General features: G+C 70.5%; 172 protein-coding genes and 5 pseudogenes (1 of these 177 running past the window's edge). 80 read left to right on the forward strand and 97 right to left on the reverse strand.

Features of this window, described 5'->3' with window-relative positions; translation table 11 throughout:
• Positions 1 to 589, reverse strand: partial view of an acyltransferase family protein gene (locus tag SM447_RS08550; RefSeq protein ID WP_474572192.1) — the beginning only. It extends 659 nt beyond the left edge of the window; only the first 589 of its 1248 coding nucleotides appear in the window; its start codon is at positions 587 to 589; its stop codon lies beyond the left edge, outside the window.
• Between the two features lie 284 nt (positions 590 to 873).
• Here SM447_RS08550 and SM447_RS08555 point away from each other — a divergent pair, with 284 nt between their 5' ends.
• From SM447_RS08555 to SM447_RS08570, 4 genes are all read left to right on the forward strand, one after another.
• Positions 874 to 1905 (forward strand): hypothetical protein, encoded by a 1032-nt coding sequence (locus tag SM447_RS08555; protein WP_474572193.1) that lies wholly within the window; start codon positions 874 to 876, stop codon positions 1903 to 1905.
• A gap of 196 nt (positions 1906 to 2101) precedes the next feature.
• Positions 2102 to 3220, forward strand: a complete 1119-nt coding sequence (locus SM447_RS08560) for a glycosyltransferase family 2 protein (protein WP_474572194.1) — start codon at positions 2102 to 2104, stop codon at positions 3218 to 3220.
• Complete coding sequence (gene pseI / locus SM447_RS08565) at positions 3211 to 4263, forward strand: pseudaminic acid synthase (protein WP_474572378.1); 1053 nt, start codon at positions 3211 to 3213, stop codon at positions 4261 to 4263. Before SM447_RS08560 ends, pseI begins: the two co-directional genes overlap by 10 nt.
• Positions 4264 to 4309: 46 nt before the next feature.
• Positions 4310 to 5419 carry a potassium channel family protein gene (locus SM447_RS08570; protein WP_474572195.1) on the forward strand — a complete coding sequence of 370 codons (1110 nt, stop codon included), beginning with the start codon at positions 4310 to 4312 and terminating at the stop codon, positions 5417 to 5419.
• A 72-nt stretch (positions 5420 to 5491) separates the two neighbouring features.
• Here the strand turns inward: SM447_RS08570 and SM447_RS08575 are convergent, their stop codons facing one another.
• Positions 5492 to 6031, reverse strand: coding sequence for a hypothetical protein (locus SM447_RS08575; RefSeq protein ID WP_474572196.1), 540 nt, complete (start codon positions 6029 to 6031; stop codon positions 5492 to 5494).
• Positions 6032 to 6366: 335 nt separating this feature from the next.
• Between SM447_RS08575 and SM447_RS08580 the strand changes: the two genes are divergently transcribed.
• Entirely contained in the window at positions 6367 to 7314 is a 948-nt protein-coding gene (locus SM447_RS08580) for a TerC family protein (RefSeq protein ID WP_474572379.1), read from the forward strand.
• A 10-nt stretch (positions 7315 to 7324) separates the two neighbouring features.
• On the opposite strand, the gene SM447_RS08585 is transcribed toward SM447_RS08580, so the two are convergent.
• Genes SM447_RS08585 through SM447_RS08600 form a run of 4 tightly spaced genes read right to left on the reverse strand, consistent with a single transcriptional unit; the run spans position 7325 to position 10061 of the window.
• Entirely contained in the window at positions 7325 to 7750 is a 426-nt protein-coding gene (locus tag SM447_RS08585; protein ID WP_474572197.1) for a hypothetical protein, read from the reverse strand.
• Positions 7751 to 7796: 46 nt separating this feature from the next.
• Positions 7797 to 8555 carry an SDR family NAD(P)-dependent oxidoreductase gene (locus SM447_RS08590; protein ID WP_474572198.1) on the reverse strand — a complete coding sequence of 253 codons (759 nt, stop codon included), beginning with the start codon at positions 8553 to 8555 and terminating at the stop codon, positions 7797 to 7799.
• Entirely contained in the window at positions 8548 to 9813 is a 1266-nt protein-coding gene (locus SM447_RS08595; protein WP_474572199.1) for an AMP-binding protein, read from the reverse strand. The genes SM447_RS08590 and SM447_RS08595 overlap by 8 nt, the downstream gene beginning before the upstream one ends.
• Positions 9810 to 10061: an acyl carrier protein gene (locus SM447_RS08600; RefSeq protein ID WP_093403117.1), complete on the reverse strand. Its 252-nt coding sequence runs from the start codon at positions 10059 to 10061 to the stop codon at positions 9810 to 9812. Before SM447_RS08600 ends, SM447_RS08595 begins: the two co-directional genes overlap by 4 nt.
• A 78-nt stretch (positions 10062 to 10139) precedes the next feature.
• Between SM447_RS08600 and SM447_RS08605 the strand changes: the two genes are divergently transcribed.
• The gene (locus tag SM447_RS08605; protein WP_474572200.1) at positions 10140 to 10649 is read left to right on the forward strand and encodes a GNAT family N-acetyltransferase; all 510 of its coding nucleotides are present in this window, start codon (positions 10140 to 10142) and stop codon (positions 10647 to 10649) included.
• 61 nt (positions 10650 to 10710) lie between these two features.
• On the opposite strand, the gene SM447_RS08610 is transcribed toward SM447_RS08605, so the two are convergent.
• Entirely contained in the window at positions 10711 to 12465 is a 1755-nt protein-coding gene (locus tag SM447_RS08610) for a hypothetical protein (protein ID WP_474572201.1), read from the reverse strand.
• 266 nt (positions 12466 to 12731) lie between these two features.
• Between SM447_RS08610 and pseB the strand changes: the two genes are divergently transcribed.
• From pseB to SM447_RS08635, 5 genes are read left to right on the forward strand one after another with little or no spacing between them, the layout of a single operon-like run.
• Positions 12732 to 13715 carry a UDP-N-acetylglucosamine 4,6-dehydratase (inverting) gene (pseB, locus tag SM447_RS08615; RefSeq protein WP_474572202.1) on the forward strand — a complete coding sequence of 328 codons (984 nt, stop codon included), beginning with the start codon at positions 12732 to 12734 and terminating at the stop codon, positions 13713 to 13715.
• Complete coding sequence (locus tag SM447_RS08620) at positions 13712 to 14872, forward strand: DegT/DnrJ/EryC1/StrS family aminotransferase (protein WP_474572203.1); 1161 nt, start codon at positions 13712 to 13714, stop codon at positions 14870 to 14872. Before pseB ends, SM447_RS08620 begins: the two co-directional genes overlap by 4 nt.
• Positions 14873 to 14882: 10 nt before the next feature.
• Positions 14883 to 15719 (forward strand): hypothetical protein, encoded by an 837-nt coding sequence (locus tag SM447_RS08625; protein WP_474572204.1) that lies wholly within the window; start codon positions 14883 to 14885, stop codon positions 15717 to 15719.
• A 41-nt stretch (positions 15720 to 15760) separates the two neighbouring features.
• Positions 15761 to 17551, forward strand: coding sequence for a class I SAM-dependent methyltransferase (locus SM447_RS08630; RefSeq protein ID WP_474572380.1), 1791 nt, complete (start codon positions 15761 to 15763; stop codon positions 17549 to 17551).
• A complete protein-coding gene (locus SM447_RS08635) occupies positions 17548 to 18282 on the forward strand; it encodes a cytidylyltransferase domain-containing protein (protein WP_474572205.1) in 735 nt (244 codons plus the stop codon). Before SM447_RS08630 ends, SM447_RS08635 begins: the two co-directional genes overlap by 4 nt.
• A gap of 5 nt (positions 18283 to 18287) precedes the next feature.
• On the opposite strand, the gene SM447_RS08640 is transcribed toward SM447_RS08635, so the two are convergent.
• Positions 18288 to 18515, reverse strand: a complete 228-nt coding sequence (locus SM447_RS08640; RefSeq protein WP_474572206.1) for a hypothetical protein — start codon at positions 18513 to 18515, stop codon at positions 18288 to 18290.
• On the opposite strand from SM447_RS08640, the gene SM447_RS08645 reads away from it, so the two are divergent.
• Entirely contained in the window at positions 18438 to 19337 is a 900-nt protein-coding gene (locus tag SM447_RS08645; RefSeq protein WP_474572381.1) for a spore coat protein, read from the forward strand. The two genes, SM447_RS08640 and SM447_RS08645, sit on opposite strands and share 78 nt — an antisense overlap.
• On the opposite strand, the gene SM447_RS08650 is transcribed toward SM447_RS08645, so the two are convergent.
• Genes SM447_RS08650 through trpB form a run of 3 tightly spaced genes read right to left on the reverse strand, consistent with a single transcriptional unit; the run spans position 19299 to position 22075 of the window.
• On the reverse strand, positions 19299 to 20069 hold the full coding sequence (locus SM447_RS08650) for a GntR family transcriptional regulator (RefSeq protein ID WP_474572207.1): 771 nt from the start codon (positions 20067 to 20069) through the stop codon (positions 19299 to 19301). The two genes, SM447_RS08645 and SM447_RS08650, sit on opposite strands and share 39 nt — an antisense overlap.
• A 15-nt stretch (positions 20070 to 20084) precedes the next feature.
• Positions 20085 to 20879 carry a tryptophan synthase subunit alpha gene (gene trpA, locus SM447_RS08655; protein ID WP_474572208.1) on the reverse strand — a complete coding sequence of 265 codons (795 nt, stop codon included), beginning with the start codon at positions 20877 to 20879 and terminating at the stop codon, positions 20085 to 20087.
• Complete coding sequence (trpB, locus tag SM447_RS08660; protein WP_474572209.1) at positions 20876 to 22075, reverse strand: tryptophan synthase subunit beta; 1200 nt, start codon at positions 22073 to 22075, stop codon at positions 20876 to 20878. The genes trpA and trpB overlap by 4 nt, the downstream gene beginning before the upstream one ends.
• 146 nt (positions 22076 to 22221) lie before the next feature.
• On the opposite strand from trpB, the gene SM447_RS08665 reads away from it, so the two are divergent.
• On the forward strand, positions 22222 to 22857 hold the full coding sequence (locus tag SM447_RS08665) for an alpha-ketoglutarate-dependent dioxygenase AlkB (RefSeq protein ID WP_474572210.1): 636 nt from the start codon (positions 22222 to 22224) through the stop codon (positions 22855 to 22857).
• 90 nt (positions 22858 to 22947) lie between these two features.
• On the opposite strand, the pseudogene SM447_RS08670 reads toward SM447_RS08665, so the two are convergent.
• From SM447_RS08670 to SM447_RS08685, 4 genes and pseudogenes are all read right to left on the reverse strand, one after another.
• Positions 22948 to 23697: pseudogene (locus SM447_RS08670) on the reverse strand (CE1 family esterase); the annotation flags it as partial.
• A pseudogene (locus SM447_RS08675) lies at positions 23698 to 24296 on the reverse strand (RICIN domain-containing protein); the annotation flags it as partial.
• A 240-nt stretch (positions 24297 to 24536) separates the two neighbouring features.
• Positions 24537 to 27020, reverse strand: coding sequence for a DNA gyrase/topoisomerase IV subunit A (locus tag SM447_RS08680; RefSeq protein ID WP_474572211.1), 2484 nt, complete (start codon positions 27018 to 27020; stop codon positions 24537 to 24539).
• 31 nt (positions 27021 to 27051) lie between these two features.
• Positions 27052 to 29109, reverse strand: coding sequence for a DNA gyrase/topoisomerase IV subunit B (locus SM447_RS08685; protein WP_474572382.1), 2058 nt, complete (start codon positions 29107 to 29109; stop codon positions 27052 to 27054).
• A 355-nt stretch (positions 29110 to 29464) separates the two neighbouring features.
• On the opposite strand from SM447_RS08685, the gene SM447_RS08690 reads away from it, so the two are divergent.
• Both SM447_RS08690 and SM447_RS08695 read left to right on the forward strand, forming a co-directional pair.
• Entirely contained in the window at positions 29465 to 30721 is a 1257-nt protein-coding gene (locus SM447_RS08690; RefSeq protein ID WP_474572383.1) for an SGNH/GDSL hydrolase family protein, read from the forward strand.
• Between the two features lie 129 nt (positions 30722 to 30850).
• Positions 30851 to 31699: an alpha/beta hydrolase family protein gene (locus SM447_RS08695; protein WP_474572384.1), complete on the forward strand. Its 849-nt coding sequence runs from the start codon at positions 30851 to 30853 to the stop codon at positions 31697 to 31699.
• Between the two features lie 26 nt (positions 31700 to 31725).
• On the opposite strand, the gene SM447_RS08700 is transcribed toward SM447_RS08695, so the two are convergent.
• Positions 31726 to 32256, reverse strand: a complete 531-nt coding sequence (locus tag SM447_RS08700) for a hypothetical protein (protein WP_474572212.1) — start codon at positions 32254 to 32256, stop codon at positions 31726 to 31728.
• Positions 32257 to 32442: 186 nt separating this feature from the next.
• Here SM447_RS08700 and SM447_RS08705 point away from each other — a divergent pair, with 186 nt between their 5' ends.
• The gene (locus SM447_RS08705; protein WP_474572213.1) at positions 32443 to 33081 is read left to right on the forward strand and encodes a hypothetical protein; all 639 of its coding nucleotides are present in this window, start codon (positions 32443 to 32445) and stop codon (positions 33079 to 33081) included.
• Between the two features lie 86 nt (positions 33082 to 33167).
• Complete coding sequence (locus tag SM447_RS08710) at positions 33168 to 33554, forward strand: hypothetical protein (protein ID WP_474572214.1); 387 nt, start codon at positions 33168 to 33170, stop codon at positions 33552 to 33554.
• A gap of 19 nt (positions 33555 to 33573) precedes the next feature.
• On the opposite strand, the gene SM447_RS08715 is transcribed toward SM447_RS08710, so the two are convergent.
• Positions 33574 to 34467 (reverse strand): DUF72 domain-containing protein, encoded by an 894-nt coding sequence (locus tag SM447_RS08715; RefSeq protein ID WP_474572215.1) that lies wholly within the window; start codon positions 34465 to 34467, stop codon positions 33574 to 33576.
• An 82-nt stretch (positions 34468 to 34549) separates the two neighbouring features.
• On the opposite strand from SM447_RS08715, the gene SM447_RS08720 reads away from it, so the two are divergent.
• The 4 genes from SM447_RS08720 (at position 34550) to SM447_RS08735 (ending at position 37974) form a co-directional block, all read left to right on the forward strand.
• Positions 34550 to 35320: a Pr6Pr family membrane protein gene (locus tag SM447_RS08720; RefSeq protein WP_474572216.1), complete on the forward strand. Its 771-nt coding sequence runs from the start codon at positions 34550 to 34552 to the stop codon at positions 35318 to 35320.
• Positions 35317 to 36294 carry a glycoside hydrolase family 88 protein gene (locus SM447_RS08725; RefSeq protein WP_474572217.1) on the forward strand — a complete coding sequence of 326 codons (978 nt, stop codon included), beginning with the start codon at positions 35317 to 35319 and terminating at the stop codon, positions 36292 to 36294. Before SM447_RS08720 ends, SM447_RS08725 begins: the two co-directional genes overlap by 4 nt.
• 82 nt (positions 36295 to 36376) lie before the next feature.
• Positions 36377 to 37423, forward strand: coding sequence for an NAD(P)-dependent alcohol dehydrogenase (locus SM447_RS08730; protein ID WP_474572218.1), 1047 nt, complete (start codon positions 36377 to 36379; stop codon positions 37421 to 37423).
• Positions 37424 to 37458: 35 nt separating this feature from the next.
• Positions 37459 to 37974, forward strand: a complete 516-nt coding sequence (locus SM447_RS08735) for a 2'-5' RNA ligase family protein (protein ID WP_474572219.1) — start codon at positions 37459 to 37461, stop codon at positions 37972 to 37974.
• A gap of 99 nt (positions 37975 to 38073) precedes the next feature.
• Here the strand turns inward: SM447_RS08735 and SM447_RS08740 are convergent, their stop codons facing one another.
• From SM447_RS08740 to SM447_RS08755, 4 genes are read right to left on the reverse strand one after another with little or no spacing between them, the layout of a single operon-like run.
• The gene (locus SM447_RS08740) at positions 38074 to 38982 is read right to left on the reverse strand and encodes a siderophore-interacting protein (RefSeq protein ID WP_474572220.1); all 909 of its coding nucleotides are present in this window, start codon (positions 38980 to 38982) and stop codon (positions 38074 to 38076) included.
• Positions 38983 to 39008: 26 nt separating this feature from the next.
• On the reverse strand, positions 39009 to 41108 hold the full coding sequence (locus SM447_RS08745) for an iron ABC transporter permease (RefSeq protein ID WP_474572385.1): 2100 nt from the start codon (positions 41106 to 41108) through the stop codon (positions 39009 to 39011).
• 5 nt (positions 41109 to 41113) lie between these two features.
• Positions 41114 to 42097, reverse strand: coding sequence for an ABC transporter substrate-binding protein (locus SM447_RS08750; protein WP_474572221.1), 984 nt, complete (start codon positions 42095 to 42097; stop codon positions 41114 to 41116).
• Positions 42098 to 42137: 40 nt separating this feature from the next.
• On the reverse strand, positions 42138 to 42971 hold the full coding sequence (locus SM447_RS08755; protein ID WP_474572222.1) for an ABC transporter ATP-binding protein: 834 nt from the start codon (positions 42969 to 42971) through the stop codon (positions 42138 to 42140).
• Between the two features lie 231 nt (positions 42972 to 43202).
• On the opposite strand from SM447_RS08755, the gene SM447_RS08760 reads away from it, so the two are divergent.
• Positions 43203 to 44885 (forward strand): coiled-coil domain-containing protein, encoded by a 1683-nt coding sequence (locus tag SM447_RS08760; protein ID WP_474572223.1) that lies wholly within the window; start codon positions 43203 to 43205, stop codon positions 44883 to 44885.
• A 135-nt stretch (positions 44886 to 45020) separates the two neighbouring features.
• Here the strand turns inward: SM447_RS08760 and SM447_RS08765 are convergent, their stop codons facing one another.
• Positions 45021 to 45575, reverse strand: coding sequence for a hypothetical protein (locus tag SM447_RS08765; protein WP_474572224.1), 555 nt, complete (start codon positions 45573 to 45575; stop codon positions 45021 to 45023).
• A 437-nt stretch (positions 45576 to 46012) separates the two neighbouring features.
• Here SM447_RS08765 and SM447_RS08770 point away from each other — a divergent pair, with 437 nt between their 5' ends.
• The 3 genes from SM447_RS08770 to SM447_RS08780 all read left to right on the forward strand — a co-directional run bounded on the left by SM447_RS08770 (position 46013) and on the right by SM447_RS08780 (position 50483).
• Complete coding sequence (locus SM447_RS08770) at positions 46013 to 46981, forward strand: AraC family transcriptional regulator (protein ID WP_474572225.1); 969 nt, start codon at positions 46013 to 46015, stop codon at positions 46979 to 46981.
• Positions 46982 to 47050: 69 nt separating this feature from the next.
• On the forward strand, positions 47051 to 49846 hold the full coding sequence (locus SM447_RS08775; protein WP_474572226.1) for an AAA family ATPase: 2796 nt from the start codon (positions 47051 to 47053) through the stop codon (positions 49844 to 49846).
• A gap of 112 nt (positions 49847 to 49958) precedes the next feature.
• Positions 49959 to 50483, forward strand: coding sequence for a DUF3558 family protein (locus SM447_RS08780; protein ID WP_474572227.1), 525 nt, complete (start codon positions 49959 to 49961; stop codon positions 50481 to 50483).
• 15 nt (positions 50484 to 50498) lie between these two features.
• Here SM447_RS08780 and SM447_RS08785 read toward each other — a convergent pair whose 3' ends face one another.
• Positions 50499 to 51707 (reverse strand): FUSC family protein, encoded by a 1209-nt coding sequence (locus SM447_RS08785; protein ID WP_474572228.1) that lies wholly within the window; start codon positions 51705 to 51707, stop codon positions 50499 to 50501.
• A 310-nt stretch (positions 51708 to 52017) separates the two neighbouring features.
• On the opposite strand from SM447_RS08785, the gene SM447_RS08790 reads away from it, so the two are divergent.
• The 5 genes from SM447_RS08790 to SM447_RS08810 all read left to right on the forward strand — a co-directional run bounded on the left by SM447_RS08790 (position 52018) and on the right by SM447_RS08810 (position 57606).
• Positions 52018 to 54135 carry a cellulase family glycosylhydrolase gene (locus tag SM447_RS08790; protein ID WP_474572229.1) on the forward strand — a complete coding sequence of 706 codons (2118 nt, stop codon included), beginning with the start codon at positions 52018 to 52020 and terminating at the stop codon, positions 54133 to 54135.
• Between the two features lie 61 nt (positions 54136 to 54196).
• Positions 54197 to 54577 carry a YccF domain-containing protein gene (locus SM447_RS08795; protein ID WP_474572230.1) on the forward strand — a complete coding sequence of 127 codons (381 nt, stop codon included), beginning with the start codon at positions 54197 to 54199 and terminating at the stop codon, positions 54575 to 54577.
• A 46-nt stretch (positions 54578 to 54623) separates the two neighbouring features.
• Positions 54624 to 55970, forward strand: coding sequence for an MFS transporter (locus SM447_RS08800; protein WP_474572231.1), 1347 nt, complete (start codon positions 54624 to 54626; stop codon positions 55968 to 55970).
• Between the two features lie 68 nt (positions 55971 to 56038).
• The gene (locus SM447_RS08805) at positions 56039 to 57229 is read left to right on the forward strand and encodes a D-arabinono-1,4-lactone oxidase (RefSeq protein ID WP_474572232.1); all 1191 of its coding nucleotides are present in this window, start codon (positions 56039 to 56041) and stop codon (positions 57227 to 57229) included.
• The gene (locus tag SM447_RS08810) at positions 57229 to 57606 is read left to right on the forward strand and encodes a sensory rhodopsin transducer (RefSeq protein ID WP_474572233.1); all 378 of its coding nucleotides are present in this window, start codon (positions 57229 to 57231) and stop codon (positions 57604 to 57606) included. The genes SM447_RS08805 and SM447_RS08810 overlap by 1 nt, the downstream gene beginning before the upstream one ends.
• Positions 57607 to 57615: 9 nt before the next feature.
• Here SM447_RS08810 and SM447_RS08815 read toward each other — a convergent pair whose 3' ends face one another.
• From SM447_RS08815 to SM447_RS08835, 5 genes are all read right to left on the reverse strand, one after another.
• Positions 57616 to 58530, reverse strand: a complete 915-nt coding sequence (locus SM447_RS08815) for a cation diffusion facilitator family transporter (RefSeq protein WP_474572234.1) — start codon at positions 58528 to 58530, stop codon at positions 57616 to 57618.
• Positions 58531 to 58700: 170 nt separating this feature from the next.
• Complete coding sequence (locus tag SM447_RS08820) at positions 58701 to 59021, reverse strand: DMT family transporter (RefSeq protein WP_474572235.1); 321 nt, start codon at positions 59019 to 59021, stop codon at positions 58701 to 58703.
• Positions 59022 to 59103: 82 nt separating this feature from the next.
• Positions 59104 to 60480, reverse strand: coding sequence for an FAD-dependent oxidoreductase (locus SM447_RS08825; protein WP_474572236.1), 1377 nt, complete (start codon positions 60478 to 60480; stop codon positions 59104 to 59106).
• A gap of 177 nt (positions 60481 to 60657) precedes the next feature.
• The gene (locus SM447_RS08830; protein ID WP_474572237.1) at positions 60658 to 61554 is read right to left on the reverse strand and encodes a bile acid:sodium symporter family protein; all 897 of its coding nucleotides are present in this window, start codon (positions 61552 to 61554) and stop codon (positions 60658 to 60660) included.
• 71 nt (positions 61555 to 61625) lie between these two features.
• Complete coding sequence (locus SM447_RS08835) at positions 61626 to 62693, reverse strand: DUF2855 family protein (RefSeq protein ID WP_474572238.1); 1068 nt, start codon at positions 62691 to 62693, stop codon at positions 61626 to 61628.
• A gap of 146 nt (positions 62694 to 62839) precedes the next feature.
• Between SM447_RS08835 and SM447_RS08840 the strand changes: the two genes are divergently transcribed.
• Together SM447_RS08840 and SM447_RS08845 are read left to right on the forward strand one after the other, a co-directional pair.
• Positions 62840 to 63433 carry a SigE family RNA polymerase sigma factor gene (locus tag SM447_RS08840; protein WP_474572239.1) on the forward strand — a complete coding sequence of 198 codons (594 nt, stop codon included), beginning with the start codon at positions 62840 to 62842 and terminating at the stop codon, positions 63431 to 63433.
• Complete coding sequence (locus tag SM447_RS08845; protein ID WP_474572240.1) at positions 63423 to 64784, forward strand: hypothetical protein; 1362 nt, start codon at positions 63423 to 63425, stop codon at positions 64782 to 64784. Before SM447_RS08840 ends, SM447_RS08845 begins: the two co-directional genes overlap by 11 nt.
• Before the next feature lie 58 nt (positions 64785 to 64842).
• Here the strand turns inward: SM447_RS08845 and SM447_RS08850 are convergent, their stop codons facing one another.
• Complete coding sequence (locus tag SM447_RS08850) at positions 64843 to 65313, reverse strand: SRPBCC family protein (protein WP_474572241.1); 471 nt, start codon at positions 65311 to 65313, stop codon at positions 64843 to 64845.
• Positions 65314 to 65371: 58 nt separating this feature from the next.
• Positions 65372 to 70876, reverse strand: a complete 5505-nt coding sequence (locus tag SM447_RS08855) for an ATP-binding protein (protein ID WP_474572242.1) — start codon at positions 70874 to 70876, stop codon at positions 65372 to 65374.
• A gap of 305 nt (positions 70877 to 71181) precedes the next feature.
• Here SM447_RS08855 and SM447_RS08860 point away from each other — a divergent pair, with 305 nt between their 5' ends.
• From SM447_RS08860 to SM447_RS08875, 4 genes are all read left to right on the forward strand, one after another.
• On the forward strand, positions 71182 to 71403 hold the full coding sequence (locus tag SM447_RS08860) for a hypothetical protein (RefSeq protein WP_099851929.1): 222 nt from the start codon (positions 71182 to 71184) through the stop codon (positions 71401 to 71403).
• A gap of 165 nt (positions 71404 to 71568) precedes the next feature.
• On the forward strand, positions 71569 to 73065 hold the full coding sequence (locus SM447_RS08865; RefSeq protein WP_474572243.1) for a DEAD/DEAH box helicase: 1497 nt from the start codon (positions 71569 to 71571) through the stop codon (positions 73063 to 73065).
• Between the two features lie 140 nt (positions 73066 to 73205).
• Positions 73206 to 73580, forward strand: a complete 375-nt coding sequence (locus SM447_RS08870) for a PadR family transcriptional regulator (RefSeq protein WP_474572244.1) — start codon at positions 73206 to 73208, stop codon at positions 73578 to 73580.
• Positions 73577 to 75031 carry a permease prefix domain 1-containing protein gene (locus SM447_RS08875; RefSeq protein WP_474572245.1) on the forward strand — a complete coding sequence of 485 codons (1455 nt, stop codon included), beginning with the start codon at positions 73577 to 73579 and terminating at the stop codon, positions 75029 to 75031. Before SM447_RS08870 ends, SM447_RS08875 begins: the two co-directional genes overlap by 4 nt.
• A 345-nt stretch (positions 75032 to 75376) precedes the next feature.
• Here the strand turns inward: SM447_RS08875 and SM447_RS08880 are convergent, their stop codons facing one another.
• From SM447_RS08880 to SM447_RS08890, 3 genes are all read right to left on the reverse strand, one after another.
• Complete coding sequence (locus SM447_RS08880) at positions 75377 to 76102, reverse strand: YqjF family protein (RefSeq protein ID WP_474572246.1); 726 nt, start codon at positions 76100 to 76102, stop codon at positions 75377 to 75379.
• Between the two features lie 67 nt (positions 76103 to 76169).
• Positions 76170 to 77762 carry a GGDEF domain-containing protein gene (locus SM447_RS08885; RefSeq protein WP_474572247.1) on the reverse strand — a complete coding sequence of 531 codons (1593 nt, stop codon included), beginning with the start codon at positions 77760 to 77762 and terminating at the stop codon, positions 76170 to 76172.
• A 49-nt stretch (positions 77763 to 77811) separates the two neighbouring features.
• Positions 77812 to 79038 carry an MFS transporter gene (locus SM447_RS08890; RefSeq protein WP_474572248.1) on the reverse strand — a complete coding sequence of 409 codons (1227 nt, stop codon included), beginning with the start codon at positions 79036 to 79038 and terminating at the stop codon, positions 77812 to 77814.
• 399 nt (positions 79039 to 79437) lie between these two features.
• Here SM447_RS08890 and SM447_RS08895 point away from each other — a divergent pair, with 399 nt between their 5' ends.
• Both SM447_RS08895 and SM447_RS08900 read left to right on the forward strand, forming a co-directional pair.
• Complete coding sequence (locus SM447_RS08895) at positions 79438 to 80418, forward strand: hypothetical protein (protein ID WP_474572249.1); 981 nt, start codon at positions 79438 to 79440, stop codon at positions 80416 to 80418.
• 35 nt (positions 80419 to 80453) lie between these two features.
• Positions 80454 to 81719, forward strand: coding sequence for a hypothetical protein (locus SM447_RS08900; protein WP_474572250.1), 1266 nt, complete (start codon positions 80454 to 80456; stop codon positions 81717 to 81719).
• A 57-nt stretch (positions 81720 to 81776) separates the two neighbouring features.
• Here SM447_RS08900 and SM447_RS08905 read toward each other — a convergent pair whose 3' ends face one another.
• The 6 genes from SM447_RS08905 to SM447_RS08930 all read right to left on the reverse strand — a co-directional run bounded on the left by SM447_RS08905 (position 81777) and on the right by SM447_RS08930 (position 89869).
• Entirely contained in the window at positions 81777 to 84170 is a 2394-nt protein-coding gene (locus tag SM447_RS08905; RefSeq protein WP_474572251.1) for an RICIN domain-containing protein, read from the reverse strand.
• 126 nt (positions 84171 to 84296) lie between these two features.
• On the reverse strand, positions 84297 to 85148 hold the full coding sequence (locus SM447_RS08910; protein WP_474572252.1) for a sugar phosphate isomerase/epimerase family protein: 852 nt from the start codon (positions 85146 to 85148) through the stop codon (positions 84297 to 84299).
• Positions 85149 to 85154: 6 nt separating this feature from the next.
• Positions 85155 to 86342, reverse strand: coding sequence for a substrate-binding domain-containing protein (locus SM447_RS08915; RefSeq protein WP_474572253.1), 1188 nt, complete (start codon positions 86340 to 86342; stop codon positions 85155 to 85157).
• Between the two features lie 10 nt (positions 86343 to 86352).
• Positions 86353 to 87351, reverse strand: a complete 999-nt coding sequence (locus SM447_RS08920) for an ABC transporter permease (RefSeq protein ID WP_474572254.1) — start codon at positions 87349 to 87351, stop codon at positions 86353 to 86355.
• A 2-nt stretch (positions 87352 to 87353) separates the two neighbouring features.
• Positions 87354 to 88358, reverse strand: coding sequence for an ABC transporter permease (locus SM447_RS08925; protein ID WP_474572255.1), 1005 nt, complete (start codon positions 88356 to 88358; stop codon positions 87354 to 87356).
• On the reverse strand, positions 88355 to 89869 hold the full coding sequence (locus SM447_RS08930; protein ID WP_474572256.1) for a sugar ABC transporter ATP-binding protein: 1515 nt from the start codon (positions 89867 to 89869) through the stop codon (positions 88355 to 88357). The genes SM447_RS08925 and SM447_RS08930 overlap by 4 nt, the downstream gene beginning before the upstream one ends.
• Positions 89870 to 90392: 523 nt before the next feature.
• Between SM447_RS08930 and SM447_RS08935 the strand changes: the two genes are divergently transcribed.
• Positions 90393 to 93941: a ThuA domain-containing protein gene (locus SM447_RS08935; protein ID WP_474572257.1), complete on the forward strand. Its 3549-nt coding sequence runs from the start codon at positions 90393 to 90395 to the stop codon at positions 93939 to 93941.
• A 150-nt stretch (positions 93942 to 94091) separates the two neighbouring features.
• Here SM447_RS08935 and SM447_RS08940 read toward each other — a convergent pair whose 3' ends face one another.
• The 8 genes from SM447_RS08940 to SM447_RS08975 form a co-directional block, all read right to left on the reverse strand.
• The gene (locus tag SM447_RS08940; protein WP_474572258.1) at positions 94092 to 95075 is read right to left on the reverse strand and encodes an aldo/keto reductase; all 984 of its coding nucleotides are present in this window, start codon (positions 95073 to 95075) and stop codon (positions 94092 to 94094) included.
• The gene (locus SM447_RS08945) at positions 95072 to 95947 is read right to left on the reverse strand and encodes an amidohydrolase family protein (protein WP_474572259.1); all 876 of its coding nucleotides are present in this window, start codon (positions 95945 to 95947) and stop codon (positions 95072 to 95074) included. The genes SM447_RS08940 and SM447_RS08945 overlap by 4 nt, the downstream gene beginning before the upstream one ends.
• On the reverse strand, positions 95944 to 96705 hold the full coding sequence (kduD, locus tag SM447_RS08950; RefSeq protein ID WP_474572260.1) for a 2-dehydro-3-deoxy-D-gluconate 5-dehydrogenase KduD: 762 nt from the start codon (positions 96703 to 96705) through the stop codon (positions 95944 to 95946). Before kduD ends, SM447_RS08945 begins: the two co-directional genes overlap by 4 nt.
• The gene (locus tag SM447_RS08955; protein WP_474572261.1) at positions 96702 to 97727 is read right to left on the reverse strand and encodes a zinc-dependent alcohol dehydrogenase; all 1026 of its coding nucleotides are present in this window, start codon (positions 97725 to 97727) and stop codon (positions 96702 to 96704) included. Before SM447_RS08955 ends, kduD begins: the two co-directional genes overlap by 4 nt.
• A 64-nt stretch (positions 97728 to 97791) precedes the next feature.
• Positions 97792 to 99027 carry a mandelate racemase/muconate lactonizing enzyme family protein gene (locus tag SM447_RS08960; RefSeq protein WP_474572262.1) on the reverse strand — a complete coding sequence of 412 codons (1236 nt, stop codon included), beginning with the start codon at positions 99025 to 99027 and terminating at the stop codon, positions 97792 to 97794.
• 1 nt (position 99028) lies between these two features.
• Positions 99029 to 99856 (reverse strand): carbohydrate ABC transporter permease, encoded by an 828-nt coding sequence (locus SM447_RS08965; RefSeq protein ID WP_474572263.1) that lies wholly within the window; start codon positions 99854 to 99856, stop codon positions 99029 to 99031.
• Positions 99856 to 100830, reverse strand: a complete 975-nt coding sequence (locus SM447_RS08970; RefSeq protein WP_474572264.1) for a carbohydrate ABC transporter permease — start codon at positions 100828 to 100830, stop codon at positions 99856 to 99858. The genes SM447_RS08965 and SM447_RS08970 overlap by 1 nt, the downstream gene beginning before the upstream one ends.
• A gap of 4 nt (positions 100831 to 100834) precedes the next feature.
• The gene (locus tag SM447_RS08975) at positions 100835 to 102100 is read right to left on the reverse strand and encodes an ABC transporter substrate-binding protein (protein ID WP_474572265.1); all 1266 of its coding nucleotides are present in this window, start codon (positions 102098 to 102100) and stop codon (positions 100835 to 100837) included.
• Positions 102101 to 102240: 140 nt separating this feature from the next.
• On the opposite strand from SM447_RS08975, the gene SM447_RS08980 reads away from it, so the two are divergent.
• Positions 102241 to 103011, forward strand: a complete 771-nt coding sequence (locus SM447_RS08980; RefSeq protein WP_474572266.1) for a FadR/GntR family transcriptional regulator — start codon at positions 102241 to 102243, stop codon at positions 103009 to 103011.
• Between the two features lie 97 nt (positions 103012 to 103108).
• Here SM447_RS08980 and SM447_RS08985 read toward each other — a convergent pair whose 3' ends face one another.
• Entirely contained in the window at positions 103109 to 104503 is a 1395-nt protein-coding gene (locus SM447_RS08985) for an RICIN domain-containing protein (RefSeq protein WP_474572267.1), read from the reverse strand.
• Positions 104504 to 104869: 366 nt separating this feature from the next.
• On the reverse strand, positions 104870 to 105973 hold the full coding sequence (locus SM447_RS08990) for a glycoside hydrolase family 53 protein (RefSeq protein ID WP_474572268.1): 1104 nt from the start codon (positions 105971 to 105973) through the stop codon (positions 104870 to 104872).
• 226 nt (positions 105974 to 106199) lie between these two features.
• Between SM447_RS08990 and SM447_RS08995 the strand changes: the two genes are divergently transcribed.
• A complete protein-coding gene (locus SM447_RS08995; RefSeq protein WP_474572269.1) occupies positions 106200 to 106583 on the forward strand; it encodes an aldo/keto reductase in 384 nt (127 codons plus the stop codon).
• Between the two features lie 10 nt (positions 106584 to 106593).
• Positions 106594 to 106884 (forward strand): DUF1905 domain-containing protein, encoded by a 291-nt coding sequence (locus SM447_RS09000; RefSeq protein ID WP_474572270.1) that lies wholly within the window; start codon positions 106594 to 106596, stop codon positions 106882 to 106884.
• Positions 106885 to 106894: 10 nt separating this feature from the next.
• Here the strand turns inward: SM447_RS09000 and SM447_RS09005 are convergent, their stop codons facing one another.
• The gene (locus SM447_RS09005) at positions 106895 to 107758 is read right to left on the reverse strand and encodes an alpha/beta fold hydrolase (protein ID WP_474572271.1); all 864 of its coding nucleotides are present in this window, start codon (positions 107756 to 107758) and stop codon (positions 106895 to 106897) included.
• A 139-nt stretch (positions 107759 to 107897) separates the two neighbouring features.
• Here SM447_RS09005 and SM447_RS09010 point away from each other — a divergent pair, with 139 nt between their 5' ends.
• Together SM447_RS09010 and SM447_RS09015 are read left to right on the forward strand one after the other, a co-directional pair.
• Entirely contained in the window at positions 107898 to 109124 is a 1227-nt protein-coding gene (locus SM447_RS09010) for a trypsin-like serine peptidase (RefSeq protein ID WP_474572272.1), read from the forward strand.
• Positions 109125 to 109224: 100 nt separating this feature from the next.
• A complete protein-coding gene (locus SM447_RS09015; protein WP_474572273.1) occupies positions 109225 to 110163 on the forward strand; it encodes an SMP-30/gluconolactonase/LRE family protein in 939 nt (312 codons plus the stop codon).
• A 57-nt stretch (positions 110164 to 110220) separates the two neighbouring features.
• On the opposite strand, the gene SM447_RS09020 is transcribed toward SM447_RS09015, so the two are convergent.
• From SM447_RS09020 to SM447_RS09045, 6 genes are read right to left on the reverse strand one after another with little or no spacing between them, the layout of a single operon-like run.
• Entirely contained in the window at positions 110221 to 111336 is a 1116-nt protein-coding gene (locus tag SM447_RS09020; protein ID WP_474572274.1) for an endonuclease/exonuclease/phosphatase family protein, read from the reverse strand.
• Complete coding sequence (locus tag SM447_RS09025) at positions 111333 to 112370, reverse strand: glycosyltransferase family 2 protein (protein ID WP_474572275.1); 1038 nt, start codon at positions 112368 to 112370, stop codon at positions 111333 to 111335. The genes SM447_RS09020 and SM447_RS09025 overlap by 4 nt, the downstream gene beginning before the upstream one ends.
• Positions 112367 to 113380, reverse strand: a complete 1014-nt coding sequence (locus SM447_RS09030) for a glycosyltransferase family 2 protein (RefSeq protein WP_474572276.1) — start codon at positions 113378 to 113380, stop codon at positions 112367 to 112369. The genes SM447_RS09025 and SM447_RS09030 overlap by 4 nt, the downstream gene beginning before the upstream one ends.
• Positions 113380 to 114348, reverse strand: coding sequence for a UbiA prenyltransferase family protein (locus SM447_RS09035; RefSeq protein WP_474572277.1), 969 nt, complete (start codon positions 114346 to 114348; stop codon positions 113380 to 113382). Before SM447_RS09035 ends, SM447_RS09030 begins: the two co-directional genes overlap by 1 nt.
• A gap of 13 nt (positions 114349 to 114361) precedes the next feature.
• Positions 114362 to 115381, reverse strand: coding sequence for an NAD-dependent epimerase/dehydratase family protein (locus SM447_RS09040; RefSeq protein WP_474572278.1), 1020 nt, complete (start codon positions 115379 to 115381; stop codon positions 114362 to 114364).
• The gene (locus SM447_RS09045) at positions 115375 to 116685 is read right to left on the reverse strand and encodes an aspartate aminotransferase family protein (RefSeq protein WP_474572386.1); all 1311 of its coding nucleotides are present in this window, start codon (positions 116683 to 116685) and stop codon (positions 115375 to 115377) included. The genes SM447_RS09040 and SM447_RS09045 overlap by 7 nt, the downstream gene beginning before the upstream one ends.
• Before the next feature lie 274 nt (positions 116686 to 116959).
• On the opposite strand from SM447_RS09045, the gene SM447_RS09050 reads away from it, so the two are divergent.
• From SM447_RS09050 to SM447_RS09060, 3 genes are all read left to right on the forward strand, one after another.
• Entirely contained in the window at positions 116960 to 117961 is a 1002-nt protein-coding gene (locus SM447_RS09050; RefSeq protein WP_474572279.1) for a glycosyltransferase family 2 protein, read from the forward strand.
• Entirely contained in the window at positions 117958 to 118674 is a 717-nt protein-coding gene (locus tag SM447_RS09055; protein WP_474572280.1) for a polysaccharide deacetylase family protein, read from the forward strand. The genes SM447_RS09050 and SM447_RS09055 overlap by 4 nt, the downstream gene beginning before the upstream one ends.
• Positions 118675 to 118865: 191 nt before the next feature.
• Positions 118866 to 119675 (forward strand): AfsR/SARP family transcriptional regulator, encoded by an 810-nt coding sequence (locus tag SM447_RS09060; RefSeq protein ID WP_474572281.1) that lies wholly within the window; start codon positions 118866 to 118868, stop codon positions 119673 to 119675.
• Between the two features lie 10 nt (positions 119676 to 119685).
• Here the strand turns inward: SM447_RS09060 and SM447_RS09065 are convergent, their stop codons facing one another.
• From SM447_RS09065 to SM447_RS09080, 4 genes are read right to left on the reverse strand one after another with little or no spacing between them, the layout of a single operon-like run.
• Positions 119686 to 120315 (reverse strand): class I SAM-dependent methyltransferase, encoded by a 630-nt coding sequence (locus SM447_RS09065; protein WP_474572282.1) that lies wholly within the window; start codon positions 120313 to 120315, stop codon positions 119686 to 119688.
• A 32-nt stretch (positions 120316 to 120347) separates the two neighbouring features.
• Complete coding sequence (locus SM447_RS09070) at positions 120348 to 121313, reverse strand: lysylphosphatidylglycerol synthase domain-containing protein (RefSeq protein WP_474572283.1); 966 nt, start codon at positions 121311 to 121313, stop codon at positions 120348 to 120350.
• Positions 121310 to 122347, reverse strand: coding sequence for a glycosyltransferase family 2 protein (locus SM447_RS09075; protein ID WP_474572284.1), 1038 nt, complete (start codon positions 122345 to 122347; stop codon positions 121310 to 121312). The genes SM447_RS09070 and SM447_RS09075 overlap by 4 nt, the downstream gene beginning before the upstream one ends.
• A complete protein-coding gene (locus tag SM447_RS09080; protein ID WP_474572285.1) occupies positions 122344 to 123585 on the reverse strand; it encodes a glycosyltransferase 87 family protein in 1242 nt (413 codons plus the stop codon). Before SM447_RS09080 ends, SM447_RS09075 begins: the two co-directional genes overlap by 4 nt.
• A gap of 251 nt (positions 123586 to 123836) precedes the next feature.
• Between SM447_RS09080 and SM447_RS09085 the strand changes: the two genes are divergently transcribed.
• Complete coding sequence (locus SM447_RS09085; RefSeq protein WP_474572286.1) at positions 123837 to 124046, forward strand: DUF3072 domain-containing protein; 210 nt, start codon at positions 123837 to 123839, stop codon at positions 124044 to 124046.
• Positions 124047 to 124181: 135 nt separating this feature from the next.
• Positions 124182 to 126248, forward strand: a complete 2067-nt coding sequence (locus tag SM447_RS09090) for a HelD family protein (protein ID WP_474572287.1) — start codon at positions 124182 to 124184, stop codon at positions 126246 to 126248.
• Here SM447_RS09090 and SM447_RS09095 read toward each other — a convergent pair.
• Complete coding sequence (locus SM447_RS09095) at positions 126241 to 127479, reverse strand: hypothetical protein (RefSeq protein ID WP_474572288.1); 1239 nt, start codon at positions 127477 to 127479, stop codon at positions 126241 to 126243. The two genes, SM447_RS09090 and SM447_RS09095, sit on opposite strands and share 8 nt — an antisense overlap.
• A 144-nt stretch (positions 127480 to 127623) precedes the next feature.
• Between SM447_RS09095 and SM447_RS09100 the strand changes: the two genes are divergently transcribed.
• On the forward strand, positions 127624 to 129180 hold the full coding sequence (locus tag SM447_RS09100; RefSeq protein ID WP_474572289.1) for an NAD(P)/FAD-dependent oxidoreductase: 1557 nt from the start codon (positions 127624 to 127626) through the stop codon (positions 129178 to 129180).
• 76 nt (positions 129181 to 129256) lie between these two features.
• On the opposite strand, the gene SM447_RS09105 is transcribed toward SM447_RS09100, so the two are convergent.
• On the reverse strand, positions 129257 to 129856 hold the full coding sequence (locus SM447_RS09105; protein WP_474572290.1) for a TetR/AcrR family transcriptional regulator: 600 nt from the start codon (positions 129854 to 129856) through the stop codon (positions 129257 to 129259).
• 73 nt (positions 129857 to 129929) lie between these two features.
• Between SM447_RS09105 and SM447_RS09110 the strand changes: the two genes are divergently transcribed.
• A complete protein-coding gene (locus SM447_RS09110; protein ID WP_474572291.1) occupies positions 129930 to 131921 on the forward strand; it encodes an acyl-CoA dehydrogenase family protein in 1992 nt (663 codons plus the stop codon).
• A 119-nt stretch (positions 131922 to 132040) separates the two neighbouring features.
• On the opposite strand, the gene SM447_RS09115 is transcribed toward SM447_RS09110, so the two are convergent.
• Positions 132041 to 132514, reverse strand: coding sequence for a MarR family winged helix-turn-helix transcriptional regulator (locus tag SM447_RS09115; protein WP_474572292.1), 474 nt, complete (start codon positions 132512 to 132514; stop codon positions 132041 to 132043).
• Positions 132515 to 132635: 121 nt separating this feature from the next.
• On the opposite strand from SM447_RS09115, the gene SM447_RS09120 reads away from it, so the two are divergent.
• The 3 genes from SM447_RS09120 to SM447_RS09130 are packed head-to-tail and all read left to right on the forward strand — an operon-like array spanning position 132636 to position 135228.
• Positions 132636 to 133283 (forward strand): FMN-dependent NADH-azoreductase, encoded by a 648-nt coding sequence (locus SM447_RS09120; RefSeq protein ID WP_474572293.1) that lies wholly within the window; start codon positions 132636 to 132638, stop codon positions 133281 to 133283.
• Positions 133284 to 133336: 53 nt separating this feature from the next.
• Positions 133337 to 133846 carry a SigE family RNA polymerase sigma factor gene (locus tag SM447_RS09125; RefSeq protein WP_474572294.1) on the forward strand — a complete coding sequence of 170 codons (510 nt, stop codon included), beginning with the start codon at positions 133337 to 133339 and terminating at the stop codon, positions 133844 to 133846.
• A complete protein-coding gene (locus tag SM447_RS09130) occupies positions 133843 to 135228 on the forward strand; it encodes a TolB family protein (RefSeq protein WP_474572295.1) in 1386 nt (461 codons plus the stop codon). The genes SM447_RS09125 and SM447_RS09130 overlap by 4 nt, the downstream gene beginning before the upstream one ends.
• Positions 135229 to 135266: 38 nt before the next feature.
• Here the strand turns inward: SM447_RS09130 and SM447_RS09135 are convergent, their stop codons facing one another.
• Positions 135267 to 136844 (reverse strand): alpha/beta hydrolase, encoded by a 1578-nt coding sequence (locus SM447_RS09135; RefSeq protein ID WP_474572296.1) that lies wholly within the window; start codon positions 136842 to 136844, stop codon positions 135267 to 135269.
• A 345-nt stretch (positions 136845 to 137189) separates the two neighbouring features.
• Positions 137190 to 138647 carry a hypothetical protein gene (locus SM447_RS09140; RefSeq protein WP_474572297.1) on the reverse strand — a complete coding sequence of 486 codons (1458 nt, stop codon included), beginning with the start codon at positions 138645 to 138647 and terminating at the stop codon, positions 137190 to 137192.
• Between the two features lie 178 nt (positions 138648 to 138825).
• On the opposite strand from SM447_RS09140, the gene SM447_RS09145 reads away from it, so the two are divergent.
• Entirely contained in the window at positions 138826 to 139380 is a 555-nt protein-coding gene (locus SM447_RS09145; protein ID WP_474572298.1) for a hypothetical protein, read from the forward strand.
• Here SM447_RS09145 and SM447_RS09150 read toward each other — a convergent pair.
• Positions 139361 to 139876, reverse strand: a complete 516-nt coding sequence (locus SM447_RS09150) for a GNAT family N-acetyltransferase (RefSeq protein ID WP_474572299.1) — start codon at positions 139874 to 139876, stop codon at positions 139361 to 139363. The genes SM447_RS09145 and SM447_RS09150 overlap by 20 nt on opposite strands.
• 179 nt (positions 139877 to 140055) lie before the next feature.
• Between SM447_RS09150 and SM447_RS09155 the strand changes: the two genes are divergently transcribed.
• The gene (locus SM447_RS09155) at positions 140056 to 141879 is read left to right on the forward strand and encodes a pyruvate kinase (RefSeq protein ID WP_474572300.1); all 1824 of its coding nucleotides are present in this window, start codon (positions 140056 to 140058) and stop codon (positions 141877 to 141879) included.
• Here the strand turns inward: SM447_RS09155 and SM447_RS09160 are convergent.
• Positions 141857 to 142462, reverse strand: coding sequence for an HD domain-containing protein (locus tag SM447_RS09160; protein WP_474572301.1), 606 nt, complete (start codon positions 142460 to 142462; stop codon positions 141857 to 141859). The genes SM447_RS09155 and SM447_RS09160 overlap by 23 nt on opposite strands.
• A gap of 188 nt (positions 142463 to 142650) precedes the next feature.
• Between SM447_RS09160 and SM447_RS09165 the strand changes: the two genes are divergently transcribed.
• From SM447_RS09165 to SM447_RS09175, 3 genes are all read left to right on the forward strand, one after another.
• The gene (locus SM447_RS09165; protein ID WP_474572302.1) at positions 142651 to 143070 is read left to right on the forward strand and encodes a hypothetical protein; all 420 of its coding nucleotides are present in this window, start codon (positions 142651 to 142653) and stop codon (positions 143068 to 143070) included.
• 107 nt (positions 143071 to 143177) lie between these two features.
• Positions 143178 to 143897, forward strand: coding sequence for a hypothetical protein (locus SM447_RS09170; protein ID WP_474572303.1), 720 nt, complete (start codon positions 143178 to 143180; stop codon positions 143895 to 143897).
• Positions 143898 to 143979: 82 nt separating this feature from the next.
• Positions 143980 to 144501, forward strand: a complete 522-nt coding sequence (locus tag SM447_RS09175) for a GNAT family N-acetyltransferase (protein WP_474572304.1) — start codon at positions 143980 to 143982, stop codon at positions 144499 to 144501.
• A gap of 54 nt (positions 144502 to 144555) precedes the next feature.
• Here SM447_RS09175 and argJ read toward each other — a convergent pair whose 3' ends face one another.
• From argJ to SM447_RS09190, 3 genes are all read right to left on the reverse strand, one after another.
• Positions 144556 to 145707 (reverse strand): bifunctional glutamate N-acetyltransferase/amino-acid acetyltransferase ArgJ, encoded by a 1152-nt coding sequence (gene argJ / locus SM447_RS09180; protein ID WP_474572305.1) that lies wholly within the window; start codon positions 145705 to 145707, stop codon positions 144556 to 144558.
• A gap of 235 nt (positions 145708 to 145942) precedes the next feature.
• Positions 145943 to 146440: an N-acetyltransferase family protein gene (locus tag SM447_RS09185; protein WP_474572306.1), complete on the reverse strand. Its 498-nt coding sequence runs from the start codon at positions 146438 to 146440 to the stop codon at positions 145943 to 145945.
• A 25-nt stretch (positions 146441 to 146465) separates the two neighbouring features.
• Positions 146466 to 147188, reverse strand: a complete 723-nt coding sequence (locus SM447_RS09190; protein WP_474572307.1) for a DUF6193 family natural product biosynthesis protein — start codon at positions 147186 to 147188, stop codon at positions 146466 to 146468.
• A 98-nt stretch (positions 147189 to 147286) separates the two neighbouring features.
• Between SM447_RS09190 and SM447_RS09195 the strand changes: the two genes are divergently transcribed.
• Positions 147287 to 148267 (forward strand): phosphotransferase, encoded by a 981-nt coding sequence (locus SM447_RS09195; protein WP_474572308.1) that lies wholly within the window; start codon positions 147287 to 147289, stop codon positions 148265 to 148267.
• 55 nt (positions 148268 to 148322) lie between these two features.
• Here SM447_RS09195 and SM447_RS09200 read toward each other — a convergent pair whose 3' ends face one another.
• On the reverse strand, positions 148323 to 149006 hold the full coding sequence (locus tag SM447_RS09200) for a hypothetical protein (protein ID WP_474572309.1): 684 nt from the start codon (positions 149004 to 149006) through the stop codon (positions 148323 to 148325).
• A gap of 71 nt (positions 149007 to 149077) precedes the next feature.
• Here SM447_RS09200 and SM447_RS09205 point away from each other — a divergent pair, with 71 nt between their 5' ends.
• Together SM447_RS09205 and SM447_RS09210 are read left to right on the forward strand one after the other, a co-directional pair.
• Positions 149078 to 149887 carry a hypothetical protein gene (locus tag SM447_RS09205; protein WP_474572310.1) on the forward strand — a complete coding sequence of 270 codons (810 nt, stop codon included), beginning with the start codon at positions 149078 to 149080 and terminating at the stop codon, positions 149885 to 149887.
• Positions 149884 to 150285: a GntR family transcriptional regulator gene (locus SM447_RS09210; protein ID WP_474572311.1), complete on the forward strand. Its 402-nt coding sequence runs from the start codon at positions 149884 to 149886 to the stop codon at positions 150283 to 150285. Before SM447_RS09205 ends, SM447_RS09210 begins: the two co-directional genes overlap by 4 nt.
• A 72-nt stretch (positions 150286 to 150357) precedes the next feature.
• On the opposite strand, the gene SM447_RS09215 is transcribed toward SM447_RS09210, so the two are convergent.
• The 3 genes from SM447_RS09215 to SM447_RS09225 all read right to left on the reverse strand — a co-directional run bounded on the left by SM447_RS09215 (position 150358) and on the right by SM447_RS09225 (position 152317).
• On the reverse strand, positions 150358 to 151218 hold the full coding sequence (locus SM447_RS09215) for a carboxymuconolactone decarboxylase family protein (RefSeq protein WP_474572312.1): 861 nt from the start codon (positions 151216 to 151218) through the stop codon (positions 150358 to 150360).
• 145 nt (positions 151219 to 151363) lie between these two features.
• Positions 151364 to 151873, reverse strand: coding sequence for a hypothetical protein (locus SM447_RS09220; RefSeq protein WP_474572313.1), 510 nt, complete (start codon positions 151871 to 151873; stop codon positions 151364 to 151366).
• A gap of 183 nt (positions 151874 to 152056) precedes the next feature.
• On the reverse strand, positions 152057 to 152317 hold the full coding sequence (locus tag SM447_RS09225; protein ID WP_474572314.1) for a YciI family protein: 261 nt from the start codon (positions 152315 to 152317) through the stop codon (positions 152057 to 152059).
• Between the two features lie 184 nt (positions 152318 to 152501).
• Here SM447_RS09225 and SM447_RS09230 point away from each other — a divergent pair, with 184 nt between their 5' ends.
• The 5 genes from SM447_RS09230 (at position 152502) to SM447_RS09250 (ending at position 157865) form a co-directional block, all read left to right on the forward strand.
• The gene (locus SM447_RS09230) at positions 152502 to 153044 is read left to right on the forward strand and encodes a Crp/Fnr family transcriptional regulator (RefSeq protein WP_474572315.1); all 543 of its coding nucleotides are present in this window, start codon (positions 152502 to 152504) and stop codon (positions 153042 to 153044) included.
• Positions 153045 to 153256: 212 nt separating this feature from the next.
• On the forward strand, positions 153257 to 154678 hold the full coding sequence (locus SM447_RS09235) for a phosphatase PAP2 family protein (RefSeq protein ID WP_474572316.1): 1422 nt from the start codon (positions 153257 to 153259) through the stop codon (positions 154676 to 154678).
• 439 nt (positions 154679 to 155117) lie between these two features.
• On the forward strand, positions 155118 to 156896 hold the full coding sequence (locus SM447_RS09240) for a glycosyltransferase (RefSeq protein WP_474572317.1): 1779 nt from the start codon (positions 155118 to 155120) through the stop codon (positions 156894 to 156896).
• Positions 156893 to 157531, forward strand: coding sequence for a DUF998 domain-containing protein (locus SM447_RS09245; RefSeq protein ID WP_474572318.1), 639 nt, complete (start codon positions 156893 to 156895; stop codon positions 157529 to 157531). The genes SM447_RS09240 and SM447_RS09245 overlap by 4 nt, the downstream gene beginning before the upstream one ends.
• 94 nt (positions 157532 to 157625) lie before the next feature.
• Positions 157626 to 157865, forward strand: a complete 240-nt coding sequence (locus tag SM447_RS09250; RefSeq protein ID WP_474572319.1) for a hypothetical protein — start codon at positions 157626 to 157628, stop codon at positions 157863 to 157865.
• Here SM447_RS09250 and SM447_RS09255 read toward each other — a convergent pair.
• The 5 genes from SM447_RS09255 to SM447_RS09275 all read right to left on the reverse strand — a co-directional run bounded on the left by SM447_RS09255 (position 157798) and on the right by SM447_RS09275 (position 164587).
• On the reverse strand, positions 157798 to 158385 hold the full coding sequence (locus SM447_RS09255; protein ID WP_474572320.1) for a transposase: 588 nt from the start codon (positions 158383 to 158385) through the stop codon (positions 157798 to 157800). The two genes, SM447_RS09250 and SM447_RS09255, sit on opposite strands and share 68 nt — an antisense overlap.
• 228 nt (positions 158386 to 158613) lie before the next feature.
• A complete protein-coding gene (locus SM447_RS09260; protein WP_474572321.1) occupies positions 158614 to 160065 on the reverse strand; it encodes a HAMP domain-containing sensor histidine kinase in 1452 nt (483 codons plus the stop codon).
• The gene (locus SM447_RS09265) at positions 160062 to 160745 is read right to left on the reverse strand and encodes a response regulator transcription factor (RefSeq protein ID WP_474572322.1); all 684 of its coding nucleotides are present in this window, start codon (positions 160743 to 160745) and stop codon (positions 160062 to 160064) included. Before SM447_RS09265 ends, SM447_RS09260 begins: the two co-directional genes overlap by 4 nt.
• Before the next feature lie 600 nt (positions 160746 to 161345).
• Positions 161346 to 163880: an FtsX-like permease family protein gene (locus SM447_RS09270; protein WP_474572323.1), complete on the reverse strand. Its 2535-nt coding sequence runs from the start codon at positions 163878 to 163880 to the stop codon at positions 161346 to 161348.
• Entirely contained in the window at positions 163877 to 164587 is a 711-nt protein-coding gene (locus SM447_RS09275) for an ABC transporter ATP-binding protein (protein ID WP_474572324.1), read from the reverse strand. Before SM447_RS09275 ends, SM447_RS09270 begins: the two co-directional genes overlap by 4 nt.
• Before the next feature lie 1000 nt (positions 164588 to 165587).
• Here SM447_RS09275 and SM447_RS09280 point away from each other — a divergent pair.
• Positions 165588 to 167390: a carbamoyltransferase family protein gene (locus tag SM447_RS09280; protein ID WP_474572325.1), complete on the forward strand. Its 1803-nt coding sequence runs from the start codon at positions 165588 to 165590 to the stop codon at positions 167388 to 167390.
• Between the two features lie 197 nt (positions 167391 to 167587).
• A pseudogene (locus SM447_RS09285) lies at positions 167588 to 167808 on the forward strand (hypothetical protein); the annotation flags it as partial.
• Between the two features lie 1294 nt (positions 167809 to 169102).
• Here the strand turns inward: SM447_RS09285 and SM447_RS09290 are convergent.
• The 5 genes from SM447_RS09290 to SM447_RS09310 all read right to left on the reverse strand — a co-directional run bounded on the left by SM447_RS09290 (position 169103) and on the right by SM447_RS09310 (position 175806).
• Entirely contained in the window at positions 169103 to 172003 is a 2901-nt protein-coding gene (locus SM447_RS09290; RefSeq protein WP_474572326.1) for a P-loop NTPase fold protein, read from the reverse strand.
• 568 nt (positions 172004 to 172571) lie between these two features.
• On the reverse strand, positions 172572 to 173102 hold the full coding sequence (locus SM447_RS09295; RefSeq protein ID WP_474572327.1) for a pyridoxamine 5'-phosphate oxidase family protein: 531 nt from the start codon (positions 173100 to 173102) through the stop codon (positions 172572 to 172574).
• Between the two features lie 792 nt (positions 173103 to 173894).
• Positions 173895 to 174371: an NHL repeat-containing protein gene (locus tag SM447_RS09300; protein ID WP_474572328.1), complete on the reverse strand. Its 477-nt coding sequence runs from the start codon at positions 174369 to 174371 to the stop codon at positions 173895 to 173897.
• Positions 174372 to 174821: 450 nt separating this feature from the next.
• Complete coding sequence (locus tag SM447_RS09305) at positions 174822 to 175082, reverse strand: hypothetical protein (protein WP_474572329.1); 261 nt, start codon at positions 175080 to 175082, stop codon at positions 174822 to 174824.
• 121 nt (positions 175083 to 175203) lie between these two features.
• Positions 175204 to 175806 (reverse strand): hypothetical protein, encoded by a 603-nt coding sequence (locus SM447_RS09310; RefSeq protein ID WP_474572330.1) that lies wholly within the window; start codon positions 175804 to 175806, stop codon positions 175204 to 175206.
• Positions 175807 to 176306: 500 nt separating this feature from the next.
• Between SM447_RS09310 and SM447_RS09315 the strand changes: the two genes are divergently transcribed.
• Positions 176307 to 177656, forward strand: a complete 1350-nt coding sequence (locus SM447_RS09315) for a hypothetical protein (protein ID WP_474572331.1) — start codon at positions 176307 to 176309, stop codon at positions 177654 to 177656.
• Positions 177657 to 177828: 172 nt separating this feature from the next.
• A complete protein-coding gene (locus SM447_RS09320; RefSeq protein ID WP_474572332.1) occupies positions 177829 to 179169 on the forward strand; it encodes a hypothetical protein in 1341 nt (446 codons plus the stop codon).
• Between the two features lie 287 nt (positions 179170 to 179456).
• On the opposite strand, the gene SM447_RS09325 is transcribed toward SM447_RS09320, so the two are convergent.
• The gene (locus SM447_RS09325; RefSeq protein ID WP_474572333.1) at positions 179457 to 181997 is read right to left on the reverse strand and encodes an ATP-binding protein; all 2541 of its coding nucleotides are present in this window, start codon (positions 181995 to 181997) and stop codon (positions 179457 to 179459) included.
• Positions 181998 to 182515: 518 nt separating this feature from the next.
• Here SM447_RS09325 and SM447_RS09330 point away from each other — a divergent pair.
• Entirely contained in the window at positions 182516 to 184441 is a 1926-nt protein-coding gene (locus SM447_RS09330) for a serine hydrolase (protein ID WP_474572334.1), read from the forward strand.
• A gap of 288 nt (positions 184442 to 184729) precedes the next feature.
• Here the strand turns inward: SM447_RS09330 and SM447_RS09335 are convergent, their stop codons facing one another.
• Positions 184730 to 185656 carry a class I SAM-dependent methyltransferase gene (locus tag SM447_RS09335; RefSeq protein ID WP_474572335.1) on the reverse strand — a complete coding sequence of 309 codons (927 nt, stop codon included), beginning with the start codon at positions 185654 to 185656 and terminating at the stop codon, positions 184730 to 184732.
• A gap of 890 nt (positions 185657 to 186546) precedes the next feature.
• On the opposite strand from SM447_RS09335, the gene SM447_RS09340 reads away from it, so the two are divergent.
• Entirely contained in the window at positions 186547 to 187140 is a 594-nt protein-coding gene (locus tag SM447_RS09340) for a DUF3885 domain-containing protein (RefSeq protein ID WP_474572336.1), read from the forward strand.
• A gap of 511 nt (positions 187141 to 187651) precedes the next feature.
• On the opposite strand, the pseudogene SM447_RS09345 reads toward SM447_RS09340, so the two are convergent.
• Positions 187652 to 187936, reverse strand: a pseudogene (locus tag SM447_RS09345) (MFS transporter); the annotation flags it as partial.
• Positions 187937 to 187957: 21 nt separating this feature from the next.
• Here SM447_RS09345 and SM447_RS09350 point away from each other — a divergent pair.
• Positions 187958 to 188136, forward strand: a pseudogene (locus tag SM447_RS09350) (LysR family transcriptional regulator); the annotation flags it as partial.
• Here the strand turns inward: SM447_RS09350 and SM447_RS09355 are convergent.
• Both SM447_RS09355 and SM447_RS09360 read right to left on the reverse strand, forming a co-directional pair.
• Positions 188133 to 193166: a trypsin-like peptidase domain-containing protein gene (locus SM447_RS09355; protein ID WP_474572337.1), complete on the reverse strand. Its 5034-nt coding sequence runs from the start codon at positions 193164 to 193166 to the stop codon at positions 188133 to 188135. The pseudogene SM447_RS09350 and the gene SM447_RS09355 sit on opposite strands and share 4 nt — an antisense overlap.
• Entirely contained in the window at positions 193163 to 193474 is a 312-nt protein-coding gene (locus SM447_RS09360) for a CU044_2847 family protein (RefSeq protein ID WP_474572338.1), read from the reverse strand. The genes SM447_RS09355 and SM447_RS09360 overlap by 4 nt, the downstream gene beginning before the upstream one ends.
• Positions 193475 to 194962: 1488 nt before the next feature.
• On the opposite strand from SM447_RS09360, the gene SM447_RS09365 reads away from it, so the two are divergent.
• The 3 genes from SM447_RS09365 to SM447_RS09375 all read left to right on the forward strand — a co-directional run bounded on the left by SM447_RS09365 (position 194963) and on the right by SM447_RS09375 (position 202170).
• The gene (locus SM447_RS09365) at positions 194963 to 199354 is read left to right on the forward strand and encodes a CHAT domain-containing protein (protein WP_474572339.1); all 4392 of its coding nucleotides are present in this window, start codon (positions 194963 to 194965) and stop codon (positions 199352 to 199354) included.
• Between the two features lie 20 nt (positions 199355 to 199374).
• Positions 199375 to 200052 carry a hypothetical protein gene (locus SM447_RS09370; protein WP_474572340.1) on the forward strand — a complete coding sequence of 226 codons (678 nt, stop codon included), beginning with the start codon at positions 199375 to 199377 and terminating at the stop codon, positions 200050 to 200052.
• Positions 200053 to 201042: 990 nt separating this feature from the next.
• A complete protein-coding gene (locus SM447_RS09375) occupies positions 201043 to 202170 on the forward strand; it encodes an EcsC family protein (RefSeq protein ID WP_474572341.1) in 1128 nt (375 codons plus the stop codon).
• A 60-nt stretch (positions 202171 to 202230) separates the two neighbouring features.
• On the opposite strand, the gene SM447_RS09380 is transcribed toward SM447_RS09375, so the two are convergent.
• From SM447_RS09380 to SM447_RS09410, 7 genes are all read right to left on the reverse strand, one after another.
• Entirely contained in the window at positions 202231 to 202698 is a 468-nt protein-coding gene (locus tag SM447_RS09380) for a nuclear transport factor 2 family protein (protein WP_474572342.1), read from the reverse strand.
• A gap of 134 nt (positions 202699 to 202832) precedes the next feature.
• Positions 202833 to 203792 carry a phospholipase D-like domain-containing protein gene (locus tag SM447_RS09385; protein ID WP_474572343.1) on the reverse strand — a complete coding sequence of 320 codons (960 nt, stop codon included), beginning with the start codon at positions 203790 to 203792 and terminating at the stop codon, positions 202833 to 202835.
• Positions 203789 to 204976, reverse strand: a complete 1188-nt coding sequence (locus tag SM447_RS09390) for an McrC family protein (RefSeq protein ID WP_474572344.1) — start codon at positions 204974 to 204976, stop codon at positions 203789 to 203791. Before SM447_RS09390 ends, SM447_RS09385 begins: the two co-directional genes overlap by 4 nt.
• Positions 204977 to 205044: 68 nt before the next feature.
• Positions 205045 to 207273, reverse strand: a complete 2229-nt coding sequence (locus SM447_RS09395) for an McrB family protein (RefSeq protein WP_474572345.1) — start codon at positions 207271 to 207273, stop codon at positions 205045 to 205047.
• Positions 207274 to 208222: 949 nt separating this feature from the next.
• Complete coding sequence (locus SM447_RS09400) at positions 208223 to 208870, reverse strand: hypothetical protein (RefSeq protein ID WP_474572346.1); 648 nt, start codon at positions 208868 to 208870, stop codon at positions 208223 to 208225.
• A 22-nt stretch (positions 208871 to 208892) separates the two neighbouring features.
• On the reverse strand, positions 208893 to 209372 hold the full coding sequence (locus SM447_RS09405) for a hypothetical protein (protein WP_474572347.1): 480 nt from the start codon (positions 209370 to 209372) through the stop codon (positions 208893 to 208895).
• A 9-nt stretch (positions 209373 to 209381) separates the two neighbouring features.
• Positions 209382 to 210104: a Crp/Fnr family transcriptional regulator gene (locus SM447_RS09410; RefSeq protein ID WP_474572348.1), complete on the reverse strand. Its 723-nt coding sequence runs from the start codon at positions 210102 to 210104 to the stop codon at positions 209382 to 209384.
• 188 nt (positions 210105 to 210292) lie between these two features.
• On the opposite strand from SM447_RS09410, the gene SM447_RS09415 reads away from it, so the two are divergent.
• Positions 210293 to 210754, forward strand: a complete 462-nt coding sequence (locus SM447_RS09415) for a winged helix-turn-helix domain-containing protein (protein WP_474572349.1) — start codon at positions 210293 to 210295, stop codon at positions 210752 to 210754.
• Between the two features lie 183 nt (positions 210755 to 210937).
• Positions 210938 to 211372, forward strand: a complete 435-nt coding sequence (locus SM447_RS09420) for a transposase (protein ID WP_474572350.1) — start codon at positions 210938 to 210940, stop codon at positions 211370 to 211372.
• 69 nt (positions 211373 to 211441) lie between these two features.
• On the opposite strand, the gene SM447_RS09425 is transcribed toward SM447_RS09420, so the two are convergent.
• Complete coding sequence (locus SM447_RS09425; protein ID WP_474572351.1) at positions 211442 to 211942, reverse strand: DUF3307 domain-containing protein; 501 nt, start codon at positions 211940 to 211942, stop codon at positions 211442 to 211444.
• 524 nt (positions 211943 to 212466) lie between these two features.
• On the opposite strand from SM447_RS09425, the gene SM447_RS09430 reads away from it, so the two are divergent.
• Complete coding sequence (locus SM447_RS09430) at positions 212467 to 213669, forward strand: protein NO VEIN domain-containing protein (protein ID WP_474572352.1); 1203 nt, start codon at positions 212467 to 212469, stop codon at positions 213667 to 213669.
• Positions 213670 to 214586 lie beyond the last annotated feature (917 nt).

The raw sequence follows: 214586 nt of genomic DNA on the forward strand, positions 1-214586 counted from the left end.
TCTGCCCGGGCCACAGGGCCAGGATCAGCAGCGGTACCGCGATGACCACGGTCCACAGCATCCACGGCCGGGCCCGTCGCACCGCCGGCAGCACCAGCGGCAGGCACAGGTAGAAGAACAGCTCACAGGAGAGCGACCAGCTCACGTTGTTGACGCTGTAGAAGTGGCCCGGCCGGGGATCCCAGGCCTGCACCAGGAGGAGGTTCTCCAGTGCCGCCACCGGGTTGATCGGGTCGGCGAACCAGAGCATCGCCAGGATCGCCAGCGCCCACATCACCAGGTGGTTGGGGTAGATCTTGGCGAACCTGCGACGCCAGAAGCGGCGCCGGGAGTCACCGGGCCGCGCGGACCAGACCAGCACGAAACCGCTGAGGATGAAGAAGAACTGCACTCCGGACAGGCCCAGGGTGAAGATCTCGCCGACCACCGCCTGGGGGCCGGGGTCGGCGATGATCCGCATCGTGCCGGCGTGGAAACCGAAGACCAGCATCGCGGCGATCCACCGCAGCCCGGTCAGCGACGGCAGCCGGTCGGCGTCCGTACGCCCGCGCCGGGCGGTCGCTGGGGCCGCGAGGGCGGTGCTCGTCATGCCCGCCTCCCGGTTCTCGGCAACGTCACACGCACGTCCATCTCCTCCCCGCCGTCGGGCGGCAGCCGGATCCGATCGCCTGGAGGTACCCGGTCGGTGCCGCCCGCCGGGCACCCTACCCGTGGCCAGCGCGCGATCAACCACGTCGGCAGGCCGCCACCCACCTCACGCGGCATTGTCCGATTCAGTCGACGGGGGCAGTCGAACCATCAAGATCAATGTAGAGTGAGCGCCCGCTGACCCTGTGCACGGATGTCGCCGTGTCGCCGCCGGAGGAGTACCCCTTGCGTCTGAAGCATCGATCACGTCCCGCTGCCGTCGCTCTCACCCTGGCGCTGCTCGCGGTCCCGGGCACCGCCGCTGCCGCGGCCGGCAAGACGGAGGACGAGTCGGCCGCCGCCGCGGCCGGGGTCCTGCGGGTCTACAACAACAACATCGAGAACCTGGTGACGAACAACGCCGACGGGACGTGCACCAGGATCTCCGGGCCGGATCACCTCACCTCGATCCTCGTCGACGACAACGGGCAGACGGGCACCTCCGGGGTGGTCGCGCCCGACATCCTCATCGTGCAGCAGCTACGCGGCACCGGTCAGGCCGAGGCGTACGCCAACCAGCTCGCGGCCAAGTTCGGCTACCCGGCCGGCACGTACGGGGCGATCGTGGTGTGGTCCGACCCGGAGCCGTGGGGCGGCACCCACAAGTGCAGTGACCAGTCCCTGGGTGACCTCAAGAAGAAGCAGACCAACGCCATCATCTGGAACACCCGGACCCTGAGTCTCGCGTCGGGCGACATCTCGAAGTACTGGAGCGCCGGCTGGCTCAAGCCGGGCACGGCCTACAACAACGGCGCGGGGTGCACCCTCTACAAGCCGCCGAGCAACGACGACGGCACCACCTACCAGTACAAGTGGAAGCGGACCAGCGCCATCGCCGCCCGGTTCACCATCAAGGCCAGCGGCACCACGGTCTTCGCGGCCACCATGCACCTGCCGCAGGAGAACCGGCAGAACGCCTGCGCCGGAGCCGGCAACACCGGCATCGCCGGCAGCGGCATCCACATCGGTGCCGACGCGACCAGCCTGATGAACGCCTCGACGATCCGCATCGTCGGCATCGACGCGAACCGCACGGGCATCGCTGCCAACACCCTGAGCGGCTTCGGCATGACCGGTTACGGCACGAAGCCGACGAAGGACTCCAGCAAGATCGACTATCTCTTCATCCGGGGTGACGTCCGGCCTTCGAGCATCGGTCACACGGTCTCCAGCACCAAGTCGAACCACCTGGCGCTCTACGGCTTCATCAACTACTGAGTCGCAATCACGGGTGACGTGGGTGCCCGGACCGCCACCGTCCGGGCACCCACGGCCGAGCGCTACACCGTCGCCATGACGTCAGGAACCGGGCCTTCCGCCGTTAACCCGGCACTCATCGGCTGTTCAAAAACTCCACCGCGTCCGGCCACATCAGGTTCCCGGTCCGTCAACCCCGGTGTTCGAAGGTTTCCGGGTGGTCACCCAGCCGATGCCGCCGCTGCTGAGCATCGTCGTGCCCGTGTACGGCGTCGAGGCGTACCTGCGGGAGTGCCTGGACTCCATCCACGCCGACATCCCGACGGACGAGGCGGCGCAGGTGGAGGTGGTCGCGGTCGACGACGCCTCGCCGGACCGCTGCGGCGAGCTGCTGCGCGGGTACGCGGCCGGGCACCCGGGGCTGCGCGTACTGCATCTGGACCGCAACGTCGGTCTCGGGCCGGCTCGCAACGCGGGCCTGGACGTGGCCACCGGCCGATACGTCTGGTTCGTCGACAGCGACGATCGCCTGCCCGCCGGGACGATCCCGGCGGTGTTGCAGCGGCTGCGCGCGGACCGGCCCGACGTGATGATGCTCGACCACCTTCGGGTGCACGAGTGCGGGCGCGAGGAGGTCGACGCCAGCAGCCGGTTGCTGCGCGGCACCCCTGGTGTGGTGCGGCTGGCCGACCGGCCACAACTGCTGCGGGTGCAGCACACCGCCTGGAACAAGGTGGTGCGCCGGGAGTTCATGGCCGAGCTGGGGCTGCGGTTCCACCCCGGCTGGTACGAGGACATCCCGTTCAGCCATCCGCTGCTGATCGGGGCGGAACGCATCAGTGTGCTGGACCGGGTCTGCTACCTGTACCGCCAGGGCCGTCAGGGAGCGATCACCTCGACGCGCAGCGGCCGGCACTTCGACGCCTTCGCGCAGTACGACCGCCTCTTCGCCTGGCTGCGCCAACGGCATCCGGACGGGCGCTGGCACACCGAGTTGTTCGACCTCATGGTGAACCACTTCCTGGTGGTGGTCGGCAACGACGACCGGTTGCATCCGCACCTGCGTCGGGACTTCTTCCGCCGGGTGGCCGCGCACTACCGCCGGTACCTGCCCGGCGGCGGCTACCCCCGGCCGGGCGGAGTGGCGGGGCTCAAACACCGTCTGGTCGGCCGGGACAGCTACCTGGCCTATGCCGCACTGCGTCGGGCCCACCGGCTCGCCGGCCGACTGCGCGGCAGCGCCGCCGGGGATCCCACGGGCGGGACCGACCCGGCACCGGAGAGCCCGACACGGGATCGCTCGTTGGTAAGCACGCACGGAAACGGATCGGAATGACGTTCAAGATCGGGTCGCACCTGGTCGGCGCCGGGGAGCGCCCCTTCGTGGTGGCCGAGATGTCCGGCAACCACAACGGAGACCTGACCCGCGCACTGGCCATCGTGGACGCGGTGGCGGCCAGCGGCGCGCACGCGTTGAAGCTCCAGACCTACCGGCCGGACACCATCACCATCGACGTGGACGCACCCGCCTTCCGCATCTCCGGCGGGCACGAGCTGTGGGGCGGGCAGAACCTCTACCGGCTCTACGAGCGGGCACACACGCCGTACGAGTGGCACCGACCCATCTTCGAACGGGCCCGCTCCCTGGGCCTGACCGTCTTCTCCTCCCCGTTCGACGCCTCGGCTGTGGAGCTGTTGGAGGGGCTGGACGCTCCCGCGTACAAGATCGCTTCGTCGGAGCTGGTCGACCTGCCGCTGATCCGACTGGTCGCGGCCACCGGCAAGCCGATGGTGATCTCGACCGGGATGGCCACGCTGGCCGAGATCGACGCCGCGGTGCGCACCGCCCGGGACGGCGGCGCGGGCGGGATCGTCCTGCTGGCCTGCACCGCCTCCTATCCGGCACCGCCCGCCGACAGCAACCTGCGCCGCATCCCGGTGCTGGCCGACGCGTTCGGTGTGCCGGTGGGTCTGTCCGACCACACGCCGGGCATCGGCGTGCCGGTCGCCTCGGTGGCGCTCGGCGCCTGTTTCATCGAGAAGCACGTCACCCTGGACCGCGCCGACGGCGGCGTGGACTCCGACTTCTCGCTCAACCCGGCCGAGTTGGCGGCCCTGGTGGTCGAGTCGGAGCGGGCGTACGCGGCGCTGGGTGGCACCGCCGTCGGGCCGACCCCGGCCGAACAGGAGGGCCTGCGCTTCCGGCGCTCCCTGTACGTGGTGGCGGACGTGCGTGCCGGCGACGAGGTGACCGTGCACAATGTCCGCTCGATCCGCCCGGCCGGCGGACTGGCCCCGGTGGAGATCGACCGGGTGCTGGGCCGCCGGTTCACCACCGACGTGCCCCGCGGCACCGCGTTGAGCTGGGACCTGATCTGACCGGACGCGTCGCGTCGGTCCCCGCCGGAGGGGTATACCTCTGCGTATGACCTTGGTGGCGGTGGTGGCGGGCCTGGCGCTGATCGCGGTGGTGGTGGTCGACGTCTGGCTCACCGTGCTGCACCCGGACGCCGAAGGACCGATCGCCCGTACGGTAAGGCGACTGGTCTGGCGCGCGTCGTCGCTGACCGCCGGCCGGCGGCGCTCGCCCCGCCGGACACCGCTGGTCTGGGCGGGACCAGTCCTGGTCACCGGCACCTTCCTCGCCTGGCTCGGGCCGCTGGTGCTCGGGGTCGCGCTCGTCGTCTGGCCACACCTGGACGGTTATCACCGGGTCGTCGGGTACGGGCCAGCCGGTTTCGTCGACGCCCTCTACTACGCCACCGGGCTGCTGACCGTGCTCGGCTTCGGTGACATCACCCCGGACACGGGGGCGCAGAAGCTGTTCGCCGTGGCCTCCGCCGCGCTCGGGTTCGGCTTCTTCGCCGCGCTGGCCACCTACCTGATCGAGCTGATCACCGGGCTGACGGTCCGCAACCGGTTCGCGTTGACCATCCACGACCAGATGCGCGGCACCGACGGGGTGGGTCTGATCGCGCGGAGCCTGACCGACGAGGGGGTCGAGGAGGCCCGGCAGCGCTGCGCCGCCTGGGCGGAGAGCCTGCGGGAGGTCGACGACACCGTTCGTCGGTATCCGCTGGTCGCCCTCACCTACCGACCCCGACGCCGGGACTACGACATCGAGCCGGCCCTGGAGCAGATGGCGGCGGCGACGGTCGCGGCGCTGCTGGCCGCCCGGTGCGCGCCCTGGCGGGCTCTCGGGCCCCGGGCGGAGGAGCTGGCGTACGCCCTGCTGCGGCTCCAGGACACCATCGCCAGTCGCTACCTGGGCCGGCACCTGTTGTCCGCGAGCAGCAAGCCGGCGGCGGGCGACTGCACGGATGAGGCGAGCACCGACGAGGTCCTGCGGCGGTTGCACGGCCGCTTGATCGACGAGCTGGGACCCCGGTTCGACCAACCGCCGGGCGGCGACGGGTTGGCCGCCGAGGTGCTGTCCCGCTCCCTGCCGTTCCTCGCGGCGCTGCGCGGTTGGTCGGTGCTCGGGGTGACCCGCGGGGGACCCCCCATCGGGGTGAACCGTCCCGACGATCAGTAGTGCGGTGTCCAGGAACGGCGGCGAGCTCCGGCGGCGATCCGGCACTGCCCGTGGACACTTCTGGCCGCCGCGCTACCGAAGGCCGATCTGTCCCGTAGCCCACAGGTACGTCACCGCTGACAGTTCGAGGCCCCCGAGGTTGACCGGCTCGCCGGTCGACGTGGACACCAGACAGTTGGCGGCGAGGCACTCCTGCACGAACTGCCCGAGCGCGGTGCGGCGGTTTGTCGCGTCCTCCTTGGCGGGGTCGGAGCTGGTGCAGGAGCTGATGAACTGTGCCTGCATCGATCCGCCACCCGACGGTTCGGACGACAGTTTCGGAACGGTCCTGCGCAGAGCGTCCAGGTAGTCCTGAGGATCACCAATCCGCCAGTACTCGCCGTTGGCGAGCCCGTCGACCAGTCTGTCGGTCGACAGGGTTTCCGTGTCAACCACGCTTCTGGTGTACACGTCGCCGATCTTCTTGGAGAGCAGATAACCGCGGACCAGTTCCGCGCTGCCCTCGTCGGAGCTCTGAGCCAAACTCCTCAACGAATCGGCGGACATGAGATCCAGGATGTAGAACTGCATTTCTGTGGCCAGTGACCAGATGTACGACTGCTCCTCCAGCATCGAGATCTCCGCTCAATTCAGTCCCCGCGACGCACGAGTTGGGAGTGAAGCTTTCTCCCGTAAGGCCATGGTGGGTGCGGGACGGACCCGATGCGTCGGTGCAGTCGGTTCGGCGACTGGTGCGAACCCGACACGGCACGCTTGACTAGCGAAGCGTGCTTCGCGAATACTGGTACGCAGTTCGAGGGGGAGTACCCGACGCAACGCGCGTCGCCGACAGTACGGGCCCGGCCATCCGGGCCCCGGTGACGCGGTCACCGCGCCCGGTGGCCGGGGAGACCTTCGTCCAGCAACGCCGGGCCCGAGGGCTCCGGCCGGACGAGAGGTCGTTCCCGGTGTCCGTCTCCTGGTGGGTCTGGGCCGTGCTGATGCTGGCGATCGGCGTCATGCTGGCCATCGACCTGTTCCTGCACCGCGACAACCACGTCATCGGCTTCCGTGAGGCCGCCACCTGGTCCGGCATCTGGATCGCCGCCGGCCTGCTGTTCGGCGTGATCCTCTGGGTCTGGCAGGGCGGCGACGTGGCCGGCACCTACTTCGCCGGTTACCTGATGGAGAAGGCGCTCTCCATCGACAACGTCTTCGTCTTCGCGCTGATCTTCTCGTACTTCGCGGTCCCGGCCGCGTACCAGCACAAGGTCCTGTTCTGGGGCGTCATCGGCGCGCTGGTGTTCCGGCTGGTGTTCATCTTCCTCGGCGTGGGACTGCTCGAGACGTTCTTCTGGACCGCGTACCTGTTCGGTGCGTTCCTCGTCTACACCGCCTACAAAATGGCCTTCCAGCACGGTGCCGAGGCCGCGCCGGACCGCAACCTCGTGGTGCGCCTGGTACGCCGTGTCCTCCCGACCGACCCCGCCTACCACGGCGACCGGTTCTTCACCCGGGTCGACGGCAGGCGGGTGGCGACCCTGCTGTTCGTCGTCCTGGTCGCGGTCGAGGCCACCGACCTGATCTTCGCGATCGACTCGGTGGCGGCGATCCTGGCCATCACCACCAGCACGTTCATCGTCTGGACCGCGAACGCCTTCGCGATCCTCGGGCTACGCAGCCTGTACTTCTGCCTCGCCGGGCTGCTCCGCCGTTTCGTGCACCTGCACTACGGCCTGGCCGTCCTGCTGGCCTTCGCCGGGGTCAAACTCATCCTGTCCGAGACCCCGGTCGGCAAGCTGCCCATTCCCGTGACCCTGGGGTTCATCGTGGCCACGATCGCGGTGTCGATCGCCTGGAGCCTGCGGAGCACCAGCGCCCGTCAGCAGACGCCGGAGCGCTCGCAGCTTCCCTGACGGTGCGGTCTCAGCCGGCGTCGGAGACCACGACACCGGTGCAGGTGCGCGGTTCCCGGTCGGCCGGGGCGAAGGCGACGGTGACGACCAGGTCGGCCAGCGGCAGGGTGCGCCACAGCCACACGGTGCCGGGCGGCACCTCCAGGCCGTGCCGGTGCCACCAGGTCGCCACCGGGACGTCGGCGAGCTTGGCCAAACACTCGACGCGGGTCCACCGGGCCCAGAAGTCCGTGGCACCGAAGCGGCGGACCAGCGCGGCGGGTAGCGCAGCGCCGGCCCGCTCGGCGTCGATCGCGACCTGCCAGCCCGGCACCGGCGGGGCGTACCAGCCGACGCAGCGTCCGTCGTCGAGATGGCTGCGGGTGACGGCGTCGCCCGACCCGGCCACCGACGCCACCCGCAGGTGCCGGGGCGCGGTGGCGAGCAGGGCGGGCACCCGCCGTCCCGCGCCCTGATCGGCGCGGGACGACCGGTGGGATGGCTCAGATCGAGGCGGCACCGTCGACCACGATGACCTGACCGTTGATGTTCGTCTGGTCGCGCAGCAGCAGCCGCACCACCGGCACCACCTCCTCCGGCTCGGTCAGCTGACCGGTCGGCGTGCGGCGCACGATCTGGTCCAGCTGGGTCTGGCCGAGCACCGCCGACATCTCCGAGGCGAAGAAGCCCGGCGCGACGGCGTTGACCAGCACCCGCCCGCCCAGCTCCCGGGCCAGCGAACGGGTGGCCGCGTCCATTCCACCCTTGGTGGCGGAGTACGCGACCAGGCCGGGGAAGCCGCGCTGCGCGCAGATCGAGGTGATGTTGACGATCCGCCCGCGCCGCCCCTGGGCCAGCATCCGTCGCACCGCCAGCCGGGTGAGCTGCAACGGTGCCGTCAGGTTGGTCTCGATGATCCGGGCGATGTCGGCGGTGGCGGTGTGCACGTGCAGGCTGTCCTGCCCGACGGCCGCGTTGTTCACCACCCCGTCGATCGGGCCGAGCCGCTCCTCGGCCTCGCGGACGAACGCCTGTGCGGCGGCGAGGTCGGTGACGTCGACCGAGCCGACGTGCGACCGGTCCGGGTGGGCGTCGGCGAGCTTGGCCAGCTCGGGGGTGACGGTACGGGCGAAGGCGGCCACCTTCAGGCCCGATTCGAGCAGGTCGGTGACGATGGCCAGACCGAGGCCCCGGGATCCGCCGGAGACGAGCACCACGGAGCAGGGCGGCACGGGGTTGGCGGGGGTGGTGGGATCAGACATCGCTCTTCAGGGTCTCCTTGACGGGTATCTCGGTCAGCACGCGGATCCGGCGCGGGACCGCGTACTCGGGCAGCCGCTCGGCGCACCAACGCACCAGCGTCGCCTCGTCCGGCGGAGGGTCGGTCGCCCCGGCGGCGGTCCGGGTCGCTACCACCTCGGCGACGACCATGTGGCCGAGCAGCGGGGCCCGCCGACCGGTGACCCGGGCCCAGGCCACCTGCGGGTGAGCGGTCAGCACGTCGCGGACCACCCCGGCGGAGACCTTGCTGCCGCCGACGTTGATCTCGTCGGCGTCGAGCCGGCCGGTGATCAGCACGCGGTCGCCGGCCAGTTGCGCCCGGTCGCCGGTGCGGACCGGACCGTCCAGCCCGGCACCGTGATACGGCGAGGTGATCACCAGTTCTCCGTCGCGCACCCCGATCGTGGGACGGCCGGGTACCGAACGGTCCAGCCACTCCACCGGGAACCCGGCCCGCCCGTCGTGCACCACGATGGCCGCGCCGACCTCCGAGGAGGCGTAGATCCAGGAGATGCGGGCGGCCGGAAACAGCTCCCGCAGCCGGTCCAGGATCGTCTGGTCGACCGGCTCGCCACCGAGGGTGAGCTGACGCAGCGGCACCCGGGCCAGCCCGTCCGGATCACGGTGCAGGGCCCGCCGCCAGAAGGTCGGTGTGCCGGAGGCGGCGTCCACACCGTGCTCGGCGGCCAGCGCGGGCCAGTCGTCGAGCTGCTCCGGCTCGACCACCACCAGATCCTGCCCCGGCTGGGTCAGCGACAGGGTCACCACCTGCCACCAGGCGTACGTGCCCGGGGCGTACGGGCAGAGCCAGGTCCGGGCAGGCTGCTGCCCCCGGACGGTGGTCAGCGATGCGAGCGTGTGCCCCACCCGCTTGGGCCGGCCCGTCGAGCCGGACGTCAGCAGCCACAACCGGCCCGACTCGGCGGCCCGCCCCGGAGCCGCGAACCCAGCGGGCGTCTCGCCGTCCAGCTCACGCACCGCGAACCCGGCGTCCCGCAGTTCCTCGCGCATCGCCGCGTCGACCCGGCCGGCCGTGCTGAGCAGCAACTCGGTGCCGTGCACGGCGTGGTGCCGGGCGGCGGCGAGGGCGTACCGGGCCGAGTGGGCCAGCGCGGCGACGGGCGCCGGTAGCGACAGCTCCGGCAGATCGCGCCAGGTCAGCGCGGCACCGTCGACGATGACGCGGTTCTCCACCCCCGGGAGGCCGGCGGGGGCCTGCGAGGCGGTCTCTACGCTCACTGCCGTTGCAGTTCGACGAGGAAGTCCAGCACGTCGCCGACGGTGGCGATCCGGCGCAGCCCGGGAGCGTCGAAGTTCAGCTCCTCCCCCGTGGCGTCCTCGACGCGCAGGGCCAGTTCGGAGAAGTCCAGCGACCGGAAGCCGACCTCCCGCAGATCGGCGGCGTCGTCGGCGGGCAACGCCTTGCCCTGGTTCTTGAGAACCTCGCCCATGAGGTCGCGAATCTGCGCCCGACTCAATTCCTTCATGCGGCGGAGTGTACAGCCAGGTGAATCGTGATTAGGGTGCCCGGTGACCATGGAAACGGAGCGGAAAGGGAGCGCTACGTGCTGCGTGACGCCACCGAGGACGACGTTAACCTGATGTTGTCCTGGCGTAATCAGGAAATCAACCGACAGGTCAGCAAGACCAGTCATGTCATCACCCCCGAGGAGCACCGGCGGTGGTGGTCCGCGGTGCGTCAGGACCCCGGCCGTCGGGTGCTGACCTACCTGCGCGACGGCGTACCCAGCGGCGCGGTCACCTTCTTCGACCTGCGGTTGTCCGACCCGCGCAGCGGGGCGTGGGGCTTCTATCTGGACGCTGACGGCCTGGCCGAACGGGGCGAGACGCTGCCCGCCTGGCTGGAGGTGATGCGGGAGGCGGTCGACCACGCCTTCGACGTGCTGAACCTGGACCGGCTCGACGGTGAGGTGCTGGCCCACAACACGGTGGTGCGCCAGATGAACCGCCGCCTCCGTTTCGTCGAAGGGCCGGGTCGTCAGGAGACGCACGACGGCCGGGAAATCACCGTCATCCCCATTTCTCTGGAGCGCGCCAACCGTCGCGTTCGCTGATTCTTCCTATTCTGTCCACGCATTGTTCACGTGAGGTTTTCGGCGCGGGGACATGCCGTTGTCACCGGCGACGCCAGGCGGCCCAGTTCCGCTCGGGGTCGCCGCCGAGGCGGACGAAGCCGTACCGGGTGCCGTCCCAGTCGCCGGGTTCGCCGGGCGCCCAGCGCGCGAAGACCACCTCCGCGGCTGCCGGCGGGCGGTCCCTGAACCACGGCACCTCGGTCCAGGTGACCTGGTGACTGAGGTTGAACCGGAGCTGGTAGGGCACTCCGGTGGAGGCGGCGACCCGCTCCGGCGGCCGGATTCCCAGGTCCGTCGCGCCGGGCACGGGTGTGCCGGCCACGGCCAGCGGACGGATCAGCCGCTGCGTGATCAGCTGCATGGTCGCCACGTTGACCACGACCAGGGCCGCGAGCACCATGGCCAGCAGGGTCGTGCGCGCGCGTCGACGCCGGGTCGCGAGCACGAGCAGCAGGCAACCGGCGATCCCGATCGCCGACCCGACCAGCGGCCGCATCTCTCGCCACCCGCCGGTCAGCGCCATCAGGTCCGGCGCGCTGAACCCGCCCCAGCGCAACCGTGCGCCCCGGTCCGCCGCGTCCGCCAGCCGAACGTGGATCAGGGCCCCGCCGGCGGCCAGCAGCAGCACCGTGGCGGCGGCCCGGCGCAGCACCGGCCGATGCGCCGCGCCGACCAGCACCCCGACGCCGACCAGCAGCCAGAACGGGGCGAACATCTGCACGTACCGGGCGTAGATGGCGTCGGGTACCCGGTCCGGGACACCGGCGAGGACGGCCTCCGCGCCAACGGCGACGCCGACGGTGGTCAGCAGCGCCACACCGAGGGTCCACCCAGCGGCCGCGTCGCCCCGGCGGCGCAGCCGGGTCACCGCCTCGGCGCCGGCCAGCCCGGCCAGCCCGAAGGTGACCACCATCAGGTACCACAGCTGCGTGCCGACCGACGCCAGCACCTGCGACAACCCCTCACCGGAGGTGACGGCCCGCCCGGCGTTGCCGCTGGCCGGTTCGCCGAGCAGGCGCACCGTCTCGCCGAGCAGCCGTACCCCGGTCTCGTTGGCCACGACCGCGGCCAGCACGGGCAGCGTCGCCGCCAGCATCGCGGCCGGTGCCAGCCGGCGGCGGACGACCAGCGCCAGCACCAGCGCGGCGTACCCGGCCACGATCACCACCCCGCGCGAGTGCACCAGGTGACACCCGCCCGCCAGGGCACCGCCCACCGCCGCGGCGGCCGGGCCGGGCCGCTCGGCCAGCCGGTGCACGGCCAGCAGCCAGGCCAGCAGCAGCGGGCCGAGCACCGCGTCGGTCATCGCCACCGTGGAGTGGAAGACCACCGCCGGCAACGTCGCCGCGGCGACCGCCGCCGCCAGGGCCACGCCGGGCCGCAGCCCCAGCAGCCGACGACCCAGCAGGTACGCCAGCGGCAGGACCGTCGCGTTCACGGCCGAGTTGATCACCCGCACCAGCAGGTAGGTGTCGACGAAGTCCCGGTCGAACAGGAAGGCCGGCGCGATCAGCAGCGGGTAGCCGATCCGGCGCAGCGTCTCGTTCTCGGTGCTGAAACCGCCCGGACCGCCCGCCAGGGCGCGGGCGGTGTTCAGGTAGCTGTCCTCGTCGGTGTGCGCGAACGGCATGGCGGCGTGCCGGGCCAACCAGATCCGCCAAGCCGTTCCCAGCAACCAGCCGCACACCAGCAGCAGGGGCAGCAGCCACCGTCGCCGCTTCGTCGACGCGGACCCGGGCGGGTCCGCCGACCCGCGCGCATCCTCGGTCCGGGCCGCCTCGGCCTCGATGGTCATCGTCCCTCCCACGACGCGGCCGGGCAGGCGGCCGCCGTACGGAGGCACCCGGGACCCGGTCAGGTCGGGACCTTAGCCGCCTGGTCGGGGCGGATCGGCGGGCACGCCGCGACGACGGCGAGTGTTCGCCAACCGGGTGCCCGCCATTCACCGCCACACGGCGCCTGGTTAACCGCAGGGCATGTGCCCGTTAACCCTCCCGGTCTAGCGTTCCCACCCGGCCGGCCCCAGGCCGACCGCACAACCGACGAACACGGGAGCACCAGTTGAGCGAGCTGAACGGATCGTCCATCCTCGTCACCGGGGGAACGGGTTCCTTCGGCAGGACCTTCCTGCGGCACCTCCTCGCCGAGACCGATCCGGCCCGGGTGGTGGTCTTCTCCCGTGACGAGCTCAAGCAGTACGAGCTGCGCCAGCAGCTCGGTGACGATCCCCGACTGCGCTGGTTCATCGGCGACATCCGGGACCGGCACCGGCTGATCCGGGCCATGCACGGCGTCGACCACGTGGTGCACGCCGCCGCCCTCAAGCAGGTCGACACCGCGGAGTACAACCCGTCGGAGTTCATCGCCACCAACATCACCGGTTCGCAGCACGTCGTCGACGCCGCGATCGAGGCCGGGGTGAAGAAGGTGGTGGCCCTCTCGACCGACAAGGCGTCCAGCCCGATCAACCTGTACGGCGCGACGAAGCTGGTCGGCGACAAGTTGTTCATCTCCGCCAACCACTACGCGGCGCAGCACCCGACCCGCTTCTCGGTGGTGCGCTACGGCAACGTGGTCGGCAGCCGCGGCTCGGTGGTGCCGCTGTTCCGTCGGCTCGCCGCCGAGGGCAAAAGCCTGCCGATCACGGACAAGCGGATGACCCGCTTCTGGATCACCCTGGACCAGGCCGTGCAGTTCGTCATCGACTCGTTCGACCAGATGCAGGGCGGTGAACTGTTCGTGCCGCGCATCCCCAGCATGCGCATCCTCGACCTGGTCGAGGCGGTCGCACCGGACGCCACCACCCACGAGATCGGCATCCGCCCCGGCGAGAAGCTGCACGAGGAGATGATCGCCCCGGACGACAGCCGCCGGACGTTGATCGCCAAGGACCGGTTCATCGTGCAGCCGACCATCGCCACCTGGGGCTACCAGCCACCGGTCGGCTGCGAGCCGGTGCCGGACGGGTTCGCGTACCAGTCCGACTCCAACGACGAGTGGCTCACCGTGCCGCAGCTGCGTGACATGCTCGGCATCACCGCATGACCGCTGACTTCCTCCCGTACGGACGCCAGTCGGTGACCGACGACGACGTGGCCGCCGTGGTCGCCGCCCTGCGCAGCGACTGGCTCACCACCGGTCCGGAGGTCGCCGCCTTCGAGGCGGACATCTCCGCCTGGGCCGGCGGGGCCGGGGTGGCGACGGTCTCCAACGGCACCGCCGCGCTGCACGTGGCGTACGCGGCGGCCGGCGTCGGTCCGGGTGACGAGGTGATCGTGCCACCGATGACGTTCGTCGCCACCGCCAGCAGCGCGGTCGCCCTCGGCGCCCGGGTCGTCTTCGCCGACGTCGAGCAGGAGACCTTCACCCTCGATCCGGCGGCGGTGGCCGCGGCGACCACCGGACGGACGAAGGTCGTCGCCGCGGTGGACTACGCCGGCCACCCGGCCGACTACGACGCGCTGCGCGCCGCGCTCGACGGCACCGACGCGCTGCTGCTCGCCGACGCGGCGCACTCGATCGGCGCCACCTACCGGGGCCGACCGGTGGGGTCGCTGGCCGACCTGACCACGTTCTCCTTCTTCCCCACCAAGAACCTGACCACCGCCGAGGGCGGCGCGGTCGCCACCACCGATGCCGAGCTGCTCAAGCGGGCTCGCCGGTTCCGCAACATCGGGCTGGTCCGGGAACACGACGAGCTGCGGTGGCCGGACGAGGGTGGCTGGCACCAGGAGGTGCACGAGTTCGGCCTGAACTACCGGCTGCCGGACGTGCTGTGCGCGCTGGGCCGTAGCCAGTTGCGCCGGCTCGGTGCCTTCCTCGCCCGCCGCGCCGAACTGGTGGCCCGCTACGACGCGGCCCTGGCCGACCTGCCCGGCGTACTCCTTCCCGGCAGGCGGGGCTGGGCCGCACCGGCCTGGCACCTGTACCCGATCCGGGTGCTCGACGGCCGCCGCCGCGAGATCTACGAGCGGATGCGTGCGGCCGGCATCGGGGTCCAGGTCAACTACATCCCCGCGCACTGGCACCCGGCCTTCGCCGACCTCGGCTACCGGCGCGGCAGCTGTCCGGTGGCGGAGGGCTTCTACGGCCAGCAGCTGTCGCTGCCGCTCTATCCTGGACTGCGCGACGCCGACCAGGACCGGGTCATCGACGCGCTGGCCGCGGCCCTGCGCGGCGCCTCGGTACGCTCCGCCGCCTGAGGGGACGCCGATGCACCACGCAAACCACTTCTACGGCCACGCCCACGTACTGGCCCGCTACGCCGGGCTCGGTGACGGACACCCACCCCGGATCAACGGGTACGTCCAGCACGGCTGGAACATCGGCGACGGCCTGGCCCCCGGCCACCCGTACGCCGAGCGCACGCCGAGTCTGCTCTGGTCCGAGCAGACCCGGCGGCGGGCCTGGTCGGTCGGGCGGCGCAACGTGACGGTGATCGGCGCACCCTTCGTCTACCTGCTGTCGATGCGGCCGGAGGAGGAACCGCAGCCGGTCCGGGAAGGCACCATCTGGTACCCGTTCCACGGCTGGGAGGGCCAGCACGTCAAGGGCGACCACAGGGAACTGATCGCCCGGATCAGGGACACCGAACCCGGTCCGGTCACCGTCTGCCTCTACTGGCACGAGCACCGGATGCGACGGGTACGCCGGCTCTACGAGAACGCCGGCTTCCGGGTCATCTGCCACGGCTACCGCGGCCACTGGTGGAAGGACACCGATCCGCAGTTCCTGGACCGCCAGCTCGCCGAGCTGCGCCGGCACGCCCGGGTCGCGTCCAACCGGCTGACCAGTGCCATCTTCTACGGCATCGCGGCCGGCTGCGAGCCGGCCGTGTACGGCGACCCGATGGTGTTGGCCGACGAGGACCCGACCTTCGGCGGTACCGCCCGCATCCGCCGGCAGTGGCCGGAGCTGCACGGCGAACAGGTGCACCTGCCGACCGCCGTCGAGATCGCCCACGCCGAGCTGGGCACCGACCACCGCCACCCGCCCGCCGCGCTACGGGAGCTGCTGGGCTGGGCGTACCCGCAGGAGGAGACGACGTGAGAACCGAGACGGCGTCGCCGGTGACGCTGCCCGGCGGCGAGATGCTCGCCTGGTCCGACCGGCCGGACGAGGTCGGCGACGCTCCCCTCGCGACGCTGGCCGCCCGCCTGGTGCCGGCCGGCGCGCGGGTGCTGCTGGCCGGCGCGCACAGCCCGGCGCTGCTCGACGCGCTGGCCCACGCCCGGCTCACCTGCCTGCTGCGCGGCTATCCGGACGCGGCGCTGGTCGCCGGCCGGGTGGACCGGGTGCTGGTCGCCGGCCCGCACGGACTGCCGGCGGGCGAGGAGTACGACCTGGTGATCGCCGGTGCCGGACTGGACGCGATCGAGTCGGTCGAGGGTCACCGGCTCGGCTGGGACGGGCTCCTGGCCCGCCTCGCGGCGGCCGTACGTCCCGGCGGCCACCTGCTGCTGCGCCTGGACAACCCGCTCGGCGTGCACCGCCTGGTCGCCGCCGAGAGCTGGTACGCCGGCCGCGACGACGCCGAGTGGAGCGTCGGCGGGGTGCTCGACGCCGCCCGGCCCGCCAGCCTGGAGCAGGCACGTCGGCGCCTGACCGCAGCCGGACTGCGGGCCGGCGCCTGCTACGCCGGGTACCCGCGTCCCGACCTGACCACCGCGCTGCTCGCCGTCGACCAGTTGGCCGGGCGCACCACCAGCGGGCTGTTCGACGCGGTGCTGCACGCCGCCTGCACCGAGGGTTACGCCGGCCGGTTCGTCCTCGCCGATCCGGCCCGGCTGGCCGTGGACGCCCTGCACGCCGGCCGGGCCGCCGACCTCGCCCCGTCCTGGCTGGTCCTCGCCCACCGCCCGGCCCGGCCCGACGCGACCGACGAGCCGACCGGCACCGTCGCGACCGACGGGCTGCCGGTGGCGCTGGTGGGCGGCGCGTCGGCCGGTTCCGTGGTCGAGGTGCTGGACGGGCCAGAGGGCTGGTGCTGGCGCCGGCCCGACGGCGGTGGTCGCGGCGGAACCGCTCCCGCGCCGTACGCCAGCCGGGAGGCGGCCTACCGCGACCCGGACGCCCTCGACGGCCCGGTGCCCGACGGGCGACTGCTGCGCAGCCTGCTGCTGGACGGCTGCCTGCGCCGCGACACCGCGCTGCTGCGCAGCCTGCTCGGCGGATACGCAGACTGGCTGGCCGGCCAGGCCGAGCAGGGGCGGCTCGCCGGGGCGGTGGCCCTGGCCGGGGCGGACAACCTGGTCGTCGACGGGGACCGCTGGGCGGTGCTCGACCCGAGCTGGCGGGCCGCCGCACCGTTGCCGGTCGACGTGGTGCTGGCCCGGACCCTGTGGCGCTTCGCCGCCGAACTGCTCACCGGCGGGTACGCCCACCCGTGGACGTCCACGCTGGACGTGGCGGGGCTGGCCGTGGTGCTCGGCGGCGTCGCCGGACGGGACTTCGACCGGGCTGTCGTCGACGCCGCCGTGGAGACGGAGGCCGCGGTCTCCGCCGCGCTACGCGGGCTGGACGCCGCCGGCCGGGTCGACCTGGACACCGAGCCCCAGGCGGTCACCCCGACCGACCCTCCGCCGGGTCCGCGCAGCTACCAGCAGCTGCGCGAGGCGTGGCTGCGGCAGCGGGAGGAGAACAGCCGGCTGGCCGCACTGCTCAGCTGGACCGAGAACCTGCTCACCTCGCGGGAACGCGCCCTGCGCCGAGCCGAAGCGAAGATCAACCTGCTGAGCGGTTCGCTGAGCTACAAGGTGGGACGGCTGGCCCTCACCCCGGCCCGGATGGCCAAGCGCGGCGCCCGAGCCGCCAAACGCCGCGCCCGCACCGCCATCGCCCCGAAGCGACCGACTGACGTCGAGCAGGGAGGACAGCCGTGACCGACCGCATCGTCGGCGTCGTGCAGGCGCGGATGGGCTCGTCCCGGCTGCCCGGCAAGGTGCTGCGTCCACTGGCCGGACGCAGCGTCCTCGGCCGGGTGGTCCGGGCCGCCCAGGACAGCGGCGTGCTCGCCGACCTGGTGGTGGCGACCAGCACCGACGCCAGCGACGACGCGGTGGTCGCCGAGTGTGACCGGCTCGGCGTCGCCTGGCACCGGGGTCCGGTCGACGACGTACTGACCCGCTTCGTCGGTGCCCTCGACGCCCATCCCGCCGACGCGGTCATGCGGTTCACCGCCGACTGTCCGCTGCTGGACCCGGAGATCGTCACGCTGGTCGCCTCGGTGTACCGCGCCGTGCCGGGGCTGGACTACGCCAGCACGTCGATCGCCCGCACCCTGCCCCGGGGTCTGGACGTGGAGATCATCCGGGCGGCGGCGCTGCGCACCGTCGACCGGCTGGCCACCGAGCACCACCGGGTGCACGTCACCTCGTACGCGTACGCGCATCCGGAGCTGTTCCGGGTGCTCGGCGTGACCCTCACGCCCGATCGCTCGCAGCTGCGACTCACCCTCGACACCGACCGCGACTGGGAGCTGGTCCGCGCGGTGGCCGACCACTTCGGCGACGTCAGCGTGCCGCTGGCCAAGCTCGCCGACTGGCTGGACGGCCAGCCGGAGCTGCGCGCGCTCAACGCCGACGTGCGGCAGAAGCGGTTGGAGGAGCGCTGAGCACGCTACGGGTCGGGCTGCGCTGTGACGCCGGGCCGCTGCGCGGCGTCGGTCACCTGGTCCGTTGTCTCGCCCTCGGCGAGGAGTTCCAGGCCCGGGGTGCCACCGTCGAGGTCTTCGGCACCGTCGACGGCGTCGGCTGGGCGGCCGACCAGCTGACCGCCCGGGGCATCCCGCTGCACCCCGGTCCGGAGACCCCGGACGAGCTGGTCGCCACGGCCCGCCGGCACCACCTCGACGTGCTGGTCCTCGACTCGTACGAGCTGGATCCGGCCGGAGCGGGCGCGCTGCGTGCCGCCGGGGTGCTGACGCTGGCCATCGTCGACGGGGACACCCGGGGGCAGGACGCCGACCTCTACCTCGACCAGAACTTCGCCACCGACCTGGCGGTGCCGGCCGGCCGGCTGCTCGCCGGGAGCGGGTACGCCCTGCTGCGCGAGGGTGTCCTGGCCGCCCGGCCGGTGGCCCCCCGCCCGGCGGCGGCGGTCGATCCCCCCTCGGTGCTGGCCTTCTTCGGCGGCACCGACGCGGCCGACGCGGCCCCGGTGCTGACCGAGGTGCTGCTCTCCACCGGCCGGCCGATGGAACTCACCGTCGTCGTCGGCCGGCCCGAGGTGGCCGCCCGGATGGCCCGGTTGACGCCGGGACCGGGGCAGACGCTGCTCCCGGTGCCACCCACCGGTACGCTGCCCGCCCTGATCGCCGCGGCGGATCTGGTGGTCAGCGCGGCCGGCACCTCCACCTGGGAACTGTGCTGCCTCGGCGCACCGTCGGCGCTGGTCTGTGTGGTGGACAACCAGCGCGAGTCGTACCACCGGGTGGTGGCGGCCGGCCTGGCCGCCGGGCTCGGTGAGCTGTCCGCGTTGGCCGGCGAGGCGGAGGCGGCCCGAGCTGCCGCGCACACCCTGGCGGGGCTGCTGGCCGACGGGGCAGGACGGGCGTCCCTGTCCGCCCGCGCCTGGGCCGCGGTGGACGGGCGCGGGCGGGAGCGGGTGGTCGACGCGGTGCTGGACGCGCTACGACACGTCGGCGCGGGACGCTCCCCAGTGCAGTGACAGGCCCCGCGCAGCACGGTCGGTGTTGATCTCCATCATGCTGCCGAGAATCGTCGCCCGGTCGGCGACGATGGCGGTGCCGTCCACCGTGTAGGTGGTCCGGTCGCTGACCAGCACGGCGGCGCCCGGCGCGTCGTCGAGGTGCAGGGCCAGTGCGGCGTCGAGAAGGCCGGGCCGGATCGTCTCGGTCGCCCGGGTCACCGAGACGCCGCCGGCCGCGAGCGCCTCGTACAGCGAGGTCACGGTGAAGTCCACCGCGCGCAGCCCGTCGGCGTGCGACGCGCGTACCCACGAGACCTGGTGCACCGCACGGCGACCGGCGAACGCGCGGACCCGCTCCAGCCGCAGCCCGGATTCCGTCGTGGGGGCGCGCAGCGTCGCGGCGACCCGCGCGGGCAGACGGCGCACCGCGCGGCCGACCACGGTGGTTCGCACCTCGTGGCCCTGGTCCCGCAGGTCGTCGGCGAAGCTACGCAGCGAGCCGAGCCGGTACGCCAGATGCGGTGGGGACACGAAGGTGCCGCGGCCGGGCTGCTGGTCGATGAGCCCCTCGTCGCTCAACTGCCGCAACGCCTGGCGGAGCGTCATCAGCGTGACACCGTAGGCGGCGCTGAGGTCGCGCTGCGACGGAAGTGCCGCACCCGGCGGGTACTCTCCGGCGCGGATCCTGGCGGCGAGGTCCGCGGCGATGGTGCGGTACCGCGCCACGGGCGCGTCCTGCCCGGTAGCCATGCGCCGCCCCGCCTCCTAACCTCCGGTCTGCGCCGGCACGCCGTCCAGCGCCGCGCGCAGCGACCCGACGAACCCACCGATCGCCGCCGGATCGGCACCGTCGAGCAGGCGCCGCATCAGCGCGGCGCCGACGATCACGCCGTCGGCGTCCCGCGCCGCCTCGGCTGCCTGCGCCGGCGTCGAGATGCCGAACCCCAAGAATACGGGCCGGTCGGTGACGCCCCGCAGGCGCCGCGCCAGGCCGGCGGCCGAGGCGGCGAGCTGCTCCCGTTCGCCCGTGGTGCCCATCAGGGAGACCGCGTAGATGAAGCCCCGGCTCCGTTCGGCGACCTCCCGGAGCCGCCGCGGTGGCGTGGCGGGTGACGCCAGCAACGCGAGATCGACGTTCGCGGCACTCGCCGCCGCACCGGTCGAGGCGACCTCCTCCAGCGGCAGGTCCGGCACGATCAGACCGCGGACGCCGGCCTCGGCGAGACTCCGACAGAACCGGCCCGCGCCGCGTCGCACCACGAGATTGGCGTACGTGCTGACGACGACCGGCACGTCGATCCGGCTCCTCGACAGGTCGGCGAGTACGCCACCGGTGGTGGCGCCACGGGCGAGCGCGGTGTCGGAGGCCTCCTGGATGGTGACGCCGTCGAGGGTGGGGTCGGAGAAGGGGATGCCGACCTCGATGGCGTCCGCCCCGGCATCGGCCAGGGCGCGCAGGTGGTCGGTCCAGTCCGGGGTCACGCCGCCGGTGAGGTACGGCATGAGCAGCTTGCGCCCACGGTCCCGTCGCAGCCGCAGCCGGGTCTCCAACGTGGTCATTCCGTCTCCTCAGCGGCCAGGTACGTCATGAGTGTCGCGATGTCCTTGTCGCCGCGCCCGGAGAGCGTGACGAGCACACTGCTGCCCGCCGGCAGTTCGGCGGTCCCGGCGGCACGGATCACCCAGGCGAGCGCGTGCGCCGACTCGATGGCCGGGACGATGCCCTCGGCCCGGGCCAGTCGTACCGCCGCCGCCAGCGCCTCCTCGTCGGTGGCCGTGACGTACTCGGCGCGGCCGAGGTCGCGCAGGTGGGCGTGCTCCGGCCCGACGCCCGGGTAGTCCAGGCCCGCGGCGACCGACCGGGCCTCGCGGATCTGGCCCTCCTCGTCCTGGAGGAACAGCGACTGGAATCCGTGCAGAACGCCGATCTCGCCCAGGGCGGCACCCGCCCCGCCCGCCGCCTCGACCCCCACGAGCCGGGCGGGCGTGTCGACGAACCCGGCGAAGGTGCCGGCGGCGTTGGAGCCACCGCCGACACAGGCGACGACGTGGTCCGGTGTGCCGGTCGACAGCTGCCCGGCGCACTGGTGTCGCGCCTCCTCCCCGATGACCGCCTGTAGCTCGCGGACCATCCACGGGTACGGGTGCGGCCCGATCACCGAGCCCACGCAGTAGTAGGCGTCGTCGGTCACGCCCACCCAGTGACGCATCGCCTCACTGGTGGCGTCCTTGAGCGTTCGGCTGCCGGACCGCACCGGGACGACCTCGGCACCGAGCAGCCGCATCCGGAAGACGTTGTGCGCCTGCCGCTCGACGTCACGCTCGCCCATGAAGACGGTCACCGGCAGGCCCAGCAGGGCGCCGGCGGTGGCGGTGGCGACGCCGTGCATCCCCGCGCCGGTCTCGGCGATCAGTCGTCGCTTGCCCATCCGGCGGGCCAGCAACGCCTGCCCCAGCACATTGTTGATCTTGTGGGAGCCGGTGTGCGCGAGATCCTCCCGCTTGAGCAGCACCGTCACGCCGAGTTCGGCCGACAACCGCACCGCCGGGCTCAGCGGTGTCGGCCGTCCCGCGTACATCGCCAGCAGCCGGGCCAGGCCGCCCCGGAAGCCCGGATCCGCCCACGCCTCGGCGAAGGCCGCCTCGACCTCCTCGCACGCGGGTATCAGCGGCTCGGGTACGAACCGGCCACCGTGGCGCCCGAACCGGCCGGCCACCGGCGCGGTTGTCGAGTCGCGCACCGCGAGAGCGTTCATGTCGACCACCTCTGTTCTATAACTGTTATCCTCTGTTATAGAACAGTGCGAGCGACGGCGCAAGGTCGGCCACACTGCGGCGCCCGCCGTCGCCAGCAGCGAGGACGGTCGCACAGATGTACTAAACATGCTGTTAGGGTGGGAGGATGTCGCAGACCGCGTACCAGCCGTCGATGCTGGAGGTCACCGACGCCGAGCCCGCCCTCGGCCCGTTGGCCGGGCAGCCGCGCCGGCACCCGCTCAGCCGAGGCGCCTGGGTCGACCACCTGCCCGGCTGGGTGCAGGGCTCGGACCAGGTGCTCGACGTGCTGCTGCGGGAGGTGCCGTGGCGGGCCGAGCGACGGACGATGTACGACGCCGAGGTCGACGTGCCCCGCCTGCTCTGCTGGTACGGCGCCGGCCGGCCACTGCCGCATCCGGTGCTGACCGCCGCGCGCACGGCGTTGACCCGCCACTACGCCGACGAGCTGGGCGAACCGTTCGTCACCGCCGGCATGTGCCTCTACCGCGACGGCCGCGACAGCGTCGCCTGGCACGGCGACACGCAGGGCCGCTCCGCCCACACCGACACCATGGTCGCCATCGTCTCCTTCGGCTCGCCCCGACACCTGCTGCTCCGCCCGCGCGGCGGTGGCACCAGCCTGCGCTTCCCGCTCGGGCACGGCGACCTGGTGGTGATGGGCGGCTCCTGCCAGCGCACCTGGGAACACGCCATACCCAAGACCGCCCGCCCGGTCGGCCCCCGGGTCAGCGTCCAGTTCCGCCCCTCCGGCGTCGCCTGAGCACGGCCCGCCCGGTGTGTGGGCAACAGGGCGGCCCGCCCCCGCCGGATCGACGGGGACGGGCCCGGCCCAGGCATGAAACGCGGACTAGAACTGCGCGAAGAAGCGCCAGACCTCGCCCTTGGTCCAGGTACGGGCGCCGCTGTCGCCGCCGCCGTCGACCGGACCGGGGGTGTGACCGCCGTCGAACGCGCCCCACTGCACCGGATAGCCGGCCCGGCATCCCGAGTAGACGGTGGTGATGTGCGTCCGGCTGCCCGCGGCCGGCTCGGGCGGGTTCTGCGGCGTGCAGCCGTTGTTGCGGACGAACCGGTCGCGCAGCGACCGCCCGCTGGTGATGTTGTCGGAGATGCCGTGAATGCCGAAGTACGCGACCGGCTGGGTTCCGCCGCTGCAGCCGCTCAGTTCCCGGGGAGCGCCGTAGACCGCGACGGCCCGGAAGACGTTCGCCCGGGCACAGGCGAGGGCATAGCTCATCGCCCCGCCGTAGCTGAACCCGAGGGCGAAGCGCTGCGCGGTGTTGACGCAGAGGTCACTCTCGATCCGGCGGATCATGTCGTCGACGAAGGTCACGTCCTCGCCGCCGGAGTTGGCCCAGCCGTTGCCGATGCCTTGGGGCGCGACCAGGATCGCGCTGTTGTTCGACTGCTCCTGCTGGCCGTAGTAGGCCCAGGCGGCCCCGTCGGCTCCGCCGTACGCGACGTCGCCCGAGGTGCCACCCAACCAGTGGAACGCGAACATCAACCGGTAGCGGGTGTTGCTGTTGTAGTTGGCGGGGATCCGCAGGATGAAGCTGCGACTCTTGCCGCCGCTCTGGATCGTGTGCGTGCCGTTGCCCAGCGTCGGAGTCCTGCCGCACCCGGCCCCCGGCTCACCGGTCGGTGGTGGCGTGGGACCGCCACCGCCGACGGGGAGCAGCTGCCACTGCTGGTTGGCGCCGTTGCCGTCGGCATACTGGATGACGTTCGCCCCGTCCGAGGTCGAGGCACCTGCACGTCCACCGCCTTGTTGCTGTTCCGGTTGATCAGCCGGACGTGGCCACCGTCGGAGTCGGCCAACCGGAACTGCTGGTTCGTGCCGTTGTGGTCGGACCACTGCACGATCGCGGCACCGTCGGCGGTCGACGCGTTCGACACGTCCAGGACCTTGCCGGAATGCCGCGACCTCAGCCGGTAGAAACCGCCGCCGGAGTCCACGAACTGCCACTGCTGGTTGGCACCGTTGTTGCGGGTCCACTGGCTGATCCGCGCGCCGTCGTTGGTGGCCAGACCGTACACGTCCAGCGCCTTGCCGCTGTTGCGGTTGACCAGCACGTACCAGGCGTTGGTGTCCACCGTCGCCGCCGCCGCAGGTGCCGCGTTGACCGCGACCAGGCTGCCGGCCGCCAGGACCGCCGCGCCGACAGCGGCCACGACCGACCGTCGTCGACGCCCGGGAGGAGAGGCGGGACGAACCTCACCAATCATTGATCCACTCCTTCGACTAGGACCACGCACGATCGGAAAGGACGCGCGTTGTCGCAGGCACCGACGTTGTGGATGGTGGTGTCGACACGTCGGGCCACCAGCGAGCAAGGCCCAACGTATCGTCGTAATACGTCATACGTCAATGACAGACGTCGATGAATGAAGGCCGTGCCGGACTGGTGTCCGGCACGGCCACAGTCGCGGAGCCGCTACCTACTTTCGGTCGATCTGGTGGCCCACCACGGCCGGACCGAGCATGACGGCGAAGCCGGAACCGTCGCGGCGCGGATCAGCCGCCGGCAGCTCCACCGCCTCACCGTTCGCCGTCGACCCCACCGGCCGGGGACCGACCCAACCGACCACCACGTCGGTCTCACCCTTGAGGAACCGATGGGCACGCACCCCGCCGGTCGCCCGCCCCTTCGCCGGGTACGCGGACAGCGGCGTCATCTTCACCGTCGCCCCGGTCGAGGTCACCACCATCGGCTCACCGTGCTCCGGATCGTCGGTACGGACCGCGCCGAAGAACACCACCCGAGCCCCGGCCGGCAGGGCGATGCCGGCCATCCCGCCGCCCTTGAGCCCCTGCGGGCGAACCGTCCCGGCGGGGAACCGCAGCAACGAGGCCGCACTGGTCAGGAAGGCGAGGGTCTCGGCGCCGTCGGTCAGCCAGGTCGCGCCGACCACCTCGTCGCCGTCGCGTAGCCCGATCACCTCGAACTCGTCCGACCGCACCGGCCAGTCCGGGGCACACACCTTCACCACCCCCGACCGGGTACCGAGCGCCAGGCCCGGCGACCCCTCGGCGGCGGCACCCAGCGGTGCCAGGCCGACAACCGTCTCCCCCGGCTCCAGCGGCACCAGCTCGGCGGCCGACATCCCACCGCGCAACGACACCGTGCCGGCCTGCTCCGGCAACACCGGCAGCGGCAGCACGTCCACCTTGAACGCCCGGCCCGCGCTGGTCACCAGCAGCACCCGACCCCGGGCCGTGGAGTGCACCACGGCGCGTACCGCGTCGTGCTTGACCCGCCCGTGCCGGCGACGCCCCTCGGCGGCCTCCTCCGACTCGGCAGCCGTGCGGGCGACCAGCCCGGTCGCCGACAGGATCACCTGGCACGGGTCGTCGGCCACCTCCAACGGACCGGCGGGCACCGACGCGGCCAGCACCTCCTTGAGGTCGCCGTCGACCAGCGTCGTCCGCCGGGGCACGGCGAACTGCTTGACCACGGCGGCCAACTCGTCGGAGACGACCTTCTTCAGCACGTTCTCGTCGTCGAGGATGGTCGACAGCTCGGCGATCTCGGCCCGCAACTTCTGCTGCTCGGCCTCCAGCTCCAACCGGTCGTACTTGGTCAGCCGGCGCAGCGGAGTGTCCAGGATGTAGTTCGCCTGGATCTCGGAGAGCTTGAACTGGCGCATCAGGCCGCTCCGGGCCGCCTGGGCGTCCTCGCTGCCCCGGATCAGCTTCACCACCTTGTCGATGTCGAGCAGGGCGATGAGCAGACCGTCGACCAGGTGCAGCCGCTCCTCCCGCTTACGCTTGCGGTACGCGCTGCGCCGGGTGACCACCTCGTAGCGGTGGGCCAGGAACACCTCCAGCAGTTCCTTGAGCCCGAGGGTGCGCGGCTGCCCGTCGACCAGCACCAGGTTGTTCACGCCGAAGGACTGCTCCAGCGGGGTCAGCCGGTAGAGGTCGGCGAGCAGGGCCTGCGGATTGACGCCGACCTTGCACTCGATGACCAGCCGGGTGCCGCTCTCCCGGTCGGTGAGGTCCTTGACGTCGGCGATCCCGGTCAGCCGCTTGGTCTTGGTCACCTCGTTGGTGATGGCCGCAATGACCTTCTCCGCGCCCACGCCGTACGGCAACTCGACCACGGTGATGGCCTGCCGGCCCCGGCTGCCCTCCAGCGGCCCGATCTCCACCTTGCCGCGCATCCGCACCACGCCACGGCCCGTCTCGTACGCCCGGCGCACCTCGTCGAGGCCGAGCAGCAGTCCGCCGGTGGGCAGGTCGGGACCGGGCACGAACTCCATCAGCTTGTCGAGGGTGGCGTTCGGGTGCCGGATCAACCACCGGGCGGCCGACACGACCTCGCCCAGGTTGTGCGGAATCATGTTGGTCGCCATCCCGACCGCGATCCCGGCGGCCCCGTTGACCAGCAGATTCGGGAAGGCGGCCGGCAGCACGGTGGGCTGGGTCAGCGAGCCGTCGTAGTTGGGCTCGACGTCGACGGTGTCCTCGCCCAGCTCACCGACGAGCAGCATCGCCTCCCGCGACATCCGAGCCTCGGTGTAACGCGCCGCTGCCGGGCCATCGTCCGGAGATCCGAAGTTTCCATGCCCATCGATGAGCGGCACGTTCAGCGAAAACGCCTGAGCCATCCGAACCATCGCGTCGTAGATCGCGGTGTCGCCGTGCGGATGGTACTTACCCATTGCGTCCCCGACGATCCGGGCGGACTTCACGTGTGCCCGGTCCGGGCGGTGGCCCTGCTCGTACATCGACCAGAGGATGCGTCGGTGCACCGGCTTGAGGCCGTCGCGCGCGTCCGGCAGCGCCCGGGAGTGGATGACCGAGAAGGCGTACTCCAGGTAGGAGTCGGACACCTCGGTGGTCAGCGGGTTGTCGATGATCCGCGCGCCGGCCCGGTCGAACGCGGAGTGGTCGACCTTCGTCTCCTTGCGGCGTGCCATGGCTCAGCTTTCCTTCCGAGAGACCCGATGGTCAGGCGTCGATGGCGTCACGGTCGACCCGGTCGGCGGAGTCGATCAGCCAGTTGCGGCGCGGCTCGACCTTCTCCCCCATCAGCAGTTCGAGGATCCGCTCGGCGGCCTCGACGTCGTCCAGGGTGATCCGGCGTACCGCACGGGTGGCCGGATTCATGGTGGTCTCCCACAACTCGTCGGCGTCCATCTCGCCGAGCCCCTTGAACCGCGGCACCGGGGTGACGATCTGCTTGCCGGCCTTCTCGAACCGGCGCACCGTCGACTCCATCTCCGCCTGCGTGTAGGTGTAGACAGTCTCCGGGTTGCGACCCTTGGTGGTGATCTTGTGCAGCGGCGGCATGGCGGCGTAGAGCCGGCCCGCCTCGATCAGCGGTCGCATGTACCGGGCGAAGAGGGTGATGAGCAACGTCCGGATGTGGGCGCCGTCGACGTCGGCGTCGGCCATGATGAGCACCCGGCCGTAACGCAGCGCCGACAGGTCGAAGGTGCGCCCGGAGCCGGCACCGAGCACCTGCACGATCGCCGCGCACTCGGCGTTGTCGAGCACCTGCTGAAGGTTGGCCTTCTGCACGTTCAGGATCTTGCCGCGAATCGGAAGAAGCGCCTGATATTCGGCAGATCGGGCAAGTCGGCCTGTCCCGAGGGCGCTGTCCCCCTCGACGATGAACAGCTCACTCCTGTCGATGCCTGACGCGCGGCAGTCGACGAGTTTGGCGGGCATGGCCGCGCCTTCGAGGGCGGTCTTGCGGCGGGCGGCGTCCTTCTGCTGCTTCTGGGTGAGCCGTACCCGCGCCGCGTCCACGATCTTCTGGAGGACGGTGCGCGCCTCGGTCTTCGTCCGGCGGTCGTCCAACCAGGACTTGACGTGCTGCTCGACCAGGCCCTGCACGACCTTGGTGATGCCGGCGGTGGAGAGTTCGTCCTTGGTCTGGGAGGTGAACTGCGGTTCGGGCACCCGGACGTGCACCACCGCGGTCATGCCCTCCAGGACGTCGTCGAGGGTGGGCGCGTCCTCCTTGGCCTTGAGCAGGCCACGGGTGTTGCGCACGGCGTCGGCGAGGGTACGCGCCAGCGCCCGCTCGAAGCCCTTGCGGTGGGTGCCGCCGTGGGCGTTGCGGATGGTGTTGGTGAAGCACTCGACGGTGCGTTCGTAGCCGGTGCCCCAGCGGAAGGCGATCTCCACCTCGGCCCGGCGCTGCACGTTGGACTGCATGACGCCGTTGGCGTCGGCGGCGTTCTCCCGGTACGTCCCCTCGCCGGTGACCAGCAGGGTGCCGGAGACGGGCCGGTCGCCGGCCGGGGCGAGGAACTCCACCATGTCGGTGAGGCCGTTGGGGTAGTGGAAACGCTCCTCGGTGGGCTGTTCCGCGGTGCGGTCGTGCAGCGTGTAGCTGACGCCGGGGACCAGGAAGGCGGTGTGCCGCAGCTTGGCCCGGACGGCGTCGTGGTCGAGCGTCGCGCCCGTCTCGAAGTAGCGGGGGTCGTACCAGTAGCGGATCGAGGTGCCGGTGCGCTGGCCGCGCTTGACCGCGCCGACGACCTGGAGGCCGGGGCCGGGGGTGAACGGCGCGTCCGGGCCGTCACCGTCGAAGATGCCCGGTACGCCGTGCCGGAACGACATGGCGTGGACCTTGCCGCTGCGGCGCACCGTCACGTCGAATCGGCGCGACAGCGCGTTGACCGCCGAGGCGCCGACGCCGTGCAGGCCGCCGGAGGTCTTGTAGCCGGAACCGCCGAACTTGCCGCCGGCGTGCAGCCGGGTGAGCACGAGTTCGACGCCGGAGATGCCGGAGCGGGCGTGCACGTCGGTGGGGATGCCCCGACCGTCGTCGTCGACCTGCACGGAACCGTCCGCGTGCAGGGTGACCTCGATCTTCTTGGCGTGCCCGGCGACTCCCTCGTCGGTGGAGTTGTCGAGGATCTCGTTGACGAGGTGACCCACGCCACGGCTGTCGGTGGAGCCGATGTACATGCCGGGTCGCTTGCGGACGGCGTCCAGCCCCTCAAGGTGCGTGAGGTCGTCGGCCCCGTACAGGGTGTCAGGCTCTGCGGTCAACTGGTCGTACTCCCCGGTCTCGGCGATGTGCTGCCCCGCGCCGTCGGCGGTCGGTCCGGCACGGGCACGCCGCAGCGAGCGTAGCCGCACGCCCCGACAACCTGTGCGGACACCCGCCCGGCACGCCGAGGGCCGCTGCTGGCGGACCTGCTGCGGTCAACGCCCCGGTCCCCCGCCTTATGCCCCGACGGGTCGACGTGCGGAGCGGGTCCGATCGCCTGCCACCGGAGCATCTGCGGCCCCCGGGGGCCCGCCTGTCACACATGTTTCCCACTGTTGACGTCCGTCACACGTGCGTGATCTCATCACCGCACTAGAGAATCTTTCATATTTCCATGAACGGATGGGGATGCCGATGTCCGCGTTGCGTCGTACCGCCGCCGCGATGGCCCTGGCCGTCGCCGCAGCCACCCTCTCCACCGCGGTCGCGGCCCCCGCCGCCTCGGCCGCACCCCCCACGGCCGCCGTCGCCCTGGGCGACAGCTTCATCAGCGGCGAGGGCGCCGGGGCCTACCAGCCGGTGGTCGACGCGACCGGTGTCGCGCGGAGCTTCCCGGGGTGGACAGCCCCCAACAACAACGCCTTCTTCTGCCACCGATCGGCCAACGCCTCGCTGCACCAGGCGACGCTGCCCGGCATCCAGGACCGGTTCAACCTGGCCTGCTCCGGCGGCCAGCCGCACGACATCGCCGCCGCCTCGTCGGCGCGGACGAACGGCCGGCAGGTCGCCGCCCAACTCGACCAGCTCCGCGCGGTCGCCCAGACCCACGACATCGACCTGGTGCTGATCGGGCTCGGCTCGAACAACAGCTCATTCACCTTCGGCGGGGTCGCCGAGAAGTGCGCCAACCGGTTCATCGCCGACGCCTGGACCGGCTGGTGGGAGTTCTGGGCGTACCTGGGCGGGCCGGTGGAGCAGAAGCCGTGCTCCGACGCCGACCTGGCCACCGCCGCCCAGCTCACCGCCGCCACGGCGGAGACCACCGCGGCGGTTCGCCAGATCCTCACCACCCTGCGCGAGGTGGACGCCGACGGTCAGCACCGGGTGGTGTTGCAGGACTACACCAACCCGCTGCCGCTGGACCTGGCCCCGACCTACCACACCGAGGACAGCCGCGACGACACCCGGGACAAGTTCCGCGCGCTGGGCGCCGAGCGGTACGCGGCCGGCTGCCCGATCCACCGGGCGAGCCTCGCTCCCGGTCACCGGTTCTCCCAGGGCCTCGGGACTATCGTGCGCTCCGCCCGGGACACCCTGGCCGCCGAGTTCCCCGGCACCGACCTGGTCTACCTCAACGTGCAACGGGCCTTCGACGGCGCCCGGCTCTGCGAGAACGCGAACAGCCCGACCGGAACGCTGGCCACTCCGATCCGGTTGATGGACAACCCGCCCAACGGCACCTTCGTGACCAGCCTCTCCGGCAAGGACAAGATCGCCATCCAGCGGATCGCCAACACCTGCGTGACCTACTTCCAGACGTGCCAGGAGTCGTGGCACCCGAACGCCGCCGGGCACCAGGTGCTGGGCCAGTGCCTCTCCGGCGCGGCCACCACCGGCGCCCGCTCGGTTGCCTGCGTACGCGCGTCGAACGGGGCGGTCACCGTCTCCTGACCGCACCGGCCCTGATGTGCCCCGGGAACCCCGTGAGGTTCCCGGGGCACACGCCGCTGCGGCCAGCCGCCGCAGGCCGCCCCCCACCCGCTACCTACCCGCCGGTAACCTGTTGTCGTGAGCGCGACGGTGGAGTACCAGCAGGAGTTCGTCCAGGTCGACGGCGCCCGTCTCGGCGTCCAGGTCTACCCGGAGCCCGACGGCGTGACCGACGCCCCGGTGGTGCTGATCGCACCGGCGATGGGGGTCCGGGCCCGTTACTACCGGCCGTTCGCCGCCGCGCTGCGCGCCGCCGGACTGGCCGTGGTCGTGGCCGACCTGCGCGGCACCGGCGAGAGCACTCCCCGGCCGAGCCGGGCCTGCCGGTACGGCTACGCGGAGCTGGCCGCCGACATCGGCGCGGTACGGGCGGCGCTCAAGCCCCGGCTGGACGGCCGACGCACCCTGCTGCTGGGGCACTCCCTCGGCGGCCAGGCCGCCGTGCTGCACCTGGCCCTGCACGGCGAACACGAGGTGGACGGGCTGGCCCTCATCGCCGTCGGCATCCCCTACTGGCGTGACTTCGCCGGCCCGCGCCGGTACGGGGTGCTGCCGTACACCCAGGGCATCGCCGCCACCGCCCGGCTGCTCGGGGTGTGGCCCGGGTGGGGCTTCGGCGGTCGCCAGGCGCGCGGAGTGATCCGCGACTGGGCGCACACCGCCCGCACCGGACGCTTCCCCGAACTGGACGGGGTGGACGCCGAGGCGGCGGTGCGCCGGATCCGCACCCCGGTGCTGGCGATCAGCGTCGACGGTGACCAGTACACCCCGCACCCCACGCTGGACCGGCTCTGCGCCAAGCTCACCGGGGCCCCCGTCGCCCGGGAGCGGTACGCAGCGCCGGGCCAGTCCGCCCTGGACCACTTCACCTGGGTACGCGCCGCCGGGCCGCTGGCCGCTCGGGTGGCCGACTTCGCCACCACCCTGCCCGTACGCTGACCGCCCGAGGTCTCCCCGACGGTCCGTCAGGTCGGTGAGCCGGCCTGACGGCGTCGGCGCATCCGGAACAGCAGCCTTGCGATGCCCATCGGCAGCAGGTGCAGCACCACCACGAGCACAGCCGTCAGGGTGACGATCCCGCCGGAGGAGAGCCCGGCGTTGGCCAGCACCAGCCCTGCGCATGAGCTGGTCAGCAGCGCATGACCCGCGATGCGCAGCGCGATCACCCGCTTCGACGGGTCCGCTTCGCGCGGCGCGGCGCGCCGCACCGCGCCGACCGCCGCCAGGATCGCGATCAGCCCGGCGAACTGCAGCGCCCAGACGGCGACCCGCCAGACACTGGCATGGTCGGTGAAAGGCGGCGCGACGATGGTGGTGACTGCGAACACGACGAAGGCCGGTGGCCAGGTGAGAACGAAAGCGGTTGTCGCCGCCATCGCCACCCTGCTCGGCAGGCTCTCCCGCGGCTGGACCTCCTGCTCGATGCGGGCGATCACCTCGTCGGGGGCCCACACCAGCCTGCGGTCCGAGCCCGTTTCCGGTGCCGGGTACGACATGCGGCGAGCGTAGTGCGGCCGGTCAATGGATCAGGGTCGGACATACCCGAGGACGGGTCTGCTCAGCGGTCGCTTCCCGGGCGGCGCGGGTAGTTGCCCCGGCCTGCGGCAAGACTGTCGATCGCGACGATTAGCCCGGCCAGACGTGGGTAAGCCGGTGCGCCCGACACGGTGGAAGGGGACCAGATGTCTGACACGCACACCGCACTACGCTCGATGCACGACCTCGGCCTGGCGGCCTGGTTCGGTGGCTCCCTGATGGGTGCCTTCGGCGTCAACGGTGCCGCGGCCCGGATCGGCGACTCGACCCAACGACTTCCGGTGGCCTCGACCGGTTGGAACCGGTGGACACCGGTCAACGCGGCGGCCATCGGCGCTCACCTCGCCGGCGCGGTCGGTGAGCTGGTGACGGAGAGCCCGCGAATGGCCGCCCAGGCCGGGGTCGGCCGGGCCAGCACGGTGAAGACCGCGCTGACGGTCAGCGCTCTCGCGGTGACCGGGTACAGCCGGCTGCTCGGCATGCGGCTGGCCAAGGCCGGCCGGCCGTCGGTCGAGGGGGTCACCGAACCGAACCAGCAGACGCCGGCCAATGTGGCGTCCTGCCAACGCCAGTTGAAGATGTTGCAGTGGGCGATTCCGGCGCTGACCGGTGCCCTGATCGTGGTCACCGCCTACATGGGCGAGCAGCAGAAGCCCGGACAGGTCCTACGCGGCATGCTCGGCCGGGCGGGCCGTCTGACGCAGGCCTCGAAGACGATGGGCAAGGGTGCCGGTGGGATGGCGGCGGCCAGGGCCATCCGGCAGATGACGATGTCCGGCCGCTGACGGCGGGAGGACCAACGACCGCCAGCGCACCCACGTGCCGGGCGCCGGAAGGGACCGGCGACCGCGCACCGATCAGCGAGGTCGCCATGACGGACAGGGACAGGCAGGAGCGGGGGCCCGAGGGTGTCGCGCCCTGGGGGACGACGGACGGTTTCGACGCGGACCCGCCGTGGGGCGCCGGCGAGCACTCGCCAATGAACGAGGGCAGCGAGGAGAGCGCGGTGCCCGAGGGACGGCGCGGCGAACGGCGCGCGGCGGGCGCCGGTGCCGGTGATGTGACGGACCGGCCGGCCGGGCGGCACGGGTTCGGCTCGGTGGAGCCGAACCCGACGCCGGCGGCCGGTCCCGGCGCTCCGCCGGACCCGGCGCCGTCGCGGCGCAGCTTCCCCGACGACGAGGCCGGCGGGGACCTGCCGGACAACGCGCTGGAGGAGGCCACCGGGATGCGTCCGGAGGGAACCTGGCACGGGTGAACGCCACCGCAGCGTCCGGTCAGGACGGTACGGCTCGACGGGCGGGGATGCCGAGCAGGCCGGCCAGCCGCTCCGCGTCCCGCTGGGCCTGACCGGCGCAGCAGTTGTTGAACAGCACGTGCAGCTCGTCGGCCTGCCCGGCGAGCTCCACCAGCAGCTCGGACCAGCGGCGCAGCTCCTCGTCGCCGTAGGCGTAACGGAAGCGGTCCTCCTTGTCGCCGCTGGTCCAGGCGCTGCTGTGGCCGTGGAACCGGATCATCGCCAGGTCGGCGGTGGCGACCGGGATCGGCGGCACCGAGTCCGGATGCCCCTGCGGCATGTCCACGCAGCAGAAGGTCAGTTCGCGCTCGCGGAGGAAGCTGAGCGTCTCCAACGCCGCGGTCCCGTCGAACCAGGAGGCGTGCCGTAGCTCGACGGCGACCCGCCACGGCCGGCAACGCGACGCCAGTTCCGCGATGCGTCGGCGGGCCGCCTCGCCCCGGGCCAGCCACGGGGGAAACTGCAGCAGCACCGCACCGAGCCGGTCGGCCGCCGCGATCGGCGCCAGCGCCGCCCGGAACCGGCTCCACAGCTCGTCGTACGCCGAAGGTGGCAGGTCGCGCCGGCGGATCCGGGCCGGGCCACCGGCCGGGCGAAGGTCCGCGGGCAGGGTGGCGACCGGTGTCGGGTGGCCGGTGAAGAGGCTGAACGCCTTGACGTTGAAGGTGAATCCGTCGGGCGTGGCGTCGACCCAGCCCTGCGCCGTCTCCGGCGCTGGTATCGCGTAGTACGACGTGTCCACCTCGACCAGCCCGAACCGGTCGGCGTAGTGGCCCAGCCGGCCGGCCGGCGTGTTGGCCTGGCGGGGGTACCAGCCGGAGCGGACCAGCGTCCGGTCGGCCCACGAGGACGTGCCCACCTTAATGACACCCATGTAGTTCAGTGGACCGCCGCACGGTCGGATCGGCAACCGCTGGGCGCTGTCGACCCCGCCTACCGGTTGGTAACGTGCCGCAATGACTCTGCGGCGTCGACTTCCGGCGGTGACGCTCCGCCTGGCGATCGTGATCAGCGTGCTGTCCGGTGTGGTGCTCACCGCGCTCGGGCCGGCCACGGTGACCGGCCTGCTGCCGTACTTCACCATCCAGAGCAACGTCGCTGTCGGGCTGGTCGCCGGAGTTTCGGCCTGGCGGGTCGGTCGCGGCCGGCGCGAGCCCCCACCCGCGCTCTGCGGCGCGGTCGCCCTCTACGTCACCATCACCGCGGTGGTCTACCACCTGGTGCTGGCGAACCCGGCCAGCCCGTTCGCCATGCCGCAGCCCGACCGGGCTCTCGGTGAGGCGCTGGGCAACCAGTTCCTGCACAGCGTCGTGCCGCTGCTCGCGGTCGCCGACTGGGCACTGCTCGGCCGGCGGGGCCGGCTGCGGCTGCGGCACGCCCTGTGGTGGCTCGCCTTCCCGCTGGGCTACCTGGCGTTCGCACTGGTACGTGGGCTGGTGGTGGACCGCTACCCGTATCCGTTCCTGGACGCCACCGAACTCGGCTACGCCGGGGTGGCGATCGTCGCCGCCGGCCTCGCCCTGGTGTTCTGGCTGCTCGGCCTGCTGTTCGTCGGTGCCGACCGGACGCTCGCCCGGCTCCGGCCGGCGCCCGCACCGGCACGGCCCGCCCCGGCGACCGTGGCCCGGCCGGGCCCGGCCGGACCTACCCGGCCCGGGCCTGCCACCGCGGCAGCGCCCGACGGGGCGGCAGCCGAGGTCGCCGAGCCGAGCGGGACCGTGGCGTGAGACGCCCGGAACACGATGCCGGCCGCACGGACCGGGTGCTCATGGCGCTGCTGGCCATGCAACGTCAGTCCTGGGAGCAGGGCGTCGCCGCCCACGCCGCCCTCGACCTGGGACGCGACGACCTGGCGGTGCTGCTGGCCGACGCGGCGGTGACCCGGCAGCACCGCGACGGCCGGTTGGGGGATGCTGGCGAGGAGAGCGGCGCGGTCAACGGCGCGGCGTGTGTCGAGGCGGTGCGGTACGCCGCGACCGTCACCGGCGACCCGCGCTACGCCGAAGCGTTGGCGGCACAGCTGCGTTGGCTGCTCGTCGAGGCACCCCGGGATCCCGACGGGACGCTTTTCCACCTGCTCGGCAGCCGGGAGATCTGGGCCGACACGGTGTACATGGTGGTGCCGGCGCTGGCCCTGGCCGGGCAGCCTCGGCTCGCCGCCGGGCAACTGCGCGGGCACCGTACCCGGCTGCACGACCGGCGTACCGGGCTCTACGCCGCCCGTTGGGACGCCGATCGAGGGCGGCTGACGCACCCGCAGCACTGGGGTACCGGCAACGGGTGGGTGGTCGCCGGGATCAGCCGGGCGCTGCGGCTCTGTGCCGACTGGCCGCCCGGGGTTCGGGACGAACTCGCCGACCACGCCCGCGAGGTGATCGACGCCTGTCTGGTGCACCGGGGCGCGGACGGGCTCTTCGCGGACGTGCTGGACGATCCGGCCACCTTCCGGGAGGCGAACGTGGCACAGATGCTGGCCTACGCGATGCTGACCGGCGTCGCCGACGGCTGGCTGCCGTCCGGGTACGCGGCACCGGCGCGGGAACTGCTGGCCGCCGCCGACCGGCGGGTCGACGCCCGTGGCCTGGTCACCGGGGTCAGTGGCGCGCCGGACTTCACCGCACCGGGCACCTCCAGCGAGGCCCAGGCCTTTCACCTGATGGCCCACGCCGCACTGCGCCGCCTGCCCGCACCGCCGGGCTGACCCGCCGCCCGGCCGGACGCGGCGGTTTGGGACGGCGTCTGCCGGGGAGCCCGTCGCAGGCCACCGACGACGGGAGACAGGGATGCGCGCACTGCGGCTGCCCGCATGGAAGACGGAACCGGAGCTGGTCGAGGTCGACGAGCCGACCCCCGGCCCGGGTCAGGTGGTGGTGCGGATCGGTGCCGCCGGCGCCTGCCACTCCGATCTGCACCTCATGCACGACTTCGAGGCCGGCGGCCTGCCCTGGAATCCACCGTTCACCCTCGGTCACGAGAACGCGGGCTGGGTGCACCGGCTCGGATCCGGCGTGACCGGGCTCGAGGTGGGCCAGCCGGTGGCGGTCTACGGCCCCTGGGGCTGCGGCCGCTGCGCCCGCTGCCGGGTCGGTGTCGACAACTACTGCGAGAACCCGGCCGCGGCTCCGGTGCCGGGCGGTGGCGGTGGCCTGGGCCTGGACGGCGGGATGGCCGAGTACGAGTTGGTGCCGGACGCCCGACACGTGCTCCCGCTGCCCGAGGGACTCGATCCGGTCGACGCCGCACCGCTGACCGACGCGGGCCTCACCCCGTACCACGCGATCCGCCGGTCCTGGCCGAAGCTGCCGCCCGGCAGCACCGCGGTGGTGATCGGTGTCGGCGGGCTCGGGCACGTCGGCGTGCAGATCCTCAGGGCCACCACCGCCGCCCGGATCATCGCCGTGGACACCCGGGACGAGGCGTTGCGGCTCGCCGAGGAATGTGGCGCCGACCTGACGATGCGCTCGGGTGAAGGCACCGCCGAGGAGATCCGCACGGCCACCGGCGGCCGGGGCGCCGATGTCGTGCTCGACTTCGTCGGCGCCGACGCCACGCTGAAGCTGGGCGTCGCCGCCGCCCGGACCGTGGGTGACCTGAGCATCGTGGGCCTCGGCGGCGGCACGCTGTCGGTCGGCTTCTTCTCCGTGCCGTACGAGGTCAGCATCCAGACCACCTACTGGGGCAGCCGTCCGGAGCTGATCGAGGTGCTCGACCTGGGTGTGCGCGGACTGGTACGGCCGAAGACGACCACGTTCAGCCTGGACGACGCGATGCGTGCGTACCGGATGATGCAGGACGGGACGCTGGAAGGCCGGGCCGTCATCGTGCCGTGAGTGGTCGCCCGTACGCCTGTCTCTACAGTGATCGCGTGGTCGCCGCGCTGGAGCTGTACCTGGACACCGCCGCCACCCGCAGGATCCGGGTGCTGTGGGACGCCCTGGAGGCCGAGGGGGTGCAGAGCCTGCGGTCCCTGCTGGAGCAACGGCACCGGCCGCACGTCTCGCTCGCGGTCGCGCCGCGCTTCGACCCGGAGCAGGTCACCGCGGCGCTGGCCGGCACCACGGTGGCGGCGCCGTTGCGGTTGTCGTTCCAGCATGCCGGCCAGTTCGTCGGTCGGGTGCTGTGGCTCGGTCCGGTCCCCAGCGCCGAACTGCTGGCCCACCACCGGCTGGTGCACGACCGGCTCACCGCGGCCGGGGTGACGCTGGTGGAGCACTACCGGCCGGGCCGGTGGGTGCCGCACTGCACGCTGTCCATGCGGGTGCCGAACGCGTTGATGGCCACCGCCGTACGCCGTTGCCTGGAGGTGCTGCCGCTGGAGGCGACGGTCGTAGCCGCCGCCCTCACCGACCACGCCCGCAACATCTCCCACCCCCTCCCCTGACCACCAACTCCCGCGATCTTGCACTTCCGGTCGCCGACATGCGCCTCTCGTGGCTTATGCGGGGGCAGAAAGTGCAAGATCGCGGGGGGTGGGGTGGGGTCAGGAGGGGTCGGGGCGGCCGTGGCGCCAGTAGCCCATGAAGGCGACCGCGCGTCGGTCCAGGCCGCGCTCGGTGACCAGGTGTCGGCGGAGGGTACGGATGACCCCGGCCTCCCCCGCCAACCAGGCGTAGAGCGGGGCCGTCGCAGGCGCGTCCGGCACCTCCCAGAGGATCTCGCGGTCCACGTCCACCTCGTCGACCGGCTGCGGAGCCGGCGCACCGGCGACGTCGGCCAGCAGTTCGCCCGAGGCGACGGCCACCGCGGCGACCAGCCGGCTGCCGTGCGCGCCGCCGCCCCGGGGCAGCCAGGTCACCTCGACACCGGGCGGCGTGATCAGCGGCAACGCGTCGTCGGCCGTCGGCACCTCCAGCAGCACCCGGCCGCGTGCGTCCAGCGGTAGCCGCTCGCAGATGGCGCTGATCGCGGGTACCGCCGTCTCGTCCCCGGCCAGCAGCAGGCACCCGGTCGACGGGGGCCGGAACTCGACCCCGCCGTGGTCACCGCCGTACGCGGAGTCCGGACCCATGATGGCGATCTCGTCGCCGGGGCGGACCCGGCGGGCCCACCGGGTGGCCGGCCCGCCGTCGCCGTGCAGCACCAGGTCGACGTCGACCTCGCTCAGGTACGGCCGGACGGCGCGCACCGTGTAGGTCCGGATCGGGTTGCGCTCCTGGTCCGGCAGGGCCCGCCAGCGCGCGTACCAGTCCGGTCCCTGCGGCAGGTGCACCCCGACCTGGTCGGGCAGCGGCAACGCCAGCTTGATTCGCTGGTCGTAGCCGTTGTCCGCGAAGCGGTCCAGGTCCGCGCCGGTGAAGGTGACCCGGACGAAGGACGGGCTGAGCCGACGTACCGCGCGGACCTCGACGGTGAAGAACCGCCAGGGCGCGACGGGCAGGGTGTTGGTCATGGTGCCTCTCCGGGTCGGGGGTGCGCTTACCGGGTGGGGGCGGCCGCGGCGCGGGAACGCCACAGCAACCAGACGAAGTAGGGCGTGCCGATCATGGCGGTGACCAGCCCGGCGGGGATCTGAGCCGGGGCGATCACGGTGCGGCCGAGGGTGTCGGCGAGACTGACCAGCGCCGCGCCGAGCAGCGCGGCGACCGGAAGCACCCGGGTGTGCCGGCCGCCCACGAGGGCCCGGGCCGCGTGCGGGGCGACCAGGCCGACGAAGCCGATCACGCCGACGGCGGAGACCGCCGTCGAGGTGAGCAGTGCCGCCGCGCCGAGGGCGACCAGTCGGGTGCGTTCCAGCCGGACGCCGAGCACCCGTGGGGTGTCGTCGTCGAGCGCCATCAGGTCCAGCTCACGCCGGGCCGCCACCACGGCCGGGGTGAGCACCAGCAGGGCGATCGCCACCGGCAGCACCTGCGTCGCGGTCCGCCCGTAGGTGGAGCCGGAGAGCCAGGTGAGGGCCTTGCCGGTGTTCCAGGGGTCGAAGGCGACGATCATGAACGTGATCATCGCCATGCCGCCCTGCCAGGCACCGAAGCCGATCAGGACCAGCCGGTCGGAACTGAGCCCGCCGCGCCAGGCCGCGCCGTACACCAGGGCGAACGCGAGCATCGCGCCGAGCCCGGCCACACCGGAGACGGCCCAGACACCCGCCAGCGGCACGAAGGTGAGCAGCGAGACCGCGCCGAGCCCGGCGCCGGCGGTGATGCCGAGGATCCCGGGTTCGGCCAGCGGGTTGCGGCAGACCGCCTGCACGGTGGTACCGGCGACCGCCAGGGCCGCGCCGGCCAGCATCGCCGCGGCGACGCGCGGCCACCGCTGGTCCAGCACGAAGGTGTACGCCGGCCCGGTGCTGCCGTTGATCCAGTTGACCACGTCGCCGAGCAGCAGCCAGGTGTCCCCGGCGAGCATGCCGAGCAGCACGGCTCCGGCGGTGACCGTGGCGGCGACGGCCACCACGGTGCGGTGGAAACTCGTGGAGCGCACGGCGGCGTGACCACCGGGCGGGCGGCGGGTCGGGCCGGCGTCGCGGTGCCGACGGGCCAGCCAGATCAGGATCCCGGCTCCGAACAGGGTGGTCACCACGCCGGTGGGGATGTCCACGCCGGCCTGGCCGCCCATCAGGGCCCGCAGCAGCACGTCGGAGCCGAGGACGATGACGACGCCGGCGATGCCGGACAGCGGCAGCAGGATCCGGTGCCGGTGCACTCCGGGTACCAGCGGGCCGAGCAGCCGGACGATCACCGGTGCGCAGAGCCCGACGAAGCCGACCGGGCCGGTGAGGGTGACCGCCGCGGCGGAGAGCAGCACCGCGAGCACGGTGACGAGCAGCCGGGTCCGGCGTACGTCGATGCCGAGCACGGTGGCGGTGTCGTCGCCGAGGGCGAGGATGTCGAGGCGGTGGCCGAGCAACATCAGTACCGCGGCGGCCGCCACGATCACGGGGGCGAGCTGGGTGAGCGCCCCGAGGTCGCTCTGCACCAGCGAACCGTTGCCCCAGGCGAACAGGCCGATGGTGGCCTGCTCGAAGAGCAGGAGCAGCAGCATGGTCACCGAGCTGAGCGCGAGCGCGGTGGCCGACCCGGCGAGGATGAGGCGGGTGGTGCCGGCCTGCCCGCCGGCCGACATCGCCATCACCAGGCCCGCGGCGGCGAGGCCGCCGCAGAAGGCCAGGCCGCCGGCGGGCAGCGCGGGCAACGCGATGCCGAACGCGGCGACCGAGACGATGGCCAGATGTGCGCCGGCGTTGACGGCGAGGGTGTCCGGGGAGGCGAGCGGGTTGCGGGCGATCGACTGCAGGGCCGCGCCGGCGAAGCCCAGGGCGACACCGATGGTCAGCCCGGCGAGCAGCCGGGGCACCCGGGAGGCGACGAGCACCCGGGCGGTCTCGTCGTCCCCACCGGTCAGCAGGCGGAGCAGGTCGAACGCACCGACGGCGGAGGTGCCCTGGGTGAGGTGCACCGCCACGACCACCAGCAGCAGCGCGGTGGCGACGACGAATACCCCGACGACGCGGGAGGCCGAGGGGCGCCCGGCCGGAGCCGGCTGGACAGCCGACTCCGGACGCGAGGGCGCGGACAGCATGGTCACACCGCGTAGGTGTTGACGAGCTGGTCGATGTACTGCTTGCCGGAGAGCGGCCCACCGAAGGTCCAGACTCCGTCGGGCATCCGGTGCAGGTTGCCCTGCTTGACGAAGGGCAACGACTTCCAGATCGCGTTGCTGTTCAAGCCGTCGGCGAAGACGTCGGCACCGTCCGAGGCGTTGTAGAAGAAGTGCAGGTCCGGGCTGGAGAGCACGGTCAGGCCCTCGACGTCGGTCTGGCCCAGGCCCCACGCCTCGTCGGTCTTGCCGGTCCAGGCGTTGGTGAGGCCGAGTGCGATGCCGATCTGGGAGACCAGTGCGCCCTCGCCGAACATCCGGATGCTGACCGTGCTGCCTTCCTTCCAACCGTCGGCGATGGCGAACGGCTTGCCGGCGGCACCGGCGTCGGCGATCTTCTTCTTGCCGTCGGCGATGGCGGCGTCGAAGTCGGCGAGCAGCTTCTCCGCCTCGGCGGTCCGGCCGACCGCGGTGGCGATCATGTTCAGGTCGGAGCGCATCCGGCCGAGGTTGTCCGAGGCGTCGCTGCCCTTGGTGACGATGACCGGGACGTACTTCTCCAACTGGGTGATCACGTTGGCGCCGCGGTCGTCCTCCATCACCACCAGGTCGGGCTGCAGGGCCACGATGGAGTCGATGCTCGGTTCACCCCGCGTCCCGACGTCCTTGACGTCCGCGTCGAGCTTGGCGGCGCTCACCCAGGTCGCGTACCCCTTGGGGTCGGCGACGCCGACCGGCATGACGCCGAGACTGACCAGCATCTCGACCTCGCCCCATTCGAGGCCGACCACCTTGGTCGCGGGGGCGTCGAGCTTGACCTCCTTGCCCCGGCTGTCGGTGACGGTGACCGGGCCACCGGCCGCGGAAGCGGTGGCGGCGGGCTCGGTGGTGTTCTCGGTGGTGCCGCAGGCGGCCAGCAGCACCGCGGTGGCGGCGGCCACCAGGGCGGTTACACGGGTACGGGACATGATGTTCTTTCTCGGGTGGGTGTCGTGACCCGGTCTGTGCTCAGACCGGGACTCGGGCCAGGTGTCGGCCGACGGGGCGGGTCGTCACCAGCCCGCTGAGCGGATCGGTGCTGACCTCGATCCGGATGCCGTAGGTCTCGGTCAGGTCGTGTTCGGTGAAGACCTCGGCCGGGGTGCCGGCGGCCCGGACCCGGCCGCCGTGCAGCAGCACCACCTCGTCGGCCACCGCGGCGGCCTGGTTGAGGTCGTGCAGCACGACGCCGACGGCGACGCCGTGGTCGTCGGCGAGGTCTCGCATCAGATCGAGGATCTCGACCTGGTATCGCAGGTCGAGAAAGGTGGTGGGCTCGTCGAGCAGCAGCACCGGGGTGTGCTGGGCCAGGCAGGTGGCCAGCCAGACCCGCTGCAGCTCACCACCGGAGAGTTCGTCCACCGGCCGGCCGGCCATCGCGCTGACGCCGGTGACCTCCATCGCGCGGGCGATGGCGGCCGGACCCTCCGGGTCTTCCGCGCGCCACCGGCCCCGGTAGGGGTGGCGCCCGTAGCCGACGACGTCGCGGACGGTGACGCCGTTGGGGATCGGTCGGCTCTGGGCGAGCAGGGTGACCCGGCGGGCGTACTCCTTGGCGGGCAGACCGGCCGCCGCGATGCCGTCGGCGAAGAGCACGCTGCCGCTGCCCAGCGGATGCAGCCGGGCCAGGGCTCGTAGCAGAGTGGACTTGCCGCTTCCGTTGGGGCCGACGAGGGCCGTCACCGCACCCGGACGCAGGGTGATCGCGGCGTCGTGCACCACGGAGGTGCCGTGATAGCCCAGGCAGAGATCAACACCGCGTAGGCTCTGCTCGGCGTCGCGCGACGCCAGTCCGGTCGACATGTGGTTAGGTTAACCTAACCTAAGTGACTGTCAAGACGAGGGGCTGTTCGTCTTCGCGCAGCTCGACGACGTCGCCGTCACCGGTGGACAGGAGTCGATCTACTTCATCCGAGGCGGCCGGAAAACCGTACCGGGGTGGGAGGACAGAGCAGTCGGAGCAGCGGTAACGTTGCGCGTCATCCGCCGCCGGCCCACCGGCGTGGCGCTCTTCGATCCTACGGAGGATGGGGCATGTCCATCGGCGAGGAGCCGTTCGCAGTCCGCGACGACCTGGCCTCGCGGCCGAACTTCGAGGTCGCCCTGCGCGGATTCGACAAACGGCAGGTCGAACGCTACGTCGAGCAGGTGGACGGCCGGCTCGCCGCGGTTTCGGCGGAGCGGGACCGGGCCACGGCGCACGTGCGGGAGCTGACCGGCAAGCTCCAGGCGCTCCAGGTCGAGATGGCCGAGCTACGGCAGCGACCGGCGCAAGTGGACAAGGCCACCTTCCAGGACGTGGGACCGATGGTCGGCCAGATCCTGGACCTGGCCGAGAAGCAGGCCGCGGCGATCATCGAGACGCACACCCAGCGCGCCACCAAACTCCAGGCGGAGGCGGAGAAGACGCTCGCCAACGCGCGGGAGCGCACCGTCAAGGCGCTGGCCGACCTCGAGGAGGAGCTGGCCGGCCGGCGGGCGGAGCACGAGAAGACGTACGAGGAGCTGCGGGCGGCGGCCGACGCGGAACTGGCCGAGACCCGCGAGCGGGCCGACAAGTTGCGCGCCGAGGGGGAGGCCGCGCAGGAACGCGCCCAGCAGGAGGCCCAGCGGATCGGCGAGCAGTGCCGCCAGCAGGTCGAACAGGCCCGGTCGGCCGCGGAGGCGCTGACCACCTCGGCGCGCACCCAGATCCACCAGGAGATCCAGGCGGCACGGTCGAAGAGCCAGCAGGAACTGGCCCAGTGGCGGGCCACCGTCGAGGAGGAACTGGCGGAGCGACGCGCCGCGGCCGAGGAGGACCTGGCCGAGCAGCGGGCTGCCACCGAGCGTGAGCTGGCCGCCCAGCGGGCCGCCGCGGAGCAGCGGGTCAGCTCGATGATCGCGGACGCCCAGCAGTACTCCGCTGAGATCCGCAAGCGCGCCGACGAGCAGGCGGCCGAGGTGCGCAAGCTCAGCGACGAGCAGGCCGCGGCGGCGGAGGAGCAGCTGCACGCCGTCCAGCTGGAGGTCGGAGAGCAGCGCCAGGCGCTGGCCCAGCTGCACGAGGAGTTGGACGACGCCGAGCAGCAGCTTGACGAGGCCCGCCGCACCAAGGACGCCACCGAGACCGAGCTGAACCGCCTGCGGCAGATGCTGGAGGAGACCAGCCGCGAACTCGTGGCGGAGGGCCAGCGGCTGGACGAGGCGCGCCGGGCGGCCGAGGCCGCCGAGCGGCACGCCAAGGAGACGCGGGCGCGGGTGCAGCGGGAGGCCAAGCGGGTCGCCGACCTGGCGGCCGCGGCGGTGATGGCCGCCGCGGCGGGAGGCGGCGAGACCGCCGAGTACCCGGTGGTGGGCTCCCGCGCCGGAGTCGCCCGGACCGGCGGGGACACCGCCGCGGGAACCGGCGGCGAGGCCGAGGGTGCCGCCGAAGCAGAGGTGGACACCGACCGGCCCGGACCGGAGGCGGAGCGGGCGCTCGCCGACGGTGCCGATCAGACCGCCCGGGACCGCAACGGCGTCGACGCCGGCCGGCCGGGTCACCCGCAACCGGAGCAGGGCGCACGGCCGCTGGTGGACCCGGTGGCCCGCGCGGCGGCGGCGGTGGCGGCCGGCGGGCCGGGCGGCATCGACTGGTTCGCCGGTCAGGCGGCCAACCAGCAGTCCGACCAGACCGAACCGGGGGCAGCCACCTCGACCGGAGCCGATCGGGCACCCGAGCCCGCCGCGAACTAGGGCCTGTGTCGAAGTCCCTGTGCCCTAACTCAGCCCGCCCACCGGTCGAGTCGGTGGGCGGGCTCCGTCGTCGTGGCCGGGTCGTGCCGTGCGTCCCGGGTATCCGTCGCGGAATCGTCCGCGCGCCCGGCGCTCTCAGAACGGCCGACGTGGCAGCCAGCCGAGGAAGCGGTTACGTGCCCGCGCCAGCGGCAGGCCGGGCAGGTCCCGGGCGGCGGCGAGCAGGCAGGAGCCCAGGTAGACCGCGAGCGCGGCGCGCGCTCCGCCGAACTCCGCGAGCAGTTGGCTCTGTTTGACCGCGCACGGCCACTCCTGCCCGCAGCCGGTGCAGGTCCAGCTCGGCGGCGAGGGCAGATGCTCCGGCGGCTTGGTCGAGCGGTAACGGATGGCGGCGTTGTTGCGACGGCCCACCCGGGCCGGGGCCCGCAGCGGCTCATCCGTGGCCGGACGCGGATCGGTGAAGAGTTCCCGACGCGCCAGTCCGAGCGCACCGCCCACTCGGACCAGCGCATCCGTCCCCGGGCGATAGTCGACCAGCGCACCCAGCACGTGGTGACCGAGCAGGTCGAAGGCGTCGGGCCCGAGGGATGAGGCACGGCAGAGCGCGATCAGTCGAGTCGGTGCCGCCACCCGCTGCGCCACCAGAGCGCCGTGCAGCACGTCCCGTAGACCGCCGCCGAAGGCGGACATCCGGGATCCCATGAGGCCGGTCAGGAGCGCCTCCCCGGCGATCCGCCGGAGTGCCTCAGCCGTCGCCAGTCGGACGATGTCAGTCGGATTCTTGATCTCCAACACCCCACCCCTTCATCCGTTTGTCGATCAGCTACCTCTCGTTTCGACACCCTTCGCATGATCACGGACACGGACGGTCGCCGGCTAGCCCGATGCGCGCACGGCGGACCGGACCAATTAGCCCGAAAACGAAACTCCCATGACATCGGCAACGAGTGACCTCCCCTGAGCGCGACGGATACGCCGTGAAAACTTCATGGGAGTCCTTCCTTTGTGGATACCATCGGTGGGAATTCTGGCTCTGCATGTCTTATCGCTCACCGGATCCACCCTGTCCGGCGTCGGGTCCCTCCCGGCGTACCGACGCGCCCTCCGTCCAGGTTGATGGAGACGTTTTGAAGACGAAGGTTCCGACCGCCCAGAGCTTCGACAGTCGCGACCCGGAGACGATCCGCGACTTCCTGGCAACCGCCTACCGCACCAGGGTCGTCGTCCGCGCGGCCGACCACGTCCGCTACCGGCTCCGACATCACCGGATGGACGCGGGCTCGTTCTGGTTGGAGACGCTGGACCAGTCAACCCGGCTTGATATCGATGTCAAAGCATCGCGCTTCCTCGTCGTCTGCGAAGTCGTCAGTGGGTACGTGGACCGTAGCTGCGCCGGTGTGAACGAACGGTTCGGGCCGGGCGATGTCTTCCTGGCAGCGCTTCCCGGACTGCCCTGCTCGATGCACTGGCTGCCGGGCACGCTCACCATGTGCCTGCTCAATCCCGCCCTGCTGAACCGGGTCACCGGCGGCACCCCCTCCGAGCGGGCGGGGACGGTCGAGTTCACCGGGCTGACTCCCACCTCGCCGGCCCTGGCCCGGCTGTGGCGGCACACGACGAGCTACCTGAACCATGTCGTGCTGGGCAACCCGTACGCGTACCGCCAGCCCCTGGTCATCGCCAACGCGGCCCGGATGTTGGCGGCCTCGGCCCTGGCGGTCTTCCCCAACACCGCCGCGAACTGGTCGACCGCCACCGAGCGGCGCGCCGCGACCACCACGACGCTGCGCCGGGCGACGGCCTTCATCGAGGAGTACGCCGACCGCGACATCGGGGCCGCCGACATCGCCGCCGCCGCCCAGGTTTCGCTGCGTACCCTGCAACTGGCGTTCCGCCGGCACCTCGACACCACCCCGATGGCGCACCTACGCCGGGTGCGGCTCGACCGCGCTCATCGCGACCTGATGCAGGCCGACCCGCGGCAGGAGACCGTTTCGGCGATCGCGTCGCGATGGGGGTTCCTCAGCCACAGCCGGTTCACCGCGCGCTACCACGCCACCTACGGGATCCCGCCCAGTCGCACCCTGCACGCCTGACCGGCCGTCGCCGGCGGGTCACCGTCCGCACGATGGCCACCACAACGCAGTCGATGCCAGAATCGCACCATGCGGCGTACGCTCGTCGGCCGGGACGGGGTGTTCGATCAGGCCTGGCGCGCACTGCGCGAGCCGGGGTCGGTGCTGCTGGAGGGCCCGGCCGGCATCGGCAAGACCGCACTGCTGCGGGAACTCGTCACCGAGGCGACACAGGCCGGCTGGTCGGTGCTCAGCTGCGCGCCGACCGAGTGCGAGACCGACCTGCCCTTCGCCGCTCTCGCCGACCTGCTCCGCCCGCTGGCGGATCTGGTGGTGGAGCTGCCCCGCCCGCAGCGCGTCGCGGCCGAGGTGGTGCTGCTCATTCGCGACAGCGACGAGACCGTCGACGAGCGGGTCGTCGGTGCGGCCACCCGCTCGTTGCTGGAGGCGGCGCTCGCCGCCGACCGGCCGGTGCTGGTCGCCGTGGACGACGCGCCGTGGCTGGACCGGCCGAGCGAACGGGCGCTGCGGTTCGCCCTGCGCCGGCTCGGTCCCGGGATGTCCACCCTGGTCAGCTGCCGCATCGGTAGCGCGCCGACGATCCGGGTCGCGCCGCTCGGGCTCGACTCCGGCCCCGGACGGCTGACCCGGCTGCCGTTGGCTCCGCTGGGGGTGGGTGCCCTGCACCACCTCCTGCGGGAGCGGGTCGGTACGACGCTGAGTCGCCCGCTGCTCGCCAGGATCGCCCGGGAGGCCGACGGCAACCCGCTCGTCGCCATCGAGGTGGCCCGCGCGGTGCAGCGGCTGCCGCAGCCGCCGGAGCCGGCTCAGGACCTGCCGGTGGCCTCGTCCATGCACCAGCTCCTCGGCGAGGTGCTCGACCGGTTGCCGAGCCGGTGTCGGGACGCCGTACGGCTCTCGGCCCTGCTCGGTGTGCCGCTGCTGCGGGACCTGGCCGCGGCGGGAATCGCCGCCACCGCGTTCGACGCCGCCGAGGAGGCCGGCCTGCTCGTGGTCCGTGCGCTGCGCGTGGAGTTCTGCCATCCGGTCTACGCCGCGGCGGTCCGCGCCGGCATCCCGCCCGGCGTCCGGCGCGGCCTGCATCGCCGGCTGGCCGAGGCGGTGGCGGACCCGGACGAACGCGTCCGACACCTGGCGCTGTGCACCACCACGCCGGATTCCGTGGTCGCGGACGCCCTCGCCGCAGCCGCCGCACGGCAGCACGCGCGGGGTGCCCCGGAGGCCGCCGCGAACCTGTACGAGTCGGCCGCGCGGCTCACTCCGGCCGACGACGAGACCAGCCGCGGCCGGCGGATGCTCGCGGCGGCCCGCTGCCGGTTCGACGGCGGGGACCATCCCGGGGCACGCGCCGCCGCCGAGGCGGTGGCCTCCGGGTTCGACGGCGACGTCCGCGCGGAGGCCCTGCTGCTGCGCGCCGTGGTCGCGTGGAGCGCCGACGAGTCGGGCGGCACCGCGGTCGAGGCGGCCGGCCGGGCGCTGGCGGCCACCCCACCGGGTTCCCCACTGGCCGGGCGGATCCACGCCCACCTGGCGCTCTTCGTCGACCTCCCCGACCCGGCGCGAACGCACGCCGAGGCGGCCATCGCCCTGCTCGCCGGCCCCGGTGGGGACCGCACGCTCCTGGCCGCGGCGCTGCTGCATCTGTTCTTCAACGAGGTACGCGCCGGCGAACCGCCCCGTACCGAGTTGCTCGACCGCGCGCTTGAGATGGAGGGGCCGGAGCCGTCGTGGGTGGCCGGCACGATCCCGGCGATCTGGTGGAAGTCGATCGACGATCCGGCCCGGGCGCGGGCCCGACTGGGCACAATGCTGGAGGTGGCGGCGGCGCGAGGGGATGAGCCCTCGCAGTATGAGCTGCTCAAACACCTCGGCGAAACCGAACTGCTCGCGGGACGGTGGCCGGCCGCCGAGCGGCACATCGCAGCGGCCCGCGAACTCGGTGAGTTGCTGGGTACCGAGGCGACCGCGGAGATCTGGCTGGCCGGTCTGCTCGATGCGTTGCGTGGCCGACTCGACGTGGCACAGCGGGTGGCGGAGGAAGGGCTCCGACTGGGTGAGCGGCTCGACGACGACTGGTGTCGGCGCATCCACCTGCAACTGGGCGCGTTCGTGGCGCTCTGCGCCGGGCGGATGGGCGACGCCACCGACGGGTACGGCCGACTCGCCGCGACGGTCGACCGGATGGGGCTGGCCGAGCCGCTGGCCCAGCGCTTCGAGACCGACTGGGTCGAGGCCTGCGTGGGGGCGGGCGATCTGGCCACGGCCCGCAACGCGATGGACCGGCTGGCGGAGCGTCACCGGCGGCTACCCCGTCCCTGGACACTGCTGGGCCTGGCGCGCAGCCGGGCCCTGCTGGAGAGCGCCGGTGGCGTCGACCCGTCGGCCGCCCTGGCGGATCTGGCCGCCGCCCGCGCCGCGGTGCCACCCGAGGTCCTGCCGCTGGACCGGGCCCGGTGCCTGCTGGTGGAGGGCGTGGTGCACCGTCGGTCACGCCGCAAGCGTCCGGCCCGGGAGGCACTGGCCGCCGCGGCGGTCGAGTTCGACACGATCGGCGCCACGGTCTTCGCCGCGCGGGCCCGGGCCGAAGCCGCCCGACTCGGCGGACGCCCGCCCGCGCCGTCGCACCTCACGGCGACCGAGGAGCGGGTCGCCCGGCTCGCCGCGCAGGGCCGGACCAGCCGGGCGATCGCCGACGAGCTGTTCGTCAGCCCGAAGACGGTCGAGACGAACCTGTCCCGGGTCTACCGCAAGCTGGGCATCTCCCGCCGGGCGGAACTGGGCGCCGCGCTGGCGCGGGTCGGCGGGGCGGACCGCTGGCCGGCGGTGGAGACCGCAGGCACGGTGGCCGTTCCGGCCAAAGCCTAGGGAAACGCCGGATTCCTGCGCGCCGGTGCGGTCGTAGCGTCGACTTCCCAGCCGCCGGCCCGACCGGTGCCCCGGGGCGGTCTGACCGCCGATCCGGCCACGAGGAGACGACGTGAGGTACCTGAAACTCGCCGCGACGGCCGTCGTCGTCGCCGCTCTCGCCGCCTGTGGCGGCGGCACCGAACCGGCCGCCGCACCACCACCGAGCCAGGCGGCGGAGCCGGTGTCGTCCGGCGAGGTGACCGGGGCAACCGAGCCGTCGACCGAGGCGCCGCAGGTCGATCCCTGTGCCCTGGTCACCAAGGCCGACGCCGAGGAGCTGGCGGGCACCCCCATGGAGGACGCGGTACCGGTCCGCGAGACCTGCTCGTACACCGGGCCGGTGTCGGGCCCGCTGGCGCAGGTGGAGGTCTACGTGGGCGACGGGGCCAAGAAGATTCTCGACGTCGACCGCCAACTGGACCACGAGTTCGAGACGCTCTCCGGAATCGGCGACGAGGCGTACCTGGAGGAGGGCGCGGTCTTCATCCACGCCGCCGGGGTCTGGGTGGCCATCCGGCTGGTCCGGCTGGACGACCCGGCCGCGTACCGGAAGCGGCTGACCGAGCTGGCCCGGACGGTCGCCGGGCGGCTCTGAGCCGGCCTGTGACGGTCAATCCCTCCCCCGCTCGGCGGCTGGCCGGTCAGCCATTTCGCGTTGCTGCTCGAATCGTCGCCGGACCACCAGGCTGGCTTCGTCGTCATGGCAGCCGAGGCTGCGCAGCAGGTCGGTGGCGACCGTACGGATCTGGGCGACCACCACGCTGCCGGAGAAACCGACCCCCTCCTCGTACGCCTCGGCGGCCCGTTCGACCGCCTTGAGGATCAACTGCTCGGACCTCCTCGTGTGATGCCCGCTCTCGGCCTCGACCTGCAACAACGCCAGGCCGTCGCCGAAGTAGTGCACTGCGGCCGCCAGCCCGGCCGGGATCGGTTCGCCGTCGCGGACCGCGGTGGCCGCCCGGCGCAGCATCTCCTGGCCGGCGCGGACGGCCATGTCGAGATAGCGCGTACCGCGTTGGTAGTGCTCGAACTCGGCCCGCCGGTGCCAGCGGGCCGGTGAGACCGCCACCGCCTCGTGTGCGCCGGAGACGGCGTCGTTGAGCAGGGCGAGCTGGGCGTCCAGGCCACCCAGTCCGTCCCGGGCCCGGGCCACCAGCTCGGCGTCACCGCGGGACATCCCGTCTGCGGCGTTGTGCAGGTGCTCGATCAGGGCGGCGAAGAGCGGGCGGGCGGCCCGCTGGATGATGCGTACCGGGTTGGCCGGCAGCACGGCCACCACCACGATGGCGGTCACCCCGCCGATGACCGCGTCGATGATCCGAGGCACCTCCAGTCCGCGCTGGACCGGCGCGAGAGTGGCGATCAGCACCGCGGTACCGCCGGCCTGGGTGACCACCTGACCGCCCCGACTCAGGGTGAGCGCGAGCAGGATGGCCAACGTGACCACGGTGCCGGTCTGCCACGGGCCGGTGCCGATGAACGCGATCAGGGCGTCGCCGACCACGATCCCGGCCAGCACGCCGAGCAGCAGCTCGACGGTACGGCGGGTCCGGCGGCCGATGGCGGCGGCGATGGTGCCGACGGCGGCGGTGGGCGCGAAGACCGGTGACGGATGGTGCAGCAGGTTGTGCGCCACCGTCCAGGCGAGCGCGGCGGCCACTCCGGCCTGCACGCCGAGGATGGCGTACAGCTCCACGCTGCGGCGTCGCTCCCGCCAGCCGACCCGCCGGCTGATGCCGCGGACCGTGCCGGCGACCCTGGCCTCGACCCGGCGGGCGGCACGACGCGCCCAGCCCACGTCTTCCTCGCCCGCCGCCACGTCGCCGATTACCCCGCCGGGCCGCGCTCATTCGCCGGGCACCGCTGCCTCTCGTCCTCGGACGGCGGGTCGTCGGCCGCCGGTCCGCGCGACGCCGTCGGCCCTACTCCGACTCCCCTGGTACGTCGAGCCGACCGGTCTCGCTTCAGGCACCCCGCCCCGACCTGGGCGGGAAGGCTTCATATCGCGCCACGTCGATTGACAAAGTTGATGATCCCAACTTATGGTGCGAGCCGGCCGGATGTTTCCGGTGGCCCGGCGACGCCCGGCCAGCCACCTTCGTCGACACCATCACCACACGAGGAGCGTCATGGCTGGGCTGAAGGGCACACTACGCAGGACACGTTGGCGATTCGGCCTGGTGGCCAGCGGCGTCGCCGCGCTGCTGGCCGGCGTCGGCCTGATCAACGCCGGCACCGCCCACGCGGCGGCCGGATGCCGGGTGGTCTACTCCGCCCCCAGCCAGTGGTCCGGCGGGTTCACCGCCAACGTCGACGTGACCAACCTCGGCGACCCGCTCAACGGCTGGCGGCTGACCTGGACGTTCCCCTCCGGGCAGCGGGTCACCCAGGCCTGGAACGCCACAATCACCTCGTCCGGCAACGACGTCACCGCCACCAACGTGAGCTACAACGCGGCGTTGGGCACCAACCAGACCGTGTCGTTCGGCTTCAACGGCTCGTGGTCCGGCAGCAACACGGCCCCGACCACGTTCGCCCTCAACGGTGTCACCTGCACCGGCAGCGTCGGTGGCACCACCCCACCGCCGACCACCACCCCACCGCCGAGCACACCGCCGCCGAGCAGCCCGCCACCGACGAGCCCGCCGCCGGCCGGTGACCCGATGGCGTACGTGGCCGCCATGCAGCCCGGGTGGAACCTCGGCAACACCTTCGACGCCGTCGGTGCCGACGAGACCGCCTGGGGCAACCCACGCGTCACCCAGGCGCAGCTGGACGCCATCCGGGCACAGGGCTTCAACAGCATCCGGATTCCGATCACCTGGAGCAACCGGCACGGACCCGCGCCGTCCTACACCATCGACGCGGCCTGGCTGAACCGCATCAAGGAGGTCGTCGGCTGGGCCCTGGACGACGGCTTCTACGTGATGATCAACCTCCACCACGACTCGTGGCAGTGGATCCACGAGATGCCGACGAACCGCACCACGGTCCTCAACCGCTACAACGCGCTCTGGACCCAGATCGCCGCCGCGTTCCGGGACCACTCGCCGAGACTGCACTTCGAGAGCGTCAACGAGCCGCAGTTCGCCAACAGCTCCGGTGACGCCCAGAACGCGCAGCTGCTGCACGAACTGAACGTCAACTTCCACCGGATCGTGCGTGCCTCCGGCGGTAACAACGCCACCCGGATGCTGGTCCTGCCGACCCTGCACACCTCCTCCGAGCAGGCCCGCGTCAACGAGCTGGTGCAGACGTTCACCCAGCTGAACGACCGCAACCTCATCGCCACCGTGCACTTCTACGGCTACTGGCCGTTCAGCGTGAACGTCGCCGGTGGCACCCGTTTCGACGCCACCACCCAGCAGGATCTGACCGACTCCTTCGACCGGGTCCACAACGCCTTCGTCGCCCGCGGCATCCCGGTCGTCATCGGCGAGTACGGGCTGCTCGGCTTCGACCGGCACACCGGCACCATCCAGCAGGGCGAGAAGCTGAAGTTCTTCGAGTTCCTCGGCCACTACGCCCGGACCAAGCGGATCACCACCCAGCTCTGGGACAACGGCCAGCACTTCGACCGGGTCGCCTTCCGGTGGCAGGACCCGGAGCTGTTCGCCCAGATCAGGTCGAGCTGGACGACCCGCTCCGGCACCGCCTCCTCCGACCAGGTGTACGTGCCGCGTACCGGCTCGATCACCGCGAAGTCGCTGACCCTCAACCTCAACGGCACCACCTTCTCCGGGCTGCGCCAGGGCAGCACCAACCTGGTGCAGGGCACCGACTACACGGTCTCCGGCAACCAGCTCACCATCACCGCGAGCGCGCTGACCCGGCTGGTCGGCAACCGGGCGTACGGAGTGAACGCCAGCCTCCAGGCCCGCTTCTCGGCCGGCGTGCCCTGGCGGATCGACGTGATCACCTACGACCCGCCGGTGCTGTCCAACGCCACCGGGTCGACCGCCTCCTTCGCCATCCCGACCCAGTTCCGCGGCGACCAGCTCGCCACCATGGAGGCGAGGTACGCCGACGGCAGCAACGCCGGACCACACGACTGGACGTCGTTCAAGGAATTCGACGTGGCCTTCGCCCCCGACTACGCCGGTAACCGGATCAACCTGACCTCGACCTTCTTCGGCGAGGTACGCGACGGTGCTCCGGTCACCCTCACCTTCCACTTCTGGAGCGGTGCGCGGGTCACCTACCGCGTCACCAGGTCCGGCAGCAACGTCACCGGAGTGACCGGCTGACCCAGCCGCGCCACCGGCCGCCCACCGGCGGCCGGTGGCGCGCGGCGGTCATCATGGGTTCATGATCCGATTCGTGCTGAACGTGCTCTGGCTCATCTTCGGCGGCGGGCTGGTGCTGGCGATCGGGTACGGCATCGCCGCGCTGATCTGCTTCGTGCTCGTCGTCACCATCCCGTTCGGCGTCGCGTCGCTGCGCCTGGCGTCGTACTCACTGTGGCCCTTCGGCCGGACGCTGGTGCCGAAGCCGGGGGTGGGCGTCGCCTCGGGGATCGCCAACGTCCTCTGGGTGCTGCTGGCCGGTTGGTGGCTGGCCCTGTCCCACATCGTCGCCGGCGTCAGCCTCTGCCTGACCATCATCGGGATCCCGTTCGGGGTGGCCAACTTCAAGCTCGTCCCGGCCGCGATCTGGCCGCTCGGTCAGGAGGTCGTACCCGCGCCCTGACGCGCCGCGCGGCGTTTGAGCGTCGTGGACCGGGTACCGGAACGACGTGCGCAGGGAGGGGCAGCAGGGTCGACGTCCGGCTGGGACCGCACCGTCACGCCGAGAGCGGGCGGTGCTGGTCCCGCCGGGCGGCGGTGTGCCGACGCCGCCCCGCCGGGTCCGCTGGACCGGGGCGGTGGCGGCGCTCGGCTGCCCGCCGTTCCGGGCGTTCCTGGCCGGCGCCATCTGCGCCAGCACCGCCACCTGGATGCTCAACCTGACCGTGCCGTTGCTGCTCTACCAGGCGACCGGTCAGGCCGTCTGGGCAGGTCTCGGCGCTTTCGCGCAGTTCGTGCCGGCGATGCTCGGCTCGCCGGTCGGTGGGCTACTGGCCGACCGCTACCCGCGACGGGCCGTGCTGGCCGCGACCCAACTGGTCGCACTGCTCGTCGCCCTGCTGCTGGCGCTGCTCAGCCGGAACGGTGCGACGGCACCGCTGGCGTTGCTGGCCCTGGTCGCCGTCGCCGGGGCGGCCAACGGGGTGCAGACCCCGGCCTGGCAGAGCCTCATTCCCCAGCTCGTGCCACCCCGGCAGTTGCTCAACGCGGTTGCGCTCAACGCGATGCAGGCCAACGTCGCCCGGGCGCTGGGCCCGGTGCTGGCCACGGCGGTGCTGGTCCGGTCCGGAAGCACCGCGGCGTTCCTGGTGGCGGCCGGGACCAACGTGGTGATGCTGGTCGCGCTCGCCACGATCCGACCGCGTACGCCCGCCGAACCCGCGCCGGCGGAACCGATGCTCGCCCGGCTGCGTGGCGGTGTGCGGTACACCCGCCGCGTCCCCGGGCTGCTGGTGGCGGTCCTGCTGGCCGGTTGCGTCTCCTTCGTCGGCACCCCGATCGTGCAGCTCGCCGCCGTCTTCGCCACCGACGTCTACGACGCGGGAACCGGCGGCGCCGGTCTGCTCGCCTCCGGCCTGGGCATCGGGGCCGTCCTCGGCGCGGTGCTGCTCAGCGTGTACGGCGGCGGCCGACGACGGTCCCGAGTGGCCGGTGTGGCGCTGGCCGTGCACGGTCTCGCGACGTTCGCGCTGGCCGCGGCCCCGACGCTCGGGCTCGGTCTGGCCGCGGTGATCGTGCTGGGCACCAGCTATCTGGCGGTGCTCTCCACGGCCAACGTGACCGTGCAGGTGTTGTCACCCGACGCCCTGCGGGGCCGGGTGGCCTCGCTGTACTGGATGGCGTTCGCCGGCGCCTATCCGCTCGGTGCGCTGGTGCAGAGCTGGCTGGCCGACCTGATCGGCGTGCGCTGGGCGGTGGCGCTCACCGGCCTGGCGTTGAGTGTCGTGGTGGTCTGGTTGCGCCGGCGCCGGCTGCTCGACGCCCTGGACGGCCCCACCACCCCGACCGACAGGTGAACGATCTTGTTTATCCGGCCAGCGGTCCGGGTAGCACCGGGGGTCACCGAGCTGGGAGGGGTGACCGGGTGACCCGGGAGTGGCGCAACTGGTCCGGCAGCATCCGGTTCACCCCGAGGGGAATCCTGGAACCGGCCGACGAGTCCGAGGTGGTGGAACTCGTACGCCGGGCCCGCGAAGCGGGCACCACGCTGCGGCCGGTCGGTTCCGGTCACTCGTCGAGCCCGCTGGTGCGTACCGACGGGTTCCTGGTCAGCGTCGACCGGCTGGCCGGGGTGCTGTCACACGACGCCGACCGGGGGCGTGCCACGGTCGGTGCCGGCACCAGGCTGGAGGATCTCGGCGAGGGTCTGTTCGACGCCGGGTTGGCGATGGAGAACCTGGGCGACGTCGACTACCAGACGATCGCCGGCGCCACCGCCACCGGCACCCACGGCACCGGTCCCCGGTTCGGCAACCTGTCCACGCAGGTGGCGGGGGTACGCCTGGTCACCGGCACCGGTGAGGTGCTGGATATCTCGGCGGACCACAACGCCGACCTGCTGCCGGCGGCCCGGCTCTCGCTCGGGGCGCTGGGCGTCGTCACCCGCCTCACGCTGGACGTGCAACCGCACTTCGAGGTGGTCCGGCGTACCTGGTGCGCGCCGCTGGACTGGACGTTGGAGCACCGCGAGGAGTTGCAGCAGCGGCACCGCAACCTCGACTTCTACTGGTACCCGCGCAGCGACCTCACCCAGGTACGGGCGCTCGACGAGCGCGACGACCCGCCCGAGCCGAGCTGGACCGGCCCGATCCGGGAGCTCGAGACCGGGCCGCTGCACCACAAGCTGCCGCAGGACCGCGACCTGCGGTTCGAGGAGATCGAGTACATGCTGCCCAGCGAGGCGTTCGACGAGTGCTTCGCCGAGGTACGCCGACGCATCCTGGACCGGCACCGGGTGGCAGTCGCCTGGCGGCTGCTGGTACGCACCATCGCCGCCGACGACATCCACCTCAGCAACGCCAACGGCCGGGCCACGACCACCATCGCCTGCCTGCACAACGTCGGGCTGCCGCACGAGGAGTACTTCGCCGACATGGAGGCGATCTTCCGGGACTTCGGTGGTCGCCCGCACTGGGGCAAGAAGCACTCGCTGACCGCGAAGGAGCTGCGCGAGCTGTACCCGGACTGGAACACCTTCGCCGCGGTCCGCCGCCGGCTCGACCCGGACGGCGTCCTGCTCACCCCGGATCTCACCCAGCTGCTGGAGGAGGCGTGATGGACCCGATCGGCGCGACGACCTGGGTGGTTCCCGGCGGGCGCATCCCCTTTCCCAGCCACGGCGAGGAACCGGAGTTCACCAGCTTCGACCAGGTCTGCGTCCTGAACACCGGCGACCGCGCGGCAGAGGTGGAGCTGACCGTCTACTACACCGACCAGGAACCGGTCGGCCCGTACCCCTTCCGGGTGCCGGAGCGGCGGATCCGCCACGTACGCCTCAACGATCTCGTCGATCCGGCGGCGATCCGCCTGGCCCGACCGTACGGTGTCGTGCTGACCTCGTCGGTGCCGGTGGTGGTGCAGTTCCAGCGGCAGGACACCCGGCTGCCCGGCGCGCTCGCCCTGACCGACGTGATCGCCCATCCCGTCGGGTAGCGGCCGGACTCACCACTGGGCGCCGCCGCAGACGCCTTCGGCGTCCCGGGGCTCGACCTGCAGGGTGGCGTGCTCCACACCGAAGCGGTCGTGCAGCAGCTCGCGGGCGGCGGCCAGCACCCGGGCCAGGTCGGCACCGGTGTCCAGGGTGAGGTGGGCCGAGGCCACCTCCATGCCCGAGGTCAGCGTCCACACGTGCAGGTCGTGCACGTCGGCGACCCCGCTCAACCCGAGCAGCCCGTCGCGCACCTCGGCCACGTCCACGTGCGGCGGCGCGACCTGCACCAGGACCCGCAGGGCGGCGCGGGCGAGGCGGTAGGTGCGGGGCAGGATGAACAGGCCCACCGCGACCGCGACGATCGGATCCGCGTACCACCAGTCGGTCAGCGCGATCACCCCCGCCGCGACGAGCACCCCGACGGAGGCGAACAGGTCGCCGAGGACCTCCAGGTACGCGCCGCGCACGTTGAGGCTCTCGGCCGCCCCGGAACGCAGCAGCAGAAAGGCCACCACGTTGGCGACCAGCCCGGCCACGGCCACCGCCAGCATCGGGCCGACCAGCACCTCCGGCGGTTCGTGGAGCCGCCGCAGCGCCTCCACCAGCACGTAGAGGGCCACTCCGGAGAGCAGCACCGCGTTGGCCAGTGCCGCCAGCACCTCCATCCGGTACAGCCCGAAGGTGCGCTGCCCGTCCCGGGAGGCCCGGCTCGCGGCGGTGATCGCGGCGAGCGCCATGCCGATGCCCAGCACGTCGGTGAACATGTGCCCGGCGTCCGACAGCAGGGCCAGGGAGCCGGTCACCCAGGCGCCGACGGCCTCCACCAGCATGAAGACCGCCAGCAGGACGAACGCTGCCCACAGCCGCCCGCGATGCCTCTCCCCCGCGCGCGCGGCCTGCCGCCCATGATCGTGCCCCCCACCCACCCCACACTCCCCTCTCCCCACCTCCCTCACAACATATGCGCACATTGCCATAAGTGCAACATTTCCGCCGGCCCCACCCCCGCGATCTTGCACTTTCGGTCGCCGAGATGCGCCTTTCACCCCTTCTGCGGGGACAAGAAGTGCAAGATCGCGGGGGTCTCGGGGTTGGGTCAGTGTGAGGTGTTGAGGTTGAGCAGGACGACGCCGGCGATGACCAGGCCGACACCGCAGACCTTGGTGAGGGTCAGCGGCTCACCCAGGTAGGCCGCGCCGACGGCGACGATGGCGGCGGTGCCGAGGCCCGACCACATGGCGTACGCGACACCGACCGGTATCCCCTTGACCGCCTGGGCGAGCAGGGCGAACGCGCTCAGGTAGGCCACCGCCAGCCCCAGCGTCGGCCAGAGCCGGGTGAAGCCCTGCGTCGCCTTGAGCAGGCTGGTGCCGGTGACCTCCGCGGCGATGGCGAGCAGGAGGAAGACGTAGGCCACCCGGATCCTCTTTCCCTCTCGCCCCCGCGCGGACATCGGCAGCGTACGCGGGGCGACGTGCCCGTCGGCGCCGCAGGGCGGGTCAGCGGGCCCGGCGGTTGGCGCGCAGGGCGCCGAGGATCACCTTTGGTGTGGACAGCGAACCCGGGTGCTTCCGCATCGAGACGACCTCGTTGAACCGACGTGCCGTGGTCACGTCGGTGATGGTCGCCGCGATGATCTGCCGGCCCACCCAGCTGGAGAGGCGGTGGCCGCGCGGGTAGGGGCCGTCGACGTGTGGCAACGCGAGGTCGGCCGAGGTCGAGATCGACCAGGCCGCGTCCACCACGACCTTCTGCAGGGCGAAGAAGCGGCGGGCCGGTAGGCGCAGGTCCGGGCCGGGTCGCAGATAGCTCGACAGGCAGGCCGCGTGCAGCGCGGCCGCCGTGATCCCCTGCCCGTACACCGGGTTGAACGAGGCCACCGCGTCACCGACGCTGACCAGCCCGCCCGGCAGCCGGGTCAGCGCGTGGAAGTCCCGCCGCCGGCTGTCGGCGTGCCGGTAGGTCTGCACGTCACCGAGGATCTCGCTGTCGGCGACCACGGCGAACTCGGGCGGGAACTGCTCCCGCAGCCGTCGGACGAAGTCCTCGGCGGTACGGCCCGGGCGGTTCTCCCCGTAACCGGCCATCATGGCCATCCACCGGCCGTCCTCGATCGCGAAGTACGCGGCACCGGCGACGTCCGCGGACAGTGCCGGGCTGTGCAGCGCCAGCACCACCGTGTGCTCCGGGTTCGCCTCGTGCCGCCGGAACAGGGCGGTCGCGTAGTTGAGGTTCACCGTCATCCGCCGCAGGGCCGGGCGTTCCCAACCGGACGCCGCCAGCCAGTCGGACAGCCGGCTGGACCGGCCCATGGCGTCCACCACCAGGTCGGCGTTCTCGACACCGGGGGAACCGCCGACGTCACACCGGACGCCGCTGGTCACCGGACCGTCGAACACCAGCCCGGTGGCCCGGGCGGTGATGGTCTTGACGTTGGGCAGCCGGAGCACCTGCTGACGGATCAACGACTCCAGCAGGGGCCGACTACCGGCCAGGCTGTCGGCGTCGTCCGGTACGACGACCTTCAGCCGGCCGTCCAGGTAGTTCCGCCGCGCCGCGGGCGGGGCCTCGACCGCGCCCTGCGCCAGGGCCTGCTCCCGGAACCCGGGGAACATCTGTTCAAGCTGGAGGAAGCCGCCGGGCAGCAGCGCGTGCAGTTGGGTGCCCTGAGGCACGCCCGGTCGCCCACCGGTCGCGTGCAGGTCGTCGCGGTCGATGACCACGACGCACTCCGCGTGGTCGGACAACACCCGGGCGGCCAGCATTCCGGCGATGCTGCCGCCGATGACCACCGCCTTGTCCATCACGGGAGACGGCTGGTCGGGCGGTCGCACCGCGTTCAGCGCGGCGAGAACCCGAGCCGGAGAGAGGGACATCGTGCTCTCCAAGGGGTACGAGGTGTGGCGCCGTTCCGTCCGCCCGCAGTGACCGGTGCACGGGCAGGCCGGCGGAGCCGGTCGGCATGACGCTCAACGATCGTTGCACAGCAAGGGAACGAAGGTTCCTACCGATCAACCGGCTCCCGCCGCGGCGGGCCGTACGCCGCCTCGCTGTCAGGTCGTGGCAGCCTCGTCCCGGGCGACGGCCGACCGGGCACCGACCCGATTGACCAGATAGCCGAAGGCCGCGGCGGTGAAGAACATGACGATGCCGTAGACGGCACCGGGAATCGCCATCTGGGCGCTGTTGAGCAGCGCCGGGCTTAGCGCAATGGTGATGGCCAGGGTGCTGTTGTGGATGCCGATCTCGAACCCGGCCGCCTTGGCGGCGCTGCGTTCGACACCGGCCAACCGGGGCACCCCGTACCCGATGGCAAGACTCAGCAGGTTGAACGCCAGCACGGCCAGCCCCACCGAGACGAAGTAGTCGGCGAGGTTCTCCCGCTCACCGAGCACGGCACCGGCGATCACCGCCACCAGCACCACCACGGACAGGATCCGGACCGGACGATTCAGCCGCTCGGCGAACCGGGGCGCCCGGGCCCGGATCAGCATGCCGACGGCGACCGGCACCAGCACGATGGCGAACACCTGGAGCACCTTGTCGAACTGGAGCCCGATGCTCCTCGCGTCGCCGAGGAAGTACGCCGCCGACAGGTTGACCACGATCGGCAGGGTGAACACGGCCAGCACGGAGTTGATGGCGGTCAGGGTGATGTTCAGGGCCACGTGGCCGCCGAAGAGGTGGCTGTAGAGGTTGGCTGTGGTTCCGCCCGGCGACGCGGCCAGCAGCATCATCCCGACACCCAGTTCCGGCGGCAGGTCGAAGGCGAGGACGAGGCCGAAGCAGAGCGCCGGCAGCAGCAGCACCTGGCACACCAGCGCGATGACGGCGGCCTTCGGGTGGTTGGCCACCCGGCGGAAGTCATCGATGGTCAGGCCGAGACCCAGACCGAGCATGATGATGCCGAGGGCGACGGGTAGTCCGATCAGGGTCAGGGCGGAGTCCATGACACGACATCGTTACCACCCGGTAACGCACTCACAATCGTCCGTGTGGCCGGGGTACCCGCTCCCCGCGCTCAGAACTGGACGACCCGCCCCACCCGCGGTGGTGTACGGCCCGCGAGGACGTCGAGCCAGGCCTGCTCCAGAGCGGCCGGGCCGGTATCGACCTGGACGTCGACCCAGTCCCGCGCCACCTCGGTGAAGCGCCGCCACGCCTCGGCGAACCGCCGGTCCAGCCCGTCGCGGCCCCAGTCGAGGCGGCGCTTGCGCATCTGCACCGGGGCGAAGAACACCTCCCCGGCGGCGTCGGCGTTCGGAATCTGGTTGGTCAGGCCGACCGCGATGTCGCGGACCAGCCGCTCGCCGAGGTGCCGGCGCAGGGCCGCCCGGGTCGCGGGCCCGCCGGAGAGGTCGAGATAGGCGGTCGGCACCAGGTCGAGGGCGGTGATCCCGTCGTACGGCAGCACGTCGTCGTAACAGCCGAGCGAACGGGTGAACCCGAGGTTGGCCGGCGAGGTGAGCCCGACCAGCCGCGGACCGTGCCCGCGCAGCTCGGCGGCGGCGGCGTACGCGGTCTTGCTGGACGCCGACGAGATCACCAGCGACTCCGCGCCGTAGCAGCCGTTGTCGAGAACCTGGTCGGCCAGCATGAAGGAGGTGAAGAACAGCGGCCGGAACAGGACCAGCAGGTCCTCGTGATCGGCCCGGTGAACCGGGTCGCCGTCGGTCGACCGGTAGGCGTTGTACGGCGAGGGGAGATCGGCGCGGTGCGGGCTCGCGTCGCGGAACCCGGCGACGTCCACCCGGGAGGGGCGCACCACCAGGTGGCCCGCCGGCGGGAGGTAGCCGTACACCCGCCGCCCCACCTCGACCTCGGCGACGGTCGAGGCGACCACCTCGGCGAAGCCCCACAGCGGCGGCAGCCCCCACCGCCCGTCCAGCCCGTGACGCTCGGGCGGGAAGAACTCCCAGTAGCGCATCGCGTCGCCGAGCACCGCGTAGGTGACGTTGTTGGCGGTCAACCCGACCCGGTCCACGCGTAGCAGCGCCTCCCCACCGGACAGCTCCGGCAACACGTTGTCCACGCGGGTGGTGCGGCTCAGGTCGTCCCGGGCCACGACGAACGTCCACGATGCAGCCATGCTGTGACGCTAGGCAGCAGGAGCCGTCGACACAAGATGCACTGCCAGTGCAAAATCCCACTCCTTCGTCGCCGCCGCACAACCTTTCCCGGCGACCCGGGGTCTTCCTGTCATGAACGATGCCCAGACAGGGCTGGAGGGTGCAGGTGACGGATGACGGCTTCCGCGAGTTCGTCGAGATCCGGTACACGGACCTGGTCCGGACCGCGTACCTGCTGACCGGTTCGCGGCACGCGGCCGAGGACCTGGTGCAGATCGCGTTGATGCGCACCATGCGCCGGTGGCGTCAGGTGGACGAACCGATGGCGTACGTCCGCCAGATCATGGTCAACGAGAGGACCAGGCTCTGGCGGCGGTTGGGTTCCCGCGAGTTCCTCGCCGGTGTCACCGGTTCCTGGCGACCACAGAGCGAGCCCGGCCGGGACATGGCCCACGATGTCGTGGTCCGCGACGAGGTGCTCGCCGCCCTGCACGCCCTGCCTCCCCGCATGCGCGCGGTGCTGGTGCTGCGCTACTGGGAGGACCTCACCGAGGCTCAGATCGCCGCCGCGCTCGGTTGCTCGGTCGGCACGGTGAAGAGCCAGGCCTCGCGGGCACTCGCCCGGCTACGTGCGGTGCTGCCGGCATCCCCGCCCCGGTCGATGACGCCGGAACGAACGGCCCCGGAACCCGACGTTAGAGGATCACTGGCTGCGGTGCCGGCCGTCACGAGAAGGAGAGACCCGAGCGATGGCCGATGAGATCAGGCAGGCACTGGCCCGGCTCGCCGAACCGGTGGTGCCACGACCCGACCCGTACCAGCGGTTGCTCCGTCGCGTGCGACGACGCCGGCAGCACCGGATGGCGGCGGCGGGCGGGGCCGCCCTGGTGCTGGCGGCGCTGACGCTACCCCCGCTCGGTGCGGTGAACCTGCTGACGACCGACGATGCGTCGCCGGCCGCTGCGACGTACCAACCGGCGAGTCCGATCGACGATCCGATGGTGCGGCGGCTGCTCGACTCGCCCACCCGCGGCAGTCTGGCCGGTGACGCGGCGCTTATCGCCACCATCGAACGGGAGTACCGGGCCGCCCGCGCCGAACTCCTGGTCGATCCGGCGTTGGAGGACGTGCGGGTGCTGCTCGCCCACGACGCGCCCGGCGCCCGCGTGGTGGTGGTGGCCTACCTGGACGACACGCACGCACTGATTCGCCACGGCAGCGGCCCGGCGGGGGCGTCCGTGCCGGAGCTGATCGACCAGACCGGGACGCCGGACGAGCCGCACGAGTTGACCCCCTACCTCTTCTTCGGACGGTACTCCCCTGTTGACGGCGAACACGTCGCCGATCTCACGGTCGGCCTGGTGCCGGCCGGTTGCCGCGCAGAGGTCTCCAACGCCGGTCAGCTCCAGCCGGACGGATCCGTCGTCAGGTCTTGGCAGCGGGTGAACACCGACGGTTTTGTGGTGCAGGTGGGTGAGGCGGCCGGACGGTGGCGGTTCACCTGCGACGGAACCGTGCGGTACGCCGGCCCGGCGGTCCAGGGCGTCGTGCGCCACACGAACGTGCCGATCTCCTCGGCTCTGCGGCCCGACCTCAGCGCCTCCGCCGTCCGCGACCTGCGCAACATGCTCGACGGCGAGGGACTCGCCGGCTCGGTGCCCCAGGTGCTCTGGACCGGTCGGTTGCCCGCCTGGGTGCCCGACGCGCCGGAAGCCGTCCTGGTCAGGTCCTGCTCGGCCGATGGTGGCTGTGCCGCACTGCTCAAGGCCGACGCCCGCGCGCTTGCCCGAACGGACTCAGCGGTTCCGCCCAACCACCGGACGGGCCTCGGCAGCGTCAACCTCGTCACCGTGCCGCTGCCGGGCGAGACCACCGGTGTGCTGGTGGCCGGGCCGAAGTCGGCGGCCCGCGCCGAACTTGTCGACGCGCGGGGATCGACGCTGACGGACGGAGCACTCACCGACGGAATCGGGATTTTCAAGGTCGACCATCGCAAGGTCGCCAAGGTGAAGGTCCTCGACAGTGCGGACCAGCCGTTGCTCTTCGCAGCCACCCCGCACCTCGCCGCCGACAGCGCCCAGCTCGCTGAGCCGACGGTCTGGGCCTGGTGACGCGCCGCCCCCGAACCCATCAGGGTTCGGGGGCGCGCCGACGGTCAGGCCGGGTGCGCTACGTCGCCATACGGCGGGTCAACTCGGCCGCACGGTACGCCGCGACCTGTCGAGCCTGACCGGCCACGAAGCGCCCGAGGGGTGCCGGTGCGTGGGCGGTGACCCGTTCGTCGACCCGGGTGCCCTTCGGTACCGGAGTCAGCTCGACCACCGCGCGCAGGGACACCCAGCCCGGGCTGCGCACCTCGCTGACAAGCGGGCCGCGCGGCGGCGTCGACACCATGCGTACCCGGATGCGGTTGTCCCACCGCAACGGGCCGACCAGCCGGAACCGCTCGACGGCGAGGTAGTCGGCGACCGCGCGGCCCTCGGCGTCGTGACCGTGGCGCACGTCGTCGACCGCCACGATCAGCGGTGACAGTCCGATGTAGCTGCGCGGATCGGCCAGGTGCGCGTACACCAACTCCGGCGGGGCCGCGACGGTGCAGGTGGTCTCGAACGCGATCGGGGGGTTGCGGTCCTCGGGCACGCCCCATGGTGGCACGCCGGCGGCGGGACGGTATCCCGCCGCCGGCGTCCCCGACCGGTCAGGACGGCGTGGTCGCCTTCTCCAGACCACGCTCGACGGCGGCGATGAGCTGCGGACGCAGCTCCTCGGGGCGGATGATGGCGTCCACCGAGCCGACCTCGACCGCCCGCTGGATGCTGTGCACCCCGTCGAACTCGGCGGCCACCTCCGCCAGCTTCTCCGCCCGCACCGACGCTCGCAGGTCCATCAGCTGGGTCACCAGTGCCGCCCGCTCCCCGCCGGTCGCCGCCGCGACGCGGGCCTCCAGCTCGACCACGCGCGGATCCTTCGCCGTACGCGAGTTGACGTCACCGGCGAACACCACGGCCGCGGCCGGCGCTCCGCCGATGACGGAGGCGAACGAGCCCTCCACGGCGAGGACGGTCATGTTCGGGTTGAGTGCCTTGGAGAAGACCACGAACGCTCCTCCGTGGTATCGCGAGATCACGCAGAAGACGATCGGTCCGTCGAAGTTGACGATCGCCCGGCCGATCTCCGCGCCGTACTCCAGCTGCAACTGCCGCATCGACTCCGGCGAGCCGTCGAAGCCGGAGAGGTTCGCCAGCACCACCAACGGCCGGTTTCCGCTGGCCGCGTTGATCGCCCGGGCGGCCTTCTTGGACGACCGTGGGAACAGGGTGCCGGCGGTGTAGGTGTCCGGCCCGTCGGTGGGCGGGAAGCCACGCCGGGGCACCGAGCGGGACTCGATGCCGAGCAGGCACACCGGAATGCCGCCGAGGTGCACGTCCTGCACGACAGCCGTCTCGGCGTCGGCCATGCCCGCCCAGCGTTCCAGGATCGCGTGGTCCTGGTCGGCCAGGGCCCGCATCAGCGTACGGATGTCGAAGGCCTTCTTGCGGTCGGGGTTGCGCTCCCGGGAGAAGATCTCGCCGACGGTGGTGAAGTCGCTGTCCGGCACCGCGTGCGGGTAGTCGGAGATGTCACGGTCGACCGGGTCGGTGGTGACCGCCCGCCGTGGCCGGCTTTCGCCCGGTGCCACGTAGGCGTGGTCGTGGTACGCCATCAGGACCTGGTGGGCACCGCGCAGGTCCGGCGCCCAGTACTGGGCCTGACCGTTGGGGCCCATCACCCGGTCGTAGCCGCCGATGCCGAAGTTGTCCTCGGCGGACACCCCGCCGGAGAAGTCCAGCGACTGCTTGCCGGTCAGCACCATCGCCGAATCCGGCGTCATCACCAGGATGCCCCTGGTGTGCATGAGCATCGTAGCCTCGGCGTTCCAGTACGGCTGCGCTCCCACGGTGATCCCCGCGACGACGATGTTGATCTCACCGCCGGCCTGGGTGAACTCGACGATCCGCTTGAGCGCGGCGGCCACCCAGTCCATGTTCTCGGTGCCGGAACTCATGGAGATCCGCGCACCCGCCGACAGCGCGAACCAGTCGACCGGTACGCGCATCCGCTCGGCCAGGTCGAGCGCGGCGATCACCCTGGCACACTCCGGCTCGGCGAGCGCGCCCAGCGCCCGGGTCGGGTCGCCGAGCAGCACCACCCGGGTGACACCCTCCGGGTAGCGCTCGGTCGGCGTGCTCGCCACCCCGACGACGATGCCCGCCCGGTTGTGCCCCTTGGGCCGCTGCACCGGAGCCAGCTCACCGGAGTCGGCCAGGTCGTACTCGACGAAACTGCCGTTGCGGCCGGCCAGCATCTCGGTCAGCTCGTACGGGTAGGTGGTGCCGCGCCGGCGGGCCGACAGCACCTTCTGCCGGTAGTCGTCGAGCGGCTGGATCAGCTCCGCCGTCGGTTCGGTGACCGAGATCCGCATGCCCTCGTCGTAGGAGACCTGCACCGCGATGTCGACCAGCTCACCGGTGGCCTCGTCACGCTGACGGCCGAGGAACAGCACCTCCTCCAGCCCGGCGTCCGCCGTGATCGGCAGCACCCGCTGGGCGACGGTGTTCAGTTCCTCGATGCTCAGGTCGTTCGGTGGCCAGACGAAGATGGTGATGCGGTTGGTGTCGAACCGCTTCTTCGCCGGGCGCTGCGCCTGGACCTTGCGGATCGCGTCGAGGCAGGCGTCGAGCGCGCCCTCCACCGCCGGCAGGGCGAGGATCCGGCCGTCGGTGTCGCGCAGCGGGGTGAGGTCGCGTACCTGCGCCATCGCGGCCAGCCGCTCGTCGGTCGGATTGTCCGGCGCGACGCAGTGGACGAGGTAGACCTCCTCGTCGGCGGAGGGCAGCCGGGTCAGGTCGAAGTTACGCAGCCGGGGCAGTTGCAGGCGCTGCGCGATCAGCGGGTGCAGACCCCGGATCACCCGGTCCTCACCGAGACCGGGCCGGAAGGTGAAGTGGTGGTGCATCTCGGCGCCGTTGCGTCCGGCCACCGAGATCGTCACCCGCTGGAGCACGTCCAACAGGCCGGCCCGGTCGAGGACCTCCCTCAGGGTCGCGGCCATCGCCTCCACATCGGGCTGCTCGGCCCAGGTCAGGTACACGTCGGCGACCGATGACTCCGGGTCGCGGCGCGGTGCCGTCGGACCGGCGCCGCCGCCGGGTGCGGCCAGCCCGGCGACCCTGGTCAGGGTCTCCGGCAGCCCGGCGAAGTCCGTGGCGGCGGCGACCAGGCGGAAGCGTTCCCCGTCGCGGTCGTATCCGGCGGTGAAGAACGACTGCCCCGCCACCTCGACCGCCCGGGCGTCGGTGGTGCCACGGTTGCCGTAGTAGCGGCGGCTGAGCACCTCGAGCATCGGACCGTGGTCGACGTCCGACCGGCCGATGCGCTGGGCGAGCAGCCGCACCAACGGCTCGGGCGAGGCGACCATCTTCGCGATCCGCTCGGCGCGGTCGGCCGCGCCCGGATCTCGGTCGAGGTAGCGCAGATTGCTGCGGACCTCCGCGTACACCTCGGCCCGCTTGCGCCGCAGCATCGGCTGCGCCGCCCAGCGGAACACCACGCTACGGGCGAGGTCGCCGACCACCGGAAAGCGGCGCTGGGTGGCGAAGATCAGGTGCTCCAACGCCTGGCCGACCAGCTCGCGCAGGCTGTCGCCGGGCGGGGGCTCGGTCAGCCACCGCTGGAGGAAGGTGACGATCACCTTCACGTCGACCGCCGCCCGCTGTTGCGCGAGGAAGATCCGGAAGACCGCCTCCTCCAGCTCCGGCGTGCGTTCGAAGTCGTCGACGCCGTAGTGGGCGAGTACCCGGGCGAGTCGCTGACGGAACGTCTCCGGCAGTGCGGCCCGGTCGACGTCGAGACACTGGAGATAGGTGTGGAAGTACTCGCGCGGGCTGTGCACCCGGGTGTCGGCCTTGGTCTCCTCGCCGGCCGGACGGTTGCGGCTGAGCTCGGACAGGTCGGCGAAGACCTGGAGCAGCTCGACCTCCTCCTCCAGCGGGCGGTGGGGCAACTCGGCCCGGGCGGCCAGGTACCCGGTGAGAGCCCGGCGCTCGTCGCGGGGGTCGAGGTCGTAGCCGAGCAGCAGGCTGCGTAGTTCGGCGATGCCGCGCGCCACCCGGTCCCCGGCGGACAGGCCGACCGGCTCGGGCGGCAGCTCCAGGTCGACGGTCGTGGCCTCGGCGGTCTCGCTCGCTGCTCCGTCACCGAGCGGTTCCAGACGCAGCAGCGCCGCACCGGTCTCCACCTGGCTACCGACGGAGACCAGGCACTCACGCACCTTCGCCGCGAACGGGGCGCGCAGCACCGTCTCCATCTTCATGCTCTCCAGGACCAGCACCGGCGCGCCGGCCTCGACCTCGTCACCCACGGCGAGCGGGGTCGCGACGACCAGCGCGGGTGACAGCGAGCGCAGCACGCCGCCCTCGTCCCGGCTGATCCGGTGCGTGATGCCGTCCACCTCGACCAGGTGGATGGGTCCGTGGGTGTCGGTGACCAGCCGGAACCGGCGGCCGTTGACCAGGATCCTCCCGCTGTGCTCGTCGAAGCGCTCCAGTTCGACGTCCACCGTGGACGTCTCACCGATGCCGACGCGGAAACGGTGCGGCCCGATCTGTGCGACGGTCACCCGGTAGGTCGCACCGCGCAGCTTCAGGTCGATCGGTCGGCCGGTGGCGTGCTGGACCTGAGGACGGCCGCCGTGCGCCGTGGACAGCAGGCGTTGCCGCTCGACGTGCGCCCCGTCCTCGTACGCCTCGATGGCGGCGGCGGCCAACGCGACACCGGAATGCCGGGTCGACACCAGGCGGCCCTCCGCGCGGACCCGGTCGATCCAACCCGTGTCGGCGCTGGCGTCGATCACCTCGGGCTGATCCAGCAGGTCCAGCAGGAAGCTCTTGTTGCTCGCACCGCCCTCGATGATCACCGTGGTCTCGGCGACCGCCCGCCGCAGCCGGCTCAGTGCCTCGTCGCGGCTGCGGCCGTACGCGATGATCTTCGCGATCATCGAGTCGAAGTCGGCGGGGATGACGTCGCCCTCGCTGACCCCGGTGTCCACCCGCACCCCGGGGCCACTGGGCAGCACCAGCCGCACGATCCGGCCGGGTGAGGGCGCGAAGTCCCGGTCGGGGTCCTCGGCGTTGAGCCGGGCCTCGACGGCGTGCCCCGCCTCGGTCGGGATCCGGTCACCGAGCCGACCGCCGGCGGCCACGTGGATCTGGGCCTTGACCAGGTCGAAATCGGTGGTGGCCTCGGTGATCGGGTGCTCCACCTGCAGCCGGGTGTTGACCTCCAGGAAGGCGAACAGCCGCTCGCCGGGGTGGTAGAGAAACTCGACGGTGCCCGCACCCCGGTAGTCCACGGCCAGCGCGAGCCGCTCGGCCGCCTCCTTCAGCTCGCGCGTCTGCTCGGCGGAGAGCACCGGCGAGGCCGACTCCTCGATCACCTTCTGGTTGCGCCGCTGCACCGAGCAGTCCCGCACGCCCAGCGCCCACGCGGTGCCCTGGCCGTCGGCGATCACCTGCACCTCGACGTGCCGCGCGCCGGTGACCAGCCGCTCCAGGAAGACCACGCCGCTGCCGAACGCACGCTGGGCCTCCAGGCTCGTGCGCTCGTACGCCTCGGCGAGTTCGGCGTCGCTGCGCACCACCCGGATGCCCCGGCCGCCGCCGCCCGCGGTCGCCTTCAGCATCAGCGGGTAGCCGATCTCGGCCGCCGCGCGCTGCGCCGCCGCCAGGCTCTCCACCGCACCGCGGCTCCACGGAGCGACCGGCACGCCGACCTCCTCGGCGATCAGCTTCGCGCCGATCTTGTCGCCGAGCTTGCGCATCGCCTCCGGACTGGGGCCGATGAAGGTGACGCCGTTCTTCTCGCAGAGTTCGGCGAAGGCGGGATCCTCGGCGACGAAGCCCCAACCCACCCAGGCCGCGTCGGCACCGGTCTCGTGCAGCGCCCGTTCGAGGACCCGGTGGTCCAGGTACGGGCGCGCCGACGCGGGCCCGAGGCAGTAGCTGTCGTCCGCCTCCCGCACGAAGGTGGCCGCCCGCTCCGCCTCGGTGTAGAGCGCGACGGTCTCGATCGGTGGGGCATCGGTCTCGGCGTTGAGCTCGCGAACAGCGTGGATCAGCCGCATGGCGGCCTCTCCCCGGTTGACGATGGCGATGCGGCTGAACACCGAGCAGGCCTCCGTAGGATTCGTCCTGGCAGAAGGGGGACGCTCCTCGGACAGGGGTCCCGCTCAACCAACCTTCGTGGCTACCAGCGGGTAAGGAAGACGTGGGAACTGCCACCTCCGGACAACAGATTTTGTCGAGACCCACCAACTCCGCCTTCGCCGACAACCACGGATGGCCCGACTCACGCCGAACGGGCACGAATCCGACCACGTCAGAGTGAGGCCCCGACCACCCTCCGTGGTGGCCCCCTCTAGCAAGATCATCTACCTTTCCCCTCCCGGACCTGGTGCTATACGGTCAACGGGTGAGAGTTGAGCGTCACTGGTGGAACGGCGACCACACCCCCCGCGGGCGTCGCGACGTCTACATCCGCACCGACGGTGAGTCGTGGGAGGTCGAGGCCCGGGCCGGCGGCGGCACCGGGCGCTCGAAGATCTACCCGTGCCCGGGCCGCAAGTCGGCGGAGATCCTGGCCGGGGCGTGGATGGGTGGCCAGAGCCGGTGGCGGGTCGTGGCGCCCTCCTGAACCTCACCACGACACCCGGCGCACCGCCATCAGGTAGGCTGGCTACGCGACCCACGTGACCGTGGGTCCGATTCGATGTCCCGGGCCACGCGCCTTCGACGCGTCAGGCCGCAGCCGGCAGCGTCAGCGCCGTGCGGGACGTCCCCTTCGACGTTCGGAGCCTTCATGGCGGCACGCCGCCCGCAGCAACAGACCAACCCGGCCACCCTTCCGACCTTCGCCGACCTCGGCGTGCCCGAGGCGCTCACCCGCGTGCTCGCCGCGACCGGGGTGGACCGGCCGTTCCCGATCCAGGCCGCCACCCTGCCCGACGCGCTGGCCGGGCGGGACGTGCTCGGTCGGGGCCGCACCGGTTCGGGCAAGACGTACGCCTTCGTCCTGGCGGTGCTCACCCGCCTGGCCGCCACCGCCGCACCGCGCCGGCCCGGACGCCCCCGGGCGCTCATCCTCGCGCCCACCCGGGAGTTGGCCACCCAGATCGACGAGGTGATGGCGCCGCTGGCACGGGCGCTGTCGTTGCGCACGATGACCGTCTTCGGCGGCGTGGCCGCCAAGCCGCAGATCGCCGGGCTGCGCGCCGGGGTGGACGTCCTGGTCGCCTGCCCGGGTAGGCTCGCCGACCACGTCCAGTCCGGACACGCCCACCTGGACGCCGTCGAGATCAGCGTGCTCGACGAGGCCGACCACATGGCCGATCTGGGGTTCCTGCCGACCGTACGCCGACTGCTGGAGCTGACCCCGCGCGGCGGGCAACGACTGCTCTTCTCCGCCACCCTGGACGCCGGCGTCGACGTGCTGGTGCGGCGCTTCCTCAGCGACCCGGTGGTGCACAGCGTCGACTCGACCCTGTCGCCGGTCTCCGCGATGACGCACCACGTACTGCACGTGCACGCCGAGGACCGGTTCGCCGTGCTGGTCGACCTGACCGCCGCGCCGGGTCGGACGGTGGTGTTCACCCGCACCAAGCGGGGCGCGAAGACGCTCACCCGCCGGCTCGTCGCGGCCGGCGTCGACGCCGTCGAGCTGCACGGCAACCTGGCCCAGGGCGCGCGCAGCAGAAATCTCAAGGCGTTCTCCGACGGTTCGGCGCGGACGCTGGTGGCCACCGACATCGCGGCCCGGGGCATCCACGTCGACGACGTGGCCCTCGTCGTCCACGCCGATCCGCCGGTGGAGCACAAGGCCTACCTGCACCGCTCGGGGCGTACCGCCCGGGCCGGGGCCTCCGGGACCGTCGTCACGCTGATGACCGACACGCAGGCGCCCGAGGTGCGGGAACTGACCCGCAAGGCGGGCATCGCGGCGACCACCACGCGGCTGCGTCCGGGCGACGCGCTGCTGCGCGAACTCGCTCCGGGGGAACGGACGTTGACGGCGCAGCCGGCCGCCCAGCCGGCGGCAACCCGCCGACGCGAGGTGTCACCCGTACCCGCCGGGAGGGGCCGACGCCGGGGCAAGCCCACCGCAACCGCCTCCGCGCGGTCCGACGCGGCCACCTCGGCACGTGGCGGCGGGAACGTCTCCGCGCGGGCCGGTGGAAACGCCTCGGCGCGTGGTGGCGCGGCCGCATCGACGCGGTCGGCTCCGGCCGCCTCGGCACGGGGCGGCGCGGCGGCGTTCTCCGCCCGGGCCCGGCCCGGCGGGCGCGGCGGCGGCCGCTGAGCGGCCCGTCCGCCCGAACGACACTCCCTGACGACAGGTCCCGCGCCCGCCGGCGATGCCGGCGGGCGTCTCCTTGCGCCGCCGCAATACCTAGAACTACTATGCCTAATAGTTCTAGGTATTGATGGTGGGAGGACCTCATGAAGGTCACCAAGGATCTCGTCGCCGCCTCGGCGACACCGATGGTGCTGGGCATCCTGGCCGACGGGGAGAGCTACGGGTACGCGATCCTCAGACGGATCAACGAGCTGTCCGACGGCGAACTGGACTGGACCGAGGGGCTGCTCTACCCCCTGCTGCACCGGCTCGAACGACTCGGGCACGTGGAGTCGAGCTGGCAGTCGGTCCCCGGGGAGCGGCGCCGCAAGTACTACCGCATCACCGCCAGCGGCCTGGCCGAACTCGCCGAGCAGCGGCGCCAGTGGGACACCGTGGTGAACGCGCTCAAGTCGATCTGGGTCGACCCCGGCGACGTCCGGCGTTCGACGGCGATCCCGCTCGGCGGTCTGGCATGACCGCGCCCGGTGGTCCGGACGGCACCACGGCGTCGCCGGGCCAGGAAGGCACCACCGCGTCCGACGGCCCGGACGTGACGACGACGTCGCCCGGCCAGGAGGAGCTGGAGGCCCAGTTCGCCCAGTGGCGTCACTACGTGCGACGCCGCCCCGAGTTGCAGCGATCCGACACCGAGGAGCTGGAGGACCACCTCCGCGGCTCGGTCGACGAACTCCTCGCCGCCGGCCTGCGACCCGACGAGGCGTTCCTGGTCGCGGTCAAGCGGCTCGGCGGCCTGGACGAGCTGTCCCGCGAGTTCGCCCGGGAGCATTCGGAGCGGCTATGGAAACAGCTGGTGCTGACCGGCGGTACCGACGACCCCGAGACCGACACCCGGTCGCGACGCGACCTGATCGCGATGATCATCTGCGCCGTCGGCGCGGCGGTGTCGATCAAGCTGCCGGAGTTGTTCGGGCTCAGCCTCGACCGGGACGGCGCGTTCTACGCAGCCAACGCCTCGCTGTTCGCGCTGCCCTGGTTGGCCGCCTATCTGGCCTGGCGTCGCCGGGCCGGGGCGGCGCTGATCGGGGTGATGGTGGCGTTGTTCGCGCTCGGCGCGGTGGCCGCAAACATCTATCCCCTCGCCGACGACTCCCAGTCGCTGGTGCTGACGACCATCCACCTGCCCATCGCCCTGTGGTTCGTGGTGGGCCTGGCGTACGTCGCCGATGATCTGCGCTCGTCGCGCCGACGCATGGACTTCATCCGCTTCACCGGCGAATGCTTCGTCTACTTCGTGCTCATCGCCCTCGGTGGCGGCGTGCTGACCGCCTTCACGGTCGGGACCTTCCAGGCCATCGGCATCGATCCGGAGGGCTTCATCTCGCAGTGGCTCCTGCCGTGCGGCGCGGTGGCCGCGGTGGTCGTGGCGGGCTGGCTCGTCGAGGCCAAGCAGAGCGTCGTGGAGAACATCGCCCCGGTGCTCACCCGCCTGTTCACGCCGCTGTTCACCGCCGCGCTGCTGGCCTTCCTGGTCGCGCTCGTCTGGACCACCGCCGGCATCAACGTCGAGCGGGAGGCTCTGATCCTGTTCGACCTGCTGCTGGTCGTGGTGCTGGGACTGCTGCTCTACTCGATCTCGGCCCGCGACCCGCTGGCCCCGCCCGGACTGTTCGACAAGTTGCAGCTCGCCCTCGTGATCAGCGCGCTGGTCATCGACGTGCTGGTGCTAAGGGAGATCACCGAACGCATCACCGAGTACGGCACCACCCCGAACAAGGCCGCGGCCCTCGGCGAGAACGTCATCCTGCTGGCCAACCTCGCCTGGTCGGCGTGGCTGCTGCTGGGATTCGTCCGTCGGCGCACCCCGTTCGCGGCCCTGGAACGCTGGCAGACCCGCTACCTGCCGGTGTACGCCGGATGGGCCTGGATCGTGGTCCTGCTCTTCCCCCCGCTGTTCAGTTACCTCTGAGCGAGCGGACCCGCCCAAATGGCCAGCGGGCGTGGACGGCTGCCAGCTGCCCACGCCCGCTGGCCGCGAACGAGCCCGAACCGTAGTTCCTGCCCCGGAACTGAGCAAGAGCTTCGCCGGCGAGAGCAGTAGTCCGTGATCGGTTCCGACCTACCTGGTCAGTCCGTTGTAGGTCACCACGTACCGACTCACCGACAAACATCGTCAACCTGCTGAGCCCGCTCGCCATCAACCCGCCCGCATCGATCACACGGTGCGCATCATCGACCAGTGGGATCTGGATTCCTACGCCTACGACCTGCTCACCAGATACCTCCGCGGCGAGGCGTCCCCGATCGGCTGAAGCTAGACCGGCGTGCCGAACACGACCGGCAGCCCCGGTGAGTAGAGCACGCTGGTCGGCGGTCCCTGCGGCGGCGGCAGCCCGGCGGCGGTCACCAGCTCGTCGTCGAGGGCCAGCAGCTCCGCCCGGTGCAGCGGCCAGCGGGGGTGCCAGTTCGGCAGGTGGCGGGTACGCCCGTATGCCCGGGTGTGCAGGCCCCAGCGCGCGGTGACGAAGTGGTCCAGCGGGGTCGGCTCGGCGATCGGCGCACCGACCCGGACCTCGATCCGGCTCGCCGCGCCGGCCGGGCCGGGCCAGCGACGCCGGCAGCGGTAGCTGAGTCGGTCGCCGTCGCGTTCCAGCCCCATCGCCGACCACATGTACGGCAACCGCAGGGTCGCCCGGGCGACCAGCACCGGCACCAGCCGGGACGCGTCGAGCGAACGGAACACCACGGCCCGTCGGCCGACATCGTCGACGGAGTACAACCGGACGTTGGTCTCCCAGAAGCTGCCGAAGTACGGCACTCCCGGCCCGATTCCGAGGCCCAGCCCGACCATGCGGAAGCCGATCAGCCCGACGTAGGTCAGCCCGTCGAGGGTGTCGGGGCGGGTGCCGGCGGGGAGCAGCGGTACCACCAGCTCCGGCTCCACCGGCCAGTGCAGGAAGACCAGATCCTCCCAGCGTTGCCGAAGCATGGCGCGGCTGAATCGGCGTGTCGGGGCGGCGTCGATCGGTTCGATGTCCACATGCCGATCCTGCCGGACCTGCCGGCCGGTACGACCCCGTCGCCGGAGCACCGCGCCGTCCGTCCGATCAGGAGGCCCGGTGGTGGTTGCTCACCCGGTTCCCGCCCGCCCGCTTCGCCGCGTACATCGCACGGTCCGCGTCCGTCAGGGTCTCCCCGAGTGCGTACGCGGAACCGCTGGCCACTCCGACGCTGGCCCGCACCTGCCACGCCGTCATCCCGGCGACCGCGTCGACCGTCCGCTTGGCGACCTGTTCCGCGGCGTCGAGATCGGCCCCCGGCAGGATCGCGACGAACTCGTCACCGCCCAGCCGGGCCACGAAGTCATCCCTGCGTACGCTGGCCGCGAGCACCTGCGCGACCGCGCGCAGCACCTGGTCGCCGGTGGCGTGCCCCAACGAGTCGTTGATGTGCTTGAACTGGTCCACGTCCACGATCAACACTGCCACCGGATCGGGCGCGGCGGCCGTACGAGTGGCCAGGTTCTCCAGGAAGTTGTCGAGACCGCGCCGGTTGGCCACCCCGGTGAGCGGGTCGATCCGCGCGGCCCGCTCGGCCCGCTCGTGCTGCCACCGCAGGACGTCGTACGACTGCATCGTCACCGCCGCGTGCAGCCAGCGGTGCCGCTGTCGCCACAACAGCTCCGCCAGCGCGTCGCCGTAGGTGAGGCCCGGCACCGCGTCGCGCGCCCCGTTCCCGGCCAGCAGCACCGCGTGCGTACGGTGCAGCGCCGCCGAGATCAGCCAGTCGGTGTCGGGCGACAGGCCGGTCACCGCCTCCTCGATGACGCGTAACGCCTCTTCGGGGCGTCCGGATCGGCTGAGTGCCACGGCGTGGAAGGGGCGGCACAGCAGTTGCTCCTGGTGCCGCTGTTCGATGCCGTGGTCCTGCAACAGGGCGAGGAACCGGGGGATGTCCGCCGCCGCACCGGCCGGGTCCTGACGGTCGGCGCGGGCACACGCCGCGAACAGCGACGCGGAGAGCCGCCACACGTCCGCCTTGGGCCCGGAGGCTTCCGTCACCGCCCGTACCGCGTGCTCCTCGGCCACCGTGGTGTGCTTCTCCGCCTCCACGACCTGACCGACCTGGTACAGCTCCAGGGCCCACATGAGGTTGAGCTCCGCCAGGTTGCACAGCCACATCGCCCGGTTGCCGTTGTCCGGGTAGCCGGGTCGGCAGGTCGTCTCGTACGCCGCCTGGAACTGCGGTGCGGCCAGTTCGTAGAGACGCAGCTTGGCGTAGCCGATCGCCAACCCGGTGCGGGCGTTGCCCTCGATCACCGGATCGGCTTCGCCGGCCAGCAGGGCCGTTTCCGCGCTGACGAGATCCCGCAGGACGGTCTCGATGTCGTACTCGGCGATGTCCTGGTCGCCGAGGCGCAGCCGCCGGTCGGCGCGCAGCGACAGCGCGCACGAGCGCCAACCGGCGCTGCCCTCCCGCTCCGCGGCGGCCAACATCAGGTCGGCGGCGGCGATCGCCGCGCGCAGGTCACCCAGCCGGGTCAACGCCACGACGCGCGCGAAATGCATCGCCGGCGGCCCGTCGCGGATCTCCCCGGTCGGTTCGCGGAGCGCCGCCTCGGCGACCGCCAGCACCTGGTCGGCGCCACCGGCCTGCGCCTCCTCCAGCAGCCGCAGAGCCCGGAGGGTCACCTCGTCCATGCGGTCTCCTCCGCACCGCCCAGGGAAGAACAGCCCGATGTTACGGTAATCACCCCCCTTCGAGCGCCTCCCGCCGGTCCGCAGTGTGCGCCAGCGGTCGCCAGGCACCGAGGGCGACGGTGGCCATCGTCGCCGCGCCGATCCAGAACGGTGTCGTGATGCCCCAGGCACTGACGAACAGGCCACCGAGGAGGGAGCCGACCGCCGCTCCGCCCAGATCGAGCACCGCGTAGGCGCTGCCGACCCGGCCGAGCAGCCGCGACGGCACGAGTCGTTGCCGTAGCGACGCGACGGTGACTCCCCAGACCATGCCGTGCGCGCTGAAGACGACCAGGACGACCACCACGACCCAGACCTCCGTCGTGACCGCCAGGACCAGGTGCGTGGCGACCTCGATGACCAGCCCGGCCCGCAGCACCACGGGGTGACCGAACATCCGGACGAGTCGGGTCGCCACCCCGGTGCCGGCCAACCCACCGACCGCGAAAGCGGTGAGCAGGAGACCGTAGCCGACCTCGGAGATGCCCAGTCGGTGCCGGCAGTAGAGCACGAACACCGCGAACGCGGCGCAGAAGGCGACGTTGCCCGCGCCCATGCTCAGGGCCAGGGTCCGCAGCAGCCGGTGCCGCCACAGCCACCGCACACCCTCGGCGATCGAGCGGGCCACCGACGTACGCTCGGCGGACTCCGGAGCCGGAGCAGGTCGGATGCCCGCCAGCAGCGCCGCGGCGACGGCGAACGTCAGCGCGTTGAGTCCGAACGGCACCGCCGCCGAGATGACGAACAACCAGGCGCCCAGCGGCTTGGCCACGAACTGGTTGCCGATGGTGAAGGTCGCGTACAACCGTGCGTTGGCGCTCGGCAGCCGGTCCAGGGCGACCACCGACGGCAGCAACGCACCCATGGCGGTGTCGGCCAACGTCTCCCCCGTACCGAGGAGAAAGAGCACGGCGTAGAAGACAGCCACCGTGACGGTTCCGGAGGCGATGGTGACGGCCAGCGTGGCAAGCGCCACGGCGCGCACCAGGTTCACCGTCACCACCAGTCGACGCCGGTCGAGGCGGTCGACGTAGGCACCACTGAGCAGGGCGAACAGCAGCCAGGGCAGCTGCTGGACGAAAACGGCACCGGCGATCAGCGCCGGATCGTCGGTGATGGACGCGACCAGCAGCGGGCCGGCCGCCATGGTGATGCCGTCACCGATGTTGGACACCGCCGAGGCGGTCCAGAGTTTGGCGAAGTCCGCGCCGAGACGCGCGGATACCAGGGCACGCAAAATCGCTCCTCGAGCTGGAATGGAAAACGGCCACAAGGGGGCCGCTCCGTAGCGAGGAGCACCGTCACCGTCGGCGGACCGACGGTGGGCCGCAGGGTCAGCGCACGGTGAACTCTCGCGCCGGAGCGGGGGCCGTGACCATGTCGAGGCGCATTCTCAACTCCTGTCCATCGACCGATGTCAGGGCGGAGGATAGCCGTCCGCACCGGACGCCGGAACCGGATTAGGTACGCGGCTCCTGGGGGTCGGCGGTCTCGCGGTGACAGGTTTCCGGCAACCGCAGCAGCCGTGTCGGGCGGCTTCAGCGGGGCTCCCGGCTGGAAGATGGCTCAGGGGAACGCTTCGCCAGGCGGCGTCGTCGCACCTGTGTGAAGGGCGGCGACGACGAAAGGGGTGGTCATGGCCAGCCGGGTCAGGGCTCTGCTCATCGCACTCGCGTTGACGACGGCCGGCTGTGCCAGCGCCGTGCCTCCCGGACACGAGTCCCCGGGACGAGAACGATCCCCCGGGCCACCAACCGTCCACCTCCGATGGGACTCGTGCGCCGCCGCCACGTCGGGGCGGAAGTTGGAGTTCACCGGCAGCCATGACGGGTTGTCGCTGCCACTGCTGCCCACCGGGTTCGAGCCGGTGGCGGCGGTCGTCTGCCTGGTCGGCCCGCAGCAGAGACCCGGCGGCGGCTCTGACCTGGTTGCCGTCGAGAAGCGCACGGACGAGGTGTCGGCACTGGTGGCGGCGCTGCGCTTGCCGGACCAGCCGTCGACCCAGGAGGCCTGCACGCTGGAGTTGCCGTTCGTACCATGGCTGGCGCTGCTCGACGCGCAGGGGCGGTGGGTCCGTCCCGGCATTCCAGTCGACGGCTGCGCGAAGCCGCGCCCGGAGTTTCGCACCGCGTACGACACGTTGCCGACCGAGACGGTCACCACGCGAGTGCTGCGGGAACTGGAGTCGGACGAAGCCGTGGCCACCGGGTGCGGCCAGCAGTGGGCGGACATGGTGTGGGTGACCGGCGAGTCCGGTGGGGGCCGGACCGGCGCACCGGACACCCTGCCCGACGACGGTGCGAAGGTGCGCATCTGCCTCTACCGCGTACCCGGACACGAACAGGGCGGCGGCAAGCCGGTCGGGGAGTTCGAGTCGGGCGGGGCGCTCGACGTCGGGCGATGGGTGGCGATCAGGCGGGAACTCGTCGCGTCCGGCCTGGCCGCCGACTGCGGCACACCGGCCACCCGATTCGCGGTGCTGCACCTGCCCAGCGGATTCGTCTACGTGGAGGCCGACGGCTGCCGGAGAGCGTTGATCGAGAGTGGCACTGGAACGGCGACCCTGCGGCAGGGCACGACGGATCTGACGGCCCTGGTCTTCCCGAACCAGCGTTGAACGGAGGCCGTGACATCGCTCGATACATTGGCCCGGTGGAGCAGATCAGCCGGCGGCGGTTCCTCGACGAGATGGTGGCCGTCACCCGGGAACGGGAGGCCACCACCCACCTCTACCTGATGCTGCGCGAGGGCGGCGGCATCGGTGTGCAGTGGGAGCAGCCCGGTCTCGACCATCTGCGCGAGTACCGCGTCGTCGACCCGGAGGGGACCGCCTGCCCGCACTGCGTGATCATCGAAACGGTCCTGGCACTGGCCCCGGTCCTGCCGCTCGACATGCTGCGGACCGCCCGGTCCCGGGTGCAGTACAAGACGGTGCTGCGCGCCGGGATGCTGCCGGCGCCGGCGTTCGCCCGGCAGTCCGGCGGTCGTGACGTCACCTGGCTGGGCGACTGTCACGGTGCGCCCGGGAACCCGCACAGCGACGCGGACTGCGCGGAGCACGCGGCGATCGGTCCCTCCGTGGTCACCGATCCGCTCGACGTCGATCCTGCGGCCGCACCGCTCCGGGCGCTGGTCGAGATGACCGGCGCTGTCGACCTCCGGGAGCGGCTGCGGCTCGCCCGTGACTGGCGCGACACCGCGGCCGAGGTGGCCCGCCGCAGCCGGTACGCCGAGACGACCTGGGGTTTCCTGCGCAGTACCGCGGTGCTGGGCGTGCCCGCGGCCGGTGTGCCGGGCGTGGTCTACTCGCTCCGACCAGGCGCGCCGGCCGACGACCGTCCCTTCGCGGAGCTGTACGCGGCGACGGTGCGGTCGCTCTCCGGCCAGACCTCCCTGACGTACGCCGAACAGGTGTGCCTGGTGCCCGATCCGGTGCCGGGCCGCGAGCGGATGCCCAGCTACGCCGGTGCCGTGGACGTCGCCACCGGACAACCGGTACGCACGCTCCGGCTGCCGTCGAGCCGCCGCCCGATGAGCCGGCTCGGCCGCGGGATCCTGCTGCTGTTCGAGGCCCGGCACACGATGCTGATCCGCCAGGTCCAGCGCCCCCAGGACTGGGAGTCGGAGGCGGCGCTGCACATCTTCGAGTTCGGCATGCTGGAGGAACTCGGCGGCACCGGGTACACCTCGGCCGTCGCCACCTACCTCGACGCCCTGCGCCGGGAGGGTGATCTGCTCAGCCGACCGCAGAAGGTCCTCGACCGCCGCGAACGCAGGGCGCTCGCCGGAATCTTCGGCGACATCGACGACGAGGAACTGCACCTGTGGGGGTCGGTCGCCTACCGCAACGCGATCATGCTGATGCTGGGCAGCCAGTCCGCCTTCGCCGAACACCTTCGACGTCAGGCGGCACCGTAGCGCGACCGCTGACGGGGGTGGGTGGGGTCGGCTCGCCGGCCCCACCCACCGAGGCTGTCAGTTGCGCAGGCTCCACTGCTGGTTGGTGCCGCCGTGGCAGGCCCAGAGGTGGATCACGGTGCCGTTGGTGGTGCCGTACCCACTGGCGTCGAGGCACAGCCCGGACTGAGCGCCCGTGATGGTGCCGTTGGGGTTCACGTTCCACTGCTGGTTGGTCTGGCCGTTGCAGTCCCAGATGATCGCCAGGGTGCCGTTACTGGTGCCCTGGCCGGAGGCGTCGAGGCACTTGTTGCCGTACACCGTCAGTTGCCTGCCGGCGGTGTAGGTCCAGCGCTGGTTCGTCCCACCGTGACAGTCCCAGAGCTTCACCTGGGCGCCGTTGGCCGTGCTCGCACCGTCGACGTCCACGCACCGGCCGGACTGCGCGCCGACGATCTGGACGTTCTGCTGGCCGCTGCCGCTCTGCGGGCCGGCGGCGGCCATCACGGCCTGTGCGCCCGAGGGCCAGTTGCCGTTGGTCACCGTCACGTTGCCGGACACGACGTTGCCCCGGTCGCCGTTGGTCACGTTGGTGCTGCCGTTGGTCGACCAGTTGTTGGTGACGGTGAAGTTGCCCATGTTCTCGGCGTACCAGTAGTTCGCGGTGGCCCACGTGCCGGTCGACGAGAACACGTTGTTGCGGGCGGTGAACCAGCGCGAGCCCTCGTCGAAGTAGAGCCCGAAGTGGCCGTTGGTCCGCAGGCAGTAGTTGTCGGCGATCAACGCGCCCGGGTTGGCCGACAGCGTGTAGATGCAGCCGCCGTCGTTCATCTGCTGCATCACGTCGTGCACGTAGTTGCCGATCAGCCGGTTGTTGGATGCGGTGGTGGCCGTGGTGTAGCGCGGCTGGTAGTTGTACAGGCCACGGCCGGCGTAGTGCTCGCTGCCACCGGCGTCGTTGGAACCCCAGCCGTATCCGATGGACATGCCGGTGTACGGCATGTTGTAGACCTCGTTGTACGAGATGGTGGCGTTGGTGACGTAGGTGGTGAGCACCGAGACGATGCCCCGGTACTCGATCCCCAGGTCGTGCAGGCGGTTGTTGCTGATGGTGATGTCCCGGTTCACCATGCGCTGGTCACTCGGGTGGTGGGCGTCGGCGCGTACGCCACCGACCACGATGCCGCCGGCCGCGTTGCGGGCGATCTGCGAGCGGGTGATGGTGATGTTGCTGGCGCCGAGACCGACGCCGCTGGCGTGGGCGTTGGCGTCGTTGCCGATCCCGATGGCCGTCTGACCCAGGTTGACGAACTGGGAATCGCTGAAGGTGATGTTGTTGGCGGCCGAGATCTGCACGGCGGCGGGCATCTGCTGCCAGTTCGGGCGCGTGGCCTCGAACTGCGGACAGCCGTTGTGGCAGGAGGAGAAGCTCGGCCAGTTCCAGTTGCCGTGGATGTACGCGCCGGTCTGCTGGTCCACGTAGCCCTGGTTGCTGCTGGCTCCCAGCCAGGTCGTCCCGGTGAAGGTGATCCCGGTGAACGCGATGTGGTGCGCCGGTGCGGCGTAGGTCCCGCCGAGGTTGACCAGCGACTGTTGCGTGGGCAGTTCCACGCTGACGCTGTTCATGTTCTGGCCGGCGAGCGGAATGTAGGACAGTGCGCCGGTGCCCGGGTCGAGGTACCACTCCCCCGGCGCGTCCAGGAACTCGTAGGCGTTGGTCAGGTAGAGCGGTCCGGGCCGGTGCGGGCTGGTGAAGGTGTCGTACCCGAAGTTGTTGTTGCTCCAGCCCGGCTGCTGCATCCGGATCAGGTTGCCGCTGATGCTCTGCACCGACACGTACCGGTCGGTGAACGAGTTGACGCTCTCCATCTGGATGCGACTCTGGTTGGCCAGGTTGTTGAGGTAGGTCAACGCGCCGCTGGTGAATCTCATGCCGGTGCTGTCCGCGGTGAAGTCCGCCCGGTTGACCTGGGTGCGGGCCCGGGTGGCGAGCGCTCCGTTGACGTATAGCTGTCGGGTGTCGGTCCCGGCGCCGACGTTGGCGCGCCAGATGTTGCGTCCGGCGTCCACAAGCGACCAACCGGTGACCGCCCGCGCGCCGCTGATCACGGGACGGGCCGACGGTGCCGCCTGCCAGATCACCCGGTAGCCGTTCGTGCCGGAGTCGGCAGCGGCGAACCGCAGGGGTGACGAGAGCCGGTACACGCCGTCGGCCAGTTGCACGACGATGTCGCCGGACATCGAGCTGTTCATCGAGCGCACAGCGGACTGCGCACCGGCCAACGAGCAGGGCTGAGCGGCGGTGCAGGCACTGCCGCCACCGGACGGGGAGGCGTGGAGCGTGGTGGTCGCGGCGAGAGCGGGGGCGGCGGTCGTCGCCACGGCGGCCACCGTGGCCGCGGCGGTCAGTGCCACCGCCGCGGCCACGGCCAGCACCCGTCTGGGTGCGGCGGGGGGTGGAGGTACGGACACGGGGGTCTCCTTACCTGGGGCTGGTGTGGTGCGATGTGGACCGAAGCTCATCATACGAATGATGTCTGCGCAAGGATCGACCGAGTTCGTCGGCCGGCCGGTGGACCGCCGTGAACCCGGCGCAGCTCAGCCGAGGATGCTCCGGAGGTAGGTCAACCCGTCCCGTGCGAGCCGGTCCGGTGACGGTGCGAGCGGACGCCAGATGGAGGCGGCGGTCGCGATCGTCTCGTTGTCCGGGGTGAACGACTCGATGCAGATCGCACCCCAGTAGCCGGTCGCCGCCAGCGCGGCGAGGAACCGGGGCCAGTCCAGGTGATCCGCCCCGGGCGCTCCCCGGTTGGTGCCGCTGACCTGCACGTGCTTGATGTGTGGACCGGCCACCGCGAGGGCGGCGTACGGGTTCGCCTCCTCGATGTTCATGTGGTACGTGTCGATCATGATGCCGACGTTCGACGGCAGGCCGTCGATCATCTCCACGGCCTGTTCGAGCGTGTTGACCACGCTCGTCTCGTAGCGGTTGAGCGCCTCCACACCGATCGACACGCCCCGCTCGCCGGCCCGGTCGGCGAGCGGCACCAGCGCCCGACGGAAGTCCGCGTAACAGGCGGCGCGCTCGGCCGGCGTCATCCGCCAGGTCCGGCCCACCGACGCGTAGACCGGACCGCCGACGCAGGGCGCGCCGATGATCGCCGCGCTCTCCACGCAGTTGTCCAGGTACGCCACCGTCTCCTCGACCACGGCGGGGGCGGCATCGACGAGTTCCCGCCCGGGCGGGGTGACCGCACAGACGCCGGCCGCGGCCAACCCGTGTACGGCCAGCAGGTCCCGGACCCGGTACGGATCCCAGTCACCCGGCTGCTCGATCGGCAGTTCGACCGCGTCGAAGCCGAGCAACGCGATCCGCGGGATCAGCGCGGTCAGGGCCGCGTCGTCGACCGGCGAGGCCCAGACCCAGGGATTGACACCGACGGCACGCACCGGACCCTACCTCCAGCGCTGCGGGTAGCCCGGCAGGTCGGTGCACCCGCACATCGCGTAGTGCAGGGGCGGCATGTCCGCGTCGAGGTAGCTGTCCAGGTTCTCCTGGGTGATCGTCGGCTGGGGCAGCTTCCACGGGTCGGACACCTGCTGGCCGTCGAGGATCCGCAAGGCCGCGATGATCGGCGTACGCCACTGGTAGGTCGGGTACGTCGGCGCGATCGCGGTCAGCCCCTCGTCCTTCCACATCTTGAGGAAGTCGAGCTGGTCCTCACCGTTGATCGGCGGCACCGGCTGGCCGGCGTCCTGGAACGCCTCGACCGCCGCGACGGCGACCGCGCCGGCGTCCATCCAGACGCCGTCGATGGTGCCGTGCCGCTGGATGTAGTCGTTGACGATCTTCTTGGTCTTGGCCGGGTCGCCATCGGTGAACTCGACCCCGACGACGTCGACCTGCGCCTTGTCGAACGCGACCTTCGCGGCCGACCACCGGGTCTCCAGCACGTCGACGCCGGGCAGGATGCGCAGGGCGAGGACCTTGCCGCCGGGCTTCATCCGCTGGCTGACGAACTCGGCGCCGACGTGACCGAACCCGTACCCGCCGATCGGGTTGATGAACGTCACCGGGCAGTCGGTGTCGACGCCGCGGTCGAAGACGATGACCGGCAGGCCGGCCTTGCAGGCCGCCTCCACGGCCGGGGTGAGCGTGGCGGTGGTGTTCGGCGAGACGATGAGTGCGTCACAGCTCTTGCCGAGCAGGTCGTTGATGTCGGCGATCTGCTTCTGGTCCTTGCCTTCGGCGTCGACGTGGACGAACTCCTTGATCCGGTTCCCCTGTGCCTCGACCTCGGCCTGCATGGTCTTGAAGCCGACCTGTCGCCACGGGTTGTTCAGCGCCGCGTTCGAGAAGCAGATCTTGTAGGGACCGTCCTTCTTGAACGTGGCGGTGTCCACCATCGTCGGGTTGAGCACCTGTTCCCACGGCTTGTCGGCCGGTCCGGTCGGTGCGGCGTCGAGCAGCGCGAGTTCCGTGTCGTAGTCGGCCTGGACGAAGAACTTCGACTGCTCGCCGGTGCCGGCTCCGGCGGGCGGCGCGGAGGAGGCGTCCGAGGGCGTGGCCGCGGGTTCGTCGGTGGCACAGCCGACGAGCGCCAGCAGGGTGAGTGCGGTCAGTGCCGCCATGCTTCGTTTCATCAGTATCCCCTTATCTCGACGTGGAACGCCGGGTCGAGACCGCCACGGCGAACAGGATGATGGCGCCCTGGACGGTCGGTCTGAGGGCGCCGGAGACGCCGTAGAAGTTCATGAGCGTGAAGAGCAGTTCGAGGGTCAGCGCGCCGAGCATCGCGCCGACGACGGAGCCACGCCCGCCGCCCAGGGCGACACCGCCGAGAACGACCGCGGTGATGGCCCCGAACTCCAGGCCGGCGCCGGCCTGGAAGGAGACGCCGCTGTAGCCGCCGATCAGGATGGCCGCGATCGCGGCGGCGAGGCCGCTGAGCATGAAGGCGATGGTCCGGGTACGGCGCACCCGGGCGCCGCTCAGCTCGGCCGTACGCGGGTTGTCCCCGACCGCGACCAGGACCCGGCCGAAGTCGGACCGCATCAACAGCACGGCGAGCGTCGCGAGGATCAGCAGGATCACCAGGGCGTACGAGAGGCGGCCGAGCACCGGCACGTCCTCGAACGCACGCCGGCCGAACCGGCGGAACTCCTCGGAGAGCCCACCCTTCGGCGCGCCGTTGGACCACAGGTAGACCGCCCCCACCAGGATCAGGAACATGCCGAGGGTGGTGATGAACGAGGGCACCCGCAGTCGTGTCGTGATCAGCCCGTTCACCAGCCCGACCAGCACACCGCCGGCGAGCAGCACCAGCACCACCGGCCAGGTCCGCGACGGATCGCTGTCGATGAGCCGCGCGGCGACCACGACCTGCGCGGTGACCAGCGAGCCGACGGACAGGTCGAACTCGCCGGAGACGATCACGAAGTACTGGCCGGCGGCGAGCAGGATGAGTGGCGCCGAGCGGCCGAGGAACGACATCAGGGACGCCGGGGCGAGGAAGTCGGGCTGTCGGACGGTGACCAGCACCAGCAGCACCGCGAGTATCGCGAGCAGGGGCAGGAGGCCACCGGGGCGTAGCCGGACAGGCCGTGGCCGGACAGGCTGTGCCGGCAGCGGACGGCGCTGGAGGAGCGGCATGGTCAGGCGACCGCCTTCCGCATGGTCCGGCGGGCGTAGACCGCCACGGCGGCGATGATGACGACCCCCCGGATCACCTGCTTGAAGAAGGCGTCCACCTCGAGCTGGTTGAAGATCGCGTCGATGCTGGCGAGCAGGAGGACACCACCGAGGGTGCCGATCACGCCGCCACGGCCGCCGGCCAGGGCGGTGCCACCGATGACCACGGCGGCGATCGACTCCAGGTCGTAGAGCCCTTCGGTGCCCACCCGGGGGGCGCCCGAGCCGAGCCGACTGGCCAGATAGATCCCGGCGAGCCCGGCGCAGAGCGAGCAGAGCACGTGGGCGACGACCAGGACCCGACCGTTGCGGACACCGGAGAGCCTGGCCACCTCAGGATCACCGCCGACGGCGACCAGGTGATGACCGAACCGGGTCCGCGTGAGCGCGAACCAGCACGCCGCGGTCACGGCCACGAACAGCAGAAAGGACAGTGGGACGGGACCGACGCGCTGGTAGCCGAGGGTCTGCACGAGCGCGGGCGAGGTGCTGCCGGCCGGACCGTCGTAGCCGTTGTCGAGGTACCCCTTGAGCAGCAGGCCGACACCGAGGGTGGCGATGAAGGCGTTGATGCCCAGCCGGGTGACGAGCAACCCGTTGAGCAGCCCGACACCGGCACTGACGATGAGCGCCAGGCCGACCGCGGGCAGCAGCGATCCGTCGCGGCCGTTCATCGTCTCGGCCGCGACGAGGGTGCTCAGGCTCACCACGTACGCCACCGAGAGGTCGAGCGAACCACCGAGGATGACCAGGGTCTGGCCGACGGCGACGAGCCCGAGCCCGGCGGCGACGTGCAGCAGGCTCACCGTCGTCGACTGGTTGAACAACTGGCCGCCGTCGATCATGACGACCAACCAACCGACCAGCAGCGTGAGGGCCAGCGCCACGAACACACCCGGCACGGGCCGTCGGGCCGGGCGCGACGACAGAACACTCATCGGGCTGAACCCACTGGTTCGCTCGCTCATGCCGCCGTCTCCCGTACCGTCCCGACCGCGAGGGCGAGGACGTCCTCCTCGGCGGCGCCGGCGGGCAGCTCCCCCGCGATGCGGCCGTCACGCATGACGAGCGTCCGGTCACTCATGCCGAGCAGTTCCGGCAGCTCGGACGAGATCATCAGCACGGCCGCACCCTGGCGGGCCAGACGGCGGACGAGATCGTGGATCGCCGACTTCGCGCCCACGTCGATGCCACGGGTGGGCTCGTCGAAGAGCAGGATCAGCGGGTCGAGCGCGAGCCATCTGGCCAGCACCACCTTCTGCTGGTTGCCACCGGACAGGAAGCGGATCTCCTGGTCGTCACCGGCGGCCCGCACCTCGACGGCGGCGAGCAGCTCACGCACGCGCACCGTACGGGCGGTGCGACCCGAGCGGGCCGGGACGACCGCCCGGCTCGCGAGCAGGGCGTTGTCGAGCACCGACTGTCGGGCGACGATGCCCTCACCCTTGCGGTCCTCGGTGACGTACGCGATGCCGGCCCGCATCGCCGCGCGTGGGGAGCGCAACCGGACGGGCGTGCCGTCGAGCGTGACCGTCCCGGTGGTGAACGGCTCCACCCCGAACAGCGCGCGGGCCAGTGCGGACCGTCCGGAGCCCTGGAGGCCGCCGACGCCGAGCACCTCCCCCGCGCGCAACTCCAGGTCGATGTCGCGCAGCTTCCGGTTCCCGCCACCCCGGACGGCGAGTCGGACCGCACCCACGTCCCCCGGGCCGGCCCGGTCCGGGTAGTAGCTGGACAGCTCGCGACCGACCATGTGTCGTACCAGTTCCTCCGCCGTGGCGTCGGCGGTGCGCATCGTCCGCACCCGACGCCCGTCCTTGAGAACCGTGATCCGGTCGGACAGATCGAAGACCTCGGTCAGCCGGTGCGAGACGTACAGCAGGCCGATGCCCTGCTGCTGAAGCCGCCGCACCAGGCCGTAGAGGAGTTCGACCTCGTGGTCGGCCAGCGCGGCGGTGGGCTCATCCATGATGAGCAGTCGCGCGTCGAGGGCGAGCGCCTTGGCGATCTCCACCACCTGCTGCTGGGCGACCCCGAGGCGGCCCACCAGGGCGTCCGCGGGCAGTGCCGTCTCCCCGATGGAGGCCAGCAACTCCCTGGTACGGCTGAGCATCTGCCCTCGGTCGACCAGGCCGCGCCGCTTCGGCTCGTGGCCCAGGTACACGTTCTCCGCGACGGTGCGCTCCGGCAAGAGGTTGAACTCCTGGTGGATGATCCCGATGCCGACGCGCTGGGCGTCACGGGGGCCGCCGAACACGCGTGGTTGCCCGGCGAACTCGACCGTGCCGCCGTCCGGGGCGTACCCGCCCGAGACGATCTTCATGAGGGTCGACTTTCCGGCACCGTTCTCACCGACGACGGCGTGCACCTCGCCCGGGGCGACGTCGAGGTCGACATCGTCGAGGACGCGCACCCCGAGAAAGGATTTGCTGATGCCCCGCAGGGCGAGCAACGGCGACACCGGCCGTCGTTCCGACATCGTCAAAGATCCTTACGAAGAGTAATCAACAACGGAACCTCGGAATCCACTTACGACCGACCCGACACCGGGCTTTCGTTACCGGAAGCGATGCTTCCTGTTCTCGTGCTCAAACTTTCGCTTGACACGACCGAAACATCACACGTATGAAGATAGATGCTCGGGGATAGGTGCGCAATCCCCGATCTTCCCGGGTTTTCGACCGGACTGACGGCCGGCAACGACGCCGGGCCGAGGTTCACCGGGATCGCATGCGCCGATGATGATCCCGTCGATGTTGTCGTTAACATTTTGATATGTCCATATCAGCACTCTCTCGGCTCCTTGCCACCACGGGATCTGAACCCACCCCTATGTGACTCTGCGTTACCTCCGAGCGGAGCCACACCGGTACGACGGTCCACGCGACGAGCGACCGCGCACGTACGTCCGTCGCGCCAGCCGGGCACCACTCGACGTGCCGCGGGGAGGTGACCGGTCCGTGGTCGCACCCCCTGTTGCTCCGCCCCGACGAGGAGACGGCATGCGTCGCAAGACACCCATCATCGGACTGATCACAGGTCTGTTACTGGCGCTCGCGCTGGTGCAGCCGGCAGCAGCGGCTCCGGCCTTCCGGGCCCTGCTGTTCACCAAGACCACCGGATATCGGCACGACTCGATCCCCGCCGGGGTCTCGATGTTCCAGCAGCAGGCCGCGGCCGACAACTTCGAACTGGTGCACAGTGAGGACTCGGCCGTCTTCACCCCCGCGAACCTCGCCACCTTCGACGTTCTGATCATGTTCCAGACGTCCGGCATGGTGTGGACCTCGGCCGCACAGCGCCAGGCGGTCGAGGGCTTCCTCGCCAGCGGCAAGGGCATCGTGGCCATCCACAACGCCACCGACATGGGGATCGAGGCCGAATACCCGTGGTGGGACCAGACCATCAACGCCGGCGCACACATGCCGGAGCACTCCCCCGGCGTCCTGCCCGGCACCGCCATCGTCGCCGACAAGAAGCATCCGTCGACGGCGAGCCTGCCGGACCGCTGGAACCGCAGCGAGGAGTGGTACAACTTCGACAAGAACCCGCGCGGTGAGGTGCACGTGCTGGTGACCGCCGACGAGCGCACGTACAACCCCGGCCCCCGGGCGATGGGCCCGGACCACCCGATCTCCTGGTGCCGGAACACCGGCGGCGGTCGGGTCTGGGCCACGGCCATGGGCCACGCGGCGGCCTCCTACAGCGAGACCCACTTCCGCAACCACGTCCTCGGCGGCGTGAAGTGGGCGGCGGGCAACCAGCCCGGCGACTGCGGCGGCACCGTCTGGGGCAACTTCGACAAGCGCGCCCTCGACACCAACACCGTCGACCCGATGGCGCTCGCCGTGGCGCCGGACGGCCGCGTGCTCTACGTCCAGCGGGGCGGTCAGGTCAAGATCTTCAAGCCGAGCACCAACAGCACGGTCACCGCCGGCACGCTCAGCGTCTACACCGGCGGCGAGGACGGCCTGACCGGACTGGCGCTGGACCCGAACTTCGCCAGCAACGGATACGTCTACCTGTACCATTCGCCGGCCAGCAGCTCCACCGACATCAACCGGGTCTCCCGCTTCACGCTGACCGGCGACACGTTGAACATGTCCAGCCAGGTCACCGTCATCGACATCCCGGCGTACCGCGACCGGACGTACCCGGAACCCGGCCACACCGGCGGCTACCTCGAATTCGGTCCGGACGGCAACCTCTACATCGGCACCGGTGACGACGTCGCACCGAATCTCGACCCCAACTGGCAGGGCTACGCCCCGTTGGACTGGCGGCCCGGCAAGCACATGCTGGACGCGGCCCGTACCGCCGGCAACACCAACGACCTGCGCGGCAAGCTGCTGCGCATCCGGCCCTCCGCCGGCGGCGGCTACACCATCCCGACGGGCAACCTCTACCCGCAGGGGACGGCGCAGACCCGGCCGGAAATCTACGCGATGGGCTTCCGCAACCCGTTCCGCTTCTCCATCGACCCGGCCAACGGCTGGGTCTACCTGGCCGACTACGGGCCCGACCGGAACCCGCCGACGACCAACCGGGGTCCCGAGGGTCTCGTCGAACTCAACGTCATCAAGGCACCGGGCAACTACGGCTGGCCGTTCTGCCACGGGGACAACCAGCCCTACGCGCCGTACAACCCGGACACCGGCGTGGTCGGCGCCAAGTTCAACTGCGCCGCACCGGTCAACAACTCGCCCAACAACACCGGGCTGACCAGCCTGCGCCCCGTGGTCGCGCCCAACCTGTGGTACGGCTACGGCAACTCGCCCAACTTCCCCGAACTGGGCTCCGGCGGCTCCGGGCCGATGGGCGGGCCGGTGTACCGCTACAACGCCGCCAACCCGTCCGCGACGAAGTTCCCGCCGTACTACGACGGGGTGCACTTCTTCTACGAGTGGTCGCGCAGCTACCTCAAGGAGGTGCACTTCGACTCGGCCACGGCGGTGACCCGTACCAACCCCTTCCTGCCCAGCACCAGGTTCAACAAGCCCATGGACCTCGAATTCGGCCCGGACGGATCGCTCTACCTGCTGGAGTGGGGCACCAACTTCGGTGGCGGCAACAGCGACTCTGGTCTCTACCGGATCGACTACGTCCAAGGGGGCAGGTCACCCATCGCCCGGGCCACCGGCACACCCACCAGCGGAAACGCGCCGCTGACCGTGCAGTTCTCCAGCGCCGGATCGATGGACCCCGACCCGGGCGACACGATCAGCTACCAGTGGACCTTCGGCGACGGCACCACCTCGACGGCCGCCAACCCGTCGAAGGTCTACACCAGCAACGGCAACTACACCGCCCAGTTGAGGGTCACCGACAGCACCGGCAAGACCGCCTTCGCCAACGTGCAGATCACCGTCGGAAACACCGCTCCGGTGGTCACCATCACCGTCCCACCCAACGGCGGCATGCTCACCTTCGGCGACCGGGTCTCCTACCAGATCAACGTCTCCGACCCCGGCGGCGCTCCGATCGACTGCACCAGGGTCTTCCTCAATCCCGCGCTCGGGCACGACGACCACGCGCACGAAACCACGGACTACGCCGGCTGTTCGGGAACCATCCCCACCGATCTGCTCGGCGGGCACCCGGACGGGGCCAACCTGTTCTACGTGCTCAACGCCCGCTACACCGACAACGGTGGAGCCGGCGGCGCGGCCCCGCTCACCGGCCGCGCGCAGGTGATCCTCCAGCCCAAGCACAAGCAGGCCGAGTACTACAGCAGCCAGTCCGGCACCCGGGTCATCGACCAGGCCGGCGCGCAGAGCGGCAAACGCGTCGGAGACATCTCCAACAACGACTGGTTGGCGTTCACCCCGATGAGCCTCTCCGGCATCAACACCGTGAGCTACCGGCTGTCGTCGCCCTCCGGCGGCGGATCCATCGAGCTGCGGGCCGGCTCACCGACCGGCACCCTGCTGGCCACCACGCCGGTGCCGAGCACCGGCGGCTGGGACAACTACCAGTCCACACCGCCGGTGAACGTCACCGCCCTCGCCGGCACCCACACCCTCTACCTGGTATTCAAGGGCACCGCCAACAACTGGTTCGACCTCGACTCGTACACCTTCGGCGGTGCCGGCGTGGGCGTCGGCGGCGACACCGGCGGCATAGCCGGCCGGACGTGGACGCTCACCGCGCAGCACAGCGGCAAGCTGATGGACGTCAACGGGGTCTCGACCGCCGACGGCGCCCAGATCCACCAGTGGGCGGCCACCGGTGGCAACAACCAGAAGTGGCAGGCGGTCGACGCCGGTGGCGGCGCCGTCTACCTCCGGGCCGTCCACAGTGGTAAGTGTGCGGAGATCACCGGCGGTTCCACCAGCGCCGGCGCCTTCCTCCAGCAGGCCACCTGCAACAACAGCAATCAGCAGAAGTTCACCGCCACGTCCACCGGGACGAGCGGGGTCTACACGGTGAAGAGCGTGCTGAGCGGTCTCTGTCTCGATGTCAACAGCGCCGCCACCAGCGACGGGGCGCGCCTGGTGCAGTGGACCTGCCACAACGGCACCAACCAGCAGTGGCGGTTCACCCTGGCCTGACGATCGCACCCGTCCGGCTCGTCGGTGACGCCTCCGGTCGGGACCGGCCTCCGTGCCAACGGAGCCGGTCCCGACCGGGACCGTACGGCGCGGAGCGGGTGGCACCCGGGCGGCGTCCCGACGAGACGGTCAGGGCCGCTGAAACGCCACCTACCCTTCCGGCGGGGCGAGCAGTCCGGCGGTGACCAGCGACTCCCAGAGTTCGTCGGGGACGACCGCGGCCGAGCGGCGTACGGTCTCCGTCATCTGGGCGCGGTTTCGGACCCCGACCACCGTCGAGACCACGGCCGGATGCCGGCGGACGAAGGCGAGTGCCGCCTGCGGCAGGGTGACGCCGTACGACGCACAGAGCTGCGCGATCCGCCGCGCCCGGTCGATCAGTTCCGGCGGCGCCTGCTGATAGTTGTAGAACGCGTCGGCCGGCGGGTGCTCCCGCGCCAGCAGTCCCGAGTTGTAGACGCCTGCGATCACCACCCCCACCCCTCGACGCTGCGCGAGCGGCAGCAGATCGCCGGCCGCCCCCTGTTCGAGCAGGGTGTACCGGCCGGCGCACATCACCACGTCCACGTCGGTCTCCTCGACGAACCGCGCCAGCATCGCCGACTGGTTCATGCCGGCTCCGATCGCGCCGACGACGCCCTGGTCGCGCAGCTCGACCAGGGCGGGCACCGCTTCTCCGGCGGCCTGCTCCCAATGGTCGTCGGGGTCGTGCAGGTAGACGACGTCGAGGTGGTCGAGGCCGGTCCGGTCGAGGCTGGCCTCGACCGAGCGGCGTACCCCATCGCGGCTGAAGTCCCACACCCGGCGATGGCTCGCGGGCACGTCGAACCCTTCGGGGTCCCGCAGGTGCGCGTCCTGTGGTGAGGGCACCAGCAGTCGCCCCACCTTCGTCGACACCACGTACTGGTCGCGTGGTCGGTGCCGCAGCGCGACGCCGAGGCGTCGCTCGGACAGCCCCAGGCCGTAGTGCGGCGCGGTGTCGTAGTACCGCACGCCCGCCGCCCAGGCGGTGTCGACCGCGCTGGCGAACTCCTCGTCGGTGGTCGACCGGTACAGGTTGCCGCCCTGGGCCGCGCCGAGTCCCAGCTCGGTGAGGCGGACCGACGAACGGCGGGGCAGCGTACGGGCCCTCACGCCGCCCCCAGCCGGTACCAGCGCCGCGCGGTACGCGCCCAGACCGCCGCGCGCTCGGTCTCGTCGAGATCCCCCAGCAACTCCGCCACCGCCTCGATCCAGCGCGGGTACGACGTGGCGAGCAGGCACACCGGCCAGTCCGAGCCGAACATCAGCCGCTCCGGCCCGAAGACGTCGAACGCATGGTCGACGGCGGGTCGGAGGTCCTGCACCGTCCAGGGCGACCGGGGCACCTCGGTGGTCAGCCCGGAGACCTTCGCCGCCACGTTGGGGGCGCCGGCCAGTGCCCGCAGGTCCCGCCTCCAGTGGTCGAACTCCGCCGTGCCCAGCGCCGGCTTGCCGAGATGGTCGAGAACGAACCGTACCTCCGGCAGGTCGCGCACCAGCCGCGCGGCCATGGGCAGCTGATGTTGGCGGACCAGCAGGTCGAAGACGAGACCGGCGGCACCGATCGCGGCGATGCCGCGGCGGACGTCCGGACGGTCCAGGTACGCCGGGTCGGTCTCGCTCTGCACGAGATGGCGGATGCCGACGAGGCGGTGTCCACCACGCGCCGCGCGCAGGCGGTCGAGACGACCGGCGACATCGTCGGCCGTCAGATCCACCCAGCCGACGACGCCGTTGGCCAGCGGATCCTCGGCCGCGATGCGCAACAGGTCCACCGTCTCCGCGGCCGAGGCGATGGACTGCACCACGACGGTGGCGGTGACGCCGGTCTCCCGGGCCAGCGGGGCGAGGTCGACGAGTTCGAAGTCCGCGTCGATGGCCGCCATGGTCACCGGGTCGATCCACGGCTGCGGGTGCCGCGCCCGCACCCAGAGATGGTGGTGGGCGTCGACGATCCCGGCCGGTCCGGGCGACGTGGCCGTCATCGGCCCAACCATCCACCGTCGACGGGCAGCACGACCCCGTTGACGTAGTCGGAGGCGGCCGACGCGAGAAACACCGTCGCGCCACCGAGGTCGTCGGCGACGCCCCACCTGCCGGCCGGGATCCGGGCGAGAATGGCCTGGTCACGATCGGGGTCATCGCGTAGCGCGCGGGTGTTGTCGGTGGCGATGTAGCCCGGGGCGATGGCGTTCACATTCACTCCGTGGGCCGCCCACTCGTTCGCCAGTGCTCGGGTCAGACCGGCCACGCCCGACTTCGAGGCGGCGTACCCGGGGACCGTGATGCCCCCCTGGAAGCTGAGCAGGGAGGCGGTGAAGATGATCTTCCCTCGGCCGCGGTCGACCATCGTCCGACCGATCTCCCGGCTGAGCACGAACTGGCTGTTCAGGTTCACCTCGATCACATGGTCCCAGATCTCGTCCGAGTGATCCACGGCCGGGGCGCGGGCGATCGTGCCGCCGTTGTTGACCAGGATGTCGATCGGCCCGAGTGCGATCAGGTCACGGGCCAGCCGGCGCACCGCCGCCCGATCGGCGAGATCGGCGCGCAGCGCGGTGAACCGCCGACCGGCGGCCCGTACCCGGCGTTCCACCTCGCTCGCCTGCGACTCCAGATGCGCGGAGACGCCCACGACGTCGGCACCGGCCACCGCCAGAGCCTCGGCCATGGCCAGGCCGATGCCGCGTCGGGCGCCGGTCACCACGGCGGTCCGCCCCGACAGGTCGAACAGACTCGTCACCGATCGCCCTCCCGCCAGTCCAGCAACACCTTCATCACACCGCCACCCTCCAGCGCGGTGAACGCCGCGGTCGCCGCCTCGGGCGGCTCGACCCGGGAGATCAACTGTCGGGTCGGGATCGCGCCGCCGGCGACCAACCGGATCGCCTCCGTCATGTCCTCGCGCTGGTAGAGGCGCGCGCCGAGCAGTTCCAGTTCGCGCCAGAAGAACCGGTGCAGGTCGACCTCCCGGGGCCGGGGATGGATCGCCACCATCACCAGCCGGCCCCGCGCGGTCAGTACCTCGACCGCGGTGGCGACGCCGGCCGCGGACCCGGAGACCTCGAAGGCGACGTCAGCGCCCGCCCCGTCGGTACGACCGTCGACCAGCCTCGGCACGTCGGTCGCCGTCGGGTCCACGGCCTCGATGCCGATCTCGCCCGCCACGGCTCGTCGAGCCGGATCCGGCTCGACGAGCAGCACCCGTGCCCCTCGGCTCCGCGCGACGACGGCGATGAGCACGCCGATCGGCCCACCGCCGACCACGACCACGTGATCGTCGGCGGTGACCTCTGCGCGCCGGACGTCGTGCACGGCGACGGCGACCGGCTCGACGAGCGCCCCCTGGTCGAGCGGCAGTTCCGCCGGCAGCGGCAGGACCAGCTCGACCGGCACGTTCCAGCAGGACTGCATGGCTCCGGGCGAGTCGATGCCGAGGAAGTCCATGGCGTGGCAGATGTGCGAGTTGCCGCGCCGGCAGGCGGCACACCGGCCGCACCACCTGGTGGGCAGCACCGTGACCGGCTGGCCGACGGACCACCCCGTCACGTCCGCGCCGAGGGCGGCGATCCGCCCCGACATCTCGTGCCCGATGATGGCGGCCGCACCGACCCGGGAGTCCATGTCACCGTGATAGATGTGCAGGTCGGTGCCGCAGATTCCGGTGTAGGCCACCGAGATCCCCACCTCGCCGCGACCGGGTGCCGCCGGCTCACGCTCCTCGACTCCGAGGTTGCGCGCCCCCCGGTAGACCACTGCCTTCATCGATCCTCCGTCTCGACGGACCGGTACGCCGGTCGGGTTCGCCGGCCACCACCGTCGGCTGTGTTCAGTGACATCCCGTCGGCGACACCTGGTTGCTGTTGTGCGTCGGCGTACCTGCCCGGGCCAGCGGGAAGCGACCGGCGGGGAGGACGCCGTCGGTGGCCGCCAGCAGACGCCGCCCGGCCTGCTCCGGCCGCACGTTCGGGCCGTCGACCGTCGGTGCCTGCGGTTGCCGGTCCACGGCCCGGATCCGCTGTTCGTCCACCCGCAGGCCGAGCCCGGGCGAGTCGCCGAGGACGAAGGCGCCATCCTCGACGTGCAGGTCGATGGAGACACCGACCGGGGGCCGAAGATCCTGCAACTCGCTGGTCAGATGGTTCGGTACCGAGGTGGCGGCGTGCAGCAGCCCGATAGGGCTGTTCCCGATCGGGCTGACCGGCAGGTCGTACGCGTGCGCCAGGGCGGCGACCCGCAGGAAGTGGGTGACTCCCCCGACCGCGGCCGTCTGGACGACGTCGACCGCCCCGGCGGCGATCAGCGGGCGGTACTGTTCGAGACCGGTGAGATTCTCCCCGGTGGCGACGGAGGCGCGTACCCCCCGACCGACGGCCGCGAGTCCTTCGGCGTCCCAGCGCCGGACCGGCTCCTCGATCCAGATGAGGTCGAGGGCGCGTTCCAGTTCGCACACGTGCCGCACGGCCTGCTTGCGGGTCCACGCCTCGTTGACGTCGAGCATCAGGCCGGGCCGCAGTCCGTGACCGGCCTCGGCCAGAACCTCCCGCACCAGGAGCAGCCGGTGCCGGTCCTGCTCGATGTCGAGGCCGCCCTTGAGCTTCGCCGCCCGCAGCCCGTGCCCGGCGTACCGGGTGTACGACGCGACGAGTTCATCGTCGGTCAGTGCGATGTCCAGGCCGGAGGCGTACGCGGGCACGCGGCGGTCACGTCCGCCCAGCAGCCGCCACAGCGGCTGGCCGGCCGCCTGCGCCTTGATGTCCCACAGCGCGGTGTCGAGTGCTCCGATGGTGCCGAACACCGGGCCCGCGTGACCGGCCTTGAAGGTGTGTCGCAGCATCCGGTCGTAGAGCGTGGTCACCGCGCGGGGATCCTCGCCGTCGATGGCTTCGAAGATCCGCTCGATCTCGACGTGCGGGCCGATGCCGGCGCCCGACAGGCCCTCGTCGGTGTCCACCACGACGATCGGCACGGGGACCTTCCCGTCGGCGAAGACGCCGTTGGCGTCGCCGACGGGGCGCCCCCATTCCTGGACCGTGGTGAGCGTCCGATATCCGGTGATCCGCATGTCAGCCCTTCGTGGAGCCGGCGGCGACGCCGTCGGCGATCTGGCGCTGGAGGAAGAGGTAGACCATCAGGACCGGTACCGCGGCGATCAGCACCCCGGAGGCGAAGGTGGGAATGTCGTCGGAGTACTGCCCGCGCAGCGAGGTCACGCCGACCATGAGCGTGCGGTGGTCGGCCGACGGCATCATCACCAGCGACATGAGCACGTCGTTCCAGCAGAACAGCGCGTTGAGGATGCCGACCGACAGCAGGGCCGGGGTGCCCAGGGGGAGCATGATCCGGCGGTACACGCCGTAGACGCTGTTGCCGTCGATCCTGGCCGCGTCGATGACCTCTGACGGGATGGTCCGGTAGTAACTCGTCATCAGGAAGACGGTGAAGGGCAGGAACTGGGCCACGTAGACGAGGACCAGTCCGGGATACGTGTCGATGAGAGCGGTGTCCGCCATGATCCTGGCCAGCGGCACCATGATCACTTGGAACGGCACGAAGAGCCCCGCGAGGCAGCCGAGGAAGAGCACCGACGAGCCGCGGAACCGCAGTTGGCTCAGGGCGAAGCCGGCCATTGACCCGAGCAGCAGTAACAGCAGCACCGACGACGTCACCACGATCAGCGAGTTGACGAAGTAGCGGTCCATGCCGACGCTGTTCCACGCCGTGCTGAGGTTGTCCCAGCGCAGGGCATCGGTCAGGGAGAACCGGTCGAGGATGTAGTCGCGCCGGGTCTTCATCGCGACGTTGGCGGTGAAGAGCAGGGGGTAGATCGTCGCCAGCGCGAGCAGCGACATCGGAATGGCGATCAACCACCGGCCCGGACGATGACGGGACATCAGTCCTCCCTTGCCGCGCGCTTGAGCAGTTTGATCTGGAGCAGTCCCACGACGAGCATGATCACGAAGAGGATCGTCGACGCGGCCGACGCCAGGGCCGGGCGGTTCATCTGGCCCTGCTGGATCCAGATGTAGTACTCCGGCAGGTACGTCGAGCCCTCCGGACCGCCGCTGGTCATCACGTAGAGGAGGCCGAACATCGAGGTCAGCATCCCGATCATCGTGGTGACGAAGACGAACTGGATGGTGCGGGACAGCCCGGGGACGATCACGTGCCGGATGACCTGGGGCAGCGACGCCCCGTCCACCCGGGCCGCGTCCAGCAGCGCCGCGTCCAGGGTGGCGAACCCGGCGAGGAACACCACCAGGGCCATTCCGAAGGTGGCCCAGATGTGCACGCCGACCACCACGAGCATGGCGATGTCCGGGTTGCCGAGCCAGTCCACCGGCCCGATGCCGGCCCAGCCGAGTACGGCGTTGAGGGGTCCGTCGAAGGCGAGCAGCAGGTTGAAGATCGCGCCGACGATGACCGGCGAGAGCACCGCGGGGAAGAAGTACACGCTGCGGTAGAGGCGGTGTCCGGGCACCCGGAGATAGATGAACGTCGCGAGCAGTCCAGGGATCGCCACCGCCACCGGGAGCAGCAGCACCAGCAGCCCGACGTTGCCCAGCGCGGTGCGGAACAACGGATCCTCGAACAGCTCAAGGTAGTTGTCGACGCCCACCGCCGTACCGTTGCGCGCTCCGTCGCCGGTGAAGGAGAAGTTGACGCCGAGGAGCAGCGGGTACAGCCGCAGCACCACGATGATCAGTACGGCGGGAGCGACGAGTGCGTAGGGGGCGAGGCGCTCGGCTCGCGAGCCGGCCCGCCGACGACGGACGCCACGCGGGCGGGCGGGTCCACCGCCGGTGGGCGCGTCGGTCCGTCCGGCCGGAGCCGGACGGACCGACGGCTGTGCGTTTCCGATCGGCACGAACTCAGCCCGCCTGGTCCGAAGCGGCCAGCTGCTTCACCGCCTCGTCGACGCTGATCGAGCCGCTGAGCAGCTGCTGGGCGATCCGTCCCATCAGATCCAGGGTCTTCGAGGAGAGCGCCACGTGCAGCGCGGGCTTACCGCTCTCGAGGTCGGCGACGATCGTGGCGGCGGCCGGACCAGCCTGCGACACGTCGATGGTGGTGTCCGCGGCGATCGCGCCGGCTTCGGCGTAGAAGGCGTTGAGCGCGACGGTCGACGTCAGCGATCGCACCAGGTCGGCCGCGACCTTGGGATCCTTGGTCCACTTCGCCACCCCGTACCCGATGCCGCCGTCGTAGGCCAGGCTCGGCGTGGTACCGGCGGTGACGACCGGAGCGCTCATCACACCGAGCTTCTCCGGCGTCAGGAACTCGTTGAAGTCCTTCCAGTGCCCCACGTCGGACATCAGGCCGATGACGTGTGCGGCCTTGGCGGACTGGAAGAGCGCGAAGGCGTCGTTGAACATCGCGGTCGAGTTGGCCCCGTCGTTGTTCAGACCGGCGTCGCCGGCCTCCTTCCAGAGCTGGAAGATCCGCTTCACGTTCGGCGAGGTCCAGTCACGCTTGCCCGCGATCCAGTCGTCGTACTCCTGGGCGGTCAGAATGCCGGAGCCCAGGGCCGACATCCAGAACTGAATTCCGGCACCCTCCTTGTTGCCGAGGGCGAAGCACTTGGCGCCGGCCTTGCCGATGGCGGCGCAGTCGGCGAGGAACTTGTCCCAGGTCGTGGCCGGACTCTCCGGATCAAGTCCGGCCTTCTCGTAGAGCGCCTTGTTGTAGTAGATGGGGTGGCCCTGCAGCGTCACCGGACCGGCGTAGGTCTTGCCGTCCTTGGTGAAGGCGTCCCAACCCGCGAGCCGCTGCTTGTCCTCGGCCACGTACTCGTCGAGAGGCACCAGTGCGTCGACCCGGTCGCGGATCTGGCCGCCGCCGTTGAACAGCATCACGTCCGGGCCCTTGCCGGACTGGATTGCCGCGCCGAGCAGCGTGTAGTACTGGTCGAACGGCTGCGCGACGAACTCGACCGTCACGTCGGGGTGTTTCGCGGCGAAGTCGGCCTTCGCCTTCTCGATGTAAGGTCCAGCGGAAGGCTCACCGGACTTCCAGTCCCACACCACCAGCTTGTCCGCCGAACCGCCGGAGGAGGAGTTCGTACCGGTGGCACTTCCACAGCCCGCCGTCGCCAGTCCCACAACGAGGACGGCTGACCACAATGCTCGTTGTTTCATCGTTGTTCACCTCTGAAGGGAGTGGCTGACGGCCCGCCGCAGCCAACGTGACCGAGAACGTAACTCGTATGACGTCTGACGTCAACAGTCACCCGTACACTGGCCTGACGTGGGGCACGGCGAGCCGATCGGAGGGGGACATGACGCCATCGCAGGAGACGGCCCTGGAGAAGGTGGCCGCCCCGGCATGGGCGCGCCGGCCCGCGAATCTCGCCAGGGCCGTCACCGCGGAACTGGTGGAGCGCATCGTCCGCGGGGTGCATCCGTCCGGGACGGCGTTGCCGCCCGAACCGGTCCTGTGTGAGACCTTCTCCGTCAGCCGGACAGTCGTCCGGGAAGCGGTGAAGATCCTCCAGGAGAAGGGGCTGGTGCAGGTCCGCCAGGGCGCCGGCACCATGGTCACCCCGGCCTCGAACTGGGACATGCTCGACGAACTCGTCCTCGCGGCCACCATCGCCGAGGACGACAGCCTCGCCATCCTCGACGACGTGGTGGTGACCCGGCGGCTGCTGGAGTCCGACATGGCCCACGTCGCCGCCCGGGTCGCCGATCAGGAGACCGTGGACCGCCTGCGCGCGCTGGTCGACCGGATGGACGAGCTCGTTGGCGACACCCTGGCCTACCACGAGCACGACCGGGCCTTCCACGACACCGTGATGCAGGCGTCCGGGAACCGCATCGCGCGTGGCGTCGTGCGCGCGCTGGAGAGCCAGGTCGTGAACACGGCGCGGTACACCGGCCGCACCGAGCGCTCGCTCTGCGTGGCCTCCAACCGTGGACACCGGCGCATCTACGAGATGATCGCCGCCCACGACCCGGAGGGTGCCGCCGAGGCCATGTTCACCCACATCACCGAGGCCTGGCTGGTCCGGCGCAGCGGCTCGGGCAAGCCGGACCGCCTGCAACGCTGACCTGAGCGACGACGGGCAGACGGGCCCGGCTGCCTGGCTCACGCTGGTGTGCACACCGGCGCCAGGAGGCCGGGACCCGTCGTCGCCCTGGGCCCGGTCAGGAGAACTGGGCGAAGAAGCGCCAGATCTCACCCTTGGTCCAGGTCGTGATGCCGCTCTCGGCGTACGTCCCGTCCACCGGTCCCGGCATGTGCCCGTTGTCGAAGGCCGCCCACTGCACCGGGTACCCGGCCCGGCAGCCGGAGTACGCGGTGGTGATGTGGGTACGGCTGCCCGCCGCCGGCTCACGCGGGCTCTGCGCGGTGCAGCCGTTGTTCCGGACGAAGGTGTCGCGCAGCGCCCGGCCCTGGGAGATGCTCAGGACGTTGTCCGAGATGCCGTGCAACCCGAAGTACGCGATCGGCTGGGTACCGCCGCTACAACCGCTGATCTGCGCACCGGCGATCACCGCCACGGCCCGGAAGACATCGGCCCGTGCACAGGCCAGCGCATAGCTCATGCCGCCGCCCCAGCTGAAGCCCAGGGCGAAGCGCTGCCGCGGGTTGACGCACAGCGCGCTCTCGATCCGGCTGATCATGTCGTCGACGAACCTGACGTCCTCACCGCCGTTGTTCGCCCAGCCGTTGCCGAAACCTTGTGGGGCGACCAGGATCGCGCTGTTGTTCGACTGCTCCTGCTGCCCGTAGTAAGACCAGGCGGCCCCGCTGGTGCCACCCGAGGAGATCTCCTGCATGGTGCCGCCGCGCCAGTGGAACGCGAAGATCAGCCGGTACGGATTGTTGTTGTTGTAGTTGGCCGGCACCCGCAGGATGAACTGCCGGTTCTGGCCGTTGCTCTGGATCGTGTGCGTGCCGCTGGACAGCCCCGGGGCCTTGCCACATCCGCTGCCGCCCGTTGGCGGCGGCGGGTTGGTGCCGCCACCGTCGACACGGACGAGCTGCCACTGCTGGTTGGCGCCGTTCCAGTCGGCGTACTGCACGATGTTCGCGCCGTCGGCGGTGGAAGCGCCCTGCACCTCGACCACCTTGTTGCTGTGCCGGCTGACCAGTCGGACATGACCACCATCGGAGTCGGCCAGCCGGAACTGCTGGTTGGTCCCGTTGAGATCCGACCACTGCACGATCGCGCCACCGTCGGCGGTCGAGAAGTTGTGCACGTCGAGCACCTTGCCCGAGTGCCGGGACTTGATCCGGTAGTAGCCACCGCCGGAGTCGACGAACTGCCACTGCTGGTTCGCGCCATTGTTGCGGGTCCACTGGCTGATCCGCGCGCCGTCGTTGGTGGCCAGACCGTACAGGTCCAACGCCTTTCCGCTGTTCCGGTTCACCAGGACGTACCAGGCGTTGGTGTCCACTGTCGCCGCTTGCGCCGGCGTCACATGCACCGCGACGAGCGTGCCCGCCGCCAGGACCGCGGCAGCCGCCGCGGCCAGACCTGACCGCCAACCCCGGCTGCGTGGAGAGGCGGGACGAGCCTCACCGATGGCCTTCATGGTCCACTCCTTCGATCGGGGTCACCCACGCGCGGTCCGTGGATGCCCTGGCGTATGTGCCGGCGTCAGGTGGTGGCGTCAGCACGGTGGTGTGGTGCGGGGAGATCCGGTCACCGGCGCCGCGAGCCAGCATCACGACGTGCCCACGATCGAGACGGGCCGGCGCGGGGACCACGGCGAATCCTCGGGCTCCCGGCAGCCACGAGGACCCGCCCGTGACAGCGAAGTTATCGCTAACATCGTCATACGTCAAACGACAGAGGTCTATCAATCGGCGCTTGCCACCACTCCCGTCCGGCCTGCGCACGGGCGTTGAATGCCGCCCATCCGCCGGGCCCGGTGGCGACCGCCGGGCCCGGGCGGCGATCACGGATTCCAGTACAGATGCGGGTTGACCCGCCCGGACCAGTCGAAGACGGCCATGTTGTCCCAGCCGTTGCCGGTTCCGTTGATGTCCGCCGGATCCCAGCCGTTGCCGCGGATCGCGTACCAGGTCGGTTCCCAGTAGAAGACGCCGACCGCGCCTGCGTTACGGGCGGTGTTCTGCACCCAGTTGAACTGCTGCGCCTGCCCGGACCAGGTGGCCGGGATGTTGTCGCAGCGCGCGGTACCGGGTATCACGTTCGGCTGCTGGTCAGCGTCGGCCGTGGTGAACGGGTACGCCGTCTCGGCGATCACCACCGGCCGGCCGTAGCGCGCCCGCACATCGGCGATCACGTTGTACAGGTTGGCCAACGTGCCGTGCCACATGCAGTAGTAGGACAGGGCGGTGACGTCCCAGGTGACGCCCTGCGCCCTGATGCCGTCGTAGAACCAGCGCGCGTTGGCGTTGCTGTCCGCGTTCGCCGTGTGGATCCACACCTGGGTGCCGCCGTTGCACGCCTTGGTGGCCTGGTAGCCCTGCTTGAGCAGGCTAGCCAGCGGGGCGAAGTTGTCGTTCACGACCCGTCCGGTCGGCCACAGCATGCCCACGTTGATCTCGTTGCCGATCTGCACCGCGTCCGGGGTGGTGCCCTGCGCCCTGAGCGCGGTGCACACGTCGTAGGTGTAGTTGTAGACATCGGCCTGCAACTGGTTCAGCGAGTGGCCGGCCCAGGCCGCGGGCGGGTCCTGCCGACCCGGATCGGCCCAGGTGTCGGAGTAGTGGAAGTCGATCAGCAGTTTGAAACCCTTGGCCTTGATCACCCTGGCCTGCTGGAGCACCTTCGCCTTGTTGTTGTAGCCGCTGGCCGGGTTGTTCCAGACCCGCAGCCGAAGGTAGTTGACGCCCTTGGCGGCGAGGATGTCGTACGGGTCGGCCTGCGTTCCGGAGGCGTCGTAGTAGCGGGCGCCGAGGTCGAGGCTGCGTTGCAGCGTGGAGACGTCCGCCCCGCGCATGGTCAGGGTGTTGGCCGCCTGTACGGGAGCGGTCAGGGCCAGCGGGGCCGCGAGGACGACCACCGCCGCGAAGGACCAGAGGGACGGTTTCATGGCGCTCCTTCACATCGAGGGATGCGGTGCCCGACGCGTTCGGGCACGTCCGGCGGGGCCGCCGGACGGTCTCGGGGCCAGGTGAGGTGGCGGGTCGCACGTGCTCAGGGTGACAAGTCGGGGTGGCCCGCGCCATCCTCCTGCATCAAACCCGCGACGTACCTGCTCAGCGGCTGGGCCCTCGGCGGGGCTGCGGATGCCCGGTGCCGAGAACCAGAATGGGTGAATGGACCACAGGTACCTGGGGGCGAGCGGGTTGTTGGTGAGCGAGCTGTGCCTGGGCTCGATGACGTTCGGCAACGAGGCCGACGAGCAGGCCTCGCGCCTCCTGCTCGACCGGTACGTCGAGGCGGGCGGCAACTTCATCGACACCGCCGACGTGTACGCGGGCGGCGCGTCCGAGGAAATCATCGGCCGTTGGTTGACCGGCCGGTCCCGCGACGACCTGGTCATCGCCACGAAGCTGTTCTGGCCCACCGGTGACGGCCCGAACGACCACGGCGCGGGCCGGAAACACATCATCGCCGCCCTGCACGCCAGCCTGCGCCGCCCGCTGCCGTACCCGCACGGCTACGTGGCCGGGTCGCCCCGCCGAGCCCCGGCACGGTAGGCCGCCCCCGATGGAGATGGAGTTCACCGGTGAGGTGTGGTTCTGGCGCGGCCCGGCTCCGTACCACTTCCTCACCGTGCCGGATCACCAGGTCGGCCGGCTGGCCGAAGTGGCCGGTCAGGTCAGCTACGGCTGGGGAATGATCCCCGTGGCCGCGCGGATCGGTGACACCACCTGGACCACCTCGCTGTTCCCGAAAGACGGCGGCTACCTCGTGCCGGTCAAGGACAAGGTCCGGCGGGCCGAGGGCGTCGAGCTCGGCGACCTCGTCACGATCGTGCTGACCGTTGACGTGAGGTAGTCACCGGGGGTCAACGGAGGAAGTCGTACAGCGCCGCGGTGAGGTCGTCGGGGTTCTCTTCGGCGACGTGGTGCCCGGACTCGATCGGTTGTCCGCGTAGGTCGCCGGCCCAGGACCGCCAGACGGCGAGCGGGTCGCCGTACAGGTCCTCCAGGTCGTCGCGGGTCGACCAGAGCAGCAGGGTCGGGCAGCGGACGGTGCGACCGGCCCGGCGGTCCGCCTCCTCGTGTTCCCGGTCGACGCCGAGGCCGGCGCGGTAGTCCTCCAGCATCGCCCGGACGGTGGCCGGGTCGTGGATGGCCTCCCGGAACTCCCGATGGTTCTCGACCCCCATGGTGTCCGGCCGCGCCTTGTCGCCGTACCAGGCGTCGGGATCGGCGCCGATGGCCCGCTCGGGCTTGTCCGGCTGGGCGAAGAAGAACCAGTGGTACCAGTTCCGGGCGAAGGTGGCGTCGCACCGGGCGAGGGCCTCGCTGATGGGTACCCCGTCGATGACCACCAGCCGGCTGACGGCGTCCGGATGGTCCAGCGCCAGGCGTAACGCCACGTAGCACCCGCGGTCGTGCCCGACCGCGGCGAATCTCGCGTGCCCCAGCGTCCGCATCAGTCGGACCAGGTCCGCCGCGACCGCGCGTTTGGACTGCTGGGAGTGGTCCGGCCGAATCGGTGCCTTGCCGGATCGTCCGTAGCCACGCATGTCGGGGCAGACCACGGTGTATCCGCGCGCCACCAGTTGCGGCGCGACCCGGTGCCAGGTCGATCCGGTACGCGGGTGTCCGTGGATGAGCAGGACGGCGGGCCCGTGCCCGGCGTACCGGACGCGGAGCCGCACCTCGCCCACGTCGATCCGCTCGTCGCTGAAACCGTCGAACATGCGCGACAGGTACCCCCGGTGGCCGCCGCCCCAACATCCGGTGCGCGACGACGTTCATCGATTGTCTTGCATATATCGATCTCACTCCGGTATGAAGACTTAGGACTCGTTAAGGTCCCGGTTCCTGGGAGGAGCAACGATGAAACGTGCCCTGCGACGCCTGCGAACGGTGGCGGTCACCCTCGCCGCCTGCACACTCGGGCTGAACCTGCTGTCGGCACCCGCCGAGGCGTACCCGGCGCAGCCGGTCACGCCGCACTCGGACCGGGCGCCCGAGTCGGACCAGTTCTCGGCCGAAGGCGTGACGACCGTCGGTGAGCTGCGCGTCGTCGACGGCTCGCTGACGTACGCCCGAAACGGCCGGACCCAGATCATCCGCCACCCCGGCGCAACCTACGTCAAGGTGCACTTCAGCTCGCTGCGGCTGGCCCCCGGCGAGTACGTCACCGTGTCGAGCCCCGACGGCCGGGAGAGCTACCGGTACGACCGCAACCTGAACCGGGCCACCGGCGCGGACTACACCACCGACGGCCGGCCGGGCTTCTGGGCGATGTCGGTGGAGGGTGACACGGCGGTGGTGACGCTGCACAGCAACCGCTCCTTCCGAGGCAGCGCCGCGACCATCGACCGGTTCTGGCGCGGCTACGACCGCACGGAAATCACCCAGTACAACTTCTCCACGCAGTCGGTCTGCAGCACCGACGCCCGCCGCGACGTGGTCTGCTACCAGAGCAGCCACCCCACCGAGTACGCCCGCAGCAACGCCGTGGCGCGGCTGTTGATCAGCGGCGGCGGCATGTGCACCACCTGGCGGGTCGGCAACACCAACCGCATGCTGACCAACAAGCACTGCTTCTCCACCCAGGCCGCGGTCAGCGGCAGCGAGATGCAGTTCAACTACCAGTGCGCCAGCTGCGGCGGCGCGAACCCCGGCCCCGGTACCAAGGTGAGTGGCGCCACCCTCTACCGGGTGAGCAGCGGTGGCTCCAACCAGTTGGACTACGCCCTCTTCTCGGTGAACAACTTCGCCGCCATCCAGGGGTACGGCACGCTCTACCTGGCGACGTCCGCCACCACCACCGGCACGCAGATGTACATCCCGGGGCACGGCGACGGCAGCCCGAAGCGCCTGTCGATCTTCGAGGACGCCCAGAACGGCCCGAGGTGCACCGTGCGGAACGCCAACTACAACACCTGGAACATCAGCTACAGCTGCGACACCTCCGGCGGGAACTCGGGTTCGCCGGTGCTGAACAGCAGCCACCGGGTGATCGCCCTGCACCACCTCGGCGGATGTCCGTCCAACCAGGGCGCCAAGGCGCACCTCATCTACAACGAGATCGCGAGTCTGATCGACAACGGCTGACCACGACGGTGGCGACCCGGGCCGGACCGCGTCCCCCGGGTCGCCACCACGGTGCCGACCCTGGTGGGCCGCGCGTCGGACACCGCCGTACATTCGGTGCATGTCGATCGCAGCCGAGCAGCACGCGCGCCCCGACCGGACACCCACCCGGTGGGACGTGCTGGACGAGCGGTTCCGGGCGGTCCGCGGTGACCACGTGGTCCAGCGTCTGTTCGGCGGCGGGCGTTGGCTGGAGGGCCCGGCCTACTCTCCAGCGTGGCGCTGCCTGCTGTTCAGTGACATCCCGAACGACCGGGTGTTGCGGTGGGACGAGGTCACCGGCCGGTGCGACGTCTTCCAGGCACCCGCCGGTTACGCCAACGGCCGGACGATCGACCGCCTCGGCCGCGTCGTGACGTGCGAGCACGGCAATCGTCGGGTCACCCGCACCGAACCCGACGGGTCGCTGACCGTGGTGGCGGACCGTTGGCGGGGCAAGCGGTTCAACAGTCCGAACGACGTCGTCGAGACCGCCGACGGCTCATTGTGGTTCACCGACCCGAGCTACGGCATCGACAGTGACTACGAGGGGCACCGGGCGGATCCGGAGCTGGACGGCTGCCACGTCTACCGCTGCTCTCCGGACGGTCGGGTGGAGCGGGTCGCCGACGACTTCGTGCGGCCCAACGGTCTCGCGTTCTCGGCGGACGAGCGTCGTCTGTTCGTCGTCGACACCCATCGTCGGCATCTCCGTCACTTCGACGTGGGCCCCGACTGGACGCTGCGTGACCGTGGGGTGCTCGCCGACTGCGACGCCGGGTCGTTCGACGGGATCCGACTCGACCAGGAGGGGCGGCTGTGGGTCGCCGCACACGACGGCCTGCACTGCTTCGATCAGGAGGGCACGCTGCTCGGCAAACTCCTGCTGCCCGAGATCTGCTCGAACCTCACCTTCGGTGGCCGCAAGCGCAACCTGCTGTTCGTGACGGCCACGACCTCGGTCTACTCGCTCGCGCTGAACGTCACGGGCGCGGGCCCGACCGGCCCGGCCACCCGGTAGTCGGCCAGCGGCACCTGCCGCCGGTCCCCCGGGCGCAGGCTCGGCCGGCCGAGCCGGTCAACGGTCGGGCAGGGAGAGCACGAGTTCCTGCGGACGGTGGTCGGAGACCCCCTGCCCGTCGCCGAAGCGGTAGGAGTGCACCCGCACGCCCGAGGAGACGAACGCCCAGTCCAGCCGCCACCACTGCGGCCAGCCAGGGCTGTCCGCCCAGCTCGCCGGGTACAGCGACGGCATCGCGTAGCTGGCGTCGCGCAGGCCGTCGGGCAGCTTGCGCAGGTCGCCCATGGCCGGGCTGGTGTTCAGGTCGCCCGCGAGCAGCACCGGGTGCGGGTTGGCCCGGACGTCCGCGGCCAACGCCCGCCACTGCGGTTCCCGTTGGGCGCGCTGCTCCCGCAGCACCCGGTAGAAGTCCCCGTCGAACGGACTGTGATCCGGTGAAAGCTGCACGGGCAGGTGCAGGTTGTACATCGACAGCACCCGACCGCCGCCGAGGTCCAGGTCGGTACGCAGGGTCTTGTAGCGCCACTCGTCGCCGGCGTCGGCGACCTCCGGTGGCAGGCCGTCGGCGGCCAGCGGCGCCTGCCGCAGCACCGGCAGGCGCGACACGGTGACCAGTTCGCCCACCGCCACGACGTGGAAGCCGGGGAACTCGGCCCGCAGCCGCTCCAGCGTCGCCTCCGTCGGCCAGGCGGTCCGGGCGTACCAGTACTCCTGGAGCAGGTAGACGTCGGCGTCGGCGTCCCGCAGCACCCGGTACAACGCCTCGGTCTGGCCGCCCTCGTCCCAGTAGTCGGTGTTCCACACGAACACCCGTACCGCGTCGGCCGGTGCGGCGCCGTCGCCGCCCTGCCACCGACGGACGTTGATCCCGGACTGACCCGCGCCGAGCAGCAGCGCGGCGGCGGCGAGCAGCGCCACCGTGCGCCGCCGTCGGCGCAGCGCCACCGCGCCCAGGCCGAGGACCAGGGGAACCACGACGAAGGCCAGCGGTGGCACGGCGTCCACCGCGAGCCACAGCCACCAGCGCCCACTGATCGCCAGGTGCGCGGCGGTGAAGGCGAGCCAGAGCGCCGCGGCGACGAACAGCAGCGCCGCCGGCCGGTGCCGGGGTGCCGCACGGGTTGACGCGGCCGGTTCGGTGTCGGCTGTGGCCACCGGCGCGGCGGTCGTCACGCCGACTCCCACCGGGGGGCGCTGTCGATCGGGAACGAGGCGTCGTAGAGCTGCCGGAACGGCCGCGACAGCAGCCACTGCGCCGCGCCGGTCGCCACTCCGGCGGCGATGGTGACGTTGACCAGGAAGTGCAGTGCGGCGAAGCCGAACAGGGCGGGCAGCCCGCGACGGCGCAGCACGAAGCGGTACATCCCGGCGTCGCAGGCCAGCGAGGCGGCGAGCAGGGCGGCCGGCAGGACGGCCCCCCAGGGCCCCAGGAGCAGCGGTACGGCCAGCGCGGGCAGGGCGGCGAAGGCGGCGAGGCTGCCCCACGCCCGGGAGGCGGTCTCGAAGCCCTTGCCGAACCGCCGGGCCCGCGCGTACAGCGGAATGCGCAGCCGCCCCCGGTGGAACAGCTTGCGCAGCAGCCCGACCAGTTCGTGGTCGTGGTCGTGCCGGCCGCGTACCTCGGAGGTGAGCAGCATCCGGTGCCGGCGGGTCAGCCGGTAGCCGTAGTCCACCTCCTCGGTCTGCCGCAGGGCCGGGTTGAACGGCCCGATCTCCTCGTGGACGCTGCGGCGGATGACACACATCGCCGGGAAGAGGAACGACACGTCCCCCTCCGAGCTGATCGACCAGTAGTGGTACTGGAGGCCCCGGTAGCGGGAGACCACGGTGTCGTGGAGCAACGGTTCGGCGTCCTGGATCCCGCAGACCGCCCCGATCGTCGGATCCTCGCTGAGCAGCCGCACCGCGGTGGCCACCGCGTCCGGCGCCAGCGCCAGGTCGGAGTCGACGTAGCAGATCAGGTCGCCCCGGGTGTGCGCGACGCCCACGTTGCGCGCGGTGCCGCAGCCACCGTTGACGCCGGTGCTGACCACGTTCACGCCGAGGGCCTCCGCCACCGCGACGGACTGGTCGGTGCTGCAGTCGTCGACCATCAGCAGCTCGATGTTCGGGTAGGTCTGATCGAGGATGGACCGCAGACACAGGTCCAGCGACTCGGCGTAGTTGTAGTTCGGCACGATCACCGAGACCAGCGGAAGCTCATTCATCGGGTGGCGACCTCCGGGCGGTCGTAGAGCCGACGGAACCGGGCCGACGTCAGCCAGGCGGCCACGCCGCACGCCGCGGCGACGGCGATGACCAGGTTCAGGAAGAAGTGCATCGCGATGAAGTAGACCAGAAACAGGGTGCCGCGTTCGCGCCGGACGAACCGGTACATCGGCCGGTCGCCGGCGACGAAGGCGGCCAGCGCGGCGGCCGGCACCAGCCAGAACGCCGGGCCGAGCAGCAGTGGCAGCACGGCGGTCAGCACCGCCAGCGGGGCGGCGATGCTCACCCAGGCGCGGGGCCCGCTGCGCAGCCCGCCGGGGAACTCGGGTTTACGGGCGTACAGCGGGATGTGCAGTGCGGTGCGGGTGAACACCTTGCGCACCAGCACCCCGAGTTCGTGGTCGTGGTCGTGCACGCCCCGCACCCGCGGCGAGAGCAGGATCCGGTAACGCTGCGCGAGGCGCATCCCGTAGTCGGCGTTCTCGGTCTCGCGCAGCCCCGGGTTGAAGGGCCCGACCTCGGTGAACACCCGGGCCGGAATGGCCAGCAGCGCGGTGTAGAGCGTCATGATCTGGCCCTCGTCGGCGATCAGCCAGTAGGACTGTTGCAGGCAGCGGTACTCCTCCAGCAGGCTGTCGCGGATCAGCGGGACCGGGTCGTAGTTGCCGCAGACCGCCCCGATCGTCGGGTCGGCGGTCAGCAGTTCGACCGCGTTGGCCACCGCGTCGGGCCGGGCGGCCACGTCGGAGTCGATGAAGAACAGGATCTCCCCCGTCGCGACCGCCGCGCCCAGGTTGCGCGCCGCCGCCGGCCCACCGTTGTACGGCGTACGTACCACCCGGGCCCCGTGCGACTCGGCGACCGCGACCGAGTCGTCGGTGCTGCAGTCGTCCACCACGATGATCTCCAGGTGGGGGTAGGTCTGCGCGCGCAGCGAGTCCAGGCAGAGGTGCAGCGCGCGGGCGTAGTTGTAGTTCGGCACGACGACCGACACCAGGGGAGGCTTCATCAACTGTCCATCCAGGTCAGCAGGTTGGGATAGCGGGCGGTGATCTGGGCCACGGCCAACGTGACGCCGGCCAGCGCGGCGCAGACGACGATCGTCCGGTCCCGGAGCAGGATCCGGATCGGGTCGCCGCCGCCGCGCAGGACCAGGACCGCCTGGAGGTACCGGAACGCGGCGAGCAGGCCCAGCGGCACGACGATGGCCAACGCGACCGGCGGGTAGGCGTCCACCGGCGCGTCGATGTGCAGATAGAGCAGGAACGTGGTGCCGGCCAGCGAGGCGGTGAGGCCGAGCAGGTGATCGGTGAGCAGCAGGTTGTACCCGTCCAGCGCGGGTCGGTGCGGTGCGCCCAGCGCGGCCAGTTCGTGACGCCGCTTGCCGAGGATGAGCACCAGGCATCCGCTGAACACCGCGGTCAGCAGCAGGCTGGAGACCTCCGCGCCGGTGGCCGCGTAGCCCTGCAACACCCGCAGCACGAAGCCGGCGGAGACCACGCAGACGTCCAGCAGCGGCACGTGCTTGAGCCACCTGCTGTAGGCGATGCTCAGCGCCAGATAGGTGAGCAGCGGCCACCAGGTCATGGCCGGTCCGCTGGCGATCAACGCGGCCAGCGACGCGGCGAGGACGACGGCGTACGTCCAGGCCACCGGGACCGGGACGTGGCCGGCGGCGACCGGCCGGGCCCGCTTGACCGGGTGCTCGCGGTCCCGATGCCGGTCGGCGATGTCGTTGACCACGTAGATCACGGAGGACGCCACGGTGAACGCGGTGACCGCCCAGAGACAGCGCCACAGCGTCGCCGCCGTCCAGGCCGGGGTGTCGGCCAGCGCCAGCGGAACGGCGAGCAGGTTCTTCACGGCATGGCCGGGCCGGGCCAGGGCCACCAGATGCCGCAGCGGCGCGGGCAGGCGGGTGGCGCGCGGGGTGACCACCGGGGTGGCCGGTTCCACCACGGTCTCGACGGACGTCATCACGGCACCCCTGTCAGAAGAAGATCTTGGCGGCGGCCAGGGCGCCCTGCCGCCAGGGATCGCGGCTGGTCCGCCCCTGCCGGGCCGGCCGGGCCCGGTGCCGTTCGGCCCGCCACCACTCGTAGGTGCGCAGAATGGCGTCCTGGTTGGAGAGTTTGGGTTGGAAGCCGAGCCGGCGTCGGGCCTTGTCCGTGCTGACGTACGAGTCGGCCATCAGCTTGTGCAGCAGCCGCCCGTACACCGGGGAGAGCCGGCTGCGTTCGAGCAGGCTGAGGGCCGCCAGCGCGGGCCGGGCCGGCAGGGAGACGACCCGACGGCCGTGACCGGCGGCGTCCAGGACCGCCTGGAAGTCCTCGCGGAGGGTGCCGAACCGGTCGGCGCCCAGGTTGTAGGTGTCGTTGGCGACCTCGTCCGGGGCGTTGAGGACGGTGACCACCGCGTCGACCAGGTCGTCGACGGCGAACATCTGGATCCGGACGTCGCCGCGACCCAGCACCGGGAAGTTGCGGCCCTCCTCGGCCCATTCGAAGAGCATCGCGAACAGACCCATCCGGCCCGGGCCGAGGAAGGTCTTGGGCCGCAGCACCGCCACCGGCAGCCCACCGGCGCGGTGTGCCTCGGCGATCTCCTCCGCCGCCGCCTTGGCCGCGCTGTACGTGTCCACCGGGGTACGCGGGTACTCCTCGGGCGTGGGCACCTGCCGCGGCAGTCCGTACACGGCCGTCGACGAGACGTGCACGACCCGCGCGACGCGGGCCCGCTGCGCGGCGGCGAAGACGCTGCGGGTGCCGTCGACGATGACCGACCGGATCTGGTCGGGCGGATAGCTGGGCAGCGCCGCCGCGCAGTGGATCACGACGGTGCTGTCGGTCAGCGCGCGGTCCAGCAGCCGTGGGTCACGGATGTCGCCGACGTCGGTGACGGTGACCTCGTCCCGCAGGTCGACACCGCGTACCTGGTGGCCGTCGGCGGTGAGCCGGTCGACCAGGCGGGACCCGAGCATGCCGGCGGCGCCGGTAATCGTGATCACCACAGCGAGCCCACCTTCTGCGCGACGAACCGGGAGACCAGCCGGGTCAGCCCCTGGTCGAGCACCTCGGCGAGGGCATCGGCGGCACGTTGCGCGTCGGCGGGGTCGGTGACCAGGGACGGCCCGATGATCAGCGGGTTGCGTCCGTTGAGCGCGTAGTACGTGAAGATGTCGTGGTCCCGGTAGAGGGCGTTGACCACGGCGGAGGTCACCAGTTTCGCCTTGAACCGGGGGTCCCGCGCCACGCCGCCCGGGGCGAGCCGGGAGACCAGGTCGAGGACCTTGGGCCCGCCCTCGATCTGGACGCCCCACAGCGCTCCGGCACCGGCCACCCGGCCGACGACGTCCGGGTGCTCCTTCGCCAGCCGGGTCAGCGCCGGTTCGAGGACCCGCTCCAACTCACGGGCGCGCGCCGGGTAGTCGTCCTCCACCGCCACGTTGATCGCCTCGATGGCCGTGACGCACTCCTCCCCCATCCCGTAGTACGTGGTGCTGGTGCTCTGCAGCAGCGCGTCGGTGAGATTGTCGTACGCCTTGCGGAACACCGGCTTCCGGGCGACGAAGGCCGAAATGGACGACTTGCCGCCACCGAAGGATTTGCTCGTGGTCAGCACGTCCGGTATCAGGCCCGGGTAGCGCATGAAGTAGAAGAGGCTGCCCGTCTTGCCCCAACCGGTGTAGATCTCGTCGAAGATCAACACGATGTCGTGCTGGTCGCACAGTTCCCGCACGCCGCGCAGGAAAGATTCGTCACACCACTGAATCGTCGAGGCACTGAAGGGCTCGACGATGAGCGCATAGACATCGTCCGGATTGTCGTCAATGGCCGACCGGACGGAATTTAGATCGCCGTAGGCGAAAGGAACGATTCCCGGAATTGTCGGAAAGTCGAAGTGCGGTTGTCCGGTGAGGCCGCCGGAACCGAGCAGCTTTCCGTGGAAACCGCAGTCCGCGCGCAGGATCGTCCGCCGCCGGCCGCCGTGGTACTTGTACGCGAGCTTCACCGCGCCCTCCACCGCCTCCGCCCCCGAGTTGGGCAGGAAGGACATGGAGAGGTCGCCGGGAAGCAGCTGCGCGAGGTTGTGACCGAGCGCCGCAAGGTAGGGCGAAAAGTACGTCTTGTGGACCTCCATCCGCTGGCGCTCGGCGAAGCGACGCCGGGCCTCGACGATCCGCGGGTGGTTGTGGCCGTGGTTGAGCACCCCCACCCCGCCGGTCAGATCGAGGATCCGGCGACCGTCACGTAATGTCAGGTATGCACCCTCGGCGTGCTCGACCAATTCCCGGCCGAAGCCGAACGAGGTCATCAGATTGACCTGGCTCGCGTTCACGTACCGCCGATAGAGGTCGTGCACCTCCCGAATGGTGAGATGTTCGCATTCCTCGACGCTGACCAGATTGGGCATGTCGGGACGCTATCCATTGCCCCGAGATCTTTCCTGGACCGAGGCTGGATGCAACCTTGACTACGCAAGGCAACCCTTGCGGCAGGGCCGGACGGTCGATAACTTGGTCGTGCACAGAGAATTTTTCCTCGTCAATTTCCTTAGTGCATTACCCTACGTCCCGAAGGTGCTGAACATGCCGCCGACGGTCTCGGTCATCATCCCCACCCACAACAGCTCGAAGACCCTGGGTGCCTGTCTCGAGGCGGTTCGTCGGCAACGCCACCCGGTGACCGAGGTCATCGTGGTCGACGACGCCAGCACCGACGACACCCGGGCCATCGCCCGCCGCTTTCCGTGCCGGTTACTGGTCACCGATCGCAACGCGGGGCCGGCCGCCGCCCGCAACCGCGGCATTCGGGCCAGCACCGGCGAGCTGCTCCTCTTCCTGGACTCCGACTGCGCGCCCGAGCCGGACGCGCTGGACAACGCCCTCGCGATCCTGCGCGAACAGCCCGATGTCGCCTGCGTACACGGCATCTACGCGCTCGAACCGCTGATCGACGACGGGCCGGTCGAGGCGTACCGGCTGCTGCACGGGCACTACTGGCGGCTACGCCACGTCGGGCGCGTACGCACCACCCTCTTCGCGATCTGTCTCATCCGGCGCGAGGTCTTCACCGACGTCGGCCTGTTCGACGAGAACCTGCGTGCCTCCGAGGACGTCGAGCTCGGCGACCGGATGGGCGACCGGTACGGCATCGTCCTCACCGACACGGTCGTCGGCCGGCACGACGACGACAGCCGGCTCGGTGCGCTGCTGCGCAAGCAGTTCCGCCGCTCGCAGCTGCTGATCCCGGTGGCCCTGGCCGAACGCGGCCCGGCCGGCATCCGGGCGAACAGCCCGGCGGGTCTGCTGACCGCCACGCTGGTGCCGGCGGGCCTGCTGCTGACGCCGCTCACCGGCGGCTGGCCGCTGGCGGCGCTGCTGTGTTTCGCGCTGTTCACCGTCGCCGAGCCCGGCCTGCTGCGCTTCGTGCTGCGCCAGCGGGGTCCCGCCTTCACCGCATTCTTCTTCGCCGTGCACCTGCTGGTCCAACTGGCCGTCGTCGCCGGCGCCGTGACGGGCGGGCTGCGGCACCTCACCGACCGCGACTTCGGGCCGACCCGGGTGACCGCCGCGAAAACGTCCCGATGAACACCGACCGCGGACCGGTCACCCGGTTCTCCTCCCACCTCTGCGCGCAGGCACTGCACTACCTGCTCTTCGCCTACCGGGGCCGACAGCTGCTGCGCCGCCGTCCCGCGCTGGGCGGTCCCCGCTGGCCGGCGTTCGGCACGCCCGGCGACGGCATCGCGCTGACCATCGACGACGGACCGCACCCGACGTGGACCCCGCCGATGCTCGACCTGCTCGACGCCCACGGCGTGCGCGCCACGTTCTTCCTCATCGGCGACCGGGTACGCGAGCATCCCGAGCTGGCTCGGCGGGTGCTGGCCGCCGGTCACCTGATCGGCAACCACTCCACGACACATCCCCAACCGTTCGCCGCCCTGCCCCGCCCGATGCTGGAAGCGGAGATCGACCGGACCCAGCGGGAGATCGAGGACGCCACGGGGTTCAGCCCTCGGCTGTTCCGCGCGCCCGGCGGCAACTGGTCACCCACCGTCCTGCGGACCACCGCCGACCTCGGCCTCACCCCGGTCGACTGGACGGTCAACCCGAGCGACTGGCGCAGTCCGGGCGTCACCCGGATAACCCGGACCCTGTCCCGTACCCGGCCCGGGCAGATCATCCTCTGCCACGACGGCGGCGGCGACCGGTCACAAACCCTCGCCGCCCTGGCCGAGGTCATCCCGAGGCTGATCGGCCAGGGGCTCCGCTTCGTCACCGTCGCGGACCACCGGTAGGTGGGGGATGCCCGACCGTCGTTCCCGAGCGGATGACCGACCAGCGCCGGTCAACCCGTCGACTCACCTGCCGGTGAGTGCCCGCCCCCCGAAGCAGCGGGTGCCCCACGCCCGGCCGGAGCCGTCGACACCGCACAAGTGCCGGAGCCGGGTCGTGGTGCCCGGCTCGATTGGGTGGGGGAGAAACTCTGATGTCGCAGGATGATGACCTTTCCATATCGCTGCTCGGCCCGATCCAGGCCCGCCGGGCGGAGAGCCGCCTGTATCTCGGGACTCCGCGACAACGCGAGGTCCTGGCGGTGCTGGCGATGCGCAGCGGCATGGTGATGTCCGTCGCCCAGATCGTCGACGCCATCTGGGTGGGCCGCCGGCCCGACTCGGTGGAAAACATGGTGCACACCTACATCGGCCGGCTGCGCCGGGTGCTGGAACCGCCCGGTCGTCGCCCGGCCCTGGCCCGGGTGCTGCGTTCCACCCGTCCCGGGTACACGCTGGACGTGCCGCCCGAGGCGGTGGACATCGTCCGCTTCGAACGGGACGTCCGCGCGGCCCGCGCCGCCCGCTCCCGGGCCGACCTGCCGCAGTCGCTCTACCTCTTCCAGCGCGGCCTGGCGCACTGGTCCGGTCAGGCGCTGCACGAGGCGACCGGCCCGCTGGCCGAGGCCGAACGGATCCGGTTGACCGAGCTGCGGCAGGACGTGCTGGAGGAGGTGACCGGCCTGCGGCTGCTGCTGGGTGACGTGGAGGACGTGGTGGCCGAGCTGCGCTGGATGCTGGTCGAGCATCCGATGCGGGAGCGGCTCTGGGAGCTGCTGCTCGTCGCGCTCGGGCAGACCTCCCGACGGGCCGAGGCGCTCACCGCGTTCCAGGACGCCCGGGCCACTCTGGCCGACCGGCTCGGTGTGGAACCGGGACACCGGCTCCAGGACCTGCATCGCCGGCTGCTGCGCAGCGAACCCGTGACGGTACGGCCGTGGTGGGAGCGACGGGTCCCGGTCTGAGCGGGGGTGCTCAGGGCTTCGGGGCGGCGGCGGGGGTCAGCACGAAGAAGGCGCCCGCCGCACCGCCGTCGGAGCCCGTGGGCAACCGGGTGGCCACGTCGAGCGAACACTCGCGGATCACCTCCACGAACTGCCGCGACCGTGCCACGTCGTAGATCTGCACGAGGATCCGTCCCCGCTCGGTGAGCAGCCCCGGCAGCCGGCGCAGCAGCTGCGCCGCCTCGGCCACGGACAGGTAGTAGATGACCTCGCGCAGCAGGATCGCGTCGTACCGCTGGGTGGTGTCGTAGGTGCGGATGTCGGCCACCTCGAACGACGCGTCGGGTCGGTCGAGCGACCGGGCCGCCTCGATCGCCCGCCGGCTGATGTCCACGCCGTGGTAGTGCCGGTGCCGCCCCTCGGCCAGCGGCAGGTTCGCGCTGGTGCCGCAGCCCAGGTCGAGGATCGTCGGGCGGGGCGCCCACGTCTCGATCAGCGACATCGGCACCTCACCGCCGCCGGTCTCGTCCAGGTAGCCCCAGAACCCCAGCGCGTACTGGGTGTCCCAGAGCGCGGCGGTCAGCCGGGGGCTGCGGCGCAGCAGCGCCCGCACCGGCGCGCCGACCAGCCGGGCCATCGTCCGCAGTGGCGCCTTCCCCATGATCTCCTCCGACAGGTCAGACAGGATGACGATCAGCCGACGGGCGCGACCCGCTCGACCGGGCTGAGGCGACGTCGGTGCATGTACTGGGCCAGCAGCAGCCCTCCCCCACCGACGGCCACCTCGCTGAGCGCGCAGACCAGCCGACTGACCAGCACCACCGGGGTGGCCACGGCCACCGGCAGCACGGTGAGCAGCCCGAGCATGAGCACCGCCTCACGCACTCCCAGGCCGTCCGGTGCGACCATCACCGACAGGCCGGCCACGGTCGCGGCGGCGAACCCGGCGACGCAGATCAGGTACGACCGGGCCGGCGGCGCTCCGGCGACCACCGCGAGCAGCCACAGGTGGTGCCCGGAAACCAGCCAGGACAGCGACTGCGCGGTGACCGCCCGACGTACGCCGGCCGGTGAGGCGGTGACCTGCGGCGGTGGTCGCCGCAGCAGCCGGGCCGCCGCCGCCAGTCCTCGGTTCAGCAGGTCGGGACGGGCCACCAGCACCACCAGCGGCACGGTGGCCACCAGCAGCCAGCCGGCGGCTCCCGACAGCAGCGCCGGGCCCGCCGCGAGCGCGACGGTCATCCCGGTCATCGCCACCACCGCCCAGCTGAGCAGGAACACCCCGGCCAGCCGGACCGGGCCCACCTCGATCTCCTTGCCCATCCGCAGCAGCACCGGCAGGGCGACGAAGCGGCCCGGCACGAACTTGGCCAGGAAGCCCACGAAGAACAGCCGGTACGCGGTCCACCGGTCGACGGCGGCCCCGAGGTCGACGAAGAGCGCCCGCCACGAGGCCAGACCCAGCAGCAGCCCGGCCGCGTTGATCAGCAGCGCTCCGGCCAGCGCGCCGGTCACCCGCAGCGGATCGAGTTGACCGGCCAGCGTGGCCACCGGGGTCCAGTCCTGGGCCCGGACGAACAGCACCAGACCGATGGTCAGGGCCACCACGAACACGGCGGTGAACAGGTGGTTGGCCAGTCGCCACCAGCGCCCGCTCACCGGCGTGACACCAGGCTCGCCGGGCGACGCCGGTCGGCGCGGGCCCGTCGCAGCAGCGCGGCGGACACCCCCAGTCCCATCCCGACGAACTCGGTCAGATGGGTCATCGACCGCAGCCACGTGGCGTAGACCAGGAACCACGGCCCCCGGTGACGCAGGGCGAACGCCAGCAGCTCGCGGTCGGCCACCACGGCGGCGGTGAACAGGGCCGCCGGCAGCAGCCCCAGCCAGGGTGCGACGGCGACCAGCGGCACGGTGCCCACCGCCAGCCCGGTCGCGGCCAGGCCGACCACCGACCCGACGTCGACCGGAGGCGGCTGCCGTTCACCGGTGTCCGCCCCGGCGACCGGTCGCTGCCAGCGGGCGGCCACGACCGCGTCGGCGTACGTCACCGCCCGGCGGAACAGCTCCGACAGGTACGGCCACAGCCGGTCCACGTCGTCGTGCCGGCCGATGATCTCGTCGCTGACCCGGATCTCGTACCGCCGGGGCAACCGGGTGCCGAACTCGACGTCCTCGGCGTCCCGCAGCCGCTCGTCGAAGCCACCGACCAGGTCGAACACGGTTCTCGGCACGGCCGTGAGCGCGAACATGGTGCTCGTCGTCACGCCGGTGGCCCGCCGTCGCCAGTAGTGCTCGAACAGCGTCTTGTACGCCTCGACCGGTCCGTCGTCGTAGAGCGGACGCGGGTCGTAGATGCCCTGCACCACGCCGCAGTCGGGAAACGTCTCCAGGACGCGTACCGCGGCGGCCAGCGCGCCCGGTGCCAGCGCGATGTCCGAGTCGACGAAGAACAACACGTCACCGGTGGCCCGGGCGGCACCGGCGTTGCGGGCTGCCGACACGCCCCGGTTGGTGGTGAAGGCCAGCACGGTGCACGGAAACCGTTCCGCGATCTCCCGTGACCGGTCGGTGCTCGCGTCGTCCACGACGATCACCTCGGACGGGGGCGGGGTCTGCGCGTACACCGCCGACAGGCAGGCGTGCAGTGTCCGTTCCTTGTTGAAGTTGGGCACGATCACCGAGACCCTCACCGGATCCTGCCCTCGACGCTGTCGGCGCGGTCCACGGTTGCACCGTCCCTTCCGTCCGGATGCTCGCCCCTGGTGACCGAGGGCCGGGGCGGGGCCGGCCGCGTGCCGGCCGACGATCCGCCCGGACGCAGCGCCAGCCAGCCCAGCGCGGCCAGCCCGACAAGCACGTACATGTTGGTGTGCAGCAGTGCCCAGCCCTGGAAGTGCAGGTCCGTACCGCGCAGGCCGATGACGGTCCACGCGGCGCTGGCCACGAACCCGGCCCAGAGCGCCACGCCGAGCAGCACCGCGAGCCGGTGCCCCGCCCGGCGGCCGCGTACCACCAGCAGCACCAGCGCCGGCACGCACCACACCCAGTGGTGGTGCCAGGAGACCGGCGACACGAGCAGTCCGGTCGTGGCGCAGGCCAGCACGCCGAGCAGCGGTTCACCGGCGCGGGCGCAACGCGCCGCGATCACGATCCCGGCCACCGCGGTGAACGCCGCCACCGGCAGCCAGACGGCACGTACGTCGGCGGTGTCGGCCAACCGGGCCAGCGCGCCGTGCAGCGACTGGTTCAGCACGGTGCGGGGGTCTCCGGTCACCCGGGCGGTGTCGAGCAGGCCACCGCCCCAGAACCGGGCGGAATCCCCCGGCCGCCAGGCGAAGCCGAGCCCGATGGTGGCGCCGAACCCGGCCAGCGCCACCCCCGCGGCCCGCCACCGACCGGTACACAGCAGGTACGCCACGAAGATGAGCGGAGTCAGCTTCACTCCGGCGGCGACGCCGATGCCGAGACCGTGCCACCGGCTGCCGGGGCCGCGCATCAGGTCCAGCACCACGATCAGCATCAGGAACAGGCCCACCTGGCCGACCTGGAGGTGCCCGGCCACCGGGAACACCGGGAGCATCGCGACGGTTCCGGTCAGCACCGCACCGGCGGTCGCGTCCACACCGGCGGAGCGCAGCGCCACCGCCACCCCGGCCGACAGCGCGACCACCGAGGCCAGCAGCCAGATTCCGACGCCCACCGTGGCGTCGACGTGGACGAGCGGTTGGAGCAGGAACGCGGCGAACGGCGGGTAGGTGAAGCCCAGCACGATGCCGTCGGTGCCCCGGTGGGTGACCTCGTATAGCTGCCCGTCGCCGTGGGCAGCCGCCGCCGCTCCCGCCCGGTAGACCGCGAGGTCGCCCCAGAACATGCCGGTCGTGTGGTGCACGGCGGCGGCCACGGCGGCCAGCAGCACCGGAAGCAGCATCAGGGCTGTTCGGCGGGGCGTCAGCCACCGCCGGACGCCCGGTCGGAGGACTGGTGCCGGAGAAAGCGCCATCACCGATCTCCCCCTTCAGGCGTCGGCGGAGGAACGGTAGCAATCGATCTCCCAACGGATCCTGTAACCGTTCTGGATTACCGAGGGTCCACACCCCCGATGGGGCGCGGCGACCGCGAGGAATGGACGACCACTCACCCGGGTATGGCACACCTGTTCGAACAGAGAGGAGTGCCGAGATGACCGAGCAGCGCGATCCACAGGCCGTGGTGAAGGACCCGGACGAGTGGGTGACCGGAGACGAGCCGACGACGGCGGCGCAGGAGTCGTATCTGCGGACCCTGGCCCGCGAGGCGGGCGAGACCGTCCCGGAGGGCCTCACCAAGGCCGAGGCGGCGAAACTGATCGATCAGTTTCAGCGGCAGACCGGGCGGGGCGACCAGGGCTGATCCCCCGGGGGCCACCTTCATCATAGCTATCGGTCAAGTCGTGCGAATCGCCCTGGATGTCGATTTTGTGGGCCCGGCCGGTACATATCCTCGACCGGTCCCCGTGCAACAGCCGCTGGCAGACCAGGGAGCAGTGTGTCCGAGACAGCACGGCAGATCGCCATCGAACAGCAGGTGGTCGACAAGGTGTACGAGCGGCTGACGGTCATGCGTACGCAGGCCAGGGAGCTGGAGTCCGAGGGCCACGGTCGAGCCTCGTCCGGCCCGCTGACCGGGCTGGTCGAGCGCGACGCGATGGTCCTGAGAGCCGCCGCCAGACTTTCCGATCTGAACGGTCAGGAGGAGGGTCTCGTCTTCGGTCGGGTGGACTTCGACGACGGCGACACGTACCGCATCGGCCGACTGGGCGTACGCGACGAGGACCGGGAGCCGCTGGTGGTGGACTGGCGTGCGCCGGCCGCCGCGCCCTTCTACCGGGCCACCCCCGGTGAGCCACTGGGCGTGCTCCGCCGTCGGGTCATCACCTGCGCGGGTTCCAAGGTCGTCGGCGTCGACGACGAGGTGCTGTCGACCAGCGACGTCGACGGTGTGGTGGGCGAGGGCGCGTTGCTCGCGTCGCTCACCCGGCAACGCGGCCCGCACATGCGGGACATCGTCAGCACCATCCAGCGCGAGCAGGACGAGGCGATCCGCGCACCGGCATCCGGGGTCACCGTCATCACCGGAGGTCCGGGGACCGGCAAGACCCAGGTGGCCCTGCACCGCGCCGCCTATCTGCTCTACACCGACCGGGGGAAGTTCGCCGACGGCCGGGTGCTGGTGGTCGGCCCGTCGACCGTCTTCACCGAGTACATCGGCCGGGTGCTGCCCGGCCTCGGCGAGGACAGCGTCCACCTGCGGGCGATCGGCGAGTTGTTCGACGGTGTCGTCGCGACCCGTCGTGACCGCGCCGAGGTCGCCAGGTCCAAGGGCGACCTGAAGATGGTCCGGGTACTGACCGAACTGGCCTGGGACACCCCGCCGAACGCGCCGGACCGCCTGGGCCGGCTCGACTCCGACGACCTGGCGAAAGCCCGCCTTGAGGTGCGACGGCGGTGCGAGGCGCGGGGCGTCAAGCCCAACGGCGCGCGCGCCGAGGCGGCGAAGGTGCTCTCGGAGCTGCTCGGCGGACGGGAGATCCCGGACGCCTTCCTGAACGCCTGGTGGCCGACGCTGACCCCGCAGGACGTGCTGCCCGCCCAGCACGGGCAGTGGACGGTCGACGACGTCCCGCTCCTCGACGAGCTCGCCGAGATCCTGGGCCGGCCGGTCACCCCCCGGCCCACCGAACGCGCCTGGCAGCCGCCTGAGTTGAGCAGTGGCCCCCGCCTGGCCGAGACCTTCGTGCTCAGCCTGAGCCTCGGTGACGGCTGGCAGCTCTTCGCGCCCGGGCTGGCCACTCCGATGGCCAGCTCCGGCCAGTCCCTCGACGGCAACGACGTCTGGGCGGCGCAGCGCTGGGCCGCGGCGATCATCCTGCGCGAGGGTCACCAGGTGGTGGGCTGGGCGGACGGCTTCGACCCGTACGGCGAGGAGGGGTACGTGCCGGAGCTGGCCCAGCCGTTGCCGGTGGCCGAGGTCGAGGATCCCGTCGAGGACGTCTACCTGCACGTCATCCTCGACGAGGCCCAGGACCTGTCACCGATGGAATGCCGGATGATCGCCCGTCGGGCCGCGCACGCCTCGATGACGATCGTGGGCGACCTCGGTCAGGCGACCCATCCGCTGGCCGCCGGGTCCTGGTCGGAGCTGGTGGCGCAGTTGGGCAAGCGCGAGGTCAGGATGCTCGACCTACCCACCGGCTACCGGGTGCCGCAGGTCATCGCCGACTTCGCCGCCCGGGCGCTGGCCCCCGGGATCGCACCCACCCGGTCCTTCCGGCCGGGCGGGACGCTCACGATCCGCCAGGTGGACGACCTGCCGGCGGCGATCGCCGGGGAGTCCGGCGCGATCATCGCCGCCGACGCGATCGCCGAGCCGCTGGGGGCGATCCCGGTCAGCCAGGTCAAGGGGCTGGAGTACGACCGGGTGGTGCTGGTGGAGCCCGCCGACATCGTCGCCGCCGAACCGCGCGGCATGAACCGGCTCTACGTCGCCCTCACCCGGGCCGTCGCCGAGCTGGTCATCCTGCACACCAAGCCGCTGCCCGAGGTGCTCAGATGATGAAGTGCGTCCAGTAGGCCAGCCAGACGACGAACAGGACGCCCTGGAGCAGCGCGAGCGCGGCGGGCAACCAGGCGTCGACCCGGGGCCGCCGCGCCCAGCGGGCCAGCACCAGGGCCACCGGGAACACGGCCAGCAGGTAGCGCAGCAGGCTCTTGTAGACGGGCGGCCCCATGGACAGCGGCACGAGCACCATCATGACTCCGTACACCAGGTAGGGCGGGCCCAGCCGGCGGGCCCCGGCGACGAGCACGGCCAGGACCACGACGGCGAGCCAGACCCGTACGGCGTCACGCGGTGCGGCGCCGGTGAGGCCGTGCCAGAGCACGCCGAACGGGTTCTGTACGCGGATGCCCCAGCCCTGCTCCTGAGCGTGCTTGTAGGCGAACCAGTCCCCGCTCTGCCACCGGCAGAAGGCCATGAAGGTGAGCCAGCCGGCCGGCACCAGCAGCAGCGGCCAGCCGGTCCGCAGGTACCCCCACAGGGCGCGCGGACCGAACCGGTAACCGCCCTGCCCGAGCAGCACCAGGGCCAGCGGGAGGACCACGAAGAACCCGGCCGACCGGCTCAGCGCGAGGAAGAAGCCGACCACGCCGACCAGCAGCCACCGCCGCTTCTCGGCGTAGTAGAAGCTCGCCAGCGCCAGGCAGAGGAAGAGCGACTCGGTGAGCGCCGCGTGGAACAGGAAGGCGGTGGGTAGCAGCACCAGATAGCGCACCACCCGCCGACCCGCCCGGTCGTCGTCGCCGATCGAACCGGAGCCGGCGGTGACGTCACGGCCGACGGTGGGGTCGGCGGCCAACAGGCGCTGGCCGAGCTGATGGGCGTAGTACAGCACGCCGAGGAGGGCGACGTTGGCGACGACCAGCAGCGCCAGCGCGGTGTCGCCGCCGAGCAGCGGGGCCAGCGGTCGGGCGAGGAACGGATACAGCAGGGGGAAGCCGAAGTCCCGCCACGGCTGGTCGAGCGGCAGCCGGGCCAGGTGGTCGTAGAGGAACGAGTCCCAGGCGAACCAGAGCGACAGCCATCGGTGTGGTGAGACGTCCCGCTGCTGCTGGCGCATCTGGGCTTCGTCCGGCGGCGGTGCCCAGGGCACCTCGTCGAAGGCGGCGAGCGCGAGCACACCGAGCAGGCTGAGAACGATCTTGGTGCCGAGGAACACCGCGAGCACATACGGCCAGGGCGCGGGTACCCGCGCGAGCAGCCGGCCCACCCGGCTCGTGCCGACCATCCGTCCCCCGAGTGTCCCCCGCCGCGAGCGGCTGCCGCCTACCCGCCACGGCGCCGACCCACACCCTCGATCCTGCCAGGTGACATTACCGGCATTTCGGGTACACGCGGCCCGTCTGGTCGAGGGTGACGGAGGCGACGGGGTATGGGCGACGAGCATGGCACGGTGGTGATCGGGGCAGGTCCGGCGGGCCTGACCGCGGCGTACGAACTGCTCCGCCACGGCGCCCCGGTCCGGGTGTTCGAGGCCGACGCGGTGGTCGGCGGCATCAGCCGGACCGTCGAGCGGGACGGCTGGCGCTTCGACATCGGCGGGCACCGGTTCTTCACCAAGGTCTCCCGGGTCGAGGACTTCTGGCACGAGATCCTGCCCGACGAGGACTTCCTGCTCCGCCCCCGGATGAGCCGGATCTACTACCGGGGCGCGCTCTACGACTACCCGCTCAACGCCGGCAACGCGCTGCGCAACCTCGGGATCTGGGAGGCCGCGCGATGCATGGGCTCGTACGCGCGGGCACGACTGCGGCCGCCGACGGACCAGTCGCACTTCGAGGGGTGGGTCTCGGCCCGGTTCGGCTGGCGGCTGTACTCGATCTTCTTCAAGACGTACACCGAGAAGGTCTGGGGCATGCCGGCCGACCAGCTACAGGCGGACTGGGCGGCCCAGCGGATCAAGAACCTGTCGCTGGCCAAGGCGGTCCGCAACGCGGTGCTGCCGAAGCGCAACCGCAAGGACGTGACGAGCCTGATCGAGGAGTTTCAGTACCCGAAGCTGGGGCCCGGCATGATGTGGGAACGCTGCGCCGAGGAGGTACGGCGTCGTGGCGGCACGGTGGAGACCGGCACCTGGGTGACCTCCGTGCACCGGGACCCGCAGCGGCGGCGGGCCGTGCTGGTCACCGTCGACGGGGTCGGCGGGCGGCGCACCGAGGCGGCCGATCACGTCATCTCCTCGATGCCCATCTCGGAGCTGGTGGCGGCGCTGCGCCCCGCCCCGCCGCCCCAGGTCCGGGCCGCCGCCGAGGACCTGCGCTACCGGGATTTCCTCACCGTGGCGCTGGTGGTCCCCTCGGAGTTCTCCTTCCCCGACAACTGGATCTACGTCCACGACCCGGATGTCCAGGTCGGCCGCATCCAGAACTTCGGCTCCTGGTCGCCCTACCTCGTCAAGGACGGCCGCACCTGCCTCGGCCTGGAGTACTTCGTCTCGGTGGACGACGAGACCTGGCGTACGCCCGACGCCGACCTGATCGCCTCCGCCACCCGGGAGCTGGAGACACTGGGGCTGATCCGGCCCGGGGTGGTCGAGGCCGGTTACGTGGTGCGGATGCCGAAGGCGTACCCGGTCTACGACGAGCGCTACCAGCACAACATCGACGTGATCCGGGAGTGGCTGGCCCGTGAGGTGCCCAACGTGCATCCGGTCGGACGCAACGGCATGCACCGCTACAACAACCAGGACCATTCGATGCTGACGGCGATGCTGACCGCCGAGAACATCGTCCACGGCACCCGGCACGACGTCTGGTCGGTCAACGTGGAGCAGGACTACCACGAGGAGGCGGCCAGCCGGGACGGGCGTCGCGGCACCGGACGCGACGCGCCGCTGATGCCGGCCCCGCCGCCGGTTTCCACCGCCGTGGCGGCCATCCAGGGCGACGGCCGGGCGCGCGCCACCCACCCGACCCGCATCCGCCACTGATCCCGCCACCGCACCTCGCCGGGCCGCCCCGGCCCTCGACCGGCGGCTCCGGTGCCCGGGGGGCGCGGGGTGACCGTCAGCGCACCGCCTCGGCGACGGCCCGCCAGACCTGGGTGGCGAGCCAGTCGTTGAGCTGTTCCGGTCCGACCTCGTCCCGGTGGTCGAACCACCAGATGATGCCGGCGTCGACCATGCCGACGACGCTGGCCACCACGTACGCGGGCAGGTGCGCCTCGTAGCCGGCGGCGCGCAGGTTGGCGACGGCGGCCTCGGTGAGTTCGGGGACGGCGTACGCGGTGCCGAGGCGGGCCCGGAACCGGTAGAGGTTCGGGTGGGCGACCGCCCAGCTCAGCACCCGGCCGATGATGTTGTGCACCACGTCCGGTGGCGCGCCCGGAGCCGACAGGCTCGGGCGGATCCCGGCGCTGAGCAGGCGTGCGGCGTGTCGCGCGACCGCCTGGTCGAGATCGTCCTTGCCGGTGAAGTGGCGGTAGACGTGCGGCCGGGGAAGCCCGGCCAGGTCGGCGACCGTGCCCAGGCCCGGGTCGGTGCCGTGTTCCTCGATGGCGCGGGCCGCGGCTTCCACGATCGCCTGTCGCCGCCGGGCCCGCTCCTGCGGGACGCCGCCGGCCCGGCGTGCGGCGACGGTGTCCCGTCTCACCCCCGCGTTACTCACCGGATGACTGTAGCGGCTCGGTACCCTTGATCGGGTACGAGCTGTACCCAACCAGCATCCTGCGAGGTGGCTCATGCCCAGTCAAGCACCCGATCCCGTCGACCTCGCTCGTCTGCAGGAGGTGCTGGACGGGCCCTGGGCCGAGGTCCGCAACGCGCACCGTAAGCACCTCGACGAGCGTTTCCTCCCGGTGTACGGCGAGACCGGCGATCAGGCACGGGAGCGGGTCAGCCGGCTGCTCGGCGAACTTCCCGTCGAGCTGGGTATCGCCTCGGGCTTTCCCAGCGAGTACGGCGGCGCCTCCGACGTGGGCGGCTCGATCATCGCCACCGAGATGCTGGCGCAGGTGGACCTGTCGCTGATGGTCAAGGCCGGCGTGCAGTGGGGCCTGTTCGGCGGCGCGGTCGCCGCCCTGGGCACTCGACGCCACCACGACGCCTACCTCCGCGACATCATCTCCGGCGCGATCCTGGGCTGCTTCGCGATGACCGAGACCGGGCACGGCTCCGATGTCCAGCAGTTGCGCACGACCTGCACGTACGACCCGCAGACGCAGACCTTCGACCTGCACACCCCGCACGAGGCGGCCCGCAAGGACTACATCGGCAACGCCGCCCGGGACGGACGCATGGCGGTGGTCTTCGCGCAACTGGTCAGCAACGGCCGGCGGCACGGCGTACACGCGTGGTTGGTGCCGATCCGCGACGAGCAGGGCAACCCGCTGCCCGGCGTGACAATCGGCGACGCCGGGCCCAAGGCCGGCCTGCTCGGCGTGGACAACGGGCGGCTCAGCTTCGACCACGTGACGGTGCCGCGCGACATGCTGTTGGACCGGTACGGCGAGGTCGCCGAGGACGGCACGTACTCCAGCCCGATAGAGAACGACTCCCGGCGTTTCTTCACCATGCTCGGCACGCTGGTTCGCGGCCGGGTCAGTGTGGGCGGCGCGGCGTCGGCGGCCACCAAGTCGGCGTTGACCATCGCGGTCCGCTACGGCGACATCCGCCGCCAGTTCAGCCGCCCCGACGACGACCGGGAGGTGCTGCTCAACGACTACCTGGCCCACCAGCGGAAGCTGCTGCCCGCGCTGGCCACCACGTACGCGCTCCACTTCGCCCAGGCCGAACTGGTCGCCGCGTTGCACGAGGTGCAGGGCGGCGACGGCCCGGTCGACGAGCACCGGCAGCGGGAACTGGAGTCCCGCGCCGCCGGGCTCAAGGCCGCGCAGACCTGGCACGCCACCCGCACCATCCAGATGTGCCGCGAGGCCTGCGGTGGCGCCGGCTACCTGGCCGAGAACCGGCTGCCGGGGCTGCGGGCCGACACCGACGTCTTCACCACGTTCGAGGGTGACAACACGGTCCTGCTGCAACTGGTCGCCAAGGGGCTGCTCACCGGCTACCGGGACGAGTTCGGCTCACTGGACGGCTGGGGACGCGCCTCCTTCGTCGCCGAGCAGGTGCGGGAGATGATGCTCGAACGCACCGCCGCACGAGCACTCATCCAGCGACTGATCAGCGCCGTACCCGGCCGCGACGAGGAGGTCGCCGTCACCGACCGCGGCTGGCAGCTCAAGATCTTCGAGGATCGCGAGAAGCACCTTCTCGAAGGCGCGATCCGCCGCCTGCGCAACGGGGCGAGCAGCAAGCAGGACCGGCCCTTCGACATCTTCAACGACGTCCAGGACCACGTCCTCACCGCCGCCGCCGCGCACATCGACCGGGTCACCCTGGAGGCGTTCGTTGCCGGCATCGAGGACATCGCGGACCCGGCGGTGCGGTCGCTGCTCTCCCGCGTCTGCGACCTGTACGCGCTCAGCGTCATCGAGACCAACAAGGGGTGGCTGCTGGAGCACGGCCGGCTCACCCCGGCCCGCTCGAAGGCGATCACCGCGGTGGTGAACGGCCTGCTCAAGGAGCTGCGCCCACAGCTGCGGACGCTGGTCGACGGCTTCGCCATCCCGGACACCTGGCTGCACGCCGCCATCCTCCGCGAGGAGCCCCACCGCCAGCACACCATGACCACCCACGACACCGCCCCCACTCCCCAGACAGCCCCCGCCTGACCCAGCCCCCGCGATCTTGCACTTTCGGTCTCCCCATACCGGGATGAAAGACCCATTCGGGCGACACGAAGTGCAAGATCGCGGGGCGGGTGGCGGGCGGCGAAGGCGCGGGGGGGCGGTCAGGGGCGGCGTGACTCCTCGTCGACCTGTCGGGTGACCCGGCCGGCGACCTCGCGTAGGGCGGTGACCTGCTCGGCGGTGAGCCCGTCGATGACGAAACGCCGCACCGCGCCGACATGTCCCGGCGCCGCGGCGACCACGAGATCCCACCCCGCCTCGGTCAGGGTCGCCCGGTTGTAGCGGGGGTTCTCCGGGTCGGGCTCCCGACGCAGCAGGCCCCGCCGCTCAAGGCGCTTGACGACGTTCGACAGCCGGGACAGTGAGCTGCTCACCTGGCTGGCCAGGTCGCTGAGCCGCAGGGTACGCCCGGGGGTCATGGACAGGCCGCTCAGCACGAAGTACTCGAAGAGCGTGAGGTCGTTGTCGCGCAGCAGTTGCGCGTCGAGCGCGCCGGGCAGCTTGAACATGAGGCTGGCCAGGGCGAGCCAGGCCTCGCGCTCGCACTCGTTCAGCCACCGGGGTTCCTCCGGCATGACGCTCAGCCTAGCCGCCATCCCCTGCGGCCGAGGTGAGGGATGTCGCATTCAGTTCAAGCTTGAAGTTCGACCGGCTATCGTCAACTTCAAGCTTGAACCTCATACCCATGGAGTTGTCGTGACCCTGTTCCGGCTGGACGCCAGCATCCGCACCCACGGTTCCGCGAGCCGCGAGATCGCGGACATCGTCGAAGAGGAGTGGCTTGCCGCGCACGACGGTGACACGATCGAGCGCCGCCACATCGGCGTCGACACCCTGCCCGCGACCGCCTGGGCGGCGGCTGTCACCGCCGGGATGACCACTGCCGAGGAGCGCACCGCCGAGCAGCGCGAGGCCGTCGCCCTGGCGGCGACGCTGGTGGACGAGTTGCTCGCCGCCGACGCCATCCTGTTCGCCGTGCCGCTCTACAACTACGGCGTGTCGCAGCACTTCAAGACGTACGTCGACCTGGTCAGCACCGACCCGCGCGCGTTCGGGCAGCCGTTCCTGGAGGGCAAGCGGGTCGTGCTGGCCACCGTCCGCGGCGGGGCGTACGGCAGCGGCACGCCCCGGGAGGGCTGGGACCACGCGACGCCGTACCTGCGCCGGATCATCGCCGACTGCTGGGGTGCCGACCTCACCGTCGTCGAACGCGAGTTCACCCTCGCCGGCGTCAGTCCCGCCCTGGATCCGTTCCTCGACCAGGCCGCGGAGATGCACGCCGGTGCCCTGCAGGCCGCCCGGGAGGCCGGTCGCGCGCTCGGCGCACTGCCGCTCCCGGTCTGACCCCTCAACCATCCGTCGGTCAGGAGGCGTTTACTCCTGCCGAGGGGGTGGCGATGGGCCAGACGTTCCACGAGTTCGTGGTGCAGCGTTCTCCGGCGCTGTCCCGGACCGCCTACCTGCTCACCGGCGATCACCAGTTGGCCGAGGATCTCCTCCAGAGCGCACTCGCCCGGACGTACCGGCACTGGCGGCGGATCCGCGACGGCGATCCGGAGGCGTACGTGCGCCGGGTCATGTACCACCAGCAGGTCTCCTGGTGGCGGCGACGCCGGTTCACCGAACGGCTGGAGGCCGAGCCGGGGCCGGCCCACCGCAGCCACCCGGATCCCAGCGACGCCGCCGCCCTGCGGATGACCCTGGCCGCCGCGTTACGCCGGTTGACCCCCCGGCAGCGGGCGGTGATCGTGCTGCGCTTCTACGAAGACCTGACCGAGGCGCAGGTGGCGGCCACGCTGGGCTGCTCCATCGGGACGGTGAAGCGGCACGGGCACGCGGCGTTGGGCCGGCTCCGCGCGGTCGCTCCGGAACTGGTCGACCTCGCACCGGAGAGGAGCGCCCGATGACCGCACGGCTGCGGGAGACGCTGCACGCTGCGGCGGAGCAGGTGCCCGCGTACCAGGTGGAGCAGCGCGCGCTGGCGACGGCGCGCCGGACGCGGCGGCGCCGGGCCACGGCGGCGGCCGCCGCGTTCCTGCTGGCGGCGCTCGGCGGCCTCGCCCTCCCGGCGACCCGCACGCCGGTGGACGTGGCCGGCCCCACCGAGCCGGCGGCGTTGCCGGACCGGCTGGGCCTGCCACCGCTCGGGAGCCTGCACGCCACGGACCGGCCCCGGACCGGTCCGGCCTCGGTGATCTTCACCGGGGAGGCGGGACGGCTGACCTACAACGACGAGTGCAGTCTCGTCACCGTCGTCGACGGCGACACGGACACCTATCGGATCGTCCGCAGCGGCTGGGAGCGGACCGCCGGCAAGGACGTGCTGCTCTCCCCGGAGGGCCGCTGGTTGGCGCACAATCCCCAACGCGGCGACCCCCGGGCGGAGATCGTCGATCTGGTCACCGGCGCGACCCGGAACCTGGGCAGCGGCGTCCCGGGAACGGTCGACACGGAACCGGCCGGGTGGTCACCGGACGGAAGATCGCTGGTGGTCCGCGACACCGTGCCAACGGGCCCCGACCGCAGCGGTCACCGGCGGCTGCTCAGCCTGGTTCGGATCGAGGACGGCCATTCGGTCCGACTGACCGAGGCGCCGTTCGGCACGGTTCCCGGGGTGGTCGTCGCCTTCGCCCCTGGCGGCGACCGCCTCGCCTGGCAGACCGGGCGCGTGGTGACGGTCGCCGACCGGGACGGCAGCGTGATCGCCTCCTTCCCGCTCCCGCCCGACACCGACCTGGCCGGCAAGGGTGCCTGGACGCCGGACGGGCGGTGGCTCACCGCGACACGACGCGACGCGGCGAGGTGGACGCTGCACCGGATCGAGCCGGCCACCGGACGGGACCTCGGGGCGTTGGGAACGGCCGGCGTCGACGACGTGGTCGGCATCCAGCTCCTGGGTTGGACGGCAACGGGAGTGCCGTGGGTGGTGTCCTACCTTCCCCATCCACCGGACTCGCCGGACTTCACCCGTCCCTTCCCCAACGACGACCGCCCGGAGTACGGCCTCATCGGGAGCATCGAGGTGCTGTCGCTGCCACCGGACGGCCAGCCATCGACCACCCTGCTCACCGCGCCCCGGCAGGTGGTCTCCATCGACGTCGCCGACGACGTGATCCGGGCCGGCCACACCCGCGTCGCCGACCCGCCGCGCGGCGTCGGCGGCCGGTTCTGGCTCTGGACCGCCGTGATCGTGGTGGCGGTCGGCGCGGTGGCCGCGTACCGGTGCCGGGAACAGCTCACGCTCTGGTGGGAGAACCGTCAGGTGCGACGGATTACCGGGTGGGCCTGAGTCAGCCCCGGGGTACGACCCTCGGCCCGACCCGTCGGTCAGAACAGCCAGGTCGGCAGCTCCGGGTCACCGCGCAGCGGCACCAGCGGCTGCGTGACGGGGCCGGAGTCCTGGCGCGACGTCCGGCCGCGTACGGACGTCGTGCCGGGCGGCGGGGCCGCGGCGCAGCGCGTGCCCTCCGCCGGCACGACCTGGTCGATCAGGTACGCCTCGATCGCCTGGTCCGCGCAGGCCACCCGGCCGTACACGATGTGCCCCCAACCCTCGTAGGTCAGCAGCTCGGCGTGGTCTCCGAACTGGTCGGCGGCACCGAGCGCCCAGTTGTAACCGGTCGCCGGGTCGTGCAGCGAGTTGGTCAGCAGCAGCTTCGCCTCGTTGGTCGGGTTGATCCGTCGCTGCGGGTTGTCCGCCGGGGTCGGCCAGCCCAGACAGATCGCGCCGACCGCCGCCCGCGGCAGGTCCGGCAGGTCCGGTGCGGCGCGTTGCGCATCGGCCAGGATGGACCGCCACTGCGTGACGGTGGCGGTTGTCAGGTTCCAGTCCTGGCAGAGGACCGCCTGGTACGCGAAGGGCACCACGGTCGGCGGTTCCTCGGCCGATTCCCGGGCCGCCGCCGACGTTCCCCACGGCCGTCCCGCATCCACCCGCTCCAGCTCGGCGGCGATTTCGAGCCAGTACGGCTGGTGGTTCAGGTTGCGCATCACGAAGTTGACCAGATCCTGCTGCGTGATCTTGTAGCTGTGGTCGTCCGGGTCCGGCAGCTCACCGCGAGCGGCGCGGTCGAGCAGTCGCTGCCAGAACTGGCGGATGTTGCGACCGTGGAGGGCGCACTGCGGCAACCGGGCGCAGCCGGCGACGAACTCGTTGAACGAGTCCTGCCCGGCGGCCGCCTGGGTGACCGCGAAGCCCCGGGCGTCCTGGCTGTGGTCCATCACGCTGTCGGCGACGATGGCGCGTACCCGGGTCGGATACAGTTCCGCGTACTGCTGCGCCATGAGCGTGCCGTACGACATTCCGAGGAAATTGAGCTGCGCGTCACCGACCGCGGCGCGAATCGCGTCAATATCCCGGATCACCTGAAGCGTGTCGACGTGGTCGAATACCGGACCGCTGTTGGCCCGGCAGTCGTCGGCCAGCGCACGGTTGGCGGCGGACATCCTGGCAAATGCGCTGGAGGTCTTGATGGGCTCGACCGGCAGCGCGAGGATTTTGTCCAACGTACACATGATCGGCGCACTGCGACCCACCCCGCGCGGATCGAAGCCGACGATGTCGAAATGACGACGCAGTTCGTCGCCGTAATAGGCCCACAGCGCCGAGTCGACGCCGGAACCGCCCGGCCCGCCCGGATTCACGACCAGCGATCCACGCCGTGCCGCCGGGTCGGTCGCCGGCCGCTTGGCCAGCGCCAACTCGATGGTCGGCCCGTCCGGATCGGCCCAGTCGACCGGTACCTCCAGGGTGCCGCACAGGGCGCTGGCGTCCTGCTCGCAGGGCGTCCACTCCACGATCCCGGTCCCGGTCGGGGACGCGGACCCGGACGACGGGGCGAGCGGCACCAGCACCATCCCCACGGTGAACCCGGCGAGCAGCCGCCGGATCAGTTTTCTGCGCATGCTCCCTCTTCCAGATCGATTCCCGGCCATCAGCCGGCCGATGCCGAAGGTAGCGAAGCCGCCACGGTACGGGGTTACCGGGAAATGTCGCCGGCAATACCATTCGGAGCGCGACCGGAATGACCGGAATCGGCGTTGCCCGCCATCCGTGGGAACGCTCCCATGATTGACCGACAAATGGCGAGGTCACCGCGCGGAGGCGAGCATCGTCGGCCGACATCACGAGACCGCCGTGCCAATTGTCAACATGGCAGAGGTCACAAGGAACACCGATGTCCCGTCGACCTTCTCGAAGCTTTCGGATAACGTGCGCTCAATCTGCTCGAAAGATCGCAGACGTTTTGATCAGACGTGCACCCCGTAGCCGCCGGTGCCGGAAAGGCCGGTGCCGCCGGGGCGATAGCGCGTCGACGTGCCGGTGTCTCGGGGTTCGCACGGCATGGGGCGGCCCGCCTCGGCCGCCGCCGCGCGGAGCCGGTCGCGGTCGAAGTCCCATGGCGTCAGGGCGTCGGCGAAGGTGCGGAGGAGTTGGCCGTCCGGGTCGGCGGCGTCGTAGCGGTCCCACTGCCTGGTCAGGTAGAGGAAGGGGGCCAACCGATCCGGATCGGACGGCACGTAGCCCGCCTCGGTGGCCGCCCGACGCGCGAATCCGTCGCGGTACTCCGCCTGGTCACAGACCCGGTCCCGGGCTTCACCAGGGCCCAGGTCACGCAGCGTGCGCAGCACCGCCCGCCGGACCTCGGCCGGCACCGCGCCCTCGCCCTCGCCGTCGCGGCCGCCGTCTTCCTCGTCCCTGTCCTCGTCCTCGTCGAGGACCTCCAGCAGGCTCGCCACCGGGTCGGCACCGGCTCGCGTACCGGCGAAACCGCCGTTCACGCCGAAGTCGTGCAGGGCGGTGCCGTCCGGGTCGACCTCGGCGTACTCCTCCCACTGGCGGGTGAGGATCAGAAAGATCGGCACGAGGTCGCGCGCGGCCGGACGGTAGCCGGCCTCGACGGCGGCGGCCGTCGCCTCCTCGTCCAGGTCCATCGCCCACCAGCAGACACTCTCGCGGGCCGCTCCGGGTGGAAAGGAGCGCAGTGCCCGCCGGAGCGCCTCGACGGCGGGGGCCGGCGGCTCGTACCGCAGCATCTCCAGCAGGCGGAAGACCAGATCGTGGCCGTCGAAGCCGGCCAGCAGGTCGAACCGCTGCCGCAGCGCCATCAGCGCGGCAAGCTCCAGGTCCGCCCCCGCACGGCGGGGCAGGTGCGGGTTGGCCAGCACCATCCGCAGCAACGGCGTCGGCGAGCCGTCGTCTTCCCAGAGCCGACAGGTCGGAAAATCCCGGCTGTACGAGGCGTGGTGATCCATGCCCTCGACGAAGGCGGCTTCGAGCACCGCCAGCAGGCGAGGCTCGTCAGTGGCGGCGAGCACCGCCGCAACGTCCTCACGTCCGGGGCCGAAGCGGGCGAACTCCAGGATCGCCGCCGGAACATCATGGACGTCGTTCCGGCGGAACAGTCGCAGCGTGTCCTGAGGCAGGTAGGCGACCATCCGCACCGACGGCGACTCGTGGGCGAGCAGGAACCGCAGCACGGTGGGCGTCGGATGCTCCCGCTCACCGACACCCACGGTCCACAGCGCCTCCCAGATCTGCGGCCGCTCGGCTTCCTGCGCCCACAACCGTTCGAGCACGGCGAGCGCCTGGTCCCTGACCGCCGCGTCGCGGTCCCGGGCCATCAGCTCGACCAGCCGGTACGGATCCGAGCCGGCTGACCATCGCACCCGCGCGGCGGCGAACCACCCCACCCTCCGCGACACCATCCATCCATGATGCGCGATCGGGCTGACGACGACCGGCTTCAGCGGGTCTTGTCCGGCGGACGATCGATCGACGACCACCAGCTCGACCGCAGGGGACAATCTGACGGACGTCAGCGTCCTAGACTGTCCGACGGCCGCGCGAGCCACCTCTCCACCACATCGGACAGAGGATGATCAGATGAGGTCGCAACGACCACCGGCACCTCGTCGACGGGCCGTCGTCCGCTGGCTCTTCGCCGGTCTCGCCGCGATTCTTGCCCTTCTCGTGGTGCTTCCCAGCTTGACCGATGCCGCCTGGAGCCCCTTCGACGCCTTCCGGTCGCCCGCTGACGTGACGCCCACGCCCACCCCGACGGCGGCCGATGACACTCCCTCGGCTCAACTGATCAAGGCGTGCGTCCGGCAGATCAAGGGCGACGTGGTGCTCGACCTCCACCACCGCGACATCCCCGAGCACCGCTGGGGCGATCCGGTCAGCGGCATGCTCACGGCATTCAGCGAGCCGTACGTGCTGTGGCTCTTCGACTCCGAGTGCAGGGCGTACGAGGCGGTCGCGGTGCCACCGCGAACCAGTCACTCGTTCCACGCCTACGTGGGCCAGGTCTGGTCGTACGCCGAAGCGTCGGCCACACCGCCCGCCGAGGACTGCAACTGCGGCGTCTTCAGCCCGGCCTACAGCGGCGACGCGCTGACGTTCAGCGATACCGGACGGCTCACCTACCACACCGAGTAGGCCGCGCAGGTCTCTCACGAAGCTCATGACGCATGATCCAGGTCGATGCCGTGCCGGCACCGGTCACCGCGCCGGTGCGCGGGTCGATCGCACGCCAGTGGTGCTCGTGCGGGCGGACGATCACGTAGCCCAACCTCGTGTAGAACGTGACGGCGGACTCGTCGTCCACGTCCACGTCGATACTCATGGCGTCGGCACCGTGCGCCACACCCACCGCCTCGCCGGCCCTGACCAGCGCCCGTCCGATGCCACGACGGCGGGCCGGCTCGACCACCGCCAACCCGTACAACCATGGGTTCGGTTCGTCGCAGCCGCCCCGCCATCGGACGCTGACCATCCCGACGACGTTGTCCTCGACCACGGCGACGAGCATGTTCTCCTCGCCCCGCCCGGCGGCCTGGAGACGCACCTCGGCACGATCCCTCGACCCCGCCAGCTCCCCCAGACCGCCCAGATCGGATGGCGCCGCAGCACGGATCAACAGGTCGCCGATCATCTGTTGACGGTAGCGGCTCGACTCATGCACAGCCGGCCGCCCGCGAGCGGGCGGTGCCGGCGGTGTCCGATCCGCCGGGCGCCGCGACCGGCGGATGAACGTTGACCGTATCTCCGGTGTCAGGTGTTTCGATCGGACCGGCGCGTGGCAAGGCTAAGGCCAGTCGAAGGGAAGCGCCGATGCCTGAGTCGCTGGACAGCCTGATCAGTCAGCTCGACGCGTTGCTCGCCGACCTGGAGGCGGCCGTGGCGGCGCGCGCCGACGAAATCGACGCGGTGGCGCCGGCGCACCGTCGGGGTGCCCGGAACCTGGTGCGCTACACCGCGTTGCGCCAGAAGGACATCAGGGACCTGCAGAACGACCTGATGGACCTGGGCGCCACCTCGTTGGCCACCACGGAGGCCAACGTACGGGCCAAGGTGCAGGCCGCGCACAACGTGCTCGCGGCACTGCGCGGGGATCCGGGACCGTGGGATCTCACCGGCATCGACGATGATCTCGACGCCGGCGACGAGATCCTCACCGGGCACGCGGAGCAATTGTTCGGACCGGCGCGCGCCGATCGGCCCACCCGCATCATGGTGACCCTGCCCTCCGAGGCGGCCGACGACGAGGACCTGGTCGCTGACTTCGTCACCGCCGGCATGGATGTCGCCCGGATCAACTGCGCACACGACGGGCCGGACGCCTGGCGGAGGATGATCGACAATGTCCGGTCCGCCGCAGCAGAGGCGGGCCGAAGGGTCGTCATCTCCATGGATCTGCCCGGTCCCAAGCTGCGCACCGGGCCGATCGCCGACGGCGCGGCGGTCGGCCGGGCCCGGGTCACCCGCGACGAGGCGGGCCGGGTCGTCGCCCCGGCCGGGCTGTGGCTCGTGCCGGCGGACCTGCCCGAGGTGCCGGCGGCACCGCCCGTGCCGGGCCGGCGGCCGCCGCTGACCGTGCAGGTCGAGTCCGGGTGGCTGTCCGACCGGCGGCCCGGCGACGTGGTGCGGCTACGCGACAACCGTGGACGGCGACGCAGGTTCACGGTGGCCGAGGTCGCCGCCGACGGGGTGCTCGCGTTCGGGCAGCGCAATGCGTACGTCGCCGACGGCACGGCGCTGACGTGTGACGGCCACACCACCCGGGCCTCGGGCATTCCACCCGTACCGCGCCGGTTGCGGCTGACCACCGGCGACCGGTTGGTGCTGACCACCGATCTCTCCCCCGTCGACCCACCCGGCCCGGAGGAGGTGGCCCGGATCGGCTGCACGTTGCCGGAGGCCGTGGCCGCGCTGCGCCCCGGACACCCGGTCCTGCTCGACGACGGCGCGATCGCGGCGGTCGTCGAGTCGACCGCGGAGGGGCAGGCGACGCTGCGGGTCACCCGCACCAAACCGGGCGGAAAGTGGCTGGGTGCGGAGAAGGGGATCAACCTGCCGGACACCGATCTGCCACTGCCGGCGCTCACCGACGAGGACGCCGCACACCTGCCGTTCGTCGCCGAGCACGCCGACACCGTCGCGGTCTCCTTCGTCCGGTCGGTGGACGACATCGAACACGTACTCAAGGCGCTCGACGAGGTGCAGGCGCCGGAGCTGGGGTTGATCCTCAAAATCGAGACCGGGCAGGGTTTCCGGGAGCTGCCGTCGATGCTGCTGGCCGCGATGCGTCGACCCCGGGTCGGCGTCATGATCGCGCGCGGTGACCTGGCCGTCGAGGTCGGCTTCGAACGGCTCTCCGAGGTGCCCCGGCAGATCCTCGCGCTCTGCGAGGCGGCGCACGTGCCGGCCATCTGGGCGACCCAGGTGCTCGAATCGCTGGCCAAGACCGGGCAGCCGTCCCGCGCCGAGATCACCGATGCGGCCGCCGCCCAACGGGCCGACTGCGTGATGCTCAACAAGGGCCCGTTCATCCTCGACGCGATCGAGGCCCTGGACAGCATCCTGGCCCGGATGGGGGCGGTACAGCGCAAGAGCCGGACCCTGCTGCGGCAGATCAACTCCTGGGAGGGGCAGTGAAGGCCGTCGCGACCGGTGCGGTGGTGGCGAGCCGGTGCTGCACCCGAGCGGCCACCGCACGCAGGTAGGGTCCACGCTCCCGGTGTGCCAACGCGTTGAGCGACCCCGCGCCGTGCCGGTCCAACATCTCCGCCAGGCGTTGCTCCATGCTGAGGCGCTGCCCGGACGGACCGGTCGTCTGGTCCGCGTAGGTCAGCGCGTCGGCCAGCGCACCACGCTCCCGGGGGTAGTCGGTCAACGCGTGCGCCAGGCCGGCGGCCCGGGCCACGAAAACGGCACCGGAGTGGTGGGCGACCAGGGCGACCAACCGCAACGGCCAGCCCTGCCGACGCAGGTGGGCGGCACCGTCGAGTGGATGAAACCCGGTGTCGACCAACGAGTGGGCGTAACCGATGTCGTGCAGCCAGGCCGCCGCGAGCAGCAGGTCCCGGTCGCCCTCCGAGGCCAGCGCGCCGGTCAATTCCTCAGCTCGCCGGGCCACACCGACCGTGTGCCGCCAGCGCTGCGGCAGGTCGGCGAGCAACACCTGGGCCTCTTCACGTGCCCGGTGCACCAGGACCGGCACCGCCATCGCGACGCTCATGCCGTCACCGTAGGCACGTCAGCCGGAACCGTCGCCGAACGCAGGATGAACATGAGGTTGCTGCCCGGAACCCGTCCAGCCAGCGACTCGCAGCTCTCGGGCTCGGGTGGCCGTCCAGTGCGATGCCCCGGCCGACCACAGCAACTTCGAGCGGGCCGGGAAGGCGTCCCGTCGATACGATAACGCGCATGCCCTTTGTCGATCTGCCGATGCTGAACCTCCACGGTGAGTGGCCGGTGAATCAGCGGGAGCAGGCGGTGGTCGCTGATTTGCTCCCGTCCCTCCCGACGGCCGCTCGGCCAGGCTCCGACGCGCAGACGCGATGGGTGGCGGCACTTGAGACGCTGTCCTACCTGTACGAGACCATCCAGTCGGAAGGCCACCGGCTGTTCGAGGACCAGGGGCCGTTGCAAACTCCGCCGGGCCAAGTGTCTTTGATCGATATCATGTTCCGGGCGGCTCAGGGCATCAACGATTGTCGGACTTTCCTCAACCTCGAGGTGGCGTACAGCCCGGATGGCACGCTGCAGGCGTCTGGCTACCTCGACGACCTTGAGCTGGAACTGGTCAGGCTGCGCCACCACCTGGCCGAGGCGGCCGGCTCCTGAGGTCGCTCGCCAGCGCTGAAGGACTCCTTGACGCTTGCCCTGACCGTGACCCTCCTGGGCGTACTCCCGCGCAGCTGAGCCGAGACGGGATCGGACATCATCGAGGCATGGGCGACCTGCTGATCAATCTGCTGGCGAGTGTCATCGCCGGCACGGCCGTCTGGCTCGCCGGGTTCCTGCTGCGGCGACGCAAGCTGAACCGGGCACGCGCCTTCTTCGGCCTCACCGCCGGAGCGAGCTGTCTCCTGGTGGTCTCCCGGCACGCGTCGTCACCGCGCGAGTTCAGCGTCCACCGCCGCGACGTCGCCGCGCTGGTGGAACTGGCGACCATCATCCGGGAATGCGGCGCGTACGCGGACCGGGTCGGCGAGAACCAACCGGCCGGGGAACTCGGCCGGCTGACCGAGTTCTGCGTCGGCGGTCCCGGTGGTGCCAGCCCGCGCAGTGCCACACACGTACGCACGATCCTGCGCGGTGTGACGTACGAGGTCTTCGACGAGGAGAAGCGCCGGACGTCGTTCACGGTCGGCGGCACCGAGTACGTCTTCAGCCCGGAGACCAGCTACGTACTGCTCGCCCGGTTCTGGGGGCCGGCCGGTGCTCGACCGGTGTTCTTCATCGGCGGGCTGAGCGCGGGCAGCAACCTCGCCGGCGCCCGCTACCTGGTCAGGCACCACCCCGAACTCCACCGCACGTTCGGCGCCGACCGGCCGTTCGCGCTGGTGCTGCGGATCGTCGAGCCGGCCGCGTACGGCACCGACTTCACCGAGCTGGTCGCCGACGTGACCGACGTCGCGTTCCAGCCCGTGCCGCAGCCGGTGGAGTAGGGCCCGCGACACGTGATCACCTGCCGAAATCGCCCGCCCAAAATGTGGTGCCCCTGAGCACCAGCATCGACAGAATGCTCCGATGCAGATCCGCGAGGTTCGCCAGGCCGAGCTCCCCATCCTGCAGGACATCGAGCGTGCCGCCGGACAACTCTTCCGCAATGTCGGCATGCCCCAGATAGCCGACGACGACCCGCTGCCGATCGAGGTACTCGGCCGCTACCGCGAGGCAGGTCGTGCCTGGGTCGCCACCGATCACACCGACACGCCGGTCGGCTATCTCCTCGCCGATGTCGTCGACGGCAGCTTCCACATCGAGCAGGTTTCGGTGCATCCTCGTCACGGGCGTCGGGGTGTCGGACGTCAGCTGATCGCCAACCTCGCCGATCGTGCGATGAGTGGCGGCGTGTCTGCGCTGACCCTGACCACATTCGCTGACGTGCCGTGGAACGCCCCGTACTACGCCCGCTGCGGATTCCAGACCATCGACGAGGCTGACCTCACCCCTGGTCTCCGGGCCATCCGCCAACGGGAGGCGGCACTCGGGCTCGACCGCTGGCCCCGCGTCTGCATGCGCCGTGAGCTACGCACGCCGACAGCATGACGTCTCCGGTGTGAACTCTCGGGTTGTTGCCCCGGCGAACCCAGCAGACGGGCGTCAGGTGGTGTAGTCGGCGTTGATCCGGATGTATCCCTCGGTCAGGTCACAGCCGTAGACGGTGAAGGCACCATCGGCGATGCCCAGGTCCACTTCGATCATCACGTCGTCGCCGCGCAGGTGGTCCTGCAACCGACGCAGCGTCTCGTCGGTCGCCGGAGCGGGATAGACCTCCAGGCCGCCGAATCCGATACGCACGCGGTCCGGCAGGATGTCGTCGTCCTCCTCACACTTGCCCACCGCCATCGCCACCCGCCCCCAGTTCGGGTCCGCACCGTGCACGGCGGTCTTCACCAGCGGCGAGTTCACCACCGCCTTGCCGACCCGCTTGGCCTGGATGTCGTCGCGCGCGCCGGTCACCCGTACCTCGATCAGCTTGCTGGCACCCTCGCCATCGCGAGCGACCATCCGCACCAGCTCGAGGGCGCAGGTGTACAGCGACTCCGTGAACTCGTCGAGGTCGACCGGACCGGCCAGCCCGTTGGCGAAGATGGCCGCGGTATCGCTGGTCGAGGTGTCGGTGTCGATGCTCACCGCGTTGAAAGTCCGGTCGATCACCGCGCGGAACAACCGGTCCAGGTCTGCGGCGGCGATCTCGGCGTCCGTGCAGAAGAAGGTCAACAGCGTGGCCATGTTGGGTTCGATCATGCCGACGCCCTTGGCGACACCGACGACGGTCGCCGCGCCGCACCGCGAGCGCGCCACCTTCGGGTGGGTGTCGGTCGTCATGATGGCGGCGGCGACCCGGTCGAAGTCCGCCGGCGGGAACGGCCAACGCAGTCCGGCGAGGTGCTCACGCAGGCGGGGCATCGGGTACTGCCGTCCGATCACCCCGGTCGAGGCGATCAGCAGGTCGTCCGGATCCAGCTCCAGCGCCTGGGCGACCATCGCCCGGACCTCGCGGGCGTTCGCCATGCCCTCCTCGCCGGTGGCGACGTTGGCGTTGCGGGCGAGCACCACCACCCCACGGGCCGACGACGTACGCGCCGAACGGCTCAGCACCACACTGGGACCGGCGAACCGGGACTGGGTGAAGACCGCCGCGCTGACCGCGGGCACCTCCGAGACCAGCGCAACGAAGTCGTCACCCTGCTCCTTGAGTCCCGCGTTGCCGACGAGTGCACGGAAACCCCGAGGGGCGATGGCGTCCACCTGATGACTCCCCTACTTGACCACGATCAGCAAGAACATACCCCCGGTCACCGGCCTGTTCGGCCCTGACCTGCTGACCGCGCATCCCAGACGTCCGCCAGGTCGTACGGAGGCTGTCCAATGGTTGCCTCGGGGTCGGCGGTGGTGGTCGCCCGCCTGACTCGCCGCCTATGACGCGTCCTGTCGATCTTGTTGTGGTTGATCGTTGACGTTGTGCCGGCGGACGGCCAGCACGTTAATCCGGGCTCTTGCCGAGGGACAGACCGGCGTCGGTGTAGCCGTGCCGGCGGTAGAAGCGCACTGCATCGACGTTACGGTGGTAGATGCCAGCCGACAGGTACGTGATCCCCCGGTCGCTTGCCCACCGTTCAGCCGCCGCCAGCAACGCTGATCCCACCCCGAGCCCTCTGGCGTCGGGCAGCACAACCGTGTGGATCTGGGCCGAAGGCTCAGGGCGCAGGATCTGATGCTCCGGCGAACCCGAATGCCGCAGCACTTCAACCATCCCGACCACTTCACCGTCAGGAGTCTCAGCGACGAGGACGCCATCCCGCCCGGCCCTATCGATCAGCATGGCCGCGAAGTGACGGGACACCAGATCGCGTTCCGGAACGCGGTAGGTGGCAGCGTCGAGAGCGATGTGCGCCTCAGCGTTGGCCAGTCGCAGCTCCACCAATGAAGCAACATCCGCCAAGCTCGCTGGCCGAACCGTCAGCGTTTCCTCCCCCATCATCCCGATCCTAGAGTCCACACCGAACCTACGAGGTGTTCGCGCCGTACGTCGCGGGAGTAAGGTTGGCCGGCAGGTGACACACCGCCAACGCCACGGCCTCCGCCGCAGTGGCGGTCTCCCCGATCCTTCGTCCCATGTAGCCCATGGTGACGGTGTAGTCCATGCCGTGCCCGGCATGCAGACACACCAAGATCTCTCGGGAGAGACCGGGCCGGGTCCTAGTGGAAAACCGCAAGGACCAATGGCTGGTGAACGGGTAGAGCTGACGCAGCCTCGGCTCGGCGTACGCGGCCTCGATCAGCGCCTGGTATTCGGGCCAGTTCACCTCGGCTGCTTCCTGACATAGGTGCCGCCACTCCGATTCGACCAACCGGGCCGGATCGCGGTCGGGCACCTCGAAGCGTCCGGTCAACTGCACGAATGGGGCGGCCTCACGGATGCCGGTCAGGGGCACCCCGTCGTGCCACGCCTGCGCGGCCCGCGCGATCTGGGCGAGATCCGCCGTGCTCCCTTCGATCAGGGCCAGACCTTGGTCCCGCTCGCAACCCCGGATGGACCACTGCCGCTTCACGCGGCTCGCGGAGACCTGCAGTTCCTCGCGGTGCACGACAGGGGTAGGTACGAGGGCGCGGTACATCGAGCCGGACTCCGCGAGCGAAACGGCAATGGTCAACCCTTGTGCGACAGCGGCGGCGCGCAACGCCGCCGAGAGGCTTCCGTCGGCAGCAACCTCCGGGTAGAGGACCACAGGATCGGGATACGTGGGCATGGCTCACGATTCTGCCTCGCCTGTTCCGATGGCGTCGGGCGAGCGCGGGCGGCGCAGCCTGTGATGGGATGCGCCGCATGGTCGAATCGCGCGTGCCCGTGTTGGAGATGCTGTGGGAGGCGCACGATCCACACGACACGCTGAAGTGGATGTTCGGCTTCGACGACGCGCGAGGGGCTGTCCACTGGATCGTCGACGTCCTGGACGGACACTGGGGCGTAGGCGTCAGCTCCTGCGAGCGGATCGTGATGAGCGCCGGCAACGCGCTGGCGTGGCTCGGCACGCCGTCCGGTCGGCTGCTCGCGAAGTGGTCGGTGGTGCCCGAGCGTTTCTCGCGCCTCGCGGAGGTGGCACGACTCACGGGCTGGCTGGACGGCCAGGGCCTACCGGTCTCGGCGCCGGTTCCCGCACGCGACGGCCGCCTTCAGGTGGAGGTCGACGGCGTCTCGATGGGCCTGCAAACAGTCATCGTGGGCGACCTTCTCGACACCGCCGACCCCGCTCAGGTGCGCGCAGCCGGAAGGGTCCTGGCCCGGTTGCAGGATGCGCTCGCGGCATACCCGTACGCCGACCGGATTCCCCCGCTCACCGGCGCATCCCAGCCGTTGCCGCAGCGGGTCACCGACTGGCTCGACACCCACGCCGAACATCTACCCGCAGCGGCCCGCGACACGCTGCGCAGGTTGGTCGCCAGCGCGCCACCCGACCGGCTGCCACCACAGCTCGTCCACTTCGACTTCCGCTCCGCCAACATCCTGTGCGCCGACGGCGAGATCACCGCGATCCTCGACTTCGAGGAAGCCCGACACGACCACCGGCTCGTCGAACTGGCCCGGGCGGCGACCCTGCTCGGCACCCGCTACCACAACTGGGGGCCGGTGCCGGTTGAGGTCCGTACCCAGTTCGTCGCCGGGTATCAGGCTGTGCACCCGCTGACCCCGGCCGAGGCGGGATGGTTGGACATCCTGCTGCTCTGGCAGGCCCTCGCGATGGTGCCACCCGGCGAGGACCCGACCGGGTGGGGACCGGCCGCGCTGGACCAGCTGCCACGACCCTGACCACTAGCCCGACGCAGGCGACGAGCGGGCTCCGGCGGCGTTCCTGGACACCGCACTAACCGCGATGCAGCCGGCAGGCGGCGTCGGCCAGGTGCTCCGGCCAGTGCACCGCGTCCGGGTCGGCTGGGTCCGCCACGTTGTGCCACCCACCAACCCGGAAGCTTGCAGCCGGCAGTGTCAGCTCGACGACCCGCTCGCCGCGCAGGCCGGCCACTCGCGCCGGAATCGCGCGTGGCCCCGCCGGCACCGCCGCGCAGTCCACAACCTCGTACTCCAGCTCTACCTTCAGGATCTCGTCAGGCAGCAGCAGGTAGGGCTCGCCCGCAACGAGGTCCCGGCCGCCGGTGGTCCATCGGCTCTCCGAGACCTGGTGCGTCTCGCCGACGCGAACGGCCTCCAGCCGAAGTCCCGACGGCGACTCGCCGATGCCGATGATCTCTACGGCCAAACTGCCCTCATTGGACAGCCCGAAGGTGAAGCTGACCCGCCGGCTCGGGGTACTGCCTGCATTGAAGACGAAACTCGACTCCGCGTCACCGTAGCGGTAGCTGGACGGCCCCCAGCCGTAGTCGACCCGCAGTCGTGGCGTGATCAGGCCGGAAACGGCGACCAGGTGGGCGAGCCCGGTGGCGGCGACCAGCACGAGGGCGGTGAGGACCAGCAGCCGACGGCCCCGACCGGTCAGCCTGTCGGCGTGCGGCCCGAGCGTCGTCCACACCTCGTCGGTCAGCGAGCCCACCGTCACCCCTCTCGTCGGGGACCCAATGTATCAATGCTCTGCTACATTGACTGTCCCGTTCTGGAAGGGCGATGACGATGCCGGACCCGCTGCTCGTCCCACTGTCGCTGGCGGTCGCGCTGCTCGTGTTCGTGCTCGCAGACATGCCGGTGGCGCGTCGTCGGTTGGCCCGGCTCGCCGCGCGACACGGGCTCACCGTGACCGTCGACAGCGGACCGCAGCTGATCTCCTACCTCGTGGTGACCCGTCGCTGGCGGGCCGCGGGCACAGCGTTCGGCTGTACGTTGTACGCGCTGCAGGGCCTGGCTGATCAGCGGCTGGGCTTCAGCATCGTGTACGCCGTGGCGGGCTGGTTCGCAGGTGCCCTGCTGGCCGAGGTACGGCTGGCGCACCGCACCTCGCCGCGCCCCGCGGCGCGCCTGGTCCGGCGCACTCCCGAGCGCTACCTGCCTCCGTCGCTGCGGGCCGCCCTGCCGCTGTCGGTCGCCACCTGCCTGGCGCTCGCCGCGATCATCGTGACCACCCCGGCGGGTGCTCAGGCGGGGGCCCGCGTCGCCCTGTGGACCAGCGCAGCCGTACTGGTGTCGGTGCTCGCGTGGATGGCCCGGCGTCGGGTGCTGCTGCGCCCGCAACCGCCGGGACCGCCCGACGTCCTCGCCGCCGACGACGCCATCAGATCCCGGTCACTACACGCGCTGACCGCCAGCGCCACCACCCTCATGCTGTACTGCGTCCTCGACGAACTCGCGAGGCTGTCGGCCGGTCAGGCGTCGCAGGCTTTGGCGGTGCCGCTGGTGGTGGCCGGGCTGGTGGTAGTGCCGCTGGCCGGCTGGCGCATGGCGACCGCGCCTCGGCGGGTGCCGACCGTGGCCGCGCAGTGATCATCGAACTCGACCCGGACAGCCCGACGCCGCCGTACGAGCAGATCCGCGGGCAGATCGCCGCGATGATCCGTAGCGGCGCGCTGCCCGCAAAGACCCGCCTGCCCACCATCCGGCAGCTCGCCGCCGACCTCGGTCTCGCCGTCAACACAGTCGCCCGCTCCTACCGCGAACTCGAAGCGGCCGGGCTGGTTGTGACCCGCGTGCGGCACGGCACCACGGTCGCCGAGCGCAAGCCCGACATCTCACGCGCAGAGGGACTCACCGCCCTCGACGCGGCGGCACGAGCGTACCGAGCGGCAGCCCGCGAACTGGGCGTGAGCCTCGACGATGCGGTGCACGCATTGCGCCAGGTGGACGGGGACGCCACGCCGCCACAGTTGTCACTGCCACACTGATCAGCCGGCGGAGCTCCAGGCTCAAGGTGCTTTAGAGTGACCACCCTCTATGCAGGAGCTCCGACGGTGCGTCTAGCCGCCGAAGCTCAGCGCCTGCCGCAGGTCCGCGTCGAGGCTGTCGTTGAAGTGTGCATCGGGCACAGCCCCAGCAGCGCTGAGGACCGTACTGAAGAAGCATCTGGCACCAACGGCGAGAATCACGCGGAAGATCTCCGTGTCATCGAGACCGTGACTGCGCAGGTCCGCAATGTCGGCCTCGGTGATCGAACTCGCATCGGTCGCGACCTTTCCGGCGAAGTTCACGACCGCGACCTCCTGCGCGGAGAGGCCGGCGCTGCCGTGGTCTGACGCGATGGCGGCGACGGTCGGCGCGTCGAAGAACTTGTCTCGCAGGATCTTCCCGTGCGCCAGTCCACAGTAGGAGGATTTCAGGGCCCGCGCCGCGGCGAGGGTCGCCAATTCGTAGCGGCGCAGCTCCATCTCAGCCCTCACCGCACGGCTGAGCTGCTGCCAGGCCAGGTACACGGCCGGGCTGTGGGCGAACAACCTGGTGAAGTTGGGCAGGTAGCCCAACGCCTTCGTGTCCGCGTCGAACATCCGCTCAGTGTCCGGCGACTGCTCAGCCTGCTGTAGATAGCTCATCCGGCTCCCCCTGCTCACGCTCGACCGCGAACCGTACCCCACTGGGACCGCAGACTCTGTCCGAAAATGGCGCACGTGGGGCCACACGATCGTCAGGTGACGGGCCGCGCCCATCGGCCCTGCATGACCGGCGGCTGGTCTCACATCGCGTCCGGCCGGCGCGCGGTTGCCGGGGTCCTCATCGATCTCGAAACCGATGAGCGCCCGCTGGTACGGCACCTCGCCGTATACGGCAATCGCGACGTCGGCCAGCCACCGGTCGAGCGCGCTACGCCACGTCAACGATTTCACGCCGCTGCATCGCACCGAGCCGACTCGCCCGTCTCGACCCGAACGCGAGCAGGCCGATGCCACGCAGGGCGACCATGAGCCGCGATGATCAAAGATGTCGGTGTGGCGCGCCCGGGAGTGTGATGGCGACTCCGGCGATTGACGATCAATCGACGGCTGCGGTCGGGGAGATCTTCTCGAAGAAGGCGCGTTCGGACAGTACGTGGTGGGGGCGTGGGACCCCGAGTTCCTGACGGACCTCCACGAACAACCGGACCAGGTGGTCCTCGAGCTGATCCAGCGCCGACGGCTCGACCTCGTCCTCCCGCGGCGGCAGCCCCTCAAGCTGGCGCAGGAGTCCGTAGCCGTACCGCAATGCGTACCGGGCTTCCTCTTGCACCTGGAGCGATGTCGTGCTCAGCCTCAACCGCTCGAACTGAACCTGGGCCTCGTCGTGGGCCTCCCGCATCGTCGTACGGCGGCCCTCCGCATCGTAGCCTCGCCCCCAGAACGCCTGCCGCAGGCGGACGAGGGCCGCCGTGAAGTCGACGCACGCATTGCGCAGCCGCTCGCGCCGCTCGCGGATGTCGGCCTTCCTGGCCCGCCACACGTCGGTGAGCAGAGTGCCGACGATACCCAAGGCAGTACCTGCCAACGCGAACAGCGCCTCTCTCACGAGGCCGATTATGACGATCGCGTCCGGAGAACGTGAGCCCACGAGCCAAGATCAAGCGTACGCTCCCTGCGCCGAGCGCGGAGTGGAGGACACCTGGATCAATAGCCTGGTTGACCGCCAGCGGCCAACCGGGCCGCCGGCGCGGCAGGCTCGTTCGACACGAGCATCTTCTCCGGATCAAGATCAGAGCAGGAATGGTCGCCATTGCCGGATCTGATGAACCCTGACACCCGGGGTGGTGAAATACGGATCGTCGGCCATGAGCTGCTCCAGCCCCGGCTGGTCGGCCACGTCGAAGACGATCATCGCTCCTGAGTCGTCGGCGAAGGGCCCGGCCATCCGCACCACACCCTCACTCTGCAGCGCAGAGAGTCGCTGCCGGTGCGCCGCTCGTGCGGCCAGCCGCTCAGGCTCGTTGTTGAAGGCCAACTCGACAATCCACATACCAGCACCGTACGGCGGCTGCCACCGCCCAGGCTGTATCACTTGATACATGACTCCCCTGGCCGCGATCCCGGCCCTGAGCGCATTGACCCCGACAGCTCTGAACAGTGTGTTCCGAGACAGCCGAGGAGCGCGGTACGTCGCCGGTACCCTGATACGACCGGCCGGGCAGCCCGCCCGTGCCGTGGTCCTGCTGCTCGCCGGCACGGTTGTCGCCGCATATACCGGGCCTTCCGGTGCCCAGGTGTGGCCAGCGCGCTGGGAGGGCCCTGCCATCGTCGACAAGCCCGCCATCCTGGGTGGCGGCGTTCCGATGACCGATCTGGTGGCGGCAACGGCATGCCTGGTCCGGCTGCTACCGCCGGCCCGGTTCCTTCGTCTGCTGGATGAGGAGCGGTCGGTACGCCAACACGTGCTTGGCCGGCTGTCTCAGGACGTGTTGGCCGGCCGGCACCGCATCGCTCTGTCCGCAACACAGCCGGCAGTGTCACAGATCGCTGCCTGGGTCAAGGCTCGCGGCGGCGCCACCCAGGCGACCGTGTGGCGGGGTTCGCAGGAGGAGTTGGGGCGCGCGTTGGGGCTGAGCCGAGTCACGGTCAACCGCGCTCTGCGACGGCTGGTGCGGGCTGGTGCGCTACACCTCACGCCGCACGGGATCATGATCGTGGATCACCGGCATCTCGATACCTTCCTCGACCACCATGAGGGCACACCACCGGTGAAATGAGCTCTTCAGCCGCGTCATGCGCGTTGGCTGGTGGTCGCTTGACCATCCCCGGCCCCTGGGGCCGCCGGGCGCAGTGGTCACCTGGGCGCTCGTCGCGCCCCACGGTGCCAAGTCACCTTCACCGCCCGCACGTCTATTAATCGTCGTCTCAGGTTCGCTCGGTACGAAGCCGACATCGGATAAGCGATGTAGCTCGTACGTGGGGGCCATTGATGGCAGTCAACGCGACGCCGTCCGGGGAAGCGCCGCCCGGTAGGCTGGCCGGCCGCTGGGTGCCGCTGCTGGTCGTAGCGATCGGGCTCGGGTTCGGGCTGCTGGTGCTCCTCGTCCGGTTGCACCTGGAGCCGGTGACGAACGTCGACCGCGGTGTCGCCCGGGAGCTCAACGAGATCGTGTCGCCCCGGCCGTACCTGGTGAACGCGCTCAACGGGACAACCCGGCTGGGCGGGCGGCCGGTCATGCTCTGGCTGGTCGGCGTCGCCGCGCTGCTGCTGCTGGCGCGCCGGCGGGTCCGCCTCGCCGTCTACCTGCTGGCCACCACCGCCGGCGCGCTGCTGCTCGACCCGTCGGTGAAGTCGCTGGTCGGCCGGTTGCGCCCCGTGGTCGAGGCACCGGTGGCGATTGCGCCCGGCAACAGCTTCCCGAGCGGGCACGCGCTCGGGTCGATGGTGATCTACGGCGCGCTGCTGCTCGTGTTCCTGCCCGCGGTGCGCTACCCGAAGCTGTTCACGGCGGCCGTCGCGCTGCTCGTGGTCGCGATCGGGCTGACCCGGATCGCGCTCGGCGTGCACTACCTGACCGACGTGCTGGCCGGCTGGCTGCTCGGCGCGCTGTGGCTGAGCGTCACGGCGTACGCGTTCCGGCTGTGGCGGCGCGAGGCGGGACACCCGGTGGCGCCGCTCGACGACGGCCTGGAGCCGGAGGCCGCCGAGGCGATCAACCCGGCGCCGGAGTCCAGCCGCCCGATCCCGCACCGCTGGGTCAAGGCCACCGAGATCCTGACCGGCTGGGTGTTCACGTTCGGCATCCTGTACGTCGTCGGCTACCTGTTGACGAACCACACCGAGGGCACCAGGCTGGGACGTTTCGACGACGGCGTGGTCCGGTGGCTGCAGACGTTGCGCACGCCCACCCTGGACGAGGTGAGCTGGGTGTGGAGCAAGGTCGGCGACACCAGCGCCATCCTGGCCATCTCGCTGGCGTTCTGCACGATCGCGTTGGCCGTGTGGCGGCAGTGGTCACCGGTGGTGTTTGTGGCGCTCACCATGGTCGGCGAGTTCACCCTGTTCCTGTGCACCGCGGCCAGCGTCCAGCGGGACCGCCCGCCGGTGCCGCAGCTCGACAGCCCGATGCCCACGTCGTCGTTCCCGTCGGGGCACATCGCCGCGACGATGTGCATCTGGGTGGCGATCGCCGTCCTGATCATGGACCGGGTGAGCAGCCGGTGGCGCTGGTTCGCCGTGGTGCTCGCGGTGGTCATGCCGGCCGGTGTCGCGCTGTCCCGGATGTACCGAGGGATGCATCACCCGACCGACCTGCTCGGCGCCGCGATCCTGACCGCGCTCTGGGTCGGCCTGCTGTGGTGGGTGCTACGGCCGAACGTGCGGGCAGCGCCGGCCGAGGTGCGTACGTAACGCTGCGCTTCGTCACCTGAAACATCAAGACCGGCGGGATCGACCGCGGACGCGGCGACCGGCTCGGCTGGGGCGGCGGCATCGCATCGCGTGGGACGTCGTCCGCCGGCCGCTCAGCCTGGTGCTCAGCGTGTTCGCCGTCGGACGCCACCACGCTGGTGCGTGCGCTGGGCACCTGGTTCGGCCACCCGGCCTGAGCGCCGCATTAACGGTCGCCTCAGGTTCGCTCGGTATCAGTAGGCCTCAGATAGGCGACGTAACCCGTACCTAGGGGGCTAGTGATGGCAGTCAACGCAGCGCCGCCCGGAGAAGCGCCGGCCGGTCGGTTGGCAGGCCGGTGGGTGCCGTGGTCGATGATCGGATTCCCTACCACGGAGCTACATCGGTCGGCCCCGCGGAGGGACGACCGGTGTGGAACCTTCGGCCGAAGGTTCTCGGCATGGATCTGACACAGGCCGTACTCGAGCACCCCTACCTGGTGCTCGGTCTCTTCGTGCTCATCGAGGGGCCGGCCGCGACGATCACCGCGGGCACCCTGGTCGGCGCCGGCGCTGCGGCGTTCTGGCCGATCTGGGTGATCGTCGCGCTGGCCGAGGTGGTGGGCGACAGCCTGCTCTACCTCGTCGGCCGGTCGGCCCGGCGGACCTGGGTGGCGTCCCTGCTGAGCAGGCTCAAGGCGACGGTGCTGCTCGACCGGTTGGCCAGGATGTCACTGCCTCGGCTGGTGATCACCGCCAAGCTCGTCGACGCCTTCGCCCTCCCGGCGTTCGTGTCGGCGGGACTCGCAGGGCTCCCGTACCGGAGATTCGCCGCCTGGGTGGGTGCCACCGCCGCCGTACGCGGCCTGGTGCTGATCGGTCTTGGCGCTCTGCTCGGCAGCCAACTGTCCGGCCTGCTCGCACTGCCCGGCGGCATCTTCCTGCTCACCGCGGTCGTCGCCGTGCCGGTCGCTGTCTTCCACCTCGTCATGAAGCGATACCACCTACGAAAAGCGACACCACCGACGAAAGGTAGTTGTCCCATGCGCATCCTCATCGGTGCCGACACCTATGCCCCTCACGTCAACGGGGCCTCCTACTTCACCCAGCGCCTTGCCGTGGCACTGACCGCCCGGCACGAGGTACACGTGGTCGCGCCGTCGACGGACAGCCGTAACCATGCCGGCATGTCCAGCGACGGCGTCGTCGAGCACCGCGTGCGTTCCTTGCCGGTGCCGGGCCACTCACGTTTCCGGTTCTGCCCGCCACTGGGGCTGCGCGCGGCAGCACGCCGGATTCTCGACGAGGTCCAGCCCGACGTGGTGCACGTGCAGAGCCACTTCCCGCTGTGCCGGGCGCTGGTCGACGCGGCGCGCGAGCGCGGCCTGTTCGTCATCGCCACCAACCACTTCATGCCCGAGAACCTGATCCACTACCTGCCCATCGGCAACGCTGGCCGGACGAGGGCGCACGCGTGGGCATGGCGCGACGCCGCCCGGGTGTTCGCCAAGGCAGACATCGTCACGGCCCCGACCCCGTACGCCGCCGCGCTCGCCGTCGTCTCCGGTGTGTCCGAGCCGGTCCTGCCCATCTCGTGCGGCATCGACCTCACCCGCTTCCGCGAGCAGGCGCCCGCGGCCGAGTTCCGATGGGCCTACAGCCTCGCGCACAAGCCCACCATCACGTACGTGGGCCGGCTCGACGCCGAGAAGAACCTCGACGTCGTGATGCGGGCGTTCGCGCTGGTGCGGCGCTCCCTCGATGTCCAGTTGCTCCTGGTCGGCACCGGGTCCGAGGACCGGACGCTGCGGTCGCTCGCCGGGGAACTGGGCGTCGCCGAGCATGTCACGTTCACCGGCTTCATCCCTGACGAGGACCTTCCCTCCGCATACGCGGCGTCGACGGTCTTCGTCAACGCGGGCACCGCCGAGCTGCAGAGCCTGGTCACGCTCGAGGCGATGGCCAGCGGAAGGCCCGTGATCGGCGCCGATGCCGCAGCCCTGCCCCACCTCGTACGGGACGAGGAGACCGGCTACCTGTTCCCGCCCGGCGACGTTGTCGTGCTCGCCGAGCGACTGCTCAGCGTGCTTCGCGACCCGAAGCACGCGGAAGAGCTGGGGCACCGGGCTCGTGCCGTGGCCGAGCAGCACGACCAGACCCGCACGGTGTCCGCGTTCGAGCAGCTCTACCGGATCCGGCCGGCCCGTGAGGCGCCCGCGCCCGCCGAGGTCGCCGCATGACAGCGACGATCACCCGGGCGGGCACCTCCCGCTGGTACCGCAACGTCCAGCTGAGCCTGGGCCTGGGCACGGCGGCCGGAGCGGGTCTGCTGCTGGTCGGCGACGTCGACCCGGTGGACCAGATGGTCAGCGAATCGATCCGGACCGTGCCCGGCGCCGTCCTGCTGGCCGTGGCGGCGTGCGGGCTCGCGGCAGCCGGCGCATGGCTCCTGGCCGGTGCCCGTCGTGTGCTGCCACCGGCCTGGCTCCTCACCGTGCTGCTGTCGGTGTGGTGCGTGTCCCTGCTCACGGTGGTGGTGTTCCCCACGAACCTGCCGGGGACCGAACCGGGCGTCGCCGCCGGGCTGCATCGCTTCGGCGCGGCGCTGATGGCGGCGCTGCCACCGCTCTTCGCCCTGCTCATTGCCAAGCGTGTCGGGCGCGGGGCCGACCCCGCCCGGGGCCGCTGGCTGCGCGCGGCCGGGTGGTCCGCGTTCGCCGCGTGCGTCGCATTCGCGGCGATGAACGGGCCGGCGGTGCTGCTCGGCCAAGGCCTTCTTCCGTTCGCGGGCCTGGCCGAACGGGTTCTGCTGGCGCTCGTGCTCGTCGTAGTCGGGCTCTGCGCCTGGGTGCTCGAAGGGGAGGAGGCCGCCTGATCCGCGCCGCCGACAGGATCGCCCCGCACCTGCGCCGCCGGAGCGCCGCCCTGATCACCGCGGCCGGTTCGTCCCCGGCGGCCGCACCGGGATCGTGACCGCCAACGGTGCCACCGGCTACCCGCTTGCCCGCTTCACCCTGTTCACCGCCATCGCCGCCGTCACCTGGGCCGGCTATTCCGGCCTGATCGGCTACCTCGGCGGCGCCGCCTTCGAATCCAACTCGATGCTGGGCCTGGCGGTCGGCCTCGGTCTCGCACTGTCCATCACCGCGCTCGGCGAACTGGTCCGCTGCGTGTTGCGCCGCCGCCGAGCGGCGACCGCGGCCGGATGACCTCTTCAGGCATCGAGTATGGCAGGCAACGTTCGTACCCGAGTCGTGCGCCTGCGTGCGGGGCGGGCTCAGCCGCCCGCTCCGCGTCCGCGGTGCTACAGAGGTTGCAAGGCTGACGTCTGTGTGGTGTGGGTGCCTCGGGGTCGAGGGTCATACCGCTCTGGGCGAGGAAGCCGGCGATGAGGTCAGTCTGGTTCTGGCAGGCCCCTCGCCGCTGTCGAACCAGGTCGGCGAGGTGGTCGACGCCGTGGACGGCGACGCTGGTGATGCCCGCGTTCATCCGGGCCCAGACGCCCTCGGTCGGCTTGAGGTCGGGCGCGTATACCGGTAACCGCACCACGGTCGGCCAGTCCCGGGCCGCGCTCAGGGTCCGCATCCGCAGGCTGACGTGGGTGTTGAGGTTGTCCCAGACCAGCACGATCGGCGCGTTCAGCCGTTGGTGGGCTTGGCTCAGGAACGCGATGTAGTCGTCCTCGCTGAATTTGCCACGCTCCCCGCCGCGGTGCAGCCGGTGCGCCACATCAGCCGCCCACGAACACCGGTCTGAGGCAGACGAGCCCGGCGATCGTCCACCTGCTCGTCAAGGGCTTCGGCATCGTGGTCAGCGACCAGAACTCGACGCTGCTGACGATCCTGGTGTTCGAAGGCGTCTCGGCGCCGGCGTCCTGCCCCGACAGTGAGCGCCGCGGGGCCACGCCCCAGGCTCGCCGTCCCATGTCCTACGTCGCCCCACCGGGGCGGGGGCGGGTCAGCGCGCCGCGCTGTCCTCCCCGGCGGCGCGGCGCGCGATCGGGGCGGGCGGGGTCGCGGCCGGAAGGTCAACCCGGAGCAACGCGCCACCGCGTGCGGAGCGGGCGACGGTGGCCCGGCCGCCGTGGGCGTCGACGACCCGCTGCACGATCGACAGCCCGAGACCGGATCCCGGCAACGCCCGGGCGCTGTCGGCACGGTAGAACCGGTCGAACACCCGTGGTACATCGACGGCGTCGATGCCCGGCCCGGCGTCGTCGACCTCGAGCACCGCCGACGCGCCCTCGGCACGGAGCCGGATCTGGACCGGCTGGTCCGCGGGGGACCACTTGCCGGCGTTGTCGATGAGGTTGAGCACCGCCCGCTGGAGCGCAGCGGGACGACCGCTCACCCACACTGAGGTGAGGTCGAGCGCGAACTCGATGTCGGGCACGCGGGAACGCGCCCGGGTCGCGGCGGCCACCACCACGTCGGCGAGGTCAAGCAGCTCGGTGTTTTCGTCGCTGACGTCGCCGCGGGCCAGCTCGGTCAGCTCGGCGGCAAGGGTGCTCAACTCGGCCACCTGGGCGCCGAGATCGTTGAGCAGCCGGGTCCGGCTCTCCGCCGGCAGTGCGGTGTCCAGGGTGCCGCGCCGATCGAGCCGGATCAGCAGCTCGACGTTGAGACGCAGGCTGGTGAGCGGGGTCTTGAGCTCGTGGGCGGCGTCCTCGGCGAGCAGCCGCTGGGCCTGCCGGGAGTCCCGAAGCGCGGCGAGCATGTCGTTGATCGATTGGATCAGCCGCCGGATCTCGCCACCGCCTTCATCCTGGATGTGGGCGTCGAGATCCCGGGTGTGCGCGACACGTTCCGCGGCGGCGGTCAGCCGGTCGATCGGTGCCAGCCCGGTCCGCGCCACGGTCCGCCCGACAAGGGCGCCGCCGACCACGCAGAGCAGCCCGATCAGCAGCATACCGAACCCGAACTGGTTGACCGGGCTGTCGTCGACGACGCGGGCCGCCTGGACCGCGCCGTCGCCCGCCCGGAGCGTGTAGACGAGGTAGCCGTCCTCGTCGCTGTCGTCCGACTCCATCAGGTCGGCCAAGCCGCCCTGCGCCACGCGCCCGGCGTGCTCGCTGACCGGGGGCAGCGCGGGTTGGCCGACCGGCGTCCGGGTCGAGCCGTCGGGCAGGATGACCCGCACCAGCGGACCGGATCCGGGATACGGCGGTAGCGGGACCTGCGCCAGACCGGCGCGCTCCGCGTTCGTCGCCAGGACGCGGGAGTCGGCGCGCAACTGATTCTCAGCGGTGTCCCGCAGCTGCCAGTCCAGCAGCTCGCTGGCTACCTGAAAGGCCATGAACACGCTGACGGCGATGGCCGTCGCCGCGATCACCGTCAGCCTGGTCCGCAGGGACCGCCGGCGCCACCATCGGGTCAGCCGGCGCGGTTCCCGGCCGGCGGGCCTGCTCACGGAGGAGTCTCCCGCAATGTGTATCCCAGACCGCGCAGCGTATAGATCAATCGTGGCTCACCCTCGGCCTCCATCTTGCGGCGCAGGTAGCTCACATACACCTGGAGGTTGTTGGCAGTGGCGCTCATGTCGAAGCCCCAGATCGCCTCGAACAGCGCGTCGCGGGTCAACACCCGAGTCGCGTTGCGCACGAGGACCTCCAGGAGGGAGAATTCGGTCCGGGTCAGACGCAGCGGCCGCCCGCCACGCCACGCCTCGAACCTGTCAGGATCGAGCCGGACATCGGCGAACGACAGGATCTGCGAGTCGCCGTCGCCCGGCGTGCGCCGGCGCAGCAGGGCCCGCACCCGGGCCAGCAACTCCTCGGTGGCGAACGGCTTGGGCAGGTAGTCGTCGGCGCCCGCGTCCAGCCCCGCGACCCGGTCGGAGACCTGGTCACGGGCGGTCAGCATAAGCACCGGCAGATCCCGACCCGCGGCCCGCAACCGCCGGCAGGTCTCCAACCCCCCGAGGCGGGGCATCATCACGTCGAGGATCAGCAGGTCCAGTGCGTCGCCGCCGGCCCCGCCGAGTCCGTCGAGCACGGCGAGACCGTTGGCGACGGTGCTGGTGTCGTAACCCTCGACCTGGAGCACCCGCTCCAACGACTCACGGATGGCCGCGTCATCATCCGCGATCATGATCCGCACGCCGGCCCGCCCCCTTCCAACCGATGCCTTGCCGCTCATTCTTCCCGAACAACCTGAGGCCAGGATTAGCGCGTCGCTGGGGATCGCGCTCTTACGGATACCTGAGAAATGGAATCCACCGTCGGCTCACGAGCAGGGGGAGGACCAGATGACCAGCATCGCACCCGGCAATCAGACAGTAGATCCTCCGCGCCGATCACAGGCGCTCCGGCGCACGGAGCCGCGGCACGCCGAGTGGCGGCCGCAGCGCGACCGGGGCTGGAGGTCCATGCGAGGGTGACGACGTCCAGCACACCGATCGCCACGACGGTGGCTCGACCGAACCGACCGGCGACGACGAGCAGCACTGCGGCGACGGCCGCGGTCGCGACGTCTGGAAGCTGGCGTCCGGCCACGACGTCCGATCGTTGACCAACGCGATCGACACCGCCGACCCGGCGGCGAGCGCAGCGAGATCGGCGCGACCGGTGCGGTGGTCCGTGTGCGTCACGGCATGATCATCGTCGCGACCGATGGCGGGCGCGTACTCCGCCGGGAGCTCCCTGCACCGGGACCGCTCGTGGGCCGCCCGGCCCAGGCGCCGGCCTGCCATCAGCGGTCCCGGCCCGCCAGCTCGAGCACGGGCACCCGGGAGACCCGGAACGCGGGCCACGCCGCAGCGACGACGCCGGCTGCGACCGCAACGACGAGCGTTACCGCGAGGCGGGACCACGGTACGACGACGGATGGGATCTCCGTGCCACCGGTGACGTCGATCAGCGCCCAGCCGAAGCCGACTGCGACGGCGATGCCGATCGATGCTGCCACGAACGACAGGAGTGCCACCTCGAGCCGCACGATTCGACGCAGCTCTCGGCGAGTCACGCCGACCGCTCGGAGCAGCCCGAGCTCTCCGGAGCGTTCATTGATCGCGAGCGCCGTGGTGTTGGCGACTCCGAGGAGCGCAATGAAGCTCGCGAGGAGGAGCATCCCGTCGATGAAGTTCCGGAACGCGGCGATTTCGCTCCCGCTGTTGGCGACGTGTTCTGCCCGGGTCTCGAGGAACGACCCGGGCGTGGCTCGGACCAGCGCCCTCACGTCTTCCTCGGCGTCCGTGACCACTCCGTCGGCGAGGTCGACGAACAACAGAGCGTCAAGCACACGACCGACCGAGGCGTCGAGCGTCGCACGGTCGACGAAGTACAAGGGGGCTTCGAAACCGCCGGTGCTCCTCGCGACCACGGCAACGATCGGCACCTCGAGTGTCGAGCGTTCGAACTCGATCGCGAGGGTACCGCCGAGCAGCGTCGGGTCGTCGCCGACCACGGCCACGCCCCCCTCGCTCAGGTCGGCGAGGTCGCCGGCGATCGGGTCAAGGTCGAACATGGTGGGCAGTGCCGTCGGGTCGATGCCGCCGATCGCCTCGGCTTTCCCTGCCACGATCCCTTCGACGATCGACAGCGCAGCGACTGCGTCGACGTCGGGCAGCGCTGCGATCCGGCCGGCCAGGGTGGGGTCGATGGTCGGGAAGTCGGCGGTCGCCGACGTGACCACCAGGTCCGCCTGCAGTCCTTCGCGAACGTCCGTCCGGACCGCGCTCGTCAGTGAACTCGCGAAGATCGCGAACATGGTCACCATCGCGGTGCCAAGCATGAGCGCGAGCGCCGTCGACGCCGATCGACGGGGGCTCGCAGCCAGGTTGCCCGCTGCGATCGAGCCACACACACCGGCGACGCGGCGGGCCACCCGGGCGCTCCCACGCGCCGCGGCGGTCACGATCGCCGGGCCGCACAGCACGAGCGCCGGAACAATGGCGGCGACGAACATGACCCACGTCTCGCTCGAGCGCACCACAGCCACAGCTCCTCCAGCGATCGCCGCTGCGGCGAGCACGAGCCCGCTCGCAGTTCGCGCAGGGCTCACGACCCGGGGTTCCGCCGCGCTCTCCCGCAGCGCCTCGATCGGCGGTGTCGCCGCCGCGCGGCGAGCCGGGATCCATGCCGAGAGGATCGTTGCGCCGATACCGACGGTCGCGGCGACCGCGATCGAGGTCGTGCTCACGATCGACGGTCCGGTGAGCAACGTGATCCCGGCGAGTCCGACGAGCCAGCGCAGCGCGCCCACTCCCGCGACCCCGCACACGAGGCCGACGAGCGTGGCGATCGTCCCGACGAGCGCCGCCTCGATCACCACTCCGCCGAGCAGTTGGCGTCGTTCCGCACCGATCGCACGGAGCAGCGCCGACTCCCGTCGGCGGCGGGCGACGGTGAGCGCGAACGTGTTGAAGATGATCGTCACACCGATCAACACCGCGACCACGGCGAAGGCCAGGAGAAACACGGTCAGGAACTGCAGCGGTGACGTCGCGGCGTCCTGCATCGTCCGGATGTGGTCGGGCCCGTCGATGACCTCGGCGTCAGTCAGCGCCGACAATCGGTCGAGTACCTCGGCGCGGTCAGCGCCCTCCGCAACGTCGACGAGCACCTCCGTCGGCGCCGCAGTGTCGAGCCAAGCGGACACCGCTCCGTCGGGCAACAGCACCGTTCGCTGCAGCGGTGCCGCGTCCGCCGACGCGAACGTCGCCACACCGGTGATGGTCGCGTCGTGTATCCCCGTCGCCGTCAGGACCTGTACGACGTCGCCCGGAGCCAAGCCTGCGTCACCGGCGAGCGACCGATCGATCACGATCTCTCCAACTTCGATCGGTGGTCGCCCGCTCGTGAGCCGGAACGGATTGAGCACCGGGTCGGCGACCCAGTTGCGACCGACGTCGCTCGCCGTTCCGGTTCCGACTGACGATCCGTCGACGACCAGCTTCGCGAAGTCCACCCATTGAGAGGCGGCCCCGTCGACGCCATCGACCGTAGCCACGCGCTCGGTGATGTCGGGATCCAGTGATCGACGAACCGACCTTTCCGGATCTCCCGGCCCTCCGCCGGGCTCGCCGAGGGCGACGCCCTGCACTACGGCGTCCGTCCCGGCCAACGCTTCGGCGATGTCACCGGCCGCCCGGCCACGCATCGAGTCGGAGAGCACCAGCGTCGCGACGAGGAACGCCACCGACAGCGCGATCGCCGTGCCCGTCAGCACGAACCGACCCCGACTCGCGAGCACGCTTCGAGCCGCGCTCCGCATCATCTGGCTCATCGCCCCAGGCCCTTCATCACGTCGATCACCGAATCGGCCGACGGGCGATCCATCACGTCGTGCACCCGACCGTCGACGACGAACACGACGTGGTCCGCCCAGGCAGCGGCGTTGGGATCGTGCGTGACCATCACGATCGACTGGTGATGCAGATCGACTGCTGATCGCAGGAATCCGAGGATCTCCTGTCCGGACCGGGTGTCGAGGTTGCCGGTGGGCTCGTCGGCGAAAACCACCTGCGGCTGGGCGACCAGCGCCCGGGCGACGGCGACTCGCTGTTGCTGGCCACCCGAGAGCTCCGTCGGCCGATGATGCATGCGATCACCGAGGCGCAGCAGCGACACGACCTGATCGAGCACTGTGGCACTCGGCCGGCGCCCCGACAACGTCAACGGCAGGCAGATGTTCTCCCCGGCCGTGAGCGTCGCCACGAGATTGAACGCCTGGAACACAAACCCGATCCGTTCTCGGCGCAGCCTGGTCAGCTCGCGGTCGTCGAGGGTCGACAGATCGGTGTTGCCGACGAACGCGCGGCCCGACGTCAGTTGATCCAGCCCCGCGGCGCAGTGCATCATCGTCGACTTTCCCGAACCCGACGGGCCCATCACAGCCGTGAACTTCCCCGCCGGGAACGCGATGGTGACGTCGTCGAGCGCGACGACGGCCGACCGGCCGAAACCGTATCGCTTGACAGCGCCGACGAGCATGGCCGCAGCGTCATCAGCGTCGGCTGACAGCGCGCTCCCGAGCTGCCGGTCGACGACCGTGGAATCTGGACGTGAGGACACAAGACCTCCGACAAATGGTTGATCAGGGTTTTGTAAGGGATTCCGATAAGTGGTTGGTCAGAGTTCACGCGGTGCTTCATGAAGCCGGTGGTGCTTCACCGCTTTGTCGTCCAGATTCGGCGAACGATCGGGGACGGAAGCGGGCGCGCGCTGTCCCTGTTCACAGTGCCGGTATGCCGGTTCGGCGAGCGGGATTGGTAGCGCGGGCGCGCACGTCCGTTACCACGACCACCGCCAGCGCCGCCCACAAGCCAATCGCCAACCACGGCACCCACCGGCCTGCCAACCGACCGGCCGGCGCTTCCCGGACGGCGCTGCGTTGACTGCCATCACTAGCCCCCTACATACGGGTTACATCGCTTATCTGATGCCGACTTTCTACCGAGCGAACCTGAGACGACTGTTAAAACGGCGCTCAGGCCGGTTTGCCGAACCAGCGCACGCACCAGCGTGGGGGCGTCGAGGTGTTGTCCGTAGGCAAGGCCCAGGCGACACAGCCGTGGGGCCGGATGAGCAACGCATCGACGTCCACCCAGTCCGGCCTGCGAGCACAACCCGTCGGCGCGCCAGGAATGCGTGGATGTGTGGCCACCAAGTCTCGATGGTGGTGGCGAGTCGGTAAGTTCGGGCAGGTCGGTGGTGTGACGCAGCGGGTGTGAAGCCGTGCGGGAGTCGGCGGATGTGTCGCCGCTCGGGTTGGGTGCGGGCAGTCGCGAGGAGGTCGGGCAGATACCAATGGCCGCCGCGCTGCGCGATATGTCACCCCCACAGAAACGAATACAGCCGTGAGGAATGCATGCCCACTGGTGTGCTGCGCACCTTGCCCGGCGGTCGGCACGCGGATAGCTTCCGAGAGGGAGATCTGAACGCGCAGGCAGCCAAAACCGCAGCGTGACACCAGAGAAAAGGATGCCAGCTGATGATCATTCTGGGATGCAACGGTTTTTCCCGCAGTGCGGAGATGTTTGCCGAACATTATGGCGCAGTTGGCACCGAGAAGCATTATCTGCTCGGGCACGACGCCGGCGCGGCGCTGCTCGTGGACGGCGAGCTGGTCGCCGCGGTGGAGGAGGAGCGCCTCAATCGGCAGAAGAAGACCTCAGACTTCCCGATCAACTCGATCCGCTGGGTCCTGGATCACGCGGGGATCGGTTTCGGTGACATCGACCTGATCGCGATCCCGTGGAACTTCGACGCCAAGGTCTTCGACAGTACCCTGGCCGAACTGGCGTCGATCCCGATGCCGCCGACGGAGAAGCTGGTTCGGCTCAACCATATCGGCATGGTGTTCGCCACAGTGCTGGGACACGACGCGATCCTGGCCGACTTCGCCGCTCGTACCGGGTTCACCCCGGACCCGGCGAAGGTGGTATTCGTCCCGCACCACTTCGCCCACGCGATGACGGGCTACTACATGGCGGGGGCCAAGGACGCGGCATTCCTGATCAGCGACGGCCGGGCCGAGTTGCTGTCGTCGCTGACCGGGGAGATCCGGGACGGCCGGATCGGGGTCTTCGAGGACTCGTTCGTAACGGCCAATGACTCGCTGGGCAATCTCTACTCCTGCGTCACCCGGTTCTTGGGATTTGTGCCCAACAACGACGAATACAAGGTGATGGGCCTGGCCGGGTTCGGCGAGCCGCCGTCGCCCAACCCGTTCCTGGAGCACTTCGTCGAACTGCACGAGGGTGGGCGGTACACCATGGTCCTGCCGAACGACCTGGAGAACCCGCGGCAGTTCGAGCCCTTGCTGGAGAAGCACTTCGGTCCAGCGCAGGCCACCATCGAGTACCAGTCCCGGGTCGCGGCGGCGGTCCAGGAGATGGTGACCGTGGTGACCCGGCACCAGGTTGCGGCGCTGGAGACCCGGACGGACCTGGATCACCTGCTGGTCGAGGGTGGGGTGGCGCTCAACTGCGTCAACAACACCGAGCTGCTGGAGGGCTCGCGGTTCTCCGACGTCTCGGTGAGCTTCGGCGCCAGTGATACAGGTGTGGCCATCGGCGCGGCGGTGTTCGCGTGGGTCAACCACCCGACCAACACCGCCGAGGTGAAGTACGCGCCGTCGGTCACCCCGTACCTGGGACCGGAGTACGACGACGCCGAGGTCGAGCGGGCGCTCGGTGAGTTCGCCGACCGGGTGGAGTGGACCGCCCGGCTGACCGACGATGAGGTCGTCGACCAGGTGGCCGAGTTGCTCACCGGCAAGGTCGTGATCGGCTGGTTCGAGGGCCGGATCGAGCACGGGCCCCGGGCCCTCGGGCACCGCAGCATCCTGGCGAACCCGAACTTCCCCGACATCAAAGACATCATCAACAAGCGGGTCAAGCACCGGGAGCCGTTCCGGCCGTTCGCGCCGCTGGTGATGGAGCACGACGCGCCGAAGGTCTTCGAGATGGGCCGGAAGACCCGGTCGCCCTACATGACCTTCGTCTTCCCGGTCCGGCCGGAGTTCCGGGAGGTCATCCCAGGTGCCGTGCACGTCGACGGCACCTCCCGGGTGCAGACCGTCACCAGCCAGCAGACCCCGAGGCTGGCGGCGCTGCTGCAGCGGTTCACCACGCTGACCAGCGTGCCGTGCCTGATCAACACGTCCTTCAACGTGGCCGGCGAACCGATCGTGTGCAGCCCGGCCGACGCGCTGAACTGCTTCCTGAGCACCGAGATCGACCACCTCGTGCTCGGCAACCGCCTGGTCACCAAGTGTGTCACGGGTGCCTGACCGCATAAGCGCCCTCGGAGAGCGGACCGTGGCCCTGGCGGTGACGGTGCGTCGACTGGAGGAACTGTCCGGTGAACTGCGGGCGTCGGCGCAGTGTGGCGGGTGACCGAGATCAGGGCGGCGTCCGACGCACTCCCCTGCGCGGCGGTGCTGCTGAACACGCAGCGGGACCGCCTGGACGGCGGGCCAGTGGGCTCGGCGCAATCCAACTCATCGCCGAGCCCACTGGCCGGCGGAGGGCCGGGAAGTGGATCGGCTTCGGCAAGGACATGGATGTAAACACCGGCCCGTGGGAACTTGCCTTCCGGGACGATCGACCTCCAAGGCGACGCTCGATCGCTACACGTCCGCGACATGGCGCGCTGCTGCCCTCAGGAGCCTTCGACCTCTCGCTTCCAGGTTCCGGGCGCTGGCCTGACCTGGGAAGGTTCTAACACTACGTCACGTCCGTTGCTTGATCGTTCCGCGAATGCTCCGGATCTTGCGTATCGGGGGTGCGTGGCGATCCCCCAGCCGATTCAGGCTGGGATGGTGCTTCTCTACGCGCGCGAGCCAACGCGGCCCCCGCTTCGTTCTCCCTTGCTTGAAGGAGGCGTCGCAGCAGTGGCCCCCAAACCAGGTGCCGACGCCAGCCGAACCTGTACCTGACGGCGGCCGAAAAGAGTTGCACATATACCCAGCCTGAGATGATTCGGACAGGCACAGACTCCGATACATTCTTTCCGATGTTCATTTCTGGACCAGTCAGGCGAGGTGGCTGATTCCAGGCATAGCGAGCATGCTCGGCTACATCCCCCCGGAGTCGGGTCACGAGACGAACATAGAATTCGCCCATCTCTGGGCTGTCTGCGCTAACCCAGCCCGAGTAGTAGGCCAATCGGTCAGTGATGTCGGATCCGAGTTCGGCGAGAGCCTTGCGGGTTTCCGCATCGTCGGCCACGCGCCGCTCAATCCGGTAGGGGAAGTTGCTCCACTCGGCAAGGGCCTTCGCAGCTTCGGCGTACCCCTCCCGTAGTCGGTCGACGTGCGCCGATCCTCTATCGAAGAGCTTCCCTGCAACCGCGGCGAGGACAGAAGACGTTAAGACAAGCCCAAGGAGAACGGCCCAAGCGCTTGTTCCGGCGACTTCTTTCACTACTTCCTCCAGCAGCAGAGGCGGGTCCGCTGGACTCCTTGACCCTAGGCGACCAACACAGCTCGTCAACCTGCGCCACCATAGGCATCCAACTGCGGCAGCCTTCCACCATGGTCGCTGGAAATCCGCGGAACTCTCTGTGTGAAGCAGGCCCCTTCGCCCGCTCTGACCTGGAAAGGCGAGACCCGCAGGTCGCGGCGCATGACGTTAGGCACCGCCCGGGGCCGTTGAGTGCAGTTCAGCCATTCAGTGCACCTGCCTGCTTCCACCATGCTCCCCGGATCCCGGAGGTGCGGTTCGCCCACCCGCCGTCAGGGCGGTCGACGTCCGCCACGCGGCGATCCCCACGGTCGCACCGCGCCACCTCGCACGGACCTCTCCCCTGTTCATCTTGGCCCGGCCCGTGCACCCGGCGGACGGTCATGTCCGAGCGCCTGCGAGGCGCTTACACTGAGGAGGCAACCTTCATGACTGCTACGCCTGCGGCAAGCACGCCGCTGACCCGCTACGGCAACCGCGTCAGGGCTGTAACGCCCGATAGCTGCCCCGCTGGTGGGAATGTTTGCTGAGGCAAGGCTTAGGTCAGTAGCTCGGCTAGGTCGGCGATCGCCTTGCCGTCGTAGTCGCGCAGAAGCGGCCGCAACTCGTTCACGAACCCGGCCGCTTCGTTGCCGTCCAGCCCAAGCTTGGCCGTTGCGTCGGCCCACGCATCGTCGTCGGTGACGGCTGTGGCGAGCAGCTGCAGCCCATGTGTTCCGTTGACTCGTCGGTGCAACCGGCGCTGCCAGGCCGGCCACCGCGCGACGATTTCGGCGAGGATTACCAGGTGTCGGGCGTAGGTGATGCCCAGCATGCCGCGGGTGGACGGCAGACGGTCCAGGACCCGCACGTAGAACTGCCAGAGGGTGAGGATCCGCTTCGCCTCCCGCACCGACAGATCGGGCTGCGCGCAGAGCCGCTCCGCGAGGTGTCGCCGTACCCGGTCGTCGGCTTCCAACGCCGCTACCACTTGTGACGTACCGGTGTCGGACACCCCATCTTCGGACTCGACCGCCGCCGGTACGTCGTCCGGCCGCACCTGTTCAGTATCCGCAGCCACCGGCGCAGAGGGTGGTCCTGCCATTGGCTGAGAGGTTGGGCCCAGCAGGTGACGCAGGACGGGTTCGACATGCGTGGCGGTGGTACGTGGCACAAGCACCGGCAGCTGGATCAGCTTCCGCAGAAACGACCAGCCCAGCGTCGGGTCTGGCCATAGTTTGTGTTCGCCTTTGCCCTGGGCGAGCTTTTCGTAGGCGGCGTCCACGTGTACCGACACGGCCGCGGAGTCCAGCCCGATGAGGAAGCGTGTGGTGGGGTACGACTGCCCGAGGAAGACGTTGATCGCCTCGAATACGTCGGCTGTCGTGCGCGGCGAGCATCGATCGAGGTCGTCGATGCAGACGATGAGTTGTGATCCGGCATCCTCGATCGTCGTCAAGAGATTGAACACGTCGTGTTGTGCCAGGTAGAGGAAGCCGGAGCGGGCCTGGTAGTAGGGATCGTGGACGACTGCGTCAGCCGAGCCGGCGGTCGCAGCTGCGACGGCGCCTGTCGCGACCGGCCGGGTGAACAGGTCGCCCGGCAGCACCGCCGTAGCCGGTATGGTGATGTATCGCCAGACTGTATGCAGTATCCCGGCACCGAGCAGCGCAGCCACCGTCCACAGCGCCAAATCGACCGGCGCGATGGTCCACGGTCCGATGGTGTACGGGGTCGGCGTCCGTACGAGTTGAGCGAGGATCGGAACCGGCAGCGCGAACACTGCCAGGCGTAGGATCGGCGAAATGATCCTTTGGCGCAATGTCTTTTGAAGCCGCCGTCGATCCACCTGCCGGACGTTGCGGCCGAACCAGTATCGTTCGCGGGTTCGTTCGCGCACCGATTCCACTGGGCCAAGTGCGGGTTCGGCGGCCCGTACGATCGCATCGGTGAGACCGGCCCAGACCTGCTCACTGGTCTGGTACGACCACGGATTGAACGTGATGGTTAGGAACCGAGGGGCTGTCGGTCGCGTGGGCTCAGGTAGGAGACGCAGCAGTCGGCCGAGCAGCTTGGTTGTCGTGTGCCAGCCGCCGAGGTCGATATCGGCGTCCCAGGCGCGCAGTCGGCGTGCCCGCCACCGCTGCCGGATGGTAAGCGGGCTGGGTTTGTCGTTGCGTTCCTCCAAGCGCGCCCGCACCATCTCGATCAACGATGACTTTCCGGTACCCCATGAGCCTTCGACCGCGATGACAGTCGGTCCTGCGCTGTCGGCAAGCGCGCTGCCGCTCGGCCTGTGAGCGATCAGCTCGACCAACGTTTCGATGAACGCGTCGCGTTGCAGCGCGTCCTCGGTTGCCGGTCGGTCGCCGAAGCCCTTCGTGCTGATCTCGTGCCGCACTTGGTCGTCGTCGAGATCGGCCACATCGGCGGCGTCGACGACACCGGTCTCGGCCGACCTATCAGCGTCGTCGGCCGAACTGGAAACGGCCGGTTGCGGCGCCTCGGTCGACGGCGAGTCGACGGGTTGCGGGGTCGAGGCTCGGCGTAGTGCCTGAATCTGCGGGTCGATCTCGCCAGCGACGCTGAGAAATTCATCCAGGACGCGTGAGCCGCCGTCGAGCAGGATGAGTGTTTCGGCCAGGGCTTGCAGTCCGCCGGGCCGTGACAGGCAAGTATTGACGATACCCACCACGTCCATCCGCATGGCGGCGTTGCGCGGCAGGACGTCGCGGAGAATCTGCGGAAGGCTGTCCACCAGAAGGTTGCGGCCGGTCACGTCGCTCAGAACGGGGATCGCAAGAGCGGCTTCGACCAGCCGCAGGAGCAGTGCTGATCGAGGGCCGCTGAGATGGCTCTGCAACGGGCGCCAGCGCGCGGCGATGGCCTCCATGGGGATCATCCAGGCCAGGTCGCTGGCTGATGTGTGCGCCGCGACGAGGATGCCGACCACCTGGTTGTCCACGACGACTCCGGCACCCCAGAAGCCTTCGAGCATCCGCTCCCGCGGGCCTGCTAGATCGACCTGGATCCACTCGCTGCGCGGTCCAGCAGTGCCGCCGAACGTTACGGTGTGCCACAGACCTCTTGCGACCGCTCGCGGATGCCCGAACACGCGGCCTTTGGCGGTCGGGTCGATTGTGGCGAACTGAGCGACCCGAGCCGGCATGATGTCGGAGGGCAGGTCGGTTGGCTGCAGGACAGCAATATCGCCGCCGCCTGCTGTCTCTGCTGGCAGCCAATGCTCTACGACAGCATGCGATGGGGACGCGTTGGAACGTGATGCGGGAAAACCCACCAGCACCTGTTGGCCCGGTGCGCTTGTTGACGCCGGGTCACCGTTGACCGCAGCACCGATCACATGGGCGGAGGTGAGGATCCGCTGATTAGGTAACAGAACACCGGCACCAACCGGTTTTCCATCGGCGCGATCGATGCGCACCCGCCACTCGTCAGCCACCTCACCTCTCCATCGTCTCGGCCAGACTACGGTCGGTTACTCGCGCACCACATCCGCCGCCAGGCTGATCCGCGGCCCGACGCGCCCCCGTGATTGAGCCGCCGCGCCATGTCCGGCACCTTGTCGTGCTCAACCTCGCCGCGAACGAGGTCTCGGCAAGACCGCTGGTCAACGGAAGGCTTATCTCCGCAGCACCGAGGACCGATCGAGCGCCTGAAGTAGGAGCCGTCGGTCACCGCCCTGGGACGGATCCACCCAGCCAGCGCCACGTCGACGGCCAGCACTTCTTGCAACCGCAGCCACACGAGGCACTGCTCGTGTCCCGTCGACGATGGTGTTTGTACCGCACGACGGACGTGTACCGGACCTGCTCACCGACATACCAGCATCCGAGCGTGAGCGGCTGTTTCGATGCGAGCTGAAGCTCGTCCAGGACGTCGCGGATGCTATCGGCCTGTCCGAACCGAACAGGCCGCTTCCCGGCTTGATCGGTTCGCCCTTGGCTAGGTGGTAACGAGACCTCGGACGGAGCGGGTCTTGACGCGCATCGGTTGGCCCGTGCTGTGGGTCAGTGCTGGGACGCCGCGGTGAGCTTTGCGATGTCTGGGGCATAGACGGTCATCCAGTGCGGATGCAGCCGGTAGTAGACCACGTCGTTGTCCCAGTCGAAGAGGTCGTCGCCGTAGAAGTCCTTCAAGTACGCGAGCACGTCCGGCCAGTCCGTGGCCTGGTCGCCGTTGCGGGGGTTGAGGATCTCCACCTTGCCGTGCGTGAAGACGCCGAGGTCCTCACCGCGCATATGTGCGGCGCTGACGGCGGGTCGCGCCGCGAGGTGGCGCGCCTTGGCGGCGTCGCGCGCCGTGCCGAAGTACCACTTGCCTCGCAGGAAGTGCCCGTCGACACCGCTGATCCGCGGCTCACCCTTTGCCGTCACGCTGGCCAGAGCGAGGGTGCACATGCCGGTGAGGACCTGGGTGAGCTGCTCCGCGTTCAGTGTGCGTGCGGTGGTGATGATCGAGCGGAGGTGGGAGGTGGAGCCGGCGAGGGAGGCGTCAAGGAGGGCTTGGAGCTTTTCGAGATCTTCTGGGGTTTCGCGCATGGAGGTCCTGTCTCTCCGCATCAATCTGTGCCGTGGTCCGCGCCTGTCACCGGCGCCGACCGATGAACCCATGCTCCACCCAAAACCTGACACCTTGCGTCATATTTCTACAACTGGCCTGCGGACGCGGGCTGCACGGCAGCCGGCGCGACGTGAAGGCTCCCGGCTGGCGACGCGCACGCTCTGCGGCATGTGAGTGAGCGGACGGTCGGTTGCCTTCACGCGCGCCGCACGGATCTCCGTCAGACGCGCTTACGGCCGGTACGACGGGCTCGCGCCCCGGCTCTACGGTGAGTCGCATGGACGATGACGTGGCTGCGAGTGGTGGGCGCCGCTCCCCGTGGTGGTGGGGCGGGATGCTGATGCTCGTCGTGGCGTTCGGGGCTGGCCGGAGCCACCCGGGCGTTCCCCTTTGATCCGGACGGTTGGCTGGGCCGCTCGCACGTTCAGGCGCTGATAACCGTGCTCGCGACGCTCGGCTTCATCGGCGGCTTCTGGCTCGTCTTGTGGGGCCGTCCGGGGCGTCGGCAGAACCCGAGCCGAAGCCCTGAGTGACCCCTGTCGTTCGCGACTCGCTTCGGCGCTCACGGGTGGACGGCAAGCTACCCGAGCGAGAAGCGCGCCGAACACGACCGCGCGATGTCTGCGGCAGATTCGGATGCGCCCGTGCCAGGCGTCGGGCTGGTGCGGTACCGGCGACTGGCTATCCGGCAAGATTGTGTTTCGAGCTTCACTCGACGAGGGTCGCGCAGGGTGACGCCCGGACAGGGGCGATGCACAGGGGTGGTGGACCTAAGCATCGATCTCGTAGCGGTACCAGCGTCGGCGATCGCCGTCGACCTGAAGCCAGAGCATCTCGTCACGGCCGATCTTTCCCCCCGCCCAACTTGACGGATGCCGGCCGTCTGGCAGCAGCAGCTGCTCGCGTTCCTTCTCGACCACGACGTCGCCGTCTCGGCGGGCTCGACGAATGTCCCAGCGGTACCGTCCACCCTCGCGGTGCTGGTCGAGGAAGGCGACATCGGCGCCGGATACGGCCAGGCCGGAGCAGCTTCTGATGGTGTTCGACATGACCGCCCGGACACCATGCGCGTCGAGTGGATTGGCCGACCAGTAGCTCGACTCGTCGAAGTAGCTGGTCCAGATGTTGCCGTGGGGATCGGTAATGAGTTGCTCGATGCCGTCGCCCGCATAGACCGATGCCCGGATCTGACCCCGGCTGTCGAACACCCGAAGGTTCTCCGTGAGGTGAAGCTGGTCCTCCGGCACCGGCTCCCCGTAGCGTTCATGGGCCAACGCCGCTGGCGGCGCCTCAGTAAGCCAACTCACCTGGAGTTGCCCTGAACAGGGCGCGGTTGAGCTGCGATACAGATGGACAGTGTCGGGCAGCGGCTACCCTGGCACGCCGCCCGTCCTCGTCGAAATTGATGAGGAGGGCCCAGACCATACGCTGGTCCGCACACGTTTCGCGGTCCGCATCGACACACCTCCCTTGGGCAAATCGCCGGTCACCAGCCTGCTCTTGGACGAGAGCGTCGAGTGCTCTCGCCGCTTCGCGCTCCTGACTCGGGAAGTCGATCCGACCGCTCCCTCGACCATCCGGTAGTCAGACGTTGAAGCGGAACTTGGAGCCGCTGCCCCGCCACCAGCGGCGACGCGGTTCGACACCTGCTCACACTGTGCCTCGGGCTGCCATCGTTCGACGCTGGTTGACGACGTTCACGATGTCTTGTACCCCCTATGTGCCCACGGCCCGGCGTCAGCTCGTGTGCTCGGCCATGGTTCGCCGCCCTCGATCTTCGCCACTTCGGCCATTAGCGTCTTCGCCACCAGGACCAGGACGGTCGGAGCCGAAACTGGCCAGTCGAGAACTTGGACCTGCGCCTGTTCCTCGGGAATCAGTTTGGAAGGTGCCATGATCTGCCGGCACGCGCTCGCGGCGGCACTGGTGATCGGGTGGCCTTCCTTGCGGACAGTCACGGCTCGGAGCTGGTAGGAGCTGCTGTTGACCCTTGTTGACCGACCTCACGGGCACGTAACGGGCACGACCGGCTCTCCGCCACCACCGACACCCTGTTCGTGATCGCCGCGGTTGTGCGGCCTACTGGTGCGTCAGCGGCAGATACCGCTCCCGGCCGCTCTGCTCAGTCGTCTGCGTGAACCCGGCCGCCTCCAGGATCGCAGCGAACTTAGCCCGTCTGCGTCGACGAATGGAGACCAGAAATAGGGTGACCGACATCAGCGCCGCCCAGGCGACGGCGGCGACAGCCGCGGCGGCGGTGGGGGACGTCCCTCCTAGCCCGAGCCACACACCCAGGATCGCGCACAGCACGGTGAGGACGACATAGAGGAACCACGTTCGCTGCTTGTCGTCGTTCCAGCCCTCGAGGTCGTAGCTGATACGGGCCTTGAACAGCTCCAGCACGTCGGCAGGCACGGGGGGCAGTGCACCCCCGGTGGAAGCATCCGGGTACCGCACTCGGTTCCGCTCGGCCCTTTCGCGGGCCTGCGGACGGGGGTCCGGTACGAAGAACAGCTGCGGTCCGTTGCGGTGTCGCTGCCGTGTGTCCGTGTACGCGTAACCGAATTGCTCGGCAACAGCGGCCATAAGGGCGAGTGAGCGCAACGTGGCCACCTGCTCGACCTCCACCGGCTGCCCGCCGGCCATCTTCCGCAACATTTTCCGCACGTGCCGCTGCCCCACCAGCGATCCCCCATCACATCGTTGATCAGACTTGCACAGCCTCTCGCCAGGAAAGGCCGGAGGTCCATCCACCAGTGCCACGGTCCCGGGTTGAGCTAAGCCACCGTAGCGGGTTCGAGACATGCCGCAGGGAAGCGGGCCGCGCTCGCTTCTCCGTGATGATGGAGATCTACACCCAGGTGTCGTCCAAAGCGACCAGGGACGCACTCAGGGCCGCTTAGCGCACCCGGCTGCTCCCCGATCTCCGGTAGACGGCTGGCGTCTTGGCGCGTCGCTACGGCGCGTCCCCGAAGGAACAGCGCCGAGACTGACGGGCACTCAGCGTGACCGGTGTGCGGAGACAGCGCGTACGGTCGGCCAGGTCCGTGCACCAAAGCAGCTTAAGGAGCGGCTGCGGAAGTTGGCGACAGCTGGGCTCCGGCTGCCGTATCCTGTTCGGCTCGGCATGAGGTCCGGGCATGGCGTAGGCCATCGACGACCCGAGACCAGAGCAGGCCGACATGCAGATCATTCCCCTGGCTCAGCTGCGCGAGACCGACGAACGTAGCCAGCGTTTCACCCCGCTGGGTCTCGGCCTAGACCGCATCCTGACCCCGGAGTCCGCCGCCACCTACCACCAGGAGACGGTTGCCCAGATCGACCTTGCGGGCGCCGTGGCGCAGGGTACGCGTGATGCCTTCGAACGACTGCGCAACATCCACGCGTACGGGGTGCTGTGCTACGAGATCTACACCCTGGTCAATGACCACGCGCTGCTGGTCATCGAGCAGGCTCTGCGGGACAGGTTCATCGATTTCCACGACGGCTCATGCACCTTCGTGTACCGCGACGGCCGCGAGAATACGATCACCATCGGCAAGTACGACGACGTACACAAAGCGGCCAAGCGAAACTCCCCGCGCCGCGGCTACCGGCTGCGCGTGCGACACGGCCCAGCAACCGTCGAGTTCAACGGCATGCTCGACGGCTTGCGCACATGGGCCCGGGCCGCTGGACTGCTCCGCGGGCAACGCAATCGCCGCATCGAGCAACTGCTCGCGAAGCTACGCAACTCCGTCGCCCACCCCTCGTCGACGCATCTGCTTACTCCGGTCGACTGCGCGATGACTTTGCACGACCTGGCGGAGTTCATCAACCAGCTTTGGGGAGTACCCACGCCGGGCGGCCGTCTCTACCCCGCGCCGGCCGAGCGCGACGTGCTGTTCATCGGCTGGAACGCCAACGGCAGTATGACCCTCGCTCCAGCCGATCACCTCACCGCCGGCCTGATTCGTCTCGACGACATCGAACAGTGCGCAATCGTCCGCGCGTTCTTCAGCCCAGGAACCCGCCTGGAGGATCCCGACCTCCACTACTTCAACAGTCGATACGAGAACACCCGACTACCTACCGAGTACCTGTGGGGACCTGGCAGCCCCACCGGAGCCGCCGCCTGGCTCACCACTACCCACCCCACATGCGACTCCGTGGACCTCCTTGATCAGGTCTTCGCCATCCGGCACGACGGCGACCGCGTGTACCGACCCATGAAGCCCGGTGTTGTCGCGTTGCTCGACCCAGCCGACCAGGCCGGCCACTGGTACCTCATCCAAGCTGACTTCCCTCAGGATGCCTTCATCCACATCCAGCGGCTCTTGGCGGCCGAGCCGGAATGCCGCCAAGCCGGTGAATGCATGGCATGCCCAGTCGAGATCCTCGACCAGGGCACCGTCGAGGAACTCGCCAGACGCGGCCATCTCGTCCCGACACGCACCACATTGCCTCCGGCCTTCTGCCTTAACGACGACATTCCGTCCTGGCAACCAGCGCCGCTACGCACCAACCGCGAGCCGGCTCTTCTTGATACTTGATGAGGTCATCGCCGTGTACCTCTTGCGCTCGCCTGCGAGCGTGTTGAAGGCGTCCCGGACGACTGCCAACCGCCGGCCCGGTCGCCGAAGTCGCCGACAGTTGCGATCGATGTAGAGACCGGTGTCCTCGTCGCATCGCGGCCGTTGGCGGACTGCTGCTACAACGTCCGGTATGGGTGCGGAGCCGGACGTCACGGGGGCCTGGGGCGACCCGTCGGCACCCGGGTGGCGTGTCCTGGGGCAGCTCGGCGCGGTGTGGCTGCTCGGGTCGGCGCTGCTGACCACTGCCATCCCCGCGCTGACCGTGCTGCTCTTCGTCGGCTGGCGCGCGGTGCTGGTCGGGCTGCTGATCGTGGTCGTCCTCGCCATGGGGCTGCTGTGGTTGACTGTCCGGTCCACGGCGTCCGTCACGGTCCTCGGTGCCCGTCCCGGCCTCTGGGCGCTGCTGGTCCTCGTCGGTGGGCTGGCCCTGGCCCGGCTCGGCTGGCGCTGGACCGACGAGGTGGGGCTCGCCGTCAGCTCCGACAGGACACTCACCCTGCTCCTGGGCGGCGTGCCACACGTCCTCGTCGCCGGGCTGCTGCTGCGCGGGTGGCGGCCGCGGCTCGCCGCCGGGCTCACGCTGGTCGGCCTCCTGGGCCTCGGCGTGGTCGCGCTCGCCCGTTCCGGCCCCGACGAGGTCACCGAGCGGCTGCGGTACGCGGCCCAGGACCGCCGGGCCGCGTACGTGGTCGAGGTCCCCGGATACCGCCCCGTCGATCCCGCCTACGGCGGTGAACTGGGCGCCGGGGATTTCGTGCCCGCCGACCCGGCCGCGGTGCCACCGGAGCGCCACGTCAACGTGATCGCCGGCCCGGTCGTCGGCGACGCGCGAGGGGAGTGCGGCCAGCCGTACCTCGATGCCGCCCCGGCGGTAGAGAGCTGCGCCACCGAACCGGGCGGGGCGGTCTATCTTCGCGGGGTCGTCGAGCACGGGTACCAGGTGACCCGCGGCGACCGCGGCGTCGTCGTCCTCGGCTCGCTGGCCGTCGACCGCGACCTGCTGCGCCGCGCCACCCGCACGCTACGCCCGGCGACCGCCGTCGATCTGCCCACCGAGGAACGGCCGGCCGACCTGTTCGTGGTCGGCCTGCCGGGTTACCGGGCCCAGCCACTCGGCATCCCCCGGGGCGTGGGCTACGCACCCGCCGACCACACTGGCGGCGCCGCCAGTGTGCGCGTGGCGCTGCACGTCACGTTCGCCGGGCAGGACCCGTGCTTCCAGGCCGCCTGCACGTCCGAGGGCGCCGGGCTCACGTACGTCCGGCGCGAGGACAGCCACGGGTACGTGCTCCGCCGGGGTGATGTGGACGTCGGTGTCACCGGCGGCGTCGCCGTCGGCCGGTCGCTGCTGCGGGATGTGGCGCTGGCGGCGCGTCCGGCGAGCGAGGACGAACTGCTCCGAGCCCTGCCTCCGCCGCCCGACCGGGACCTGCTGGACCGGCTCCGGGCCTGGCTGCAGACCCGCACCTGACGACTGCGCCGACCGCCCCGCATCCGTACCTGGCCGCGCGGGCACCAGAGGGCGGAGAGAGGCAGCACAGGCAGGCGCCCGGCGGCTGCTGCAATCATCGTCCGGTCATCGACCGCCGCTCGGCAAGGTGTCAAGGGACGAATCCACCGCTCGATGCTAAACCGCCGATCCACCGTCCGATGGACTCGTCGCAGCAAATCCGGACAGGCGACCGAAGGTGGCCAAGCGCGCGGTGCCGTACTCGTTTATGAAGCGGTCCAGAGCGGCCGACGGTGAGGCGCCGGACCTCAGTGAGGCCGGTCGGGCGTACGCGAACAAGAACCCTGTCGGTGGGAAAGCCGATCTCTCGGCACCATTTTTCGGCGCCGCACCGACAGCCATCGGGCTTGTCTTCTGCTCGTCGCGCGCTCCTGTCGCCCGCCCCGGGTGCGGACGAGCTGCTCGCGGACGCACTCCGCGTCGGGATGACCGAGATCGTCAAGGATGCGCAGGGCCCGCTGCCAGGTGTGCGCGGCACCCGCCCGGTCGCCCGACGAGCGTCGGCTGGCACCGAGCCGGATCAGGCTTTCCGCCTCGTCGTACCGGTCACCGATCTGCACGAACAGGCGCAGCGCCCGGTGGTAACACCGGACCGCTCGACGGTGCCGTCCGAGACGGTCGTAGATGAAGCCGAGACTGTCCCAGGTGTTCGCCTCGCCGTGCCGGTCGTCGGTTCGACGCAGCAGTACCAATGCCCGCCGGCAGTGTTCGAGCGCCGGCCCGTACTGGCCGAGTTGCGCGTACGCCCAACCGATCCCGTTCTGCGCGCTGGCCTCCCCGGACAGGTGGCCGACGGCCCGATACAGATCCGCGGCCCGTTGCGCGTGGTACAGGACCTCGGTGTGCCGACCGAGTCGATCCAGCATCGCGCCGAACGCCCGATGGGTACGCGCCTGGCCGGTGCAGTCGTCGAGCTCACCGAAGAGCTTCAGCGCCGCGCGGTAGTGACTCTCCGCCCTCTCCCGCTCGCCTGTCCGGGCCAGCACCCGGGCGAGGTCGCGGTGGGCGCCGGCCTGCCCGGACGGGTCGTTCGCCCGCCGCGCCGCGGCCAGGGCGGTCTGCTGCGCGTCGACCAGGTCGAACCAGTGGCCCCGGCGTTGCAGGAAGTCCACCAGGGTGCGGGCCAGCCGCCACGCGTGCCCCTCGAACCCGATACGCGCCGCGTGGGCGACCGCCGCGAGGAGGACGCGATGCTCGGCGGTGAACCAGTCCAGCGCGTGGCGGTGGTCGCTGATCACCTCGGGCACCACCCCGGGTGGGGCAGCGGCCAGCGGGATCGGATCCCAGCTGGGCTGCAACCGCAGCGCGGCGTTGTGTGCCGAGTGCAGGTAGTGGTCGAGGCCGCGTTGGATTGCCGCGCGGTGGGTCTCGGGTGTCTCGGTGCTCTCGATCAGTTCGGCCGCGTACCCGCGTAACAGGTCGTGGGTCCCGAACCTGCCCGGCGCGTGTTCGGTGACGAGGTGGGCGTTGGCCAGCTCCGCCAGCAGCCGGTGCACCTGATCGCGGGGCAGTCCAGCCAGGCTGACGGCGGCGGGTATCCCGAACTCCGACCCGCAGTGGCAGCCGAGCAGCCGGAACAGGCGCGCGGCGGGCGGGGTGAGGCTCTGGTACGACCAGGAGAAGACCGCCTGCACATCGGTACCGACGTCACCACCGTCGAACGCGTCGCGTAGGCGCCGCGTCTGCCGCAGTTCGGCGGCGAGGGTGGCCAGGGGAAACCCCGGGTGCGCCATTCCTCGGGCGGCGACCACGGCCAGCGCGAGCGGCAACCGCGCGCACCGCTCGATCATCTCGTCGACGGCCCGTGGTTCGACCGTCAACCGGTCGGCACCGAGGCGTCGGGCCAGCAGCTGCCGGGCCTCCTCGACGGTGAGCAGGTCCACGGTGATCGGTCGGGCTCCCTCGGCGGCGACCAGGCCGGCGAGACGGTTGCGGCTGGTCACCAACGCCAGGCAGCCTGGGCTGCCGGGCAGCAGGGGGCGGACCTGGTCGGCGTCGTGGGCATTGTCCAGCACCACCAGCATCCGCCGGCCGGCGAGAAGGCTTCGGTACAGCCCCACCTGTGCGGGCAGGTGGGCGGGGATGCGTTCGGGCGGCACGTCGAGGGCCTCAAGGAACCCCCGAACCGCTTCGGCGGGCGTTGTCATCGGGCCGGCGGGGTCGAATCCCCGGAGGTTGACGTAGAGCTGTCCGTCCGGGTACCGCTCGGCGACCCGGTGCGCCCAGTACACCGCCAGGGTCGTCTTGCCGACCCCGGCGGTGCCGGACAACACCACGCTCGTCGCGGCGGGTTCACCGGAGCCACCTGCCCCGGGGACGGCAGACCCGTTGTCGACGCCGCACGCAGCGTCGAGTTGGGCGAGTTGCGCGGTACGGCCGACGAAGCTGGCCAGGGCCGGTGGTAGCTGGTGCGGCACGACGGTTGATCTCCGGACGGCACCTGCTGCCGGGGCGCTCGCCTGGGCCACCGGGACTTCGGCTTCCTCCTGCCCGTCGGCCGGGTTCGGCTGCCGCCGACCTTCCTCGACCCGGTCGCGCGCGGTGGCCAGCGCCCCCTGCTCGACTCCGGTGGCGCCGAGCAGGCCGGTCAGGATGTCGAAGCGCTCGGTCGAGGGCAGCACGTTTCCCGCGAAGTACTCCCCGATGACGCCACGCGACCAGCCGGTCTTCGCCGCCAACTGCCGGTACGTCAATGGGGTGTCGCCCTGCTGCCGGGCGTGTCGGCGCCGGAGCTGGCGCAGCAGCCCGGCCAGATCGTGCACCGTCCGCACGTCGGCGGCCTCGCGCACGATCGCGAGCGTGGAACGGGATGCCTCAGACACTCGGCCGATCGCCGGTCGGGCGTCGGGACGTACCCGTTGGTCGGACATGCGGCCTCCGCGTGCTGGCCGCCCGGCGGTGGGCGCTGATGTCCGGGAGCGTAATCAACCCGGTGGGCACCGGCAGCAGATCGACCGATATCCGTCAATGCACCCAGACTTCGGGAAAGCGCTTGCTTTCGCTCCGTCCGTCCATCGTGGGGGGTGATCCCGCCGGGGCTCGGGTCGAGGGTCATGGCCGGCACCCGGCAGGTCGGTTCGACGCTGCCGGCCGTCACCAGGGTCCACCGGGATTCCGGTCCCGATTGCCCGTGTCCAGCGGCGTCCAGTGGCGTCCAGGATGCCCCGCGCCCGGCTGAAACGCGTGCCACCGTCCATGGGCGGGATCGTCCCGCCCATCAGATCGAGGAAAGGAACACGACATGAACTTCCGGCACGTGACAGCGCGAGGGCCGGTGACGGCACCGCGCGACCGAAGGGGAGGCCCCATGACAGAAGCCGATCGGCTGCTGAGCGTCAGCCGCACCAACTCGTCGGTTCTCATCAGCCCTCAGCGGCTCGGCGCGCTGCTGTTGGCGCTCGTCGTCGCCGCCGTCGCCGCCGTCTGGAGCGGCCATCGACCAGCACACGCCGATGCCAACGCGCTCACCGATGACAAGTCGGTGTCCGTGGTAACCGGATGGTGGTCCTACACCAACGTCACCGAGCAGTTCGTGACGGACCGAATCAACGAGCACGACGCCAGGTTGACCGATATCGAGGTGTACGACGCCGCTGCCGGCACCTACACCGTCGTCATGGTCCGTGACTCGGGCGCGTACGCGGTGCCCGGCTGGTGGTGGTACCCGAGCCTCACCTTCGCCGAGGTGGGCCAGAAGATCAACCAGCACACCGCCCGGCTGATCGACATCGATCCGTACGTGATCAACGGCCAGGTCCGGTATGCCGTGGTGATGGTCTCCAACACCGGTTCCGCCGCGCGCACCTGGTGGTGGTCGAGCGGCGTCACCTCCGCGGCGGTCAGCGACTTCCTGGCGGCGAACAAGCCCAACGCCGGCGACCCGGTCAAGCGTCTGATCGACCTGGAGACGCATCTTGTCGGGGGCACCAAGGTCTACTCCGCCATCTACGTCGCCAACACCGGGACCGATGCCAAGTCCTGGCAGTGGTGGCTCAACCAGAGCGCCACCTCGGTGAAGCAGAAGGTGAACGACTTCGGCGGACGGATCACCAACCTGGAACGCCAGGCCGACGGCACGTACAACTTCATTCAGGTGCACAACTCGGGCACTGACGAGAAGGCCGCGTGGGTGCACTTCGGCCTCACCTCGCTGAGCCAGGCGCTCGACGTCGCGGCACAGCACGGGGCACGAGTGTTTGACGTGGACACGTACCTGGTCGGCGGCGAGCGCCGGTACGACGCCCTCATGATCGATAATGTGAGCGCGGAGACCCGGCGGCTTTCCGACCTGATCTCGCCCGCGTACACCGACGCCGACGGGCTGCCCACCGCCGACTTCGGCTACTACCTCAAGCGGGTGGGCGGCAGCCAGAGCACCGGCTTGCGGACCGGTCTGCAGTACGAGCCGGCCAGCTCCATCAAGGCGGTGCACAACCTCACCGTCATGCGCAGCGTGCGCAACGGCGAATCGCTCAACTCCTCGTTCACCTACTACAACTACCCGAACAGCCCGTTCAACGCGAACACGAAGGACGCCTGCCCGATCCCGGCCGACGAGGTGGTGGCCAACCGGGTCACCAGCACCCTCGACTTCGGCAAGGACAACATGATGTCCATCTCGGACAACCGCACGACCAGGGGCGTCGTCCTGCGATACGGGTTGGCCGCGGTCCAGAACGCGGCGAACGCCGCCGGGATGACCTCGACCACCATCAATCAGGACCAGGCCGGCTGCGCGTACCTCGGCGGGAAGCGCAACTTCACCACCCTCGTCGACATGGGCCGGCTCTACGAAGGGGTGGAGGACGGCACCCTGCTCGGCACCGGGCAGTTCCGCACCGAGTTCTACCAGCCGATGAACACCGGCGTGGGTGGCGGTAGCCCGCTGGCGGCGATCGTGACGGCGGAGGCCAACGCGCAGGGCAAGGGCGCCGTGGCCGCCCAGTTCATCGCCCTCATGCGTAACCACTTCAAAGGCGGCAGCTACAACGTGCCGTGCTCCCAGGTCGGTTGCTCGAACGGCTGGGTCTACGTCCGCACCAATGCGGGCAGGATGGCCCTCCCGGTCAAGTCGGGCGGCGTCGTGGGCGAGCGGGTCTTCGTGTACGGCACGTTCGTGGACAACCAGTACGTCTGCAACACCTGCTCGACGGTGTCGCTGGACAACGCCGTGACGACGATCAACGCCGAACTGTTCCGCGCCGAGATCCGATCCGCCCTGCTCACCTGGTAGCCGCAGGGTCCAACCTCGACAACCGCAACACGACACCGCTGCTGTAATCGGTGGGGCGCGCCGCGTCGCGGGCGCCCCACGGGTCATTGTCGCGATGGTGAACGCGGCCGCTCCCCGGCGGGGGAGGGTACGGGATTCACGAGGCCGCCGCCCAGGAGTCCACAGGACCGCCCCACCGTGCGTGCCCTCGTCGCCGCCCGCAGCAGCCTCGCCCACCACGCCGCCGACGACCTCGACCTCGCCGTCGAGACCGCCCGACTCGCCCTACGCCGCCTGCCGGCCGTCAGCTCAGCGCATAGTGGAAGGAGGGGCAGCAGCCGTGGTTGCGCTTGTCGCCAGTTGGAAGTGCCAAATAATCTGACTCGGTGTTCCGTCCCAGGCGGCGCCGAATGCCGCCGGGACGATGCCCAGCAGCGACCAAGGCCATGCGTCCCACGGTCCCGTCACGATTTCCGCGGGCATGTTCCCGCTGGCATCGCCGAACATCCGAGGTTCCTCGCAACGCCGTACCTGCAGGCCCAACGGCAAGGCGACGCGGAGATAGTCACTAGCCCGATGTCGGAAAGCCGGAAGTAGCCCAGGATCACCGTCGGCAGTACGAACGCGCGGCACTGAGCCCAACGCCACGAGTTCCTGGTGCACGTCCGTGATCACCAGATGGCCGCCAGGACGCAGGACTCGGGCAAACTCGGTGATCGCCGGCCCGACATCCGGAAGGTGAGTCAGCGCCAGAGCACACACGACGACGTCTACATGGTCGTTGGGCAGGGGGAGATCGCGCAGGTCGCCCTGCCGCAATTCCGCGTTCGGAACGCGGATACGAGCGTGAGCGAGCATGTCCGGGGAACTGTCGACGCCGATGACGTGGTGGCCCTGCTCGGCCAGGTACCCGGTGTACCTGCCGGTGCCGCAAGCCGCGTCCAAGGCCACGCCCAGAGGCAGAGCGCCGAGGATCTCGTGCACGATGGGTTCTTCGACAGCGAACAACCCATTACCTGGCTGATCATAGGTCGCGGACCACACTTTGTAGCCGTTCAGGGTGTCGACCTGCGCCGCGGTGACTCCGGCACCGTCCAGTGCAGGGCTGTCCAGAAGGCGCCGGACCTCGCTGATCCGCGCTTCGACGAAGTCCTGGTCGTAGTCGCCGGCGAAGGCACGCAGCAACGACACGCCCTCGAGCCCCAAGGTGTAAGCGAGCGGATGCTGGTAGGCCACCACGCGACCGTAGCGACGACGTGCGGATCGGACTACCCAATTCGGCCCTGCCATCAAGATCACGTGTACCCACATCGGCATGAGCGAGCGTGCATCCCAGGGTGATGACCTGAACCTTCGAAGGTCGACGCCTTCGGGCCGCCGAAGAGGTCACCGAGCAGGAAGCCCTGCTCAGAAGATTGGCGGTGGGATTCGAGTCTCAGCTCCCGGGATCCATACCGACGCCACCACGACGGCACCCAGAGCCGTACATCGATGGAACACCGCCCTCGTGAATGGCGCCAGTAGGGCCGGGACCACAGCCGGCGCCGTTCAGACGGGAGCAGCGAACCCTGACCACTTCGGTGTTCTCTGGGAGGTCACGCCAGGCCGATGGCCCACATCGCCGCAGGTCAGAGCCCCCGACTCTGTCCAGAGTCGGTGAACACTTCGGGCACGGTGACCACTTCGCCAACCTGCACCCAATCTGCTCCCACCTGCAAGGCCAGCCGATCCAACAGCTCCTTACCGCCGCGACCTGCGCATACTCCCCTACCAGGAGACATAGAACGCTATCGACTGCCGTCCAAAAATCGTGGAGCACTCCGTGTGAAGCGGGACGCTGCACCGGCTCTGACCTGCAGAAACGAGAACCCGCAGGTCGTGGTGGGTGCAGTTGAGTGTCGTTCGACGCCGTTGGGCGCGGTTCAGGGCCGTTCAGCGCACCCGGCTGCTCCCACATTGCTCCCCGATCTCCGGTAGTCGGCTCGCGTCCTGGCGCGTCGCTTCGGCGCTCTCCGAAGCAACAGCGCCGAGACTGACGGGTACTCAGCGTGACCGGCGTGCTGAGACAGCGCGCATGGTCGGCGGCATGAGCGCTTGTCATATTGCTGGATGTCGGGTCCTGGCCGATGATCGACGTCGTGATCGATCCGACCCGGCTGTCGACGTTGTGGGAGCAACGGTGGCCGGGATGCTCGAGGCTGCCCTATGAAGTGCGGGAGATCCGGGACCGGTGGGTGCGGTTCCACGCCTTGCCAGGCTCGAAGCGTTACCCCGACACCGAGGTCGAGTACGGCATCGTGCTGGCTCGGCACAACACCGTCGTGGCGGAGTTGGTGACCGGCCCCGCTGTGCTGGTGATTACCGTTGGCTATTCAGACCAGCCCGACCCGCAGAAACCCGGCCGGTCAGCCGAAACCATCGAGGCACACCCGTCCGGAGTGTATTGGACGAGCACCTGCATCGATGACGAGCCGGGCTTCGAAAGCTGGATGCATCTCTATGCCAGCGAAACAACCTGGTCGCCCGGCTGCCTCGACCCGCTCCTACGTCACGTAGCCGACGATGTCATCGGCAACGTCCTTGTTTGCGACGTCGATCTGCGCTGGCTCTATCACCCATACGACGGGGGCATGGACGTCGTCCTGCCCACCACCGCTGACCGCGACGCCCTGCGAAGCCGCCACCACCACTGGCTCTCCGCACACCCACTAGGTCTGTAGGACCCGTCGTGCGACCTCTGACGACGCGGGTCTTGAACGCGCATCGGTTGGGCCTGTGCGTGGATCAGGGCTCGGACGCCGCGGTGAGCTTTGCGATGTCTGGGGCATAGACGGTCATCCAGTGCGGATGCAGCCGGTAATAGACCACGTCGTTGTCCCAGTCGAAGAGGTCGTCGCCGTAGAAGTCCTTCAAGTACGCGAGCACGTCCGGCCAGTCCGTGGCCTGGTCGCCGTTGCGGGGGTTGAGGATCTCCACCTTGCCGTGCGTGAAGACGCCGAGGTCCTCACCGCGCATATGTGCGGCGCTGACGGCGGGTCGCGCCGCGAGATGGCGCGCCTTGGCGGCGTCGCGCGCCGTGCCGAAGTACCACTTGCCTCGCAGAAAGTGCCCGTCGACACCGCTGATCCGCGGCTCACCCTTTGCCGTCACGCTGGCCAGAGCGAGGGTGCACATGCCGGTGAGGACCTGGGTGAGCTGCTCCGCGTTCAGTGTGCGTGCGGTGGTGATCGCGGATGCGGCCCCGTACCCGCTCATGCCCGCGGCGATGAGTGCGCCGGGCATGTCGTGCTCGACCCCGAGGACGGCCAGGCCCAGGCTGAACCCGAACCAGCACACCCCGCCGACCCCAGCCATGAGCACACCGGCGGCGACCTGCGGGCGGGAACGTAGCACGGCCAGAGCAGAGACTGGCCGTCCCGGCGTGGCCTCGCCCTGAACGCCGCTCTGGTCTTCGTGGTGTGTCGTTCTGCGGGCGGGGACGATCAGGAAGGCGATCGCGGCCAGGGCGGTCTCGCAATCTCGGGCCTGTTGACCGGGGTCGCGGCCCGCTGGTGGGACGACCCCGCCGACCGCCTGCTGCCCTCCCCGGTGCCGGGGGAAGGTCACGCTCTCGCTGGTGACCAGGCCCCCGCAACCATCCCGCCTGGCACAGGTGGTGCCTGCCCTGACCGCGCGGATCCTGAGCGCGCCGGCAGGATTCACAGGACAGGCCCTAGTCGGACTCCTCGGCGGTCCGGCCCGCCTCGACGTACCGGGCGTACTCGACGAAGTCCGTCACGTCGGCGGCCGTCACCTCGTGGAGCAGCCAGCACTCGCGGTCCACGGCGACGTGTCCGCCGTCCGGGGTGGGCACATTCGCGGCGATCTCCCGCCCGCACCGGTCGCAGTGGACCCGCGGCCGAAACCGGGGCGCCCGGCTCAAGACGGACACCGGCTTCGCGGCGGTCCGCGTCATCGGCCGCGCGGTCATCACCAACGTCGCCGTGTCGATGGTCAGGTCGTGATCGCACCGCAGGCAGGTCCACCGGGCCTGCCGGACGCCGTCGCCGCTGGTGACGTCGAACGGCACACCGCAGTGGGGGCACTCCAGCCGGCACTGCCACGGCGCGGGCGTCCCGTCCCCCGCGCGGGGAGCCGGCAGGAACGGCAGGGCCGTGCCGACGCCGACGACCGACTCCGGTGGGGTGTCCGGGGCGCCATCACCGGTGCCGTCGATGAGCCTGCGGCGGACGTTACGCCACCCCGGCTCCTCGACCGGCTGGCCGGCGAGTTGCCGCTCGGCGAGGTCCCGCAACACGGCCCGCCGCTCGTCGTCCGGATACGCGTCCCACAGTCGGACCCACAGCGGTGCGAACGCGTCGGGTGTCTCGTCCGACAGCAACGCCAGGGACACCTGCCAGCCGTGGTCATCCGGGGCGACCGACAGCAGCCTGCGCCACACGACCCGCCACGCCGGGGTGGCGTCGACGGCGGCCAGCAGCCGGCGCATCGGTCCGGCCTCGTCGGGTCGGGTCCGCAGCAGCTCCTCCAGGTCGTCGGCGAAGCCGTACACGCTGTGCAACGGGATCCCGCCGGTCAGGACCGCGCGCAGCGGTTCGGGGTCGGCGGGGTCGGCGGCGACCAGGCTGAGGGTGATCGGGCGCCACGCGGCGGTGCCGCCACCACGGGCCAGCCAGCCGACCGCCACCGCGCGGAACGACGGGTCGCGGACCAGCGCGGCGCACGGCCCCTCCTCGACAGCGACCCGCCACAGCGGACCCGCCGCGAAGGCGGTCGACCCCGCCGTGGCGAACCAGGCGCGGACCACCGTGGTCAGCTGCGCCACGTCGAGCTGGTCGACGGTCGCGAAGAACACCCGGAGCCAGCCCCGGTCGTCGGCCGATCGCAGCAGCCAGGACAGCGCGAGCGCGCTGCTCCGGTCGGCGCCGAGCAACGGCCGGGCGTCCGCGTAGGTGCGGGCCCAGCCCGGTCGCGGTGCCGACAGCCACTCCTCGACGCATTCCAGCAGTCGCCGCCGCACGGCCGGAGACGTCTCCGCCGCCAGGCTGGCGGAGAGCACCTGCCCGGCCGCCCCGTCGTCAGGGTGGTCCCAAACCCAGGTCACGAAGACGTCGACGACCTCGTCGGCGTCGTCGGGTGGCACCGCACGCAAGATCTGGCCCGCCAGCAGCCGCCAGGCCGCAGTCAGGCCCGTCCGGTCCCGCAGCCATCGAAACGTGTCGCGCGCCGCGCCCGGGCGCCCCGGTGCCGCCGTGACCTGGAGCAGCCAGTAGTGCGTGTAGACGCAACTGTGCTCCTCCCCGCACCGAGCCAGGTGGCCCGCGCCGAGCCGGCGCAGTTCGTCGTCCGGCTCGCCGGTGCTGCGGCACAGGTGGGTGTACACCCAGTGCCACGCCGCTGGCGGTCGCTGCCCCCGCAGCCAGGTCAACGCCGCGGCCCGCACCTGCGGGTCCCGCACCCAGGTCTCGGGCAGCAGCGTGAACAGCCGCGCCCAGCCCCGACCGTCGTGCGACAGCAGGTGGCGCACCTTCCCGGCCAGGCGGGGGTCCACGTCGTCGCACCGCTCCAAGTGGGCGTGCAAAAGGTCACGCCGGCCCTCGTCGTCCAGCCACGACCAGTCCAGCCACTGCGCGAGGGCGACACCCGCGAGGCGTTCGGCCGGGAAGGCCCGGACCCACGCCTCCAGGGCGGGCCGCAACATCGGCGGCACCGGCCCGGCGGGGACCTCCTCGTAGACCACCCGGTGCTCGGGGCAGGGGTCGGCCAACAACCAGTCCCGGACCAGCCCCCGGTGGATCGGCGCGGCGAGCGGGCCCCGCCCCCGCATCCGGTTGCGGTCGCGCCGGTACAGGGCCGCGACCACCGGGGCCAGCGGCGCGTCGACGGTGAGCTCGCCGGTGACCACCCGATGCGCGAGCCGGACCAGTGAGCCGTTGTCGGCGGCGGTCTCCAGCGCCTCCGCGAGCAGCATGGCCGCCGCGGGCTGCCGCGCCAGGGTGGACTCGACGACGGGGGCGAGCAGGTCGACGTTGCGGGAGCGCGCCTGACGCCGGACGAGCGGGCCCGCGACCGTCAGCCAGCCCTCCCACTCCAGGTGCCGTTGCAGGTACGCCCACACCTCGGCGTCGACGCCCGGGTTGTCGAGGTCGACCAGTGCCCGCAGCAGCTCGTCCATGCCCCGGTCCGGCGGCCCGGCGAGCCGGGCGATGGCGCACTCCCGGGGACGCCGGTCGGAGCGGGACGGCCACACCTGGTGCTCGATGCGGATCCACTCCGCCAGCACCGGGCTGGCGAGGTCAGTGAGCCCGGGACCGAGCCGGTCGACCACCTCCGCCAGCGCCGACCGCACCGCTGCCTCCCGGGCCCGGACGGCGGCGATCGCGTCGCGCTCCCCCGACCCGCCACCCGCCGCGGCGCGCAGCCGGCGCAGCAGCGGCACGGCGGCCCAGCCCCGGGGTACTGCCGCGAGCACCTCGAGCAGCGCGTCCCGCAGGTGCGCGGTGCGCTCCGCGTCCCGCCGGCCGGGTGGGAACCACACCTCGTACATCAGGTCGGCGACGTGGGGATGGGCGAACCAGTAGCCGGGCCGGCCGTCCTCGCCGGAGAGCTGGACGTGCATGTCCTCCCGGTAGGCGGCGAACGCCTGCCGGGTCTCCTCCGCCAACGCGTCGACGGCCTCCTGCGGGTAGCCCACGTAGAGCCGGTTGACGGCGAGCAGGTGGGCGAAGAAGTCGGCGAGTTCGGGCAGCCCCTGGCCGGTGATGCGGCGCTGGAACCGCTCGGCGTACTCCTCGATGCCCTCCCCGCTGCGCCACTCGAGGAACAGCTGGGCCGGCAGCGGCACACCCCGCGGCGGCACCGGTGGCGGTGCCATCCCGGTACGGGCGGTGTACCAGCGACGCAGCTGCTCGGTGAACTCCGGCCGGTACGGGTCCAGCGCCATCCCGCCGACGAGCACCTGCCGGCGGTACTCGGCCACGAACTCGCCCCGGTGTTCGGTGGGGGCGCAGCAGACGAAGACCGGGAGTTCCCGCGTGGATCCGGTCTGCCGCCGGTGGGCGAGAGCCTGGAACACCTCCGGCCACGCCGCCCGCCCGTCGTCCTCGGTCCAGGACAGCGGGTCGTCGACGCCGACGACGACGTGCCGCGCCGGACCCAGCTCGCCGGCCCACCGGGTGGCCCGGCTCAGTCGCGTGCCGGCGGGTGGGAGCAGCACCGAGACCCCGGCCCGGGTGTTGAGCCGCGCCAGGAGTTGCAGCAGCAGGACGCTCTTGCCCGCCCCGGACGGCCCGGTGATCCAGAACATCGGCACGACGGCCCGGCCCCCGCGCGCCGACTCCACCACCGCCTGCTCGTACCACGACCAGTACGCCCGCTCGAACTCGTCGAGGACGTCGGTGGCGGCGAAGTACCCGTGCTCCAGGTGGTACAGGGTCGGCTGCCGGTTGACCAGGTAGCCGTGGTCGTCCCGGGTCACCGTGGCCGGCTGGCGGTGCGCCGCCGTCAGCACGGTCACCTCCGACGGTGTGCCGCGAGTGAGGATCCGCGCCAGCCCGACCTCCAGGTCGGCGGCGTCGGCGCCCCGGGTGACGATCTCCCGCACCAGCCGCTCCGCGGTCCGTGCCGGCGCCTCCCAACCGTCGTTGTTGAGCAGGGCGATCAGCTCGCCGGCCGGGTCCCGGTCGAACACCGGCGGGTCGAGGCGGTCGCGCATTCCGCGCACGGTCTCCTCGACGTCGTACCGGTCGTCGTCGCCGGTGTCGGCGACCCGCGCCGCCAGCCACCGGTCGATCTCGGCCACCGGATCGGCGAGGAGCGTCCCCGGAGCATCGATCCGGTACCGGGGGCGCCGGACGTGAGCCGGCAACGCGGCCGCCGCCGCGTGTACCCGGGCCAGCCGGTCGAGCATCGACCGGAGCGAGCCGGCGGTGAGCGGAGCGGGCGCGGCCAGCCGGTACACCGGCTCGTCGGCGGAGCAACGGCGCGCCTGCCGCCGGATCCGGTCGGCCAGCCGTCCCGGGTCGCTCGCGTGGCCGCAGGCGGCCGCGTCGGCCAGCAGGGCGTACGCCTGCACGGCGACGGTCTCCGGGCGGCTCAGCTCGTCCGGCAGGTCGGGGTCCTCGGCCAGTTCGTCGAGCAGCCGCCGCAGGTCCTCGCGCCAGCCGGCCGGCACCGGGACCGGGCGGTCGAGCCCGAGGTGGTTGAGGACGTCTCCGACCGGCACCGCGTAGAGCACGTTGCTCGCCCGCCGGGCCCCGGGTGCGGTGGTGCGCTCGCGGACCTGCTCGACCAGCACCGCCACCACCGCGCCGTCCACCGTGACGGCCGCGCCCGAGTAGCCCTGGTACTCCCCCAGTTCCTCCGCCACCGCCAGTTGCAGCACGCCCAGCTCGTGCCCCCGGGCGTTCACCACCCGGTGGCCGACCGCGGACACGGTGCCGGTCAGCTGGACGGACGCGGGTTCCGGACGCGCGGTCACCCGCCAGGCGGTGCCGGATGCCGCAGGCCGGCCGAGCGGTAGCGGCGGGTCCGGTGCCGGCTCGGCCAGGGTCAGTACGGCCGCGTCGATCTCCGGCGCCGACCGGACGGCCGCCACGCCGTGCCGGTGGCCGGTCTCCGTGACGAACGCGAGCTCGTCCACCCGCCGATCCCGGACCACGTGCGCGGCGGTGAGGACCGTCCGCCCGGTCAGGAGGAAGCCGCAGCCCCGCACCTTCGCCCCGGCGAGGACGCGCCCGTCACTCATGTCCGGCTGAAGGTGACCGTCACCTCGAAGGTCGCCTCGGCACCGGCCCGCGACAGCAGGACTCCCGCGTCGGCGGTGACCGTGACGCCGAACGTCGCGGAGAGCTCGCTCACCCGCCAGTTGGGTCGTTCGGGCAGCTGGTCGAGGTCGGCGTTCACCACCTGCGCGCCGGCCACGACGGCGGCCCGCAGCTCGTCGAGCCGGTCCCGGAGCCGTTCGGTGACGTTCGCGCCCCAGGCGATCTCCCGCCCAGCGTCGGTCTCGACGACCTGCACGAACACGTTTTCCGGAACGGCCGACTTCGACAACGCGCGCACCCCTCGGTCACCACTGTGGAGCACCCAGCGTACCGATCACGCGACGGACCGGGATCCCCCCGGCTGTCGGGTGCCCGACCGCTCGCGTGCTCCGAAGCCGTCGGCGGGAGTGGCTCATCCCTTCCGTGGCGAAATCCGTCACGCCTACCCCAAACCATCCATCAAAGGTCTCGACATTGAAGATGCTGGGTGGGTGAGCGGTGGATCGACCTGCTCGCCGCAGTGCTGCTGACACTCGGCGTGCTGCTGCCGGCAGTGCCTGCGGCGATATCGCCCGGGTCGAGGCCTACGTCGAGGACGTTGACTCGATGCGACCGCAGATTGGGAACCAGATGGCGCGGTCTCGATGATTGTAGCGCGAGTGGCTGGAAAAACGTCAGCGGCAAAGAAAGTGCCGAGTTGGTCGGCGACGGCGCTGTAGCCATCCCGCCGCCGATGCGTATGCCTCCTGTAGGTGAACCTGATCGATGCGTACCGAGGCGAGGCGGCCTGAGCGGAGGTGTCGTGCTGACGCCTTCGGGTTCGCCGAAGAGATCACCGAGCAGGAAGCCCTGCTCAGAAGGTTGGCGGTGGGATTCGAGTTTCAGCTCCCGGGATCCATACCGACGCCACCACGACGGCACCCAGAGCCGTACATCGATGGAGCACCGCCCTCGTGAATGGCGTCAGCGGGGCCAGTGACGACAGCCGGCGCCCTCCAGGCAGGGAGCAGCGAGCCGTGACCACTTCGGTGTTCTCTGGGAGGTCACGCCGGGCTGCTCGCCCACCTCGCCGCAGGTCAAAGCCCTCGGTTCTGTCCAGTGGTGAGTACTTCGGGCGCGGTGACCACTTCGCCAACCTGCGCCCGATCTGCTCCCACTTGCAAGGCCAGCCGATCCAGCGGCTCCTTACCGCCTTGACCTGCGCATACTCCCTTACCAGGGGACATAGGGGGATGTCGACTGCTGCGCAAAATCGTGGAGCACTCCGTGTGAAGCGGGACGCTGCGCCCACTCTGACCTGCAGAAACAAGAAGCCGCAGGTCGTGGTGGGTGCAGTTGAGTGTCGTTCGACGCCGTTGGGCGCGGTTCAGGGCCGTTCAGCGCACCCGGCTGCTCCCACATTGCTCCCCGATCTCCGGTAGTCGGCTCGCGTCCTGGCGCGTCGCTTCGGCGCGTCTCCGAAGCAACAGCGCCGAGACTGACGGGTACTCAGCGTGACCGGCGTGCTGAGGCACCACGCGCACGGTCGGGGGCCAGAAGCGGATGGCCTGGCCGCTACAACCTGAGTCCACGGCGCGCGCTCCAAGCCACCCTTGATCGTCTTGCCGGAGAACGCCCCGCCGGCACGCAGCATCGACGCCCACAGCGGGTCCGCGATCGTTGTGGAAGGCGCGCTGTCACCCGTCCGACAGGAGTAATCCGCGCGGGAGGGGTTGTCCATGCCAGGGCGGCACGGGAGGCTGAGAATGTCCACCGTCTCGGTCCCGGAGGGGCAGCCGTGTTCGTACGCACGCTGGGATCGGTTTGGGTCAATCTGATCGAGCTGCCCGTCGCGCCTGCCGATCCGGCCGCGCGGTCGTGGCTCGACCGCCTCGCGGCCGCCGACCCTGATAACGTGCTCGCCGCAGTGGTGTCGGCGCCCGGCGAGCAGGTCGTCGCCGCCGTTCTTGCGCTGCTCACCCGGGCACGGGAGGCGTTGGCGGCAGGCGTTGACGGCACGCCGGTCGACGGGTCGTTGCTGCTGCGCATGGTGGCTCGCGGGCACGGCACCGACTTTCCCGGTGGCGAACTCGCGCTGCCGCACGCCCACTTCCTGGTCGGGCTTGAGCGGCACCTGATCGCACCTGCGGCGGCGCACACGGCTTACCGGCGCGCGGAACTCGCGTACCGCAGCGAGGGTGCGGCCGCGCTCGCGGAATTGGCGGCGCTGGGTGCGGTGAGCACCACCCGGGCCGTCTTCCGCGACTCGGACTTCAGCGAAGTGCGGCACGTGCTCGACGGGTTGGCCACTATGCCGGCGGAAAACGCGGTGCAACTGCGCCGGGCGGCCGAACCGTATTTGGACGTCCTGGTCTGGATCGGTGAGCTGGGCGCCGGACGCGCCGCACTGGACCGCCGGGACCTCGATTCTGAGGGGGTCAAGCTGCTGCGCATGGCGGCGTTGTCCGCCGTGGACGAGCCGCTGGTGGCTACCCGCCTGGCGCGCCTGGCCGACGCGGCGAGCGGCGTCACGTCGTCGACGACACCCGCCGAGGGCGGCCGGCCACCGTCGGCGTTGATGGAGCTAGCCGACGCCTTCCGGGGTGAGCGACGCTGGAACGAGGCCGCCCGCCTGCTCGAAGAACTGCGCCAGGGTGAACCGCGCGACCGTGACACGGGTACCGCGCTCGCGCAGGTGTACATGGAGCTCGGTCGATGGCCGGACGCCAGGGCAGTGTTCGCCGGGCTGCTGGGCGACCCGCCTAGCCCCGACGACCTGCCGACGCTGCGGTATCTGTGGATGGGCGCCCATACGTACCACGACGCCGACGCCGAGCAGTGGCGCGAACGGATCCTCGCTATTGATCCGGCCGCGGACCCGATCGACGGCATGCCGAAATGGCCCGGCGGACCGGAGCTGCGACCGCTGCTTGCCGCGTTCTCCGGCGGCGCGTTGCAGCTCAGCCCCGACTGGTTCGAGCTGCCCGAAGCAGAACGGCCCGCGCACATGATGGCGGCCATCATCGCCGGCAGCCCCGACGGGATGGAGGTACTCGAGCGACTGTTCCAGGACGACCCGCCGCTGGCGCGGGCGGTGCTGCCGCTGCTCGGCCTCCGCACGCTGACCCCGGAACAGCAGCGGGCCGAGGAGCACATGGAGGCGGGGGAGGCGCATTTCCGGACGGGCCATTTCGCCGACGCCGAGCGGGAGTACGCCGCCGCGCTGCTACTCAACCCGGATCACGCCGTCGCCGCGCTGTACGTCGGCGACACCTGGTACAGGCGGGGCGCGTACCACCTGGCCCAGGCGTACTTCGAAGAGTCGTTGGCGATCGAGCCGACGCCGCAGGCGTACCGCTTCCTCGGCGACGCGATGTTGCGCGGAAGCCATGGCAGCCGCCGGGCGCGGGACTGTTACGAACGGGCGCTCGCGCTGGACCCGACGTATCAGGGTGCGCGGGACATGCTCGACCGGCTGCGGTCCGACCAGGCCGCAGGCGTGCCCACGCCGCCGACGGACCGGTCGGTGCCAGAACCGACCGACCGGCTGGAGGCGGAACGGGTACCGAGGCTCACGCCTCCCACCGTGTCCGAGCTGCTCGCCGAGCCGGCCGAGGGCAGCCTGGGCGACAACCTCATCGCCGCGGTGATCAAACGTGAAGGGCCGGACAGCGTCGTCGCCATCATGGACGACGAAGAGCGGTTCACCCGTTGGCTGGCCGGAGCCCATCCTCTCGACATCGTTAGGGCGATCATGTCCGTCGTGTCGATCGCGTTCCAGTACGAGATGAAGGACCGCAACGTTCCACGGTGGAAGCACTGGGTGGCGCGCGAGGTGACGTTGGCGCAGGCGCTGCCGGCCGACTTCGGCCCGGCTCAGAGTCCGCTGCAGTTGGGTCGGGACCGGCTCCTCGCCAACGCGCTGTCCTCGCTCGCCTCCGTCCGCGTCGCGGAGCGGCGCCTACCGGAGGCGCGGCTGCTGTACGAGCAGACGCTGGAACTGCTGGCCGCGGAGGAGACGGCACGCGCGCGTGCGGGCCTCGCCGGTGAGCCGAAGTACGATCAGTTGTTCTCCGCCACGAGCGTCGGCGGGCACGTGCAGCGGAGCCTCGCGGACATCTGTCACCGCCTCGGTGACCACGACGCGGCGGCCCGGCACGCCGCGGAGGCGGCACGGATTGAAGACGCCCGCCCCACCGTCGAGGCGGAGGTGGAGGCGTTCATCAGCGGAGCGGACCAGGCCACGTGGCGCGGCGAGATCGACGTGGCGCTTGGGATTTACCAGCACGCGCTCTACGTCGCCGAGGACGACGACCCCGACCCGATGATTCCGCGCATGCTCACCCGCGCTCTCAACGCGCTGGGTCAGGCGTACCTGCGGCTGGGCGGGCACCGCGCGGCGCTGAACCTATTCGACCGGGCGCGGCGGCTTAACGAACGCACCGGCAACGCCGACCGGCTCGCCCACGACCACCTGGCGATCGCGCGGGTGCTCCGGAGCCGTCCGGACCTCGCCGGAGTGGCCGGTCCGGGTGACGCCCGGGAGCACCTGGAACGGGCGCTCGGGTACGCGAGCGTGCTCGACGCGTCCCGTGACGAACTCGGGTGGACGGCGCTGGACGGTACCCGACACCGGATCAGTGCGCCGGACCGGGCGTGGCCGATACTGCTGGAGATGGGCACGCTGTTCCAGGCGCTCGGAGACGACCGCTCTGCGGCGGGCGTGCTGACCGTCGCGACCCGCCTCGCCGACCTGCTGCGAGCCAGCCTGGTCGAGGAGCGGCAGCGCATCGCTGTGCAGAATCAGCAGCTTGAGGCCTTCGCCGACCTGGTCAAGGTCTATGTGCGGCTGGCGGAAGCGGGCGCCGACGCGGACGCCGCTGAGCACGCGTGCGCCGCCTGGCTGGCGAACGAGTCGATGCGGGCACGCACATTCCTCGACACGCTCGGCGATGCCCGCTTGGCCGTGCCGTCGGGCGTCCCGGACGCGCTGGTCGACGACGAGCGCCGGCTCCTGGAACGACGGCGCCTGCTCCGTCAGAGGGGTGTTGCTGACCTGACGTTCTGGGACGAGTACCGGGAGGTCGCCGCCGACCTCGACGCGGTCTGGGAGACGATGCGGCACGTGGCGCCCACCGCGGAGGGGTACGTGGAGGTCCGCCAGGCGAAGCCGGCCGACCCGGGCGACCTCGCCGGGCTGCTCGCCGACGGCGACCGGCCGGTCGTTCTGGCGAGCCTGGTGCGGCTAGGTGACAACACCCTAGGCGTGCTCGCGCTGCGCTCGGGACAGGCGGTACCGGTCGTGCGGACCCATACCGTCGACGTTCCACGGCTCGAGGCGTTCGTCCGGCACAACTTCGGATCGAGTGACCGCGTGCGGGAGCTGGCCGTCGACCTGGAGGACCTGTTCCAACACGAGCTGGCGCCGGTCCGGGAACTTTTGACCAGCATCTGCGATCCGGGGGAGCTGCTGGTGGTGTGCCCGACCGGAGTCCTGCACCACGTCCCGTTGGGCGCCATACGGTCGGGCCGGCAGTCGCTGCTGGAGCGCAACCCGCTCGTCCTGCTTCCGAGCGCGTCGCTGCTGCGTGCGCTGCGCTCGGCCGAGCATGTCCGGGCCCCGGTGCCGGCGGCCGTTTTCGGGGACCCGACCGGAGACCTGCCGGGCGCGCGGACCGAGGCGGTGGCCGTCGCCGAGCGGTTCTCGGTGCCGCCGCTGCTCGGCACGCAGGCAACGCGCGACGCGGTCCGGCAGGCGTTCACCACGGCGTCGGTGTTGCACGTGGCGGCGCACGCGAGCTTCGACGCGGCGAGCCCGCTGGCGTCCGGGTTGGTGCTCTCCGACGGGGTGCTGACGGCCCGCGAAATCATCGGACTCCGCGCGCCCGGGCTCGCCCTGGCCACGCTGTCGGCATGCCAGACCGGGGTGAGCCAGACCGACGGGAGTGAGGAGTTGGTCGGGCTCAACCGCGCGCTCATCTTCGCCGGCGCCGACGCGGTCGTCGTCAGCCTCTGGAAGGTGCCCGACCTACCGACGATGGAGATCATGCAGCGGTTCTACGACCTGATCGGCGGTGCGATGGGGAAGGCCGACGCGATGCGGGAGGCCACACTCGCCGCCCGCGAATGGTACGGGGCGGAGCGGTTCGACCGTTGGGCTGGCTTCCAGCTCGTCGGCGACTGGCAATAGATCACACAGAAGGAGTTGCGATGTCGGCCGACGATCCGTTCACGACACTCACCGAGCTGACCTTCGACGTCGACGACGACGAGGTGGACCGCGCGTCGACGGAGGTCATCGACGACGAGATGCTGCGACTGCTGAAACGGGAGAACCGGGTCGCCATTGCCCAGGCGCCCAGCCGTACGGTGACAGGTGACGACGTTCCAGCAGACCGGAGCGTCAACGACATCCCGCTTCTGTTCGTCCTGCAGGCCCACCCGGAGTGCACCTTCGTGTGGTCGCGGCTCCTGGTCGACTTCAGCTCGACCCCGAACTGCGTGATCAGGGACATGGCACCGCGCAGGGTCGAGGACGTTGCCGTCGACGTGGAGACGACGGTCGGCGTGGACCTGTCGTTCTCGCTGGCGGCCACGGCGGTCGAGGTCGGCGCCGCACCCGAGATCGGGCGCCGGCGGACGGTGTACTTCCCGACGTTGCAGGCGTCGGGCGTCGGCTTCCGCAAGGCGTGCTGGGATTTCGAGCCGAAGGCCGGCGACTATCTGCACGCGGACAAGGAACTGCGGCTGCTCGTCGAGAGCCCGGCCAACGTGCCGGTGGAAGCGGTCATCGTCGTCCGCGCGCGTGTCCGGTTCCGCGGCCTACCCCGGCTGATTCCACTCCTTGCACGCACTCGGCACACGGAGAAGCGGCTGCGTCTGGCCTGAGCCTTTCCGCCCCGGCGGACGGCGTCCGGGTGTGGTTCGTACTCGTCGGGGCTGAGGTAGCCCAATTCGCCAAGAACGGCGGCGGGCGCTGGCGATCCTAGACGAAATGGGCCATCCCGACGCCGAGAAGATCCGCTCCGAGCTGCCGCTCAACAGCGAATGAGCTACCCGGCCGGGAGACCGCCGGCCCGATCAGCGCACTCGATCCGGCAGGGATCGGACGTGCTCAATTCGGCATGAGCGAGCGTGCACCCGGGCGATGACCTAAACCTTCCAGTGGCGACGCCTTCGCGGCCGCCGAAGAGGTCACCGAGCGGGGAGCCCTGGTCAACGCATTGCCGCTGAGATCGATCTTCCACCTAGCAAGACGACGTCAGACTGATCGACAGGCAAACACAGTGACGATTACCGATCAGCTAGATCGCCGTCGGTTTGCTCCAGCCACCGGCGTGGTACCGGAAGGAAGTCGGCGCCTTCGCGTCGACCGCATGACCACTTCGGTGTTCTCTGGGAGGTCACGCCGGGCCGCTGGCCCACATCGCCGCAGGTCAAAGCCTTCGGCTCTGTCCGGTGTCGGTGGGCACTTCGGGCGCGGTTACCACTTCGCCAACCTGCACCCGATCTGCTCCCACTTGCAATGCCAGCCGATCCAGCAGCTCCTTACCGCCGTGACCTGCGTACTTTTGGCCGGTCGGGTTCTGGCGCTCACCGAGAGCGACGCGACCTCCCACGGGCCAGTCGTAGCGGAGCCCATCCGAGGGCTTCGTCACGGTGCCGCAGCACGAGTGACCGGTAGCGGCGTCCACTGGCCAGCGCGGGGAGTGGCCATCCGCGCACGTGACTATGTCTGTCAATCGCCGCGACTCGGTGGATGCGACAAGGCTGGGTCGGTTCATAGCCCTGCGCCACTTGGTTAAGGCCGATCGGGCCAAGCCAACTCCGCCGCCTACCTGTTACTGAGAGGCGGTTCGGATCACTAGCCTGGGCGACGTGGCGGAACCCTCGGAGTACGAACTTGCGGCGTGGCGTGACATTCAGCGGTTCAAGGGCAGGCCGCTGTCGGAGGCGTTGCGCAGCGCTGGCGAGGGTGTGTCCAACGGCGCCGCGGCACTCGGTCGGCGTGCGGCGACCTACCTGGAGAACCATCCAGGAGCCCAGTCAGTCGTGTCGCGAGGACGCGGCATCATCGCCAAGAGTGCGAGCACCATCGGCACCGGGGCACATAAAGCCGCCCGCGTCCTCCCAACCAGCGCGGCGGACTGGAGTAGCAGTGCGGTGGGCTCGATGCAGCGTACGGTGGCGAAGATTTCGCGAGCGGGGCTCTCGTCCAAGCGAGTAGTAGAGCTCCACCAGAAGCGCGGGCACGACGTCACCAAGCTCTTCGACCTGCGGCGCCTCGACCTCGAGCAGATCCTCGCGGTCCGCGGGCGGGCTTTGAGCTGGTACTACCCGGCTACTGCCGCAGTCTCGGGGATGGGTGCGGGGCTGGTGATCTCGGGGGGCCAGCTGGCTACCGCAGTCTCCGGCGGCGCGGCGGCGGCGCCGTCGGGAGGTGCCATCGTCAGCGCCTTCGCCGGCGACGCCGCCATCGTCATCGGACTCGCATCCCGCGCGGTCGGCCATGTCTCGCTGCTGTACGGCTACGACCCCGAAGAACCAGCCGAGAAGCTCTTCGTTCTGTCCGTCGTCAACGCCGGGACGGCCGCATCCGTCGGCGCGAAGAACGCCGCCCTCGCCGACATCTCGCGCCTCACCCAGGCACTCGTCCGCGGTAAGACGTGGAAGGTTCTGAACGATTCAGTCGTCACCCGGATCGCCGGAAGGTTCGCGGAAGCGGTCGGCCGCACCCTCACAAAGAAGGGCCTCGGCAAGGTCGTGCCGGTAGCCGGAATCCTGGTCGGCGGCACTCTCAATTGGACCACCTTGGAGGGAATAGTCGACACCGCCGAAATGGCGTACCGGCGCCGGTTCTTGCTGGAGAAATACCCTCAGCTTCTGGACGAGGAACCCATCGATGCCTTCGTTGTTGAGGACACGGACGACCCGAACGAAGTAGTTGACGACGGGTTCAGCGTGCTCGGCGAACTCGCCGTGGAGGGCGAACCCGACCTGGGCTGAATCTATCGGTCACCTCGGGGAGGCGTGACGGGGCGAACTGACAGATGATCCCCGAGTACCTCAGCAGTCGTCCTGCTTCCACTTGCCGTCTTCGCGCACCCACGGCTCCTTGGTCTGGTTCAGGGCAGGCACGTCGTACGTGTAGGTCACTCGGGCCAGATCGCCGGAGATCTGCGCCTCGAAGGTCTTGAGCGGCATCGCCTTGCCGTACATCTGCTTGGCGGCCGTCAGCATGCCCGTGAACTCGCTGAGGGTTACGCGCTCCTTACACCTAGCCGAAAACAGCTCGTACCCGACCGTGGGCTTCGCGTCGAGGAATGCAGCCGAGTACGCCACCACCGCCTGGCGAAGCTCCGCCTCCTCGCTGGGCACCTGAGCGGTCGGGCTGGCGGCCGCATCAGACACCGCGGTGGCGGAGGGCGCTGCGGACGTCGAGGACGAAGGCGCCTCCGGCTTATCCGTGTTGCTCCCACAAGCAGTGAGGAAAAGCATGAAAAGGGGCACTACGATCATGGCTTTGCGGATCATGGCGCGCAGGGTACCGCCGCGATAGCCCTCGATACTCGACGGGTTGACGGTCAGCTCGGCCTAGAAACCGGAAGAGGCTCTTCGGCGCGTGTCGCCCCTTCTGCATGGGCTTGAGCACGGGCGGACACAACGTCTCAATGCCGTGCAGATCGCATCGCCCGCCGTCCCCACAGCGCGCGGATAGCCTCCGCCGCCGACGACAGGGCCGGGAATGGGTTATCCCAGTCGATCTCCCCGCCAGCTTGATCGACCGCGTCGAGTAGCTGCTCGTAGGTCCGCGGTTTGAGGGCGTGCTCGGTGCCCTCAGACCAGACCAGCAAGGCGGTTGGCCTCGTTCCGTCGAGGACGACACGCGCCACGATTGCTGGCGGGCTGGCAGGCGAGTTCATGCGTGGTTGTTGACGGCGGGGGCCTGCCTGGACCAGTACAACCTCGTCTCCCGGTCGCACCGCGCGCTCGTCTCCGGGATTCATGAGCCATGAGTCGACTGCCCCGCGCCCGTAGCGCTGCTCCAAGCTTTGTCGAGCGGCGGCGGCTTTCGGCGGGAAGGGGGCCGAGTCGTTGATGGCAACCCCGATCCACAGGCGGCGAGGCCTTGGCCTGGGCCTGCGTTGAGCCGGTATGTGGGTCGGGGGACGGTAGATCTCGCGAGCTCGTTTCAGCCATGCTTGATCGATTGGGTCGCTTTCGGCCCACCAGACGTCCAGCTGCTCGGCGACCTGTGCACATAGTCCTTCGTCGTCGGTGAGGACTGCGGCTTCCCTGAGCAGGTCGCGGGAGCGGGCGGAGGCGTTGGCTGAGCCGATGACGACGTACGTCTCACCGCCCTCGAGGTGGATCATCTTTGCGTGCAGGTTCGGTAACGTGCGGACGTCTACACCGGCTTTGTGCCAGCGGCTGATCGTGTTTGGATCAACTTGTCCGGCGCGTAGAGCGGCGTTGGACCCGTCAACAATGATCATGTCGTCGGCCGTTAGGGCGAGTAGCTCTGCGGCAGCTGGTCCGATGTAGGAGATCGCGGCCCGCTTGCGGATATCCACGTGCAGATAGTTCTCGAGTCCGTACCAGGTTCCGTCCGCTACCAGCTGGATCATGATGGGTGTCCGCCATCCTTGGCTGCCGCTCCCGGGCCTACCGTTGGGGTTGCTGAGACGCCGCTTGCGACCTCGACGCTCGCAATCGCTTCGGCGACCTTTTCGATCTGCTCGTGCATCTGCGTGACCGGGGCCGACAGGTCAACCCGGTGCACAACGATGTATACCCCGCTTCCTCTGAGCTGGTAGGTCACCGGTTTGGCTCCTGCCGATGCGTAGACGAGATGGCCCCGGGTCAGGTTGAGCGTGGTGCAGTAGGCGAGCATCTGGTAGATGTCATCGCGGGGTGGGGTGTTGCCAGGGGACTTGTATTTGGCGTCGACGACGGCTAGGCAGTGAGGCCCATCCCACCACGTGATATCTGGCCGCACCAGGGGTAGCCGGTGGTCACGGTCGAGGTGCATCTGGTGCTGGGCGGTGACGGCTCCGCCGTAGCGTGTCTCGATGGCTTGTCGAAGGGCTGTGATCAGCCAGTCTTCGAAGACGGTGTTGAGGTCGAAGACGAAGCCGGCCGCGAGGGTTGAGCCGTGGGCGTGCTCGATGGTTTCGCCGGCCAGGATCAACCGAGCGAGCCGCAGGGCCGGTTGGTAGCGGTTGTTGAAGCGGTTGGGCCAGGTCTGGGGTGCTGGTGCCCCCGGGGTGAGAGGCGTGACGTCGGCGAGTGCGGCCGCGATGCGGTGAAGCGCGTTGCGGGTGGCCGGTGGGACGCCGGGTAGACGGTGCAGGCGGCGTACGGTCGACAGCAGGATCTGATTTTCTGGTACGTCGGTGTTGTAGTCGTCGTACCGCACTTCGACCGGTAGGGCCAGCCCCGGCCGGGTGCGTAGTTGGTCTGCCTCTCTGAGTCGGCCGCGCACCAGCGGCAATGCTTCCTCGACAGTTCGGTAGCCCTGCAACACCCCTTGAGCGAGAGCCTGGGACGTAGCAGTGGCGAAGGCGACTGCCATCGCCGGCACGAGCCCCTGTTCGGTGGCTAGGCCGACGGGCTCCGTGCGCCAGCCGCGAGGGTCGCGGGCGTAGCCGAGCAGCCACAGCAGGCGAGCGATTCCGATCTTCGGCCGTACGTGCAGCTCGACGTGTTCGTCGCCGATGGTGATGCGGGCGGCACCGACATTGGAGCCGGATCGCAGTAGGAGCCGGCCAGCAAGAGTTAGTGAGGTGTCGACGAGTTTGGTAGCTGCCATAGCCTGGGCACCGACCGCTGTCGTCGGCTCGCACTCGTGCGTCTGGTGCTCGCGTAGGCTGATGAGCCTCACTGTGCCGTGTCTCCGGCGCGTTCGCGGGGTACCGGCACCGGGGTGGCGGCGGCCGTTTGCTTCAGGCGTTTGCGGAGTGCGTCGAGGCCGTAGCGAAGGTTGATGTCTACTCCGTCGCCGAGGTGGCGTTCCTCGAGCAGGGGCGTAATGGCGTTCTTCCAGATCCTCGCCAACCCCTTCTCGGTGGCGGCCTGGGTTGTCATCAGGTAGGACGGGCCGACGGCGGCATCACGGTCGCCGATGACACGGTTGAGCTCGTCGAGAAGGTCCGCGCGGTCGGCGGGGAGGTTGTGCTTCTCCAGCCATTTTCGGAGCAGCCCGTCAAGAGGCGTCTCGCCGGGGAACAGCGGCTGGAAATAGAACCGGCGGCGCATGGCGGCGTCGACGAGTGCGATGGATCGGTCGGCGGTGTTCATGGTGCCGATCAGGTAGACGTTCGGAGGGAGTTCGAAGTCTTCGGTGGGTGAGTACTGCAGTTGGATGCTGCGATTGCGGTACTCGAGCAGGAAGTACAGCTCCCCGAAGACCTTGGCGAGGTTGGCCCGGTTGATCTCATCGATGATCAGGATGTAGGCCTGGGACGGGTCGTCTTTCGCATCCGACACCAGTTGCTTGAGCGGTCCGGGCTCGAGTGCGAAGCCGACCCCGCCGTCGGCGGTGGCCCGGGGGCGGAAGCCTTCGAAGAAGTCCTCGTACGAGTACGACGGGTGGAACTGGACGAGCCGGTAGGCGTTGTCGGCCTGCCCGGTGAGGAAGTGCGCCAGTGCCTGGGCGAGGTAAGTCTTGCCGGTGCCAGGCGGCCCGTACAGCACAATCTGCTTCTTGTCCCGCAGCAGGTCGACCGTGTCGGAGAGCCAGTCCTGGTCGATAAGCAGATCGTCAGCCAACTCGGCAGTGGGCTCGGGCAGCTCCACCTCGGCCACCTCAAGCTGATCGTTGACGTCCTCCGCCCCGGGCTGCTCGTCGATTTCGGCAAGGGCCGCGAATTCGGCGACGTAGGTTCCGAGGTTCGTGACGGTCAGCTGACCAGACAGCTTGTTCCGTGCCTCGGCGGACAGCTCGTTCCGGAAGAATGGCGTCTCCGGATTTGCCCAGGCAACCTTACGCCGCCGGTTCGACAGATCGTCAGGCGTGTCCCACCAGGCGGCGGGGCCGATGATGGTGCCAACATACACCTTGGACCCGTCGACGGTGACGACGATATCGCCATCGCTCATCTGGTTGAGGAACCGGTCAAGCACCCCCACGTGCAGGCCACGCTGGGACGGCGAGAAGTCCGGCAACCAATCCCGTAGCTGCTGGTCCAACTCCGCCTTCGACAGGCCGGGCTTCAGTTCCGGCAGCCCTGGATAGGCGATGGAGCAGAACCCTTCGGTGAGCCAGTGGCCGATCAGGTTTTGGCCGTGCACCTTCGCGCCTCGCACCAGCCAGCCGCGCGGTCCCTTGCCGTCGTCAGCGGACCCGGCCTGCTGCCGCCACCGCTCGACCCAGGGCGGTTGATAGAAATGAACCGGCGCACCAGACTTGGCCGACAGCAGTGTCCTCAGCTCCGCCAGGTCCCGATCAGTGTCGCCGGGCTGATGGGGCAGCTCGTCAGCGAACGCATCCACAATCAGCTTCTTGTGCCGCCGCGACGCGACCGGTGGGAAGGCATCGGGAAACGCGAGGTTCAGCAGGATGTTGCGTTGGCTGTAGGCGCTGTTGATCGGGAGCCTGTCCAGGACCTCCTTGAAGGCCCACGGATCGTGCAGTGCCGTCCGCTGACCGTCGGCCGGCAAGCGCTTCCACGTCTGCACGAACCGTACGAGCCACGCAATTTGCCGGTCCCGCTGTGTCATGTATGCGGTGCCGGCTCGGACTACGCCATGATCGAGAACCGTGTCGAGATCTGCGGGGATCTTGACCGGCTCGGGCAGCAAGGACAGAGCTCCGTTGATCACGGCGCGTTTCGCCGTGCCTCCGATGTCGCGTGGCAGGAGCAGGTGCAAGTAGATCAGCTCACCCATGAGCTGCACCGCCGTGGGTGGTGCTGCGGCGAGCTGCCCTTGTAGCTTTCTGACGAAGCTGCCCCTGCCTGCGTCCGGCTGTTGGACAAACCTGGAGTAAAGCTGGTCGGCAGCTTCCACTGTCCAGACGGCCCGGCCGGGGGTGAAGGCCGACTCGTTGCCGGCCAGACCGGCGTCGATCACCCTGCGGGCAGCGGCGTAGACAGCTTCCTCGTTCATGGGGCTCCTTTAGTCGGCTAGTACTTCGACAAGGCAGATGTGACTCAGTGACGTCGACGGTTGCTGTCCGGTTGTCCGATCGGCCTTGCACGTACGCTCTCGGTGGTCTCGGCCGGGTACTCGCGTTGCAGGTCTCGAACCGGTTCCTGGCGCCAGCGAGCCGACGCACCCCGGACTTCGCGCACAGTCGGTACCTGGTCCTCCCGCCTTTTCTGGCGGTCCGCTTGGACGCGGTCACGAAGTATCCGGACAGCATCACGGTTGTTGTCGACGTCCGCCGCCCTCATCGTCGTCGCGACGGAGCCGTGCAGCTGCAGCAACCTCTCAATATCCTCCGGCATGGGGACAAGGGCCGCTGTCGCACAAGGCAATGGTTCAAAGGACACGACTGGTCGCTCGCGCTCATCGGTGCTGACCCATACTTGTACAGGACTACCGCGCCGACGCGGTACGGGAGTCACACGAGGCTATCGCCCTCGCCCACCGCGGTGCCGGTTGCCAGACCGGCCAGACGATCAGCCGATCCAAGGCTCAAGTGTCCAGGATCAGGGGCCAGCTCCATTTCCCGAACCTGCACAGGCGGCATGACCGGAGGTCAAGGTCGGTCGAGGACTGCGGTTCAGTCAGGCCCCACCGCACGCGGGCCGGGCATCGACGCTCCGACCGTCGGACAGCCTTTCACGCAACCGTCGCGAGTAGCTGAAGCGATCCAGGACGGACGCCGCCCGGGCACCCGCCAGCACTCCGAGCGGTTAGCGGCCACGAGCGCGGACAGCGGGCAGCCTGCGCGCGCCTCACGATGCGTGACCGCCTCTGCATCTGAGCTACACACTCACCTCCAGGTCCGCGGGGCGTACGAAAGACCGAGGTTAAGCCGTGCCCGTCCAGAAACAGGCGGCATGCGGATGCAGGTTGGCGGCGTGAGCTGAACCGGCCGATATCTACAGGTTCAGCTGCCCCACTCCGCACGAAGCGCCTGCCAGGCGATGGTGACGTGCTCAGCCAGTTCGTGTGCCGCGCGGTCCTGCCCAACGGCCAGCCGCTGCACCCGGCGCAGCCTCAACTCCTCCGGAACCTGACCTCGCACGTACCCGGCTACCAGTGCCTCCTCTTCAGGGACGGCACACCGCACGAGTTCGTCGGCGAGCTTGGCCAAGCCGAGCAGCGGACCACGCAGTTGCTCCACCCCCCGGGCGGCCAGTCGCTCGGCGTTCATCCGGAAGGTGGCAAGGTCGAGGTCCGCGAGCCCGCGAGCCGTGAAGGGGCCGTTGTGGCGCACCTGGTACGCGAGCACCTCGCCGTTCTCAAGCAGCGCACGGATCTGCTGGTACTCCGCGCGCCACATCTCCCGCCGCGCGATTCTCACCTGGTGCGCCTCGCGCTCGGCGCGGCGCACTTCCTGCTGCTCACGTTCCACGGCTCGGTCGCGGAGCTGCATGATCCGCTGCCGCCAGGCGACCACCACGGCGACCACGATGCCGAGTACGCCGATAGCGCCCGATACAAGCGTCGCCCAATCCGCGACGGCGATTCCGCCTTCGGCAAGGACTTGCTGGAGGTGGCGGGAGTGCCCTGCGAACCCTCTGGCATGCATCATGGGCTTCCTTCTCCAGTGACGTTCACGCGATGGCGGACGTCAGCCGGCGGACCCAGGCCGTACGGGTGTGGGACTGGCGCAACTCCTGCAACGCGGCGATGTCGGCCAGATCCTTCGGGCGCCTGAGCGACCGCTTATAGGCAAGGACGTGCTCCAGCCGGACGAACCTCAGGCCCCCGATCACGTCCGCACCGTCGATGAGTTCGTCGGTGTCGAGTAGCGGTGAGATCCAGCGGTCGTATACCTCGATGCGGCCGCCCCAGAACTGCATGGCGCGGTCCCCGCTGACGGATCCCACCTGCGGTTCGCCGATGGCGCAGGCGTGCTTCCACGCCGCCCCCCTGGCCACGATGTCCAGGTCACCGATGTCTCGACGAAGTCCCTGGGCGAGCATCGGCGCACTTCCAAAGATCGCAAAATCGCGGTGGTCGAGCCCGAGCGAGATCAGGCGGCGCAGGAGGGGGTGGTCAAGAAGATCGGCTACGGCGCGGGCAGTGTTCATGGCGACTCCTTAGGGTGTGCCAACGTCCGACTGGTCGTCAGGACTCGCTAGCCGCTCACCGAGGCTCGTCGCCTTCGCGTCGGCGATGTCCTGAACGGCCTGGCGGTCGACGATGGTGATGGCCTGACGGCCTGTGTGTACGGCTTTCCCGCGCTTCAAGGCCCGAATTACCTGCTTCGCGGAGTCGAGGGAAACCCCGGCGATGTCCGCCAAGTCCTGCTGACTGAATCGCAGCAACGTCCCCGACTCGCTGGCGACCCCAAGCCCTCGGACATCGAGCTCAAGGATGGCCTTGGCCAGCTTGCGCTCGGCGCCGAGCAGGGACTCGACGCTCTTCTGCGTGGCTTCGGCGAGTCGTTCCTCCGTGGCGTACAACTGCGCCAGTACGGCCCGTGGATGCTGGAGCAGGAAGGTCCTCCAGTCGTCGGCCGACAGGAACAGCGCTTCGACATCGCTCAGCGCGAACACGCTGGCCGAACGCGGTTTCATCCGGATGGAGGCCATCTCGCCAACCATCTCGCCGGGGCGGCGGATGCCGACGATGCGTCGCGGGGTTCCGGAGACGACCTTCACATGCCCGCTCCGGATCAGAAGCGCGAAGTCGGTCTCCTCACCCTCGCCGACCAGGATGCTGCCCGCCGGGTAGTGAATGGCCGTGCCGACCCTTTCAAGAGCGGACCACTCTTCCTTCGTATGGAGAATGTCCGCGCTTGCTAAGTTTATGTCTGCCACTAGCTAAGGTTAGCAGTACACCAAGCAGATGGCAATCTACCACTGTAGATCAATGCAGCAGAGGTCGCCCGGGCGAGGGGAACCGGTCGTTTTACAGCTACAGAGGTTGGAAGGCTGAAGGTCGTCGGCGTGGCCTGTGTCGATGGTTTCGGTAGGCCGGAGGCATGAGGTATCCGGCTGGTGGTGGGATGAACGCGGCAGCCCGGGTCCGGCGTGAGAAGGTCCGGATGCAGGCCGCAGTCATGTTCAGGGAGTCCAAACCGTCCACGCAGATTGCTGTTGAGCTGCGGGTTTCCCCGCAGTCAGTCCGTGAGTGGCGACGTCGCTGGGTCGCGGGTGGGACTGAAGCTCTGGCATCGTGGCCGGGTGGCTCGGACTGCAAACTCCCCGAAGAGCAGCTCGGTGAGCTTGCCGACCTGCTGAACCGGGGGCCGGTTGAGCAGGGCTGGCAGGACGCCCAGTGGACGCTGGCGCGGGTCGCCGAGGTGATCGAACGCTGCTTTGGCGTCTCCTACACGCTGCGCGGGGTGTCGTACCTGCTGTACCGCATCGGCTACAGCCAGCAGGTCCCGACCAGACGGGCGGTTGAACGTGACCCCGAGGCGATCGCGGGCTGGCATCGCAGGCGGTGGCCGTCGGTAAGAGGTTAGCCGCGGCCCACGGGGCATGGATCTGCTTTCAGGACGAGGCCGGCCAGGTGCTGCGCCCGCCGGTGGCCAAGACCTGGGCCCGCCGCGGCCGCACACCCGTCGTGGAGATCTCCGGCAAGGGCTCCGGCGGGGTGTCCATTCGCGGGCCTGGTCTACCTCAAGTCCGGCGAACGCGGCCGACTGATGTGCCGTACCCGCCTGCACCGCGGCCGCCAAGGCGAACGCGGCAGCTTCAGCGAGGACGACTACATAGCCTTCCTCGACCAAGCCCACCAGCGGTTGCAGGCACCGATCGTGCTGAGCTGGGACAACCTCAACACCCACGTCAGCCACCGCATGCACGCCCTGATCGCCGCCCGGCCGTGGCTGACGGTGATCCGACTGCCGTCCTACGCGCCAGACCTCAACCCCGCCGAGGGCGTCTGGCGATGGATAAAACGCGGCCTGACCAACATCACCGCCCACGGCGTGGACCACCTCGCCGACCTGGTCAGACACCGGCTGCGCGCCTGCCAGCAACAGACCGATCTCCTCACTGGGCTTCTTCGCCAACAGCGGCATGACCCTCGACCCAGAACCACCGTGACAGCCCGAACCTCAGCCTTTCAGCCTCTGTAGTGCGGCAACTGCCGCCGCAGGGCAGTGTCGGATGGACGATCCCGCACGGCCGACGACCGTCGACGAGGGTCAGCCGAAGAAAACGACCAGCAGGGCCGCGACGAACAGGCAGGCCAAGTGCAGCGACTGGTCGGCCAGGTACATGCCGTTCATTCCGCCGCTCTTCAGCTGCGCGAAGTTCGGGGAACCGAGGGCGTGCAGCAGCCTTCGGACCAGGCGACGCCGATCGATGACCGCGTGGGTGACGGCGGACCATACCAGCGCGACCGCGACACCGGCCGGGTGTAGCGGTACGTCGACGAGGACGATGCCGGCGATACAGGCGGCCACGCACATGTGATAGGTAATGAGATGCCCGGCCATGGCCCGGGCGGCCGCCCATCCATCACCCATCTTGCGCGAGGCCTGATGATCCGTCTGAACCACGTGATCACCCAGGTGGTGACCTACGAAGAAGGCAACGAAGACCGCCGCGAAGACCGCGCTCTGGCTGATGGCGCTACCTCCCATGTCAGGCCCGGCCCGCCGAGGGTGGCTAACCACACGGCCGACCCGGACCTCGTTCGCCACGGGGTCCGCCCGACACGATATCGGGTAACCGTCGTAAAGCGATCGGCTACCACCACCACACCAACGGTGTCACCAACATCGCCGAGGCCATCCGGCGTGCCAACCACCGCCCGCATGAGCTCATTGGCGCCGTGACCACCGGGGAACCAGCCGTGACCAGGAGCAACCCGACGATGCAATAGTCTGGGCTGTTCCTCCTTCGGACTAAGGGCGGTAGGAGGCTACGGGACGGGCTGGATGCTTGATGCGATACTTCACCGGCTTGCCGGGGCCGGTCTTCCGTGGGTGGTCGAGAACGTCGAGGCCCCCGGATGCCGGGCGCTCTCATTCTGTGCGGCAGCGAGCTCGGCCTTCGTACCGGCCGATATGGCTCAGGTGTCATCGACGCTTTGCCTTCACGTGCTGTTGATGGCCGCCGGTGGCTGTCACTGCTCCAAGCGCCGAGCGGTGGGGTCTACGGCACCGGCCGCACAGGGCAGATGAACCGCGGCTACAAGTTCACGCACACCGAAGGAGCTGCGGCGATGGGCATCGCCTCGATGACCCGCGCGGAGCTGTCGCAGTCGATTCCACCGGCCTCTACACCAGGTTCATCGGCGGACAGCTACAGGACCATCTACACCGGCAGTCGTCCGTGGCCGCCGCCTGAGGCCGCACCGTCACACGTCTGTGCCACAGTGACCGACGTGCGCATCACCGACGACTATGGCCGGCTGCTCGACGCCGAATACTCCGTGGAGCCCGACGGCGACCACCTCGCCGTCATCCTCGAAAGCATGAGCGGCCGGGCCGACGGCAGAGCACCCCGCAACACCGACTACCGGCCCGCGCTCGAACTCCTCCTGAAGCGCCTGAAGGAACGCGGCGCCGTCATTGAAGCAGCGCTGGTCGATTCCCGGCGGACCCAGCTACTTCCCGAGTCGAGCCGTAGCCTGACCAACGGCCCCGTCCGTCTCGTTGATGCTCCCGACGTTCCCTCCTTGCGACGGCGACTGACCAACGCGCAGACCACGATCGGGCAGGCACCCGACGCCCGGCGGCCCGGTAACAGCACCAAGCGGATACGGCTGCGTCTCAGCGTCCCCGGCTACGACGCTTCCGACGCCGGCCGCCTGGCGGCCGACCTCGGAGCCGGCCCACCGTCCGAAGCAGCGGGCCAGCCTGGTTATCCCCCGCGTCCGCCACATCAGCCAACTCCCGGCCATGAGGTCAACCGACCCCGCGGCGGCCAGTCCGGCGGATCCGGGTACCTGAACGACCAGGAACTCAAGAAGGCGATCGAGCAGCACGCCGTACAGACCGTCATGGACCACTACCGCGTCATCGAGAAGTACGACGTCGAGAACGTCGGCGACCGGGAAAGCTACGACATCCGGGCGACACGTGCGACCGACGAGCTGCACATTGAGGTCAAGGGCTCTTCAGGGCTGGCTGACAAGGTCGAGCTGACCCGCAACGAGGTCGGCCACGCCCGCGGCACCGAGACACACCTCGTCATCGTCGACCAGATCCAGTGGCGCCGGCTCTCCGACAGAACTATCCAAACCAGCGGAGGACGAGCCCGCCGCTGGACCTCGTGGACCCCCGCGGAAGAGCACCTGACACCCTCCCGGTACTGGTACCGCCCGCCCACCCACACCGACGAGCTGCCTCCGCCCACGTTACGCGCCATCAGTCGCGCCCAAGGCAGCATCGAGACACACGGTTGGGAAGGGTGCAGCGCTTGACATCGAACTACGTGATCTACCAGGTCAAGCGGCGGCAGACGCTCGCTCAACACATCCTTGATCATTCCGCACCCGTTCCGGCCCTTGCGGTGGCAACTGATCTTCTCACTGCAAGTGAATACCACGTCACCGGTAGCTAGATACGCTCGCATGGTTGAGGAAATGTCCGCGTCCGCGGTTGTCCGCTCATGTCCGCCGGTTTGGCTGCTCGCTCCTCAAGCCCTTGAATCACCCACCAATAGACCCCAGAACCTGTTGAGCGAGGTAGGCGACGCCACCGGCGGCTGCTCCCCTGACGGATCCATCCAGGACGAGTCTCAGGACGTGGCGCTTCCAGTGCGCTGGCCACAGAGACCCGGCCTCTGCTTGCTGGGAGCTACTCAGACCCGTGTTACTCAGCGCGTTCGCGATCACCTTGCGCAGGCGAGACACGATTCCTCCAGGATGAACCAAAGCCCCGACGTGCCGCACGCCCCCGAGCGGACGACGAAGCCTGATACATCAGTGGAGCGGGAGCGCTACTCCCGCGCTTTGGACCCCGAAAGGTTCGCTGCCCCCGCGATGCCAACCGCTGCACAGATCGAGCGGGTGCGGGAGAGCAGCGTAGTAGCCGCAGCCGACAGGGCTGCGTCAAACAGCACGACGACAATCCGGAGCCACGACACGCTATGCCCCGAGGCAAGGCCGCTCGTTCCCTCAAGCGCCCGGGTCTGGGACTCCATACCTGCCATGATGCACGCTGTCGCAACCATTGCCAACAACACCGCAGGTTTGGCCCCGATAGAACGGGCGTGCGGATCTAACGGCTCTGTCTCACATTCGGCTCTGTCTCACATTCGGTGGTGACCGAAAGCGGTCGATGTCGTTGAGGTCACGTGTGCAAGATCGATGATCTTACGAAGATGGTGTTCTCAGGG

It is taken from the genome of Micromonospora aridisoli, assembly GCF_056150025.1.

Coding starts and splice junctions, on each gene's coding strand:
- SM447_RS09080 (WP_474572285.1), bottom strand. CDS start 123,585: ATGCTGCTTCCGGTGCTGCTGGCCGCCGTGGCCGCCGCCGTGCACCAC.
- SM447_RS08995 (WP_474572269.1), top strand. CDS start 106,200: ATGGACCACAGGTACCTGGGGGCGAGCGGGTTGTTGGTGAGCGAGCTG.
- SM447_RS09185 (WP_474572306.1), bottom strand. CDS start 146,440: ATGATGGGGGAGGAAACGCTGACGGTTCGGCCAGCGAGCTTGGCGGAT.
- SM447_RS09095 (WP_474572288.1), bottom strand. CDS start 127,479: ATGGTCGGCACGAGCCGGGTGGGCCGGCTGCTCGCGCGGGTACCCGCG.
- SM447_RS08720 (WP_474572216.1), top strand. CDS start 34,550: ATGACTCTGCGGCGTCGACTTCCGGCGGTGACGCTCCGCCTGGCGATC.
- SM447_RS08690 (WP_474572383.1), top strand. CDS start 29,465: ATGTCCGCGTTGCGTCGTACCGCCGCCGCGATGGCCCTGGCCGTCGCC.
- SM447_RS08825 (WP_474572236.1), bottom strand. CDS start 60,480: ATGTCCCTCTCTCCGGCTCGGGTTCTCGCCGCGCTGAACGCGGTGCGA.
- SM447_RS09150 (WP_474572299.1), bottom strand. CDS start 139,876: ATGATCGGCGACCTGTTGATCCGTGCTGCGGCGCCATCCGATCTGGGC.
- SM447_RS08765 (WP_474572224.1), bottom strand. CDS start 45,575: ATGTCCGCCTTCGGCGGCGGTCTACGGGACGTGCTGCACGGCGCTCTG.
- SM447_RS09035 (WP_474572277.1), bottom strand. CDS start 114,348: ATGACGTCCGTCGAGACCGTGGTGGAACCGGCCACCCCGGTGGTCACC.
- SM447_RS09155 (WP_474572300.1), top strand. CDS start 140,056: ATGCCTGAGTCGCTGGACAGCCTGATCAGTCAGCTCGACGCGTTGCTC.
- SM447_RS09130 (WP_474572295.1), top strand. CDS start 133,843: ATGACCGCACGGCTGCGGGAGACGCTGCACGCTGCGGCGGAGCAGGTG.
- SM447_RS08715 (WP_474572215.1), bottom strand. CDS start 34,467: ATGGGTGTCATTAAGGTGGGCACGTCCTCGTGGGCCGACCGGACGCTG.
- SM447_RS08705 (WP_474572213.1), top strand. CDS start 32,443: ATGTCTGACACGCACACCGCACTACGCTCGATGCACGACCTCGGCCTG.
- SM447_RS08790 (WP_474572229.1), top strand. CDS start 52,018: ATGGCTGGGCTGAAGGGCACACTACGCAGGACACGTTGGCGATTCGGC.
- SM447_RS08935 (WP_474572257.1), top strand. CDS start 90,393: ATGCGTCGCAAGACACCCATCATCGGACTGATCACAGGTCTGTTACTG.
- SM447_RS09390 (WP_474572344.1), bottom strand. CDS start 204,976: ATGGCAGCTACCAAACTCGTCGACACCTCACTAACTCTTGCTGGCCGG.
- SM447_RS08955 (WP_474572261.1), bottom strand. CDS start 97,727: ATGAAGGCAGTGGTCTACCGGGGGGCGCGCAACCTCGGAGTCGAGGAG.
- SM447_RS08795 (WP_474572230.1), top strand. CDS start 54,197: ATGATCCGATTCGTGCTGAACGTGCTCTGGCTCATCTTCGGCGGCGGG.
- SM447_RS09420 (WP_474572350.1), top strand. CDS start 210,938: ATGTGCCGTACCCGCCTGCACCGCGGCCGCCAAGGCGAACGCGGCAGC.
- SM447_RS09380 (WP_474572342.1), bottom strand. CDS start 202,698: ATGATCCGCAAAGCCATGATCGTAGTGCCCCTTTTCATGCTTTTCCTC.
- SM447_RS08885 (WP_474572247.1), bottom strand. CDS start 77,762: ATGGACGAGGTGACCCTCCGGGCTCTGCGGCTGCTGGAGGAGGCGCAG.
- SM447_RS09225 (WP_474572314.1), bottom strand. CDS start 152,317: ATGTGGATTGTCGAGTTGGCCTTCAACAACGAGCCTGAGCGGCTGGCC.
- SM447_RS09245 (WP_474572318.1), top strand. CDS start 156,893: ATGACAGCGACGATCACCCGGGCGGGCACCTCCCGCTGGTACCGCAAC.
- SM447_RS08610 (WP_474572201.1), bottom strand. CDS start 12,465: ATGACCATCGAGGCCGAGGCGGCCCGGACCGAGGATGCGCGCGGGTCG.
- SM447_RS08710 (WP_474572214.1), top strand. CDS start 33,168: ATGACGGACAGGGACAGGCAGGAGCGGGGGCCCGAGGGTGTCGCGCCC.
- SM447_RS08590 (WP_474572198.1), bottom strand. CDS start 8,555: ATGTCTGATCCCACCACCCCCGCCAACCCCGTGCCGCCCTGCTCCGTG.
- SM447_RS08630 (WP_474572380.1), top strand. CDS start 15,761: ATGCTCGCCTGGTCCGACCGGCCGGACGAGGTCGGCGACGCTCCCCTC.
- trpA (WP_474572208.1), bottom strand. CDS start 20,879: ATGACCACGTTGGAGACCCGGCTGCGGCTGCGACGGGACCGTGGGCGC.
- SM447_RS08620 (WP_474572203.1), top strand. CDS start 13,712: ATGACCGCTGACTTCCTCCCGTACGGACGCCAGTCGGTGACCGACGAC.
- SM447_RS08755 (WP_474572222.1), bottom strand. CDS start 42,971: ATGTCGACCGGACTGGCGTCGCGCGACGCCGAGCAGAGCCTACGCGGT.
- SM447_RS08985 (WP_474572267.1), bottom strand. CDS start 104,503: ATGAAGGCCATCGGTGAGGCTCGTCCCGCCTCTCCACGCAGCCGGGGT.
- SM447_RS08965 (WP_474572263.1), bottom strand. CDS start 99,856: ATGTCCCGTCATCGTCCGGGCCGGTGGTTGATCGCCATTCCGATGTCG.
- SM447_RS09265 (WP_474572322.1), bottom strand. CDS start 160,745: ATGATCGCGGATGATGACGCGGCCATCCGTGAGTCGTTGGAGCGGGTG.
- SM447_RS09355 (WP_474572337.1), bottom strand. CDS start 193,166: ATGAGTGACGGGCGCGTCCTCGCCGGGGCGAAGGTGCGGGGCTGCGGC.
- SM447_RS08895 (WP_474572249.1), top strand. CDS start 79,438: ATGGCCAGCCGGGTCAGGGCTCTGCTCATCGCACTCGCGTTGACGACG.
- SM447_RS09395 (WP_474572345.1), bottom strand. CDS start 207,273: ATGAACGAGGAAGCTGTCTACGCCGCTGCCCGCAGGGTGATCGACGCC.
- SM447_RS08700 (WP_474572212.1), bottom strand. CDS start 32,256: ATGTCGTACCCGGCACCGGAAACGGGCTCGGACCGCAGGCTGGTGTGG.
- SM447_RS08680 (WP_474572211.1), bottom strand. CDS start 27,020: ATGGCACGCCGCAAGGAGACGAAGGTCGACCACTCCGCGTTCGACCGG.
- SM447_RS09270 (WP_474572323.1), bottom strand. CDS start 163,880: ATGAGCCAGATGATGCGGAGCGCGGCTCGAAGCGTGCTCGCGAGTCGG.
- SM447_RS09235 (WP_474572316.1), top strand. CDS start 153,257: ATGGCAGTCAACGCGACGCCGTCCGGGGAAGCGCCGCCCGGTAGGCTG.
- SM447_RS09025 (WP_474572275.1), bottom strand. CDS start 112,370: ATGAATGAGCTTCCGCTGGTCTCGGTGATCGTGCCGAACTACAACTAC.
- SM447_RS08775 (WP_474572226.1), top strand. CDS start 47,051: ATGCGGCGTACGCTCGTCGGCCGGGACGGGGTGTTCGATCAGGCCTGG.
- SM447_RS08750 (WP_474572221.1), bottom strand. CDS start 42,097: ATGTCCCGTACCCGTGTAACCGCCCTGGTGGCCGCCGCCACCGCGGTG.
- SM447_RS09240 (WP_474572317.1), top strand. CDS start 155,118: ATGGATCTGACACAGGCCGTACTCGAGCACCCCTACCTGGTGCTCGGT.
- SM447_RS08945 (WP_474572259.1), bottom strand. CDS start 95,947: ATGACGGCCACGTCGCCCGGACCGGCCGGGATCGTCGACGCCCACCAC.
- SM447_RS09050 (WP_474572279.1), top strand. CDS start 116,960: ATGCCGCCGACGGTCTCGGTCATCATCCCCACCCACAACAGCTCGAAG.
- SM447_RS09320 (WP_474572332.1), top strand. CDS start 177,829: ATGGGTGCGGAGCCGGACGTCACGGGGGCCTGGGGCGACCCGTCGGCA.
- SM447_RS08730 (WP_474572218.1), top strand. CDS start 36,377: ATGCGCGCACTGCGGCTGCCCGCATGGAAGACGGAACCGGAGCTGGTC.
- SM447_RS09275 (WP_474572324.1), bottom strand. CDS start 164,587: ATGCTCGTCGGCGCTGTCAAGCGATACGGTTTCGGCCGGTCGGCCGTC.
- SM447_RS09175 (WP_474572304.1), top strand. CDS start 143,980: ATGCAGATCCGCGAGGTTCGCCAGGCCGAGCTCCCCATCCTGCAGGAC.
- SM447_RS08835 (WP_474572238.1), bottom strand. CDS start 62,693: ATGGCTGCATCGTGGACGTTCGTCGTGGCCCGGGACGACCTGAGCCGC.
- SM447_RS09030 (WP_474572276.1), bottom strand. CDS start 113,380: ATGAAGCCTCCCCTGGTGTCGGTCGTCGTGCCGAACTACAACTACGCC.
- SM447_RS09160 (WP_474572301.1), bottom strand. CDS start 142,462: ATGAGCGTCGCGATGGCGGTGCCGGTCCTGGTGCACCGGGCACGTGAA.
- SM447_RS09280 (WP_474572325.1), top strand. CDS start 165,588: ATGATCATTCTGGGATGCAACGGTTTTTCCCGCAGTGCGGAGATGTTT.
- SM447_RS09015 (WP_474572273.1), top strand. CDS start 109,225: ATGTCGATCGCAGCCGAGCAGCACGCGCGCCCCGACCGGACACCCACC.
- SM447_RS09385 (WP_474572343.1), bottom strand. CDS start 203,792: ATGATCCAGCTGGTAGCGGACGGAACCTGGTACGGACTCGAGAACTAT.
- SM447_RS08875 (WP_474572245.1), top strand. CDS start 73,577: ATGACCGCGCCCGGTGGTCCGGACGGCACCACGGCGTCGCCGGGCCAG.
- SM447_RS09065 (WP_474572282.1), bottom strand. CDS start 120,315: ATGGGGAAGGCGCCACTGCGGACGATGGCCCGGCTGGTCGGCGCGCCG.
- SM447_RS09195 (WP_474572308.1), top strand. CDS start 147,287: ATGGTCGAATCGCGCGTGCCCGTGTTGGAGATGCTGTGGGAGGCGCAC.
- SM447_RS09005 (WP_474572271.1), bottom strand. CDS start 107,758: ATGTTCGACGGTTTCAGCGACGAGCGGATCGACGTGGGCGAGGTGCGG.
- SM447_RS08845 (WP_474572240.1), top strand. CDS start 63,423: ATGGCCGATGAGATCAGGCAGGCACTGGCCCGGCTCGCCGAACCGGTG.
- SM447_RS09370 (WP_474572340.1), top strand. CDS start 199,375: ATGTCGGCCGACGATCCGTTCACGACACTCACCGAGCTGACCTTCGAC.
- SM447_RS09060 (WP_474572281.1), top strand. CDS start 118,866: ATGTCGCAGGATGATGACCTTTCCATATCGCTGCTCGGCCCGATCCAG.
- SM447_RS08575 (WP_474572196.1), bottom strand. CDS start 6,031: ATGCTGGAGGAGCAGTCGTACATCTGGTCACTGGCCACAGAAATGCAG.
- SM447_RS08975 (WP_474572265.1), bottom strand. CDS start 102,100: ATGAAACAACGAGCATTGTGGTCAGCCGTCCTCGTTGTGGGACTGGCG.
- SM447_RS09405 (WP_474572347.1), bottom strand. CDS start 209,372: ATGAACACTGCCCGCGCCGTAGCCGATCTTCTTGACCACCCCCTCCTG.
- SM447_RS08865 (WP_474572243.1), top strand. CDS start 71,569: ATGGCGGCACGCCGCCCGCAGCAACAGACCAACCCGGCCACCCTTCCG.
- SM447_RS09295 (WP_474572327.1), bottom strand. CDS start 173,102: ATGCGCGAAACCCCAGAAGATCTCGAAAAGCTCCAAGCCCTCCTTGAC.
- SM447_RS08600 (WP_093403117.1), bottom strand. CDS start 10,061: ATGAAGGAATTGAGTCGGGCGCAGATTCGCGACCTCATGGGCGAGGTT.
- SM447_RS09330 (WP_474572334.1), top strand. CDS start 182,516: ATGACAGAAGCCGATCGGCTGCTGAGCGTCAGCCGCACCAACTCGTCG.
- SM447_RS08920 (WP_474572254.1), bottom strand. CDS start 87,351: ATGCCGCTCCTCCAGCGCCGTCCGCTGCCGGCACAGCCTGTCCGGCCA.
- SM447_RS08665 (WP_474572210.1), top strand. CDS start 22,222: ATGTCGCAGACCGCGTACCAGCCGTCGATGCTGGAGGTCACCGACGCC.
- SM447_RS09100 (WP_474572289.1), top strand. CDS start 127,624: ATGGGCGACGAGCATGGCACGGTGGTGATCGGGGCAGGTCCGGCGGGC.
- SM447_RS09165 (WP_474572302.1), top strand. CDS start 142,651: ATGCCCTTTGTCGATCTGCCGATGCTGAACCTCCACGGTGAGTGGCCG.
- SM447_RS08760 (WP_474572223.1), top strand. CDS start 43,203: ATGTCCATCGGCGAGGAGCCGTTCGCAGTCCGCGACGACCTGGCCTCG.
- SM447_RS08925 (WP_474572255.1), bottom strand. CDS start 88,358: ATGAGCGAGCGAACCAGTGGGTTCAGCCCGATGAGTGTTCTGTCGTCG.
- SM447_RS08625 (WP_474572204.1), top strand. CDS start 14,883: ATGCACCACGCAAACCACTTCTACGGCCACGCCCACGTACTGGCCCGC.
- SM447_RS09000 (WP_474572270.1), top strand. CDS start 106,594: ATGGAGATGGAGTTCACCGGTGAGGTGTGGTTCTGGCGCGGCCCGGCT.
- SM447_RS09115 (WP_474572292.1), bottom strand. CDS start 132,514: ATGCCGGAGGAACCCCGGTGGCTGAACGAGTGCGAGCGCGAGGCCTGG.
- SM447_RS09430 (WP_474572352.1), top strand. CDS start 212,467: ATGGGCATCGCCTCGATGACCCGCGCGGAGCTGTCGCAGTCGATTCCA.
- SM447_RS08960 (WP_474572262.1), bottom strand. CDS start 99,027: ATGCGGATCACCGGATATCGGACGCTCACCACGGTCCAGGAATGGGGG.
- SM447_RS09135 (WP_474572296.1), bottom strand. CDS start 136,844: ATGCGCAGAAAACTGATCCGGCGGCTGCTCGCCGGGTTCACCGTGGGG.
- SM447_RS09045 (WP_474572386.1), bottom strand. CDS start 116,685: ATGACCTCGTTCGGCTTCGGCCGGGAATTGGTCGAGCACGCCGAGGGT.
- SM447_RS08830 (WP_474572237.1), bottom strand. CDS start 61,554: ATGGACTCCGCCCTGACCCTGATCGGACTACCCGTCGCCCTCGGCATC.
- SM447_RS08990 (WP_474572268.1), bottom strand. CDS start 105,973: ATGAAACCGTCCCTCTGGTCCTTCGCGGCGGTGGTCGTCCTCGCGGCC.
- SM447_RS09170 (WP_474572303.1), top strand. CDS start 143,178: ATGGGCGACCTGCTGATCAATCTGCTGGCGAGTGTCATCGCCGGCACG.
- SM447_RS09205 (WP_474572310.1), top strand. CDS start 149,078: ATGACGATGCCGGACCCGCTGCTCGTCCCACTGTCGCTGGCGGTCGCG.
- SM447_RS09140 (WP_474572297.1), bottom strand. CDS start 138,647: ATGGTGTCGCGGAGGGTGGGGTGGTTCGCCGCCGCGCGGGTGCGATGG.
- SM447_RS09415 (WP_474572349.1), top strand. CDS start 210,293: ATGAACGCGGCAGCCCGGGTCCGGCGTGAGAAGGTCCGGATGCAGGCC.
- SM447_RS09145 (WP_474572298.1), top strand. CDS start 138,826: ATGAGGTCGCAACGACCACCGGCACCTCGTCGACGGGCCGTCGTCCGC.
- SM447_RS08570 (WP_474572195.1), top strand. CDS start 4,310: ATGACCTTGGTGGCGGTGGTGGCGGGCCTGGCGCTGATCGCGGTGGTG.
- SM447_RS09055 (WP_474572280.1), top strand. CDS start 117,958: ATGAACACCGACCGCGGACCGGTCACCCGGTTCTCCTCCCACCTCTGC.
- SM447_RS09085 (WP_474572286.1), top strand. CDS start 123,837: ATGACCGAGCAGCGCGATCCACAGGCCGTGGTGAAGGACCCGGACGAG.
- SM447_RS08870 (WP_474572244.1), top strand. CDS start 73,206: ATGAAGGTCACCAAGGATCTCGTCGCCGCCTCGGCGACACCGATGGTG.
- SM447_RS09315 (WP_474572331.1), top strand. CDS start 176,307: ATGCAGATCATTCCCCTGGCTCAGCTGCGCGAGACCGACGAACGTAGC.
- SM447_RS08740 (WP_474572220.1), bottom strand. CDS start 38,982: ATGACCAACACCCTGCCCGTCGCGCCCTGGCGGTTCTTCACCGTCGAG.
- SM447_RS08980 (WP_474572266.1), top strand. CDS start 102,241: ATGACGCCATCGCAGGAGACGGCCCTGGAGAAGGTGGCCGCCCCGGCA.
- SM447_RS09125 (WP_474572294.1), top strand. CDS start 133,337: ATGGGCCAGACGTTCCACGAGTTCGTGGTGCAGCGTTCTCCGGCGCTG.
- SM447_RS08810 (WP_474572233.1), top strand. CDS start 57,229: ATGGACCCGATCGGCGCGACGACCTGGGTGGTTCCCGGCGGGCGCATC.
- SM447_RS09400 (WP_474572346.1), bottom strand. CDS start 208,870: ATGATGCATGCCAGAGGGTTCGCAGGGCACTCCCGCCACCTCCAGCAA.
- SM447_RS08650 (WP_474572207.1), bottom strand. CDS start 20,069: ATGGCTACCGGGCAGGACGCGCCCGTGGCGCGGTACCGCACCATCGCC.
- SM447_RS09340 (WP_474572336.1), top strand. CDS start 186,547: ATGATCGACGTCGTGATCGATCCGACCCGGCTGTCGACGTTGTGGGAG.
- trpB (WP_474572209.1), bottom strand. CDS start 22,075: ATGAACGCTCTCGCGGTGCGCGACTCGACAACCGCGCCGGTGGCCGGC.
- SM447_RS08930 (WP_474572256.1), bottom strand. CDS start 89,869: ATGTCGGAACGACGGCCGGTGTCGCCGTTGCTCGCCCTGCGGGGCATC.
- SM447_RS09110 (WP_474572291.1), top strand. CDS start 129,930: ATGCCCAGTCAAGCACCCGATCCCGTCGACCTCGCTCGTCTGCAGGAG.
- SM447_RS08915 (WP_474572253.1), bottom strand. CDS start 86,342: ATGAAACGAAGCATGGCGGCACTGACCGCACTCACCCTGCTGGCGCTC.
- SM447_RS09010 (WP_474572272.1), top strand. CDS start 107,898: ATGAAACGTGCCCTGCGACGCCTGCGAACGGTGGCGGTCACCCTCGCC.